The organism is Leptospira sanjuanensis (assembly GCF_022267325.1).
GTDB lineage: Bacteria > Spirochaetota > Leptospiria > Leptospirales > Leptospiraceae > Leptospira > Leptospira sanjuanensis.
The window spans coordinates 287,026-517,711 of record NZ_JAIZBG010000001.1 but is presented as its reverse complement, the minus strand read 5'-3'; the positions used below and the strand labels follow the sequence as shown (position 1 = coordinate 517,711).

The following is a 230,686-nucleotide window of genomic DNA, read 5'->3' as shown; positions in this document are numbered from 1 at the left end:
GGAATCGGATTGATCTGCGTGACGTCGTTTACGATCGTCGGATCGGCGAAAACGGAATTTACAAAAACAAAAAGAAGAAGAATGAGTTTTTTCATGCGGATTTTACGAATGCCATCAGAGTATTTTTAGTGGGATCGCCTTTTTGAAGAATATATTTACCCAAGGGTTTTAAACCGAACTCACCGACTCGCTGTTCGATCTCGGAAACGGAAGTAAAGTTCCGTATCTGACGCGAAGTTTCTTCCCAAGAAATTTCCAGGCCTGCGTTATACACATCGTGGGCCAGCGCGACGATGGAACGCATCTCTTTCGAGTTCACATCGTGATCGCGAAGAACGAGTTTTCCTCCGGGTTTCAAAATCTTTGCGATCGATTGGATAAAACCGTCGAGCCGTTTTGCGGGAGAATGGTGAAAGCCGATGAAGTTCGTGACCAAATCCAAACTTTCCGGCGCAATTGCCGCTTCGGGAATCGGATCATAATCTCCGAGAGAAACGAATTTCCCCGCCTTTGCGATCTGACCGCGCTCGACCAAATCTTCCGGACTGTATTTCGGTTCGAGATCGTTTAACACGAATATGTCGCCGTCGATCTGAATCTTCTTTTTAAGATTGGAAACGTATCTTCCGGTAGTTCCGATTTCCAGATAACCGTTGAATTTATTTCCTTCACCCAATAAATCGACGACCTCTTTCGAGATTTCTAACTTTTGTTTTTTAAGAGCGGGGAGAGCGTAGGTGACGATTCCCGCAAAAGGTTTAATCTGAGGAATTTCCTTCAGGATCGCTTCGTAAATTTCCCTGTCGTTTTGTTTCGATCGAGAAAGTTCGAATATGAGATTGTGAAAGTCGGATTCGGGATAAAGATGATAGACGTTTTGAAGAAAGAGGAAGAATTCGTTTCTCAACTTAGCATCGAGATATACGCTTTTAAAATTAGAATCGAGATGCGTATTTTTGAAATCGGAATATTCTTTCGCAACCGATACTTTCGATTTTTCCTTCTTATCTTTAGAAAGAAGGTCCAAAGCAAATCCGCTTAAAACCAAATAAAAGAAGGATTTGATAAATTGTTTCCGATTCAGATCGTTCATGGTGGGTCAGAGTGAACGATCTGAATCATTCTACAATTCATTTTCCGAAAAAGGAACCCGATCGGACGGATTAAAAATCTACGATTGAGAATCCTTGTCCGATTCCAGCTCCTGAATTCTCCGCGTAAAATACATCGCGATCGCGAGAAGGATAAACAAGCCGAACGTTCCCACAAGCAACGCGAAGTCTTCAAGCTGAAGCAAGGCGAAGAAGAATAGATAAAACGCAAAGACCGTTCCTCCCGCCACAAGAAAGACAGATTCTCCCTTGAAAAAAGCGCGGGAATATAAAGTCACCAACGCGAGAATCAAAGAACTTGCGATCCAGTAGGAAACGTTGAACGGAATGTGTTCCGTCAATGATAAAAGCATAATATAGAACAACAATACCGCAAATCCCAAAAGCAAATATTGGATGAAGTGAAGCCTGACCTTTTTATACACTTCGATAAAAAAATACGTGATAAAAGTCAAAAGAAGAAAGAGTTCGCTGTATTTGGAGGAACGGATCGTCTTGTGATATTCGTCGACCGGTAAAAGGAAGCGAACTCCGAAACGATAACCGTTGACTTGACCGGATTCCGAGTCCCCGATAAAATCCTGAGGATAATTCCGATTCAATTCCAACACTTTCCAGTTCGCTTTAAAACCGGAACTCGTGATGTCGCGAAAATCGGGTAAAAAATCACCTTCGAACGACGGAGTTTGCCAAGGAGAATCGATGTTCACCTTCGTTTCTTTTGCCATCGGCAGAAAATACAATTCCTTACTTCCGTTAAACGAAAGTTTTAAGGAGAATGTTTTGGAACGACTCGGATCCCAGGAATGTTTTACGTTTACCCCTGAACCGAATACGTCGTTCGTTCTCGTGCCTGGTCCCATCTCTTTCGTGTCGCCCCCGAGTTGAATCGAAATCTTTTCACGGATTCCTTTCACGTCGCTGATGCCGAGAGAAAGAAACGCGTCGGACCAGAGCAGATCCCGGTTGGAAATCGGAAGCGAATGTCGATCGAGAGCGGAAAAACTTCCGTTGATCTTCAACTCGGCCTGATACAAAGGAACGATATAAATTCCTCTGTATCTTTTTTCCGGTTTTACCGTTCCCGTAATCTGCAAGTCTTCGGGAAGGAAGTGCGCATAACGCAGAATCCGTTCCGATTCTCCGCGATCATTTTTGATCGAATCGTAAAAAGGAACGGAAACAATCGGACCGCCGATCACTTGATATCCGCCCCACTTTGAAGTGACTTCCTCCTCGGCCGCGTTTCGCGTTTGTTCCCGTTCTTGGATCAAATTCGAAACCATAAACGAAGGAATCAAAAGCAAAAGAGCCAAAATACCGATTCCGATAATCCGAACCGTAAGAGAACTCCGAAACCAAAAGAAAATCTGCTGCAAAGGTGTTTTCACGTCCATAAAGAAAATCTAATCTACTCTTTTCCGAATGTCAAGATCTAAGAGATTCAACCGAAAAAACCTCCTCTTCGACTTATAATTCGGGATATTAAACCGACATTTAGAAACAGAAGCATCGAACCGCCAAACATTGCTTAACGCGAAAGAATCCATTCTCCTTTAACTTTGGAAAGATGCAAAGGAACGGAGAATCCTTTCTTTTTGTTTTCGATCGGACTCTTTCCGGATTTCAACGTAACGACGACGACCTTCTTATCCGAAATCAACCGGTATTGAAGTTCGTTCAATTCGAGTTTGTCCAATTTTCCGCCGATGGTTTTGAGGATACTCCGGATTCCCTTTTTCAAATCCTTGATATCGTCTTCCGGAGAATAATATCTCGCACGTGCGAACTCTTTCGTTCGAAATTCCATTAAGTCAAAAAGTTTTTTCTCATCCTTCTTCTGAAAACCTTCATACAGATCTCCGACGACCTTTTGGATCTTTTGTTTATCCTCGTCGGTCAGTTGAATCTCTTCGGCGATCTTCCAGAGTTCGGAGGGAGGAACTTCCGCGGGAGTAAACGTAACTTCCTGTTCGATCGGAAGAGCCGGTTTGCCTTCTCCTTCTTCCCATTCGAAACCGGCGATTCTCTGTCCTTCGTCCGGGAATTGGCCTTTTTGCGCGAGGTAGAGAACGGCTTTTATCTTGGGCGCAAACTCGTCCTCTTTTCTTTTGCGGATTCCTTTGACTTTGATTTGATTCACGCCGGGGAGAATCCAAACGTTCAAATCGATTTGACCGCTTACGTCTTCCGTTCCCGATTCGGGAACGATCGTCATACCGTTGAATTCGATGGAACCGATCACTCCCGATTTGGAATAAACCAAAGCGTAATAGCCGCCTTGCGTTTGTGCGAATAATGGATTTGTTAATGCGAACAAACAACAAACGAACGCGGCCGCGCTTATTCTAAGAAGAAGGTTCTTTTGAAAAAAAGAAAACGAGGTTTTGATTCGATATTTCATTTTATTCCGCAGGCTCCACGTGTTTTACCGCATTTTGCTCGTGTCTGTATTTTGCGATCGATTCGTACGCAAGTTTTCTAACGCGGTTGATTCCTCCCAAAGGTTTGTGTTCTTCAAGAGAATGCCAAGGATTGAAGGAAAGATTCTCGCAAAAACGATCCTGTTGGTCCGTTGCGAATTCTTGAACCGGAATTTCTATCTTGGCGACGGGCACAAAGGGAGAATCGCTTTCATTCCAGTGAACGGCAGGATCTTCGACGGGCATAGAAATCGGATCTCCTTGTTTCTGAATCATAAATTCGAAACAAGCGGACTTCTCCTTCAAATGAGAAACCATCGTCTGACGCAGATAATTCTCCGCAGGATTTTCGGGAACTTTTAATTCTTTCGTTTCGCAAGGTCTTGCGGAATACTTCACCGCGGCGGAATCCTTTCCCAGACGATACGGAGTCGTACTCCAATAACGAATTTCCAAAACATCGGGAATCTTTTTTCTACGAATCGAAATCGATTCTTTCAAGGCGCTCAGCTTCCAATTCCAAGGCATTCCTCCGAAAAAATACGACATCGGCTTTTTTGCGAACGCCGCTTTGAACAATGCGAGATATTCGTCCGGCGCTCCGACCGGAAGAACCGGATGATTGATGAGTAAAAAATCCTGCGTCCGTTTTTCGTCAGAGGCGAGTTTCGGACCGTCCACTCCCGTGAGTTTGATTCCCATCCCGCGGATATCCCCTTCAAAGTCGGGTTTTTTCGTGATGGAACCGTTCGAAAAACGCACCCACGCGGAATATGTTTTAGGAAAATTGAATATTCCAAATTTCAAATCCTCCGGAACGGAGGAGGCGACGGTAAACTTCGCTTTCACGCAGCCGTGTGCGAACGGATGTGCGTCCCTTTTCGCTTCGCTGCCTTGCGGATATTTTTCCTTAAGGGAAGAAATCAAAAGTGCTAGCGTATCCGCCGTCGTTTGCTCTTCTCCCGGAAAAACGAATTCAGCGCCCGGTTTCGTGTCCTTAGGAATCGCAACCTTCGGGCCTTGACCTGCCCAATAGGACAAAACTAATAAGAATAAAATCCCAAGTGTAATATATCCGATCTTTTTTCCCATTCTTGATGCTCCAACCAATCCGAAAGATTCAAGGATCGAATCACAAATTCGGGAAAATTCTTCTCTTTTATTTTTTGAGCGCCGTAATTCCGACCAAAGAACGCACGAAAGAAGAAGTCATTGAAAGCTGGAAAGATCCGTTTTTCGGAATGAAACCCGAACGAAACGAAGCTTCGGAAGAAAAAGCGAAAATTCTTTGTGCAAGCGACATAGAAAACTGAGGAATCCTCGAAAAAGACGTCAAAAATCCCGTTCCGGTCCTGTTTTTTTGTTGAAAAACCAAATTCAAACAGCCACAGAAGTAACGGGACGCCATGGAAATAACCGTACAAGACGATATTCATATCATTAAAATTGCAGGATCCATTCTTCAATCCGACAGCGAAGAATTGGACCGAAATCTGAGTGAACACAATTTCGATCCGAGTCCGAAGATCATCATCGACCTCACCGAAGTGAATCATATCTGCTCCACCGCGTTAGGCATCATTGTTTCTTACAAAAAGAAATTCAAAAGCGCCGAAGGCGATATCATCATCGTGGTCAACGACGAGGATTTGCTGCAGCTTTTTGAGATCACGATGTTGGATAAGGTCTTCAAGGTTGTCCCGAATATCGAAGACGCTTTCGACGAATTCAAATTGAATCGCTGATCGTTTTTTGAAACAACTCGCCCTCGCCACAAACAATTCGCATAAAGTAAAAGAAGTCGGCTTCATTCTTACGGAGCTGGGAGTTCAAATCCTTACACCTAAGGATTTGAACGTTTCTTTTGACGCAGAAGAAACCGGCGTTACGTTTGCGGAAAACGCTCTCATCAAAGCAAGAGAACTCCATCGAATCACCAAACTTCCTTCGATCGCGGACGATTCGGGAATCTGCGTTTCCGCGTTAAACGGAGAACCCGGAGTCTATTCCGCGCGATTCGGAGGACCGGGTTTGGACGACAAAAGCCGCGCACTGCTTCTATTGGAAAAACTCAAAGGAAACACGAACCGCAGCGCGCATTATTCCTGCGCGATCGCCTATGTGGACGATACGATCGAACAAATCTTCGAAGGGAAATGCGAAGGAACCATCGCGGAAGAATATGATACGATTGGAATATACGGTTTCGGTTATGATCCCGTTTTTATTTATCCGCCGTTTCGAAAACCGTTTTCGCAGGTTTCGGAATCCGACAAGAATTCCGTTTCGCATCGAAGAAAAGCTTTGGAGAAACTACTTACATTCTTAAAAACTAAATCGTAATCGAATTGATTAGAATTTTACGATCATGGAAAAGATTCCAGCCGATCCCAAAACCGCGGCCAAAATCCATTTTGTTTGAATGGAAATAGCTTTGTGAATTTCCGAAATTTCAGATTTAACATCGGCACGATGATCCGCGAAATCCGTTTTCAAATCCATAAATTCCGATCGCAATTCGGATTTTAATTCGGACATTTCCAAACGAAGTTTACCGGTTTCCTCGGAAAGACGACGCTCGAAACGATCCGTCGCCAACTCAACTGCGTTCGACTGGCTTTTTGCAATGAAACGATTGAGAAAACCCACAAACTCTACGATCCCATCAGGACCCAAAAGCTCACCCAAACGTTTAGGAAATTTTCGAATTAGCGTTGGCATGATCATAAATTACTCCCGAGAAAATAATTGAGCAAGCAAAAAAACTGTCTCTAATCGGAAACGGTTCTCGGAAGGCATCGGTAGATTCAAAATTTTGAATTTATTTTAGAATTTTTATACGAAAATTTTTTATTTGAATTCAAAAGGAAATCAAATCTATTTTTAAAAAAAAATTTCGGAGAATCCGAATCTAAACAGAACGATCTATAAAATCACGAAAAACGTAATTTATATTTTTTGCATGTTATAAATGGAATAAAAGAAGATTTTGGAAAGTGGAAACGAAACATTTGAAAATAAACTTGCTATAAAATTTGAGAACCGATACTCTCGTTGCAAACTTGGGAGTTCCCACATTTTACTATTTTGGGACAAACTCAATATAAAAATTCTTACGTTTTCACCCCTCTTCCTCAACTTTCAGCCAGAACAGGACCGCCGGATAAACGTTTGTAGAATTCCGCACCTTCTCGTTCCAAGAAGTCCTCGTAAGATCCTTTGAAATCGCGGATTCCTTCGGTGGAAACCTCGATCACCCGAGTCGCCAAGGAAGATACGAACTCGCGGTCGTGTGAAACGAAGATTACGGTTCCTTCGAAGATGGACAAAGCGTAATTCAGCGCTTCGATCGTTTCCAAATCCAAGTGATTGGTCGGTTCGTCGAGCGCGAGTAGATTGTCTCCGGTCATAATCATTCTTCCGATGATGATCCTGGATTTTTCTCCTCCGGAAAGAACGCTGGTCGGTTTTTTGGCCATATCGCCGCTGAACAACATTCTTCCCAAAATCGCCCGGATCTCTTCCATTTCCGTTCCCGGATCGGCGTAACGATACAACCATTCCACAATCGTATCAGCGTCTTCTAATATACCTTCCCTGTGATCCTGAGGAAAGATGGAAGCGGTCACGGATTCTCCCATCGTTACTTTGCCGGTATCGGGCTCGATCTGTTTCATCAGCGTTTTCAACAAGGTGGTCTTTCCGACTCCGTTGGTTCCGATGATCGCGATCTTCTCCCCTTTGGTGATATTGATCGTAAAATCCTTAAAGATAGGACGGTCGTAGGATTTAGAAATATTATCCGCAAGAATTACGTCCTTACCGAGAGGCTTCTTCATTTTAAAACGAATATAAGGAGAAACCCTGGAAGAAGGTTTAACGTCGTCGAGTTTGATCTTTTCGATTTGTTTCTGTCTGGAAGTCGCTTGTTTTGATTTACTCGCGTTTGCGCTGAATCGGTTTACGAAGTCCTGAAGTTCGGCGATCTTTTCCTTCTTGCGTTTGTTCTCGTCTAACAGACGTTCGCGGGCCATCGTGGACGCTTCCATAAAGTCGTCATAGTTGCCCGGATAGATGGTCAAGGATTGATAGTCCAAATCGGCGATATGAGTCGCGATCGAATTGATAAAGTGACGGTCGTGAGAGATAACGATAACGACGCCGCGGTAGTTCGTTAAGAATTCTTCCAGCCAGTGAATCGTCTTGATATCCAAGTGGTTGGTAGGCTCGTCCAAAAGAAGAATGTCCGGTTTTTGAAATAAAACCTGGGCCAATAATACCCGAAGTTTAAAACCACCGGTTAAAAATGCGAGAGTCTGGGTATGACTTGTGGTGGGAATCCCTAAACCTTCGAGAAGTTCGCCCGCGGTGCTTTCCGCTTCGTAACCTCCGAGTTCTCCATATTTTTCCTCAAGTTCGGAAACACGCATTCCGTCCTCGTCGGACATCTCGGGTTTCGCGTAAATCGCGTCCCGCTCCTGGGAAACTTCCCAGAGTTCCTTGTTCCCCATAATCACGGTGTTGAGAACCGTTTCGTTTTCGTATTCGTAATGATCCTGTTTCAAATATCCGAGCTTCAATCCTGCGTCGATGGAAACCGCGCCGTTTGCGGCCTGTTCCAATCCCGCAAGAATTTTCATGAACGTGGACTTACCCGAACCGTTCGCTCCGATCAAACCGTATCTGCAATTCTCCTTAAACTTAACCGAAACGTTCTCAAAAAGAATTTTTTTACCAAAGTTTAGGGTTAATCCGGAAGTGCTGATCATCTGAGAATACCTGCCAGGGGAGAATCATGACCATGATTTTCAAGATAGGGTTTTTTGCCAAGAAAAAGGAGAATTAAGGACTTTTGAAATTCTTCCGAAGTTTATATCGTATGCGTTCTAAACTTCAGGCCATCCTTCCTTTGATTTTGAGTTTTCCGTTTTTAACGGAACTACAGGCAGAAGATAAGCATCTATCCCGAACGGGTCGGAGTCTTGCAGTCGCCGAAAATCTTTCGACTCGGAAACAATCGCACTTCGGAAGCGGCGATCAGTTATTGATCGGTAAGATCCTTCAGTTCGGAAAATTACTCGCAACCGAAAACGCATACGTCCCGATCGAATCCAACGAAATCACTTCCGAACTTTCCAAACTCAACGATAAGACGGTGCGGATTCTCTGCGGTATGAAGGGTGCAACCTGCAATCCGATCCGTTACGAAATCTATCCCTTTCTCGATACGAAGGAACTCAAACCTTGGACGATCAAAAAAATTCCCGATTACGTAAATCATAATATATTCGCATTCAATCCGACGGCCTCTCCGGACGGGAAATATCTTTTTTGGACGGCTTACATCAAACGCGGCCGTTCCGGAACGCAGAAGATCTGGTATTCCAAACTCGACGACAGAGGGTTTTGGGAAGACGGAAAAGAAATGAGCGCTCCTCTCAACAACGAAATGCCTTCCGCGGTCATCTCCGCGTTGCCCGGCGGTAACGAGCTCTTCGTCTTCGGGACGTTCGGCGAAAAAGAACTTTTGGACGAACTCGAAAAGGAATTCGAAGCGAAGGGAGAATCGGCCGCGCGTTCCTCCAAGAACTCGAACGAATACCGCAAAAAAATCGAAGAACTCAGAAACGACTACGACGAGAAGACGAAACAGATCACGAGAAGAGTTCCTTTGTATAAAAGTTTTAAGGAGAAGGATTCCTGGTCCAAGCCGAGTATATTAAAATTTCCTGATTTTTACAATCTCTACCGAAAGAAAAACGATTCCAGCCAGGAAGTGTTCGGCGGTTCCACACTTTCCTCTTCGGGAAGAATTCTGATCTATTCCTCCCAGCACAAAGATTCGAAAGGCAAACTCGATCTTTACGCGAGTAAAATGTTAAGCGACGGAACGTTTCCTTTGGGAACGAATCTCGGAGAAGTCATCAATTCCGACCACGAAGAGATGGCCCCGTTCTTGGCGAGCGACGATCGAACTCTGTATTTTTCCAGCGACGGGCACAAAGGTCTTTCGATTTATATGACGAGAAGGCTCGGAGACGGTTGGGATCAATGGACCAAACCCGTGGAAGTTTCGGAAAACCTGAAAGGTGTGAACTTCTTTTCGATTCCGGCCAACAGCGATTGGGCTTATATCAGTAAAGAAGGCCAGTTGTTTATGGCGTATCTTCCGAAAGAAATGCGTCCGGAAACTGTGGTCGTCGTCGACGGCAAGGTCGTGGACACGGACGGAAATCCTTTGTCCGCGGACATACATTACGAATCGTTAAAGTCTCATGAGAAAATCGGTAGCGCAAAGAGCGATCCTTCCACGGGGAATTTCTCGATCATTCTCCCCTTCGGAGAGAACTACGGTTTTTACGCTCAGAAGAAGGGATATCTTCCCGTTTCCCAAAATTTGAACCTGAGTTCCAAAAAGAAAACTTCCGAAAAGGTGGAGGTTCTTCTGCAACTTCCACCGATCCGGGAACGCGGAACGATTCAGATCAATAATTTATTCTTCGAATCCAAGAGCGTTCAAATCGCTCCCGAATCCGCGCCGGAACTCGATCGTCTCGCCGAAATCATCAAAGAAAATCCCGAGATCGAAATTCAGATCGAAGGACATACGGACAACGTCGGCAAAAAAAAGGACAATCGCCTTCTTTCCGAAAAACGCGCCAAGGCGGTCGCGGCATATCTTTCCCAAAAACATTCGATTCCCGCGGCAAGAATCCAAACGCGCGGTTTCGGAGACGAGATGCCTCTCGCCAAAAACGATTCGGAAGAAGGACGCAAAAGGAATCGAAGAGTGAATTTCACAATTCTCAAGAAGAAATGATTTTGGGGAAAATTCGCGATTTAAAAATAAGTTCTTTCCAAATAACGCAAAACCGGAGTCAACCTTTCTAAAAACCCGATTTTGTGGGAGTTCCCACAACTCTTTCGATGCGAATTCGGATTGACATTTTAAAAATCCGCAACGGGAAGAACGTTTTAAAATCTTACAGGATTCTATTCGGAACGTTTTCTAATACTTTACAAAGTTTCCACGGTTTCTATTGTCTTTCTCTGAGATCCGATTCGATAAGAGGAAATGATGACATCCGGCAACGAGAAAGTATTCTCCCTTCTAAGTTCAATCCAAGAAACCGTTCGTAAACTTTTCCTCTTTTCCAAAGCTCACTGGAGGCAAATTCTCCGTTATGCGACGATCGCCGCGATCGCGATCGCCTCGTTTTTAATCGGGGGTTCTTACGTCGTTTGGCTCACTAAAAAAGACGAGGTCGTTTCCAATCTCGATAAGTTCAAAAACGAAGTCACGAATTATTACGAAATCAGCCAGATCCGTCCGATTCGAATTCTGGATCGAAACGGAAAATTGATCGGGGAATTCTCGAGAAGAAAGTTCAAACCGATCCGCACGGATAATCTCAAGGAACACGGCAACATCGTTTGGGCACTTCTCTCCTCCGAAGACCGGGAATTTTACAATCATCACGGAATCAACTACACCGCGCTTTTGCGCGCGATTCTCATCAACCTGACCACGTTTCAAAAACAAGGCGGTTCGACGATCACACAACAGCTTGCAAAGCTGACTCTCGATCTCGGAGCGAGAAACATATTCAACAAGATTACGGAATTCTACTGTACGTTTTATCTCGAAAGTCAGTTCGACAAGAACACGATCCTTTCGATGTATCTCAATCGGATCTTTTTGGGAGAAGGAAACACGGGAGTCGAAGAAGCGAGCCGTTATTACTTCAACAAGGCCGCGGCGGAATTAACCCCGGCCGAAGCCGCGATGCTCGTGGGTATCATTCCCGCTCCTTCCAATTACAATCCTGTCCGCAGTTTAAAGACGGCTCTCAAACGGCAGAGGCTCGTGATGGTTCCGATGTCCGAGAACACGCAACTTCATCCGAATCCGTCCAGCATCGATAAGAATTTTGCGAAGAAGATCGACGCAAATCTGAAATCGTTCAAATCCTTTTATAAGGTCGAGATCACGAAAGACGGAGAGAAGGAATTCTACGCCTCCGAGATCGCTAGATACGGATTCGACAAAGACTTTACAGTCAATCTCGCGCCCGATTTCAATTACGGAATCCGTCAACATATCCTCGATACGTTTTCCGAGATCGATATCGAAACCAGAGGAATGAACGTCTACACGACTTTGGATTACGACAAACAGGACGCTGCGGAAAAGTCTTTGCGCGAAGGGATCGAGTCCGTACGCAAAAAGCTGACCGACGTCAAAGCCGCATACGCGAAAAAAGGCGATTCGGAAGAAGCGAGAATCCAACAATCCATCATCGACAATATGAACGGTTCGCTGATTTCGATCAATCCCGGAAACGGTTATATCGAAGCGATGGTCGGCAGTTACAAAATTTCTAATATATTCAGGCTCAACCGCGCGGTTTCCGCGGTAAGACAACCCGGTTCCACGATCAAAGCCCTTGTCTACGCGATCGCGTTCGAAAACAGAATCATCACTCCTTCCTCCAAGGTCATGGACGAGGAGATCAACATACGCGGATATTCGCCGAAAAACTGGTACAAAGGTTACAAGGGAGAAGTCACCGCGAGAATCGCGTTCGCACAGTCGATCAATACGATCGCCGTGAAATTGTTAAACGAATTCGGAGTGAGCGAATTTCTCGAAAAGATCGCGATGATCTTGGACATAGACAAGACAACTCTGGAAAAAAGATTCCAACCCAATCTTTCTCTGGCTCTCGGTTCGGGAGAATTATCTCCGATGGAACTGGCGCTGATCTACTCGACGATCGCGAACGGAGGAAAGAAAGTAACGCCGGTTCAGATATTAAGAATTACGGATATGGAAGGAAGCGAAATGTTTTCCGCCCCTTTAAAAGATCCGAACGAGGCGATTCAAATCCTCGATCCGGTCGCGTGCGCGGAAACGATCAATCTTTTGGAAGGCGTGTTGAGCGAACAAGGAACGATGAAGCTCCGCCTCAAAGCGGAGGATTCGTTTCCGATGGGCGGCAAAACGGGAACGGTTCAATCTCCTAAGGAAGCGCGTAAAAAATGGGGAAGCCGCAAAGGGGTCCGGGACGCTTGGTTTGCGGGAGTCAACCCCGACTTAGTAACGACCGTGTGGATCGGAAACGACGTGGGCGCTCCGTTCGAAGGCTCCGGTTCCGCAATCAGCGGAAACATCTGGTTTCGTTACGCAAATTATATCGCTAGAAACATCGGTTTTTCGGACACGCTCATCAAACCGTTTAACGGCGATTTTGTGAAAGTGGACGTGTGCGGCGACACGGGAAGTCTTCTTCATTCTTCCGTTCCCTGCACCTATCCTTTATACGGACAGTATTATTATATCGGAGAACAGCCCGCGCCTCCCGCGGGAACCTCTGCCGCAACACCGGAAACGACCGCCCCGGAAGGAGGAACCGCGACCAACGATCGGACGATTCTTCCCCAAGCGGAAGAAGGAGACGGAGATTCGGTCGAACTCGAACTTCCGCCGACTAAAGATATTCCGCCAAACTAGGATACCGTTTCGCTTTTTCAGATATTAGAAAAGTCTCATACGGCGACCAAAGAAAAATCCAAGGATATTCTCTCAAAAGAATCCGCAAGGCCTTGGTGGTTTCCGTTTCAAGATTCAAAGAATCAGAACTTCTCGCCTTCGTAAAAAGAAGTTCGAGTTCCTTGTTTTCATAGTGCGCTCGGTTTCCCCCGTTCCCCTTATCCTTTCCCGAAAACAAAGGATCGATAAAGTTCCAAGCGCCCGGCAAATCGGCGTACCAAAAAAGCAACGTCAGATCCCCTTTGCCCTCTCCATTCTCCTTATACAAAACGGCCTTTTCCATCGGGCGGATTTTCACCTTGAGTCCGAGTTCTTTTAAAAAACCCGCCAAGGCCAAACCGTTCGCATTGTTTTCGTCGTCGCCCCGCATTCTAAAATCGATTTCTCTTTCCAGAATGTTCGGATAACAAGAGGACTTTTTCAGATATTCTTTCGCCTTTTCCGGAGAATGACTTTGAATCGCCGAAAACTCCGGATTCGCGCCGACGATCTCCTGCATCTTTGTCTGCGAAATGTTTACCGGCGGAACCGGACCGAACGTTGGATCTGCGTTACCTTCCAGAAGTTTTTCGATGACGAGATGACGATTGACGGCGGTATTTAAGGCTTTTCTAAAGTTCACGTCGAAACATGGTTCGTTCGCGTTGATCGCGACGTATTGCACGCCCGATCCTTTTCGAAAACGGAGATTTTCTTTTTGAATATGAGGATTTTTTAATAGAAAATTCGGAAGACGCATCAGATCCATTCTTCCTTTGGAAAAAAGAAACACGCCGGTGGACGCGGAAGCCAATATCCGCAAACGGATCTTTTTCGGAAGGTCTTCGGTTACGGAAGGATTTTTTTCAAGAAGAATGTAATTGTTCTTTTTCCATTCTTTGAGAATATATCTACCCGCTTTCGCAGATTCGGATACATTCTTTTTTTCTAATGTTTCAAGCGACTCCGCCACCAAACTCCCCGTTTCGGAAAATTTACAGCATACGATCGCAGCGGGCGGCAAGGACAATGCGTCGACTGCTTGCCGCAATCCGCCCGTGATTTTCAGTTCGATTTCCTTTTCACCGGTCGCGTTGATTTCTTTTAGGAACGCGTATTGATTTCGTCGCGGACCGGGAGTATTCTTAAGTCGATCCAAAGAATCTTTGACTTGCGAAGCGCTCAATTCTTCACCGTTCGTCAATCGATGCGATCTCAGTTTGAGTTTGAGAGAACGAACTTCTCCCTTGCCCGTTAATTGATGCGATTCCACGAGTTGATAAGCCGGATTTCCTTCCGGCGTTTTTTGAAATAGAAACGGATATAAGAATTTTCCCAAAGTGCGCGAAGATAAATCGGTGGAAAAGAGCGGATCCAAACTGATCGGATCGGAAGGCAAAGAAAGAATCAATTCCTCGGGGTCTTCCTCCTGCAAACCGCAACCGGAAAAAAGAAGGGACAAAACAACGATTCCTGCAAAAAAGGGTAGAGAAGTATTCAAAAGACTAAACCTGTCCAATGAACATCTATAAACGGCTCCTAAAGTATTCCTTCAAGTACAAATACAGATTGATTTCGGGTATCGTACTTTCTTTTCTCGTATCGGTTCTGAACGGAGCTTCTCTTACTTCTTTGATTCCGATTTTCGATTCTCTCGGGACAGGAGAAAAAACGAATTTCGAAATTTCCCTTACCAAAAAAGACAAAGCCCTGATCCAGCGTTACGAAGAGAAAGATTCTTTTACGAGTGTAGAATCCATCGAACTGCAGCTCGCTCACTGGAAAGTGCAGCTGAATTCTTCGCTGAAGAAAATGAGTCACGACGAACTCGTTCTTCTGTTTTGTTTTATCGTTTTTCCCGTATATCTTTTGAAGCTCATCTTTCTCGCTGCGGCGGTTTATTGTATCAACTCGGCCGGTTATCTAGCGATCCGGGATTTGCGGGCTGAACTGTACGCAAAGGCGCAAACTCTTCCTCTCAATCACTTCGTTCAGGAAAAAACGGGAATCCTGATGAGTAGAATCATCAACGACGTGGAAGTTCTCGGTAAACTGATCAGTTCGGATTTGAAGGACGCGATCACGGATTTCTTTTACATCGTCACGCATTTGCTTCTTCTTCTTTATCTGAGCTGGAAGATGTTTCTTGCCGTGTTCATCATCGTTCCGATCGTGATGGGCCCCGTTTCCGCATTCGCCGATAAGATCCGCAGGGCGACCCGAAACCAACAGGAACGTCTGTCCTCGTTAAACGGACATCTTCAGGAAGTCATTTCCGGAATCCGTGTGATCCGCGCGTTCTCGATGGAAAAGGCGGAGGCGAAACGTTTCTGGGAATTCAACCAAGATCTTTCGGACAAAACTTTCAAAGGACATTTTTATCATCAAGTCGGACCTTCCCTTACGGAATTGTTCAGCTCGATCGTAGCCGTGATTTTTTTGAGCTTCGGCGCGTATCTGATGGAAGACGGAACGTTCTCCCGCGGGATGTTTATGGCGTTCTTTTTAACGCTCATTTTTTTAATGCGACCGTTCAAGCAGATGAGTATGTTGTCCAACTCGATCCAAAGCGCGATCTCCGCCGGGGATCGGGTGTTCGAGCTTTTGGATCAGGAAACCGACATTCAAAATCCCTCGAATCCTAAAATCCTAAAAAGAATCGAAAAAGGCATTTCGTTTAACAATGTGACCTTCACGTATCCGGGCGCGAAAAACCCCGCGATCCAGGAAATCAATCTCGAAATCCCGAAAGGAGAAACGATCGCACTCGTGGGCGCATCGGGGGCGGGAAAGTCCACGTTAGTCGATCTTGTTCCGAGATTGATCGATCCTCAGGAAGGAAGCATCACCGTCGACGGAATCGATCTTCGGGAAATGGATCTGAGCAATCTCCGCAAAAGAATCGGAATCGTATCGCAGCAGGTTTTTTTATTCAACGGAACGATTCGGGAAAACATCTGTTACGGAAACTCGAACGTTTCGGAGGATCGACTTCACGCCGCTTGCGAACAAGCCTTTGCGATGGACTTCATTCTTTCCATGGAGGAAGGTTTCGACACGATCGTGGGCGAACGAGGCGTGATGCTTTCGGGCGGTCAAAGACAAAGAATCGCGATCGCCCGCGCCTTATTGCTCGATCCGGAAATTTTGATCTTGGACGAGGCGACTTCCGCACTCGACACTGAATCGGAACGACTGGTTCAACAAGCCCTCGAATCCCTTTACAAAAACAGAACCGTAATCATCATCGCGCACAGACTTTCCACCGTTCAAATCGCGAACCGTATTTTTACGATGGAAAACGGAAGAATCGTGGAATCGGGAACACACGCGGAGCTGATCCAACTCGACGGCAAATACAAAAAACTCTACGACATCCAGTTCGTAGAATCCTCCGAAACCTTCTAACATAAGAAAATTATAATTCTCTCATGAAATCCTTTACTCCCCTTTCGCTCTTGCAAGTCGTTCTATTCCCGATCCTATACGCGCTTTCGTTCGTCTATCGCGGCATTTTTTTGTTGGATCGGAAATTTACGGAAAAGAAAAAACTTCCCGGTGCGTTCGTAATCAGCGTGGGAAATCTTTCCATGGGCGGAACGGGTAAAACCCCCTTCTCCATTTATCTTGCAAAATTGATTCATCGCGAGTTCCCGGAAAAAAAAATCGTGCTGTTGTCCCGCGGATACGGCGCTACCGGATCGAAGAGCGGATATCGAGTCACCATACAATCGACTCCGAGAGAAGCGGGAGACGAACCTCTTCTTTTAAAAAAACATCTTCCGTTCGCGGAAGTGTGGATCGGAAGGGATCGATACGCGTCCTATCTTCGTTTTAAAAAAGAATTGAAGATGGAGGAAAACCCGATCGTAATTTTGGACGACGGATTTCAACATCACGTATTGGAACGAGACGTGGATATGGTTTTATTGGATTCGAGCAGGATTCATCGCGAACGTTTTCTAATCCCCGCCGGAAATCTTCGTGAACCGATTTCCTCTCTTACAAGGGCGGATTGGATCGTATTCTCGAAATACGAACCTTCGGTGGAAAGAATCGTTCAGAACATTCAGAAAAAATTTCCTCAGGGAATTCTGCGTTTTACTTCCGAACCGGATAAGTTGTTATCGCCCGATCTGCAGTTGGATTCTCCGAAAATCTTTTACGGTAGGAAGGTGTATGCCTTTACGGGAATCGGAAATCCGGAAGTTTTCTTTTCGATGATCCGCAAGTTTCAACCGTTGGAGTTGGAAACGAGAGCGTTCCGCGATCACCACTCGTATACGTTGGAAGACGAAAACGCGCTCGATACGATTTCGAAAGACAACGACTATCTGGTTTGTACGGAAAAGGATCTGATTAAGATTTCGAGACCTCCGGAGAATCTGAAAATTCTTCTTTTGGAAAGCAAACTCGACAAAGAAGAGAAGCTGATCTCTTTCTTAAAAAACAAAATCGCCTAACGAACGTTCGAACTTTTTTCCGGGAACCCGGTTCACTCGAGTAACGAGCGTCATCATAAAACTTTCTTTCAAAAGAGATCCGATCTATAATTGGAATCCCAACTCTTAAAGTTTCGTTTATATTACAGTTGTAATCTCTTTTCCAAAAGGATTCTACGTTTCCAAAAGCATAAATTCCGAATTTCTTTCGTAAGAAAATCCGATTCTTTTCCATCGAATTTAATCTTAAGAATTTTAAATCGAATTGCAGGATTTCATCGGTGTGTTAACATTCCCGTTATCGTGTTTCAGATCGAAAGGCTTATGAAAAAATTTATTTCCTATGTTATAATTATCATTCTTCTTTTTTCTTTTTCGCTGCGAAGCGAAACCCTTCTTTTAAAGTCCGGCGAAAAGATGGAGGGACATATTGTGAGCCAGGATAAGGAATCGGTGACATTCAAACTCGAAGACGGAACTGTAAAGGTTCTTCCGAAATCAACGATCCGAAAAATCTCTTTCGCAAAAATTCAGGATGCTACGACGAAAAAGGAACCGCAAGTAAGCGAGGAAGAGAAGAAAGCGAAAGAAGCCGCCGAGATTGCGGAGAAACAAAAGAAAGAAGCGGCCGAACTCGCCGAAAAGCAAAAGACGGAATCGGAAAAACAAAAATCGAAAGAGGAAAAGGCCAAAAAAAGGGAACAGGAACTTTCGGCTTCCAAAAGACATTATCTCGAAGCTTCCTTCGGAGCCGGAAGCGGCAAGGAACAGACCGAACTTCGTCCTTTTTATCAAACGATTTCCTACGCGGGTTTGCTGTTCAGCAGTTCCGGTCAGGCCGAGATTCTCATGGACCCGTTTACGACGACTAACAAGAGTTCGACGACGCGACTTAAATACGCATGGAACCGTTTTACGGTAGAGCTGAGAGGAACCGAGGCGAAAGGAAACATAGACGTCAGCGGGATTCAAACGTTGGCTTTCGGAACGGGCGGCGGCTCATCGAGTTCCGGCGAAAGAACGGCGAACCTCATCGTAGGCGACGCGAACACGAAATTCCAAAAGGTGTCCTCTCGTTTCGGTTTTACCCCGTATCCTCATCCGGTTCTGGATTTGCAGATCCTCGGAGGCGTGGAAAGAATTTGGTCCAAGACCAGTCAGGAAGTGGATAGCTTCGGCCAGACGACCGCGAGCGGTATCAATCCGAGTCGCATTAGCTTTCGCGAATATGCCCAATCTCAAAAAGGGATTAGTTACGGTATCGGTTTCGAGTTCAAGTTTTTGGAACGATATACGTTTCAGGGACAACTGCTTCATCTCAGCATGTCGAGCCCTTCCAGTTTGCAAAATTACGAATATAGAATGGACCCCAGCTCGTCCTCTTCTTCCACGATCCGTCTCAATCAAACCGGTTTGGATTATTGGTGGAAATCAACTGGAACCGAAGTCAATCTCAAACTTTCCGCGAGGATCGTCGGCAACTTCAGCCTATTTGCGGAAGCGAGCAATATGACTCTCAAAAACAAACTGCAAACGGGATATATCACGGACAACGAAGGAGGTAGCGATCAGATCGGATTAAAGATTTTCGGGCCGAGAATTTTGATTCCGATGTTGTACGACTCGAAAACCGTTCTGACGTATTTTCAAATCGGCGGGAATTATCGTTTCGATTTTTGAGGTTTTTCGGATTCCTTCCAGTTCCACCACTTGAGTTTTTCGGCGTTCGGCTTTTTCGTATTCAACGCGTAGTGAGCGCATCGAAAAACGTAAAGCATACAACGATCCACGGTTCCTCCGTGAAGATCGCAGCAGCGAACGTATAATTTTTCGGGGTCCGCCGAACCGATCTCGTCCAGACTTCTAAAACCGAGATTCCAATAATCCATTGCGATCGATTTCCCGACTCCGGGAAGCGTTTGAAATTCCTTCAGAATATCCGATTGTTCGAGATATCCTTTTTCCATTTTAGAATATTCTTTTTTACTCATAGATGCGAACAAGCCTTGCAGTCGTTCCGTTTGATCAGAGAAACCTTATGAAATTCCATGGACTTCGATTCGAGCTGAAGCATGGAACCGAAAACCCCGGGAGATTCCGAAGCGGTAAGTCCGAGTAAAAATTTTACGGCTTCGGTCGCCTGAATGCTTCCGATGATTCCGGCAATACTTCCGATCACACCCGCTTCCGAACAACTCGGGATCGCGTTTGCCGGAGGAAGAGTTTCATAAATACAGCGGTAACAAGGATCGATGCCCGGACGAATTCCCAAAACCATTCCGTCAAAACGGAGAATTCCCGCGATTAAAAGAGGAATCTTCAAAGCACAACATACGTCGTTTGTAAGAAACTTAGTTTCGAAATTATCCGAACCTTCCAAAACCAAATCGCTGTTTTTCAGATGCTCTTCCGCATTCTCCGGATTCAAACGAACTGAAAACGATTCGATCTCGATGTACGGATTCAATTCTTCGATTCTATGTTTGGCCGTTTCCGATTTGGAAAGACCGATTTCCGAATGTTTAAACAGAATTTGTCTTTGCAGATTTGTGGTGTCGATCGTATCGGAATCCAAGACTCGGATCTTTCCGATTCCCGCCGCGGCGAGATAATAGAGAGCGGGAGAACCCAACCCCCCGGCGCCGATCACGGTCACTCGGGAGGACTTGAGGGTTTCTTGACCCTTTCGTTTTACTTCATCCAGAAGAATGTTCCGGGAATACCGGCTGATTTCCGGAGGAGTCAACAAGGTCTTTTAGGAAATTAGAGTTTTAACTTCTTCTTGATAAGATCCAGAAAATCGGAAACAAACTCGTCTCCTCTGCGATTCTTATCCGCGTATTCGAAAGCTTCTTTCGTGGAATCTTCGACTTTTTCGTTTTTTGTCGTGATGTTTAAAAGAGAAGCGAGAGAAGCGTAAACGATGTCCCCGTTTTCGGAGGAAATAATTTTATTCTTCAGAGCGATGGTCGCGTCGCCCGGCTCTGCGATTCTTCCCAAAGCGATCGCTGCGGCCGAAGCAACCTTCGGTTCGTTGTTGCGGTTGAGAAGATTGATGAGTTCCGGAATCGCGGATTTTTCCTTATTCTTTCCGAGCGCAACCGCCGATTCGTATTTTTCGGAATCGGAACCGGAAGAAAGGGATTTGATATGTTCTTCCGTGGATTTTTCGGCAAACAGAGCGCCGGTTGTAAAAGAAACCGCGAACGCAATAGCAAGAATAGAACGAAATTTCATGAGTGACTCCTTTCCTTCGGAAGAATCGCGCGGTGAAACGAAAGCGTCAATCCAAATATTCACCTTCTTCCGCGCGGGTTTTAGCCGGTTCTTTTCGTTTTGTGTCTCTCGTTTCAACCTTGACCGATAGAACAAACAATCGCAAAATCCTCGAATTCAAGGACGTTGTTATGGATCACTTATACCCCGCAAGCCCCGCGAATATTCCTTCGGATCTTACCGGATTGAACCGGGCTCACAAACGAAATCTTTGGCTGACCGTAATCGGTCTGATTCTTTTTCTTCTCGTATATCTCGCATTAAGCGGATGGTTTGTTTGGTCGTCGTATTCCTTGATTCGACACGGATTGGACGAAGACGGAGCGGGAATTTATTCCTGGATCGCGGGAATCGGTTCCGGGCTGATCGCCTTGTTTATGATCAAGGCCTTATTCTTCGTAAAAAAAGGAAACATGGAGGAAGAATACGAAATCACATCCAAAGACCAGCCCCAACTGTTTCACTTCCTATATCGTTTAGCGGACGAAACCGGAGCGCCCCGTCCTCATCGAGTATTTCTTTCCCCGAGAGTCAACGCGTGCGTATTTTACGATTTATCGATGCTCAATTTTTTCTTCCCTTCCAAGAAGAATCTGGAGATCGGACTCGCGCTCGTAAACGTACTGAGCATCAGCGAACTCAAAGCCGTTCTCGCACACGAATTCGGACATTTCGCGCAACGCAGCATGGCCGTGGGAAATTGGGTTTACATCGCGCAGCAGATCGCGGCACATTTGATCGGAAGAAGGGACGCGCTTGATGATTTTCTTCGTTCGGTTTCGAGATTCGACATTCGGGTCGCTTGGATCGGTTGGTCGCTTCGCTTAATCATTTGGTCCTTGCGGTCCGCTCTGGAATCCTTTTTCAATCTTGTCGTATTAGCACAAAGAGCGCTTTCCAGAGAAATGGAATTCCAAGCGGACCTCGTAGCGGTTTCGGTCACGGGAAGCGACGCATTGATTCACGCGCTTCATAAACTGCAAGCGGCGGACGAAGCTTGGGAAACGACGCAGGGATTTCTTGTCGATCAGGTTCGTTTGGGGAAAGCGGCCAAGGATATTTTTCCGGTTCATTCCAAAATCATCGATAAGTCTAGAAATCTCTGGAACAATCCGAATTACGGAAGAGTTCCCGCGCTGCCTTCGGAAAATCCGCAGGGACATCGCATCTTTACGTCCGAGATCGCTCAACCTCCGAGAATGTGGGCGACCCACCCATACAATCATGAACGGGAAGCGAACGCGAAAAAGAGATACGTTCCCGCTTTGCTCGACGATAGAAGCAGCTGGCTCGTGTTCGACGACGCGGATTCTCTTCGTGAAAAATTCACGGATCGGCTTCTTTCCCGTTACGAAACGGAACTGAGTAAGGACGCGGAAATCCTGAACGCGGTCGATCAATTCTACGAAAAGGAATATCTAAACAGCCGTTATAGAGGCGCGTATTTGGGAAGATCCTTTGCACGTTATGCGTCATCTCCCGATAAATTTTACGAAACGAAGATCGATTCCGTTTCCGAAGCCTTGAACGAATTGTATCCGCCGAATTTAACGGAACAACTGGAGAAGCTCCGCTCTCTCGAAAAGGAAAAAAATCTTCTCACCGCGCTAAAGGAAGGATTCTACACTCCTCCCGACGGAATCATCCGCTTTCGCGGAACGGAACTCAAAAAAAAGGAACTTCCCTCGGCCATCGAAAGTTTGGAAAAGGATTGTAACGAACTGCAAGCGGAGGTTTTTGCACACGATCAAAAATGCAGAACGGCCCATCTCAAAGCGGCGGAACAGATCGGCCAAGGATGGCCCGAGTATCTGCGCGGCTTGATGGACTTGCTTCACTACGCGGTTCACTCAATGGAGAATATCGAGGACAGCAGGGCGTTGTTGAACAACGTGTATGCGGTCGTAACGGCGGATCGGCACGTGAGCGGTCAAGAATTGATCCGTCTCGTATCGGCGGGCAATCAAGTTTACGACGCGATCGCAGCCGTGCACAATCATAAGCAAAACATAATATTGGATTCCGAACTTCTAGAGCGCTTGGAATTGAAGGACTGGAATTCAGCGTTCAGCGAATTCAAATTCACCCGTGCGACCGAAGACAATATGCAGCAGTGGCTGGAAGTGGTCGATTCTTGGATCAACGAGGCGATCGACGCGCTTTACGCGCTAAAACAAGCGAGCCTCGAAAAACTTCTTCTCGCGGAAGCGAAGATCGCGGAAAAAATCCGGAATCCGAAAACGAAATTGGAATCCGCACCTCCGCCTTCGAAAGCGGTTCCAGAATATCCGACTTTGATTCCGCGTCAGGAGCGAAAACTACAAACCCGTTTGGATCTTTGGGATCGGTTTCAAACCGCGGACGGATTGGTTCCGGGAATTCTTCGGTTTGCGGTTGCTGCGGGAATCATAGGCGGAGCCTTGTATCTCACGAGTTTTGCGGTTTTTCGATAGGACCCGATTCGCTTTGTAAACGACACCGAAACGCGCGTGTCGCTCCATTCGACTCAAATCTGCGGTGGAACTCCTTCCATCCGTTCGAATTTACCGGTCGGAAATACGGAAAAAGGAATCTTCTCCGAAAAGAGAAACCATCCGGGCAAGGGCGTCCTGCGGTTTCGGTTTCTATTTAAACGATCTTGTCAATTGCGGGAACTCTGCGAGAATGGTTCGAGAATTCGAAAAAGAATGAAAACACCTTCGATTCAACTCAATCCGGATTCGATCCGATCCTTCTTCCGCAAATGGAAGGAAGAATTTTTTCCGCCGAAACTCTTAGACCGATATTTATTCGGAGAATTTTTTAAGATCTTTATCGGAACCGTGATTCTTCTCACGGGCATTATGTTGCTTTCTCTTGTAAACGACAACATGCGGAACTTCACGGCCACCAAGGCTCCGCGTTATCATGTCGCATTATTTTTAATCTACAGTCTGCCTAAGATCATCTCGACCACGGTCGTATCGATGTCCTTGATGTTCTCGATCTGTTTCACCGTGGGTCAATTTTCCGTAAACAAGGAACTCGTATCCATGATGGCCGCCGGTGTTTCTTTTTTTAGAATCGTCGCGCCTCTCATTATCTTCGGAATTTTAATGTGGATCGTAATGTTGCTCGGAACGGAGTTCATCGTAAGACCGGTGAACAAACTCGCCAAAATAGAACACGATACTCTCACCGAAGGGATGGGAACTCTCGCCAACAGCGTTTATCAGTTTCACGTAAAAGGAAAAGAGGGATTTTATTATTTATACTTCTACGATCCCGATAAGGACGAAATCAACGGCGGCTTCAATTACATCCGTCTTCGGCCCGACGGTTCTCCCGAAACCGTGATCTCTTCCTTAAAGGCAAAGTATAACTATGATACGAGACTTTGGAAGATGAAGAAGGTCGAAGAATGGCATTTCGACAACGACCTTAAGTTATCCTCCCAAGAATCGTTCGACGAAAAGGAATACGAACTTCCCGAAGACCCGACTTACTTTAAGGTTCCGGCGGGTTCCGTGGAGGAAATGAATCTCTTTCAACTCGGAGAAGAGGAAAAAAGAAGAATTCAAAAAGGTCTTTCCTACGGAGATGTTCTCACGGAAAAACATTCCGTGTTTGCTTTGCCGATGATGACGATCATCGTTACGCTCATCGGAACCATTGCGGGATATTTTACGAAGAAGACGGCGGGAGTCGCGTCTCTCGGAATCACGATCGGAGTCGTGTTGATCTATTATATCTTCAATTCCGCGGGAAAATCGCTCGGCGAAAACGGCGTTATTCCTCCCTTCGTTGGAGTTTGGATCACACCCGGACTTTTTCTCGGATTGTGTTTCTGGATGTTTCGAAAAATGAATCTTTAAGAATTTTCACTCCGGTTAAAATTTGAGGAACCCCGTAAACTCCCGATCGGGATGAGACAAAACGGGAACGTTGTCTGAAATCCGGCTTGATTCAAGGATTCCGGATTTGGTCGGAGTCCGGTCAAATTGTTCAAAAAATTATTAACAGCTTTAGCGCGAACTGAATTTTTTTTATAATTCCGGAAAAAAAATTCATTTATTTCAGAGAGTTCGTCCGATATCTAGTATAGATTGTCTCCAGAAGTAAGATCTTTGATGCGACATAGAATCCTTCAGGAAAGAAGTTCCTACTAACGTTCACGCCAAGTCGGTAAATTCTTTCCGGATCCGAATTCTGAAGAGGAGGAAAGAACATGGACGTTCCACTCACAAATCTGATAAGCTCTGCGGAAAAGCTGATCCGCGATAAACGGTCTTCCGTTAGCGGCAAAACCGTATCCGCCCAAGATGGACAAGGAAGTCTGGATAAAACGGAATTTTCATCGGGACTCACTTCCCGTTATCTGAAAATTCAGGAAACCCTTTCTAGTCTTCAGGGAGAATTCTCCCGCGAACAAATGAAACTCGGAATTTTGAACGAAGGAGCCACGCCGAACAGCGAGCTCATCAACATTCTGTTCGGGGAAACTCCTTTGTTCCGAGAACTTGCGGAAAATCCGGATATCGATCAAGCCGTTCTGAAAGAGCAAATTCAGGAAAAGAAAACCAAACTCACAGACACGATCCGTAACTTAGAAGTAGAATCCGAGAATATTTTTTCAGTCGGGATGCTCAAAGGTCAGGAGAATTTCTCCAAATCACTCGAAGCGATCACCGGTAAAAACGTTCAAATGAAACAACTCTCCGAAAGAACGATCGAGAGATTGATTAAAGAATAAGAATCGGGGAATCGCCAGTTTTTCGTTCCCCGTTTTTTTTTTAAGTCCTGGATTCCATCCTCGGAATCCAAGTGCCGCTTTGTTCTCTCCGCATTCATCGCGATTTTCCGCTTCCCATCCTTTACAAAACGTCCTTCCAATCCCAAAGAACGGTTACGATTTAAATTCGCCAAACGTTCACCGGAGAATTTTCTTATTATCCGATCGTAAATACCCGAACCACGCGGAGATTTAAACTTTATCCAACTCGTAAACGTCGACCGGCTCTTCTCTACCTTTCACATGAATCGAAGAGAGATGTCTGCCGGACATCGTCGTTTTAATATCCTCGTAAACTGCTTGAGTGACCAAAAGTTTCGTTCCGAATTGTTTATTCAATTGTTCGACCCTGGATGCGAGATTCACGACGTCTCCGATGATCGTATATTCTTTCCTCGTTTCGGAACCTACGTTACCCGTCATCGCCTTGCCCGTGTGCAAACCGATCCCGATGCTGGTTTCCGGAATTTTACCTTCCTGATTTAAAAATTCGATTTTTCTGAGAATTTCCATCGATGCGTCGACCGCATTCTTCACGTCGTTCGATCCGTCCGAAAGAGGAGCGCCGAACACGGCCATAAAACCGTCTCCAAGAAATTTATTGATCATACCGTTGTGTTGATTCACGATATCGATCAAATGACTGAAGATGTAATTGAGATAATCGATGACTTCTCCGGGAGCCCTTTTTTCGGAGAAGCTGGTAAAATTACGGATATCCAAAAACATGACGCAGACGCTTTTGGACTCGGAAAAGTTTTCGTTCTTTTGCTCTAAAAGTTTATCCACGACGTCCGGTGAAACATATTGACCGAACATACCGACCACTTCGTTCTTTTCTTGAACCGCGGAAATTGCCGAAATCAAAGAACGTTTCAGTTGAAGTCCCACCAATCCCGCCGCGACTCCGCTGAATAAAAACAAAAGCCCCTTGGAAACGAAAGGCACGAACGTGTTGAAAAATTGAATCGGCATCGGGATCGGATTCTGCGGAATATAATAATATGCTAATGCAAAAAGCTCCACTCCGGCCAAAAATCCTGTAAACACGCTCAACCAAAACTCGAGTCGCAAAACCGAAAGAATGATGAACATAAAGAAAATCATCACCACGGGGGAATACAACGGAATCAAAGGAGAGGCGAAGATTTTAACGTTCAGCCAAATCAGCAATCCAATGGCGGTTATCTCCACGAATACGTTCACGAATCTCGCAAAAGGAATGATGTTTTTCTTGTTCTTCAAAAAACGATTGAAGATTCGATTCGCGATGAATTCATAAACGGCGATCCCAATATTCACTCCAAGAACGGGGTAAAAAGGAATTTCCCCTCCGATCTCTTTTTGAATCTTTTCATTGAAAACGGTGAATATAACCCCAATCAACACCGACGTAAAAGAAAAAAATATACAAAGAATTTTGGTTCGAACGATTTCACTCTTTAAGATTTCATAAGACAAAGGATCCAATGTCCTCTTTTTAGATGTATCATTCGTTTGTTGAAATGGATTCACAATTTTAACTCCAAACAGTTTGTCGATCCGACTTTGAACCGAAGAATTCGATCCAGCAGGAAGCATCTATTGAACGAGCTTTCCAAGAAGGAAACTATAAATCGAATCCATCTAAAAAAACTTGTAAGAGTTTTTAAACCGAGTATTTTTCTTTTACCGAAGTCGAATCTTTCAATAAGAGAACAAAACTAAATGAAACTTTTTGAATAGTCGCCTCTTCGTTCCTTAAAGATCGAAACAGCGTTTCTCTCCACGCCATCCTTTGATAAAAACCATAGAAGTCCCACAAATCCGGCGGCCTTTTTCGGATTTCGGCCGATTTTCCGGTAACCCGGCCTACACTTCTTTCGCTCAGACCGAGATCGAGTTTCTTTTAAAACGAAATCCCAAAGCAAAAAGCAGAACTATGAATTCATAATACAACATGAACACCAAATTAAAAATTAAACCGATAATTCAAAAATAAAATTTCAACATTTCCGCCCGCAAATAAAATCCATTTTTGATTATTATAAATTTATAATGTTTTTTAAAAATTAAAATAATCAAATAGAAAAACGAACGTCATCGTTTCTCGATTTCTGTCTGCACCGTACGACATCCGGATAGAACTTTAAAAAATAAGAAACGAGGAAATATGAAAAAATTTCTAACAACATTCACAATCTCCCTCTTGCTTTTTACGCAAGCGTGCAAAAACGATCCTAAGGACGATGAAACAACAAACCTAATGTTGCTATTGGCCTTAACTACACAAACGATCACCTACGGGGCGAACACTGTCGTCTTCGTAAAGAACGTGACGAATTCTCTCGCACCGACAATCACGAATCCGTCCAGTTCGGATATTGTAACGATTTCACCGAGTTTAACGAATTCGATTTCCATCGATAGCCGGTCCGGCAGACTTTCGGGATCGCCTACCCAATCCCAGACGCGGGTAACATATACCGCAAATCTGAATTCGGGGAAAGCGACGACTAAATTCGATCTCATCGTTGAAAATACAGCCGGGTCGGGTCGTTGTAATTCAAGCGGAATTGCGAACGGTTGTGGAGTCGCTCAGCCTTACTCTTGTGCGGATCAACCTACAACGTGTTTTCGAGATCTATCGGATTGCAGAAAGGATTCGTATTGTTATTGAGCTGAAATCGGACTGTACATATAGAAATCGTATCTAAAAAATCCATAAAAAACAGTACGATTGTATCCGATCTTAGAGGAAAGAGTTCCCTTCGAGTAGTCTTAATTGCAAATTAGTAAGCGCATCGCAAAACATTAAAAAAATTCGGGGTAATTCCGTTCACTTCTTCCGCACAAGCGAAACCCCGTCCGCGATCGGAACCAAACTTACGTCCACCGAATCGTCTTTGTGAATCATTTCGTTGAGTTTGCGAATTCCAATTGTGGAAATTTCCTGATGCGTCTCATCCGCGACGCTTCCGTCCCAAAGGACGTTGTCCACGATCAACAACCCGCCGGGTTTGAGAAGTTTAAGAATCAACGGATAATAGTTCGGATAATTCTCCTTGTCCGCATCCAAAAACACCAAATCGATCGAAGACGGGCCGAACGAAAAATCGGACGCCCATTCCGGAAACGATTTCGAATCGATCAACACTTGCAAAGTTTCTAATGCAGATCCGATCTTCAAACGGACCTTGGATTCAAGACCGTTCTCTTTCCAGTATTTGCGGGCTATCTTTGTCCATTCTTCGCTGATATCGCAACAAAGAATTTTTCCGTCCTCCGGCAGCGCCGATGCGAAACACAACGAGGAATAACCGGTAAACGTTCCGATTTCGATGATTCGTTTGGCGCCGCTGAGTTTGGTGAGAATGTGGAGGAACTGCCCTTCTTCCGGGCTGATTTGCATGTTGGCCTGAGCCAGTTTGCCGGTCTCCTCCCGCAATCTTCGAAAAGAGTCCGGCTCCCTTACGGAATTCCGGAAGATGTATTCCTCCAGTTTTTCCGTAAGTTGAATGTTCTTTCGACTCAAGGAGTTCCTTCGTAGATTTTTTTCAAGTCGGCTACGATATTCTTCTGCATCGCTTCGTTGGTTCCCCCGCCGATGGAAAGAAGAATCGAATCCCTATGAAGTCGTTCCACCGGATATTCTCTGCAATATCCGTAACCGCCGAGGGCTTGGATCGCGTTCCGAGACACTCGTTCTGCCATTTGAGTCGCGACCAATTTCGCGGAAGCGGCTCCGAGAGAATTCCGGCTATCCGGGTTGATTCCGCTTGCAACTTGATACACAAGCGCGCGAGCGGCTTGATAATCGGCATAGGATTCCGCGAGAAGTCTTTGGATTTGTCCGAACTCCGCGAGTTTTTTCCCGAACGCTTCTCTATGTCGGATCGTATAGTCCGCCATGATGTCCACGCAACGTTTCGCGATTCCCAAGGATTGAGCGGCAAGGGTCACGCGTTCGATTTCGAGGTTTCTCATCATGTGAACGAGAGCCCCGTCTTCCTGACCGACTAAATTTTCCGCAGGAACTTCACAATCTTCGAATATAAGTTGCGTGGTCGGAGAAGAACGCATTCCCATCTTCTCTTCTTTTTTACCCACGCTGAATCCCGGAAAAGCGCTCTCCACGATAAAGGAGGTCATCTTTTTGGAATCCTTATTCATCTTCGCATAAACTAAGAATACGCTTCCCGTGTTTCCGTTGGTGATGTACTGTTTGGATCCGTTTAACACGTATTTGTCGCCCTTTTTCACGGCGATCGTTCTCATTCCGAGCACGTCCGTTCCCGCTCCGGGTTCGGTCATCCCCATTCCGCCGATCCATTCTCCCGAAATCACTTTGGAAAGATACTTGGCTCTTTGCGCGGGATTCGCGCTGTGATAGAAATTGTTTACGAATAGAACTTCGTGAGCCAGATACGAGAGCATAAATCCAGGATCGTAAGCGGACATTTCCTCGTGGATGATCACCGCAGCGACCGCATCCAATCCCATTCCGCCGTCTTCTTCCGGAACCGTTACTCCGAAAAGTCCCAGTTCGGCACCCAATCGTTTAAACAAAGGAAGATTGAACGTTTCATGATCGTCATTCTCTTTCGCCTGCGTATCCATGTTCTCTTTTGCGAATTTCGCCACGTTCTCCCGAAGAGCGAGATGGTTCTCGGTCGGGTTGTATAAATCATTCGGTTTTTCAAGTATAGCTCTCATGTTGTCCTCTTCTCTAATATCCTCTTCCCCACGACTAAAACAGCTCGACAGAGAATCTTTGTTTTCCAAAAACTATCTTATGATCTACGCTCTCATTTTGACAATCCTTTGTGGACTTTTTTTATTTCTATATTATAAGAGCGGGGCTCAAAAAGGAAACTCAGGAAATCCGTTCCGATTGTCCTCGATTCGTTCCGGATTCCAAGACGCTCTGAATTCTCCCTTTCAAAAAGAATCGCTTTTTCTGCTTCTGTCTCTTTGTGCCTGGATGCTTTTGCCCCTCTTTTGGGGACTTGCGTTTTTCCTAAAGACGGACGCAAACGTTCTGATCGTAATCGGATTTATGATCTGGACCTACTACTGGTTGAAATATCTGCTTTCGACCGACGAAGCCGCTTAAACCTGTTGAAAAAGTGGTTTGCACGACATAGACACAAGATTTTTGTGTTTAACAGCACTAATTTTTTTGGAGTACCCATTTAATGAAAATCATCGTATTAGTGAAACAGGTACCTGACACCGAAACCAGTATTAAAGTAGGGGATAAATCCATCAACGAAGCCGGAATCAAATGGATTATCTCTCCCTATGATGAATTTGCTATCGAGGAAGGGATCAGACTGCGCGAAAAACACGGCGGAGAAGTAATCGCCGTTTCCCTTGGACCGGACAGAGTCGTAGAAGCTCTTAGAACCGCTTACGCTATGGGCGCAGACCGTGCGGTTCACATCAAGGTTGACAACTACGTTCCTTTCGACACGAACAACACCGCAGAACTCATCGCAAACTTCGCGAAAGCGGAAAACGCGGACGTAATCATCGGAGGAAGACAATCCATCGATACGGATTCTTCTCAAGTTGTGGTTCAAGTTGCGGAACTTCTTTCCATTCCTCACGTTGCGTTCGCGGTTAGCCTTGAAATCAACGGAACCGCAGTAAAAGCTACGAAAGAAGTAGAAGGCGGAACTCAAACCGTTGAAACTTCCACTCCTGTGGCTCTTACGGCACAAAAAGGACTGAACGAACCTCGTTATCCTTCTCTCAAAGGAATCATGACAGCTAAGAAAAAGCCGGTTGAAACGAAATCCGCTGCGGATCTCGGAAGCCCTGCTAGCAAAATCGAAGTTGTAGGACTCGAACCTCCTCCGCCAAGAATTCCAGGTAGAAAACTGGAAGCTGCTGACGCGAACGGTTTCGCATCTCAACTCGTTAAAGCTCTCAGAGAAGAAGCTAAGGTTATATAAGGAGAACACCAGTGAGCAACGTATTAATTGTTGGCGAATTGAAAGACGGAGAACTGAAAAAAATCTCCAGAGAAATCACTTCTGCAGGTAGAAAAATCGCTGATTCTATCGGAGGAAAAGTTGTAGCTCTTCTTATCGGAAGCGGAGTTGAAAAACACGCTCCTGAATTGGCTGCAGTCGGAGCGGACACGATCGTAACCGTTAACTCCGGAGAATACAACGCGGAAACTTATTCCACCATCGTTGCGGAAGTTGTGAAAGCGCAAAACCCTGCGGTAGTTCTTCTTCCACACACTTCTCAAGGAAAAGATTATTCTCCTCGTGTTGCCGTTAAGGTCGGAGCGGGAATCATCGCGGACGTCGTGGGATTCTCCGTTGACGGAGGAAAGGTTGTAGCGAAAAAGCCGATCTATTCCGGAAAAGCGTACGCGAACTTCAAAGTTACAAGCGCGATTCAAGTTTTTACAGTTCGTCCGAACTCTCAAGAAATCACTCAGAAAGCCGGAGCGGGCGCTGTGGAAGCTGCTTCTCCATCTGCTGGCGACGCGAAAGTAAAAATCGTTTCTACCGACCTGAGCGGTGGTTCTAAGGTTCAGTTGACCGAGGCTTCCATCATCGTTTCCGGCGGACGCGGAATCAAAGGACCGGAAAACTGGCCGATTCTTCAAGAACTTGCGGACACACTCGGAGCGGCTCTCGGAGCTTCTCGCGCGGCTGTGGATGCCGGTTGGATTTCTCACTCTCACCAAGTTGGACAAACCGGAAAAACCGTTTCTCCAAACTGCTACATCGCTTGCGGAATTTCCGGCGCGATTCAGCACTTAGCGGGAATGGGATCTTCCAAGTATATCGTAGCAATCAACAAAGACGGAGACGCTCCGATCTTCAAGGTTGCGACTTACGGAATCGTAGGCGACCTGTTCGAGGTTGTTCCTGCGGTGACTGCTGAGTTCAAAAAAGTACTTGGATAATCAACCTGCGAAACGCCCTATTTCGCGATCCGTAGAGAGCGAAATAAACCAAAAATAGCGGAGCGTAATTTTTGGTTATTCTCAGAATTGAGAATTTCGCGATCTATCGAGCGCCCCTTAGGAAGCGAGATATTGAGTTCAGAGAGCGAAATTGCGTTAGAGGGAGTTGAGCATGAGTTTTTATTCAAAAAAAGTACTTGGATAATCAACCTTCGCCCATAGTTTGAAACTATGGCATTTTTGAAAATCAGGAGAATCCTCCCGGGTGCCGCAGCTCTGATCATGATCTGCGGCATTTCTGTTTCAGGGGACCCTGGACGAGACAGACTCAACGCTCTCTTAGGAAGAATGGGAGAAATTTCCTCCCTCAGAGCGAGCGTAACGATCAATAACGAAATTTCCGGAACACTTTCCTATAAGAAACCGAACTATTTACACGTCAAATTCTCGGACGGCAGAGTTGTGTCTTCCAACGGAAGATTTCTTTGGTTTTATTCTCCAGCAAGAGCGATCGTAGGTAAACAAGATCTTCGCGGAACATCCGGCGGAGTTTTCGGATTGTTAAGCGGCTACGAAGAAGTCTCTCAAGTCGGAGGATCGATCCGTTTGAAATCTCCTACGAAATCGTACGAAGAAATCGTAGTAACCATGAACCCCGATAACACACCGAAATCATTGAGAATGAAACACAGAGGATCCGGAGAATACACTTCGATCAGCTTTTCAGGCGTTCAAACGAACGTAGGTCTTTCCGCTTCTTTGTTTAACTTCAGCGCTCCCTCCAGCGCGCAGATCGTTGAAAACCCTCTGAACGAAAAGGAATAATCTCTCTTGTCTCTCAACTCAAGGACCGACGCCCACAAGATCTTCGCGGATCTCTATAGAAAACAGAGAAGCCCCGAACATCAGGAGCAAATCGACGAAGTCATTCAGAAGTCGAACGATATCTTCATTCGTATCGATTTGATGAAGAAGGTCGACGAAGAGTTCGAGAAGAAAAAACAGGACGATACGAAAAAGCCCGACGAAGAGGACCGATCCAAAAGAGGCGGTTCCGATCGTTCCACCGCTTCGGCGAAAACAGCGGCCAAACCCGCGCGCAGAACCGAATCTTCTTCGTCCGGCGGAGCGAGCATCGGCTTTTTAGCGAACCTCTTCGGCGGAAATCCCGCCATCAACAAATTTGCGAAAGAATCGGGAACCATCGACGTAGGATTTTTAGGAAGAAAACTACAGATCGCCCCGGGCGTTCAGAACCTTTTCAAATTTCTGAAGGAAGATCAGATCATCGCGACGATACAGGCCTTGCGTTTCTGCGAACAACAAGGCTGGAGATATTGGAAACCTCTCGTATACAATGTCGTATTAAATTTTAATAAACTTCTCAACAGCATCATCTCGTTGGACAGTTTGTTTATCGATCAGATTTCTCCCGAAATCTTCTTGAACCGCGCGACTAAATTAGAACTTTATTATGCAAGACATCTGAGCCGAGAGGATTCCAAAGACATCATCATGACCCAGGTACCGGAACTGATCCGCAAGGACGAGAAGCTGGTTCCGAAAATGCCTCAGATCATGGCCGGACTCTCCTACGGACTCAATCTCGAAAACGGAAGACCGAAAATGTCCGATGCGATCCGCGCGTTCCACATCGTCGCGACCAAACGCATGATCACTTGGGAAGAAATCGTTCAGCAGCTCAACGTTCCTCCCATCAACGAAACGAAGTTTCAAGGTTCGTCCGACATCATCAAGGAAGTGGAAACGACTTTGATCCGTCTTGCGGACGACATTCAAACCAGACTCAACCGTAAGGAAGAACTGCAGAATCTGAGAGAACGTTATTTCCGGATCGACGATAAAGGGAGAATGAACTTCGACTTCCTGAATTTGATCGTGGACGACTACTTCGAAAACCACGTTCCTGAAAACATGCAGTCGGCTTCGATCAAGTCTTCCTTTAAGGGAACTCCTCACAAACTGATGTATCTTCTGTTGCGCGACTTTCAGGCTTCCTACGCTCCGATTCTCGAAGGAACCGTAAAAGTGGGAACGAAGAATCAAAGCCGCGACGTCATCATCATGCTACCCGGTCTTTTCAAAAACGACATCGAACAGATCAACAACCTGCTTCGTCTTTTGGACGCGTTCAACAAAAAGTATCCGAGCTTTCAATACAGCTTTGCGACTTACAACGAACATACGACTTCAACGGCCGGAGTCGAAGATCAGATCACTCAGAATCTTTTAAAACTTCTCGGGGACGCCGCCGCGTTTATGGGCAAGTTTGCGGAAAAGATCAACATCATCGTGGAGAATCATCTCCTCGCTAAACAATACGAATCTTCCGGGAAGTTGAACGAGCGGGTTTTGGTTTCCAAAGAAAAGGTGATCGAAGAAATCAAAATTCTTCATAGATTCATTCCGTACTGCGACTCGACCGTTGTTTCGGGAAATCGATTGAATGGAAAGACTCTCGATTTCGTTTTCTTGGAAATGGCAAAACTTCTGTACAACTACGCCGTGATCTACAAGGACAAATTCACGATCACCAAACTTACATTGCACAAAAAAATAGACTCGGAACTCGGCTCATTGATGAAAGAATACGAAAGGCTTGCCGGTAAAGCCTACGAAACGACAAGGATGGAGGAAGCATGAGGATTCTTACAGGAGTCCAGCCCTCCGGCAAACTTCACTTAGGAAATTTTTTTTCCGTCATTCGAAAACTCAAAGAATATCAGGAAACGACGGACTTATTTTGTTTCGTTGCGGATCTACATTCTTTGACCACCTTCTCCTCAAAAGAGAAACAAAGGGAAAATACGTACAACGCAGTCTGTGATTTTTTAGCGCTTGGAATCGATCCCGATCGTTGCACGTTTTGGTTGCAATCTTCCGTTCCCGAAGTGACCGAACTCACATGGTATCTCAGTCATTCGATCAGCGTAAATCAGCTCGAACTTGCGCATTCTTTCAAGGACAAGGTCGCGAAAGGATTTCATCCGAGAGGCGGTCTTTTCTTTTATCCCGTTTTGATGGCCGCGGATATTCTCGGTTTTAACAGCGATCGAGTTCCCGTCGGAAAGGATCAGAAACAACATTTGGAATACGCGAGAGATATCGCTTCGAGCTTCAACCGCGAAGTCGGCCCCGTTTTTAAAGTTCCCGAACCGGAAATCGACGAAGCGACCGCGCTCGTGCCGGGAACGGACGGACAAAAAATGTCCAAGTCGTACGGCAATACGATCAACTTCTTCGATTCCGAAAAAGAACTTAAGAAATCCATAATGTCAATTATGACCGATTCCGCAGGAGTCGACGAAGCGAAGGATCCTTCCAAAAGTCATATCTACGCAATTCATTCCCTTTTTCTCGACGCGCAGGGAAGAGAAGCCCTGAAACAAAAGTTTCTGACTCCGGGGACCGGATACGGGGATTTAAAAAAACAGCTTTTGCAGGATACGCTGGATTACTTCGCTCCGTATCGAAAAGAACGCGAAAAGATCGGCGCAGACAAATCCTATGCGGAAGAAGCTCTCAAAAAAGGGAAAGAAAAGGCGCAAAAGACGATCGTAGCGGTTTTGGATCAAGTGCGTTCCGCTCTCGGAATGTATCGTTTTTAAAAGCCCGCGGCTTTCCATTTTTTTACGAAACGAAAACCCGGGCGGCGGCTTCAAGAACCGTATCGGGTATGAAAAAACATCTCCTCGACTGGGTGCCCTGCTCCGCATTCTCGAAATTTTCCCTAGGAACACTAACCGGAATCGTACTCGATTTGCTTTTTCCGGGAACCGCAATCCTTTGGATCGGAATCGTCCTCATCACATTTTCATTAAGCGGGTTTTTCGAAAAACGATTTCAAATATCCGAATATTTTTTTTTTGGAATATTCTTTCTTTTGGCCGCGACATCTTTCTATCCCGAAAGATTTCAGCCCTCACATTTTCCGAAAAACACATTTCTGCCCGTTCCGAAAAAGAATCTTTTCGGAGAACCCGAAAAGATTTTCCAAGAACGATTTCGGGAACGAGTTCTATTCGATTTAAAACAAGCCGCTTTGGAAAAAAAAGCCCAACGAATCGCACTCGGTTTGCTTTTCGGAGAAGCGAAACAACTTTCCAAAGATTTCAAAGAGAAAGCGAAAGAAGGAGGAATTCTTCATTTGTTCGCCGCCTCGGGTTTACACCTTGGAATTCTGATGGGAGTTCAATTTCGACTTCTCAATTTAATTCCGAGCTTCGGCCATCGTTTGCCGAGAATCCTTCCGCTTTTGACCGGATTTCTTTATCTTTCCGCCCTAGGTTATCCCGTTTCTCTCACAAGAGCTTGGATCTTTGCGGGAATGCTTCTGCTTCAAGGATTGTTCTACCGGAAACTCCGTCCGATCGATCTGCTCCTCGGTTCGGCGTGGATCGTATGGATCGCGGACCCGTTCCGATTTTATTCGGTTTCCTTTTCTCTTTCTTTCGGAGCCGTAACGGGTATATTCCTTTTTTCGAATCCGATCCGGATCTTATTCCGCTTTCTTTCGGATGAGAATCGGATTTCCTCCTTTTTTAAGGAGAATCTATCGATCTCTTTTTCCGCCGGACTCGGAACCATGCCGGTTTTATTATCTGCGTTCGGTTCTTTCAGTTTCGGTTCCATCCTACTCAATCTGCTCGTGGTTCCTTTGGCGGGAATTCTTCTTCCGATTCTATATCTTTCCATCTGCGTTCAGGAAACCGCCGTCCCGTTGTTAAACGAACCGCTTTGGTCCATTACGGAATTCTTAATATTTATTCTCGCGTATCTTTCGGAACGTCTTTCCGAACCTTTGGGTTTTTACAGGGAAATGGGGGACGCGGCGGCGATCGGAATGTCCGGTTGGGTTTTACTCTGTATCGGTGTGTTCGCTTTTGCTTGGCTTCCGGAAAAACTTCGTTTAAAAACGGATGCGAATAATAACATTCGAAATTCTGAATTTTCTTTCCGATCCCGGCTTTCAAAAGAATCGTTTTCGAAAAAAAGATTCCTTTCCCCAAAGAGGATCGATTCGATTCTTTGCGGCTCGTTTATCCTTTTTACAATCGCGCTTCATGTTCTGTTGTATCGATCCTCGGACTTGTTTCCAAACGAAACGAAACTCATTTACAATCGATTCTTCCTTATCCTACGAAGCGGAGATTCTCTTTTCTTTTCGGGAAAATGCAAATACGGATTCAAGACGATTTCAAAAGCGTTTCAAAAAACCAAAAAGAATTTTTGCGAATCGCAAAAAGATTCTCCCTTGAACCGCGTTTTTGTGGAAGACGAATCCTGTTTGATTTGGGCTTTCTCTTGTTTGAAGAACCTTTCTAAAACACCGATCCTATACGCTGGACAAAACCCGGAACCGTGGATCGCAGCGAGTCGCTTTCCTCTTCAAAGGTCGGAACCGATTCGAGAAATTTCACTTCGGAACGAATCCAAAATCGTATTCTTTCATACGAAAAAGGATTCTTTGTTTGCGCTTTCCCAAAAAACGAAAACGGGTCGAGGTTGGATTCTTTTGGAAACTCCTTTCGGCAGCAAAGACAAGGCGGAAGTCTGGAATCAAAACCGAAAACTGCTTGGGCTTTCGGAGAGTTGGGTGTTTCTGGAAAAAGATGAGCTCCAGAGAATACCCATTTCGGAAAGTTTCTGAGATCCGGAAATTTCTGGAGTCAAAATCCTCCGCGCCCTTGAAAAAATGGGGTCAGAACTTTCTAATCGATCCCAACGCGATCAAAGCCATTCTTTCCTGTCTGAGTTCCGACCTCGTTGCGCGCATCGATCGAATCTTGGAAATCGGTCCGGGGCTTGGCGCGATTTCGCACGGTCTTTTGGAATTTCAAAAACCGGTGACTCTCTTTGAAATCGATCCCGTTTATGCAAGCTGGCTTCGGGAATATCTTCCCGAGTTCGAACTTAGGGAAGGAGACGCGCTCGATTTTCTTCCCGAATTTTCCCGCGAGTCTGTTTATCTTTTCGGAAATCTCCCCTACTACATCTCTTCCGAACTTACGTTAAGCGCCGTAAAAAATCTGAAAGGACTCAAAGGTGCGGCGTTCTTGGTTCAAAAAGAATTCGCCAAACGAATTTCCAACGAACCTTCTTCGATCCGATTTTATCTTTCCGCGTACGGAAACTGGAGTTTGAAAAAGGATATCAAAGCCGGAGCGTTTTATCCGAGACCGAACGTGGATTCTTCCATCTTAGAATTCAAAGCCGCTTCCGTGTTTCCGAACGAATTCGGTTTTATCGCGCTGGAATGTCTTTGCAGAACCGCCTTTTGGGGAAAAAGAAAAAAACTCGCTTCTTCCTTTCGAGACGCGCCGATCGCGTCTCTGTCGAACGAAGTGCATACGTCCAAATTTTTTTCGGAGGAATCGTTTCGCTTGGAATGTTTTCAGGCTTTGGAAAAAGCGGGGATCGATTTAGACAAACGTCCCGAAGAATTGCAGGCGCGGGAATTTCATAAGGCGGCCGAATTTCTATCGGTCTATATATCAAGAATTTTGAATCTGATTTAATCGAGAATCGCCGGAAACCGCGCGGCAACGCAGTTTTCCTGGATCGTAAACGCCGAAACGGCCGCGCTTGTCTGGCTTACGCAACTTCAGGACTTCTTATTGAAATCCTTGTATTCCTGAAGGATTGTTTCCATGAACTCGGCGAACTCGGGTTCCTTTTTAAAACCGAAATGCTGAAGCACTACTGTCTGAATCAGCGAAAAGTCGGCGAGTCCCTGCGATATGTCGATGATCATATCGGAAAGGTAAATCGAAAACACCGCGTCTTGAAATTCCTTTTTGACCAAAAGCGGCCTGTGATGCATTTCCGCGGAGACTCGGATCGTATCCGAAAAATTCCATTTCTCGCAGATCATTCCTCCGAGAGTCGTATGCGAAATTCCTAATGCGGCTTCCTCCAAGGTCAACGGAGAAGGAAAGGATCGATTCCCTAATATCTCGGATATTTTCGCCGAAATCTCGGGTTCCAAAGAAAGAAGAATCACTCGGCCCACGTCGTGCAAAAGCGCCGCACAGACCAGAACTGTGATCGTCTGTTTTTTCCAGCCCATTCTTTCCCCGAGACGTCTGCAGATGAACGCGGATAAACTGGAACGTTCCCAAATCGCTTCGAACTCTTTGTAGCGTTCCTCGAGAATCTTTTTTGTTCCGAGACTCAAAAGAATGCTGTTCAACTCGGACAAACCGATCACCTTGATCGCGTCTTCCAAACTTTCGACGCGGGTTCTCTGTGAAAACGAAGCCGAATTCGCTAATTTTAGAATATTCGTAGATAATGATACGTCCCGACCCACCAGCTCGGTGATGTTCTGAATGGAAGAATCGGGTTTGTTGATCAGACTCATGATCTGATTTACGTTGTCCGGAAAGGTGGGAAGCGTATCCACTTCGGAAAGTATTTCACCGGTTTTCTGAAGATTGATGTTTCTCTTTTTAAAACCGAAAGGAATTTTGATATACGCCGACGTGACCCCTTCCTCCGATTTGATCCGATACGAATCGCCTTCTATCCCTTCGTTTTTCAACATCAAAAGCGACATCGCAAGTCCGAGCCCGGCGCCTTCGGATTCGTCCCCGTGATTTTCGAAAATTTCGGAAAGATCGTTGTATGTGTGCGCTTTCGAAATTCTTTCCCGAACCCTTTGATCCTCTTCCGGAAGAATACTCACGTTGTTCGTGACTTTTAGAAGAAAACTATTCTGATTAAAACCGAAAGTAATGAGAACATGCAATCCGTTCCGTTCGAGAAGGTCCGTATAAAGATCCTTTTTGGAGATCAGTTCCTCTTTGAACTTCTCCATTCCGGTCGCGTATTGCCCCGGATCGTTGATATCCAAACCGGCTTCCTTAAAAACGACCCGCTTCTGGTTGGCTTTGACCGCGTTCATGATCGTTTCTCTCAAAATGGAAAAGATACATTCGCGGAGCGGAGTGATATCGAGATATTGAAGATAACGATCCAGCAGAAAGCTGATGATCTTGTCGATGTTTCGGTTGAGGTGGGTGATTCTGAGATAAAGAGGATTGAGCGATTCGATCGGTTCGTTCAGATTTTTGACGGAGAGAAAGTATCCCTCCTTTTCATAGTGAAACCATTGAATCTTCATGTACCGATTTCCAATACCAACCCGAGCCGGCATACGCCGACCCAAGGTAGAATTATGACTCTTTAAAGTTTTGTCAACCGGTACTTTTCGTTTAGAGTTCTTTCCTGTCCAGAATAACTTTTGCTAAAACGAAACTCAGAAGAATCCAAACGCCGATTTGAATCAGAGAATATTCTCCGTAGTAATGAACCTGAGAAAGACTTTTGGCAAGAAGTGAACTCGAATAAAAGAACACCGTTCCTTCCTGCGGGAGAATCCAATAGAAAATCTCGAGAATTTGTTTTTTCAAATCCGAGGTTTGCACCATACTCGCAGCCGCCGATTCGTAGATGAACAAATCCAAAAAGGTCGTAAAAAGCAAAAGCGCAAGACCTCCGAAAAACGCAGCGTTCTTACCGAAGCCGAGAACTCCCACGAATCCGAAAAGAATCAGAAAGTAAAAAACGAAAAACATCGTAAGACAGGCCTTTAAGAGATCCCAGGAAAGCGCGCCTCCGCCGAATTGCTGTTTTACGAGATACGTTCCGATCAAAAAAACGCCGTTCGCGAAAATGAGTGCGAGAACTCCCAAGGATTTTCCGCAGACGTATGTCAAAGGGGAAACCGGTCTGGAAAGAATCGGAATATAGGTTTTGTTTTCCAACTCTTCTCCCAAAAGGGAAATCGGGAGAAACAATGCGAGAACCGTGTTCCAAAACGCGAAAAACAAAAAGACGATGTAGATCTGAAAATCGGGATTTCCGGATTGATCCTGACCGCCGATCTGAATCTGACACGTGAAATTCAGAAACAGGAACAAAGCGGATATTATAAAAATAAAATATACGATTCGTTTACGGAGAGTTTCGCGCAAAGTCAGAAACGCGATCGAAAAGATTTTCGGAAACTGATCCTGAAATTGGAAGAGGAAATTATTCATCGTTTCCTCCGGTGACTCTTAAGAAAACCTCTTCAAGAGATTCGACGGTTCTTTCGTATTTCAAGATGTTCGCTCCTAAGTCCACGAGTTCCGCGGGAATTCGTTTCAGATCGATTCCGTTCTGCGGAAGAAACTCGATCTGATTCTCCGTAACTTTTTGTTCGGAGGAAATTTTACGGATATATGAATCCAATTCGGGAGTTACCGATTCCACTTTCAGAAGAATCCGATTCTTACCTTCCTTCAAGGATTCGAGAGGTCCGAGCGCGGCGAGAGTTCCCAAGTTGAGAATTCCGATTTCGTGACAGACCTTCTCCACTTCCAAAAGTCTATGAGAATTTAATAATACGGTTGTGCCCTTGTTTTTGTTTTCTTCGACAAGAGTTTCGCGGAAATCGATGTAACCCTTCGGGTCCAAACCGGAACCGGGTTCGTCCAAGATCAAAAGTTCGGGATCGCCGATCAAAGCAGACGCGAGTCCGAGGCGCTGCAGCATTCCTTTGGAATAGCCGGAAACTTTTTTATCGGCGGCGTCAGCGATTCCCGTCTTTTCCAAAAGGAACTTAGACTTTTCCCGGATGGAAGCGTTTTTAATTCCGGCTAACTTTGCGGAGAAGGTTAAGAATTCTTCTCCCGTTAGAAAACCCGGGATGGATACTTTTTCAGGAAGGTAACCGATTCTTTTCCGCAAATGGGGTGAAAACGGAAGTCCAAATAGACGAAAGCTTCCTTCGGTTTGTTTGGAGAATCCCATGAGGATTCGAACCAAGCTCGTCTTTCCGGCGCCGTTCGGACCTAAGAGCCCGAAGACAGAACCTTGGGGAACTCGAAAGGAGACGCCTCTGAGAGCATTTTGTTCCTTGTATTTTTTTCGAATCGAATCGATTTCAATTGCAAATTCGGACATGCGCTTTTCCTTGGAATCAGAGCCTTTTCTAAAATCGTCCCAAAGACGAATCCGATCCTCCGTAAGGGATAGGTCGTAACGCGGAACTTTATAAAAAGAATCCGATCTTCGGGATAAGCTTTCAGAATATAAAAACGTTGGACCTTTTCCGCAGACGAAAGTTCCAACTAGAGAAGGATCAATGATTTTCGGGAATCATTCCCTGTCAATCCTCTGGGAAACATGAAGATTATTATTGCTAGACATGGGGAAGCGGAAACGACTTCTCCCGATGGAACCGATCGTTCAAGACTTCTCACTCAGAAGGGAGAAGCCGACGTACGGAAGATGGCGAATTTTCTCAAGACCGGTTTCAAAATCACAAAGATCTATCATAGTCCTTACGAAAGAACCAAGGACACCGCAAAAATTTATACGGACATTCTTCATCCCGAACAGGAAACCGAATCGTTGGATTATTTGGAAGCGGGAAACGACATGTCCCGCGTTTGTCCCATGATCCGCGAATACTCGAACTCGGATACGATTCTTTTGGTAGGACATAGTCCGGACGTTTCCATCTTTGCCGAAAAACTTTTGGGAATCACGGGCGTGGGTAAGAGTTTTCTTTTTTCTCCCGGTTCCGCTCTCGCTGTCAACGTTCCCAGAGAAAAATTTTTAGACGGACAGATCATCTGGTTCATCTGTCCCGATTTTCTCTGCTGACCTCTTGCGTTTTTTAAGTTTACAGAAGAACCTTTTCGGAAATCATTACTGTATAGTAAAGAATCGGGGTGTAGCGCAGTGGTAGCGCACTTCTCTGGGGGGGAAGGGGTCGCTGGTTCGAATCCAGTCACTCCGAGATTCTGATCTTCGCCGCTTTCTTACTTCGATTCGTCTTTTCTTTCGTTCTAAAAAAATCGTACCGAACTCCAATCGGATTCAAGTCCCGATCCCATCCCACCTAACACAAACGATTCTAAAGGTTTCGATCGAACAACATTTTTAAAGTTTCCGAAACGATCTTATCTCTTACAACCGGCGGTTCTATAAAAAGAATCGATCGCCGTTTCCCTTGAAACGCCTTCTCCCGTCTGCAAAACCGTAATTACGGAATATTCTTTCGGTGCGTTTGCGATCCATCTCTGCCAAAGATTTTGTTTCTTTTCCGAAAATCCCAAAAACCAAAACGATCCGCGGAGAGATCCCGTCTTCCCGTAGACGATCGAGTTTTTGGAATCGCATTCTGACCAAAACGCGGCTTCTTTCCAGAGTCGAAACGTTTCAGGAGACACTCCTTTGGATCTTCCTTCGTCTTTTAAAAACTCGAGCAGAAATTCGTGCTGTTCTTCCGGGGTTTTTTGGATCGCGTCCGAAAAATAAATATTCTTTTTATCTAAATAATGTTTTTTGAATGTCTCTGGGACGTATCCGATCCGTAACAAGAAGTCTTCGAGTTCTTCGTAGAGGAGCGGATTTTCCTCAAAAAAAGCGAGAAAGAAGGAATTGGAGGAATAATACATCGCTTCCCGCAGAGTCAAATCTCGCGGAGCGTTCGGGATATGAGCTTCGTTGCTTGTTCTTTTGAAAGCGGGAGCGATTAGGTTTCTTTCCAATAGAAAAAGGGTAATCCAATATTTAAACGTGGAGGCCGGAGTGAATTTTTGTTTGAGAAGATTCCTCTCCCCGGCAATTCGAGGAGAGGAGTCAGTGAAGTGTGAGAATAGTGTAATTTCCTTGGAATCGATCTCTCCGGCGGAAATTAAAACCCAGAGAGCAAGAAACAGGGAACTTCGCTTTAGCAAAGATCTTATTTCTTGATAAAATGATTGAGAATATTGTCCCGGATTTCTTCGAACCGGACCAAACCCCAAGCTAAATTGACTTTTAATTTCAACGCGTTGTCGCTCATGTCTTTTTCACCCTGAGCTTTCAACTGATCGAATCTCTCTTCGATCTTTTCTTTGCCTTCATTCAGATCATCCACGAGTTTATCGAAAATCTCGCGAGAAGTTTGAACGGCCCCGATTCCTGCATTGATTATGTCGTTTAATTTCTTATTTTCCATACAGCAACCCCTCAATTTGTTTTCGAGGATCTCTATTGCTATTTTTGTGCAGTGCATAAAAATAGCAATCACTTTTTTGCTTTTTTTCCTTGCCCGAGCCGAGACTTTCCGGGAAGTTCGGAGGCCGTAAAACGATATGAAACGACCTAATTTGCTAAAACGAACTGAAACTTGTGGGAACTCCTCGAATATTTCTCTTGGAACGATTCTCCTTCTGGTTTTCGCCTCTACGATAAGCCTTACAAACTGCGGCGCGGATATCAAAGCCGTCGGACCTACTGCGGCCGCCTGCACACGAATCGAAGGACTTCCCGGCCCGGAAGACTTGGCCTTGGATCAAGAAGAACGGATTCTTTATATTTCCAGCCACGAGCGAAGAATTTCCGATCAAACCGGTAAGATCTATTGGATCGATCTGAAGAATTCTTCCGTGCCTAAGGAATTGCCGGTGAAATTTCCGCCGGAGTTCCGACCTCACGGAATGAGTCTGCTGAAAACCAAGGACGTTTACCGTCTTTACGTGATCTCTCATCCTACTTTATACAAAATCCATACGGTCGAAATCTTCGAACGCAAAGGAAAAGATTGGTCGCATGTCGGAACTCTTTCCGACCCGTTGATCACGAGCCCGAACGATTTATCAGTCGCTTCCGAAAACGAAATCTATCTTTCCAACGACCACGGATCGGGAGGATTTCTGCGTTATCTTTGGGACGATCTGTTCGGACTCAAACGCGGTGAAATTGCCTACTATGACGGTAAAACCTGGTCGAACCTCGGAAATCCGCTTTCTTACGGAAACGGAATTCTGTACGCTCCCGATTCGAAAGGGAACGAATTTTTATACAGATCGGGATACATGGATCAAAGTGTGTTTCAATTTCCGATCCGCAGAGAACAAGGGAAACCGGTTCTCGGAGAAGCGCGTCAAATTCGGATCAATTCCGGTTCGGACAATCTCGAGTTGGATTCGAAAGGGAGAATCTTCGTTGTCGGGCACGGTTCCACGTATAAATTTCTGAGACACGCGAAAAACCCGGACTACCTCGCTCCGACTCAGGTTTTTCGGATTTCTTCGGACGGAAATTTTGAGGAAGTGTTCGCAACGGACGGATCCCTGATTTCCGCGGGAAGCACGGCAATCCCGTTCGAGGGAAGACTGTATATCGCACAGGTTTTCAATCCGTTTATTCTGAATTGTGAATATTCAAATTAGAGCTTGTTTCAAAACTCTAAAAGGAACGGTTGTCAAGCTCATAGCGATTTGTGGGAGTTCCCACATCTAAGTTTTTGAGACTCGCTCTAAAAGGACTTATTCGAAATTTCACGAAAAAAAGGTCTTAAAAAACCGTCCGAAAAGAAGAATCCACCTTCTCATCGAACTTATCTTTATCGAACGAAAAATTTCCGGATCGCGTCCGCATAGACGGTTCCCATCAGATCGTAACCCGCCGGATTCGGATGAATCGGGTCGATCTGCGGATACAAGGGAATCGTCTTTTCCGTTTCTAAAAAAACGGTTTCCATATCCGCGATCGCGTATCGCGAGCTCAGACTTCTTAAGTAGGAATTGATCTGAAGAATATTCGTTCTGTATCCCGGTGAAATCGTAGGCGGTAAAACTGTCACCAAAACGGCGGCGTTGCTCCGCTCATGAATCCGACTCAAAAGAGCTTCGTAGTTCGCCGGGAATTGATCCGTGGGATAACCGGAAACGTCGTTCGTTCCGAGTTCCACGATCAAAACGTCCTGCGGTTCCGTTAAGGCGGTTCCGATGGATTGAATCCATCCGGGAACATTTCGACCGGAAACGGCGTAATCCGTGACCGTAAACCGGGTTCCCAATTTCTCCCTTAAACCGAACCCGTCGGATCTTTGGGAAAGAGAATCTCCGATGATTCCCACTTTCAAAAGCTGCCCCGCCAACGGCAAAAGGGAAGAAAGTCCTTGTTGATCCTGTTCCTTTCCGACACACGCACAAAATAAGAAAAATAGAATATTCGAAATCGGAAGAATGTTTCGAAATCCGGAAGATTTCATTTCTTCTTCCGAAGATAAATTTCCGCCTGAGCACGCACGAGCTTCCGGGTGGTCGAAGGCGATACGGACACGTTCCTTTTGTAAAAGGAAGAAGCGTTCTCCTTCAGATAATTCTCGACCGTTTCATTTCGTTTCGTGCCTTCGCTGAATACGAACGTATCGATCGAATCTAGGGTTCCGGAAAACAGTTCCGAAGGCATGGGAAGTTCTCCCGGTATGAATTCCAGAATCTGCTGGTTCGGATATTTTTCGCGCAGATAAAAATACGGATCGGGAATCGCCTGTAAATAAACCTTTTTGGAATACTTGAGTTCCGCTCCGATTTCCTCGGAAAATTTCTTTCCAAGATCGAACTCCGGATTTACAAAACCGACCTTTCGATACGCCAAAAACAAAACGATCAAATTGCAGAACAAAAGCCCGGAACCCGCGTAGATCACGCGCTTGCGGTCCGATTCTTCCAGTAGAATTCCGCCTAACGCAGAAAGCGGAATCGTCAAATACATCACGTAATAGAATTCCGTGGATAAAAAGAGAAAGATGAGCGTCCCCAAAATCCAAACCGCGAGAAAAAGAAAACGTTCCTTCTTTTCCTTTAAAAGTCTGCGGTTGATTCCGATTCCGGCCAAAAGAAAAATATAAAAAAGAATTCTGACTCCGGGATTTTCATAACCTCCGATCAGAATTTTGATCTTGGTTAAAATCGAAAATACGGAAAATAATTCCTTCTTTCTTCCGAACTGAAGTCCGAATTGAAACAGAAATAAGTTCCAGTGCGGAAACAACCAAACGATCCAAACCGCAAGAGGAATCAATCCACCGATCCAGAATAAAGGAGCGAGCAACGACTTTCTTTTCCAGAGAAGATACAAGGCCGGAATTCCGAAGACGGAACCGAACGGATGGGAAAGAAAGGAAAGACCCAAAAATATTCCGGACGACAACGCTTCCGCCCAATGTACGACTTCGGTTCGTTCGTCGAGCGCCGTGCGAATCAAAAAGAACAAACTTGTTAATGCGAACAGGAGACAAAGCATCTCCATTCTCGCCATCATACCGACGCGTAAAAACAATAAATCCGTTCCGAGCAGCAAACAGGAGAACAAAGCGGATAACGCGGAAAATCCGATTCGTTTTAAAATTCCGTAAAAGATCAGAATGGAAACCGCTGCGGTGACAAGAGTAAAAAGTCGAAGCCCTACGATTCCCGGAAAAACGAATTTCATCCAAGTTCCACCGGTTAAAAAATAGAGCGGAGGCATCCATAAAGTGATTTCCTCCATTCCTGGAATCAAACCTTCCAGCACATGCGTTCGTAACGTTCCGAATGCGGCAAAGTCCTGAGAAGGGGAAAAGAAAAGCACCTCGTCCGGCCAAACCGGCGGAAACTCGAGTCGATCGTTGGAGGGAATCCAGATGAAAAAAGTAAGGAAAAGGACCAAAAGAGCCCAAGGGGTTGCTTTTGCAGAGATGGAAGCGAGTGAGTTCCGGGACATAGACCCGAGTGGAAATCCGGGAAGATCCCGGATTTTAGGTTAACGAATCGAGAGCGGAACTTTCTGTTTCGTACACTTCAAACAGATCTAAGAGTTCGACCACATCGAATACTTTTTTTACGGGAGGAGTGATACAACAAAGTTTCAACTTTCTTCCCTGCTTTTCCAATTCCCGGACCATACCTACGAAGATACGAATCCCGGAGGATGAAATGTAAGAAATGTTTTCCAGGTTGATCAAGATATCACCCTGTCCGGATTGAACATCGTCCAGTAGTTTCGCTTCGACTTCGTCTGAATGTCCGATATCCAGTCTACCGTTGAGCGCAACCAGAGTGTGCTTACCGATCTTTTTCGTTTTGATTTCCAAAGATGGCTTCCTTTTGGAGAATTAGGACTAAATTAAGGTTTCGGAACGCGTTTACAACTCATTTTTAAGCCCCGATCTCTAGAATTTCATCCAATGGAAATATTTTTACAGGTTCGGACTTGGAATTTTTCCCGATCAACTTATAGGTCGCGCGTCTTGTTTTAAATCCCAGAAAGTTTGTGATAAATCGGATTGATACACCCGATGCTTCCATTCTTACGGCGATTGTTCTTCTTATTTTAGGAATGTTGACTTCGATTCCCGTTTTTCGTTTTAATTTTTGAAGAAGTTTCTGAATCGTCTTGTGATGCAACTTGCCGTTTCTTCCTCGGAATAAGAATTCTTCCGGTTTTTTGCCCTTTGTTATCGCATAAAAGTCTTTGAACAAACAAAGAGGAACGTCTAAAAGTCTATCTCCTCTCGGTCCGAATCCACGAATTCGTAATATTCTCGTTTCCAAGTTCACGTCCGAACAACGGATCGAAACGAGTTCCTCCGGTTTTAAACCGAACAAAAACAAAAATCGAATCCAGACGTAGTGATCCGGATAGTTCCGGGCGGCATCGATCAGTTTCCGTATTTCCTCATTGGTAAGTACGTTTTTAAAATCTTGAGTTTCCGAATTTTCTTTTTCTAAAGGCATACAAAACCTCCCTTTTCAAATTCGGATTCATAGACCGGAAACGTAAAATAATGCGAACAAAAAAACGGAATCGGCGTCGGGAGTTGTAAATTTTTTAATTTGTACAACATATTTTACGAATATTCAAAATTCATAAAATATTCCGATTCGGAATATTAAGAGCTTGTTGTCCCGAAACCGGAAGAGAAACTGTAATAGTTCCCACAGGTTCGGTTTTGGGACAAGCGATAGAACGCGGCCTACGGTCCCGGAAATGGAGTTTACGCCGAACCCGTAAACCGCGGAACGATCTTTTTAGGATTACGGTTTATAAACGGAAGTTTTCGGGGGATTAAAATTTATAATCGAAGAATTCTCCTATTGTAAGACCCGAATATAAGAACCTGTCCTGAAACCGGGATAGAACCTTGCAGCTGATCTTTCCGATAAAGTAAAATTAGGTTTTGGGAGACGCTGTAAACCGAAATGAAAACCCGAACGAACCGCCTTCGTGCGGCGTGCGCGAAATCGACCGATTGAAACCGAATTGAAATCAGGCCCAACTTCTCGATCGATTCCGTTCCGATTTAATTCGAATACCGCGGATTTTCCGACGAATCAATTCACTTCCACACGATTCAATTCGTCGAGTTCGACCTTCCAAGATTGAACGATCTGTACCATTACGTCCAAAACCGCCGGGTCCGGTGAATCGTAGGAATCGGCCGCAAAAGAGTCTACGGAATCAAATCCTCGAATCTGTACGATGGAATTCTTTTCCATTTTCGCGCGGAACACCTCGAACTCTTCCACGGAATCGTTCGGGGAATTCTTCACATAGTAGGGTTTAACGATGCTCACTCGAAAGCTTTCGATCGGAAGATCCTTCAACGTTTGCAAGAGCCGAAAGGACAACAAAGCGACTTCCAATTTCATTCTTTCCTTATATTCTTTTTGTCCCAAGAAAGTAAGAGCGGAATTTCCACCCACCGCAAGAGTCACACGTACCGAGTCCGTAGTGGTTCCGTCAGGCGAAACTCCCGGAGAAATTTCGATTTCCTTCAGACGATCCCCTAACAGTAGAAAGGAGGATTGCCGGATTTTTTCTTCCACGGGGATTTGATGATCGGTTAATATCTTTTGGACTTGGTCCTTTGCGCTTTGTTTACAAACTGCAGCGAAGAAGAAGATCGAAAGAACGAGCATAGGGTAAAATACCCTATATACAAATTTGAGATTCTTAGGAACTTGTTCTTGTTTTGATAAGTTTTTCCGACATGGTTCGTTCGAGTACAAACGTTCATTTCTCATAAACAAACCTCCTTACTTTCTATTTCAAAAAGAGACTCCTTAATTTTAAGAGATCCATTCGTTTTTGCAAGCTTTTAGCCGATTTTCACCGGTTTAGAAGAATCAAACGATGCTAATACTCGATTCTAAATTCAAATAATTTGATGAACCGACCACCGGTCGGTCGTCTTAATCCGTTATACGGACCCACTCAATGAAGTGATGACCTCGTTTCTTCCCGCTTCCATTTAGGAAAAAAATTATTTCAAATGATTGGCTATTAATTTGCGTTTGCGTTAAAAAGATGTTTCATTTTTTTCCGGACCTAAATAAAAAATGATCCAACGTTAAATTTTTTCTGTAATTTTAATTAGGCGAATCCGTCATAAAGAACTGTATGAAACCGAAAAAAATCTCGAACGACGATCTTGAGTCCCTGGTAACAGGCGTTAAAACACAATCCCTTGAAGCGGTGGGAAATTATCTATATAAAGGATTCAGAATACAGGTTAGTAAATATAATCTGTCAGGCGCTGAAAGAGTTCAACTTTTATATCAAAGAAGAAGAAACAACGGCCTTTGTATCGTATGCGGAACGAAAGTCTCCAAAAAGAACCCTTCCTCCGGCAAACTCTACAGACTTTGCGAACACCATCGCAAGACAATCGACAAGAAAAAGTAATCAACCTTTTCGGAAAACCTGCAGATAATCTTTAAAGGGGGATCTTTTCCTCCGGAGCTTATCTTGCAGGCAAAAAGATTCTTCCTCTTTCCGATTGTTTTGTTCTTACTATGGATTACGCTTTCCGGTTCTTTGTTGTCGGAGGCGAGTCCCCTTCAAGAAACCCAGGCAGAAAACCTATTACGAATCGCGGAAGAAGCCTACAAGGACCGCAAGTTCCATAAGTCGATCGAAGAAATCAAAAGTTTTCTGATTCTTTATCCTTCGAGCAAGTTTAAGAATAAGGCGTATCAAGTCTTAAAGAACAATTACTCGAGACTCGGCCGTCCGGAAAAGGTTCTGGAAATCAATCTGCAGCAATATTCTCAAGAACCCACTTCTTCCCAGGGTTTGAACGCGTTTTTCGAAGCCGGTAAACTCTATCTTGAAATCGGGGAAGAAAACAAGGCACGGGACGTCTTTAAATCCATTTGCACCCAGTCTTTTTCCCGAGAACTCGCCGAAAAAGCCGCTCTGGAACTCTCCGAATGGGAGATTTTAAGCGGTTCCAAGACGGAAATGTCGGAATGCGGAGAAAAGTAGCTCTTTTTTTCGAGATTTGATTCGCAAATTCCGATAATGAAAACAGTTGAACTCTGATTTTCAAAAAAAATACTAACACAACAGCATGTCCACAGGGATCTTCCAAATCGTTAATTTCCAGAAGGGCTCCTACATTATTGTAGAGGGCAAAAAGGACTCTCCTAGCTTCTTTATTATTCGAGAAGGAAAGGTTAAAATCGGTCGGGAAAACCCCGTTGTCGGTGAAGATCCGAATTCTGTTCAAGGTCCGGGAGACTTTTTCGGCGTCGTTGCGGCGATGAGCCAGCACGCGCAGATCGAGTCTGCAGTGGCACTCACCGACGTTTCGGTGATCGAGGTAAGTTACGATCAGTTCGGAACCCTCATTCAAAGAAATACTCCGGTAGCGATGAAAATCATTCGCTACTTCTCCATGAAACTCCGTCAGTTCGACCAGACGATCACTCGTCTAACTTTCCGTTCCGCGGTGGAAGAAGATCCGAACGAGCTTTACAATATCGGTGAAAACTACTTCAACCAGAAGAACAGCCCGCACGCGGCGTATGCTTTCCAGAAATATCTTCAATATCTTCCGAACGGTCCGTTTGCGACTCAAGCCAAGCTGAAACTGCAAACGATGAACCAGCCTATGCAGGCTCCCGCGATCGATCTCACCAAATTCAACCGTATGTATGCGGACAACGAGATGATCTTTTGCGAGCACGAACCCGGTCGAGAACTGTACATCATTCAAAACGGCAAGGTGAAGATCACCAAGATCGTGGATAAGAACGAGGTATTGCTCGCCGTTCTTCAGAACGGGGATATTTTCGGTGAGATGGCGCTTTTGGACAACAAACCGAGATCCGCTTCCGCCATTGCTTGGGGGAACGTTCAACTTCTCGCGATCAACAAAGCGAACTTCGAGGGAATGGTTAAGGCTCAACCTCAGCTCGCAACCCGTCTGATCACCCTTCTTTCGGAAAGAATTTGGACCGCCTACAAGCAACTCGCGAACTTGATGATCAACGATCCTCAAGGAAGAATCGCGGATACTCTTTTGACTCTCGTCGAAAAGAACCGTATCAAGATCGCCCCGAAAGTTTCGTACAACTTCGAAATCGGCACGAAGGACTTAATCAAAATGGTAGGTCTTTCGTATCCGAAGGATGAAAATCTCGTTCTCGATCTTTTGACCAAAAACAAATGGATCAAACTCGACCAGGGAAAACTCAGTTGCACCGACTTGGTCGAACTCGAAAAACTCGTTCATATCTATAGAAAAAAATCCCAGATGGAAAACAAACTCAAGAAGAGGGCGTAATCCGTTACGCGTTCTTTGATCGAGATGCCCTCCTCCGATTCCGATTCTTCGAAAAATTCCTCCGGTTCGATTTCCGCAAAGTCCCGAAAGTCCCGCGCCGTCAAACAATCTTCGCGTGTTTTGTCGGAACCTTTAAAGAATAAAAAGAACGGCAAGTCGAAAGATTCTTCTGTTTCGACTTACGCAAAATCGGAGGACAGAGACATTCGGCTTCAAAAAGCGACCGATTGGCTTCGTAAACAAGATTCGATCACGAAGAAGCTGATCGACGGCGTCGGGCCATGTCAACTTAGAACGATCGGAACTCCGTATCAAGTTTTGATCAAATCCGTCTTAGGACAACAGCTATCGACCAAGGTGGCTCTTACGTTCGAACGCCGTCTGATCGCGCTTGCGGGAGGAAAGAAACTTCCTTCCCCCGAGCAGATATTAGAAATTCCGAATACGGCTATGAGAAAGATCGGAGTTTCTCAGGCAAAAACCGAAACAATCAAACGGGTCGCCGAATCTTATTCCACCAAGGAAATCACGGATGCAAAACTTCGTAAATTAGAAGATTCGAATGTGTTGGATCTGCTTTGTTCCTTGAAGGGCGTCGGACCTTGGACTGCCGAGATGGTATTGATCTTCGCTTTGGATCGTTGGGATCACTTTTCGATCAACGATTTGATTCTGCGTAAATCCGTGGAAAAACACTACGGAATTTCAAAGGACAATAAAAAAGAAATCATTCACTCTCTGAAGAAATATTCTCCGTATCGAACGATTCTTTCGTGGTATCTTTGGGCCGATGTGGACGGCGGAGAGGGCTGGTAGGAACTGCGGTCCAAAAAGGAAACGATTAGAACCTAACTTTGTAAGAGTTCCCACAGATTTTGGCAAAGAAAATCAACTTGCGTATTTCAAAATTTTCTGATAAAGGGAGAGTTCGTGAACAGTGTCGTTAAAGTTTCGCACAAATGAGAACTTGCGAGAGCTTCTCCTACTGCCCTCAGGGAAGGTTTTTCTTTTTTGAATTTGTTTGGTTACAATCTCCATCGGCAGGGGAGCCTTCTCGTTTACTCGTAAACGTGCGAAAAAGTTAGGGCGTTATCTTGCTCAAAACATCTCAAAAGGACGTTTTTCAATAACTCTAAATATTTCCTCAATGTTTTTGTTGTTCGGTTGATTGAGGAACTCCCGAAATGAGTCTAAAGGAATGACATGTTCGCTACTATAAGAACTAAAGAAATCGCCGAAAGATGTTCGGATCGTATATAATAAATAATCAAACAATTTATTTTTTTCATCCACTTCGGATAAATTTGCGATCGTGATATGAAATTCTTTTTGTAGTTTGTAACTCAAAAAATGTCCTAAAGGACTAATGTAAAACAAGTTCTCATCGTCGGAGGGGTCCGTTAATTGCAGAGCACGCTCTAATTTTAAGAGACCGACCTTTGTAAAATAATGAATTTCGAATGATAGGATTTTACGATATAAAATATTGTTATGTAAACCGTTCAGAAATCGGTACATAAACGAATATTGCATATATTGAAAGTAAGCGTCACCGAGCATACTTTGTAAATCCTGTCCGTTGAAGGCAGTTGCAAATCCACGAATTTTACCTTGATAACGAATCGCCCATTCGTGCATAAGCGTGATGGAAATTTTGGATCTTTCTTGTGCGAGAAGTTTTAAGTTCCCCTGAACTTCAGAGCTGGAAGTTCCAATCAATAAATCTATCCTATCCCGGGCCCTGGAATAACGAAGTTCTTCGGGAGTTTGTAAACGCTTCTTTGTCACTCGCCGGAACGAATGAACTTACGCACGGATTGCGCTTTCAGGTCTCGTTCAATTGCTGCATCAAGTTCAGGAGTTTCTTGGAGAAGAAAATAAGGATTATAACGAGGAGCACTATTTTTTTCTCTGGATATAGCTTTATCTATACCTTTGTTTACCCGATCGGCGTCATATTTAAAGTTATCCAGAAAATTCTCAGCCATATTTACAGTGTAAAATTTTACCTTTTAGAACTTCAAGAATTTCGATTTTTTTAGCAAGAATAATACTATGAGACATATTTTTTCAATTCTTTTCTAAAAGACTTCTTCCAAATTTAATATGAATATCGTTAAGATCGAAAAAAGCATATACCGAAAAATGCAAAAATACAAGCGTCAAACTGCTTGTGATCGGAGCGAAAATTCCGAACCGAAAAAAATTTTGGTTATAGAATCGAGTTTGCGAGGATTAGAGCATTCTGTTTCGACCTATAGAAGAAACTTTGAGTTCCAGCGCGATCGCGAGCCTTTTCACAAAAACGTTCTGCGAATGAATCGCCCCGCGTCAGAGATGCGAAGCGTGCGCAGCAGCCGTCTCCGAAGGAGACGGCCGAAAGCGTTAGCTGGAGCGCGAAGCAAGCTCGGTCTTCGCGCCAGCGAAGAGACGCCCAAAACGCCTTCGCCTACTTGCAAAAACTTGAATCTACTTCTTAAAGTTTGATTCCGACCAATTCGCAATCAGCTTTGGTCATGATCTTGACGAGCTCTTCGAATTTTACTTTCGGTTCCCAGCCCAGCTTTTTCTTCGCTTTTGCAGGATCACCGATGAGAATGTCCACCTCGGTCGGTCTGTAAAATTTCGGGTTCACTTCCACAAGAAGCTGACCGGACTTCGCGTCGAATCCTTTTTCGGAATCGCCTTTTCCGTCCCAGCGAACTTGAACTCCCGCACATCCGAATGACTTCTCCACGAATTCCCTTACCGTATGAGTTTCGTTCGTAGCGACGACGTAATCATCCGCGTCGGGTTGTTGCAACATCATCCACATCATTTCGACGTAGTCCGGTGCGTATCCCCAATCTCTCTTTGCGTCCATGTTCCCGAGTTGGATCGGTCCGCCTTTTTTCGCGAGAAGGTTGGCGACTCCGATTGTGATTTTTCTCGTTACGAATCCTTCTCCGCGGCGTGGTGATTCGTGATTGAATAATATTCCGTTGGATGCGTGGATCCCGAACGCTTCTCTGTAGTTTACGACCGCCCAATAGGCATAAAGTTTTGCCACCGCATACGGTGATCTCGGATAGAACGGGGTCGCTTCGGTTTGCGGAATCGCTTGCACCTTTCCATACAACTCGGATGTGGATGCTTGATAAAAACGGCTTTTGACTCCGATCTGTTTGATCGCGTCTAAAATTCTCAGTGTTCCAACCGCGTCGGCTTCCGCCGTATATTCGGGAACTTCGAAGGAAACTCCCACGTGCGATTGCGCCGCGAGATTGTAGATTTCGTCCGGATTCACTTTTTCCAGAATCCGATTTAAGTTACTCGAATCGGTTAAGTCACCATAATGCAGAACGAGATTGGAGTTTCCGCGGAGATGTTCGATTCTCGCACGATTGAACATGCTGGATCTTCTGACGATCCCGTGAACTTGATACCCCTTCTCCAGGAGAAACTCCGTTAGATAGGATCCATCCTGTCCGGTGATCCCAGTTATGAGTGCTTTTTTCATCTTCAGACCAGAAAAACCCAAAAACCGGATCTGGCAAGAAAGTTTAATGCCTGATTCTCAGACGAAAAGCCGTTTAAACCCGGCTGTGAACCCAATCCTTTCTGCGAAATCGAACCACGAATACGAACGCAAGAACACCAACCCAAGCCACGATTCCCGACCACAATCCGGTCGATCCCATTTTGAGATAAATTCCCATAAAGTACGCGGAAGGTAAAAACACCAGATAAGAAGCGGCCGTATACGCACGAAACACGAAGTCCTGCAATCCCGCACCTCGAAGCGCACAGGCAATCACCATATGATACGCGTCCACGATCTGAATGACTCCTAAGATCACCAGCGGAGAATAAGCTTCCTGAATCAGTTCCTCATCTTTGGTATAAAAGGATAACATTTCCTTTCCCCAGAGAATAAAAATCAATCCCATGCTTCCCATCACACACGCGGCAAAGAACGCGGAACGAAACGCTCCGTGATACGCGAGTTTCGGTTTTCCCGCTCCTAAGGCCTGACCCAAAATCGTAGTCGCCGCGATTCCGAACGCATAACCCGGAAGAAACGATAAACTCAACGTGCTAAAAAGCATATTCGTAACCGCTAATGCAGTCGTTCCCACTACGGTCGCAAACTCGATAAAGATCATAAAGGAAACGTTGTTGAGAAGTTCCGCAAGCGCGGGTGCGGTGCTCGCTTTTAAAATTTCGCGGAAATGATCCCAACTAAAACCCCAAGATACGCCCGCAAAATATTTTCCGAGACTTTTCGAGTAGAAGTAAAACGGAAACGCGATCAGACCCGCTCCTCCCGCCAAGGAAGAAGCGATTGCCGCACCTTTGACTCCCATCGCTTCGAATCCTAGATTCCCGTAGATCAACACCCAGTTTAAGAATATATTCGCAAAACATGTTATAATCATGGAGGCAAGTCCGGCGGTCGTGATCCCCAGCCCGTCCGTAAACGCTCTTGTCGTAAACAGTAAAAAGAAGAATACGGTTCCGAGAAAACGAAAATAAAGGTAATCGCTCGACAAACCTCGGACAATCTCATCCTTATTGAGCAACTTCATCAACCAATCGCTGCCGTACGCGCCGCCGATCGACAAAAGTCCTCCGAATACGAAAACGATATATAAGGTCGTAACTCCGATCCTTCCGATTTCGGAATCGTTCTTTTCTCCGAATCGTCTCGCGATGATGACCTGAATCCCCATCGCAAATCCCATAAGAAACGCAAGCACCGTAAAGTGCGCGATTCCTCCGATCCCGATCGCGGCGATCGAATTTTTTCCGAGCCTTCCGACCATCATCGTATCGGTCACCCAAACCACGGTTTGACTGAGCATCCCGAACACGACGGGCACAGCAAGTTTTAAGATCATCGAGTTCAAAAGACTCGGGCGAATGTTTCTGTAAAAAGTATGAGCTAAATGATGAAGAGTTCTCACGGTTCTCCCAGAATTTTATTCCGAAACAAGATGACCATCCATTTTCAAAAAAAACTTTCTTCCACGTTAGAGATCTTCAAACTCGGACGAAACCGAATCGTCATTTTGTCGCGGCGAGAATTTCGGAAAACGAAGAATGGAAAACGATACGGACACAAAAATTCTTATAACGTCATGAAACGATACGCGGATCTTCACAATCATCTCTACGGTTCGATCACTTCCGAATTTCTGTACGAAATGGGAAAGTCCAACCCTTCCCCGCGTTGGGAAATTTTTACGAATTCATATCAACAATGTTTCGGTAAAAAGATTTCAACGGAAACCTTCTTTGAGGATTACAAAAACCCGGAGGATTTCCGCAAACTCTATCAATTCAATCACAAAGGACCGTTTCCCGAATTTCAGGCCAAGTTCAATCTCATCATCGCGCTTTCCAAATTCAATCCGGAAGAAGTCGCGTTAGTCGCCACACGAGTCGTTCTAGATCAATTTTCCCAGGGAGTCGTCTACGGAGAATATAGAATCATGTATTCTCCCTTGGATACGGAACAGGGAATCTACGACAAGACCCTCGCTGCCTGCGAAGGTTTGGCCCGCGCCGAGCAGGAAACGAACGGCCAAGCGATCGGACGGCTCGCCGTTTCTCTTCATCGGGAAGGAGACGTCTTTCGGGAATATTCTCTCTTAAAAGGGTTCATGGAAAAAAATTCCCTCATCGCGGAATATCTAACCGGATTAGATTTTTGTTATATTGAGGAAGGTTTCCCGCCCAAGCACAAACGAAAGTTTTTCGAGGAAGTCAACAAAGACAATCGAGCCGAAACGGACAAAGCGCTCGCGATTCTGTATCACGTGGGGGAAAGTTTTCAGGATAAGTCCATTCTTTCCGCGTGCCGCTGGGTTTTGGAATCCGCGGAATGGGGAGCACATCGTCTCGGTCACGCGATCGCGCTCGGGCTTCATCCTTCCGAAAAAAAGAACGTTCCGATTCTTGAGTCGAAAGAGGAAAGACTCGATCAACTCCGATTCTATTACGATCGAAGGGAAGAACTGGATTCTTTCTTGGAACTTCCTTCGAGAGAAAAGATCGGAAATGAAATCGACGCTCTCAAACATAAGGAAACCGTCTCCTTGCAATTCGATTCTTCTTATTCCGAAGAATGTCTCGGCTTTCAAAATTATTGTATGTCGAAAATAAATACGACGAACGCGGTCATCGAAAGCTGTCCGAGTTCGAACGAATACATCGGAATGGTTTCCAATCCGGAGTCGCATCCGATTCTCCGCTTTGCTAAGAATCAAATGAAATTCACGATCTCCACGGACGATCCCGGAATCTTCGGAACCACGATCGATGAGGAATATTCCAAGGCCGCAAAGATCGGTCTCGACGAGGAAACGCTCGAAGCCGTGAGACAGAATTCGTTTCTTTATACTTCCGAAATTCTCAGCGGAAGAAAATCGGCGTTTTAATCCGCATTAAAAATTCTTGCATCGACTTGCCCACGAGAGATTGTAGAAGAAAGGCCATGCCCAGTTTGCAGGAAATCGCCAAGAAGCCGAATTTATTCGTAAAGTTTCGAAATTTTGCGGCGGTTCTTCTTATATTTTCGTTCCTGCATCCGCATTCTTTGTTTTCCCAAAGCCAAACCGACTTTGCGGACCCTTATGATTTTAATTTGAGAAATTATAAGGATTCTTCTCCGAGCAGGGACGGTTATCAGGAATATACCCTTCCTCCTAAATTCAAAAAACCGGTTTTAGTTTCTCCGAAGAACGCCCAGGTTCCGTTCGAACCTCCGTTTTCCGCGACGGGCGGTTTACGAAGAACGACCAATCCGAACGTGGAACGAGGCCAGGAAAATCTCATCAATCCCTTAACGGGAGAAATCAACGTAGAGGCGATTCTTCAAAGGCAAGCGCAGCAGGCCGATCGTAAAAAAAGACAGAATCAAATCCACGAAGAAGAGAAATATACAGAGACCACCTTCCGCCGTTTTTCGATCATCTTCTTTATGACGCTTCCGATCACATTAGGACTCGGTTATGCGATCGCATCCGCCGCAAAAGTCAACGGAGTTCATAAATTTCAGAAAACGTTCGGCGGTTCGGTATTTATCGGAGTTTTCGGAACAAGCCTCGCGTTCGCAAACGCTTGGCACGATATGAAAGAATACGAATCCATGAAAAAGGAGAATCAACCCGAATCTCCTCCGGTCGAACCTACTTCCGCGGATTCTCTTGGTTTCGGAAATGCGGCTCCGATTCCGATCGCGGGCTCCTCGCCGTTTCCGGGAAGAGAATACAAGATCGACATTTCCCTGTTCAACGTCAGCTTCTAATGCCTTCTCCTCAGGAAACTAAATTCAGTTTCTGGAATATACGACGCGAGGCCGCACTTTTTTATCAATCCAAGATCCATCCGATATTACGAATCTATTATTCGATCTGCGGCCTTCTTTCCCTTTGTCTCTTGATTTTAATCTACGGATTTTATTATCCGCACGAGTGGACGCATTGGATTCGTTTGCTCGTAAACGGAATCGTAATTTCCCTCGTCGTCTACGAAGCCCTTTCGTTTCTTTTCGCGATCGGAAATCTTCTTGATTATTTAAAAACGCATATCACCGAAGCGGTCGTCGTGTTTCTGCTCGTCTTTCAGGAGATCATCAGCAAGGAAATCTACGAACTACTTACCTTGAATTCGTTGAGCGGAGAAGACGCGAGTTTGGCCTTCTTATCCTTGAGTCAAATTTTTCTGTTGTTCAGCAACTTCTCCCGTTTGATCCGAAAAACGGATTTGTTGATTTACAGACAAATCAGTCCTTCGCTCGTCATCACCGGCAGTTTCGGAATTTTGATTCTGCTCGGAACGCTTGCTTTGTCCGCACCGAGAGCGCAAGTAACTCCGATCGCTCTCGTCGACGTTTTCTTTACCGTCGTAAGCGCGGTTTGTGTGACGGGTCTCAGCACGATCGCGGTCGCTTCCCAACTTACGGGAACGGGACAAACGATTCTCATGGTTTTGATTCAGATCGGCGGTTTGGGTTTGATGACGCTCACTGTTTTCTTTGCGATCTTTTTAGCGGGACAAGTCAGCGTTACGAACAAACTTCTCATCAAGGATTTGTTCAGCCAGGAAACCGTGGGAAGGGCTTCGTTCGTATTAAAACAAGTGGCGGTCCAGACGTTTCTCATCGAAGCGTTCGGAGCTTTGTTGATTTTTCTTTGGTATCCCGAAACAAACGAAACGAATTTAAAAAGCAGAATCTTCTCTTCCTTGTTTCATTCCGTGAGTTCGTTTTGCAACGCGGGTTTTTCGATCTTTCCATCCGGATTCGAAACGGAATGGATGTCGCATCAGAGGATGTTTCTCTCCGTCGTGATGATCTTGATCGTGTTAGGCGGACTCGGTTTTCCGACGGTGCATCATTTGATTTACTGGACGTTGCAACGGGAGAATTCTCCGCAAAGAATGGAACTCGGCGCCAAGCTGATCCTGACCGTTTCCGCGGCGTTGATCGTCTTAGGGACGGTTTCCTATTTCATCCTTGAATCGAAACTCACACTCGCCGGTCTGAATCCCTCGGACCGATGGTTTCATTCCCTTTTTTATTCGATCAGCACGAGAACGGCCGGCTTCAATACATTAAGTATTTCTAAAATGGGAATTCCGATGGTTTTCGTTTCTCTCTTTTTGATGTGGGTCGGCGCGTCGCCCAACGGAACCGGAGGCGGAATCAAAACGACGACGCTCGCCGTTTCAACATTGCATCTTTTCAATCACATCCGAGGAAAGGAAGAGTTGGAGATTTTCGGAAGGAGAGTTTCCTCCGGTTCGATCGCTAGAGCGTCGGCCGGGATTTTAGTTTCCCTGTTTCTGATTTTTTTCGGAATCTTCTTTTTGACTTTGACTGAAAATTTCGAGTTCATCGATCTTTGTTACGAAGTCGTATCCGCGTTCGGAACCGTGGGTCTTTCGAGAGGAATCACTCCCTCATTGACTTCTCCTGGAAAGATTCTGATCTGCTTGATGATGTTCGGCGGAAGGGTCGGAATGCTGACCATCTTGATCGCGTTCGTTCCGAAAGAAAAAAAATCCGGTCTTCGATATCCGGAAGAATCGATTATCGTTGGATAACGGGAGGAGTTTGTGGCAACCAAAAAGAAAACTCATAAAAAAAGAATCGCAGTCATCGGCTTGGGAGAATTCGGTAAAGCCCTCGTCGTCTATCTCAACGAGAACGGTCACGAAGTCACAGCGATCGACAAGGACATCAAGGTAATAGAGGAAATCAAAGACCACTGCGCTCTCGCGGTTTGCGTCGACACAAGCAGCAAATCCTCTTTGGAGGAATTGGATCTGGAAGACATGGACGAAATCGTAGTCTCGCTTGCGGAGAATTTCGAAGCGCTGATAACGACCGCTTATCATCTCAAAGAGATGAAATTGGAATCGCTTCATGTCCGTTATCATTCCGAAGTGAACCGTAAAATTCTTCAGATGATCGGAATCGAAAATCTATTCAACCCGGAAGAAAGAGCGGCAGCATCGATGGCCGAACAGCTCAGCTATCAGGGCGTAAAAAAGGCGACTTTGTTAAGCGAAGAATACAGTCTTTTTGAAGTGGAGATTTCCCCTCTTTTATACGGAAAAAAACTGAAGGACTTGAATCTCCGGGAAAAATTCCGGCTCAATCTCGTCGCGGTGCGAAAAGCCGAAACGGACGAAGAAGATTCTGCGAACCGGGAAGGCGTCGTGTTTCTTCCCGATTCGCAAACCGTATTTCGGGAAAAGGAAGTGTTGATTCTTTTCGGAACCTCCGAAAGCATCAAACGATTTACGAGCGCTTATCCCATCGGATAAGGAATCTCTTTGGAAACCTCGTCGATCTTTTTTAAAACGTCTTCCGTTAATACGACATTCTGAGCCTTCAAACTTTCCTCGAGCTGCTCGACCGTGTTCGCGCCTATGATCGTCGAGGCTACGTAGTCGTGTTGTTTGGACCACGCGACCGCAAGAACCGTCGGCGACATCCCCGCTTCTTCCGCGATCTTTATGAGTTTTGCCGTGGAAGCCAAGGTTCCTTCGTTTAAAAAACGGTGGGCCATCTTTCTTTGTCTTTCACCCGCGGCGAGATAACGGCTGAACCTCGCGTTCTGCGGAGGATTGGGAGAATTGTATTTTCCGGTCAGCACCCCGCCCGCAAGAGGAGAATACGGAAGAAGACTTACGCCTTCCCGTCTACAGATGTCGGCTAACGCGTCCTCGAATCTTCGGTTTAATATGCTGAAATTATTCTGAATGGAATCATACCGCGCAAAGCCGAATTTTTCGGAAACGGCGAGACTCTTCATCATCCCCCACGGGGTTTCGTTGCTGTTCCCGATGTAACGAACCTTCCCTTCGCGCACAAGTTCGGTGAGAACGTCGAGCGTTTCTTCGTAGCCGAAATCGGAATCGGGCCAATGAGTCTGATACAGATCCACGTAATCCGTTCCGAGACGATGAAGACTTCCTTCGATCGCAACTCTGATATTTCTACGATCGAGCGCAGTCTTCCCTTCGCGAACCGGAGGAACAAACCAGCCGTGTCCCGGTCCGCATACTTTCGTCGCGATCAGGATCGAGTCTCTTCGTTTGGTCTTAAGCCATTTGCCGAAAATCCTTTCCGTCTCATGCACATAACTCGCATCAGGCGGAACGGGATAAATTTCGGCGGTATCGTAAAAATCGATCCCCGCGTCAAAGGCCCGGTCTAAAATCCGAAAGGCTTCCGCTTCGTCGCAAGTGGAACCGAAGCTCATCGTGCCCATACAGATTTCCGAAACCACCATTCCCGATTTGCCCAGTCTTCTTTTTTTCAAATTGTTCCCCCTATAGACAAAGGCCAAGAATCGCGTTTTAGCGCCGAAACGCAATCGGAAACGACCTTTAAAAAGTTACGGATTTTGAACGCGAAGTAAAGTCCTTCAGAACTTTCGCATACGTTTCCGTTTAGACTTCGGATTAAAGAATTGATTTCTTTTTATCAGATGAAAATATCGAGTCCCCGAACGGTTTTTTTGCTATTTTGAAATTCGATGTAGTGTAGAATCCTCGTTAGACCTTTATTCTAAAATTCGACTCGTGCGAGGTGCGGCGTTTGGATAAGGAATCTCTTTACGATCATGAGAAGTATGAAGAACTCATGCCCTCGTATCTCTATTTGAAAAACGAAGCCGACGCGACGGATCAGGAAGCCATTTTTTTAAGCCCGAAAGAAGTGGAGATTCTTTATCAGATTCGGAATCATACCACGTTGGAAGGTTTCTTCAGCGGAAAGATTCTGAAGATATGGAGGGACGAAGGTTCCAAACCGATCTACGTCAACACGCTGAAAAAACTCTCGGATGAAAATCTCATCTTCGTATTTCCTGAATTCAAATTCCTGCCGGAAACGAGCCAACTCACCGTATGTCTTTGTCTCGTCTCCGAAAAGGAGTTCAAAAATTCGAACCGAGAAAACCTCAAAGAAATTTATCTCAACAGCCTGAGTAAATCCGCCTTCGCGATTCAAAACTATATTCTCGGCTGCGAGCCGTTTCAAATCAGCGAACTCATTTCGATCTTCGAATATCTGATTTCCGGGACCGCGGCGGGAACGTTCGTAAAGGAATCCTTCAGCATCAAAAAATGGATTCAAACGTTCACGTTCAGCGAACTTCTGAAAGAGGAAACGATCGCCGATTCGATCCAATTCATTCTGGAAAACATTCAAGAAGGCGAATATATCGCCGTCACAAAAACGACGGGATTGTTCCACGTTAGCGACGAACTTTCCGCGAAAGCGTTCGAAATCCTGAAAGGATATTATCTCAACCAATTTTCCAAACGTCTGAAAGAACGTTTCCCTGCGGCCTGGAGTTTGGTTCTCGAATATAGAAAGGGAATCGTGATCGACGTAAATCACAGCGGACCGATTTCGGGAATCGAGGAAAAATTCGTTTCGGACGAACTGAAAATCATCCGCGAAAACCTAAACGATCTAATTCCGGAATCGTTTAAAGATTTTCTAATATTGGCGAATTACATCGCGCAAAAACACGATCGGGAAAGGAATCTGCGCGCGTCCGCCGAGGAACTAAAGTCGATCAAGATGCTCAAAACGATGATGTCGATGAAAAACCAGACCTTATCGCAATTCGTCACGATCAATCTCGACGAGGATCGTGAATTTTCCTATTCGATCGTGGACAATCTCAAACGTGACCCGGATTGTATCTCCTGCGATTGGTACGAAAAAGGGAAAAAGATCGCGTGCCTTTGTAATAAAAAGGAGGACACGATCCTTTCTTTGATTCAACTGATGATTGAGAAATATTCGTTCAAAACGGAACTCATTAAGAATTTCTTATATCTTTTGAAAAAGGAAAAAAGCGCGTTGGGACAACTCTACGCGAATCCGGATTTCAAATCCGCTCTTAACAAACTGAAATATTCCTGTTACAGGGAAAATCTTTCGTGGTTTTCCAAGGTGTTGAGCTTTTTAGGAGTGTACGGACTGTTGGAAAGTTCTCTCGAACACGAAGAATCCATCACACAATTCGAACAACTCAGCCGCGAAATCGCTTATAAGGAAAACCGCAGAAAACAATTGGAAAAAATCCGGGCCGAATGGCTGAGCGAAACCGAAGTCGAATTGGAAAACGCGGTAACGGAGGTTGTGTCGAATCCGAAATCCAAACCGAGATCGCGTTAGACGAAACTGTAGCTTACTTCTTGATTTCGAACGTTCTAAAATTGCCTTTCGGATCTTCCCAAGTGATGAGCGCTTCTTTCACCTCGGAACCTTTCGGTCCTCTTTGAATCGCCTTAAAAAGGTCTTCGATAAACATCTTGTCGCCTTCGACGACGGTTTCGACTTCTCCGCCCGGAAGATTCTGCGTAAAACCGCTGAGTCTGCATTCCTGCGCTCTCTGAAGAATGTAATAACGGAACCCGACGCCTTGCACTTTACCGCGCGCGAGAATCTTCGCCCTTGAATTATTTTTGGATCCCATCGATCATTCCTCCGTTTTGCTCTCCAAGTTCACCATCCACGCCGAAAAATCCCTAAAAAAATTCCAAAGAATTTCCTTCACGGATTCTTCCGCTTCCCAATCTTCCAAAGCCTTCCGATAACAAGCAAGCCAGACTCGTCTAGCCTTTTCATCGATCGGAAACGGAAGATGTCTCGCTCGCATTCTCGGCGGTCCGTAGTTCTGGGAATACAACGGAGGACCGCCCGTTACTTGAATCAAAAAATCGGCGGATTTGATTTTACTCTCTTCCAGATTTTCGGGAAACATAAAAGCGATTTGGCTCGACGGAATTTGATCGTAAAAATCGGAAACGAGTCTGCGTAGACCATTCTCCCCTGCGGAAGCGAAAACCGTTTGTAGACCGGGAATCGGACCGGGCGGACCGCTCGGCGGAATAAAAAGAGGAGGTTCTTCCATTAGGATGCCGTTCCTGTTTTTCCGAGAAAGGTTCGAATCTTAGGCCCAAAGTCATTTACAATTTTATAATATACGTCTTTTTTGAACGGCACGACGGTCTCCAGAGTCTTTTCGATCGGTATAAACCGAACCGTTTCAAATTCCCTTTCATGAACGTCCAGATCGCATTGATTGGCTTCTCCGTCCCAATGAATGAGAAACCATTTCTGAAGCTGTCCTCTGTATTTCTGAAGATGACGGTTGAGAGGAAGGTTTTCGGGAAAGTCATACGGAATCCATTCCGGATATTCGGATACGATTTTACCGGTGTCGATTCCGACTTCTTCATACAATTCCCTCAGAGCGGCCGTCGTGGGATCTTCCTCTTCGTCGATTCCGCCTTGAGGAAACTGCCAAGAGCCTAAAAAATTCAGTCTCTCACCGACCAAAACCTCTCCGCGAGAATTGAACACGACCATCCCGACGTTCTTTCTGTAGGGCTTTTCCATACGAATAGGCTTCCGGTCCGGCTTTGAAAAGACAAGAAGTTTATGATTGGAATTCAGTTGCAAATTTTATACTCTCTTGGGAATCATACACATAACATCCTTGTCTTCTTAGGAGTTTGAGTCTCAACAATGCAGTTACGTAAAAAGTCTTCTCGTTCCCGTATCTTTAAAGAAAAGGACTTCGATATCAAAGCGTCTTCGATTCCTGGAATCGGCATGGGACTCTTCCCCAAAGAGAACGTCAACAAAGGCGATACGATCGGTTATTATACCGGAAGAATTCTTTCGGATAAAATCGCGAACTCATCCAAATACTGCGAATCGAAGTATTTACTCTGGATCTGCAAGGACTATTGGATCTATGGAGAAGGCAAAGAAAGCAATTATACCCGCTTTATGAATCACAGCTCCAAACCGAACGTTAAGTTAGTCGTATCGGTTCGCTGGAAGACCGCAAGATTCGAGGCGATCCGCAAAATCAAAGCGGGCGAAGAATTGTTCTTCGATTACGGAGACGAATACTGGATCAACACGGACATAGATCCTGTGGAAAGAAACTGAATTCTCCCTTTAAACGGAAGCGGCGGTCTTGGACGCCGCATGTTTGAAAAAAAACGCAAACCCTCCCAAAAGACTCCACAGCGCGGGCAATGTTTTTAAAGTAATGCCGATATCTCCGTGAGAGATCAAAGGCGTTAAAACCAGCTTGGATCGATTCCTCGGAAGATCCCTTTCCAACAATCGTTCCAAAATCAAAGAAGACTCCGAAGCGGGAACCACGTTATCCCTCACGCCGTGGATCAAAGCGACATGCGCTCTTAAATCCTCGAGTTTGTTGTAAACCTGAAGATCCTGAAGAAACGAACGGAACGGTCCCGCGTTACGAAGGATCCGATTCCAAATCTCGGAGCGATATTCACGATCCTCTTTGAGTTTGATAAAGATTTCTCTGTTATCCGGTTTCATCGTTTCTAAAACCTTGGGAAGTTCCGGAGAATCCCGGAGAATACTTCCGTCCATGATACTAGCGTGCAACGCCTTGCGGACTTCTTCGTTTTCACCGATTCCGAAATGAACGAAGTTCCACAGAAGAATCATTCTTCCGTACTCGTCCGAATCTTCCGCGGACATCAGATAATCGAGAGTCGTTTGTACGTTTCCATACGCGCCGATCGTGCAGATGGATTTGACTCTTTGTCCCACGTCCGGTTCCGCCGCTGCGATCAAACCCATGCTCGCGGAAAATGAAGGCGCGAACAAAGAAATTCTCCCGTCCGGACAAAACGTAGGATCGGAGGATATGGTAAGAATCAATCCCTTGATCTTTTCGATGCTTTCGAGTTTGATCTTGAATTCGCTGATCTCCTGCATCTGCGGAGAAAACACGAGAAAGCCGCAAGAAGCCATTCCTCGACAAACGGCTTTAAACCGAGGATCTTGATTTCCAAGATACGCCATTCCGTTTACGGCGAGGATCGTTCCTTTCGTCGTCGTTTTGTTTTCGGGAAAAAATTTTAGAATTCCCACGGTTTCGTTTCCGACGGTCAGCTGCAGCTCTTCTTCGAGAATTCCTTTTGTTGCATCATTGCGTGTGTTGAGTGCGAATTTGATCGCGGAGAAAAAGTTTTTCATAACGAAGACGTTGTTCCTTAAATGTAAAATCTGACGGATTTGTATTGGTTTGCGATTACGGAACGATTACAATTCAGCTTTGAGCGGAGAATTTATCGTTTCGTAGATAGATCCCGACAGATCCCGGCGCTTTACGGTCCCTTGCGACGATTTAACCCGCCGCCCGGGACCGAAGGGATCGTAGTACAATTGGAATGTGGGAACTCCTTCACTTTCAGAAAGTTTAACTGTTTCAATCTGTGGGAACTCTTACAACTCCGATATTTTACAGTACAAACAATGTGGGAACTACCACATTCTTTCAAAAACCTTTCTTGACCAACCGCCGCATTTGTTTCGGGAAATTCGTAAAAAGTCCGTTCGCGCCTCTTCCTAAAAACCGTTTCATTTCCGAGACCTCGTTGACCGTATAAACGACGCTCAGGAAATTTTTTTCCGAGATGCGGCGGAGATTCTCCTCGGTCGCTTCCTCAGCGGAAGGGTGAATGCTCCAAGCGCGAATCGTTTGCGCAAACTCGATCGCCTCTTCCACGTTGCCGCTTTCGTCTCCCACAAGAACGCCTAACTTGATCCGCGGATCGAGATTGCGGATTCTTTCCAAACATTCCCAGGAAAAGGAAGAGATCACGATTCGATCCGAAACTTGAAACGTTCGAATCAAATTCAAGACCTTCGTCTCGATCGAGTTTTCGTTTACGGAAGAATCCATCGCAGTCGATTTGATTTCGACGTTCAGATCCGTCTTTGATTTCCGGATCAACCGAAGAACGTCGCTTAACAATGGAATCGTTTCCTTCTTAAACTTCCGCGAAAACCAGGAACCGGCGTCCAAGTTCGTTAAAATCTCCGCTTCAAAGTTGCGAACGTTTCCCACGAGTTTTGTGGTTCGATCCAGATCGTCGTCGTGAATGACAACAACTTCCCGATCTTCCGAAAGGGTAACGTCCAACTCGATGAGATCGGCTTTTGCATCGATCGCCTTTTTAAAAGCGATCATCGTGTTTTCGGGAAATTCTCCGCTAAAGCCGCGATGCGCGAATACGAGCGGAGCTTTCAGATCGTTCTTATCTTTTATTCTTTCGATCATAATTTCAGAACGCGAATCCCACCGAAAAATCGACGCCCGCGTCATACGCTCTTCCCGCGTGATCTCGTTTGATTTCTTCCTTTCGAATCCAATAATCCGCGACGGAAACGGACCGATTCGCAATATCCAAAGTTTCGATCGTTACGTTTTTATGATACGGCCCGAACGCTCGCAAAAGAACTTCGAATCCGAAAAAGAATCCCGATTCGAGTTGATGACGGATTCCCAAACCGGTTCCCGCGTAATAACGGGGACCGTAATCCAGATTGATTCTTTCCGAACGATAGGATTGGACGCCGGTCGTATCGATAAACTGATCGTATCTAGTATTTCTAAAGTATTCTCCCCCGATCGCGATCGGAATATAAACGGAAGAATCCGCGATGAAGTAGTTCAAAAAAATTCCGCCTCCCGCCGTCTTCCATTCGCGGTCGGATTGTCTCGCAATTCCGTAATTTATAATATACGAATATCTCGAATCGTAATCTCCGTTTGTTTTATGTAAGTTCTGATAGTATTGAACTCCGATCGTGACGTTCTTCCAAGCGTTCCAACCGAGAATCGTCGATCCGTATCCCGGAAAATAAATTCCTCCCAAAAAGAATTTTCGTTTCATTCGAATTTCTTTTTGCGTAAGGCCGGGGCCCGCTTGCGGTTGATCGGACGCATTCGGATTGAAACGCAAATCCGGATTCTTCCCTTGGTTTTGTTCGTGCGGATCGTTTTGCGGAACCGGAACGACGTTTTGCGAAAATACATCCGAAGCGAATATTAGAAAAAGCGCAAAAATGAGAACGTGAAATGGGTAATCGGAATCGGCTCTTTGCATAGGACAAAAAGTGTATCGAAAGGAAGTCGGTTGTCAAGAGAAAGGAAAAAAGAAAGGGTTCAGGCGGGTGTTCCCCGCCCGAGAGGGAAAGATAGGATTCTAATTATTTAGAAGCCGGAGCTTTACCGGAAGTGGTTGTTTTGATCGCTTCAGCCACTTCGTTAATTTTTGCTTTTACAGCTTCGATTTGGCCTTCAGGGATTTTGTTTTTGATCTCTTCGGTGATTTTGTTGTAGTTCTCGATGATCTTAGCTCTGGTCTCTTCGTAGTTCTTTCCAGCAACGGAAGTAACTTCTTTGATGTCGTTGATAACCTTATCAACGGTTTCGCGGATTTTTACAGTCGCTTCGGAATTGTCGGCAGCGCCTTTTGTAACAAGCTCCAAATAGGTTTTTTCGAGATCAGCTTTCGCTTTACCCAGACCTTCTTGACCAGCTTTGATGAGTCCCAGACCCGCATTCAGAACATCTAGAATTTGCTTTTCCATTCGATTTTTCTCCTTGAGATTCTTTGTGCAATGCACAATCCTTTTGTATTGCACTGCACAATTTCAGTCAACCTAAAAAAGAAAAAATTACGCAAAAAAATATTTTTTCTGTCGCACTTGCAAAATCGGCTAAACGCCGACGTTTCGGCGGTCTCGGATTTTTGAGAAAATATATCCTATATGAACTCTCACCTTGCAATCAAACCGTATAAGAACCTGTCCCAAAACCGGGACAGAACCTTGCAGCTGATCTTTCTGGTAAAGTAAAATTAGGTGTTGGGACAAGCTGTAAGTATTCTTCTTAGGAATCAATAGCACAATGTGCCGAAGAAAATGTAACGGTTCGAAAATTGGGTGGCGATGCTTTTGAAGTTAAGGGCTCTAATAAAAAACAAACTTATGTATGTCTTGAAGCTCAATGGAATACGATTTGTCGTGCGGAACCGACCCTTTGAATCAGAGTATGAAGCCAAAAGAATCTCTGCCTTCGCAGGGATTCTTATTATGGTAATCAAGGAAACGGTTTCGGGAAAACGTCTTTTTTAAAAGATAAAACCGGAGCATGCTCTTATAACTCACGACTGTTTTTTAAATTAAATCTGCAAAACGCGGAGCCTTCGGAGTTTAAAATAAGCGAAAAGGTGGAAATAAGAATGTTTCTTTTAATTTGGAAAAATAGAGTTCAACTTCGCACGTTGGCCATTCTTCTTGCACTGCTGACCGCGTTTTTCAGCGCAATTCAGTGTAATCAAAGTAAGGATTCGCAAAACAATAGTTCGCTTCTCGCACTGGCCGGTTCTTCACAGATAGCAAACGTATTGAACACCCGCGGAACTACGATTCGTGAATGCAATACAAGCGGAGACCCGAAATCTACAACCAACCAAACAGAGACAACCAGCGGACATACGGCGATCGTCTTGCAAGGAGACGATCAAATGGCGGGTGGAGGATTGCTTTTTCACGTACGGGAAATGGATGCAGACGGTATAATTTCCAACAAATTCATTCCGGTCGTTATCGAAAATCAAGTTCCTAGATTCCTTACAGTGAGCGGTAAGCGATATAGCGCCTCTATAGAATTTTTTATCGATGGAATCAATAACACAGAGATCGACGGCATTTCTTTGCAGGTTCCTTTTACAGCTACCGATATCAATAATATTAGCTTTTACGTTACGTCGAATAAAATCGGCTTATTCGTAAACGGAAACTCGCACGAATCGAACATTACCTATTATCCGGTAGGAAGCAATACGATGGGTAATAACCCGCAAGAAAGAGCGGACTGGAGAAGAAACAATTATCTTCTTTATGGAGGAGACGGGTTGGTTCTTGAATATGTGTATAAAGTCCACTGATTTTTAATCGGACCGTTTCAACATAGGATTATAAAATCGTTTTCTTACGGAAAAGCGGTTCTATGATCCTATCTGTCTGCACTTGTCTAACATCGCCGATTCAATTTGATTTCTATCAGTTTTTAGAATCAACCCAATCCTTTCGCGTCCGAAATTCTCGCAATCGCCTTTCCGATCTGCTTTGAATGAAGTTTACACGCTTCTTCCAAACCTTGATACAGCAAAAGACTTTTCTTTGCAACGCCGAGTCTTTCGTTTTTCTTTTCTTCCAGAGTCAGGCCGCCTTCATAACCTTCTGTGATCATCAGAACCGTTCTTTGAATGCTCATTCCCAAAATTTCGGTTAGGCCTTTTCGGGAAGAAACCTCTTCGTCGATTCGATCCATTTCTTTTAGATTTTTGAGAATCTGATCCTTAAACTTGTCTTCGGCCCGGATCTGAGAATACAAACGGTCGGATAGAATTCTTCCGCGGGTAACCTTTTCGGAAAAACCTTTGAGTTGGTCGAACAGTACTTTTAGCTCGGTAAGAATTTTCTTTTGAAGATCGATGCAAGTTACGGTCGAATCGAAACCGGCCGAGGTTGCGTCGGCTTCCTCGCTCCCTTCCGCGATTCGACCGATCAAATCGCGAACCGTCCGAACGAACGACAAATCACATTCCGTTTCTTGCATGTATTTAAAAAGATCCGCGTTCGGAATTCCTTCCAACACGACTCCGTCCTTTCCCAAGTTGAACCAAGGATTTCGTTTCGGATGTTCTTCGAACCATTTTTTGAAGATGAGAAGTTTTTCGTTGGTTCGAATTTCTCCGCCTCGAATCGATTTGGCCCGTTTTACGGGAAGAGCGGTCATCTGTTTGTGATTGTGAAATTCCCTTCTTAACTTTCTGGATTCGATATGATTGAGCCGTTCCTCCAAGACGGCGCCTTTGCAATGCGCGAGCCGATCGGGAAACGAAAGATCCTGACCGACCAGCAGAATGTTTCTCGCTTCCATCTTTTCCGCAAGACTGACCGCGTTCGTAGAAACGGAACCTCCGAAATCGATCGCGCCGATTTCATCTTCCGGCTTGGAGGAAAGAATTTTGATCAAAGGAAAGGGGGAAGAAGTAAAATAACCTTTTTTGAATGTTCCCGGAAGACGCAACGTATGATACGAAGAAGTCGGATCAAAAACGATCCTCGCGTCCCCTCCGTAACCTTCCAGATATTTCGCGTTGAGCGCCTGAGGATCGACCGAAAAAACGAGATCTGGATCTATGCCCGCGTTCCAAAGAACCATCAGCGCCGTATCCACGGCGATCAACAGGAAATTATTTCTATACGTTTGTATTTCGTTCAACGAACGAAGGAGCGAAGGCCCAGCTCCGCAAACGAGTATATCAGTCTTTCCCTTGCAGATTCCAAACAAAGAACGAACGGGTCGCATTCTCGAAAGGTCGGGAAGATTGGAAATAAAATTCCGAGTCCAAATTCTTTCGAACCGAGTCAGCGTGGAAATATTCACATCCTTCTTGTGAAAAAAACCTTCCGAGATAAAACGAAGTTCCTCGTACGAATCCTTTTTCCACTGATTGCTTCCGCGATGCGGAATAAAACTGATCGGAAAACCGGAAATTCCCCGAAAAGCCGCATACAAATCCAGTTCTAAAATCGGAGTCAAAAGAATTCTTAGTTTTCCCGATTCCAAAAACGGAGAATAATCAAAGCAAGAAAGCGCATAACGCAGAACGTCCGGCTCGGCTTCCATCCAAACGGAAGTTACCTTCGTCCATCGAAGACTTTCCCGAACGACGTAACCGATTCCGGCTCCGAAAAAAAGAAACACCCTTTCTTCGTCCTCTTTTTTGAGTCCGTCCAAAAGCCGTTTGGATTCGGTGACCGGGTCCATTAAACTGTGCAGCGCGATTCCATCCGCGACGAGAACGGGAAGTCCCGTTTTGGAAGTTTTAATTTCGAAGGTTGAAGCGGTGGTATTCTCCATTTTCGGGGATTCGTTTTTCGAAACCGACAAAGGTCCGTGCGAGTTCGAAACCGAAGTCTGCGAAGACGAAGAAACGGATCTCGATGAATGTGAAAACGTTCTCGAAATTTTTTCCGCCAGATCGGGCGTAAAACTCGCCAAGCCTTTCAGATTCTTTTCGAGGATCGATTCGTTGACGACGGAATTCATGCTAATTTTAGAATATACAAATCATTTAAAGTACAGATTGAGCCTTCCGTCCTGCGGTTTTTTTCCGGGTGCGGGTTCCTGTTCGTAACAAAAACCGCTTCCGTGAAACTTAACCGGAAGGCCGAGAGGTCTTACGATCTCGAGAGCTTCTCGTTTGCTTTTTCCGATCAAATCGGGGATTTCTCCGATTTCGGTCGGCTTTATATTCTTTCTTTGAAAACGTTTGAGAGAAACGTTAACCGTTCTTTCCCCTTGTTCGATGATCGGAATGATATTTTCGACGACTTCTTTGAAAACCGGAGCCGCCAAACCGCCGCCCGAATGAGTTCCGCCCTTCGGTTCGTCGAAAAGTATCAAACCCACGATCTTAGGCCGTTCCGCCGGAAAAAATCCGAGAAACGAAGCGGACCACAAACCTTCCACATAACCTTTTCCGGAAACGGCCTTTTGACCCGTTCCCGTTTTCCCGGCGATCGAATATTCCTGAATGTATGCGTTCTTTCCCGTTCCCGATTGAACGACTCTCGTCATCGCTCTGAGAATTCGTTCCGTCGTATATTCGCGGATTCCGATCGGAGTTTCCTGCGTTTTAAACTCGTGAAGAATTTCTCCGTAGGAATCGCTGAAATGAGAAACCACACGGGGCGTGAGCATTCTCCCTCCGTTAACGACCGAAGCGGCGGAAGCGACGAGTTGGATCGGAGTCACCGAAATCCCTTGTCCGATTGCCATAAACATGGAAGTCGCGGGAGTCCATTTTTTCAACGGAGGAAAATATCCCACGGATTCGTTCGGCAGGAATCCGGTTTTTTCTCCGAACTGAAACTTCTTCATATAATCGTACAATAACGTTTCCGGAATTCTTTGCGAGGCTTTGATGATTCCCACGTTGCAGGAATACTGAAGAATCTCCTCCAAGTTCAAATGTCCGTGCGCGTCCGTACATTTGATCTTCGTTTTTCCGAGTTCCACGTAACCGGGACAATGAAACTTCTCATCAGGACGTATTAAATTTTCATTATACAATACCGATGCTAGAAAGATCTTCATCGTGGAACCGGGTTCGTAGACGTGACGGATCGCCCAGTTCGTATGGGAATCCTCCCCCGATTCGTTGTATTGATTCGGATCGAACGCGGGAAAAGAAGCCGACGCCAAAATTTTTCCCGTGTTGATCTCCATCAGAATTCCGATCGCCTTCTTCGATCCCGTTTCTTCAAAACGTTTGGCGAGCGCTTTTTCCAATTTGTATTGAATCAATCCGTCGATCGTTAAATGAAGATTGCTTCCGCGGGAGGAATCGGCTTCGGTCGGAGTCATCAAATCCTGATTGTATTGAACTTCCAATCCGGAAAGCGCGCGATCGTCGTCCATTCCCGTAAAACCCACGAGACTGGAGGCGAGATTTCCGTGCGGATAAACGCGTTTGTATTCTTTTTCTCTTCGTACGCCGGGCAAGGAAAGATCCATAATCTTATTTCCGAGGGATTCGTCGATCTCGCGTTTTAAAAGAAAGTAACGGCTCTTTTCGCGGATCATCGCCTCTATCTTGTCAGGCGACATCTCCAGATACGGCGCGAGTTGAACCGCGGTAAAATTCGGATCGTATATGTTTGCCGGATAAATTCCGATCGTCGCCGCGTCGACGGTCATCGCGAGTTCGATTCCCCTTCGATCGTAGATCGCGCCGCGCATGATTCGATCTCCCGTTTTCAGAATGACTTCTCTTTCGTTGAAAAAGGTGAGAAATACAACCCGTCCGATGAGAATGCAGAAAAGAATACAGAGAAAAGAAAATAGAATCGTGAGTCTGGTTTTGCGAGAATTCATCCTGTATTTATAAGATCGTCGGATGGTTGAATTTCGGAAAGTCTTGTTTTCGATTCAAAACTGTTCCGGAATTTCGAAGGAGTTCCCACAAAAATGCGGACTTCTCCGAAACCACCGGCAGAATTATGTCCCAAATCAAACCGACAATCCGGCACTCTCCTCGCCTCAATGCTAAAAAAAATCGGAATTTCAAGCCAATTCCACTCTGAATTACTTTCTTCCTTGACATTTTTATTCGGAATTCGGAAACTAATTGTATAGATTAGCACTCTAACATTCAGAGTGCCAGAAAAGAATGGATCTCACAGAACGTCATAAACGAATTCTGAAAGCCCTCGTAGACGAGTTTATCCAGGAGAACCGACCGGTAGGCTCCAAGACTCTCTATGACAAACACGATATCGGGCTTTCACCGGCTTCGATCCGGACCGTATTGAAGGATCTGGAAGATTACGGTTATCTCGCCTCCAGACACACTTCGGGAGGAAGAATTCCGACCGAGAGAGGCTATCGTTTCTATGTGGATTCGCTTGTGATTCTCTACGAGCTGACCCTCAAAGAAAAACAACGCATTCAGGAAGAATATCTGAAGATGCAGTTCAAGCTGGATCAGATTTTGAAAGCGACCGCTTCGGTTCTTTCTTCTCTTTCGAACGCGGCGGGAATCGTAATCGGTCCGGCTAAGAATCTGGACACGCTGAAACATCTCGAACTCATCCACGTTCACGGGGACGAGATCCTGATGATTCTCGTGATGAGATCGGGAACCGTTCAACATAGAAATATTTTCGTGGATCGGAATTATTCTCAGGAAGCGCTCTATCAGGTTTCTAAGTATCTGAACGATAACCTGAGAGGATATGATATATACGAAATTCAGAATATTATCATTCCTAAGTTGATGGTCCGAAGGGACGGACCCGAAGATTTCGGCGGAATCGCAGGGCTGATTTCTTCCGCGATGACTCCGGACAATTCCGAAGTCTCGCTGTATATCGACGGTTTTAAAAATCTCTACGCGAACTTCCGGGACGAAGAGGAACAGCTTTCACAGGTTCTTTCGCTTCTGGACGACCAGGGATTTTTGAGAGGATTCTTTTCCGATTACATCGATCAGGACGGAGTTTATACGATCATCGGAAAGGACGGAGATCAATCGATGTCCGGAGTTTCCATCATCACTTCCAACTATAAGATGGGAGAGAAAAAGATCGGAGCGCTCGGAATCATCGGACCGCAGAGGATGGATTACAACAGGGCGTTGCCTCTGGTGGACTTCACGTCCAAGCTCGTCTCCGAAATGGTGACCCGCATTAGTAAATAAGGGAGAAAAATGTATGGCCGACAATTCAAATTCGGAAAACAAAACTTCGCAGGAAGAAAAGGCCAACGAGAAAAATTCTCAAACAGCAACATTAGAGGAAACTAAAGTAGAGAACATGAATTCTGAAGAATCAACACAGACAACGGAACAAACTTCGACGCCTGATCCGGCCAACGCGCTTCAAGCCGAACTCGAAGCGGCAAAAAAAGAAGTCGAATCGCTGAAGGATTCTTGGGCGAGAGAAAGAGCGGAATTTCAAAACTTCAAACGCCGTTCCGCGCAGGAATTTACGTCGATCCGCAAAGAGGCTGTAAAATCCCTCGTGAGCGGATTCTTGAACCCGATCGACAATCTCGAACGAGTCGGATCGACTAAAGAACCGTCGGAGGAATTAAAACCCTTCGTGGACGGAGTCGCGATGATTCTCAAGGAATTCTATTCCGTATTAGAAAAATCGAATGTGGTTCGATTCGATCCGAAGGGAGAATCCTTCGACCCTATGTCGATGGAAGCCCTTTCTTCGGAAGAAGGCGATCAGTATTCGGAAGAGACGGTAATAGACGTGTATCAACCCGGCTATTACTACAAGGAAAACGAAGACAAGTTTACGCTCCGTCCTGCAAGGGTTCGGATCGGAAAACCCAAGTCATAATTAGGATCTCAGGGAAAGTATAAAGGAGAAAACAATGTCCAAAGAAAAGATTATAGGAATCGACTTAGGAACAACCAACTCGGTCGTTTCCGTCATGGAAGGTGGGGACCCAGTCGTTATTCAAAACTCCGAAGGAGCGAGAACAACTCCTTCCATCGTAGCATTCACTGCAAAAGGAGAAACGCTGGTCGGTCAGTTCGCGAAAAACCAAGCGATCACCAACGCGGTGAACACGATCCGTTCGGCGAAACGATTCATCGGACGCAGACACGGCGAAGTGGAATCCGAACTGAAACACGTTTCCTACAAAGTCGTACGTTCTGGGAACGAAGGCGTTAAGTTCGAAACCTCCGCGGGAGAATTCACTCCTCAGGAAATTTCGGCGCGCGTTCTCATGAAGATGAAACAAACCGCGGAAGATTATCTCGGTCAAAAAGTAACGAAAGCCGTAATCACGGTCCCCGCTTACTTCAACGACGAACAACGTCAAGCGACCAAGGACGCGGGAAGAATCGCGGGTCTCGAAGTGGAACGTATCATCAACGAACCGACCGCTGCGGCGCTTGCCTACGGTTTTGATAAGAAGAATGTAAATTCGAAAATCGCGGTCTACGACTTAGGCGGCGGAACGTTCGATATCTCCATTCTCGAACTCGCGGACGGAGTTTTCGAAGTGAAGTCCACCAACGGTGACACACACCTCGGCGGGGACGATTTCGACATGGCGATCATGGAATGGATGATTTCCGAGTTTAAAAACCAAACCGGAATCGACATCTCCGCTGATAAGAATACCGTTCAGAGATTGAAAGAAGCCGCCGAAAAAGCGAAGATCGAACTTTCGGGAACGATGTCCACTCAGATCAATCTTCCGTTTATCACCGCGGATGCATCCGGTCCGAAACACTTGGACATGACCCTCAGCAGAGCGAAGTTCGACCAACTTACAAAGTCGCTCGTGGATCGTACTCGGATTCCTTGCGAGAATGCGCTTCGCGACGCGGGACTGAAAGCTGCCGATATCAACGAAGTGATTTTGGTCGGAGGTTCGATCCGAATTCCTGCGGTTCAAGAACTGGTAAAACAGATCTTCGGAAAAGAACCGAATAAATCCGTAAACCCGGACGAAGTTGTGGCGGTCGGCGCGGCGATCCAAGGCGGGGTTTTAGCGGGAGAAGTATCGGACGTTCTGCTGTTGGACGTAACTCCGCTTTCACTCGGAATCGAAACCCTCGGCGGAGTGATGACCAAGTTGATCGAAAGAAACACGACGATTCCTACCAAGAAATCGCAAGTGTTTTCCACTGCGGCCGACAATCAATCCGCGGTATCGATCCACGTTCTCCAGGGAGAAAGAGAAATGGCTTCCGCAAACAGAACGCTGGGACGTTTCGATCTGATCGGAATTCCGCCCGCACCGAGAGGAGTTCCTCAAATCGAAGTGACCTTCGATATCGACGCGAACGGAATCGCACACGTATCCGCGAAGGATCTTGGAACCGGTAAGGAACAAAAGATCCGAATCGAATCCTCATCCGGATTGTCCGAAGACGAAATCCAGAAGATGGTAAAAGACGCGGAAGCGCACGCGGCTGCGGACAAGGCTCAGAGAGAAGTCATCGAAGCGAAGAACGAGTTAGATACGCTTGCGTATTCTCTTGAAAAAACCGTAAACGAAGCGGGAGATAAAATCGGAGAAAGCGAAAAACAACTCGCAACCGACGAAATCAAACGCGCCCGCGAAGCGATCGAGAGCAACGATAAAGCGAGAATCGAATCCGCAAAAGCTTCGATTTCTAAAATCGCTTCCGACATCGCTACGAAGATCTATTCGCAAGGCGGCGCTCCGGGTGCTGAACAAGGCCCGGGATCGGCGGGTCAAGGACCGAACGATCAAGGCAATTCCGCGAACAGCGGGGAAAAGGTCGTCGACGCGGATTATACCGTGGTGGATGATGAGAAAAAATAAGAACCCTTCCGATGCTCTTGCATCGGAGGGAACCTTGCAGCGAATCTTGTTCCGTAAGAAAGACAAGACCTTCAATCCGCTGTAAGAACCATTGAGTTTTAGTCGCGCGCGGAGTTTCGAATACGAGTTTCGCGCGCGGCAATATCGGAATCATCGATTGTGTTGAAGTTCTATCGGAATTTAAAAGTCCGCTTCAACGCAACCTTGGAAAGAAACAATGAGTGAAAGAAGTTACTATGATATTCTTGGAGTTTCCAAGACCGCGAGCGACGAGGAAATTAAATCCGCCTATCGTAAGTTAGCGATCAAATATCATCCTGATAAGAACAAGGGTGATAAGGAATCCGAAGAAAAATTCAAAGAAGCCACGGAAGCCTACGAGGTTCTCCGAGACGCAAAAAAACGTCAGGCTTACGATCAATTCGGCAAAGCCGGCGTTGGCGCCGGAGGGGCCGGATATGGTCAAGGCGCGTATACGGACTTCTCCGATATCTTCGGAGACTTCGGCGATATCTTTGGTGATTTCTTTGGCGGAGGCGGCCGCGGCGGTTTCAGCGGCGGAAGAAGATCCGGTCCGCAACGAGGCTCCGACTTACGTTATAACTTAGAAGTTTCTTTGGAAGACGCGGCCCTGGGAAGAGAATACAAAATCGAAATTCCAAGATTGGAATCCTGCGCCGAATGCAACGGCTCCGGCGCCGCCAAAGGAAGCACTCCCGTAACCTGCGCGGATTGCGGAGGCTCGGGACAAATCAGAAGAACACAAGGCTTCTTTTCCGTAGCAACCACCTGCCCTACTTGTAGGGGAAAGGGAACCACGATTTCCAATCCATGCAAGTCCTGCGGCGGACAAGGTCTTCAGGAAAAACGCAGAACGATCAATATCAAAATTCCGCCCGGAATCGAAACCGGTTCCCGATTGAAAGTTTCGGGAGAAGGCGAAGCGGGACCGAACGGCGGGCCTCACGGCGATTTGTATGTGGTAACGCATATTAAAAAACACGAATTGTTCAGCCGCGAAGGAAACGATCTCATTCTTGTTCGCAAGATAACCTTGGCGCAAGCCATTCTCGGGGCGGAGATAGAAGTACCGACCATCGACGGTAAAAAGGCCAAGATGAAAATTCCGGAAGGAACAGAATCGGGCCAAGTGTTCCGATTGAAAGGCCACGGAATGCCGTATCTCGGAGCCTATGGAAAAGGGGATCAACACGTAGTCGTGAAGATCGAAATTCCGAAAAAGATCACGAGAAGACAGAAAGAATTGATCGAAGAGTTCGCGAGAGAATCGGGAGAAAACATTCCCGGTTCGAAGGGAAAAATCTTTACTAAGTAAAAAAAGATCCGGTCTTCCATTCTCCCCAAGAGCAAAAGGAGGATCGGTTTTTTCATTTTATAAAAATCGGGAAAACCGAAGACGCGTCAAAGCGCAAAACAAAAAGGAAGTACAATGACTGAAAGAGTAAAGCTCGGCGTGATCGGAACCGGACACATGGGTCAATATCATGTGAACGTCGCAAAAACTTTGAACGATGCCGCATTGGTGGGAATCTACGACGCGGATCTGGAAAGAGCGAAACAAATCGCGGAAAAGCACAAAACCTCCGCGTTCCCTACGATCGACGAGTTGATCTCCAAAGTGGACGCGTTAGTGATCGCTGTTCCCACGTTTTTACATCATGAAATCGCGAAAAAAGCCCTACTCGCCGGCAAACACGTGTTAGTCGAAAAGCCGATCGCGGAAACCACCGAACAAGCCAAGGAGCTCGTAAAACTCGCCTCGGATAAGAATCTCGTTCTTCTCGTCGGGCACGTGGAACGATTCAACGGGGCCGTCTTGGAATTGGGCAAAATCGTAAAAGATCCTTTGCTCATAGAATCCAGAAGACTCGCTCCGTTTAATCCGAGAATCAAAGACGTCGGCGTCGTTCTCGACATGATGATCCACGATATCGACATCGTATTGAACCTCGTCAATTCGCCGGTAAAAAAAGTTTCGGCTTCCGGAACCAAGGTTCTTTCCAATCACGAAGACATCGCGAACGTGGTGATCGAATTCGAAAACGGCTGTCTCGCAAGCATTATCGCTTCAAGAGCGACTCAGGCCAAAATTCGAACGCTGAACATAACGCAAAAAGACGTGTATATCATGCTCGATTTTACGGATCAGGAAATCGAACTTCATAGACAGGCGACGTCCGACATTCTTCTTTTATCCGAAGAAATCAAATACCGCCAAGAATCCATCGTGGAAAAAATCTTCGTTCACAAAGACAATCCGCTCAAACAGGAACACGAGCATTTTATCCGTTGTATCAAAAAGGAAACCGATCCGATCGTTACCCGCGGTTCGGACGTTTCCACGCTGGAAATCGCGTATCAGATTCTTTCCGAAATCCACGGAACGTCTAAAAAGTAACCCGGTCTAAGATTGGTTCAAGTATGGAAGAAACTTACAACGGCAAAATTCTAATCTCCAATTCTTCGATTGTCATGGACTATTTCAACCAGACGGTGATCCTGATGGTGGAACACGACAGTCAAGGCGCCTTCGGTTTGGTTCTGAATAAAAAACAGGAAGCCTCGATCGGAGACGTAATTCAGGGAATCCCCGATCATGGCAGCCGTGTCCTTCCGATTTATTCCGGCGGTCCTGTCGACCCGACGTTCATCTCCGTGCTGCACGAAGACAACACCATTTCTCAACCGGGCATTGAAGTGATACCCGGTTTGTATCTCGCAAGAAGTTTCGATACGTTGTTGGAGTTATTGGATTCCAAGTCCAAGTTCCACGTCTATCAAGGTTATTCCGGTTGGGGTGCGGGGCAGTTGGAAACGGAGATGAGCCGCAAGTCTTGGGTCGTTCACGAAGCGACAAAGGATTTCGTTTTAAATCAAGATCCGGAAACGACCTGGCAAGAAGCCCTGAAAAGCAAAGGCGGAATCTATAAATACTTCGTCGAACACACGAAAGATCCGATGTTGAACTGATTACGGAGATCGCGTTCTTAGGAACGCCTTCCTACTGAAAATCGATTCCGTTTTTTCGCCTTTACAGAGAAGTTCGAATTTTTAGGATCAAAAAACCGAGAGGCATAATGATGAAAAAATTCCAAACTTCGTTCTTTGTTTTCACCGTTCTTCTTTCTTTATTCTTCATCCAAGAACTTTCCGCGGACGGATGTTATATCTGCACTTCCGGTTCCGCCGACGTCTGCAGAGACTATTGCAGATTTACCGGCTCGGATACGTTCGACAACAGAAAGAAATGTCAGGACAAAGGCTGCAAGGTAGGAGGCACCGCTTCTTGTCCTTCCGCTTCCAATTACAAGGTTTGTTCCGCTAAAAACGATTTCCGTTCCAACGAAACGTTTTTCGCCGTTAGCCGATAATCTTTCGTTCTTTGTTGCGGACCGCTTCGTTACCGGGTCCGCAACGATAGAACGATGTTAAAACCGATCGTAATCCGCGCGTCTTTCGATTCCATTCAAATCGATTTCATAAAACTGATCGGCGGTTTTTTCCATTCTCCCCGTAAGTTCAGATAATACACGACCGTAGTCGCAAAAATCGTAAACAAGTACGCGAGCAGATACTCGATCCAAGGATGAGAAGGTTCTATTTCTAGAACTTTCTGGCTGATGATCTCGTTCGCGATCCAAGCCAACAACAAAGCCAATAAAAACGAAAACGTCCCAAGCAGAATTCCTTCCCACAAAAAGACCTTTTTCAAAAAGGAGGAAGTTCCTCCGATGATCCGCAACAAAGTCGTTTCCTCGATTCTTTCCTTGCGACTCGAATTCAAAGCCGTCAAAACCAAAAGCAAAGAAGCTCCTAAAATCAGCCAAGTCATCAATCGAATCGTGAAAGAAATTTTTTCCAAAATTCCCAAGAATGCGCGGACGGCCTTATCCGTATCGATGATCGTAAGATTCGGATATTTCGAAATAAGATTCTTCTGCAGATCGTATCGTTTTTCTTCGGATTCGAGACGCAACGAACTCAGGTAATAACTCGGCGCCTTTTCCAAAATCCCTTTCGAAAACAATACGACGAAGTTCGGTCTCATGTCCGCCCAGTTCACCGTTCTGAAGTTTCGAATCACGCCCGTCACTTCCACGCCGCCGACTAAGAACGATAAACTGTCTCCTAAGTTGACTTTCAGGTGTGTGGAGAATTCCTTTTCCACGGAAATTTGATCCTCTTCTCCCTTTCTCCAAAAATCTCCGTTTACGATTTTTTCGGTGGGATACGGTTCGTTTCGATACGAGAGAAAGTATTCTCTGGTTCTTGCCGTGGATCTCCAATCGCGTTTTAACGCGGAGGTTTCGGTTTCGTCCTTTTTGATCGTTTCGCCGTTGATCTTGGACAATCTCGCGCCGATCACGGGAGCGACGATGACCTTCTCCGCTCCGAATTCCTTAACGACTTCCTCGAAGTGTTCTTTTTGTTCGGAGCGAATATCCATGACGAAAAGATTCGGTCTTCTTTCCGTATCCTTGGCTCCGCTGTATTCCAAAAGACTTTCGCTAACGATCAAAGACAAAAGAAGAATGAACAAAGAACTCGTAAGTCCGATAACGGAAAGCGACAATGTCGTTCCGGGCCTGTCGAATTTTCCGATGATAAATCTCGCAAACGGGGTAAATTCCCGTTTGTCCCTAAAACGGGAAATGAATATTCGAATTCCGGAATATACAAGAAATACGATCAACGGAAGAATCAAAAGCACCGAACAGAGAATCAATCCCTTCCACGGACTTTCGGTTTCCCACCACGCAAGCGCGAAAAAGATCAGAAAAAGAATCAGATAACCCGCGATCTGCGTGATTCTAAACTTAGGAATCCGATCGGCTTCTTCCTGAAATTCCTGTTTGAGCGCGAGAATCGGTTTGAGAGATCGGATCGTAATCAGAGATTCCGCCGAAGAGAAAAACGGAATCAGAATTCCGATCAGCAATCCCCACAACAGCGAAGACCATCCGATCACGGGATGAAAACTGAGAATGTCTTCGCCCGCAAGATCGGGAATCCAATTCAACAAAACGTTTCCGAGCAAAAGTCCCAAAGCGGAACCGATCAAAGAAAAGAAGAACAATTCCCCCAAAACGATCAAACTCACCGTTCTCGGACTCGCGCCCAAACATTTCAAAACCGCAAGCGCGCCCGACTTTTCACGGATTCCGGCTCGACTCGCAAGAAGAATCGAAATTCCTCCCAAAAAGAACGCGGATAAACCGAGAAGACTGAAAAAATCCAAGGTGTTCGTCAAAAATTTACGCGAACCGGAGTTCGTTTCCGTTGAATCGTAAAGAGTTAAGTCTTTTTGAATATACTCTTTGAAGTTCGCTTCCTTGTATTTTCCCGCGATCGAAGGATCTTTCAGTTTGATCGGAACTAGATAACTGATCCTAGAACCCCTTTGTTCCAAACCGGTGGACGCAAGCGAAGAACCGGAGATGATAGAAGTGGGCGCCATCGAAAGAAAACTTCCCGCAATTCCCGGTTCCTTCAAAACCTTACCTTTTAAGATAAAGTCGCGTTCTCCCAGAGAAACAGAAGATCCGAGTTTCAGTTTTAAATTCTTAATCAGACTTTCTTCAAGAAGGATTTCCCCTTCTTTGAGTTTGCGGTAAGCGCCCGCAGGTTCGGTGACGATTTCGCCGTAATACGGAAAACTGCCCGACATCGTTTTGATCAGGGAAAGCGTGGTTTCGTCGTTTTCCTTGTTCCGCAGCATAGAAGCAAACTGCACGAGTTCCGAGGTTTCCGAACCTTTTGGAAGACGAGAGGACATAAATTCTTTCTGTTCTTTGGTAAGCGGAGAAGAAGTCTGAACGAGAAGATCGGAACCCATGAGATTGCGCGCCTCCTTTAAAATGGAGCGGCTCAATTCTTCCCTATAGGCGTGAATCGCGGTAACGGAGCCGGTTCCGATCGCGATCGCCAAAACGATCTGCAAAGCGGAACTTTTTCTGGATCGGAAGTCGCGGAGAATGGATTGAATGAGTAGATTGAATTTCATCTTTTTTTAGAAACGGCCTTTTTCTTTGAGGAAGAACGCTGCCGACTTTTGGAAGTCGGATTCTTTGTCGTGGATTTCGTTTTAGAAGTCCTCGTCGTTTTACGAACTTCTTTTACGATCCGTCCATCACTCATTTCTAATACACGATCGGCCAGATCGGCGACGGAACGATCGTGCGTAACTACGATCAACGTGGAGGAAGTTCCTTGATTGAGTTCCGCGAGAAGATTCATAACCATCTCGCCGTTCTTCTTATCCAAGTTAGCGGTAGGCTCGTCGGCAAAAAGAATTTTCGGATTGTGAATAAACGATCTTGCGATCGCGATGCGTTGTTCTTCTCCTCCCGAAAGCTGACCGGGAAAGTTGGAAGCTCTTTCCTTCATCGAAACCTTGTCCAACCAGATCATCGCTTGATCCCTGATTTGAGTGGAAGAGAGTTTCGAATTTAACACGAGAGGTAAAGAGACATTTTCCAACGCATTGAGAGACTTAATGAGCTGAAAGTTCTGAAAGATAAAACCGATCTTTTCTCCTCGCAACTTTGCAAGTTCGTCTTCTTCCTTTTGTAGAAGCGGAATTCCGTCTAGAACGACTTCTCCATCGTCCGGACGATCCAAACCTGCTGAAATTGCGAGCAATGTGGACTTTCCCGAACCGGAAGGACCGATGATCGCAATAAATTCTCCCTCTTCTATCTCAAAAGAAACGTCTTTTAACACTTCGAGTTTTTTTCCGGAAACTAAATAGGACTTGTTGAGATTTTTTACTTGTAGCAAACGAAACACCTTTCCTTATCCGATTTAAAAATGAAATAAATTTCCAATCGATCGGCTATCAACCATTGGAAACTCGCTTTTTAAAAAGCATTCCACATAAAACAAAAGATCTTATTTTTTTTAAAAAAAATTCCATCTATTTCTGATCACCGCCGGCTAATTTTTTTTGACTCTAAACTACCCGGTTTTTATAACGTAATCTCCGATCTGCCGGGAAGGGATGTTGTTGGATCACGTTTCTTTCCGGATTTATTGACACTCTGTAAATAAACAAATCAGCATGGATAAGTCTGGGAGCAAAATGCAATTACTCGAAGAAAAACAAACCGATACAAAGGAAAACCATCTCTTGACTTGCACCGGATGCAGAACAAAAGTCGCGCAACTTTACCAATACGATCTTTGCAAAACTTGTTTGAGTAAAACGTTTCAAAGATTGATCAAGGTAATCGACTCCGTAAGAAAGTAAGGATCCAAATGCAATATCCGTTTCAGGAAGTAGAATCCTTTTGGCAAAAATACTGGGAAGATAACAAAAGCTTTCAGACAAACATCCGGTCTGCTAAACCGAAATTCTACTGTTTGGATATGTTTCCTTATCCTTCCGGAGCCGGACTTCACGTAGGTCACCCGGAAGGTTACACTGCGACGGACATTCTTTCCCGCTTTAAGAGAATGAAGGGTTTTGAAGTTCTGCATCCGATGGGCTGGGACGCCTTCGGACTTCCCGCGGAACGTTATGCGATGCAAACCGGCGTCCATCCCGCGATCACCACAAAAAACAATATCGATAATTTTCGCCGCCAGATCCAGATGATCGGGCTTTCTTACGATTGGTCCCGTGAATTGTCTACGACCGATCCGGATTACTACAAATTTACGCAGTGGATCTTCGTTCGGCTCTACGGTTCCTGGTTCAACCCGGAGTCGAACAAGGCGGAATCCATAGATGCACTTATACAACGATTCTCCGCAAAAGGCTCCGCAGGACTGGATTATAGAGAATTCTCAGCGGAAGAATGGAAACAATTCTCCGTAGCGGATCAGGAAAAGATCCTTTCCGACTTTAGACTCGTATATCAGGCGGAAATTCCCGTAAACTGGTGCGAGGCTTTGGGAACGGTTCTCGCAAACGAAGAAGTGGAAGAATGGGTCGGCAAGGGTTACGAAGTCGTTCGTAAACCGATGCGTCAATATATGATGAGAATCACCGCTTACGCGGATCGACTTCTCGAAGATCTCAAACTGGTTCAATGGCCTCCTTCCACTTTGGAAATGCAGAAGAATTGGATCGGTAAAAGCGAAGGTCTCGAAATCACGTTTCCGTTTCCCGCAACTCTGCCGAGCGGACTCGACGGAATCCGAATTTTTACCACAAGACCCGATACGATCTTCGGCGTGACTTATATGGTCGTAGCGCCGGAACACCCGATCGTTGCGGAGATCACGACTCCCGAACAAAAACAAAAGGTGGAAGAATATCAAAAAGCTTCTTCCTTGAAGAGCGATTTGGATCGTATGGAACTGACCAAGGAAAAGACCGGTGTGTTCACGGGTTCTTACGTCGTCAATCCCGCCGATCCGGCTCAGAAAATTCCGGTTTGGATCAGCGACTACGTGTTATACGGATACGGGACCGGAGCGATTATGGCCGTTCCCGCACACGATCAAAGAGACTACGAGTTCGCAAAGACGTTCGGATTAAAAATTCTTCCGGTGATCGAAGGTGAAATTTCGGAATCGACCGCGTTCGATTCTAAAACTTCCGTTTGTATCAACTCGTCTTCCTCCGAAATTTCAATCGACGGATTGGATTATCCAACGGCCTCTTCCAAGATCATCGCGTGGGCGGAAAACAAGAAGATCGGAAAGAAAAAGATCCAATTCAAACTCAGGGATTGGCTTTTCGCAAGACAGAGATATTGGGGAGAACCGATTCCTCTCGTTCATTATCCTTCGGGAGTCACAAAACCGATCCCTGAATCCGAGCTTCCATTAGAACTTCCTAATTTAGAAGAATTTAAACCTTCCGGAACCGGAGAATCCCCTCTCGCGCTCGCGAAAGAATGGCTGAAATACAAAGATCCGGAAACGGGCGAAATCGGAACTCGCGAGACGAACACGATGCCTCAGTGGGCCGGTTCGTGCTGGTATTATCTGCGTTATATCGATCCGAAAAACGGAAAACTGTTCTGCGATCCGGAATTGGAAAAGAAATGGATGCCCGTAGATTTGTATGTCGGCGGCTCCGAACACGCGGTGCTTCACCTTCTTTACTCGAGGTTCTGGCATAAATTCTTATACGATATCGGAGTCGTTTCCACACAGGAACCGTTTGCGAAATTGATTCACCAAGGTTTGATCCTCGGAGAAGACAAACGCAAGATGTCCAAATCTCTCGGAAACGTAGTCAACCCGGACGACGTCATTCAAGAATACGGCGCGGATAGCTTGCGGCTTTTCGAAATGTTCATGGGGCCGCTGGAAATGGTCAAACCTTGGAGCACGAGAGGTGTGGAAGGTGTGTTCCGTTTTCTCAATCGGATCTGGAGACTCTTTCACACAGGCGAGGGAGAATCCTTCCGCTTGGACGACGTAGTTCCGACCCCTGAAGAATTGAAAATTCTTCACAAAACGATCCAGAAAGTCAGCGAAGACATTCCGAACTTTTCGTTTAACACAGCGATTTCGCAGCTGATGATCTTTGTGAACGAGTTCACACCGACCGACCGCAGACCGAAGGAAGCGCTGGAACCGTTTATTCTTCTTTTGGCTCCGTTCGCTCCTCACTTAGCGGAAGAACTTTGGAAACGCGCCGGCAAAAAAGAATCGTTGACCTACGAAAAATTCCCCGAGGCTAACCCGCAATATCTCGTCGAATCCGAGATTCTAATCGTGGTTCAAGTGAACGGAAAACTCAGAGACGAGTTCAAAGCTCCGAAGGACGTTTCTCAAGCGGAGGCGATCGGATTGGCTAAAAATCTGGATAAGATCAAAGGAATCTTGGAAGGAAAGACGATTCGAAAAGAAATCTACGTTCCCGGCAAGCTCGTCAATATCGTGATCGGCTAATATACCGAAGTTTCAGTTTCTTGTAAGAGTTCCAACAAAACTTGCACCGACAAATCAGTCGGATCGTAAGACTAGGAATTTGTGGGAACTCCCGCAACTACGGAAAAACCCACACGTTCCGAGAACACACCGACCCCAGTTCGGCGGCTGTATCGTTATTTCATAATCAGGAAAACGAGCAGGCCCACAACGATCACCACACCGGCCACGATGATCATCCCCAAGGAACCACCGCCTCCGGATTCGACCTTTGAGGGCGCTGGCGAGGAAGAAGCGGATTTGGTCTTCACTTTCGCAAGCCGCACGGGACGTTCTTCAAATGCTTGAAGTAAAACGCCGGAAGGTCCTTTCGCGAAGATATGATATTCCCCTTTGCCTGCGGCGATTCCGATAAATTCTCCGATGACGTTTTTCGGATTTCCCGCTTCGTCAAAACCTCCGAGAGTCTTCGCCATGGCTTTTTCGTCCATGGATCCGGTCGGTAATTGAAAATATAATTTATCGCCTTCGATCAATTCGTCGAAGTCAACTCCTCCAACGGGAGCAAGAACGGTTTTGGAAAGAATCACTCTTCCGAACGGTTTACGGAATTGTTCGATTTGTCTTTGAACCGGAGTTTTTTCCTGGCTTTCGGGAACTTGTCCGATGGCGGGTTCTTCCGAAGGTCTGTTTACTGCGGGAATAATACCGGCAAAAACGTTTTTCGCTCTGAACTTAGGGCTTGATAAGAATTCAACGTCCGCCTGAATCCGAACCTGATTCACTTTCAAAGAAGTTTTGATCTGATTCTCGAGAATGTTTACGAAGCTGGAAGCGTCGTTCTTTTCCCAATTCGCATAAGAAGATTCTAATACGGCTTTCGTAAGTTTGGAATAAACGATTCTTCCGATGCTGTCCGAAAGACCGGGATCGAACGGTTCGGATTTTGCGGCTTCCACCATATCCAAAGCGAATGCGGCCGAGTCTTCAAAGCTCCGGATTTTACGGATCAACGATGAGTTCGAAAATAAGGAAAAGATTTCAATGACGTCGTTTTTATATTTACTGACGATTGCGACTACCGCGCCGCTTCGGTTTTCGATATCGATTCTGATTTTTAATAAGAAAGCATCGCGGATCTTTCCTTGGATCAATTCAACGGCTTGATCTTCCGTTAACACGGACTCAAGCGCAAGATTCATAAGATTCGCTTGTTCCTGTAATTTATTTACTTGATTGCTCGGTTCCATTCGTCCTCATTCTACATACTCGAAGCGAAATTCTGCCCTCGGGCGAACTTCAATCTTCTCGGAATGTAATCCTCTCTGAGCGGGATTTCGACTCTGGCAACAGTCTGGGAAATCCCTTTTCTACTGTAAATCGTAAACAGATGCCTGTCAAATCCGCTCTGTGCAACCAGAATTTCCACCATCGTAATTCCGAGACCCGCACCTTCCGTAGAATCGCCGAACTTCATAAAGAACTCGAAGAGATTGTCGAAGTCTCTTGAAATACGAAACTTCTCCCGAACCCTCTTTTCTTCCTGATCGGTAAGCTGAAAGTTGTTTAATATCTTCAAAATGATTCTATGTTCGTTAAAATAAAAGGTTACTTTGATTGTCAGATCATGTTCTTTCATTTTCTCTCTATAAAATGGGAACTTTTTGTCGCTTAAACTGCTGTGAAACGATTCCATCCCTCGAGCGTAGTCATCGGTCGATTCGATATTCAGTTTCGATTCTTTGAATAAGATCCGTTTGATCGCGGCCTTTGTGGCGTTTACGATCAATTCTTTCGAAGACGTGTATAAAAGTTCGGTAAGATCGAGACGATCGTATCGGGTGAGAATTCCTTGAATGATGTATTTGAGTTTTTTCTCGCCCTTCGGTGTGAGGACGTACGTGATCAACGAAATGGGAATTTCTTTCGAAATCGCAGAATCGACTTCCATTTGGAAATCGGCGGATACGTCGTCAAACTCCCTCATGAATTAGAGATATATGACGAAAAACTTCCGAGTTTCGACGAAAAAAAAATAATTAGGAAAAAAAGTCTTAAAAAAATTCCAAGTTTTCGAACCGAAAAAAGTTTATCCGAGGTGTAACAATTCCCGAATCAGACCGACGACCTTTGTCGCATTAGGCTCGATTCGATGAATCGAGTTCACAATCTTAGAATCGGTTCCCGGAATTTTACCGTCATGGAATTGAAGCTTGAATTCGGTGAATTTCAATCCGTGCGCCGTCGAAATTACGACCACATTCTCCCCTTTTGCAATCGTTCCTTTTCGGACGAGTTTGTTCAAAGCCGCCAACGCAACTCCCGTATGCGGATCGTTATATAAACCGAAAAGATCGGCTCTTGCCGCCGCATCGGCTAACTCGGATTCGCTGGCTTGTTCCACAACCCCGTTGAATTTTTTGAGGGTTTTGATCGCCTTTTGAATCGAAACGGGATTTCCGATTTGAATCGCGGAAGCCAGCGTCGTTTTTGCGGCGACCGGTTCGAAACTTTCAAAATTCTTTAAGTAGGAAAGATACAACGGATTTGCATGCTCTGCCTGCGCCAAAACGATTCTCGGTAATTTAGAAATCAACCCGAGGGAAAGCATCATTTCGAATCCGGCTCCGAGTGCGGATACGTTTCCGAGATTGCCTCCCGGAATCACGATCCAATCCGGAACGTTCCATTCAAGCTGTTGCGTGATTTCCACGGAGATCGTTTTTTGACCTTCGATCCGCAAAGAATTCATCGAGTTTGCAAGATAGATTCCCGCTTCGCGAGTCACTTCTTTGACGATCTGCATACAACCGTCAAAGTCCGTATCCAGTGCGATCACTTTGGCTCCGTTGGAAACAGGTTGGATCAACTGCGCTTGAGAAACCTTCCCCGCAGGTAAGAAGATGATCGCCGGTATTCCCGCCTTAGCGGCGTAAGACGCAAGCGCCGCGGAAGTATCTCCCGAACTTGCGCAAGCCACCGCATGAATCGGAACACCCGATGCGATCATGTGTTTTACTTGGGATAATAAGACCGTCATTCCGAGGTCTTTGAAAGATCCGGTGTGGGAGATCCCGCATTGTTTTACATAAAAACTTCCGAGCCCGAGGCTTTCCGTAAGTCGGTCGGAGTTAAAAAGATGGGTGAGACCTTCTCCGGAGGTTACGATGTTCTTGTCTTCGAGATGAGGCAGAACCCATTCTCTCTTATTCCAAATCCCGGAAGAATTCGGAAACTTTACGGAGCGGAATCGGGAGTCGAATTGATTTTTCCACTCCTGACCCGATACGGTTTTGAGCGCGTCCAAATCGTGTGAGACCTGGAGAAGACTTCCGCATTTTTTACACTCGTAAACGATTTCGTTCAGATCGTATCGAGTTTTGCAAGAGTCGTTAATACATTCAAATTCTGCTTTGTATCGGGTAAGAGTGGAAACCATATTTTAGATAGAATTCAAAATGTCCTTTTTTTTGGTATCAAATTCTTCCTGAGTGATGAGTCCCCCATCCAGGAGGGTTTTCAATTTGGCGAGTCTTGCCGTCGCGTCTTCCGCGGCCGGTTTTGCTCCGCCTTGGTTTTGACCCATCATGTTTGCCATCATCCCCGCCATGTTCATTCCCATTCCGAGACCCATCCCTGCGCTCATTCCCTCTCCAGCGGAACCGCCAGGATTGCTCGCAGCCGCTTCGCCGATATCCAACATTCTCTTTTGCTGATACATGTTGCCCATCGTATCGATCTCGAATTTATCGGTGAGAATTTTCTGGATCTTTTGGAAGTTCGGATCGTTCTGATCGAAGTTGATCGATTGAATGAAGAAGTCCACCACCTCGAGTCCGTATTTTTGGAAGTCCGGCTGGGTTTTCGTTTTCCCGGCGGCGGAAGCTTCTTCGAGATGTTGCGCGATCTGAGTGATCGGAACGGCATTTTTTAATACGACTTCTGAGATAAAATCGCTCAGTCTCGTAACCACCATCGGCTTGAGAAGTTTGTCCACTCCGTCGTGATTGAATCTCTGCTGCGTTCCGACAACGGTGTTTACGAAGGACTTGGAATCGATGACCTTAATATTATAATTTCCGAATGCTCTCAATCCGAGAGTGATATGATATTTCGGATCTTCGATCTGAATCGGAGCCGGAGTTCCCCAGGTCATGTTGATTACGGATTTGTTTACATAGACGATCTCCGCCGTGAAAGGAGTTTGTCCGCCGAACGGTAAGTTTACGAGTTTTTCGAGAATCGGAATATTTCCGGTTTTTAACGTGTGCGTTCCCGGTCCGAAAACGTCGAGAGCCTTTCCTTCCTTGAAAAAGACCGCTTCCTGACTTTCGTTTACGACGAGTTGACCGAAGTGACTGATATCGTTTCTTGGAAATTTCCAAACGATTTCTCCGGGTTGTCCCTCGTATTTTATTACATCAATCAATGCCATGGTTTAATTCCTTTATCGTTATTTAAGATTGCACGAGCGTACAGACGCAGATTCTTTCGACATTCTTTCAAAGATACGAAAGATAAGACCCGCGTTCCTATCAAGAGAGTTTCGAGAACAACGTCTTTCTGGATCGAAACGCGTTTTCCAATCCGTCCAAAGCGAAACGAATGTCCCCGATCGTATTCTTAATTTCCTGAACGGAGGAATCGGCCGTAACCTTGAGAGATTGAATTTTGGATTCGATTCCTTCCACTTCCTTAAACAAGGAAAAATCGAATTCCGCGAGTTTTTCCAATTCTTCCGGAGTCGCCTTAAAACCGGTTCCCAATCCGGTCGTTCCGTAACCCGCCGATTGAATCGTATTCACGAGCTTATCGATCAGCAAAACCGCGATTTCGCTGCTGCCGATGAGATCCATCTTTCTTGCGGAAACGAAAGCCTCTTCCATCCTTCGAACGGGTTCTTTCAAAAGGGAAATCTTGGAAGCCAATTCTTTTCTCAGCATAGAATCGGCGTTCTGAAATTCATGATCCTTTAGAGCGCTCGAATACAGAGGTAGCTTTTCCATAAAACTTCGGATTTTTCCGCGTTCCGTATGATAACGGGAAATCAGAGTTTTTACCGGCGAAGTTGAAAGAAATTGACCAAGTAAATTTTGACCTGTAGAAGTTTCCTGCTGCATAATCCTCAAGTTTTACACGATTCTCCGATTGGATCAATGAAAAAACGAAACGGATTGACCTCGGAACGGAAATCGATACGTTGACTCCTTACGGGATTCCTCCTTAAATAACGATTTTTACAAATTCATGATCGCTCGAACGAAAGATTTTATCACCCGAGTTTTTACCCATAAGGCTTCGCTCCTACCGGCCGCTTTTTTCTTTTCCTATTTTTTATACCTGACCGTTCCTCCGAAATATCTTCTTTCCGCGGATCACTACGAAAAGTTCATCCTCGGAAAATCGATTTTTCTGAGCGGGTTTCGATCCTTGGACGTTTTTTATCCCGGTTTAAAGTTCGATCCGGAACTCCAGTTCAGCCTTCTCAAAATGTCGATCGTAAACGGACATACGATCATCGCGTTTCCGATTTCATTAGGAATTCTTTATGCGTTCGCGTATCCGTTCGGAGGCGCATACGGAATTTATTTTTTGTCCGCGTTTTTGATCGGTTTCACGTTGTATTGGATCGGCAAAGAATACTACCTTCCGTCTTGGCAGATTCTTTTGTTTTCGTTTCTTACCCCGGTCGTAATGAACGGTTATCTATTTATGGACGTAGGAGTGGGATTGTTTCTTTTCGTATGCGGAACGGCTCTATACCAAAGATCGAAGGAGAAACAGTCGATATCATTTGCGGCGTCCTCCGGGATCGTCTTATCTCTTTGTTATTGGTTCCGGCTGGAATATTTGATTTTTATAGGAATCTATTGGGCCTGTGAGGTATTTTTCCGTTTTCCGTTTCAAGAAAAAAACGGGAATCGAACTCGGTTCTTTTTGACTTCCGCGCTTCTGATTCTTTTGTTTTTTGCATATTGCGGTTTTAATCAAACATTCTTCCAATCTCCCTTAGGACCGAGATATAACGCGAATTACGACTCGACCGGAGGCTCCAATCTATTTAAGAATTTCATAAATCTCTTATTTTATGGAAATCTAAAACTGGGTCTTTTCGGATATTCCCCGTTTTTATTCATCGGGATTGTCACTTCCGCGTTTTCGATTTTAAAAAGAAAAATCGAATTTTCCGAAAAAGAAACCGCTCTGATTCTCTCTTCGGTTCTGGGCGTCCTCGCTGCCGCAAGCGTCGCACCGAACGACGGAGGCGCGGAATTCGGCTCTCGTTATCTCGCACCCGGTCTTCCCGGATTGTTTTTACTTGCTTCCAGAACCTTTACCTTTCTCAAAAATCAAACGATCGTCTGGAGAATTTTATTTTACGCGCTTCTTGCGGTTTCAGTATTTCCGACTTGGATCTATTACAAAACCACGAAGGGTTTCGCGAAGAATACAAAGGTCGTTCAGGAATTTATTTTAAAAGAACCGCAGGAGAATCTTCTCGTCTTTCAAAACGGGTTGATCGGCGGAATGGCGAGCGAAGGTCTGTATTTTCAAGGTCGGGTCTATCAAGCGGTCGGAGTTCAGGAACTCATCGATCTTTTGAAAAAGTTTTCCTCATTCCACAAAAGAAAGTCGGTTCCGTTCGAATACTTCGCTTATTCGAAAGAATATACGGAAGGAATGAAAACCTTGGAATACGACGCGAACACAAAAGAAGGAATGATCGGCTTTCTGAGCCTTTTCGATTCAAACGCGGTTTCCAAGATCGAATCCATTCGAATTCTGGATAAAAAAAAGATCGGAAGCATCGAGATCCTTTATGGGATATATGAGGAAAAATAGGACGCAGCACGATCGTGCGCTCGTTTCAGAAAACGGAAATACATGAGAATATTATGAAATTTAAAAATATTTCTTATGAATCGATCCGAAAAATCGCCTCTTCGGCCGGACTCAAAATCGCGGCGCTGATTTTACTTTTTGCAGGTTCTTTGACGGCGGCCTACTATACGAAACCGGACGCTTCCTTTGCGGCGGACAGCCTAATGAAAGTTCTACAAGCGAAGGGCTGGGTCGAAAGCGATTTTCGATCCCAGGAAGTTTTTTATTTGGGAAAACGAATCGACTCTGAATTTCATTTCTTTCCGATCGCAACCGCAACCACGGAGCGAGGCGAAAAAATCGGTCCGTTCCCGATCGCGAACACTTTGATCACAGCCCCATTCCTTTGGCTCAATCGGCCAGGATGGCTCGTTTATCTCTGTGCGATTCTTTTTTGCGCTTATATAATTCTTTTATATACGATGACAAAACGTTTCATGGTTTCGATTGCAGCAGTGTTCGCAACGCCATTGTTTCATCACTTCATTTCTTTTTCGGATGTTGCCGTTGCGGCGCTTTTGATTCTTTTGGCCGTTCTATTTGTATATCGCGAAAATTCCATTTTTTCGGGAAACCGCACGGCACCAATGTTTCTTTCGGGAACTCTAATCGGATTGTCTTGCTGGTATCGACCGGAAGCGCTGATTCTTGCCGTATGTTTGAGCGGCTCAGCGGTATTTGTGAAGTTTTTTTCGAAACAAAGCCGACTTTCCGACGACTGGAAACAAATAACCGCGTTTCTTTTCGGCTTTGCCATAATCTTTAGCGCATTTGTACTTTATAATTTTCTAAATTATGACTCGCTCTTAGGTCCGCGAGTTACCTCCAACCGATCGATCTCCGACTTCAATATTTCGGTGAAAATTTCAAGCGTACAAAGTCTTTTATTCGCAGGGAACGGTCGTCTCGGATTTTTCGGATATTCCCCTTGGTATGCTTTCATTCTTCTTTTCGGATTTTGGAAGTGGAAGAAAGCGAGCGATAGCGTAAGAATTTGGATTCTCGCCTTTTGCACGAATCTGATTGCCGTAGGAATTCTCACTCCGAACGATTCGAATATCGATTGGGGTTCACGTTACCTGACCTGCAGTGTTTTTATTCCGCTTATACTTTTAAACGAAATCAAAATTCCGGAAAATCCGAAAAAATGGATTCGGAATCTGATTTTACTCGGTTTTGGAATTTTGATTCTTTATTCCGTCAACGTGAATTTAAAAGTGATCCCCTTGATGAGAAAGATCGCGATCCAACTCGATCGAATTCAAAACGCAATCCCTTGGGACCGATCCAAAGTCTTTATCACACAGAAGATTCATATCGCGAATACGTTCGGTTTAAATTATCTTTCACAAACAATTCTTCTGATTCACAGTCCGAAAGACCTGGAGGAAATTCTCCGTTCAAATCCGAAAGAAACGTTCTTTTTAGTGGAAGACCAGCTCGACAAATCCTTATCCGTTCTTGTTCGAGAAAAGTTTTCGGCGCAATTCGTAATCAGAGAAGTTCCGAGTAGTGAAGAGCTCTTGCGTTTGACAGAAGTTACTTCAGAGCAAAATAGAAAATGAAAGACCTCGAATTAAAATCGAAGATAAGAAAGTATATGCGAAGCATTCTTCCCATATTCCTTTCCTTGTTCACGATTCTACTGATGAGGATTTTTTTATTTCAAATATATTTCATTTCTGGCTACTCTATGGCTCCTTCTTATAAGGAAGGAGATTTAATCTTAGTCACTAAATGGGGATTTCCTGCGAGAATCGGGAAATGGGAAATTTCCTTCATCGAAGGAAAAGTCGATCGTTTTGAAGTTCTCGTTCTCGACGGATTGGAAGAAGAACTCAGTTTAAAAAGAGTCGTCGGACTTCCGGGAGATTATTTCCGTTTTGAAAACGATCGCATTCTCATCAACGACGGACCATTACAGGAAACGTTTTTAAAACCGGGCTTTAAAACGATCGCGCCGTCCCTGTCCATGATTCCGATGAGCGCAGTCAAAGGGAACGTTCCGATCGGAGACGCGGGAAGAATTCCTCCCGGCTATTTTTTAGTGTTAGGCGATAACCGCGAAAACTCTACGGATTCCAGAAACTACGGCTTGGTTCCGTTCCAAAAACTGCGCGGAAAGGTCTGGCTGTTTTTGTAGACTCGAGAAATCCGGAAAACGGACACACGGAAATCTTATATTCAGAATATTTAATTCTTTCTATATACTAATGTTTGAATTCTTTACTCTATTTTTTAAAATCATTCTCGCCCGTTTCCTTAAACAAAAGCGCGTCGTCGAAGTCGGAACCGCGATGCGGAAAGGCCTGTTCGTAGAAAAGGGCCGCAAATAACTCGAAGTCTTCGTCCGTAGCCAAGGAGTTTTCCTCCCAGTATTCGTTTCTGCGTTTGATCAAAACGGAAATCGTTTCGTCTTCCAGGGAAAATTCCTGTCCGGCCTCGTTTAACTTGCGGATCAACCAATTGAGATTATAAATCGTATACGGCCCTAAAAATTCCAATGTCGCAACCGTGGGTTCTCGTTTCATCAGCGCCTCGGTGTGAAACAAGGGAACTCTCAAGTCGTATGCGTCCTTCGTTTGCAGATAATGTTTGTAATTGGCGGAGATCGATTCCAAAAACGAAAACGTATTGAGATAACTGTTTCGAATCATAGTTTCCTTTTCGGGATACCGAAACAGCACGTCCATCACGTCGACAAATTCTCCTTTGGAAATCGCCTCGCGCAGAATCTCGTCAGCGGGCGCCGGTTTCGGAATCGGATCGACCAGTTTAACGAATAGATATTTGATTTCGTACGCGAATCTGGATTCTCTTGGAATGTAATATTCGATCCAGATCGGTTCTTTGTAATAATGGATGAGTTCTTTTTTGGGAAGATCCGGCGTTACGCTGAGCGACTTCAGCTTTTTAACGTCGTCCGTGATTACCTTTTTCCCTTCAACCCTCGTTCTTGATTTTTTGATCTGCCGTAATTCCGACTTATTCAATAGGGGTTTTGGTTTGAACGGCTCCATAATCTATTTATCGGTTTGGGAAGAATCGATTCTGAATCGAGATCCTTTCGAAAAACTCAAGGTCCGGTCGAAACACAACGCGCATAAGCGGCCGAAGGTTTTGTAAGATTCATCACGTTGTTTGCGGCTCCGAATTGAATCACCCACGCATCGGCCGGGTTCGTATAACTCGTAGAAGTCCAGTAGTTCGCGGCCTGAGTGTTCGGAAAATAGGTCGTACTGATCGAAGGACTTACCGCGCTCAAATCCAAGATGCTTCTCAATTCGTTAACGGAAGGAAGTCTCCAACGTCTTCCACCCTGCGTGGAAGAATTACACGCGGTCAAAGCGTTCGACCAAGTCAACGAAGTCGCGATTCCCGTATTGCAGGCGGAACCGGAATGACCCACCGTACATTGCATCCAAATCAATCCGGTGTTAATGTCTGTGATCGTAGAATCTCCGTTATTCTTAAACGACAAAGAAGGCAAGGCGCTTCCCGATACGCAACGCGCGTCGTTCGTATTTCCCTGAATCGTCAATCCTACGATTCCATCTGTGAAAGAAACATATACGCTTTGGGTTCCCGGTGCGTTCGGATCCCGATCAGAACTCCAATGTCCCACACCGTTTGCGTTCGGGAAGAAGGAAGCGTAAGTCGCGGGGCTTGCCCCGCTGTAGTTCAACATGGTCGCATATTCCCGCAAAGATGCAAGTCTCCAGTCGGTTCGATTTCCATACCCGGGAGTATTCAACGCGGTACAAGCGGTCAGCGACGCAGCCCAGCTCAAGTTGCTCGGCGCACCCGTACACGTGGACCCGGTTTGCCCTTCTTCGCAGCTTTTCCAAATCAAACCCGAAAGATTGTCCGTAGTTGTATAATCCGTCCCAGTTACGTTCGTCGGTCCGGTTAAACTCGAAGTCGATCCGTTTTGCAGTTCTCCGTCTTGTCCGGTTCCGCTACAGGAAATCGCAGCTCCCGATCCGTCCCAACAAGAAGTCTGACCTGTTTTTAAAGGAGGAGGCCCGTACAAAATCAATTCCAAAGAATACGTAATGCTTCCCGCGGAATTCGCGGCTTTGATTTGATACACGGAATCGACTCCCGCATAACCGATGTAAGATCCCGAAATTCCTCCTCCGATTGGATCCAAAAAAACGCCCGTGGGCAACGCAGGAGAAACGGAATAACTCAATCCGTTTCCTACCGCATTCGGACTCAAACTGATCGGACTTCCGTTCGCAAACGCGGCAGCCGGATAACTCAGAGAAGTCGGAGCGGGTCCGCAGAAAGGATACAAACCGCCCGAACCGGAACTTAAAAAAGCCGATTCTAAATAGGCCTTGGAATTCGGATCACAGATGTTTTCTTCGAGTTTGGGTTTGCAGTTCGCAAGAAGGAAAACGGAAGTGATAAAGTATAAAAGTGAGAATCGAAAAGACATTTTTGTTCGCATGAAACGGCGGTTCCCGGGATGAAAGTCCACAGTATCAATGGATGTAAAAAAAACCGATTTTACAATCATTATCGGAAGAATTGAATCCAGAATTTGGAAAAATATTTCCAAAATGAAAACGGAAACTTTCCGTTCAAAAAAAGAAATACGCGATCCAGATTCTCAGGAAAAAACTCAACGGGTTCATCATACCCGTATCGGCAAAACGGATCACACCGGAACGATCCAAAACGACGAACGACGGATAGGCGTTCACCTTCCATTCTTTCAATAATTGAGGATTGGCGGGAACGACCTTGAAGTTCACTTCGCGTTCGCGGACATACCGTTCAAGTTCGGCGCGATTTTCCCCCTCTTCCAAACTCACAAAGGAGAATCTCGAACTTTGTTCGAGGCGATCCGCATACCATCGGACCAAAGGAAGATTGGTCGAACAGACTCCGCACCAAGTCGCCCAGAAATAAGCGACCGTCACCTTTTGTCCGGAATCGTATTTGCCCCCGCCGTACAGATCGGTTCCGTTGAGCGAAACACCCGGTTTTAAATCGGAAGCTTTGAAAATCGATAACGCTATGGTTATCGTTAAGAACAGCAAAATCCAAAAAGCGGCGGTTCCGCTCTTTTTCAAAAATTCTTTCATCGGTATTGAATTCGTTTCCCGGCTGGGATCGTTACGTTCGATCGCGGATTTCCTACAAAGGTTTCGTTCAAAAAGTTTGGGGAATCGTTTTTTCGTTGAACGAATATCCCACCGAGAACCAGACCTAACAAATGAAAAACAACGTTTCGAAAATCGGCCGCAATGAACGCACAATCGGAAAAAACTTTCAGATCAAAGATCGAAACGAATTCCCTTTCCGAAACCGGAATACATGATCGCGATGACTAACGCGACCCAGATCAGACCTGCAAACAAAACTCCCCAATCGGAAAGAATCGCCTTTGTCGGGTTATGCCCCATGTTCTTGATGTAAATGATGTACAACGAACGGAAGATCGCATATACTACGACAGGAATGGTGTAAATCATCTGATCGGTTCCGAGGTTCGCGATGGTGGTCGGACTCGTGACGTATAAAACGTAACTCATCAAAGTCATCGTCGCGACGATTCCGAGCATCATGTCCAAAAATCCGGTCGAATATTCGTCCAGAATTTTCCGATGACCTTTTGCGTTTCCTTCGAGTATGATCAATTCTCCCCTTCGTTTGGAAAATCCCCAGAAAAGAGCGAGCATGAACGTACACAAAAGAAGCCAGGAAGAAAACGAAACATGGATGATCACGGAACCCGCGATCGCGCGGATCACGAAACCGATGCTGATGCTCATCACGTCCAAGATCACCATGTGTTTTAAGAACTTGCTGTAAAGAACGTTGAACACGAGATAAAACGCGACGAGACCGAAAAAGACCGGATGCAATAAATACGCGAGGATCAAGGATAAGGGAAGAATGATCGCCGTGATAAAAAGTGCGAACGAAGGATCCAATTTTCCGGAAGCGAGAGGTCTGTGTTTTTTTTCGGGATGGAGCGCGTCTTCCTTACGATCCAGATAATCGTTCACCACATACTGACAACTTGCGACTAAGGAAAAAAGAAAAAAAGCCGCGACCACACGCTGCACGGATTCCGGATCGGTCAGCTTCTTTGCAAAGATAATGCCCGCAAAAATGATTACGTTTTTGATCCACTGATGGATTCGGAGCAATTTCAAATACTGGAAGAGCATACCCGGTTACATTCCTTGGAATCCCTCAATTCAGCAAGGAAAAACCGGACATGGAAACGGTAAAACGGATCTGAGATTCTTGAACGAGGATCGATGAATTCAGAAATCAAGATAGAATCTTTCTGTCGAAATCGTTTCAGACCAATTTTACGAATCGATCTTTTTCGTTTCCGAAATCGGAAGCGCTTCTTCGTCTTTAAGTTGAACGCCGGAGATTTGTTTTTGAAGGGACAAGGCAAGAAGATACGCCGCTTTTCTTGAAGCGTCGGCAAAGGACATTCCTCCGGGACGAATGTTGGAAATGCAGTTTCTTCGTTCGTCGGTCAGACCGCTCGTAGGTTGATACGTTAGATACAAACCGAGACTGTTTTCGGTCGATAACCCCGGACGTTCACCGATCAGAATGACGGCCGCCTTTGCGTTCCAAAATTCTCCGATCTCGTCTCCGATCGCCACTCTTCCGTTTTTTACGATCGTAACCGGACTTATCTTGAGTTTCAGGGTTTGTAATGCGGGAAGAAACGTTTCCAAAAAAGGAAGTAAAGAATCTCGAATCGCGCTCGCGGAAAGCCCGTCCGAAATCACCAAACTCAGGTCAAATTCTCCCCCAAACTTGGAATCGCTTTCCTTCAGAGCTTCCAAAGTTTTATAACCTTGCGAAGAAACTTTTTTTCCGAGGTCGGGACGAGCGAGATATTCTTCCCGCGAGTCGGCTTTGGATTTGATATCGACATACGGCAAACCGTACGCCGATAAAAAATCGAATAGATTGGCAAAGTCCACTTCGGCCCAGACCGCGTCTCTTGCCCGCGCGTGATCCAAACGAAATCTTAGAATTTCTTTTGTAGGAAGCGAAACTCCCGAACGGCCCAAGCCGATTCTTGCGGAAGTCCAACGTTTCCATTCTTCCCAATTCATACTTCAACCCGCCAGACTATCCAAATCGGATAAAAGTCCGGTCTGTAATGTTTCATCCATAGGAATCAAATCGGAATCCAAGATTCCCTTCTTCAAAAGCCATTCTTCGAACTCGGGTGCGGGTTTTAAACCGAGGACTTGTCTTAGATACAACGCGTCGTGAAAGGAAGTGCTCTGATAAGAAAGCATAACGTCGTCCGCCCCCGGAACGCCCATAATGTAATTGCAGCCCGCGACTCCCAAAAGAGTGAGTAACGTGTCCATGTCGTCCCCGTCCGCTTCCGCGTGGTTCGTATAACAAACGTCGACTCCCATAGGAAGTCCCAAAAGTTTTCCGCAGAAATGATCTTCCATTCCCGCTCTGATAATTTGTTTTCCGTTGTATAAGTATTCGGGTCCGATAAAACCAACGACCGTATTTACGAGCAAAGGGGAGAATTCTCTCGCGACCGCATACGCCCGCGCTTCCAACGTTTGTTGATCGACTCCCCAATGTGCGTCCGCGGAAAGACCGGCGCCTTGACCGGTTTCGAAATACATCACGTTGTCTCCGACCGTTCCGCGTTTGAGGGAAAGCGCCGCTTCTCTCGCTTCGCTTAACAATTGGAGATTGATCCCGAAACTTTCGTTGAGCTTTTGACTTCCTCCCACCGATTGAAAAACGAGATCCACCGGTGCGCCTCTGCGGATCAATTCGAGAGTGGTGGTAACGTGACTGAGAACGCAACTCTGCGTCGGGATTTCGTATTTTTGAATGAGCGCGTCCAGTAGATTCAGCAAAGAATGAACCGATGGAAGATTGTCCGTCGCCGGATTGATTCCGATCACCGCGTCCCCGCTTCCTAAAAGAAGTCCGTCTAAAATTCCCGCAGAAATTCCTTTCAAATCGTCGGTGGGATGATTGGGTTGGAGTCTTGCGGAAATTCGCCCCGGAAGACCGATCGTATTTCGAAATTTCGTAACGACCCTGCACTTTTTAGAGATCGCAACGAGATCCTGGATCGAACAAAGTTTGGAAACGGCCGCCGCCATTTCGGGAATGATGCCGAAGACTAAACTTTTCAAAACCTCCGAGTCGGTCTTTTCGCTTAACAAAAATTCGCGGAATTCTCCCACGCTCTTCGAAGAGATCTTGGAAAACGAATTCCGATCGTGATGATCCAGAATCAGGCGCGTTACTTCGTCTTCTTCGTATGGGATCAAAGGTTCTTCCAGAAATACGGACAAAGGAAGATCGGCGAGAATCATCTGTGCCGCGACCCGTTCTTCGTAACTCGCGGCGGCGATCCCCGCGAGAATATCCCCCGAACGTAGAGGACTCGCCTTTGCGAGAAGATTCTTCAGATCTCCGAATTGATAATGGCGATTTTGAATCCTGGTTCTGTATTCCACGGACCAGAGATTCCTTTTTTTTCAAGGACTGCAACTAGAATTTTTTAAGATAAAGAATGGAAAACGCGGATCGAATCGAAGGGAAACGCGTATATATTCCGAAACGATGAGAACGATCGAACATCAAAAACGGCCTTTAACCGACTTGAATTTTCAAACCGTCGTCTTTGCTTCCGAGATCCCCTAAACCCGAGTGGCCGGTAAACGCGATCAAAAGAGTGAACGTCCCCACTCTTCCCATAAACATCAGCGCGATATAAAGAAACTTCTCTAGATCGTTCGTATAGGGAGTCATCCCCAAACTCAAACCGACGGTTCCGAACGCGGACATGACTTCGAAAAAGATCGTTTCGATTCCGTGTTTGTTTCCGTTGGCGAGAGTGATGATGAACATAAAGACAACGAGAGACAACGTAGCAAGAAAGTAGATCCGAGTGGAAATCGCAACCGAGTTTTTGGATACGTCTTCTCCCCAGGCCTGAACCCGCGCCTGCGGGCTAATTACATTTTTCAAATATAAGATTAATATAAAGAAGGTCGTGATCTTGATCCCGCCCGCGGCTCCTTGAGGACCGCCACCGATAAACATCAAAGAACAAAGCAATACGTATGTCGCGCTTCGGATCTCGGTGATGTCGAACGTATTGAATCCGGCGGTTCGAGAGGAAACGGACAGAAAGAACGAATTGAACAGCTTCTCCGTAAAACCCATCTTACCGATCGTCTCGACGTTGTTATATTCTATCAAAAGAATCGAAATTCCTCCGATATGAATCAAGATCAAAGAACCCAAAACGATGATCGCCATCTGCATCCGGTTCGCGTCGCCGAACAATTCCTTACGATACACTTCCAAACGCTCTTCCAATCGAACCGAAGTCGCGATGACAAAGATATACCATCCGGGAGGATCTTCTCCGAGAAGAACCGTTCTCCGCATCATAAACGTTTCGGTAACGGCTTCCACCTTTCCCATAAACTTTTGCACGATTTCGAGGAGCGACTTCTCGATAAAGATGATCACGGGAAATCCGATCCCGCCCATCACGATCAAAAACTGAACGATCAAAAGACAAAGAGGATCTTTCGCCAAAAAACTCAAATCGTCCACGATGGAAAATCCAGCGTTGTTAAACGCCGAAATCGAAGTAAAAATACTTAAAAACAATTTGCCGGGAGTTCCCGGAAGTTTGTCCGTTTCCGGCATACAAAAATACAGAAGAGTCGCGCCCACCGCTTCGATCGAAAGAGAAATGTTAAACAAAGAAATCAGCATTCTTCGAACATACGAAGCTTCGGCTTCGATTTTCGTTTTTCCCGGTGCGACGACGCCCGAAGAAGGAGGAGACTTCTTCTCCCTCAATCTTTTTGCAAGATGAGCGTCCGTTGCTTCGTACACGAAGGAAGCAAGACGAGTGCTTCGCGACAAACCGCGCACGACCAACACGCCGATCAACACCGTAAACGTGATAATTCCCAAACCTCCGATCTGAATCAGAAACATCATGATCAGCTGAGTGGATCTTTGGAGTTCGGAAAGAAGAACGGGCGAAAGCCCCGTAACACAAATCGAGGATGTCGCAAGATACAAAGAATTCGTATAAGTCAGTTTTCCGGATTCGGAAATGTAAATTCCGAATGAACCGATTAAAATCGCCGCAGCAAAACCCAAACAAAGGGTTCTGGCCACCGACAGCAAAAGGAAGGCTTTCGCAATTCGGTTTACGTTTCTTTTAATCAGTTTTAACGGATGCATGGCGGAGAATGCAAAAGCTCATGATTTTTCCAAATCCTTTCGGGGCAAATGAAAAACGGTTCTTAAACGGTCTGACTCATCGATTTGAGTTTACAAAACCGCTCTTTTTTGGATTATGGTAAATTGAGGGACTTTCTCCAAATCGTCCCTTACCGGTATTTCACCGGGGTATTTGCAATCTTTTATAAGAGGATGGCCATGAGCACTGCTGTAGCCGAATTCAAACCGAGCGAAAAACTTCTGAAAACCAGAAACATCGGGATTTCCGCCCACATCGATTCTGGAAAAACGACCCTTACCGAAAGAATTCTGTTTTATACAAACCGAATTCACGCCATCCACGAAGTTCGTGGAAAGGACGGAGTCGGTGCGAAGATGGACAGCATGGACCTCGAAAGAGAAAGAGGGATCACCATCCAGTCCGCCGCGACCTATTGCCAGTGGAAAGATCATACGATCAACATCATCGACACTCCGGGTCACGTTGACTTTACCGTCGAGGTAGAGCGTTCCCTCCGCGTATTGGATTCCGCGATCCTCGTCCTTTGCGGCGTTGCGGGCGTTCAATCACAGTCGATCACCGTTGATCGTCAGATGAGACGTTACAACGTTCCTCGCGTAGCATTCATCAACAAACTCGATAGAACCGGCGCAAATCCTTTCCGCGTCATCGAACAACTTAAGGAAAAGCTGAAACACAACGCGGTTCCGGTTCAAATTCCTATCGGTTTGGAAAACGACCTGAAAGGGATCGTAGACCTCGTTAAAATGAAAGCTTACTACTTCGAAGGTAAGGACGGAATGGACATCCAGGAAAAAGAAATTCCGGATGATCTCAAAGAACTCGCGCAAAAGAAACACGAAGAACTTTTGGATGCGGCTTCTATGTTCTCCGATGAATTGACCGAGGCCCTTCTCGAAGGAACTCCAACCGAAGAGATGATCAAAAAAGCGATTCGTACCGGAACGATCGAACTCAAGCTTACCCCCGTTTTTATGGGTTCCGCTTTCAAAAACAAAGGAGTTCAAAAACTTCTGGACGGAGTTTTGGATTATCTCGCAAGCCCTGTGGACGTAAAGAACAAGGCTCTCGACCAAAACAACAACGAAGAAATGATCGTTCTCGAATCGAACTACGAGAAACCTCTGGTTTGCCTCGCGTTCAAACTGGAAGACGGTCGTTACGGTCAGCTCACCTATGTGCGCGTATACCAAGGAAAACTTTCCAAAGGTATGACCATCTACAACATGTCGAATAATAAGAAGCACAACGTTGGCCGACTCTGTCGGATGCACTCCGACGAGATGGAAGATATCGACTACGCGGAAGCGGGCGATATCATTGCTCTTTTCGGAATCGATTGCGCTTCCGGGGATACGTTCACCGACGGAAAACTCAAAGTTTCCATGGAATCCATGTTCGTTCCGGCTCCGGTGATTTCTCTTACCATCGAAGCAAAAGAATCGAAACACTTAAACAACCTTGCGAAAGCGTTGAACCGTTTTACCAAGGAAGATCCTACGTTCCAAACCCACGTAGATCCGGAATCCGGACAAACCATCATCAAAGGGATGGGAGAACTTCACCTCGAAGTTTATATCGAGCGTATGAAACGCGAATACGGAGTGGAACTGATCACGGGAGCGCCTCAGGTTGCGTATCGTGAAACGATCACTTCCAAAGCGGATTTCGATTATACCCACAAAAAGCAGACCGGTGGTCAAGGTCAGTTCGGTCGTGTTGCGGGTTATATGGAACCGATCCCGCTCGAAGAAACGCTGGATTACGATTTCGTAAACAAAGTCGTGGGTGGTGCGATCCCGAGAGAATACATCCAGTCCGTGGACAAAGGATTTAAGAGCTGCTTGGAGCGCGGGTCCCTCATCGGGTTCCCGATCATCGGTGTTCGCTGCGTGATCAACGACGGTGCTTACCATGATGTCGACTCTTCGGATATGGCGTTCCAAATCGCGGGTCGTTATGCGTTCCGTCAGGGATTCAACAAAGCCAATCCTCAGATTCTTGAGCCGATCATGAAAGTGGAAGTCGACGGACCTTCCGAGTTCCAAGGAGCAATCCTCGGATCTCTGAACCAAAGACGCGGTATGATCTTGAACACGACCGAAGAGGATGCTTACTGTAAAACGGAAGCCGAAGTTCCTCTCGCGGACATGTTCGGATATTCTACCGTATTGCGTTCCTCAACTCAAGGAAAGGCGGAATTCTCCATGGAATTTTCCAGATACGCTCCGGTTCCAAGAAACGTAGCGGAAGAGTTGATGAAAAAATACAAGGTCAACAACAAAGACGAAGATTGATTCTCGAAAGAAATTCTTTCTTCGAAAAAGGGAGCCGAAAAGGCTCCTTTTTTTTGTCCGCGCGGATTCCGAGACGGGTTTCCCTCCGAAAAATTGCCGATATTAAAAAGGATGAACCGCGTCTTTTTAAAAATCGGAATTCTTTTGCTTTTTCCGATCTTTTCCCGGATCTTTGCGGCCGGATCGCAGAATCTTTCCTTTTACACCGTCGAAAAGGGGGATACTTACTATTCTCTGGGAAAAAAATTCAAAGTCGATTATCATAAGATTATGGAATGGAACGGAAAGAAACAGACTGACCATCTTATTCCCGGCGAAAAGCTGCGGGTTCAAAAGTCGCAACGGGAAAATGACAAACCTTCTCCTTCTCCGATTTCCAAATCGATTCGGCCCTTGCCTGAGGAATCTTTCGATTCTTCCCGACCTCCTCTTCACTTTCCGTTAAAAAGCCGTGCGCCCGTGCAGACTCCGTTCAACAAACTTACGTTCGCTCCGCACAAAGGCGTTTTATTCAAAGCGTCGCGGCACAACGAGGTTCGACCGGCTACTTCCGGCAGGGTTTTGGTCGTGGACGAGATGGACGGATATAAGAAATACGTAATATTAGAGCATAAAAACGGTTATTCGAGCGTTTATGCGAATCTCAAAAGCGTATCCGTTTCCGAAGGAGACACAGTAGATTCCTCCAAAATTCTGGGCGCGCTTGAATCGGGCAAAGGACTTTACTTTCAACTGAACCGCGGAAGCGTTCCGGTCGACCCGGGTCTGCAAATTCGATAAGAAGAATATTAGAAAACTATGGAATTCGAAATCGTCAACGCCTGCATCGTAACCAAGGACCAATGGATTCCGAACGGAAGCATCGTCGTAAAAGACGGAATCATTTCCTCCGTAAACGCGGGCGGACCTCCTCCGGGTAAAAGAATCCGATTGAACCTCAACGGTCTTTATGTTTATCCGGGATTCATCAACGCGCACGATCATCTTCTAAGTACGTATCTTCCGAAAGTCGCGCCGAGCAAACCTTACTTGAATTGGCTTCCCTGGGACAACGATCTCAAATCGTCGATCGTGTTTTCCGAAAGGCAGCAGCTCGATCCCGAACAGCTCTATCTTCTGGGTTCTTATAAGAACTTGATCTCGGGCGTAACCTCGGTTCAGGATCACATTCCGCATTTTGTACAGGATCCGTTCGTTCCGACGATGCCCGTGAGAATTCTCGACAAATACGCCCTATCCCACAGCATCTGTAGCTATTCTTTGAATTGGGGAGAAGGTCCCAAGGAAGAATATGCAAAAGCTCTAAAGCAGAACATTCCGTATATCACACGGATCGCGGAGGGATTCGATTCCGAATCGAGGGATTCTTTAAAGGTTCTGAACAAACTCGGTTGTCTCGGAGAACATACGGTATTGATTCACGGAGTCGTATTATCCGAATCGGACATTTCTTTGATCGCTGAAAAAAAGGCGCATCTGGTTTGGTGTCCCGAAGCGAATCTGTTTTTATACGAAAGAACGACGGATATACGCGATCTGCTGAAACACAAAGTCAACGTTTCTCTCGGAACGGATTCCAGCATCTGCGGTTCGCTCAATCTTTTGGAGGAAATCCGCGCCGCGAGAAAATTTTATCAAAGTGAATACGGGGAAGACCTTTCTCCGAAAGCGCTTTTTGAAATGGTAACGTCTAATCCTGCAAAAGCATTTCGAATCGAAAAACAACTCGGAAGTATAGAAGAGGGAAAAATCGCGGATTTGGTCGTATTAACGAGAAACTCGGAAGATCCGTATTCCAATCTCTGCCAATCCGATTTGAACAGCATACGCCTCGTTCTCCGAGACGGAGTTCCCGTTTACGGAGACGTTAGTTTGGAATCTTTTTTTGAAGAATCCGGCGCGGCGGTGGAAAGAATCCGCATCGATAATGCCGATAAATATTTAGTTGCATCTCCCGGAAAACTCCTGGAGTCCCTTGTCATCTCCCTTGGCTACAAAAAGGATTTGGCATTTTTCCCCGCACAGAAAGAATTTGATAACTTTGAGTAGGTAATCCATTTGGCCGGTCCGATCATCAGAAATTATAAAGGCGGATCCATCATATATTTTGAGAAGGATAAAGCCGAGGATATTTACGTCCTAAGAAACGGTCGCGTCATTCTTACGTTTCCTGCCGTCGACACCGGTCAAGAAGTCAAAGAAGACGTTCGGATCGGAGAATTCTTCGGAGTCAAATCGGCGCTCGGTAAATACCCCAGAGAAGAAACCGCTCAAGTAATCGGAAGTGCGACCGTCCTCGTTTTTAAACCGAACGAGTTCGAACAATTCGTTGCCGAAAAAACACATCTCATTCTCAAGATGATGAAAGTTTTTTCCAGCCAGCTCAGACAGGTTCACAAAAAGCTCAAAGAGATTTTGGGCCAATCCGACACGCGCAATCCGGCGTTCGAGTTGATGAACGTCGCGGAAGTCTTTTACAAAAACAACAATCTCCCTCACGCAGTCTATGCGTTTGAAAAATATCTGCAGCATTACCCCGGAACGGCGTATACGGGACGCGCGACGGAACTTCTCGAACTCGCGAGAAGAGGAAGTCCTTTCCCTCTGAACATGCCTCCCTTGGTCTACGAAGGAAGCACGAGCAGAGTCACGCCCGAAACTTTACAAAACATCATGAAACCCGCCGTTGAAAAATCGACGATCACAGCCGGTGTGGACAACTCTATTACTTCGCTTTACAATCGCGCTCACACGCTCGTGAACGTGGGTAAACACAGCGAAGCGATGGTGATCTATAAGGATCTTCTCAACAGAACCGATTTCAAATTCGATTCGGAAAAGAAGCTGGTGGAGAATTCTCTCTTTCAACTCGGAGTTTGTCTGTTGAAACAGAACGATCTCGACAACGCGAATTCTTCCTTTTCGACTTATATCAAAAAATATCCATCGGGAGAATCGATCAAAGAATCGCTCTTTCATCTCGCCGAAATCTCCGAACTGCAAGGGGATCGCCAGAGAGCGAGAATGCTTTACGGTAAGGTCGCGCTTCTGCCGCCCGAAAAGGATAGCATCTCCCAAAAATCCAGACTGAAAGCCAAGGAGATGAGTACCTGATGGATATGATGCTCGAATCCATGTTTTCGAAATTCGGCCAGACCTACGAACCGAATCAGATCATCTTCTGTGAAAACGAACCTGGAAATAATTTTTATCTGATTCAATCCGGAAAGGTGAAGATCGTTAAGACCGTTCCGAACCCGACTAAAAAAGAAGACTATCTCATCAAGACCTTGGACATTCTCGAACAAGGGGATATCTTCGGCGAAATGGCGATCTTAGAAGAACAACCCCGTTCCGCGACCGCGATCGCAATTTCGGAAGTGAAGGTTTTGAACTTCAATCGCGCGAACTTCGAACTCCTGATGACCAAGAATCCGATGCTTGCGTTGAAAATTCTCACCATCTTTTCGGTGAGAATCAACGACGCCAAACGAAGACTTCTCATTCTTTTGATGGACGACATTCAGGGAAAGGTCGCGGACGTATTCCTGATGTTATACGAAAAGATGCACGCGCACAGCGATTTTAAAGAGATTGTTCTCAACGTTTCGCAACACGACGTCGCTGAATGGTGCGCACAACCCGTGGGAGAAGTTCAAAAAGTTCTCAACACCCTTTCCAAAAGCGGCAAAATCGAACTCTACGAAGACAAAATTGTTATACACAATATCGCGGACTTTCAGAGAATAGTCGCACAAAAACGGAAACCGAATTCATAAAAGCTCCCGTAGCTCAGGTGGACAGAGCAGAAGTTTCCTAAACTTTTGGTCGGAGGTTCGAATCCTCTCGGGGGCAATGCCCTTCGAATAATAACCTGTACGATTGCGGGAAAAATCGAACCGATTCAAATCCATGCAACATCCAGACTCGATTCTCTCCCTCTTAAAAAAATCGGAAGACTTCTTAAAAAAGAAAGAAATCCAGAGCGCTCGACTCGACGCAGAAATCCTTTTGGCCGATCTCCTCAACTTGCAAAGAGTCAAACTCTACGTAAACTTCGAACGGCTTTTGACGGAAACCGAAAAGAACGCTTACAGAGAAAGAATCGTAGATCGTTCTAAAAACAAGCCGACTGCTTATATCACGGGTCAAAAAGCGTTTTACAATTCCGTCTTTTTCGTGAACGAATCGGTTCTGATTCCGAGACCAGAAACGGAAGAATTGGTCGAGAAAGTGTTGTTCGATTTCAAGGAAAACGCGAAGGAACAAACCGTTTTGGATCTTTGCACCGGAAGCGGCTGTATCGGAATCAGCCTAAAGCTTGCCCGTAAGGATTGGAACGTAATCTTAAGCGACGTTTCCAAAGAGGCGCTTGCAACCGCACATAAGAACGCGGAAAAAATTCTGTCCGAAGAAAGCGAATCCATTCAATTTTTGGAAAGTGATTTGTTCGCGTCGATTCCTTCCGAGTTACGATTCGATTTGATCGCGACCAATCCGCCTTACATCCCTTTGACGGATAAGGAAACGATGATGAAGGATGTGATCGACTACGAACCGCATCTTGCGTTGTTCCTGGAAAATCCGAAGGAATTTCTGACCCGATTGATAAACGAAGCCAGTTCTCGCCTGAACGAAGGCGGCAAACTTTATATGGAAACCCTTCCTTCTCTCGCACCGATTCTAGTCGCGGAAGCGATTGCAAACGGGTGGAAAGAAGGAAAGGTGGAAAAAGATCTTTCCGGAAAAGATCGGTTTGTCGTTTTAATGAGATAAATCGGAGACGTTAGACGAATTACAAACATCGTTTTTGATAAAACGTAGGAACTTCTACAAATACCGCTAAAGAAGGTAATTTTCTACCGAAATCATCTTTCGTTGTAGTTCCTACATTTGTTGACAAAAGCAACAAATGACGCTACCGTCCAACCTTCGTTTTGCAGGAGTTCCTACAACGCTTATATCCTAAAATAAAAAGCCGGGCACAAACCCGGCTTTTTATTTTTCGAAAAGATTCTGCTGAGTAACGCAGGCCGGTCATTTGACCGATCAGCGTGAACTCAGCAGAACGCTCCCTCAACTCAATGACTGCTCCCTATGGGTCGCATTCAGGTCGCGTTCTAAATCGCCGAGCTTCCTCTTTCCCCCGTTCTGATACGGATTACGTCTTCGAGAGGAGTGATGAAAATTTTTCCGTCGCCGATTTTTCCGTCTCCGGTTTTTGCCGCTTTCAAGATCGCGTCAACAGTCGGTTTTACGAACTCGTCGTTTACGGCGATTTCAAGACGAACCTTTCTCAAAAGATTCACTTGATATTCGTGACCACGGAACACTTCGGTCTTTCCTTTTTGTTGTCCGTAACCTTGAACGTCGCTTACGGTAAGTCTGTAAATTTCGTTCTTGGTCAATTCTGCCTTAACCTCTTCCAATTTATGAGGCTGGATGATAGCAACGATTAATTTCATATAATCTCCTTATTAAAATTCTTCAGTAACGTAAATTAAAGGATGTAACCTTTTTCACCGTGGATCTCGGAATCCAGACCGGCGATTTCTTTCTCCTCGGAGATGCGGAATCCGATCGTTTTGTCGATCAGGAACACGAGGATAACGGAAACGATAAAGGAATAAGCTCCCGTTGCGACAACGCTGATTACCTGAACCAAAATCTGATCTCCTTTGCTCGCAACACCCGCGCCGAGAGAAAGTGTAAACACTCCCGTAAGAACGGCGCCTAACGCACCACCTACGCCGTGAATTCCGAAAGCATCCAAGCTGTCATCGTATCCGAGTTTTCCTTTCAGAAGAATCGCACCGTAACAAACAGGGCTAACGAGAAGTCCCATGATGATCGCGCCTTGAACTCCTACGAAACCGGAAGCCGGAGTGATCACAACCAAACCTGCAACGATACCGGAAGCTGCACCGAGAGCGGTCGCTTTTTTGGTGTGAACGTATTCGATCACGAGCCAAGCAACACCGGCCGCAGCTGGAGCGATCAATGTGACTAAGAATGCTCTCGCCGCAATTCCGTTTATAGCAAGACCGGAACCCGCGTTAAAACCGAACCAACCGAACCAGAGTAAACCGGCGCCGATCAAAGTATAAGTAAGATTGTTGGGAGCGATCAAAGCTGGGCCTTCTCCCTTTCTCTTTCCAAGAACGATTGCAGCCGCAAGACCGGCAATCCCTGAAATCAAGTGAACTACCGTTCCACCGGCAAAGTCAAGAGCGCTCATTTTAAACAACCAACCGTCAGCCGCCCAAACCCAGTGTGCGACCGGATCATAAACCAACGTGGACCAAAGAAGAATAAACACGACATACCCGCCGAATTTCACTCTTTCCGCGATCGCTCCGGAAATCAGAGCCGGAGTAATGAGCGCGAACATTCCTTGGAAAAGGAAGTGAACGTATTTTGGAATCGTTAATTCCAGAGTATTTTCGTCGATTCCGTTGAGAAAAGCGAGATCGAAATTACCGAAATAAGGGTTGGTTCCCGAAAATGCGAAGCTGTATCCGAAGATGGTCCATTGAAGAGTCAGAACCAAAATCGCTACGAAGCTGTGCATCATAGTCGAAAGAACGTTTTTAGATCTTACAAGACCGCCGTAGAAAAGAGCGAGTCCGGGAATCATAAAAAACACGAGTGCCGAGGCAACGATCATCCAGGCCGTGTCTCCTTTATCCGCAACGGGAGCGGGAGCCGCCGCAGGAGCAGTCGCTTCTTGTCCAAATAAAACAAATGGAAGAAGCAGAGTGAGCAATAAGAGTAGTCTCTTGGTCCAATTCATAATCATTCTCATCCCAAATCAATTTGCCTACTTTAATGCAAGATTGGTACCAGATGGAGAATTATTTAAGAATTCTCTGAACGAAGCAGAATAACCCGAAAATGAAGGAGATCCTACAATTTATCGAGAAATCGAGGAATTTTCCGTTCAGCCAAGGTCGGAATTACGAAACCAGCAAAGTGCATAGTTTATAAAGTACTTCAATCTGCTCAAAATAAGGGCATATTTTCACTTTTTGCCCTTTCTCTATAGAAGATGCTAATAAAATCAAAAAACTGCTGTTATTCTAAATGAAACCGTAAACCGAGTTTCCAGAAGCTTTCTATAGAAGAGGAAGAATTTGAGAGAAAGTTAGAATCCAATCTTGCCATGGGATTATAATCCAAGATCAAATGAGAAGCGGCGGATGTTGCAAAACGAGGATGAAAGTAATATGCGTCAAAGATATTGGCCGCATAAACCAGAACGGCAAACATCATGGACAACTGCAAATTATGGTAATTCCGATTTACACGATCGCGCTGATCGTCGAAGGGTTTGCTGTAAAGATAAAGAGCGGCCGGATCGGAAAATGAGGGAACTGGGATCAACGTTTCATACGGATTGTTCATGTGATTCAGATCGCGCACCGAGTTTTTATAAATTTGATTCTCGCGATAAACGAGATAAAGAGAACTTACGAACAGAGCGGAATAGATAATTGCGGAAGTTTTTCTTTCGTCGGTCCACTGCCCCCAGCCGGGAAGAACCGAGGATCTCCAAGCGACGCTCCAAGGACTCAAGCCCTTTTGTCGGACCCGAGCCAGTCGCTCTTCTTCCTTCTTTTTCGCTGCGGCGTCTTTGGCCTGTTTATCGAGAAGTTCCTGCTTTTGTTTTTCTTCCTTAGCCTTTTGAGCCAATTCTTCTTCGGCCTTTTTCTTATCTTCCTGCTCTTTCTTTTTCTGTTCTTTCTCTGCTAATTTCGTTTCTTCTTCTTTTTTAATGCGAAGCGCTTCTTCGTTCGTCACGTCTTTATAAACGATCTTGAGAATTCGGATTTTGGAAATATCTTGGCTTTTGCCGTCTTCCGTCTTAACGGTAACGTTGTATGCAGTCTGCGCGGAAACCTTTCCTTTGATTACGGTTCCATCTTTAAGGATGATGGATTCTCCCGAAAGAAAGGTAGGGAGAAATAAGAGAAGAAAAAAGAAGAGGAAATAACTTTTTACAGACATGTTTCTCTACGAAATACTTTCCATAGAGAAACCAGTCGAACTATAATTTGAAAGCAATTTTTTCTACATTCTAAAAATTCCATATCGAGGATATTCCGGTTTTTTTGAATGATCGGCGTACAGAGCGATACCCAGTATATCCCTTGTTCGAGCTGGATCGATCACTCCATCGTCCCAAAGACGTGCGGAAGAATAGATGCAGGAAGATCTGCTTTCATAATCGTCCAAAATCGGCTTACGAAACGAAAACTGTTCCTCGTCAGAAAGTTTTTTACCTTCTTTTTCGAGCTGTTCCATCTTAACCGTCAATAGCACGTTAGCCGCTTGCTCTCCTCCCATTACGGAAATTCTGGAGTTCGGCCACATCCATAGAAATCTCGGATTGAAAGCACGGCCGCACATTCCGTAATTCCCCGCTCCGTAAGAACCGCCGATTACAACGGAATACTTCGGCACGATGGAAGTCGAAACTGCGTTCACCATCTTCGCTCCGTCTTTTGCGATCCCGGAGTTTTCATATTTCTTACCCACCATAAACCCGGTGATGTTCTGCAGAAACAAAAGAGGAATTCCTCTTTGATTGCAAAGCTCGATAAAGTGAGAAGCCTTCAGCGCACTTTCCGAAAACAATACACCGTTGTTCGCGATGATTCCCACCATCTTTCCGTAAATTTTCGCGAAGCCGGTTACAAGAGTGGTTCCATAATACTTTTTGAATTCTTGAAAACGCGATCCGTCCACGATCCTAGCGATGATTTCACGAACGTCGTACGACTTACGAATATCCTTCTGAATGATTCCGTAGATTTCCTCCGAAGGATACAAGGGTTCTTCCCAACTGATCGATCCTTTCTGCGAAGAATTCCCAGCGTGATGCAACGTGGATACGATGTTTCTCGTGATCTCGATCGCGTGTGCGTCGTCTTCCGCGTAATGATCGGTCACACCGGAAATCGTGCTGTGAACCAAAGCCCCGCCCAATTCCTCGGGAGTTACGATTTCTCCGGTTGCGGCTTTTACGAGAGGAGGTCCGCCTAAAAAAATGGTTCCGTTTCCTTTTACGATCACCGACTCGTCGGACATCGCCGGTATGTAAGCGCCGCCCGCGGTGCAACTTCCCATCACGACGGAAATCTGAGGAATTTTGAGCGCGGAAAGATTGGCCTGGTTGTAAAAGATTTTTCCGAAGTGATCCTTATCGGGAAACACTTCGTCCTGCATCGGAAGAAAGGCTCCTCCGGAATCCACAAGATAAATGCAGGGAAGAAAATTCTGAAGCGCGATCTCCTGCGCTCGGATATGTTTTTTTACGGTAAGAGGATAATACGTTCCGCCTTTCACCGTAGCGTCGTTTGCAACGATCACACAATCGACTCCGCAGATTCTTCCGATTCCGGTAAGAATTCCCGCAGAAGGAACGGAGTCCGGATAAACCCCTTCCGCCGCCAAAGGAGAAAATTCCAGGAAAGAAGTTCCGGGATCGATGAGAGAAGCGATTCTTTCCCTTGCAGTGAACTTGCCTCTTCCCTTATGACGTTCGATCGCTTTCGCTCCGCCGCCCATTTCGATCTTTCGAATTAAGCCGCGCAGGGATTCCACCTTTTGTTTCAGATCTTCAAAATTCTCTTTATACTCCGATGAGGACGTACGTATTTTGGATTCTATGATTTCCACAAAACCCTCCGGATTTTTATTTTTTTACTTTTGATTCGTATAGGATGCGGATCAGTTCGGTTTCGGATAACGTGAGTTCTCTGTTTCTTCTCGCCATGATTTTCCGCGCGTCCCTCAGAAATAGATCGAGAATATACGGTTGTCCCGATTCCGCCCAAGTAAACGGAGAAACGTATCCGCCGATTCTGGAAGATACCACGTTCGATCCGAAATCCACGACGGTTCCCGTATTCAACATCACTCCGATCGCGATCTTACAATAGTCCGCAATGACCGAGCCGAACTTGATGGAACCTGTAATACATTCGTCGTGTTCTTCCCGGATTTTCACAACCCCATAGTTGTTCTTTAAATCGGATGTGGTCGCAAGCGCGCCAATGTTCACCCAACTTCCGAGAATGGAATGTCCCAAGAATCCTTCGTGGTGCTTGTTCGTATAATCTCCGATCAAACAGGTTCCGACCTCTCCGCCGATTCTGCAAGTCGCTCCGATGCTTGTAGCGCCGGTGATTCTCGCGTTGTCGATTTGAGAATGGTGTCCGATATAAACGGGGCCTTCGATAAACGTGAATGAAGTGATCTTCACGTCTTTGTCGACGACGATCGGTCCGTTGGTCGTATCGAAAACGACTCCCGGATAAACGATCGCGGAAGGATGAACGTGAAGGTGTTTGGATTTTCCGACCACGTGAAAGTGGTTCGCTTTTACTTTGAGTTTACGAATCCATTTTTGAACGTCTCGGCTGAGTTCGATATCGGCCTCGATGTTCTTTGCAATGCCGTCGATCAGGTTCCAAGGCAGACAAGATTCCGGCGATAAAACCAGATCGACGTCCTTATCGTCGTACGGAAGAAGTTTCGGATTTCTTTCTAAAAAAGCCTGTTGAAACGTCGCATTCGAATGCGCGTAGAAGATCTTTGCGTCTGGATGAAGTTCCCGTGTTCTTTGAAGAGAATTGAGAATTCCGCTTCGAATCTCGGAAAAGGAGCGAATTCTCGTGAGAGATCGTAAGCCAGCCGGAACCTCTCTTTCGTCGATGAGAATTCTCTGGATCTTAGACATGGCCTACTCTACGGTTACGGACTTGGCGAGGTTTCTCGGCTGATCGGGCGGACAACCTCTCGAAATCGCGGAATAATACGCGAGCAACTGTAAAGGGATCACATTCAAAATCGGACTTAAGATTTCGGAACATTCCGGAATTTCGAAAGAATAATCCGAAAGGGACTTCGCTTCGTGATCTCCTTCGGTTACGATCGAGATAATGATCCCTTTTCTCGCTTTGATTTCCTGAATGTTGGAAACCATCTTCGTATAAATTTCGGATTTAGGAGCGATACAAACGACGGGAACTTCGTTCGTGATGAGGGCGATCGGTCCGTGTTTGAATTCCCCGCCCGCGTAACCGGATGCGTGAATGTAGGAAATCTCCTTCAACTTCAACGCGCCTTCCATAGCGATCGGATGATTGTAAGTTCTTCCTAAAAAGATAAAATCTTTTGCGGCGGTAAAGTGAGAAGACATCTCTTCGATCTTGCTCGCTTGCGCGAGGATTCGTTCGATCTTTGTAGGAAGCTGACGGATCTCTTCGATCAACGCCTTTTTCTCTTCGTCGCTGATGAGCCACTTGAGGTTGGCCATATAAATGGAGAATAACAGAAGATTTAAAACCTGAGCGGTGAAAGCTTTCGTGCTCGCGACTCCGATTTCCGGTCCCGCATCGGTGCGGATGTAAGAATCGGATTCTCTCGCGATCGTTGAGTTCACGTTATTGACGAGCGAAACAACCTTGATGAACTTCGCTTTCGCTTCGTGAATGGAAGCTAACGTGTCCGCGGTTTCTCCCGATTGGGAAATCCCCATGATGAGAGTATCGCCTTCGACAACCGGATTTCTATAACGGAATTCGGAAGAAGCTTCGGTGTCCGTTTGAATCTTCGCGAAATGTTCGAGATAGTGTTTGCCGATCATTCCCGCGTAATAACTCGTTCCCGCTGCTTGGATGATGATCCGGTTGACTCTGGAAAGAACGTCCTTGTTGAGTTTGATTTCTGGAAAAACGATTTCACCGTTATCTAAGATTCTCTCTTGGATGATCTTACGAAAGATCCCGGCTTGTTCGTGGATTTCCTTGATCATGTAGTGCGGATAACCGCCCTTGTCCAAGTCTTCCCAGCGAAGTTCCTGTTTTTTGAAAACCGGAGTCAGTTCCTTTCCTGAAAAATCGAAAAGTCTGAATTCGTTTTGAGTAAAGTAACCCCATTCTCCGGAGTTCACATAATACACTTCTTCGCAGTTTCTAGTGAGAGGAGAAATATCGGAGGCGAGGAAGTATTCTCCCTTTCCTTTTCCGATCAAAAGAGGAGCGCCGTCTTGCGCAAAATAAACGCGGTCCGGTTCCGTTTCAAACACGGTGGAAACCGCCCACTTTCCGTGGATTTTTCCGAACAATTCCAAGAAAGAATCCTTGTTGGACTTGCCGTTTTTTTTGCTTTCTTCAAGCAAATGAGGAAGAACTTCGGTGTCGGTTAAACTCTGAAATACGTGGCCTTTCTTTTTGAGTTCGTTTTTGAGTTCGAGATAATTTTCAATGATTCCGTTATGCACCACCGCAACGGTGGAATTCGTATCCGTATGAGGGTGAGCGTTGATCTGATTCGGTTCTCCGTGGGTCGCCCAACGGGTATGTCCGATCCCTACGTTACCCGGAGCCGGAAATTCGCGGAGATGCGCTTCCAGATCCTTAATCTTTCCTTTTGCTTTTCTGACGATGATGTCCCCTTGGTCGAGGACGGCGATTCCGGCCGAATCGTAACCCCTGTATTCGAGGCAGATTAGACCGACTACAAGTACCGATTCCGCATTTTTACTACCGGCATAACCGACAATTCCACACATATTCAGGCATTCTCCATAAGCCTTCCCGCGCGGTCCAGCAGAGAATTGAGGTCTTTTTTGGTCCTCGCTTCCCCGATGACTCGAATGATGGGTTCCGTGTTAGAAGGACGTATGTGAATCCAGGAATCTTCGGAGGCCAAACGAAGGCCGTCTAAGGTTTCTTCGGCAAAGGCGGAGAATTCTCCCCTGAATTTGGAATAAATATCCTGCAGATTTTTACCGGCCACTTGAAAGCTGGTTTTCTGCATATGAATCACGGGAAGTTCATCCACAATCGAATCGATCTTCTTCCCGGTCGCAGCCATCACATTTAAAATATGAGCGATTCCGGACAAAGAATCCCTTCCGAAAGAAGCGACAGCCGGATCAATCACTCCGCCGTTTCCTTCTCCGCCGAAAATGGATTTGTGGGCGCGCATATCCGCAACCACATTGGCTTCTCCGACTTTAGAGCGGGTAACGGAAACTCCGTATTGACCGGCGACAAATTCGTTAATAAAGCTAGTGGAAAGATTCACGACCATATTGGCTTTTTTCGGAGCCTTTTTCAGAGTTAAGGAAAGAAAGCTCAAAGGAAGTGTGAATTCTTCGGAGATCGCGCCCTTTTTCGGGGTAAGAACCACGAGTCGATCCGCGTCGGGATCGAGCGCAAAACCGATGTCCGCACCGGAAGATTTCATTTTGCGGGAAGTTTGCTTAAGCGCCTCGGGGGTCGGTTCGGGCGGTCTTGGGAACGTTCCGTCCGGACTACAATGAAGTAGAATCGGCTTACATCCAAGTCTTTCAAGAAGTTCGGGAACCAGGGAACTGCCTGCACCGTTGACCGCGTCCACGAGGACCTTGTATTTCTTTTTACGAATCGCGTTTACATTTACCCGTTTGAGCACGGATTCGATGTGCTTTTCACACCATTCTTTTCCGGAAACGATCTTAGAAGCGGGTTTGTATTGAATTTGTCTGTAGGATTGATTGCGTACCGTATCCAGAATCTTTTCCAGATCCGCGGCCCCGGTAAAGAATCCGCCCGGTCCTACGAACTTAAACGCGTTCCAGATGATCGGGTTGTGAGAGGCGCTGATCATAATTCCACCCCCCGCTTTGGAAAGATTGACCACGGCCTTTACGGTCGGGGTCGGAACGATTCCAAGTTGTAAAACGTCTTTGCCCATGGCTTGCATCAAACCGAGTGCAATATTTTCAATATAAGGACCGGATGGACGGGAATCTCGTCCGATTACGATTTTGGAACCTTCGATCCAAGTTCCGAACGCACGCAAGGCGTCAAAAATGACTTCGGGTGAAAGACCGGTTGGAATAATTCCTCGAATCCCGGAAACAGAAACCATCAGATCAGGATGATTGAATACGGGGCTTTTTGTATTCATAGGGGTTGTTTGGATTTAGGAGGAGTTTGCGGAAGAAAGGGTGTGGGCGATGACAGGATCGAACTGCCGACATCCTGCTTGTAAGGCAGGCGCTCTACCAGCTGAGCTAATCGCCCTCTATAATTCCGTTTTTTTAAGCTGCAGATACCGCGTTGAGGCGTTTTGCCATTCTACTTTTTTTTCTATCTGCGTTTTTAGAATGGATCAGGTTTGTTTTAGCAGCTTTGTCCAAAAGAGAGGTGTACTCTACAAAGAGAGCTGTCGCCGCTTTTTGGTCTTTTTCTTTGATGGCTTTCAGAACTTTTTTAGCCTGAGTTCTGAGCCTGGAACGATTCTGGGAATTTGCCGCATTTCTGCGTTTTGTTCTCCGAATGTCCTTTTCTGAAGACTTGATATTAGCCAAGGCTTACACTTCCTATCGAATAAGTGTTTCCAGGTTTTCTGTACCCTACCCCCTGTCAAATGAATTCTAGGAAAATTCCGTTCCGTACGTCGTAATTCTCGGAAAATTGCCCGAAATCCGACCTTAGGTTTCGGTACGATTCCGTTTTGAGCCGGAACCTGCCTTATCTCCCTCCGGAACCGCTTCCAGCGGAGAAACTAGAATGAATCGGAATCGTTTTGGAAATATTTTTTTGACCGTTTCATTGGATCGGGACTTTTTTTCCCGTCTTCAAGAAGAGGAAGTCGATCTTTCGGAACTCGCGGAACTGGGAATTTCCTCTTTGCGGGACTTCGAGGAAACCGGGAGGTGTTTTTTGTCGATGGAACGTGAAAAAGTTTCCGCCTCGTTTATAATTCAGGAAACTTCTTATTTACAAATCTTCGCTTACTGTTTCCATTGCTCCCGTTCGCTCTATTCGATGATGGAAGAAATTCTTCAGAACGCTTATTTGGATTTTTATTTTACCCGAATGGACGAAAAGAATTTCCGGTCTCTCGATATGGATCGCCCTTTTTTTTCGACCAATCCTAGACAACTCTCCTCTTTCGGAGAAGAATTCTCATGTTGAAAAAATCCGAATACATCGTAGTCGATTCCATTTCTTCCGTTGACCCCAACGCGCTTTCCTTGGATAAGATGAATCAAAAATTCATCGATAAACAAGGGAATCGTTTCGCTCTTCGATTCAACCGCAACACAAGAAGAGCCGAGTTCGTACGAATCACATTAGAATCTCCGAATGAAGCGCAGAAGCACAAACACGTTTCGCATCCGACTGCGGCCGCACATCATCCGCAACGTCAATCGGGAATAAAACCGATTCATCCGCCCGAAGTGAAAAAACTTTCTCTTCAGGAAATCATGGCAAAGACCCAGCAACAGACTTCGGTGAAACTTCCGAAACCGAACGAATCGGGTGCGGCGATCAACGAAGCCGCGGTTCAGAAAAGTATCTTTCAAGAACCCGCTTGGGACCCGCACAAGGCAAAGGATACTTCCAATCTGGATTTGGGAAGAATGGATCTGAACATCCTGGAACACTCGGTTCCTTCTTCCTCATACCGCGATTCGGGGGATTCTTCCCTTAGAATGGAATACGGTTCCAACTCCTCGATCGGAGATTCGAGCGGGATCGAGAAAAGAATCTCCGAACTTACCAAGATCAAGGATCGAATTCATTCCGTTCTCAACAATCTCCAGAACTCCAAGATTTTCGAAATCACCGGAGATCCTTCCGAAAACAAGAACATCATCGGAAACCTCAACCGGGAATTCGACATCGAGTTTTTTCAAAAGCTCGATAAGATCGTGAACTATCACAAGGAACTGACCACCTACCCCCGATCGGTCAATTATTACACCGCAAAATACGAATCTTCCAGAAAGCAGATTCTCCAGTCCAAAAGTTTGGACAGCGAAAAACTCAAACTCGTTACCCTTTGGGAAATGCAGGAAATGATGCTCGGTTTGGTTCAAAAACTGAAGAAGATGGTCTTGAACACTTTGAACGTTCTTAACACGAAAAACGACAATCACATCAAACAACTTCCTTACAACCAACAACAGATGTTCCGGGATTCGAGAACCGCTCTTCTCTATTGTTCCGAAGATATATCTTCTTTGCTTATCTCCTTGGAAAGATGGGTCGATACTGAATAGGAGAAATCTCCTATGGAACCCTTACAAAGCGCCGAAATTAAAGCCGTTCTCGAAAAACTCAGAGCGGAATACACCGAACATTCAAAAAAGAATCCCAAGGTTTTCGACCTCAGAGCGTTCGAATCCAGACTGACGATGATCCTTCAACAAAAGGGAAGTCTCGCCCAGTTTCTCAAAGACGAGATTCAATTCATCGAAACTCTGAAAGCCAAACACAAGGAACTCGAAGATAAAAAACAAGCCGCCAAAGGCGATACAATTAACAAGATCCTCGAGGAACAGGAAGCCAGACTCAAAAAATACCAGAGAATCGATTTTCATCCTCTCGCTAAACCCGAGATCCGCTACTTTTACGGAGCGATTCTTTCCTTTGCGGAAACGGAACTTCCCGCCTTGATTTATATCTTCAAAGGAACTCCGGAATTTTCCGCTTTTAAAGATACCATCACGATCATCGAAAGAATGGGAATCAGCAGAAGGGGCTTGCCTTCGATTCGAATCAACGAACACGTCAAAGCCTTGTTAGACGCGAACGGAAATCAGAGCGCGATGGAAAAGGACGGTCAGAATATTTTGAAAGAAGTCTGCCTCGCTCTCAAAGGAATCATCACTTCGATTCAGGAATGCGTGAATAAGAACCGTGTTTCCGAAACTCTTTCGGTCAAGATAGACGAGAAAGAATTTCCCAAGGCGGTCGAGTCGTATCAGAATTTGGTTTTCGGGATCGCTCTTGAAAAAATAATCGTAAGAGCCGAAACGATCATCCGCGATTTTCGAATGGCTGAGATCACCGGTCTGGGGTAAATATGAAAGTTTCCATCGTCATTCCTTGTTATAACGAAAAAAATACGATCCGCAATATTCTGGAAACGGTTCAAAAAGTTCCGATCAAAAACAAGGAAATCATTCTCGTCGACGATTGTTCCAAGGACGGAACCAGAGATCTTCTGAAAACTCCCGTTTTTAAAAAACTCGTCGATCAGATGATCTTTCACGAAGTCAATCAAGGCAAAGGCGCCGCTCTGAGAACCGGTTTTAAAGCCGCAACGGGCGACATCGTTATCGTTCAAGACGCTGATTTGGAATACGATCCTTTTGAAATTCCGAGCGTTATCGATCCGATCTATAAGGGAAAAGCGGACGTCGTTTTCGGCAGCAGATTTTTGGGGGGCGGTCCGCATCGAGTCGTGTATTATTGGCATCGTATCGGAAACATGGTTCTCACCACTCTTTCCAACATGTTTACCAACATCAACTTAACGGATATGGAAACTTGTTACAAAGCGTTCCGAAGAGAAATTATCCAATCCATCGAGATCAAGGAAAATCGTTTCGGTTTCGAACCCGAAATCACCGCAAAGGTGGCCAAAATTCCGGATGTTCGTATCTTTGAAGTGGGAATTTCCTATTACGGAAGAACCTATGCGGAAGGTAAAAAGATCGGCTGGAAGGACGGGTTTCGCGCGATCTATTGTATCGTGAGATACAATCTGTTTCAGTAAAACGGAATATTCCGTTTTTCGCGCGTTACAGTCTAATCCAGTTTCCTATTCCCAAAGCCCGCGGAGACACCCGCGGACTTTTTTCATTCTATCCTATTTTAAAAAACCCGCGGATGTTTCCGGATAGATCTGGGAAGCGAGAATAAAGATAAAAACGCTGACGGCGATTCCCATCGACGCAAGTAGAACGTCCTTCCCCACTTTACGAAACGTTTCGAGATACGGCAGATCCCGAAAGGTCATAAAGTTCAAGATGATTTCCCGGCCTGCGAGCATCCCTAAAAAGACCCAAGTCGTGGACATGGGCATTTTACTCCATTCGTGAAAAACGATCAGAATCGTTCCGTACACCAAGTCGACGATCGTAGCCGCCTTGGACCATTGAATGTCCGATTTTTCGGTGACGATTTCCTGAATCGTTCCCCCGTTCGTATAAAGAATGATTCCGAGCGCCACCACGAGCATCGCGATCGCGAGAGAGAATTCTAAAAGAGAAAGGTGTCTCGGAAGATAGATTACGATGTTTGCCGCGTCTTGTCGAAGCCAAGCGATCCAAAGATAAACGGTGGACAACCATTGAAACAAGGCCCATCGTTTTTCGCTTCTGGGATCGGGAACGTGGTCTTCCGTATATTCTTTCGGATCGAATTTCACGAGAATTCCCCAGACAAGAATCGCAACGCCGAAAGCGATTCCGTATCCGAAAAAGGACTTCGTGAGCATTTTCTCGATATTGCTTCCACCGAACAAACCGAGGATCAAAAAGGTCGTTGAGATCGGAGATTTCAATCTTGTGATGATGACGAGAATGAGCGGCGCTAACAGTTGGATAAGATTGAATTGTCTAACTTCGGGAAAACTTTCCAAACGTCCGAAGTGAACCTGTGAATCGTTAAAGACCCAAGCACCCAAAAAGATAATCACGACGGTTCCGCCTAAAACGACGAGCTTCGGAATCCAGTGAACCGTTCTTTTACTTTCGATAAACGTTCCCACCGTTTGAACCGCGTCGTTTCCGGCCACGGAAAACGCGCTGATAAAAAACGCGAACCAACCCAAATAGTAAGAAGGGGACCCCAGTTGATAAGCGACAACCATCAAAATTCCGGCGATCGCGACTAGGGAATAAAATCGGATCTGATCCTTTTTACTAGGATGCTGGAAATCAATTTCGTTTTGTTTCATCGGAAAGGATATCTTTAAACTTGCGCTTAAAAAGATACTAATAAAACGCCGGAACTCCCGTCAAGGGGGTTCCGGTGCGATGTAGAGGCGGTTTTAATCCAGAAAACGTTTTTCGTATTTGGATTCTATGTCACGGAGGTCGAAGAGGATAAAAAAATCGATGGTTTTGAAGACCTGATCCCAAGCGGGAATTCCGCAGATCTGAGATCCGGCGCGGATATAACCTTTGATGAGAGCGGGAATTCTTTTTTGAACCACTTTCATATCGTCGATTAGGTAGTTCGGATCGAAACCCGGAACTTCGAATCCTGCAAGAGGGGTAACGTCGAATTCTTTTCCTGCGAGAACGTTCTTCTCTTTTAAATAAGCGTAAACTTCGTTTGCGGATTGTGCGTCCGTGTGATGAATCGAACCGCAGCCGAAAAGGTATCTAACGTTGTGCTTGCGCATATACGATCCGAGGCCGGCCCAAAGCATCGAGATCACGGAACCGTCCCTGTATTCGGGATGAACGCAGCTTCTTCCGATCTCGGCGGTTTCCGCGTCCAGTTCGTAGATCTTAGTGATGTTGAATTCGTTATCCGAATAAAAACCTAAGTTCTTTTTTGCGATCGATCTGCGGAGAATTCTATACGTCCCCACGATTTTATCGTCGCGGTTTTTATCGATTACGATGAGATGATCGCAGAAGAGATCGTATTCGTCTCTGTCTTTGCGCGTTGCGGCGGATTGGGGAAGACCTTCCCCTAGTTCAAGATTGAATACTTCATAACGAAGTGCGAGAGTTCGTTCTATTTCCAACTGGTTCTGTGCGATACGAACTTCCAGTTTTCTTTCTGTTTTAACCTTGTTGTCTAAACCTGTGCCCATAGCGGTTATCCTTCGGTTTTAAATTGTTCCCCATCATATTCGTTCTCGTTACGTTCAGATTACACGGGAAATAAATTCCGGTGACTCGAAAGGGAAAAAAAGCGGAACTGGAATTTTACAGCGTGTCCCAAAACCTAATTTTACTTTACCAGAAAGATCAGCTGCAAGGTTCTGTCCCGGTTTTGGGACAGGTTCTTATGAAAACGATTCGAATTTTTTGAAAATCTTCGAAAAGCGATCGTTTCCATACGTTATCAAACAACGGCAGAAAAAACGGTGAATTCTTATGCCAAAACTAATAGCGAATTCAAGAAGAAACGTTACGAATAAAACGAAATTCAAAAGATCAGGAAGCCATCTGCATTCTCGATTGAATGTAAGTTTCAATCAGATACTTCGCTTTCGCATCCAAAGCTGAAAACTCAACCCCAAACAAAGAAGCTTCCGGAGCTGCGACCTTGCGTTTTACCTTACCGGAAAGTTTCAGAGGATTTCTTCCGGGAAGAGTCAGAATCATTTGAATCGGAGAATTCAAATCACAACCTTCGAACAAATGGGGAACTTCGATCGCGAGTCCGCCGATGCTGATATCCTTCGCATTGAGAATATCCAAAAAATTCAGGCCCATCAATTGAACCTCGATGACTTCGTTCGCCGCCGGAAATACTCGGGCAAATTTTCTCTGATCCATGGTGACTCTCGTGCTCATGTAGAATTCGACGAAGTCAGATTTTGAAATCAACAGTTTGGAAAGACAAGTTCTTTTTATAGCTTTTTATAAATCAAAATAAGTAATCAAGCGTTCGAAAATAAAAGCTATACCGAACGGATTAAAATTCGCCCTTAGGACTCAACGCTGCTCAGTTTAATCGTGTCCAAGATCTTCGATACCTTCTTGTCGAACTTCTTATTAAAGACGAACGGGTTCAGTGTTTTTTCCAAAAACAAAATCATTTCCACCGCTTTCCATTCGAGAACGTTCTTATGATCGCGGATTTTCCCGGAATGAAGCAAGGTGGAAATTCCACGAATCGATTCGTTTTTAAAATCCCTTCTTAAAGCGATGAACAAGGCCTGCGCTTCCGGAGTTAGAAAATGAAACTTCTTAGAAAACAAAACCGCATCGTGAAAGTATTCGGGACGAATCACCGCTCCGTTCAAACGAAGCGACAAGATCAGAAATCCGATAAAGTCGGAGATCTGATGAAAGATTCCCAGGCCCGGAACATCCTGTCCCGGATACAATCGGCTCTTATCCATGGAAGGTGATTTCGGATGACGTGTCTGTAGCCAGTTGATGATCAGATACTTTTCTTTAAAGAAGTAGTCGTTGATTTCCAATCGATATTCTTGAATGCTAAGACGAAGATGAAGAAGAATCTCTTTATCCGAAACGAGGGTAAGTCTTTGAAAATCCTGTCCCATACCCGTGATCTCGAGCTGAACTTTCGGATAACCTTTCTTTTTGATCTCGGGAAGAATTCCGGTGATTTCGAGGAGTTCCAGAATATTCTCGCTCGTTAAAGAGTGAAACAGAATTCCTTCCTGAAACGAAGAATCGGAATCATCGACTGCCGCCGCTAAAAATTCATCGTAAACAAAGTCGAAAAATCTAGGATTATTATAACTCGATTTTGCCATGAAAAGAATCGAAGATTCTCCGATCGAAAATCTTCTTTTGTCCCCGATTCAATCACGATCTTTTAGCATTCCATTTTTTCAAGGAGAATCCCTCGAACGAAAAAGAATGATTCTAAATCGAAGATGCGATTCTTGATCTTTATTAAAATCGATTCAAAGAATCGATTTCAAAACTCGATCCGCGGCTTCCACTTGCGGATAATGACCGATGCCTTTCAGTTCGACTATATCCGCCGAAGGAGATAGTTCCCTATATCTTTGTACGAGATGCGCGCCGCTGACGGGATCGTCGACCCCGTTGATCATTCGAACGGGAACGGGAGAATTCAAAATCGCACCGACCCAACGTTCTCGATTCGTTTTTCTTTCCTCGATATATCGTATCAGTTTGTGTGCGATCTTGGTTCCTCCGTCGGAAGCGACCAATTCCCAAAAGCGATCCAATTCTTCCCGACTCGGCTTCGTGTTTTGTCCGAAAACCGCCGCAAAACTTTTCCGAAAGGATTTACGATTCATCAGTCTGGAAAGAATCCATCCGATCGGACTATTCAATAATTTCTGGATAAATCTAGGCCGGTGCGATTCCGGAAAAATTCCGCCGTTCAAAAGTGTAACGGCCTTGATCTTCAAACCTTTTATTTTCGATTTTTTACGTTCGATAAATCGCGCGAGAAGTTCCTGAGCCACTGTATCTCCCAGATCGTGCGCGAGAATCTTCACCTCGGAAATCTTCTTGTCGCTTAACAATTTTTCGATGATGTCCGCCTGTAAAAAAATGGAATAATCGATTTCCGGTTTGGATGAGAATCCGAATCCGAGCAGATCCGAAGCGATGAGTCTTCTTTTTTTGGAAAGAGGTTTCCAGATTTTTTCCCAATCGTAGGACGCAGTAGGAAATCCGTGAATCAACAGAAGATTCTCCCCTTTGCCTTCTTCCTTAAAAAAGATTTTCCAATTTCGATACGCGACGGTCGAACCGGAACGTTTCCATTCTTCTAAAGTCATAAACTCTCCGTTTAACGGCTGTTATAGATCGTTTGAATTTGCGCGGCGGTCAATGCGACCGGATAATAAATTCTAAGCTCGTCGATCAAGCCTACATATAATTGACTCGCGTCCCTCCTAAATCTTCCGATATTGGCGGGATAGGAATTCGCGGTCGCAAATGTGGACGAAAATAAGTATCCGCTCTGAACGGCGACTCCGTCAAGGTATAAAGTCGTATTCGGATTCCCTAAACTAGGATTGTAAACGCAGGCTACGTGATGCCAACCGATAATCGGACCGACCCAACTAAACCCCTCGCTGAAATCCCCTTCTCTCCAGGACATCACGCCCACACTACCGTTACTCGCGTGAAAATCGAAAATCAAATTCGAAAACGGTCCGTTGTTTTCGGACTTGTCGAAAATGGTTCCAACCGATGCGGTATCCGGGGAAATCCAAGCGGTGACGCTAAACGATTGGTTGCCGGCAAAGTGAAAATTGCCTCCGGCGGAATCGGGAATATCAATATAATCGAATGTAGGAAACGGTCCGTAACCGAGCCGGATCGCATTTCCTACTACTCCCGGAACAATCGTTCCCCCGAAATTACCGGTTACAATTCCGCCGTTACCGTTTCCGGATATATCGATAAATGACATACTTTCAAACTGCATCGTCAGGGAATTTCCGGAATAATTCGCAACTCCCGTTGCTTGCAGAGAAACACTGACGGGCGAAATATTTCCTCCCGGTTGAATCGTCAGAGTCGCCGTTTTTATTCCGGGTGAAACGCTGTTATAATAAATGGACGCGTTTACATTCGAACCGCTCGCGATCGTCCCCGTTGGCGCTCCAACAACGACAAAATCGGTCGCGTTCGCCCCGGTTAGACTTAGGAAATTAGATGCAGGAATTTGAATATCTCCGCCGGAAGAATTCGTGATCGTAATCGAAGCGGAAGGAGATTTGAATCCGTTTAACACCGATTGAAAATCGTATATCGCTCCCGCTGAAAAGTTCGTTTGATTGATGGAAGCAGCGATCGGTCCGGAAGGTCCGGAGCCGGACGACCCGTTAAGCCGCGTAAATCCGAAACTCAATTCCGGGATCGAAGAAGATTGAGGATCATATTTACAAAGTACGATCGGAAATATTATAACGAACAAAAACGGAATGGAAAGTGTCGTGAGCGATTTCATTTTCAATTCCCATCCTCCGCACGACGTTCTAATGGAACGATCGGAAGCGGATTTAGATCCTACAGAAGAAATCGCAAAAAACAACTATTATACGAATTGAATGCGTCTTTTTGAAATAAATTCTTTATAAGATGAATCGATCCGCGATTCTCCGCAGATTTTCAGCGGAGATTTCGAGACTTTTCGCCGAAGCCGAGATTTCCTCCGCCCCGGAAGCCGTTCCCAAAGTATGATCGTTGATCTGAACGATGACCTGCGTGATTTCATGAAAGGCCTGTTTCTGTTCGTCCATCGCCTGTTTTACGAATTCGGCGTCTTTTCCGACTTCGTCCGCGTGTTCGGCGACTTGTCTATTGATTCCTTCCTGCGAACTCGTGATTCCAAATAATTTTTCCATCGCTATGGAAACCGTATCCGTACTTTTGATAATACCGTGAATGACTTCGGAAGAAGACTCGATTCCGCTCGCTCCCGAATCCAATTCGCGATTGTTTCGAAGAATCATTTCGCTGATCGATTTGATGGAAGACGCGGTCTTTTGCGAAAGTTTGGAAATTTCTTCCGCGACGACCGCAAACCCCCGCCCCGCTTCTCCCGCTCTCGCCGCCTCGATCGCCGCGTTCAGAGAGAGAAGAGACGTCTGATCGGAGATGTCGTTGATGATTCCGATGATCGCCGACATTTCGCCGGAGGATTTGATGATGTTCTGAACCATCGTCTTCATTTGACTGAGGGATTCTTCCCCTTTTGCCGCCTGCGAGGAAATGTTCCGAGTCAGTTCCAAGGCTTGTTTTATTTCCCGGCCGATCTCTCTTACGCTGGAGGAAAGATTCTTTATATTATTATGAAATTCTACTATATTTTTATACTGACGATCGGTCCCCGATGCGATGCTGTCCATACCGGAAGAAAGCTCCTCTACGGTCGCCGACATTTCCTCCGTGGAAGCCGCGGTGGCCTGCGCACCGGAAGCGAACGAATCGGAAGAAGCGGTCAATTCCTCCGAAGCCGTTGCGAGTTCGGTGGAAACTCGTTGAATGTCTTTCAACGAATTACGAATACTGAATATAAACGAATTCATATCACGGCTCATAGAACCGATCTCGTCTTCGTAAACCACTTTGATATCCGAAGTCAGATCCCCTTCCGCCATCGTCTTAAACAATTTACTCGCATTTTCCAAAGGACTAAGACGTTTTTTCAAAAGGAAATAGAGAAGATATGCGGAAATCGATGCGGTCGCCAAACCGGACATGACGATCAAGACCAAAAGTCCGATCAGAGATTCCCGGATTTCCGTTTTCGGTTGAATAGCCGCAATCGAGATTCCCCAGTTATCCAAACGGTAGATCATAGCGTAACGGTCCGTTCCGTTGTACGTAAATTCCATCGCTTCTCCCGTTTTGAGAGCGAGCATAGTCTGACCGTACGATTCTTTAGAAACGTCCAAATTTAAAATCATTTCCTTCTTAGGATGTGCGATGATCAATCCGTCGTGATCGACGGCGGAGACATATCCCTGTTCTCCGATTTTGATCTCTTTGATGATTTTTTCCGAAATGGAATCGAAAGAAAGGGCAACGCCCACAAGTCCGATCGGACGATTCCCTTCAAGGATCGGAACGGAAAGCAAAGAAACGGCTAAACCGGTAACGGGGGATTTCCGCGCCTTTGCCAAATAAACCTTTCCTTCCTTAGCGGCCTGTAAACTTTTTTCGATCCCCGCCTCCGAAAGTTTAAAACCGATCGTGACTCCGCCTCGGCCGTCCGCAATGATCTTAGAATCTCCATCCAAACGGCATATGAAGATATTCTCATATACTCCGTACCGCTGCATTAAATCCTGATAGAAACTTCCGGCAACGGGAGTTCCGGATCGGATCGATTCCAAGGTTCGCGGATCTTTGGCGATGGTCCAAGCGATATTGGTATGAGAAGTCAAAAACGCGTCGAATTCCAAGCCCACAACGCCGATTACGCTTCGCATCTGACTCATATAATTTTCGGTGATCTTTTTTCTCCCGAAAAAATAAGCCGTTCCGGAAACGATACAGGTTAATGCGAATAAAATTGAAATTCCCGAAATCAATAGAATAAATTTGAGACTGCTCCGATGCATGGACGACTCCCCGCTAGTTCTAAAGCCAATGTTTTCGGAATTCTATTTTTGAAAAGACCGAACGATAATTCTCCATCTCTTAAATTATAATTTCAAGAGAATCAAGGGGAAAAGAATAATCCATTCTAATTAAAATGTCCGATAAAAATAATCAAAAAGAACTAATATTTAAATCGAGTTCGATTAACAAATCACATTCTAAATTTTGAATATGATTAAGCTGCACCGAAGATGTGAGAATCGATCGCGACGTTGAGAGCGAGGCGAGGCAATCAAATCGAATTCAAAAATCAAATTTCTTGCAAGAGACGCTTTTTGAATTCTTCCCGATCCGTACCCGAGGGGAGTTTTCCGAAACCGGCCTTTAGATTGTCTATAAGATGAGAAACCTTCGAAGTCGCTGGAATCACGCAGGTGACCGCCGTGTGAGAAAGAATGAATTTCAAAAACGCCTGACCGAAAGAATCACAATCCCATTCTTTAAAATACGCAGGCAAGTTTTTACCTTTTACTCTGCGAAAGAGTTCTCCTTCCTCGAAGGGGCGATTGATAAGGACGCCGATTCCGTTCGCTTCCGCAAACGGGAGAATACGATCCTCCGCGGCTCGAGTCGCGATCGAGTACGGAATCTGAATGAAATCGATTTTTTCGTTCTTCGCGATCTTTTCCATTTCGGTAAACGCGGAAGAAACGTAATGAGTGATCCCGATATAACGGATCTTTTCGCCTTCCCGTAGCGCTCGCAGAGTTTTAAGATGCGTCTGTGTATCCACTAAATTATGAATTTGGAATAGATCGATTTTATCCGTTTTGAATTTTTCGAAAGAGGATCGAATCTGCGCTTTACCCGCGGATTCTCCTCGAATCCAAACCTTGGTGGCGTAAAAAACTTTCTTTCTCGATTCTTCGGAAAGTTCGGAGGAAAGAACGCCCACGATTTCCTCCGCTCTTCCGTACATCGGAGAAGAATCGACGACTCGTCCCCCGGCAGCAATAAATTCTTTCCAAACTGCTTTTAAGGAATCGAGTTCGGAGGAGTCTTTCGAGACATCCATCGTTTGCCAAGTTCCAAGGCCGATCGAAGGAATTTTTTCTCCGCTTTTCTGAATCGTTCTTTCCAAGATCTTAGCTCCTTCGTTTGCGAATAAATTCCGATGCGGAATTTCGATCAAGCCGGCCGCGAATGCGAAAGCGGCACTTCGTTTTAAAAAATCGGAACGTGAAATCGAATTCATACGTTTTATCCTTTCCTTTAAAACGAAAATCTACTTCGAAAGTTCGGAAGATAAAAGAAAAAAAAGGAGCTCTATCGACGATTGTATCTGATTCTGCGGATTTTTTTCTTCGAGATGATTTGTACGGCGCCTTTGTATTCGAGATGAATTTCGTCCCTCGTTTGATCGGTTATGTTTCCCTTCAACTTCCGACCGTTACCGAGAAATATGACGGACGCGTACGGTTCGGTGTCATCCGAAATCGGCTCGATCCTTTTTTTGGAAGGAAGAATCTCGTCCTGTTTTATCGCTTGAACTTCGATCCTTCTATTTTGAAACGAAGCCACCTCGTCCAAACGACGGACAATCGGTTTATTCGAACCGAAACCCCGCGTTTCCACGCGGCTCGAATCGATTCCTTTCGAAAGTAAATACTCTTTCGTGGAAGCGGCTCGTTTTATCGAGAGAACCTGATTTTGTTTTCGATTTCCGTTTAAATCGGTGTGGCCGGAAATCACGATTTTCAAGTTCTGATTCTCTTTCAGAATGGAGGCTAACTCGTCCAGAATTTCGAAAGAATCCTCGTCGATCTGATCCGAGTTGGATCTAAAATAAACCCCTCTTAACACGAGCGTGTTCGATTTCAAAATGGAATCGAGATCGAGTTTGGAACGAACGCATTCGACTTCCACGCTCCTCGTATCGTATACGCCTCCGAAAAGGATGTGGATAAAAAAATCGGATATACTTCTGAAAATTTTAAAACTTTCAATTCCTTCCGGACATTCCGCACGATCGTGTCCTCCCTCGAAATATCCGAGCACGTAACTTCTGGAGGTAAAGCTGGCTCCTTTGAAGGATTCGCCCGCTCTCGGAAATTTGGAAGGAATGATGTTCGTTTGATGACAAGCCAAAAAGAAACAGCAAAGCAGAAATGAAACCGTAAATCGCGGGAGACGTATTCCGGTTTTTGAATATGAATACAGAGTTCCGATCAGTGACATACGATTTCCAAGGAACGGGGAGAATAAATTCCGATCGTGATTTGCTCGAACAATATATTCGTAAAGGAGGAATATTGATGAACTTCCTTGATTCCGCGTTCGGGACAATATTGTGCTTCCGAATATTCCAATTTTCGGGGAAGAAGTCCCATCAAATAATAATTCTGTTTTAACAGAATCGTCTCACGATTGATTTCCTTTGTTTGTGCTTTTTTGGTCGCGATGGGCGCAACTTCCACCCGCGCATGTTGACAAAAAGAGGTTTGCAAAGATAAAAGAATTATAATTCCGTAATATATTATTCTTCGTATCATCTTTTACCTCTGTACGCAATAGAGCACAAGGGTATTGTTACAGGCAAATCCCGGTCCCACATCCTCCACGAGCGTGCTACCTAAGGAACCGTTACCGTTGCTGATTCCAAACGAGCCGTTCACGGAAGTAGAGGTTGAGGTCCAAGATACCCCTCCGCTCACACAAGTTTGTCCGGTCTTAGGAACCCAGGTAGCCCCGCTTGTGTCGATTCCCGTATAAACCCCATTCGCAGTCGTGGTGATCGTATTCGTAACCGGAAAAATAAATTGTCCGTTGGCATCCGTGGACGTGACAGTAAGATTGCTATTGCTTATACTTCTATAAACCTTATTGGGATACAGTACCCAGTCGGTTGTAAGATTTCGACTTCCATCTTCGGCCATTAGGAGCGCTTTGTAATTATTCGGATCCCCGGGCGCACCAACTCCCGGCGCACCCGAAGCACATTTTGCATCGGCCCCGGAAACGCCTCCCCAATTACCTCCGATCGCAGTCGGATGAATATATAAAAAAACCGCGCAACTGCTACTCTGCGCACAACCTGCAGAACTAACGCTTCCTCCAGGTGTTTCCGAAGCACCTGTCGTATTTCCGTTTTGCAGAAGAGCAAGCAGAACGAGAGAACTGTTATCATTGGAAGATCCCGACTGGGGCGCAGCAAGAGCGGTCACAACGGGCCAAATCGTGCAGGAAACCGAAAGAATTTGAATGAATAAAATCAGAAAAAGAAATAACGGGAATTTTATTTTTTTCCCGTTATATGAGAAGTGAAGAGTTGCACCAAGCATAACAATCCAACAACGGATCGAGTTGCAAATCTTCGAACGCGTTTCTCGGAAAGGGAATGAACGACCGATAATACGGACTGAACGGTTTTTCTTCTGATTCTTTATCAATCCGCAGAATTTACGTTCCTTGAATCGATGTCTTTATGTCGACTTTAGTGAGCTTCGTCCCAGTTGACTCCGAACTTTCCTTCCACAAGAATCGGCAGATCCAATGGCATTGCGTTCTCCATGTGCTTTTTCATGGAAGCCTTGAACTCTTCTTTTTCCTTTTTATGAACTTCAAAGACCAATTCGTCGTGAACCTGCAACAGCATTCTCGATTTGTATCCTTTCGTTTCGATCTCGTCGTGGATTTTGATCATCGCGATCTTAATCATGTCCGCGCTTGTTCCCTGAATCGGGCTGTTGATCGCGATTCTTTTGGCGGCTTCTTTCGCGGATTTGTGCGTGCTGTTGATATCCGTAACGGGCCTGCGGCGTCCCGTTAAAGTCTGAACATAACCGTTCTTTTCGGCGAATTCGACCATCGAATCCATATACGCTTTTACGCCGGGATACTGTGTCATATAACGTTCTATAAACGATTTCGCCTCGTCTCTTGAAATTCTAAGATTTCGGCTCAAACCGTACGGAGTAACTCCGTATATTACGGAAAAGTTAACTACTTTCGCCTTATCGCGCATCTCGTGCGTGACGTCTTTTTCCGCGACCCCGTACAAGGCCGCGGCCGTTCTTTTATGAATGTCTATGCCGTGATTGTACGCGTCGAGCATCGCCGCGTCTTTTGAAACATGCGCCATGATTCTAAGTTCGATCTGGGAATAATCCAAGCTGAGAATTTCGTAATCGTTCGAACCGACGACGAAACCTTTTCGCAGAAGTCTTCCTTCCCGGTCGCGGATCGGAATGTTTTGTAGGTTCGGATCCGTGGACGAAAGTCTTCCCGTGGCGGCGATCGTTTGATTGTAACTCGTATGAATTCTTCCCGTCTTAGGATTTACCATTTTCGGAAGAGCGTCCACGTACGTGGATTTTAGCTTTGTGTATTTCCTGTAATCCAGAAGTTTTTCGATGATCGGATGTTCTCCCGCGAGTTCTTCCAAAACCTCGTGGTCGGTCGAATAACCGGTCTGCGTCTTTTTCACGACCCTGAGTTTCAAATCGTCGAAAAGAATCTTCTGCAATTCTTTCGTCGAAGCGATGTTAAACGGTCCGCCCGCCTGTTTGTGAATCTCGCCTTCGAGATGACGGATCTCTCGATCGAAATCGCGGGCCAATTCCTCGAAGTAGGGAACATCAAGAGCGATTCCGGTCTTTTCCATCTTGGCAAGAACCGGTATCAAGGGCATTTCCATATCGCGGAGAATCGGTTCTACTCCAGATTCTTTGATCGACTTTCTGAGAATTTGATACAAACGGAACGTGACATCCGCGTCTTCCGCGGCGTATTCGGCGACTTGTTCGGGATCGATGTCGGTTAGTTCCTTTTTCTTTTTTCCGGTTCCAACCAGATCGTCATAGGTAATCGTATCGTAGTTCAGCAAATCCTTCGCAAGATCGTCCATGTTGTGACGTCTTCCTTCCGGCCGCAAAACGTAGGAAGCGAGCATGGTGTCGAACTGAATATTGTTCAACAGAAAACCATGATTTTCTAATACGATCAGATCGTATTTGATGTTCTGTCCGACCTTTGGGACATCGCTGGACAAAACAGGCCCGAGATGTTCGCGGACTTCTTCCAGACTGAGTGACTTGTCCTGAAATAAGGACGCATTGTTTTTTACGGAAACGTAAAACCCGGTTTTCTCCTGATTGGAAAAGGAAATTCCCAGAAGTTCCGCCATAACAGGATTAGGCGAAGTCGTTTCCGTATCCACGGATAGAACCCTGGATTTCAAAAGACCTCTGCAGATTTTAGAAAGCTCCTCCGCGCTCGTGATGAGTCGATACGTTCCTTTTTCACCTTTAGGAAGCGGTTTCGTTTCATCCGTTCCAGCCGAGGCCGCATCGGCAACTTCCGCGTCTTTGGGAACTTCTTTCCCCGCCGATTTCGCGAGATCTCTCGAAAGAACGTTATAACCCTGAGATTTAAAATAGAGGATCGCTGCGTCCGATTTGTAATCGGGCGTTTCTATATCCTTTTCAGTGATTCCTAATTCCAAATCCCTGCGGATCGTCGCAAGTCGTTTGGAAAGATAGGCGTTTTCCTTCTGTTCCGACAACTTGGTTTTCATCGATGGATTTTTGATTTTCTCGAGATTCTTATAAACCCCGTCTAGAGTCTTGTATTCCTGAAGAAGTTTGGATGCGCCTTTGTCTCCGATTCCTTTTACCCCGGGAATGTTATCCGAAGTATCGCCGACGATTCCCATGTAATCGGGAATTTGTTTTACGTCCACGCCCAGTTCTTCCTTAACCCAGGTCGAATCGATTTCCACGAATTCGGTGACTCCCTTTTTACCGCGGAGCATCTTAATATTCTTTTTTTCTAATAATTGATATAAGTCCTTATCGCCCGAAAAAATCAGAATCTCCTTTGCGGTCGAACGATACGTATCGCAGAGAGTTCCGATGATATCGTCCGCCTCGTGGCCGTCCATTCTCAAGACCTTAAACCCGATCTTTTCCAAAGTTTCCATGACTTCTTTGATTTGAGGACGCAGATCTTCGGGCATAGGTTTGCGGTTGGCTTTGTATTCTTCGAAGGTTTTTCCTCGTTCCAAAGGACCGCCCGGATCGAAGGTCATCGCGACGTGAGTCGGCGCATAATCCTGCAGCAGTTTAAAAAGCATTTTAAAAAAACCGAATGTTGCTCCGCTCGGTTTTCCGGTTTTGGAATTGGTGAGATTGGAGGCTCCGAAGGCGTAATACGCGCGGAAGACGAACGCGTGTCCGTCGATGATAAGAAGACGTTTCATTCTTTTTCTCCGAAAAGTTCTTCGCCCAGAAACGAATAATACGCAAGCTCCGTTTTGCGAATCGTGTTTTTGATGGAGAATCGTTTGACAGATTCCTTATTGAAACTTCCGAACGTTTTACGGAGTTTTACGTCATCCATTAGAGTTTCATAATGTTTTGCCAGAGCTTCGGCGTCGCCCACATCGGCAAGAAAGGCGCCTTTTTCGTGCGTCAGCATTTCTCCGATTCCTCCTCCCTTTGTCGCGACGATCGGAAGTCCGACCGCCATCGCGTCGAGAATCGAGGTTCCAAGTCCTTCTTCTTTCGAGGTTAGCGTAAAAATATCGAACAGGGAAAGAATATCGGGAACATCCATGCGATAACCGGTAAAAACGACTTTATCAGAAATTCCTAATGTATTTGCGAGCGTTTCCAATTCTTTTCTGAGTTCTCCATCGCCTACGAGAAACACTTTGAAGTTTTTGGAAGAATCGATTTTCGCGACCGCATTCAAAAGTGTTTTCTGATCCTTGTGATCGACAAGCGCGGCCACGTTTCCGATCACGATCGTATCCTTTTTGATCGAGAATTCTTTTTTGTATTTTGCAGGATCGGGAAGTTTTTTCGCGAAAGAGAAATCGATTCCGCTGTGAACGGTCACGGTCTTTGCGGGATCGACTCCGTCCCTCAAAAGTATTTCGCGGATCTTATTGGAAACGGTTAAGAAGAGATCGTTGCGTTTGGATTTGTATTTCCAAATCGAAAATAAGTTTTTTCGAATGCTGAAGTCGACTCGTCGGGAAACGATCAATTTCGTTTCGGGGAGTTTTGATTTTGCGAACAAAGCAAGCGTGTGGGCCTTTGCGGTGTGCGTGTGGATGAGTTTTACTTTTTTTTCTTGAACGACAGCGCGGATCGATTTGACAGATGCGAGATCCCATTCTCCCTTCATGTCGATGGCTTGGAATGGAAGCCCATGGTCGGAACACCGTCCTTCTAAGGCGGATCCGGGTTTGCCCACGATGAGTTGTGGGATCTTTCGCTTCTTTAATCCTTCTGCCAGAAGAAGAAGTTGTCTTTCTCCTCCCCTCCAGCCTGTTTCCGTATCTATATGCAAAATCACCGGCTCAGTTTCCAGTTGCCTGTCCATTTCTGCAAGGAATCCTTGAAAAATCGCTGGACAGAAAGATTCTGTTTTTACGAAAAATATTCTAATATATTAAACAAACTTTTAAAGGAAGAATCATGTGTGAACTCCTCGGTATGAGCGCCAATGTTCCTACAGACATTTGTTTCAGTTTGACCGGCCTCGTTCTAAGAGGAGGAAAAACCGGGCCTCATAAAGACGGCTGGGGAATTGCCTTCTACGAAGGGAAAGGACTTCGTGTCTTCCATGATCCGGAACCGGGGATAGAATCCAAAATCGCCGCCTTTGTCCAAAAACTTCCGATCAAAAGCGAAACCGTAATCAGCCATATCCGCAAAGCGAACCGAGGCAAGGTCGAACTCAAAAACACACACCCCTTTGTACGGGAATTTTGGGGTTCCTATTGGACTTTTGCACACAACGGACAATTCAAAAAGATCAAGGAAGAATCCCTCGGTGATTTTCTCCCGGTCGGAAGTACGGACTCCGAATACGCGTTCTGTTGGCTTTTAGGCAAACTCAAAAAGAAATTCAAAAATTCTCCCCGCAATGAGACAGAACTCTTCCGAACGATCGGACAACTGATGACGGAACTCCATCAAAAAGGGGTTTCCAATATCCTTCTCAGCGATTCAAAAAATCTCTACGCGTTCTGTTCGACCAAACTTTCCTGGATCACCCGAAAATCTCCGTTTGGAAAAGCCCGGCTTGTCGACGCGGACCTCAGCGTGGACTTTCGAAAAGTCACAACACCCGGAGATATCGTCACAGTGATCGCGACTCGACCTCTCACTTCCAACGAAGAATGGACGATCTGCGAGCCGGGACAGTTTCAAGTCTGGAGAAAGGGCAAAATCGTATTTTCCAATCGATGAGAATGGATTTGTCGGAATCCCTACGAATTCTACACTGACCGAAATTCCAAGATTCTTTGTCTAAACCAAGGGTGATGTATGAAAATCCAATTCGAAGCCATGGACTATCGTTCGGACGACACGTTTGAAAAAGCCGATTATCAGTTCGAAGGAAGCCTGGAAAAAGGTTGGGACATTTCCAGAAACGGAAAGGAATATCTGCATCTCGGCCCCGGTTATAAACTTCTTAAATCGAAACTCTGCGGAGTTTGTTCCACCGATCTTTCCCGAAGATTTCTTCCCTTCCCGCTTCCGCAAGTGATCGGACACGAAGTGATCGCGGAAGACGTGGAAGCGAACAACGGAATCAAACAAAAATACGTGGTCGAAATCAACGACACATACGAAGCAAGAGGAGAAGTTCCTTCCGACGAATTTTGCGAAGAAGGAATTCCGTCCCACAGCCCCGAACGAAAAGTTCTCGGAATCGATCGATTGCCCGGAGGATTCGGTCCTTATATTTTGGCCCCGCAAAACGCGGCGATCCCGTTTCAAAATCTTCCCGATAAAACCGCGGTTCTCATCGAACCGTTCGCAGCGTCTTTGCAAGCGGTCATCGCTTCCCCGCCCAAGAACGGAGACAACGTAGCCGTTCTCGGCCCCAGAAGATTGGGCAGCCTCGTCATAGCCGCGTTAGACGCCTTTCGCGCCTCTTCCGGAATCAAATTCAAAATTACGGCGCTTGCGAGACACGATCATCTTCTCAAACTTTCCCTCAATCTCGGAGCGGACGAAGCGATCGATCTAAGAAAGGAAAGTATTAAATCTCTCAAAGATCGTTTCGCGATCGTCTACGATACGACCAGTACGACCTCCGGATTCGAAACCGCATTAAAACTTTCTAATAGAGAATTGCATCTCAAGACGACGAACGGCCAGGAAGTGTTCGGAGTCAAAAAACTCACCGAACTCGTGGTAGACGAACTTTCCGTTTTGAAATTCAGCGAAGAAAATCTGAACTTTCATTGGGAAAAGGAGAATCGCAAAAACCAAACGGTTTACGTCTCCCCGAGCGTCGGTAAATTGAATCTGCCTTCTCATTTTAAAACATATTACGGAAGCGTCGAAGAAGCGGAGAAGATTCTGGAATCGCCCGACTTTCAAGGACGCGTTCCCCGTTTCGACCTGGGAATCGCGGGAACCGCGGAGGAAATCGATCTTCTCATACGCCCGAACCCACGACACGAAAATTCGCTGATCCGTCCTCGCAGCGCGATCCTTTTCAAAGGAGAATCGAAAGGAAATTCTTTATTAGAATTTTTGAATGCGAATAAATCGATCCATTCTTCCCGATGCGGAGATTTCCACCTGGCGATCAAACTGCTTCAGGAAAACAAAAAGGTTTCCGACGCTTTGGAAAAGAATATGGTGACTCATTCGTATTCTCCGGATCATCTTCCCGAAGCGTTCACGAAGGCTCATACGCCCGAAGCCATCAAAGTAGTGATCGAACATGCCTAACTCTTCATCTCCGAGAGAATTGGAAACCTCCCTCGGATCGAATCTGAAGGAAGGCAAGGAAGGAATTTGGGATCTCGATCTCAGAAACCTCCGTATCTTTACGGGCCTTTCCATTCTTTCCAGAACCCTAGGCGAAGAAGTTTTCGAACAAGTCCAAAACGGAATCGGAGACGTAACGATCTTTTACAAGATCAACCCGAATATAAACAGCGAACTTCTGAATTTACATATCGGTTATATTCAAATTTACGCAAGAGCCGGAGTTTTAAAGGACGTCCTTCTTTTTAAGGAAGAATTTCAGGATCATTTAAGAACCGTATTCGGAACGTTTCAAAGACAGGTTTGGGCGAAAAAAATACATCCCGAATTTTACGGAGAAGATCCGGCGAACTGCAAAATCTACGCGCTCGTGTTTCCCTTTCATCACGCGAGCCCCAACGAAAACATCGACTATCAATTCATCCTGGAACGGGTTCCCAATCAAAAGGAACCAGGAGAATTCTTCTTTCGCTTAACGGTGGAAAATTACGATCGAGCCAACATCGATCTTACCGCAGTGCCGCACGTTGTTGTGGACGATATCGGTTCCAGAATCTTTATAGCGGGAAGCACGAAAATCGCCGAAGCGATCAACAACGGAATTCTCAGCGCGGCGCAAAGAGGAGAAAAATTTTACGTGGAGGAGAATCGTTCCTTTTCCCGCGTATTCGAACAAATCGAAAAAACCCCCCTCGGAAAGTTGGATCAGATCAGCGTTTTCTGGGATAAACGGTTTTCCGATGAGATCGTCAAAACCGATCCGATCGAAGCTCTTCCCTTGTTTAAAAAAATCTTTCTTGTATTAGAAGATCATGAAATAACAAAACATCTCAAAGAAGGTTTTACCGTTCTCGTTCGACTTACGGACGAAACCGGAGTTTATATCGACCTTTCGCGTTTGGACCGCGTGTTGAACTTCAGCTTCAACACAAAACGGACGACCCTCGATCTGAATCATTATCTCAAGCGGATGCCGATCCTGGAAAAAATCGCGAACCAAGAAAATCACGACTTCGATTTAACGGGATTTAACGTTTTTCTAATACACCATATCACGTCCGAAATCGTCGCGTTGATCGAAACCTTTCGCAGACTCGGCTCCCGACGACTCACCGTCGCCTTCGTAAAATACGGCGGAGTGGTTCCTTCCGCATATTTGGACGTTCTTTTGGACGTTCCCACGGATCATTTTTATATGTCCGGACTTCAACTCAAAGTCGGACCCAAAAACAAAATCTATTATTCCGTATCGCCGCTTTACAGCGATTCTTCGAAACTCAAAAATTTGTACGACCGTTTGGAAGAGGAAAAGCTCGGCTTCTTCGACGCGATGAAACTTCTTTCGGGACATCTCTTCTTAAATCTACTTTTGGATTCGTACGAAAAAAAGGAAAAAGCGATCTTAGTGGAAGACGGCGGTTATATCGCGCCGTTCTTCAACGAATTCGCGATCGCGGGAAAGGACGTCGAGTTTCTCTGCAAAGAATATTCCGTAAACCGCGCGACGCCGAAATTGAAAGTCGCGGACTTCCTATCCCAAACCTTGATCGGATCGGTGGAACATACGCGAAACGGTTACGATCGACTCAAAAACGTTGAGGACAAAAATCAAAAACTCTTTTTACCGGCGTTCTCCATCGCGATCTCGAACCAAAAGGTAAGGGAAGAATCCAAAGAAGTCGCGTATTCCATTCTCAGCGCGATCGAGTCCATTTTAAACGGACAAGGAATGATTTTATCTTCGAGAAAGATCCTGATTCTCGGAGCAAAGGGAAACATCGGGACGTTCTTGTGCAAATATCTGCGATCACGACTTCACGATACGAATCAGGATTTGGTTCAAGTCGATTTAAAAGTTTCCGAACCGGGTAATTTCGATTATCGAACGATAGACGAAATCGCAAGGGAAGAATTTCTTTCCAGAGATCTGATTCTCGGAGTCGTGGGCATTTCGATTTTCAAAAAAGAACATTTCGAAGATCTGATTCTGAACGGAACGAAATCGAAAATCCTAATCGCCTCGGGTTCGACCAAAACCGCGGAATACACAGATTTGATTCACTGGCTCGACGAACTTTCGTTTTCCGAAGACAAAAAGATCGGAGGTTATCCGGCGCGCTTGGAATTCGATCGTATCTTGGATCCGCAATCGGGAATCGATCAAGGCGGTAAGGTAACGTTCAACGTTTCAAAAGACGGGAAAGAAATCGAAAAGACGTTCTTTTTGTTAAGCGACTTGAGTCCGATTAACTTTTTATTCTACGGGGTTCCGACGGAAGGAATGGACGCGATTATCGGACAACTCGCCTCCGCGACTTTGGGAATGGCGGATCAATCCAAAAAAGGAAAGCTGGTCGCACCCGGATTGTATGCGGTGGATCATCAAATCGATCCTTGGGGAAATCTCCTCTAATCATTCCGCCTCAATTCCGGCTTGATCTTAAACGGAAACTTCCGATCTTACTATCAATGTCGAGAATCATTCTTCTATCCTTCTGCTTCCTTTTTCTGCAAGGTTGTTCCGTATTTCTTACCGGCAATTCGCTTCCGATCACGCCGAAGGATTCTTCCCAAATCGAAGCGGAAGTGACGTACGAACTCATCGGTTGGCAGGAGGATTCCAGTAAAAAACTCGCTTCGGAAATTTTGCGAACGCTTCATCTTTCCAATCGGTTTAAACGAATTTCGCTTCATACGAAAACCGATTCCGAGATTAAGATTCAGATCATTCTGGAATCATCTCCGCGTCTCGGTCTTTTATTCGGAGAACAACCGCAACCCGTTTCTTGGATGGTGGAGAAAAAGCCGTGGCCCTTTTCTCTGTATCTTCTCAATCGAATTCTTGCGATTCAGACTTTTTTCATCGTACCGATCTTACAGAAGTCCGAGGACAAGATCACCTTCCGCGTTTGGAAATGGAATCAAAAGATCGGAGAATACTCGTATTCGATCGATAGCGTCCATTCTTTCGGATGGATTTCACTCGGTTTGACGTTCATCGACGACGGCGAGGAAATCGAATCCGCTTATTCGCTTTATACGAGGAAGTTTCTATCCGATTCGAGGTCGATTTATTAAATGAATCAAAAATTTATAATATTCTTTTGTATTTTAACGTTTAACTTTTGCGCCGGTTTTACCAATCCTACCGAAATCGTCCAAAACGGAAACGCGCTTCCGAAGGACAAAAAAGTCCGTTTCGAATTCACCGGATTTTCTCTTTACAATTCCGAAATGTTTCATATCAAAAAGAATCTTTTGGAAAAAGGATTTCAAGAGGACGAAGCGGCCGACCTGCTTCTGGAAATCATTCTCGAAGAACAAAAACCTTTCTACAGTTACCGGACGATTCACGTCCTGAATTTTTTCGCCAGCCTCTTCACTTTGGGAATCGTTCCGTATTACAATCGGACCGAGCACAGAATCATATATCGCATCTCGGAAAAATCGAAACAACCGAAAGAATCCGTCCATCATCTAACGCTGGATCAATGGCGAGGAATTTTGGTCCTTCCGCTTTCTCCCTTTTTTTGGCCTTCTTCCAGTTTCGAAAAAAATCTGCTGAACTCGATCGAGGAATTCGAAAAACAATGAGAAACCGTTTTATATATTCTAAAATTATAATATATCTGATCTGGATCGGAATCTCCGATTGCAGGTTTTTGCGCGGAAACCAAATTCCTCTGAAGGACGGTTCCACGTATGAAAACATCGTCATAAACGGAAAAACGCGAAATTATTGGTTTCACGTTCCCAAACAACCGATCGGCGATCGGCAAAAACTTCCGTTGATTCTTGTACTTCACGGACGACTCGGAAACGGAAAAAATATTCTGGAAGATTCCAAGTTCAACGCAGTTTCCGACAGGGAAGGTTTTTTCGTAGCATATCCGGACGGATACAATCGAAGCTGGGCCGATGGACGGGGAGCGACACCCGCAGACCGGGAGAAAATAGACGACGTTCTCTTTTTGGAAAAACTCATCGATCATCTTTCCGAACTTTTTCCGATCGCAAACGATCGGATCTTTATAGTAGGCCATTCGAACGGCGGCTTTATGACGCAAAGAATGTTGATCGAAAAATCGAAGCGCTTTCGGGCGGGAGTCAGCGTGGCCTCTCAAATTTCCGAGTTCGTATTAAAAAACTTCGAACCGCAGGGAAACGTTTCCGTGGCGTTTATCAACGGAACGGACGATCCCACGGTTCCGTATTACGGAGGTTATGTGAGAGACGGGGGCCAAATTCTCAGCGTGGAAGATTCCGTGAATCGTTGGCTCGCTTGGAACTCCTGTTCTAAAAATCCGAAGCTGGAAACTCGGGACGCTAAAGACGATAATACGAAACTGGAAATCCGTTCCTACGATCAGTGCAAAGGAAAAACCTCCGTTCGTCTTTACAAGGTGATCGGAGGCGGTCACAATTGGCCCGGGATCGAAAGAAAAATTCCCTTCGTAGGTTCGCTCGGAACTCCCACATACGAACTCGATACGGCGGAGGACATCTGGTCCTTCTTTCGATCGACATGGGAACCGTAATTTTTAAAACGAAAGGTCGAAACTATATGCAAAAAATTGAATTCTTTTTCGAGTTTGCGAGCACTTATTCCTATCTTTCCGCAATTAGAATCGAAAGCCTTCTCAAAAATAAAGAAATTCAAATTCTCTGGAGACCGTTTCTATTGGGACCGATCTTTAAGGAACAGGGTTGGAACGATTCTCCCTTTAACATATATCCTTCCAAGGGAAAGTATATGTGGAAGGACCTGGAGCGGAGAAGCCGCAAATACGGAATTCCGTTCGAAATGCCTTCGCAATTTCCGAGAAACGGTCTGCTTGCCTCTAGAGTTGCTGTCGCGAATTCGGAAGCGCCGTGGATTTCTTCTTTTATTAGAAACACGTTCAGCGCTAATTTTGCGAAGGACTCGGACATTTCCAAACCGGAAATTCTGATTCCCATTTTGGACGAACTGAAGCTCGATGGTACGAAAATTATCGAAGACACGCAAAAGGAAGAAGTGAAAAATCTTCTTCGTAAACAAACCGAAAGAGCCGTCGAACTCGGGATTTTCGGGGCTCCTAGTTTCGTGATCGGCGAGGAATTATTCTGGGGGGACGACCGTTTGGAGGACGCTTTGGAAGAACTGCAGCGCTTATAGAATGTTTTTCGAAACCGAAAAGAAATTTCGTTTTCGTTTTGAAAATTTCAACGCGCGTTTCGAGGTTCGTCGTTCAAGGATAACGGATAAACGTATGAATTCCGCACGTTTCATCTCGCTTTGTTTACCCGGATCGAATTTTAGAAAAGAATATTCAGGAAATTGAATCTATGAGAAAAAATCGAATCTACTTTATCATCCTTCTGTTGTCCTTATCCGTTTTCGCCGAAGGAAACTCGGATTTTCGGAACGACCTCGATCTATTGATGAGTTCGCTTGAATCCTGCGCCTGCAAGTTCGTACGCAACGGGACCGAACACGATCCGAAAGAAGCGAGAGAACACATGGAAAGAAAACTGAACTCCGCAGGCGGACGAATCCAAACCATACCGGATTTTATAGAACATATCGGATCCAAGTCGAGCGTATCCGGGAAACCGTATCTCGTTAAATTCGTCGACGGAAAAACGAAGGAATCCGGAATTTGGCTGAAAGAAAAATGGGACGAGATCCAAAATAAGAAGAACGCTCCCGCGAAACCTTCCAAAGGAAAGAAGAATTAAAGAATATCTCTTTCGATGAATTTCGACTCTGTAACGAAAATTTAATATTCCTTTAATGGGAATCTCACCGCCGCCCGGTACCATCTCCGGGCATGAGACCCGACTCCGAACTTCAACCATTCCAACCCGCTTCGATTCCAGGAAAAAGAATCTTTCGAATCGCGGTGATCACGGAAACGTATTATCCCGAAATCAACGGTGTCGCAAAAACGCTTCACAAGATGGTACATGATCTCGTGGAGAGAGGTCACGACATTCTTCTTTTCCGTCCAAGACAAGGGTTGAATGATTCGAATCACAATCGAAAAGGATATACCGAGGTTCTTATGGCCGGATGCAGGATTCCGATGTATTCCGATATGCGTTTCGGCTTTCCCGCAAAACGGATATTAAAGCGACATTTCAAAAAGGAAAAACCCGATATCGTTCACGTAGTCACCGAAGGACCGCTCGGTTGGTCCGCCGTTCGCGCCGCAAAGGATCTAGGAATTCCGGTGGTCAGCGATTTCAGAACGAACTTTCATTCTTACACGGAATACTACAAGGTAGGATTTGCGGGCAAACTTGTGGGGAATTATCTAAGACGACTTCACAATCGTACGGCGATCACCTTAACTCCTTCGCAAGACTTGGTCGATCATCTTTTAAAACAAGGGTACGAGAACGTAAGAATCGTATCGAGAGGGATCGATGCGAATTTATTTCATCCATCCAAAAGGGATTCTTCCCTTAGAAAAGAATGGGGAGCGACGCAAGATCAACTTGTCGCGCTCTATGTGGGAAGAATCGCGGCGGAAAAAAACATAGAGCTTGCGGTACAATCGTTTCGTAAAATCCAAGAAACGATTCCGAACGCAAGAATGGTTCTAGTCGGCGAAGGACCGCTCCGCGAAACTCTGGAAAAGAAGAATCCTGATTTGATTTTCTGCGGTTTAAAGAAAGGTGAAGAATTAGCAAAACATTATGCTTCCGGAGATTTATTCCTTTTTCCAAGTATGACGGAAACGTTCGGAAACGTCGTTTTGGAGGCGATGGCGAGCGGTTTACCGTTGGTCGCTTATCAATATGCGGCGGCGGGTTCCTACTTAGAGCACGGAACTTCCGCTCTTCTTCCTCGCTTTGGTAAAGAACAGGAATTTATCGATATGACTAGTTTTCTCTCCAATAATCCCGGATTAAGAAAAAAGGTCGCCGCAAAAGCGAGAAAGAAAGCGATCGAATGCACTTGGGAAAAAGTCTCGGAAACTTTAGAAAACATATATTCCGAATATTCGATTTCTATGGATTATCTTTCGAATAAACCGAAGGAAAGAATAGGCGTTCTTAGAATCGCCGAATCAAGGGTTTAACCCGGCCGGACCCTTCAAAATTTCGTTCAATATATCCCTTGATGTCACGATACCGGCAATTTCATTCTTAGAATTCATTACCGGAAGACAGGAAATCTTATAACGGAGCATCAGTTCCACGGCGTACCGAACGTTTTGTTCTTCCTGAACCGTAATTAAAAAGGAACTCATGATATGCGACGCCGTCCTCGTCAAAGTCTGCGTATCTTGTATTCTTTCCATTCTCGTTCCGGCAAAAGGACTGATCGTTTTCAAATAATCCCGATCGGAAATAACACCGATCAAATTCTTTTGGTCGTCGATCACCAAAAGGTGGTTAAATTCCAGTTTGTCGAATATTGAGCCGATCCTTGCGACCGTGTCATTTATATTTATGGTAATGATCCTCGTCGTCATCACGTCTTTAAGCCGTTTATCTAGATCCATGTTTTCGAGCCTTCGATTTTTAAATACGGAGGAAAGAGAAATTTAAAAACGAAAATCTATCCTGAGTAACGAAACGTAAAAAAATTTCGGACGGATACTTTTTTTTCTTGTACTTTATCGAACTTTCCTATGATGACCGAGTAATTCCAGGGCAAGGAGAATGTTGCCTATGAATTTAACTTCGAACCGTTTCCTTACTCAGAAGGACTTTTTTAAAAGGGAAGAATTTCGTCAGAAGCAGATTCATTCTCTTCGAATCGCCGGATTTCGGATTAAAATCCGAAAACAAAGAAGCCGTTTCCGAGGAAGGGCAAAAAGGACGGTTTGAAATTTTTTAAATCCGATTTCTTGTTGATCTGGTATAATCTTTAACTCTTAAAAAGGAAACAATTATGCCGGAAACATCCGTGATCAGCCTTTATACAATGGCGGTTCTTTATATCTTTGCGGGAGTAATGCACTTCGTATTACCCAAATTTTATCTAAGAATCATGCCTCCTTACGTTCCCTATCCCAAGTTCGTCGTTTATTTCAGCGGCGTAGTGGAAATCGCGCTGGGAGGAATGTTGCTTTTTCCCGAAACGAGACAAATCGGCGCCTGGGGAGTGATCCTTCTTCTCATAGCGGTATTCCCCGCCAATCTATATCACTATCAATCGAGAAGAAAGACCGATCCTCCGAAGTGGGCTCTATTGTTAAGATTACCCATTCAGCTTTTGCTGATCTACTGGGCTTATACCTTCACCTAAATTCAATTTTTATAATATTCACGGAAAGGAATCAATTGGAGTATTTCTTCAGTTCTTCCATTCCGGGAAGATTACTCAGATCCGGAACGATCACGATTTCGATTCTCCTGTTAGCCGCGCGGTTTTCGGGAGAAGTATTCGGAACCGCAGGTCGTGAAGCTCCCATGCTTGCGGCGCTGATTCTTACCTCGGGCATTCCCGCCTTGACCATCGTATGCAAAACGTTCAAAGCCCTAGATGACGCCAGTTCCCAGTTCGTATAACCTTTAATACCGGTCGGAGTATCGTCCGTATGCCCTTCGATCTGAAAACGTTTTCCCTCAAGAGATGCGAGAAGGCCGGTGACTTCTCGAATAGCCGCCGTTCCCGACGGGGATAAAAATGCAGAACCAACGGGAAACAAAATATCGGAAGAAAGAACGACCACCATTCTTCCGTCGATAATTTTGATCTTAAGTTTACCCGCATCGATCAGCGAACGGAACGTTGCCATCAATCCTTTGTATTCCTGGATTCTTTGTTCGGATTCTTCCTGAATTCGTTTTAATTCGTCCAAAGAACGGGAGAGACCTTCCTTTTCGCCGAGAATTCTTTGGTTATCCAATTTGGATTCTTCGTACGCTTTGAGCAACGAGTCGTATTTCGAATTCGAAACGCAGTTTGTGAACGTTAATAGGACAAGGGGAAGAAGGATCTTAAATTTCATGAAATTCCGCCGAATTGGTGTTTCTATTTTATATGTCGGCGAATCGGAAAAAAACAAAAGGGGAAGATAAAGGAATAAAAAAATCTTTTCATCAAGTATATCCTCGACTACACTACGTAGGAAGAGAATCAAATGAACGAATCCGTTTCCAAATTCGATAAAATTGTCCCATTCCTCCTCCTTTTAATTATCTTTTCGATTTCGAATTCCATTGAGCCTCAGGATAAGACCCCGGCTGGAACGTCGGTGGTCGGAAAACCGGCAGACGAACGAAGGGATCTCAAGGCATATCTGGAAGAAGTCAGGAGAAATCTTAGAGACTCAGGATACAACGTCGAAAAAAAGCATCAATTCAACGGTGCCGTCTTTAAAGGAAACTCAGTTATTTATAAAATTCATCTTCCTTCTATCCAAGAAGAAGGAACACAAAATTACAAACTGGGAATAGGACTCGCGCACGACGACTCGGCACATTCTTTCCTTGTCCAGATTTATAGAAGCGACAAAAAAGACAGGAAAATCGCTCCGATCTTTTCCGCTTATGCCGATCCAGTCTTCTTTTACGAATTTGACTACACGAGTTCGGGAAATCACTTCTTAGTAGAAATTACTTTAGAAGATTCTACATTAAATGTTGCGAATTTTGAACTTCTATTCAGCACCTTGGTAAGTTATCAGGCAAACAATAATAAGAAAGACAACAAAGGTCAATATAATCCGAATCAAAACAATCCGGGCTTCGGACCCTCTCCTTCTATTCTCCCTAACGATACTCGAAATTATTTTGAGGTTTTCAAAAAAGAATTTTGACGTTTGAAGGATAGAATATTAAGATATTTGAAAAAAAGCTTTAGGATCATCCATAGAAAAAGATCCATAAAGCCGGAGTTACCAAGCAAGTGTTAAGAAAAGACGGAAGTCCTCTATATCCCTTAAATAGAGACTATAAAAATTCCCGTGAAAGGATTTTGGAGGGAGCGGCAATCGCGTTTTCTAGAAAAGGTTTTCACGGAACATCCCTGAGAGAAATTAGCAAAGAGTGTGGTTTAGAACAGCCGAGCATTTATCATCATTTTCATTCTAAAGAAAATCTTTTTAGAAAGGCGTTGATTGCGACCCATCTTCTCATTCTCAACGAGATTAGAAGAAGAGTCGTTCGCGATCAAGGCCTTCATATTGAAGTGATTTCGATCTTTAAAGCGGTTGCTGAAACGGCAAAAGAATATCCGGACAAAGCGAGATTGCCCTTTAGTCTGATTTACTCTGCCCCCGTTAATTTACAGAACGAATACACAGAAAGATATGGAAGTCAATACCGTAAATTACTCGAAGTTGCTTTTGAACGGAACGAAAGGATTCGAAGGAAGGAAGAAAAACTTTCTCTTTGTGTGGATCTTTTGCATAGTTTGGTGTTGGCTTGTTCCGTTGATGCTTTGTATCTAGATCGGGTTCGCGGGCTGGAAGAGCGAGTTCGGCTGATCCTGGATCTTTAGTGGTCGGAATTCCGGTGATTAAGCTGGTACAAAAATTCCTGCTTTCACAAAAAAATCGCTTTTTTACCGTTCTCCGGAAATAGGTCTTGGAACCGCTTCGGATATGAACGGTAAAAAGATACGTTTCCCGAAATTCCAACACAGCAGAGAATTACAAACTTCAAATGGAAGATTTACTGCAGATGTTTACATCCCGGCTAAATTCTATTCGTATGCTCTCAAAAAAATTCATCAAAATAGAAATTTAGCAAACTATCTAAAAAATCTTCTTCAAAGTTATAAATTTGAGATCTTAAAAAATCAAAAACCTCATAAACGAGAAAGAGTATCATATCAATCGAAGTCATTAGGTTTAATGCGAATATCATTTCGACCGAACGGACAAGACTGGGCGGAACTCCGAACCCTCGGAAGATATTTGGGGACGTCTATGTGTAAAACATTCGTCCTCTTGATGGCTTTGGAAATGCGCAAATCGACTATAAAGGAATTCTTAGATCAAAGAATTGATAAAACGAAATGCAGAATAACAAGTCTGCTACAAAGTTTTTCGGTCAAAAATCAACAAATTGTCTTTGAACTGATCATTGATTCCTAATAAAATAAAAATATACTGATTTTTTTTAGAAATCTCTTGCTATATAGTGGTTTTGTTTCTTAAAATAAAAACTTACGCTAAAATGGCAAACAAACCATGGATTCGTCTAAAGAAATAGAATTCGTTATGACCTTAAAAGATACAAAACCTGAGCTGATCAAACTGTATTCTTCGATCGGTAAAATTATTACTTCATCACTCGAACAGCAAGAGATCTTAGATGCTGTCATGGAAGAAGTGCGCTTATTCTTCAGCCCTGAGAACTGGAGTCTTATGAGATACGATGAAAGTTCTGAAGAATTGTTTTTTCTGATTGCCGAAGGTCTTGAACTCGAGCGAATTAAAAATATTCGCTTAAAGTCTGGAGAAGGAATTGCTGGCTCCGTTGTTCAAACGAAATGTCCCGTTTTTGTGGAAAACGCCAGAAACGATCCGCGATTTTCTAGAAAGGTCGATGAGCGAACCGGATTCGAAACGAAAACGATTATCGCTGTCCCGATGATCTTTAGAGGTCAAGTTCACGGAGTAATCGAGCTCGTGAACCGATTCGATGGTTCTTCTTTTTCTCCAGAGGACTTGGTGATTCTGCAAACGATTGCCGACTTCACTGCAATTTCGTTAGTTCATTCGAATCAATATGAAGAAACGAAAGTTCTTGCTTTTCGCGATGCTCTCACGGGAGTTTTTAATAGAAACAAATTGAATCATCTAAAGGAAGAATGGTCCGGTAGACGGATGGAAGACCATCTTGCATTAGTTGCGCTTTTAGATTTGAATGATTTCAAGGTAATTAACGATTCCTATGGTCATAAAACAGGGGACTTGGTTCTTTGCCATTTCGCTAATATTCTTCGATATGTGATCCGGGGAACTGACAAAATATTTCGAATCGGTGGGGATGAATTCTTAATCCTGGTCCAACACGAAAACAAAGAGAAAATTACACAGACCCAAACGAGATTCCATGAAGCGATGTCGGTATTGATTAGAAAATGCAAAGATCACAATCCTCCCTACAATTTTACTTGGGGAATGTCCGTCGGTTCACTTCAAAAACTGGATGAGTTAATTCACGAAGCTGATCTTTCTATGTATGCGTCTAAGGATTAGGATTTTTCTGTGAATGGGTAATGTTGGTCGGAATTCCGAAAGAATCACGGAATGTCGCCGAAATATTCGATCTCTCGGTTTAATATAACTCCGGAAGTTTTGAATACCTTGTCCAAAACCAGTTCTACCAAATAATTTACATCAGAAGCAGTCGCTGTTCCGACGTTAACGATAAAATTACAATGTTCGGGAGATATTTGTGCACCTCCTCGCGTTTCTCCTCGCAAACCAGCCCGGTCGATCAATTCCCACGCTTTGATTTCTTTTCCGTCTTCCCGAAAAATTTTTGGATTCTTAAAAACAGAACCGGCGCTTTTTTTATTTTCGGGTTGAGAAGAATTCCTTCGATCGCGTTTATCCTTCAGTGAGTCTTCAATCTCCTCTATATTTCCTTCTTTAAGAAGAATCTCTATCCCTAAGATGATCGAGTTCTTTTCTTTTAGAAATTCCGTGTGTCGATATCCATGTTGAATTTCGGAAGGTTTACGAACTAAAACTTCATTTCCTCTTAAGAATTCAACTGATTGAATCAAATCAAAAAGTTCCCCGCCGTAACACCCTGCATTTTGAATGACAGCTCCACCCGTCCACCCTGGTATCGTGCTTAGAAACTCGGCCCCGGTGAAACCCAATTGCGAGATTTGGCGAAACGTCGGGGTAGTGTTCGTAGCGGCCCCGATGCGGAACCGTCCATCACCCTTGGATTCGAACTCTTTAAATTTTCCCGATAATCTCAAAGTTACGAAGTTATCCGGATGATCCGAAATCAAAATGTTGGAACCACCCCCAAGGATTTTCCAAGGTATTTCGAATTTATGAAAGTTATGAAGCGCTTCCAATACTTGCGCCGAATTTTCCGGTTCTATGACAACCGGACAAGTGCCGCCGATTTTAAATGAAGACAAAATTCCGAGACGGACTTCCGACCTAAAAGGAATTTTAGAGGATTCTAAGCTTTGTTTTAGATTCCGGATCTTGGATTCGGAAAGCGCGAGAGACATATTTAATACTTAAAGAACTTCCCTATTATCTTCGGCAAGAAAAAGAACTCAAGGAAATTCCAAGTTCTGTTCGATTCTATAGGAAAGAGGTGATTTATGTTTTTTCTTTTATTGGAATCCATTTATCTCGACTTTGCTTCCGGCAGAACCGATTGGGAAACATACTGTGAATCCGTTATTCTCCTTGCTCAAGACCAGGAAAAATTAGCCGGGTTGGTTTGAAGGAAGGTTTCGTTCAACCGAAATCCCTCTTTCAAGCCGTAGTTCCGACCTAAACTAGGATCTCACGAAGATTTCTCGGCCTCCCCTTTTAAAAACCCCACGATCTTCTGAGAAATCACTTCTTTCGAAAAAGGACCGATTTCCGTCATTTTTCCCGACGAAGAAAAAATAATCACGGTCGTATCCACTTCTCCAAAGCCTTTCTGATTTTTCCCTACATAATTCCCAACGATATAGTCCAAATTCTTACTTTTGAGTTTTCCCTGCGCGTGATCTTCCAAAGAATCCGTCTCCGCGGCAAAACCGACCAAACAACAACCCGTAATTTCTTCTTTTTGTATCTTAGAACTAACGGTTTTCAGAATGTCCGGGTTCTTAACTAATTCCAAGAGAATGGTTTCACTACCATCTTCCTTTTTAATCTTGGATTCATTGCTCCGAGATGGTCGGAAGTCCGCCGGAGCGGCCGCCATAATCAAAATCGTGCCCTCTGCCAACTCACTCAGGACCGCGTCACACATATCGGAAGTCGTTTCAGCGGCAATCTTCTTCGTTCCTTTCGGACTTTTATAGTCGTCCAAAACCTGACCGTGAATATAAACAACTTCGGGAATCCAGAGAGCTACTTCTTCGGCAATGTGAAAACCCATCTTACCGGAAGAAGCATTCGAAATATAACGGACCGGATCGATCCATTCTCGAGTCGGCCCGGAAGTGATAATAGCTTTGGAAAATCCCAATCTCTTACCTTTATCTAAGAATTTCTTTTGTAAACGTCCAAAATCAACTTTTGAATCGCGGAAATGTCGGCCAACTTTCCGTAACCTTCGTCTCCACAGACTACAACACCTTCGGAAGGATCCGCAAGAATCACCCCGTCTTCCGCAAGGCGTTTTAAATTTCTTTGAACCGCGGGGTGAGAATACATAAACGGATTCATCGCGGGAGCGACGATTACCGGACAATTCGCTGCAAGGTAGGTGGAAGTTACAAGATCGTCCGCAATTCCGTTCGCCATTTTCCCGATGATATTCGCAGTGGCCGGAACTACGGCAATCACAGCGGCGGAATTCTTCGCATCGATATGAGCCATTCCTTGCTCGTATTCGTCGATCCGGACTTTCTTTCCGGTCATCGCTTCAAAGGTAATCGGTCCGATAAACTCGGTCGCATGGGCCGTCATAATCACGCTCACCGGATATCCTTCTTTCGTAAGATTGCGCACAAGCTCACAGGCCTTGTAAGCTGCGATGCTTCCTGAAACCGCGATGAGTATTTCTTTTCCAGGATGGGCCATAATGTTTTCCGGTATTATTTCTTAGACTGAGCCTTATTGCTCAAACTGCCCCGAGTAAAGCGAACGGAAAGAATTTTATTTCCTTCCATCTTTTCGACCGTAAGAGTTCCGGTTTGAAGCGCGATCGTAGAACCTTCTTCCGGCATATCTTCCAAACGCCCGAGAATAAAACCAGCAATCGTCCGAATATCTTTGATCTCCTCGTCTTGAACTCCAACGAGAATCTCTTTGAGTTCGTCGAGTTCCGCTTCTCCGTCGATCGTAAAACTATCTGAATGTTGCGCGGGAAACGGATCGGTTTCATGATCGTCGGTCTCGTCCCGGATCTGTCCGAAAATTTCTTCGATAATATCTTCGAGGGTCAACAAACCGGAAACACCGCCGTATTCGTCGATGACGATCGCCATGTGCTGTTTGTTTTCCCTCAGTTTCTGCATCACTTTTTCGATCGAAAGCCCTTCCGGAACGAAGATCGGCGGTTGCATGATGGCAGTGACTTTTTCCTTTCTTCCCTTTTTGGAATTGGACAACCAAGTCAGATATGTTTGAACGTGAATGATTCCGATGATTTTATCCGTGTTTCCTTCGTAGATCGGATATCTAGAAAAATGATGTTCCGCGATAATCGAAATCAAAGCGTCCATCGTTGTATCGTGCGGAATTCCGATGATGCTCAGACGGTGCGTCATCACGTCCTTCGCCTGATGTTCGGAAAACTGAAACGTATTTTGGATGATCTGAAATTCTTCCTGATCGATCTTACCCTGTTTATTCTGTTCCTCAATGATGATCATCAACTCTTCGGGAGAATGCATCATTCTACTTTTGTTCGCCTGAATTCCCATCAACTTTAACAGAAAGGAAGTCAGTTCGTTTAAAAAAAACGTGATCGGGTAAAATATATAATAAAAGAAGAATAAAGGAATGCTGATAAAAAGCGCGATCGTTTCGGTGTTTTGAATCGCGATCGTTTTAGGAAGAAGCTCCCCCAAAAGAATATGAAGAAACGTGATGATCGTAAACGAAACCGTGATCGCCAAACCGTGAATCGTCGCATCGTTCACGGAATACCCGAGCATCTCGAGAAGAAAAGTCAGCCAGCGCGAAACATAACCCTCGCCGACCCAACCTAACAGAAGACTGGCGATCGTAATTCCGACCTGACAAACGGACAACATGTCGTTTAACTTTTGCGCGGCACGTTTTGTAATGAACGCGAGAGGTCGATTCTCCTTAATCAATTCCTCCAAGCGGGAGGGCCGGATCGAAACCAAGGCGAATTCCGCGGAAACGAAAAATCCGTTCGCGAATATAAGTAGGATGATAATAAAAAAACCGATTAGTTCCATCGTGGAAAAATAGAGATTAAATTGGATCTAAGATTGTGTGATTTGAAAATGCGCCCGGATTCTGGGTTTAAGAGACGGAAATTGAGGTTCGTTGGAATGTAGAACTGACTACCTTCGGGGTCCATGTGACTTACTGGATAGAGTCTTTGAATTGGCGTAAAATGTCGATCGTTAAAAAGCAAAAATCTTTGAATTTTATAGAACGCTCTTATGAAAAAAAGGAACCGATCCGATTCATTCGATATGTTTTCGAATCCGGATTCCGCGAAACGAAGATTCCGGTTCGTTCGTTTCCTGAGAAAGTCTTTCCAATAAATTTATGTCCGATTCTGAATTCAAATCCAAGGACTTCGTATAATACATTCGATGAACTCCGGAATTGATCCAAAAAGAAACCCAATCCAAAAAATCTTCGGATCTTCCTTTCCAACCATTGCCGCTCAAAGAATCTCTCGTAAAAATCAAACGGCTCGGAGTGTTTCTAAAATCGTAACGTCTATGTAATCTGGAAAAACGAATCTGATCCTCTCCGCAACTCCAAGAATATTCGTTCAAACTTTCGGGAGAATTATCCTCCACTTTCAAATTCCAAACCATCATCGAATGATTTCCGGCGAGAAGTTTGTTCCCTTCGAAGTAGGCGGAGCCCACTTTTTCAAAATTCGACTTCGTTAAATTTTCGACGTTTTTACAATCGCTTACGTAAACCCGATCGGCTTTCACCGTGTCTTCTTTTCTGCTGAATTTTGCGAACAATCGGAAATCGATATCCGGAAATTCTTTTTTGAGATAATCGAAGGATTCCATTCCCGAAACGTTCAAATATATCTGAACGCTGTCCCGCTTATACAAAGATTCGATCAAAGATTTTAATACGACTTGAACGGTAAACGAGGACGCGGACTCGGAAGGAATTTCCTTCAACTCCAATTCCTGAGAATCTCCGGCCTTCCAAAATATATACGTTCTTTTATTGCGAACAAAAACACTGAGAACCGGAATATGAGATTTTTTGATTTCTTGATTTCGAAACGGATCCAACTCTTCCAGAAGTCGTATAACCTCCGTTTTGCGAATCTCCGATCGGCTCGAGGTCAGATGTTCTTTCGGACCGGGATAAAATCCGCGAAAGGAGGAAATTCTTCGGCTCGTATCGATCATCGAAACAAGCGTGTTCGGATAAGCCGTGTTTCCCATAACGTCCTTTTGTTCAAGACGCGACAAAAATCCCAACAACTCCGTATTGTGTCCGTGAAGAATGTAGTAGTTGATAGCCGCATCCGTGAACTCTCGAACGCCGTAAACGGCGGGAAGATAATTCTTCAATTGAAGAAGCATATCGTCCGGTCTTCGATGAATTGTAATCGCAACGGCTTGATCGAGCGCGCCTTTCACCGTTTTCAAATTTCTCGATTCCTTATGAGAATAAAACAATCCCGTCAATCGAATCCATTCTTCCGTATAAACCGGATCGGCTGTTTTTAAAATTCCGTATGCCTTCGTGAATTCTATGATCGCTTTTCTCAGATCGTTCTTTTTGTAATGAATGAATCCGTTGAGAAGAGTGGATGCGTATTCGACGCGCTTCCAACCCTTGCTCTGCGCGAGAAACGTAATCTCGGTCGCCATTTTTCCGGCGACTTCCGGTTCGTCGTTCATAAGAATTTGTATAATGCGAAGTCGCGTAAACAGATCGTCTTCCGTTAAATTCTTCGGAGTGGAAACGGACTTGAGCGCGTCCACTGCCTTGAACGAACTTTTCGATCTCCAAATCGCCATCGAAATCAAGTCCCGCGCGCTGTTGATCGAAATCGGTTCTCCTAAAAACGGATTTAAAATCGTGGAAGACCATTCCAGAAAATCCAGATTCAAATAATAATCCAAGGATTTCTTATATTCCTGATTGAGATATGCGATCGTTCCCAACTTTAGATAAAGATGATTCTTATACGGAGTCCGCAAGTCGGGATGGTATTTGAGAATGTAATCCAAAACCTTTTCGGCGGAAACAAGATCTCCTCCGATCAAATAGAAATACGCGAGCTTTTCGTACGAATATCCGATGATTCTTCCGCTCAAATTTTCGGATATGATGAGAATTTTTTGAAAGTGAACGGCTTCTTTGGAAAGACCGAGTTCCGCGAGTTGATCCGCGATGCTGAAAATGAAATTACTCAGAAACGGAATGTATTTGAGTTCGGGATCCTCCAAAAACGGGGCGAGAGTTCGGTTTAAATTCAGATATTCCCGTTCGTGAGATTTCGTTTCGGGAGAAAAATCGGAAAGATATTTTTTCAAACGCAGGGTTTTACAAAGAGAATAATAAACGTTCTTCCGGGAGCACTTCAGATTTTCGGGGGATTTCTTTTCGAAGACCGCAAGATCGAAACCCTCCGCGAGTTCCTTTAGATAAGAATTTTTTTCGTTCCTGACGAATTGCGTAAGCGACGCTCGGGAAGATTCCTTGGAATTAAAATTCAATTCTTTTAATATTCTTAAAAATATTCCTCCCAAAACAAGTTCGGGTTCCGCGCCGTTCGTAAGCTTGAGCAGAGACTCGTACCGCCGAACGTCCTTGTTCAGAACGTAGTATTCTCCGGCGAAGAATAGAAAATCAGATTTTTCTAATAAACTTAAACTATCGGGGAAGGAATTGACTTCCGAGTTCGATTGAAAAACGGTTCTTCCGTTTAAGTTGAACGAAAAACCGTCCGAACTTTTCGCCCAACCGAATTCCTGTTTGTTCTGAGCCGCAACGGAATGGGAACAAACAAGACCGATCAACAGATAAAGTAAGAATTTTGAGGAAAGAAGCTTCAAGGTGGATCAGACGGAAACGCCTTCTCTCTTTAGATCGCGTTTCATTAGGTCTTTCACAACTTCTTTCGGATTCTTACCTTCGTAAAGCATTTTATAAACCTCGTTCGTAATCGCCATCTCGATTCCCAATTTCTGCGAAAGTTCGTACGCGCTCTGCGTCGTCTTTACTCCTTCGGCAACTTCGTTCATGCTGGAAAGAATTTGTTCGAGCGTTTCTCCCTTTCCCAATCGAAAACCGACCGTACGATTGCGCGATTGTTCTCCGCAACAAGTCAAAATCAAATCCCCCATTCCGGAAGGACCGAGAAAGGTCATCGGGTCCGCGCCCAACTTCAAACCGATCTTCGTGATTTCGTTAAGTCCTCTCGTGATCAAAGCCGCTCTTGTGTTTTGTCCGAAGCCGAGTCCGTCGCTCACTCCCGCGGCCAATGCGATTACGTTCTTCAAGGAGCCGCCCACTTCGACCCCGACAACATCCGGAGTCCAATACGTTCTGAAATATAAGAAACTGAATATCTCCTGAACTTTCCGTGCGGTCGCTTCGTTTTTCGAAGCGATGCTTACGATGGTGGGAACTTTTTGTATGATTTCTTTCGCGAAAGAAGGTCCGGATAAATACGAAAGATATGCGTGATATTTTCCGGGAAGTTCCGATTCGAAAATCTCCGATACAAGACGAAGGGTTCCGTTTTCGATTCCTTTGCTCGCCGATACGATGGGAACTTTTTCCGGTAAGTACGTTTTGATCTCGCGTAAGATATCCGTCAACGCGTGAGAAGGAGGAGAAGATACGATCATATCCTTTCCTTCCACGACCGTTCGTAGATCCTTGCTCGCGGTCAGCTTTTCGGGAAGAGTGAAACTCGGCAGGTGTTTGTTGTTGACGTGATCTCGGTTGATACTTTCCACCTGAGAATCGTTTCTGCACCAGAGCGTAACGTCGTAGCCCTTGTCCGCCAACAGGCTTCCTAACGCGGTTCCAAAACTTCCCGATCCGATCACTCCGATTTTCATGAAAGCTCCTCAAGACTGAATAGAGTCGAAAAAAATTCTTTCGTAATTCGAATCCGAAATATCGATCCCGACTTCGAATCAATAATTTAGTTTACTCTTCTTTGCCCGCAAACTATTTTTGATCTCCCATGCTCAATTTGAGGAAACTCATAGGCTTCAATCCGCTTGACATTTTTCTCGGACACTCGTCCGAAAAGGAAAGCCAGAAGAGCAATTATAAAATCACTCTTAAACTCCATTCCTTGAATAAAATTTTGAAGAAAAAAATCGCCGAGTCCGACGATCCTCTCGAATCCCTCGAATTCGATTCGGGCAACGGCGTTCTGATTTTAACCGGACATTTTTCGATTCAAGGTTTGTTCTGGTCCCGTTTGTTGAAAACGGATTTCGTCGATTACAACGTTAGCCTAACTCCCGTTCGCGTGGTGCAGAATCAGGTTCGCCTTCAGATTCGTTCCTTTCGTTTGTTCAGTCACACTCCGAGAAAGATCGATCCGATCCGAATTTTTTCGAAAATATTCCAATTCTATCGGCGTTATATTTTAGAAACCATCGTTGAGGAAATTCCGGAAATTCTTCGTCTAACAGGAATTCGAAACGTGATTACGGTGAACATGGATTATTTCCTTTCGGAAATTCCGGACCTCGCCGGAAAAATCACGATTCAAAAGGTGATTCCTGAAAAGGGAAACGTGTTCTTATTCGTAAAGTCCGGAACGATCTTAAAACCGCTTCTCGATTTTTTCGGTCCCGAATACATTCGAATCGAACCGATTTCCGAAAATCACGACACCCTTCTTCTTCTGTGGAGAGACTAATCTTTAGAAAGGTTGGACATTCCATAACCTATTTCTAAATTGAGTGTACGGCCTCCGTTTTTCGAAAGGAAAACTGTAGCGCAAAGGAGACGGTAACGTTTCGGGTCGATTGAAATGAAAATCATCTATCTGACTGATATCCACGACGGTCTGAGAGGATTGAAAGAGATCCTTCAGCAAACGACGGCCGATCTATATCTCTTTTCAGGCGACATCATCTACAAAGCCTTCTTCAGTACAGACCGCATCATCGAATTCTGCACCATTCAAGAGGAGATGTACCGCATCTCCAAAGATCAAAAAGAGGAAATCAACGCTTACGATTATGCGACAAGAGCGATTCGTTTTCCCGAAAAATACGGTTCCGATATAGTAGAAAAATCTAAAGAATACAGAACTCTCTTTCATCAAGCGGCAAAAACGATGAAGGAAAAATACGAACTCATCGAAATCCTCATTCAAAAATATTCCCGCGCACCGGTAAGAGTTCTTCCGGGAAACTACGACATCGATCTTCAATACAGCGCTCTTTACGAACGCGACATTCATCGTAAGACGTTCGAACAGGACGGCTATAAGTTCGCGGGTTACGGCGGCGCTCCGATTCTCACTTCCGGAATTCCCGAAAAGCTCGCCGTCAAATTTCACGAATACAATCGCAACGGTAAGAGTTACAGCGAACCAGAAGACTTCTTCAAGGAAGAACAACCGGACATCGTCGTGATTCACAATCCCCCTTACGGTTTTTTGGATAAGATTCCGAACTACGGAAACGTGGGTTCTCAGGGAATTCGGAGATACTTGGACGATTATCATCCGGCTCTCGTAGTTTCAGGACACGTTCACGAAGACCAAGGAATAATCAAAAAAGGGAAAACAGTATTCTTAAATCCTTCCAACTTCGGAGCGGTGGATTCGGTCTTCGGATTTCAACCCGGAGGATTCTTCTCGGAAATATTTTTAGAAAATGGGCTTGTAGAAACCGTAAAATTGAATAGACTGGTGGACCACAAAATTCGCCTCTTAATGAACGTAGATTGCAGAGGAAACGTTCCCTGCGTGACGTTCGTAAGCCAGGATTCGGAGGTGTCGGCAGAAGATTTTGTGAGAATCTAACAATGACGATCTCAGGTTTCAAAAACAATCCCACCATTCAAAAGTTCACCGGGTTAAAAAGATATTTCCGGTCCCACGAAACGAAAATTTCCAGAGAAAGAATCGAAGATTTTAAAAAATTCTCCAAGCTCATCAACTTCGGAGGAGACGTCGTCGCGTTCGATATATTAGGTTCGCTTAATTTCGGTCAGGCGACCGCGGAATCCGACACTGATATTGTGATGTACACTCAATGCGAAAATTCGAAAATGGGCGAGTGCGGGATGGAGGATTGTTATAAGATCTCCCTATTCAAACACTTGTTTATGAACCTCGTCACATACGAACACAGTAAGGACGCGTATAAACTCGAAATCGTGGATTGCATCAATCTGAATCAACTGGAACGGGATATTTTAAACGGACATGCCGAATCTGAAATGGTGATTCGATTCTGTTTTTACCGATCGATCTGCAGAGGAGTCAACAGAAAGCTCTTGAGAAAATACGAACAACAGATCGCTTCCAACATCCCGTTGAGCAAATCCTTGGAAGAATCGATCGAAGGATGTTTCGACGGGATCGTTCAAACCTCGCAGCACACGTATTCGTTTCATAAATATTCCCATCGACTCCAGGATAAAGGCATCGGACTTCCATCGACGATGGCGGCTAAAATCAAGGATTATCTAAAACAATGACAGGCTTTTTGACCGTGATGCTCTGTTTGGGAGTGGCCGCGGTTTTCTTTCATCTTCTTTACTCCGTCGACACGAAACGAATCGATCGCGCCGAAAAAAAAAGGGACGCCGCGAACGGAGTTTCGAAAGAATACGGGGATCCGAAAAAAGTCTACGGGAAAAATTGGGACCCGAATCTTCCGAAGCCGAGGATCTGCCCGGTCTGCGGAAAATACTTGCAAAAAACGGAATATTTATATGCCGTGATTGCTGAACCTCCTTCTCCCGGTATAAAACGCCACGCGAGAATTTACGGATGCAGATATTGTTATCTCGGTTTAGGAGAAGAATCCTTAACGGAGAATCAGAATTCTCCGTCTAACGTCGCACAGACTACCGATACGCCCACGCCAATCAACGATGAAGAACTCGGTCTCTAAAACGGAAAATACGAACGGGAACAGCGGACTTCTTTCGCCCGTTACCCTCATCAAAGGAGTGGGCCCGGCCAAGGCTGCGGCTCTCGCATCCATCGGCATTCATACCTTTCAGGATCTTCTCAACTTTTTTCCGAGAAGATATTTGGACCGCAATCTTACGGACAACGTCCTTTTAAAAACGGGAGAAACCGTAACCCTCGTCGTAGAAGTCGTGGACTCGTATCTCGCGCACGGAAAAAAGTCGAGACTCGTAGTCGGCGCCAAAACGAGAAACAACGAAAGAATTTCTATCGTATTCTTTCGCGGAGTGAATTTCTTTCAGAAAATCTTCCAACCGGGAACCACGTTAGTCGCCACGGGCAAGCTCGAATACTTCCGCGGATTTCAACTCATTCATCCCGATTACGAAATTCTCACGAGCGCGATCAAACCGACATACAATGTAACGGCGACGAGTTCCAAAAAAAAGGAAACACAGGAACCGGAGGAAGAATTGGCCGAACTTCCCGAAATGATTCACGCGGGACGAATCATTCCTTTGTATCCTTCCGGAGAAGCGTTGAAATCGGAAGGACTCGATTCTCGCGGTTTTCGCAAAATCCTTTACTCCGCCTTGGAGACGTTAAAGGGAAAAATTCCCGAAATTCTTCCCAAAGAAATCGTTCAGCGAAGAGAACTGATTCAACGAGAAGAAGCGTTTCGCGAAATCCATTTTCCGACCGACGAGGTTTCTCTGGATAACGCCAAATACAGACTCAAATACGAGGAACTGTTTTACTTCAATCTTTTGATCGAACACAAAAAGAAGGAACGGGAAAAGATCAAGCGCGTTCTCTGGCCTTTGCCGAAATCGGAAACCGCGGAAACCGTTCGAAAAAATCTTCCGTTTCAACTCACGGAGGATCAGAATTCCGCTTTGGAAAAAATCAACGATCTCACGAAAAAAGATCGGCCGATTGCGGTTCTTCTGCAGGGCGACGTGGGATCGGGAAAGACGTTAGTCGCTCTTTTGACGGCTCTGCGTTATATGGACAATCAGATCCAGGTTTGTATGGTCGCGCCGACGGAAATTCTCGCGAGACAACACTATCAAACGATTCTTTCCTTTTTGGGGAACATGCCTTTTTTGGGAATCGAACTTCTCGTGGGAAAGGAACCGAAAAAGAACCGATATGAAAAACTCTACCGCATCAAAAAAGGAGACGCGTTATTCGTCATTGGAACCCACAGCGTCTTTCAGGAAGACGTGATATTTTCCGAACTCGGTCTCGTAATCATAGACGAACAACACAAATTCGGAGTGGATCAAAGGGAAACGCTCCGTTCCAAAGGAAAAAATCCGGACATTCTCGCTATGACCGCGACGCCGATTCCGAGAACTCTTTGTTTAACTCTTTACGGTGATTTGGATCTTTTGACGATCAAATCCAAACCCAAAGGAAGAATTCCGATCCAGACGAAATGGTTTCAAGAAGATCGAAGAGAAGGCGTTTACAAATCCATACGCAAATACGTTTCCTCCGGAAGACAGTGTTATATCGTCTATCCTCTCGTGGAAGAATCGGAAAAGGTGGATCTCAAATCCTGCATCGAAGCGTATGAACAATTAAAACACGAAATCTTCCCCGATTTCGAAGTCGGCCTCGTTCACGGAAAAATGGAAACGGAAGAGAAAGACCGTGTGATGAAGGAATTTTCCAAAAACAGAATTCAGATCCTCGTATCGACAACGGTGATCGAGGTCGGAATCGACGTTCCCAATGCGACCGTGATGGTGATAGAACACGCGGATCGTTTCGGGATTTCCCAGCTTCATCAGCTGCGCGGACGAGTCGGTCGAGGAGATCAGGAAAGTTTTTGCATTCTGATGACCGATTCGAAAGTCACGGAAGATGCAAAGGTCAGACTCGACGCGATGGTGAATCTTTCGGACGGATTCGCGTTATCCGAAATCGATCTTCAACTCAGAGGCCCTGGAGAATTGATGGGAGTTCGTCAGAGCGGTCTTCCCGATTTCAGAATCGCCGATTTAAGAGAGGATTCTAAGTTGATCGAACTTACGAGAGAAGACGCCGCGTTGTTCGGAAATCCGGGAGATTTGGAAAAGGAAGAGATTCGGGGAAGATTCAGCGAAGGAAGATTGTTGTTTTCAAATTGACGTGACGTTCCCGAATTTTACGTTTTTTTATTCACTGTTTTTTAAACATCGAAATCGAAACGTTATGTGCGCTTGACTTCGATCGGCAATTCATTTAAGAATCGAAGCCGAAACCTTATACGTTCTCATCCGGTTCGTAAAATTTTAATACGTTCACCTTTAATGAAAATCGAATTTTGCGACGAAAGGCGAACCGAAGTCCGCCCGGCCGCAGATTCCTACGATTAGTAAACGTACCAGAGAACGTATTCTCTCGGTTCCAAGTTACAAGTAAAACCGCCGATATCGATCGTAGCGATGTTGATGATTAGCGCGGAATTCGCGCAATCGTCCACATCCGCTTTTTTATAATAACGACCTTCGTCGACTTTCGCAAGCTGCGGAGAAATCACGGCAATGATCGCAGTGTTGTCCGGAGAAGCGATCGCGCCGATCAAAGCGCTGGTCAGGATTTGATTTTTAGCTTCGGTTCCGGAAACGGTATCCGGAATGGAAAGTCCGATCGTATCGAAAAGGTAACAGTTTGTGAGCAACAGAAAAGGAATCAGGGAAGTGATGAACCACTTTTTCATTGGAAAGATCTCCCTCAAATTTTTTTACTAAAATCCACATCCCGGCGTACGCGCATAGTTTCTTTTCATTCAAAGACGCACATTCCGAAAAGTGAATTCGCCTACTCTATCGAAATCAGGAATATTTCAATCCTAATTATAAACCCGCGACAAAGAATCGTATCTAATTTTTCGGATCGAAATTTGCCCGAAATCCGCGGCAAAAACCCATTGCAAGAGACTTTGAATTCTGCATCCTGACAACCAGGTATGAAAATTCTATTCTCCATCCTTACGGTTTTCTTTTTGCAAAACGCATTGTTGGCTCAGACGGGAAACGTTTCGAACGACTCGTATGTACTCGGCGATTTTAAACAGGAAGCGGTCTTAACCGCTTATTCCAATCCGGGAGAATTTCGAGTTCATTATCTTAGAAAAGACGTTTTGGAAAAACTGCTGGAACTCTTTCAAGCGTATCAGAGAGAAAATCCTGAAGAAAGACAGAAGCCTTTTATCGTTTCCGCGTTCCGTTCGTTTAAGGATCAAAAAGGAATCTGGGAAGAAAAGTATTCCGGCAAACGGAAAATGCGCGAACCCGTTAAAGGAAAAACACCGCAGGAAATCGTCTCGCTGATCCTGGAATTCTCCAGCGCTCCGGGAACTTCCAGACATCATTGGGGAACGGATATCGATCTAAACGCATTAGAAAATTCTTATTTTGAAAAAGGCGGACGCGGCGAAAAATTCTATCTTTGGATGACGAAAAACGCGAAACGTTTCGGATTCTGCCAACCTTATTCTCCGAAAGCTTCCCGCGGAAACAAAGGATACAACGAAGAAAAATGGCACTGGTCGTATGCGCCCGTTGCAAACCGACTTCAGAACGACTGGGTTCGTTTATTCAAAGAGGGAAAGATCCAGTTCAAAGGAAAATTCTCAGGCGGAGAATTTTTGGAGAATCTTCCCTTGGAATACGTGACTTCCGTAAATCCGGAATGCGGATCGATCCGTTAACGAGATTATGCGCCTGCGTCATAAGATTTCGCGTTATGCGAAATCCGTTATGCGGGGTTCTGATAAACGTCCCACATCGTTTTGAGAAGGGTTTTCGCTTCGCTGAATTCCGGCTTCCACTGAAGTAGTTCGCGAGCCATAGCGGAAGAAGCCAATAGTTTTGCAGGATCGCCCGCCCTTCTCCCTGAAATCTTATGAGGAATCGGTTTTCCGACCACTTCCTCCGCAAGACGAATGACCTCCAAAACCGAATATCCCGTTTCGGAACCCAAATTTACGGTCAGCGATTTTTTTTCGGAATCGAGATATTCGAGACTCAATACATGAGCTTTTGCTAAATCGCTTACGTGAATGTAATCGCGCACGCAGCTTCCGTCCGGTGTTTCGTAATCCGTTCCGAAAACTTCGAAGTCCTTTCTCATGCCGACCGCGGCTTCCATAATGATCGGCAAAAGATTGGCCGGAGTCCTTTCCAAACCGCGCACTCTTCCCTTAGGATCATAACCGGCGGCATTAAAATAACGTAATGCGGCAAAACGGAAACCTTTGAGAGTTTCGAACCACTTTAGATTTTCTTCTATCGCGAGTTTTGTATAACCGTAATAGTTTTCGGGATGAAGAGGATGTTTTTCGTCTACCGGAAGATATTTCGGAGAACCGTAAACCGCTGCGGAGGAAGAAAAAATAAACTTCTTCGTTCCGGCCTTCTCCATGAACGTAAGAAGTTTGATCGTACCGTTGATGTTGTTCAACGCGTATTTGGAAGGATCGGTCATCGATTCACCCGCGGCTTTCCAGGCGGCAAAATGAAATACGGCGTCGATCGGTTTTGCAAACGCCTTTTCCAGAATGGAATCGTCCTGGATATTGCCCTGAATCAATTCGACTCCGGGAAATAAATTGGCCTTATTTCCCTTTTCGAGATTATCCACGATCAACAGATCGTATTTCTTTTCAAGAAGCTGGGCTACTACGTGGCTGCCGATATAACCGGCGCCGCCTGTGACAAGAATTCTCACCTGTGGTCCGTTACTCCCCGATCGCTATCCCTAAAGAATTTTATAATATACTTAACTTGGTCGATTAGATTTCCGGAAGCTTCGAGTTCGTCCAAAGCCTTTCTCGTGGTAAAACCGGAATGATAGATGATTTTATACGCGTGTTTGATCGCGTTCCGAACATCGGGAGAAAACCCCGCACGTTTCATGCCCACGCTGTTCAAACCAACGACCGTGCTCGGGTTTCCGTCGACGGTGGAATAAGGAGGAACGTCCTGAACGACCTTTGCAAGACCGGCCACCATCGCGTAGTCACCCACAAAACAGAACTGATGCACAGCCGCCAAACCGGAGATAAACGCAAAACTTCCCAGAGTCACGTGACCCGCAAGCACGCAACCGTGCGTCAGAATGTTATTGTTTCCGAGAATACAATCGTGGCCGACGTGAGAATTTCCCATGAAATAATTTTTATTACCGATTACGGTGGGAGAATCCTCTTTGGTTCCCTTATGGATGTTGGAGTATTCTCGAAAAATATTATTATCGCCGATGATCGTCTTAGTCAATAATTGCTGATTAAATCCCAGATCCTGAGGCATTACACCGATAACGGCGCCTTGGTGAAAACGATTGAATTTTCCGATCTCGGAACCCGCGCAAATTTTCACGTGGTTTTCGATGATCGTTCCTTCTTGAATGGAAACGTGTCCTTCGATAATGGAATAAGGACCGACCTCGACGGATTCGTGCAATTCGGCTCTCGGGTCGATAATCGCAGTCGGATGTATTTTCATTTAGACCTCACTTCGGTTCTAAAATACAAAAATCGACTCGGCTTTTTTATTCAAGCTTTTAAAGATTTCTTGAACAAGCGTAAACTTCGTTGAAAAATTGCATTTCTTTACCCGAAAAAAATAAATTTGGAGCGAGGTCGCGACATGCTTGTGGACTGGAACAGACTGGATTCTCTGAAACAGGGAGACGATGAGGAAGAAGCCGCATGGTTAAAAGAAATGGTGGAATCTCTCCTCACAAATATGGAAGTTCGAGTCAAAAACATCGTTCGTTTTACCGAGGAAAAAAAAGATGCGGACCTTCAAGCGGAGCTTCATCAGACCAAAGGAGTTTCCGCTAACTTTGGCTTGGAAGATTTGAGGGCGTTAGTCACCGAAGCGGAACAGCTTCTGAAAACTGCGGATTCGAATTCTTCGTACGCTCTGAGTTTGAAAACTCCCGCGCTTTGGGAACAAACAAAAAACGAACTCAAAAAGAAATTCGGGATTCAATAGAATTTCTTTTCGATTTAAAAAAAAGAATCCATGAAGAATTTCGCCTTCTTCGTTTTAATCGCGCTCCTTCTCTGCGATTGCAGCCATGACACAAAACTCATTCGAGCGATTAAAGAAAGAAATTTAGAAGAAGCGCGATCTTTACTTCGACAGGGAGAAAACGTAAACGCAATCGGAGAATGTTACAACGCTTTGAGCGTTGCCGTGATGAACGGCAATCCCGATTTCATCGAACTTTTACTTTCCAGCGGTTCCGATCCGAACGTCCGCAACTACGAATGTTTCAAACCCGTTCCTTACGGAGGAAACGTTCCCATCGGACGCGATACCGCGCTCATCTATTCGACCGATTTGAATATTACGAAAACGTTAATCGGATACGGAGCCGATCCGAACATTTTGGATATCCACGGAGATTCTCCTTTAAAAAAGGCGATTCTTCGGGGTAGAGTCGATATTACGGAATATTTGATTTCCAAAGGCGCGAACGTAAATCTCTTCGACAAAGAGGGAAAGAACATTCATCTGGAAGCGGTAAAGATTCTTCAAGAAAACAAACCCAACGAATACGAACGGATTCTCAGTTTGTTGACGAACGCCAACGCGAAGGATTTGGACCTGAATACGATTCCAAGCGATTCTTCGGTTCATGATCGGTATCACCATTCCGTTTGCGGAAACTCGACGAAAATGGAAAAGAATCTCGCGGAAACGATTGCAAAACGTCCGCAGTTGTTTTCTCCGCAGACCTATTGCGCCTCCGAACGGGCGTTTTCTCATTTCAGCGAATTTGCCTGGGAAGACAACGGCCAGAATATGATGCATTGGTATATCAAGAGATTGAAAGATGCGAAGCCTGCTACGGCGACAAAAAAGGCTCCGGTTGGCGAAAACAAAACTCCGGTTCGTTAGGTTATTCGATTTTTGCGACTCTTTGTCCGACTGTGATTCTTGAATCCGTATGAGTTCCTACACTTGTTTGATCTAAAAACCAATCGTAGGAAAAAAGTTCGCAGGAGTTCCTACAATAGTTTCACATGCAAACTCAGTTAGAAGCGAAGAATGTAAGAGTTCCCACACGTCCTGTACTCAAAATCTAATTCGAAGGTTTCAGACTTGCAGGAGTTCCCACAAATTTTTAAACCAAGCCAAGGACGGCCCGTTCCAACGACAGGTTCGCCGTAATTCCGACCCTTTCCCCGCGTGAGCGGGTCGAAGGGCGCGAAGCGTTCTCGAAGAGAACGAGCGGGAATCCGCGAGCCCGTAGACACGCGACTCTGCGCGGTTGCTCAAAACGATCCTATTCTATCGAATCATAAGCGCAGAGGCACGCCCCGCCTTTCTTACTTGCCCGATTTCCGTTTCACAAAATAAGAATCCACGTCGTCCGTAATCGGGCGAATCGCTTCCTCGTATTTCAAAATCGATTGAACCGCTTTTTCGTAGATGCTCATAAGCAAAGCCTGAGCCGCGTCGCACATCTGTTCCTTTCTGAATTCTTCGACGTGAAGAGTTTCGGTGATGGAACCGTCCGGATTGAACGGCAACGAAGCGAGAAGATTGGAGATCACGATCTTATCGTCTCCCGCAACGTGAGAAGGATCGTAGATCACCGGAAGAATCGTCTGATTCTTTACGTGAGTGATCACGTTCAAGTCCGGAGTGTTTCTACAGTAGCCTTCCTTAATAAAAAGGGTTTTGACCCCTCTTTCACAAAGAACTATATTCAAATTTCCTTGATTAGCGATGTACTCGGCGGCGGAAAACCATTCCACCGCTTCGTTTCCGAAACCGCGTTTTAAGATCACAGGCTTTCCCGTTCTTCCCACGGCTTCGAGAAGTTCAAAATCCTGCGCGTTGCGAGTTCCGATCTGAATCATATCCGCGTGTTTTGCGACTTCTTCCGCCATGGTATGATCCATCACTTCGGTCACGTAAGGAAGACCGGTTTCGGCCTTGACCTTATCCATCATCGCTATTCCTTCCCAACCTAAACCTCTCCAGTCGGTCGGACGAGTGCGAGGTTTGAAAGCCCCGCCGCGGAAAATGATTCTATCTAAAATGTTGTATTTCTTTCCGAGCTCAACAGCCTGCTTTGCGATCGTCAACGTCTGCTCGTATGTTTGCGGAGAATCGGGTCCGACGATGAAGATATGTTTTCCCGTTCCGAACTTGCGAACCAGTCCGTCCGGCCCTTTAACTTCCACGATTCTTGTGGCTCTATGAACCACTTCTCCGTTTTTTCCTGCTGCCGTTTTTGCGATGTTTTTATAGGGAATGGACACGTTCCAGATTTTTGCGACCCCCGGGAGTTCTTTGACATAGCCTTCTTTTTCGGAAATTTTGCGAGTATCGCCTATGAAATGAATCGTATCCGATACCGCCGCACCGCGGATGATTTCGGTTTGATTCCCGCATTCTTTTGCCAGTTCTTTGATTTTGTTCTCCGTTTCCGGATGGCCTTTTTCTAACTCAACTATGTCCACACTTCACTCCAAACGGGAGATTCTCCCTTAGTTTACAAGCTTCTATTGTTCCGATTATCGTCAAGAATTCATCAGAAACTGTGATCTTTCCCCGGAAACTCCCCGGATTTTACTTCTTTGTTATAATTTCCCACCGCGTCCTTTACGACCGAATGCAGATTGGAAAACTTCTTCAAAAACTTGGGTTGGAAATTCGGATCCGTCCCGAGAAGATCGTTTAATACGAGAACTTGCCCATCGCAATCCGGCCCTGCTCCGATTCCGATGGTCGGAACCCCGACTTCTTCGCTTACCTTTTTTCCAAGATCGGCCGGGATCAATTCCAGAACCATAGAGAACGCTCCCGCTTCCGAAAGTGCGACAGCTTCGCGGAGAAGTTTCGCACTCGATTCTTCTCCTTTGCCCTGAATCCGATGACCGCCGAATACGTGAACGCTCTGCGGGGTTAATCCGAGATGTCCCATAACAGGAACGCCGATTTGCTTGAGAATGGCGACTAACTCACAGATAAAATCCGAGCCGCCTTCTATTTTAACGGCGTCGCAATCGGTTTCCTTCATCACCTTCCCGGCGGAGCGGATTCCTTCTTCGATCGAGGTCTGATAACTTAAAAAAGGTAGATCCGCGATAATAAATTTCTCGGGAGCCCCGCGACGAACGGCTTTCGTATGATAAATCATCTCTTCCAGCGTGACCGGAAGCGTGCTCGAATTGCCCTGGAAAACCATTCCGAGAGAATCGCCCACGAGAATCGAATCCACTTCCGTTTCGTTTAGGATTCTCGCAAAACTGAAATCATAACACGTAACGACGGAAATTTTTTCTTTCCCTTTCTTTTCCGGAGAAAAGATCTTATGTACGTTTTTCATATTCGCCTCCCGCAAAGTGTTCGTACAACGAACCTTCGCCCATCGTTTCCAAAATCTCGCGGATAAAGGGACGGGTAAACAGAGAATGATGCGGAAGATGCAGACCTTTCGTGTGCATCGTTACTATGTCGTAGGTAAGAATGTCGATATCGATTTCTCTCGGTCCCTTATCCTGCACCCGAACTCTTCCCATTTCCTTTTCGATCCGAAGCGTGACTTCTAAAAGTTCTTCGGGAGAAAACGACGTTTCGATTTTCAAGATCTGGTTGAGAAAGTCCGGTTGATCCGTAACTTCCAAAGCCACCGTGTTCAACGGTTCCGATTCTTTTATTACTTCGATTCCGATCGTGTTCTTCAATTTGCGAACGGCGATCTTTAAAAACTCGGCGCGGTTTCCTAGATTGGATCCTAAAGAAAGAAACGCTTCTTTCATCCTCTTCCTCCGGATTCCGAAAGTTTCAACCGATAATCGGCGCATTCCAAATGAACTTCTTCCGTCATCTCCCGAAGTCTGGAATAAATTCTTCCTTCCGCTTTGTCTTTCCATTCCGCCGGAGAAGTGTTCGAAGTGAGAATCGTGAGTTTTTCCTGCTCGTATCTCGCATCGATGAGGTCGTATAACTTGGAGTTCGACCAATCGGATTCTTTTTGAACTCCGAAATCGTCCAACACTAATACTTCGACTTCCGCAAACAACGTTTCGATCGTCTTTTCCATTCCATGTGTCTCGGAGTCTTTTTGATATGTTTCCCGTAAAGTATTGAGAAAGTCGCGGTTGATCTTTGCGTATTTGCAGTTTATTTTATAACGAAAGATCAGTTCGTTTAATATAATGCAGGCGAGAAGCGTTTTTCCCGTTCCCGGTCCGCCCCAAAGATACAAGCCGTGCGGTTTAAAACCGGGATCGTTCCATTTATGGACGAGATCATGCGCCCAATTGTGAGCGATCGTAAAAGAAATTCCCACCGCGGCGCTGTGATCGGTTTGATCCAAGGTTCTGTATCGATATTTGGGGGGAATTCCAGATTTTTTGAATATAGTTTCGAGATGACCGAGTTCCATTCTCGCGTTATGACAAACGCAGGGAATCATCTTGCCGAGGCTTTCGTCGTAAACCCTCCAAGGAGGTTTGCCTTGGCAGGGACAATTCTCGGAAATACAATGACAGATCGTAAGAACGCCCGAACTGGTTCCGGGAACGTTCTCGGTAAGCGAAAAACCCACTCCCCCGCACTGAGGACAGTTGGGAGCGCCTTCTTGAACCGGGGTGTATTTTTTGAGAATCATAGGACTAATTCCAGTTTTTTCACCAAAAGGCTGAAGGAAAACCTTTTCTAAAAGAAGAATCTGCTGGAAAAATGCGGGGAATAAAAGAAAGTAGGAACGTGCTTTTTCGGTGCGGAATTCCGACCAAAAAAGAAAAAGATTCTTCCCAAATCGAGAAAAACGACTCTTATGTCGCTTATTTGGGAGAAAGCGGAAAAAAAATTCGTTCTTAGTTTATATCTCGGATTGTAAGTCCGATAGTTATACAGGAGAGAAGGCACAGGATGTTCCTTTTCCCTAATACCATTGAAAGAGAAGTAAAAGGTGTGAGCATTATGAAGGTGATGAAAAGCATATTCATTCTTCTGGCCGTGCTGGGACTCAACCTGTCTGTTTTAGCTCAGCAAAACAATCAGGGCGGTAATCAGCAAGCCAATGAAGCTGTAGAAAAAATTGACGAGCTGTTAAAAGGCGAGTTGGTTCCCGAAGACGATGACAAGAACCTCACGGAAGAGCAGAAACGTCGTAAAAAAGCAATCCAGGAACAAGAAGCTCTGTGGAAGAACCCTGACTTTAAGGGCTATGACAAGAATTTCCAAGAACTCCACCAGCTCTCCAAGGCATTCGCTAACAACAAATTTAGATTGGCATTATCCAACTACCAATCGGGCGTAAACACGGTTCTCAAAATGAGAGAATCCGTCGAACAATACCGCAAAGAAGAAGCGGAAAAGAAGCGTCTCGATGAAAAGTGGTACTGGCAAAAAGTAGACCGCAAAGCAAGAGAAGACCGTGTCGTTTCCCGCGAAAAACTCGTTGCGAAACAACAAGCTCTGAACTATTTCACTAAGGCGATCAACCACTTAGATGAAATTAAAAACCCGGACTTGAGAGAAAGACCAGAGTTTAAAAGACTCCTTTCCGATACTTATAGATCTTGGATTCTCACTGAGTATGATTTACAAAATCTTCCACAGTGTATCCCCATCCTCGAACTCTACATCGAGATCGATGAGAATGAGAAGGAATATCCTGCTCACAAGTATCTGGCAAGTTGCTACGCTTTCGAAGAGAACATGATTAAGAAATACGGCGGAGCATCCGAAGATCAGATGTTCAAATACCGTTACAAGAAAAACGTTCACCTTCTGAGAGCGACCGAGCTGAAATACGGAAAAGATTCTCCGGAATACAAACACATCGTAAACCTTGTGAACAAGGACGAAGTGATTTCCGTAAGACCGTAATCAACCCTCTTTCAATCGAAATGGAAACAAGACCCTGTCGGAAACGACGGGGTTTTTTGTTTGTACGTCCAATCCCACCCTTGTTTTATAGTCCCCTAAAAAACTTTTACACGTCTTTAATCACTCGAATCTTTGAGTGATCAAGTCATGCCACATTTATAATAAGTGATTTGTAAATTTAATAGATTTCTTAAATAAATTTGACTAAAACCTGTAAAAAAAAATTTGATACCGTTATCTAAGCTTCTTTAATTTATGAGCATAAATTGGAATAGAAATAACTCAAATACGTCAATCATGTTTTATTTAATTAGGGATTATCAAACGAAACATTATAGTGAAAGAGCATTCAAACTTTCGACTATTGTCAAAATGTGTTCATTTTCACTGCTTTTTTTAATGCTTTACAATTGTATTGCAATGAGAGTTTACGTTGCCAAACCTGCCTTGACAGGAGATTCATCGAAGTATTTCACTCTTAATTCAATCGGTGCTTATCAAATCGAAAGACCAAAGAATTTTTCTCAAGAACCCTTCGCAAAACATTCCCCCTATCTTTTCCATTTTGTACCCAAAAACCTTACGAATGAATATGGGACGATATCAGAGCTAATCAACCAAGAAATCAATACTAATCAAGATTTTCGCGTGGGAAATACTGATAAGTATTTGATACGTTTAATCGAATACAATCTTTACTCTAAAGATCGGTGCTTTAGTAATGATGTTGGAATTAACTTGTCAATAGACGTCGAAAACATAGCCGCCGAACGGAAGATTTTAGAATTTAGATTTAAAGACAACATCAATTCTAATGTTACGGATTGTTACATTGTTGCGGCCTCGTTACCTATATTCTTAGGGTGGTTTATTTACGCTCCTTATATAGGATTTCGCGGTAATAGAGAAGATCAATTAAATCAAGTTTCTAAATTAGCTTTACTAGAATTTCTTGATGCTTTAAAGCTCTCATTAAAGGAGGAATCAAAAATCAAGCCGATCCCTCTACTAAGAAGGAAAAAAAAATATGGGAAACAGAAAAGCATTTCTTTACTTTAAGATAATATTACACTTATTCGTAATTTTATTTTTTTTACATTGTACCTATTCTACTGAGAGAAAATATACCTACTCCAAGCCGTATTACCCAAATCAAAATTACTTTAATGATGAAGATCCGCAAATTGAAGAAGGAGAGCGGTATTGGCTTTTAGATGGATTAGGAAATATTTTCGGAAGTCTTACTAAATTGGTTCTTTGGAATAGAAAAATGAATAGTCATAGCATTTCTTACGAGACAAAAAATTATCTTAAAGAGTATTTAAAAGAGAATAATCTTGTAGATGTTAAAGTACGATTTAACCAATATGCGCCATTGGATGATCTGATTCAACTGTGGCGGGCCCAAACAGTTCACCCTGTCTTAAAATATACTGTTGGATTATTCAATTGGCTTATAGGAACCGTATTTCCTGAAAGAATATTTGCAGGTCTCATTGGCGGAGATCATTATAACCCGTATTCAAATACAATTAAAATTTATAGCGATTTACCAACGGTAGCCCTTCACGAAGGGGGGCATGCCAAGGATTTTTCAATAAGAAAATACAAATCGTTATATTCCTTAGCATATTCCCTGATTCCATTCTTTGGCCCTTTGTATCCAGAGGCTCGAGCATCAGACGACGCAATTCGATATCTTCGGAAAAAATGCGATGAAAAAAATGAATTATTAGGTTATAGAACGTTATATCCAGCGTATTCTACATATGTCGTGGGTCAAGTATTGACTTTTCCTTACAGTATCGTTTCTAGTATTCCCGGCCATACAGTAGGAATTTCAACGGAGAGAATTATCAAGCGAAAAGAAATTCCTGAATGCAGGTTACTTGAAAAAAGTGACTATTCGACATAATAATGAAATTGAGACTTTTTAGTTTTACTATAAATTAAAAAAATAAAATAAGAATCTGTTTTAAATTTGACTTCACAAGTTTCATTGGAATAACGGTGAAATAAATCAAATATTGGACTTCCTTATTAGTATTTTTTCTGTAGTCTTAACACAGCTGAGTTTAAATATACATATAAAGTACCACATATTTTGATTGGACATAATTTCCTTCGGAGAAAGTAGTAAAAAATGAGAAAAAGTAGCATTGCAATTCTTTTAATTGGATTAGCGTTTGTGGCAAATTGCTCCCATAGCTTAAAAATTCAAAATCTTTCAGAGTATTATAGTAGCTATTCCTTTGCCGGTAAAAAACATAAAATCGGCGTTATTATAAATTCAGCAAACCCTGCTGAAGAACGTCACGCGGAAGAAATTCTCCAGGCACTTAGAGCAACTGGAAATTTTGAGGTAATTTTTCCCTACAATCCAACCGCATCAAAGGTAGAATACATTCTTGAACTTCGTCCTAAAGTTACATACGATGGATCTAGATGGAATTTTTTGATTAGTTTTCCAGGCTTTTTGATTTTTGCACCTGCATGGAACGGATATAAATATTTTGCCGATATTGAAACTGATATTACCATTAAGAAGAATAATATTGTCACGAAACAAATTATGATTCCATTTTCACTCAAAGCAAATCACTCCGACCTCGGAAGGACTTGGACGCAAGGAGTAGATTGGCTACTTACCCTTGGATTGTCTTCTTTAATCGGCGGTTTCATATATACATCTTTCGACTCGGATATCGAAGGCGAATTCTTTAGAAATTACGTAAATAGTTATGGAAAATATATAGCTAATAAAATCGCTAACGAGTTTGGTACATTAAACTAACAATTAAATTTTCTTTTTTAGCTGTTTCATTGAGTATATTTTGTAATAAGTATCCATTTATTAGAATTGCTCATTAAGCTTTTAACCCTGTCGGAAACGACGGGGTTTTATTTGGTGCATTAGTTAGAACTTGATCTTACTTCTTGAAACTAACAAGGAGAAAAAGATGACAACAGATAGTGTCTTAAAAGTTTCGCACAATTAGAATTTCAGATAAGGCTCTCATCAAGTATGTCAAGCCGTGAACTTTGAAATTTTTAGTTCTTTTAGCTTGTCCATGTCAATATACTTTTTAGTTCCCTATTTGTACAATGACAGTATTCCCCTTACACTTCTTCTGAAAGAAATTTCCTAATTTTCTAAAATTGTATCCTCGTCCTGCTTGAATTTGATTCCTTCGATGAAAACTTGAGAAGGAGTTCTTCCGTTCATATTTCTTCCTTGATGAGCTCGTTTGTAATTGTATGTAACCGCCTAACGAACCACAAGCCCACCGTTTTTTGGCAGATCCTCGCAAGAAAGACTTCTCGGTATCGTTTCCCAAGACTTAAAAAGATCTCGTAAATAAGCGTAAGGATCGATACCTGAGATCTTTGCATTTTGAATTAACGAATAGAATCCCGCGCTCGCAGTTGCCCCTTGTGGACAACCGGAGAAGAGCCAGTTTTTTCTACCGATCACAAAAGGACGAATGTCGTTCTCAACGAGATTCGTATCTAATTGCAATTCCGGATGATCCAAAAAGAGAAGCAGTTTTTCCCACTGGCCAGAAAGATAAGAGAGCGCTTTTCCCATAGAAGATTTGGGAGCAACTTCGACGATCCGTTTGTTCATCCAAGAACGAATCTCATCAACGATAGGCTTAGATTCGGATTGCCTGAGTTTCAGATGTTCTTCAGAACTTAAACTTTCTACCTTAGCTTTTGACTCGATTGTATAAAGCTTACCGATTTTCTTTACGATCCATTCTGCTTGCACATTCTTAGAATCGATTTTTAGAATTTCGAAAAATCTCCTCCTCGCATGATTCCAACATCCCGCGTGAAGAATCTTAGATTTAACTTTCAACAAAGAATCGTAAGATTCAAAACCGTCCGTTTGGATGATTCCTTCAAATCCCTGGATCCATTCTTCTAAAAACTTAGCGCTCCGACTCGGCTCATAATGATAGAGAACAACGGGCTTTTCTCTGATGAACCCTCGGATCACCCACATATACGATTTGGATGTATTCAACTTTCCTTCTTCGTTTAACACTTGAAGAATCGTCTCATCGATCTGCAAATACTTCGATTTGAAAAGTTCCCTTCTCACATCCTCGATCATCGGAGAAAGTTTTTCAAAAACTTGAATTGCGGTATTGGAAAGGGTGCTCCTTGAAATATCCACTCCCGATCTCTGGAGAATCCCGGCTTGTCTGTAAAACGGAAGAGCATCCGCAAACTTTTGAGTAAGCGTGTGAGCTAAGAATCCGGAAGAAAGCATACTCTTCTCAGCGATCTGATGGGGAACCGGCGCGATTCTTACGACAGGTAGAGTTTCATCAGAAGTTCCTTCACAATGCTTACACGCATACTTAGGGCGAATATGAACTTCGACTTGTATTTTAGCCGGGATAATATCTAACTTCTCGGACTTGTCTTCTCCGATACGAGTAAGCTCGTGACCACAAGAACAGGTTTTATCAATTTCAGGAATATCATGTAGGATTTCGATTCTTGGAAAGTAGTCCGGGAAAGGTTTTCTTCCCGTCTTCTTTCTTGTATGGCTTTTAACAGGACTAAAAAGACTTTCTTCTTCGGGTTCAGGAGAATCTTCTTGCAAGGAGCTTTCTATTTCGTTAAAAAGAAATCCTTGATCTTTTTCGATCTGACTCCATTTCTCAGTCTTTCTCCCGAAAAGCTGGATCTTCAATCTCTCGATCTGATCCAAATGTTCGGATTCTTTCTGTTTTTGGAGTCGTAATTCTTCCTGATATTTATTATTCTCTAATATAATGATTCTTTTTAGTTCTTCTACATCATCAGGAAGAGAGTTTAGATCCAAAGACATTCGGATTCAGTCTTAATACTTTCTTTTCTTGAGTCAAACATTTTCAACTGACATTCTTGTATTTTAGTTTCTTGTGCTCTTTGAAAAAATCGATCCCATTCAATAGCCAATGAAACCTTTCAACGGGTATTTTATGCACTTCCTCCTCTGAGTTCGGCCACGGGAATTTACTCTCTTCCAGTCTCTTCTGCCAAAGGCAAAACCCGCTCTTATCCCAGTAGAGCATCTTCAGTTTATCTTTCTTGCGATTGCAGAAGAGAAAGACGCTCGCCGAATACGGATCTTTTTTCATCTTTCCTTCTACGATTACAGAGAGCGTATTGATCGATTTCCTTAAATCCGTCGCCCCAGGTCGAAGATACACTTTTCTGTTTCCGGGATTTAACTCCATCGTCCTAAACTAAACTGAACGTTTACTTGGAGCGATGCCTTCCCCGACGTATCTATCTTTAGGGTCAAAAATTCGGCTTCTACCAATGACTGAGAATTTGTCGAGGAAGGAGGAATTTCTACAAAGTCGTTCTTCTCTGAATGCTTAGAACGTCTCTCCCAATGATATCGAAACGTCGTGTATTTGAGGTGTCTTTCTTTACAATACTGAGGCTGGGAAAGTCCACTCTTTGAAAAGTCATCAAACTCTTTGGGCCAATCTATTTTCGTTTTTTTCATCAAAGACAGTTTACAACATTTATACGATTAGAAAAAGGTGCGGTTGTTTAGGCGCTTACAATTGTATTCCTCAAAGAAGATTTCCAAATCGATTTGCATTTCGTCAATGGACTCGTAGAATTTAGTTCTTCCTGCTATTCTAAAATGCTCCTTGTAGTTACCCCACTTAAAACCGTACAGCTGAGTTAGCTTCTAAATAATAGGAGTAATGCTATGAATAATACTATTATTAATGACCCGGTTACTGTAATCACATCGGTTCAACGAAGAAGAAGATGGTCTTCAAAGGACAAAGAACAGATAGTAAAAGAGACCTTTGAACCAGGAAATTCAGTTTCTTTAGTGGCGAGAAAGTATAATATAGCCGCCAGTCAGCTTTTTCAGTGGAGGCGGTTTATGGAAAACGGCGCAAGCAAAGGAATCGAGAATGAAGAGAACTTGGTCCCAGAATCAGAGTATAAAAAGCTCGAACAGAGAATTAAGAATTTGGAACGCCTTCTCGGAAGAAAGACCGAAGAGAACGAGATTCTCAAAGAAGCTGTCATTCTTGCTCGTAAAAAAAAACTGATCTCGCAAAAGCCATTGGAAGGAATCGAAGGTTTCCAATGAGTAGAATTGCTACCGCATTAGGCGTTTCTCGGTCGATTTTTAACTACAAGAATCGCGTGCGCGAGAAAAAACATTCGATCAGCGAATTCAAAGAACATATCTTGCAAACGATTAAAGATGTCTGCCATGATAGACCTACCTACGGATATCCAAGAATTACAGCGATCGTCAATCGGATCAATAGAAACAAGGATTTGCCACGAGTGAATCACAAGCGGATTTACCGAATCATGAAGGAACAAAATCTACTTTTACAAAGGAATGTTCCAAGGTTAAAACGGACCCATGAAGGGAAAATCATCACATTAAAAAGCAATGTAAGATGGTGTTCCGATATTTTAGGAATACGCTGTTGGGACGGTAGGCTTATTTGGTTGGCCTTTGTTATGGATTGCCATGACAGAGAAATTATAAGTTATATTTCCTCAACGATTGGCATTGACGGTCAGATGATTCGAGATATGCTTCTTGAGGCAAAGGAGCAACGATTCGGCGATTCCAAAGTTTCTTCGACGCAGTTCCTATCCGACAACGGTCCTCAATATACTTCTTTTGCCACTATGGCTTTTATTGAAACCTTGGGATTTGAAGTCTGTCATACCCCTGCTTATTCTCCAGAGAGCAACGGAATGGCCGAAGCCTTTGTGAAAACATTCAAAAGAGATTATGCTTATGTGAATCGCCTAAACCATGCTGAAGAAGTTATGCTGAAAATACACAATTGGATTGACGACTACAATTCCTTTGCACCACATAAAGGATTGAAAATGATGTCGCCAAAAGAATTTATCGAAAAAGAGCTAACATTGGCTGTATGATTTTTGGGGGTAACTCCGCTCATCGAGTAATGTTCTGTGAAGACGCTCGACGTATCCATTGCTTTGAGGTCTTCGGACCTTTGTAGTTCGATGTTCGATGTCTTCTAATTGAAGAAATAATTCGAAAGGATGTTGATCTTCTCTTCCACAATACTCACGACCATTATCGGTAAGAACGGTTTGAACTTTAATATTATGTTTTTCAAAGAATGGAAGAACATCGTTATTGAGAGTTTGGACGGCAGTGACAGGAATCTTTGTGTTGAAAAGTCTTCCCCAAGCAAATCGACTGTGGCAATCGATAACGGTTTGTAAATAGACTCTCCCAACACCTTTTAAGGAACCCACCATGAATGTATCCATGGAAACTAATTCTCCGGTAGAATCGGCTTGTATGTGCCTTTCTCTGTATTCTGGATCGAATCTTTCGAGGAGCTTGATCTGCTCCTCGCTGAGAGGTATGATTTGATCTTTATGATGTTCATCGAGTCTTAGAAGTCTTTGATGTTTGGTTACGAGTTTATTTCTCGCCCAGACTCCTCTAACACCTCCTGAGCTCACTTTGATTCCCTTGAGACTGAGTTGTTGTGCGACTTTTAAACACTCATGGGTAGGACGAAGTAGAGAATATTTTAAGACTTCTTTTTCGATTTCTTCACTGACTCGGTTAGGGTGAGGGCCAGTTGCTCCTGGGATTCTATCTAAGAGTCCTTCTGCTCCGTATGTTTGGAAGTTTCTTCTAATCTCATAGAACTGCTGACGGGAATATCCTATGATCTTACAAGCTTTGCTTACATTTTCTAATTCGTTAGCAAGCTCTAATAAATTTAGCTTCCTTCTTTTTGCTTTTTCTACTGCATTGGTGTTGGTGGTCATCGGTTTCTCCTGAGTTTAAATAATTTGTGGTAAAATCATTTTTACTTTCAGAAGAAGCCGGGACCACTGATTTTTACCCTACTGTCAGGTGAATACTATCACTACACAGATTACGAGTTCGCTTAAGTCTTTCCCCGAGTTGAGTCTCATCCACTTGGATTACTTTCAGGTGTGGTTTTTCTTCTTCTGCCCTCACGGGGGGCTCCTTCTTCTTGAATTTGTTTGGTCACAATCCCAATCGGCAAGGAGAGTATTCTCGTTTATTCGTAAATATGCGAAAAAGTTAGGACGTTATCTCCAAGATCACTCCGCACAACTTTATCTCATTTTGCATCGGAATCTGATCGACGAAATCAACGTTATCTGCTATTTTTTTCGGCTAAACGAGGTCTACTATGCTTCTACCCGAAAAGATACTCATTATCGCCGGAGTTCTCAATCTGGCTTACGGAAGCCTTACCGGATTCCCTTACGCTCTCGCAAGAAAGAAAACGGAATTTCCTTCGCGCTATCTGCAGGCCGCACATATCGGTTCTTTGATGCAAGGAGCTATGTTGCTGGGTCTAGTGATTGCATTCCGATATGCGAACCTATCGGAAAATTTGGCTTTGATCGGCGCCTCTCTGTTTGCGGTTTCTTCTTTATTTTTAGCGTTGAAAGATACGGCGAACTGGCTTCAGGGGATCAAAGATGAATTTCAAGAAAATCCTATATTAGGAAAATCTTTAGGAGCGATCGGTGTTATCACCAATCTTGCAGGAAGCTTGGTGATCGCTTACGGAGTATTTTCCGCCTAATCAAATAAGAGAACGGAGAATCGAATCCTTCAAACTTATCGGACGACTTGAAACTCCGTCTTCGCTTTCAAAACACCGTTGATGTGAATTTCCAACGTATGTTTACCCGGAACGTGCTTCCGGGTGGTCATCTGTTTAAAGGATTGTTTCTTTTCGTAAGATACGGATTCTTTCGGCTGAAAGATTCTTTCCTCGATCTGAAAAACCTTTCTCGAAATTTTACCCGATTCTTTTGCATATTGAATCTTGTATTCGATACGAAGGCGACTCGGTTTTGCATCTAAAGATCGAACTTTAAATCCGAAAAAAAGATTCCCCCCGATTTTTACGATTGCGGACTTCAGTTTTAAATTTAGAATTTTTGCATTTATCTTAGAACCGAAACCGAAAATTCTCATCGCCTTCGGATTCCCTTCTTTTAAAAGACCGCGTAACGCGTGCTTTAAAAGCGCGTCTCGTTCTTCCGAAAAACCAACCCACTTTTCCGCGATACTCAAAATCAGCTCGGGATGGTCTTTGGAAATATCGTTCAAATGATTTGCAACACTTCTGCGAACGACTTCGTCAACATCGTCTTTTAGATTTTCAAGAATGGAAAGAGTTTTTTGCGGCTCTTGTTTTAAACCGGGAATTCCCATTCCCCAAGGAAGGCGAGGCCTGCTTCCCTCGGATGCCAAACGTCGAACGGCGGCGTTCTCATGCAAAGACCAATCCGACATCTGATTCCATGCCTGTTCGGGATGTCGGATTAAAAAAGGACGGATCGAAAATTCGCAGGAGATCAACTTAGTGATTCTCTCAAAGGCGATCATGGATTCGTCCGGATAATCGATCCCGAGAATTTCAACCGTATCTCCTAAAAAAATCGTAAGAAAGACTTCCTTCTCCTCAAACTTCTTTTGAAGGGAATCCGTGATTTTGAGCAGAGGCTTTAAAGTTTTCGGAAACGGTTTCGGTAATTCTTCCGCCAATGTCTCCGCAATTCTTCGGATTCTTTGTTTGAGTTCGAGCTGTTTCCAATCCTTTTGTTTGATCCGTTTGATCCATTCTTCCGAGGAAACGGAAGAAATTTCTTTCGAAAAGGAATCGGCAATTTTACGCAATACGGTTTCCGTATAAAGATCTTTGAGCAGCTCAGCCATTGAGGAAGTTACACCTTGTCCAGTATTTTAACAACGTCGGTTTTCATTGTTCCGATAAACTAAGCAGGAAAAAGAAATTTTCAGAATAACGAATATAGGTTACTTCTTCGAAACAGAAGAAAGTGGAAAAATTCGTTTAAAAACCCTGCCTAATGGGTTTTCCACATATCTATGAATTAACCAACAAATGCCTATAGTAAAAAAGTAACTTATCAAAAGACTAATTACGAAAAAGAACAAACCAGTTTCAAAAAGATCCGGTAATAGTATCTTTAACGTTCCAAAAGAAATCAACGAAAGAAGCAAATGCCAAATATAAATAGTGTAGCTTAAGTTTGCAACAGGGTTGATTAACTTCAAACTCAATCCCCTTGCAAGAAGAGTATTCGGAAATAACATTACCGATAAAAGAACTGAAATATAAACGAAATCGATTAAATTAAATCGTACCGTACCGGAAAAGAACGAATAAACGGAATCACTTACTATATTAATAAAAACTAAAATTCCGATAGGTAAAAGCATCAATAGAATACTGACAATTCTTCCCGTTAAATATTTCTTTAAAAACTCGCTTCGATTTACTACCCAATCCATAAGTATCACACCAATGATAATGGAATCCATACGAGTATGCGTCGGACGAAATACTAAAATTTCGTAATCAGTACCGAAGACATTCGGATTCAGGTAAATATAAACTCTGAATAAAACGGGAATAAAATATAAGACCCAAAGAATGCATTGTCTAGTAAAGAAATCTCTCTTAAACAGGATAAATCCACAGAACAGCGGGAAAACGATATAGAATTGTTCGATCATCGATAAAAACCAAGTGTGTATGTTTGGACCTTTAAAATAATTTCCTAAAAATACGAAGTCCGCCCAAGCGTTTCGAAGTCCGTTATCCGCACTTTCCATTACGTTTAATGCCATCAATGTTTCAGGTACAGTTAATTCTTTCGTTGCAATCCATTTCTGACTAATCGTATAGGAAACTCGATTGATTACGTAACTGATGGTAATAAATATATAATAAACTGGCAGTAGTTTATAATTTCGTTTTAAGAAAAAATCTAAGTAACTAATGCGTCCTTTTTCCGACCATTCTTTCCATAAAGCCATCGAAATCAAAAATCCGCTCAAAATAAGAAATAAATTAATTTCAAAATGATGAAGCATATCGATGAAGGCTTGAAGAATGGAATTATTATTTGCGGCCGTATAACCGGAATAAAAATAATAATGATAAACGAACACAGCCGTGATTGCAAACGCTCTTAATCCATTTAAGGGCAGGATTTCTTCTTTTTTATTTTCTACTGCTTCTTGCTTCATAATCCCGAACTATTTTTTTTTAAAGAATTTAGTTGTAAAGTGACTTTCCAACAAAGATAACAAAGAAGGAATCATATAATTGACAGGCTATTAAAATTTTCGGATACGGAAATCGATAGATAAGCAAATCGTCAAATCTCCCAATACAAAAGAACTTCTTTGTTTCCGTCGCGGCCTTCGATCGGCGACCATTTTAAACCGATAATTTTTCCGCCGATTTCTTTCCTGAGATATTCGCAAATCGAACGAACGATTCGAATTCGAATTTTTGGATCTCGTAAAACTCCTTTCACAAGATTTTTTTCATCCGCTTCGAATTGCGGTTTTATCAAAGTCACACATTCCAATTTTGGAATATTCTTTTCTTCCCGAAATCTTCGAATCACCGGAAAAACGGACCGCAAAGAAATAAAACTCAGATCCATCACGACCGCAATCGAATCCGAATTCGGAACTTGAAACCGATTCGTTTCCCATTCGATTTCAAGAGAAGATAAATTTTTCAGATGAAAACGATCTTTTACGATCACGGAAGAATGATTTCTTAACTTGTCCGCAAGTTGACCATAACCTACGTCGCAGGCAAAAACCTTCCAAGCGCCCTGTTCCAAAAGAACTTGCGTGAACCCGCCGGTCGAAGCGCCCAAATCGATGCAAAGTTTTCCGTTCACTCGAAAAGGAAAAGTTTCGAAGGCTTTTAATAATTTATAAGCGCCTCGGCTTACATAACGCGGTATAACGTTTAAAATCCGGATTTCGGAATCTTCCGAAAATTTTAATCCGACTTTCGTGATCTTTTGCTCGTTTACCAACACGGACCCGGAAAGAATCAGACTTCTTGCGATTTCAATCGAATCGGCATATCCCCGATCGAAAAGTAGAATATCCAGTCTAATTTTTTCTTTGCCCAATGTAAACCGGAAGCTCCCGGAAAAATATTCTTTCCTCGTCCGTAGATGTAAAATCGGAAGCAATCGAAACAAGATTGTCTTGAAGTTCTTTCGTCATCTTTTTACAACGATCCATACCGAATAACGCAGGATAGGTGATCTTACCCGATCTCTGATCTTTTCCGGGCGTTTTTCCTAAGGATTCTTGGGTTCCTTCCACATCCAAAATATCATCCGTGATCTGAAAAAGAAGTCCCAAGTCCTCTCCATATTTCAGTAAGGACTCTTTCCTTTGTTTCCAATCGTTTCGAAGCCGATTCCCCAAAAGCAAAGACGCTTTAATTAAAGCGCCGGTCTTCAATCGATGAGTCAACTGAACCATCGAAATCGGATCCTGGTCGCCATTCGAATTCTGTGTTTTCCCGTTTTCCCGCTCCATTTGGAGATCGTAGATTTGTCCGGAAACCATTCCGGGAGCCCCGGAACCAGTATGCAAAATTTCTAATAAATCTCGATGCAGGGACAAATCGCCATTCTCCCCTTGAACAAACGATAATAAATAAAATGCGAAAGAATTCAGAGCGTCTCCCGCCAGAATCGCGGTCGCTTCGGAAAACTTTTTGTGAAGGGTCGGCAGTCCTCTTCTAAAATCGTCGTTGTCCATACTTGGAAGATCGTCGTGAATCAAAGAATACGTATGAATGCATTCAAGGGAAGATCCGAGATACAAGGCATTGCGCGTTTCATTCTTAAGTCCACCTGCGGCGGCCAAGGCCAACACCGGTCGAAGACGTTTTCCGCCGGCGACGAGGCTATACTTCATTGCTTCGAAAAGTTCGGGGGCGGATTGTTTTGCAAGCGCCGAGAGTGTTTGAGAATCTAAAAAATTCTCAAAAGCAACCCGATACGAATGGAATATTTCAGAAAAGGCAGATTGACTCACTCTGCCTCCAATTTGAAAGAAATCCTGGAATTGTAAAGAGCAATCTCTACTTAACTTTTAAAACGACCTTACCGACCGAAGTGCCGGATTGAAAGTATTTCAAAGCTTCGTCTATATTTTCAAACGGAAAGGTTTTACCGATATGCGGCGCGGACAGATTCAACTTGACAAGGCCGTTCAAATGTTTGGTCAATTTTTCAACCTTTTCATACAACCAGATCAAATTGAAACCCATAACGGCCTTGTTATCCGAAACCATTTTCATCGGATCCAATTTCGGTCTGGAAAGATATTTATAAGCGAGAATCGGCCAATTCACCCCGCTCCCTCCCCCCATCATTTCGGCTGCTCCATAGACGATCATCCTTCCCATGGGGGCCATGGTATCGTAACTCTCCTGAAAGATTTTTCCTCCGATGCACTCCAATACGAGATCCAGATCCTTACCCGCCAAAGCTTCCTGCAAGTCCTGAGCGAAACGATCCGAACGTACGATCTGTTTGTCATATCCCTCTTTCTTGAGAAGATCAATCTTGGATGGCGATCCGATCGTTCCGATCGTATATGCCCCTAATTTTTTCGCGATTCGATTCGCGAGAATTCCCACTCCTCCCGCGGCGCTGTGAATCAGCACTGTTTGACCTTTCTCCAAATCCCCCAAAGCAACTAACGCGTAATAGGCGGTTAATCCTTGAACCAGAAAGCCCGCGCCTTGATCGAAATTCCATTTGGACGGAAGTTTAAAAACATATCTTGAATCGATATTCAAATGGGAAACATAACCGCCGAATCGGGTTACACCCATGATCTTATCTTTTTTCTTAACGTTCTTTACCTTTTTTCCGGCGGCGATTACAACTCCTGAAAATTCCAATCCGGGTATAAACGCTCCTTGCGGGGTGGCACTATACAATCCTTGAATCGCAAACAAATCGGCAAAGTTCAACCCGATCGAATGAACTTCTATTTGCACTTCATTTTCTCCAGGCTCGGGAAGAGTTTCGGTTTCTAATCTTACGTTTTCAAGAGATCCTTTTTTACGGACGATGGCTATGGTTCTTTGCATGAGAGGAGGTTATAAGAATTCAAAATGGGAGAGCAAGAAAAAATTTTTGAGTGTGGCAAGAATTCGATTTTATCCGGATGTCAATCGAATCTTGCAGGAAAGAATTTTATCCGAACGATCAAATCCTTGTTTTTAAGGATAAAGTTCCCTTCCTCGTTTTTTTCTTTACGAACGTAGTCGTTTCAATTCGAAAACAATCGATCCACTTTGTTAAAAATTCTCTACCGTAACCAACGGACATACTGAAACGAAGCCATTCGCTTCTTTATCAAAACGAATTCGATTATTCGAATATTTTCAAGAAACAAAAAGAGCTTTCTAAAAGATGATCGCCGAGACGGGAAGCGCCCGCCTCGATTCACAATCCATTCGCTAAAACTCGGGAGAATAAAACTCCTTCTCCTTACCTCGAGGAGCGATCGCAAATCGGTATTTTCGTTTCGAGTGAAACTCGGGATTAAACCAGCGAACTTCATAAACCGCCATTCCATCCGATGAATCTCCCTGCAATCGAATGTCCAACTCGGTTCCGCTATCATTCACCATTCTTCCGTCTTGTTGCAGAGTTTTCCATTCTCCCTTTTCTTCCTTATATTGAATGGAGACCAAGGCTTGATGAAATTGGATTTGAGAAGGGTTCACGTCTTTATAACGAAAGATCCAATGTTTTTCCGAATTCTCTTCCGCCAAAACAAGTCGAGGAGCTTCCTTTAATTCTCGATTTCCTTTCGCCTCGCGCTTTTCAGGCATATAACTCTTTGTATCGAGTTGAAATTCCCATGATTCCGGAAAACTCTCTTTGCCTCCTTCCGCTGGCATTTGTTTTACAAGATCCGCAAGATGAGCTTGTAAGAAAGGTTGTGTCGCAGGTCCGTAGATCGTATGTCCGCCTTCGTAATGCTGTTTCGAATATTCCTCCGGTGTAGTCGTATAACCGAAATAACCGTTCGCACAGGACAACACGGAAGTTTGAGTGATCGATTCCTTGCTTTTAGAAGTCCTTTGCTTTTCCGCTTCCAAAGTCGCACTGGAGAATCTTCTTCCGGATTCGTTTGTAACTTCAAAAGGAACCGCCAGTAAAGCCGTGTCTCCTATTCTTGCCGATTGAAGAATCATACGATGAGGAAAATTCTTTTTTGCTAATACGATATACTGAAAGAAGGAACCCGCAGTTCGTTTGTGTCCCTGACATCCTCCCGTAAAAATGTAACGAGGCCAACCTTCGCCCCAAAACGGAAGCCAAAATAAAACCGGAGTCATTCCGTCTTCCGCTCCGCCCGTTAATGCGGTTCCCGCAACGGGCCTGCTGCAAAGTTCCGCATCGCCCATTTTAGGATTTTCGTAGACGTCCACTTCTTTGGAGTTATAAGAATAGGTAAGGTCGCCACTCAACTTCTTTCCTAAACTCTGAAAAAGTTCATAAGCTTTTTTTGATATTTCATAACCGATCCGTTTCGACTCGATAAAACCCTGCATATCTTCCCGGTAATCGGGAGAATTATCCCCGTGCGTCGCGTTCGAAACGGCGTGCAATGGTTCCCAGTCCGTTTTGAATTCTTCCTTGATCTTAAATTCAAGTTCCCTTTCCGGATAAGCGAATACGTCCGCGTTGACGACTTTGTTCCAGGAAGGAACCGTCGTTCCGTGGATCGAATAAGTCGTATAAACCGCAAGAGGTTTAAAACTTCCGTCCTTATCCTTCGCGTCCACGCGAATCATCGTCATCTCGGGATTGACCGCGTCATAAATTTGTTCGGTTTTAATTTCATTGATGCCCGAATTCTTATTCGCGGCATACGCCTCAATCGAACGGTTTCGCGTCAAACCCCATACATTCAATTTTCCTGTTGCGATTTTTGCGGGCTTTGCGCTTTGATATGCTTCGAAAACCGCGTCGTAGATTCGATTTTCCAAAAATTCATACCATTCTTTTTCAAAGCCCGGTTTGTTTCCCGCAAACTCGTTATAAAAATTATTCTCATAAAAATTTCCCGGAGCCGAGTGAGTATGTGTTCCGGAAATAACGATTCCGCCGAGACTTATATCCGTTTTATCCGCAAGCCTTTCAGCAAGTTTATGATGCAGCAGTAAAGAACCGGAAAGCAAATCCGTTTGTATCAAGACTAAGGGAGAATGTTGATCCTTTCGGATATAAATCACTCGCGCGTAAATCTTCGTTCTAAATCCTTTTTCCGTATTTGCGAGCATCGAATAACCCGCAAGAGGAAGCCCCGGCGGTGGAGTAATATCGACCTTTACCGCGCCCGCAAAGATGCCCTTAGTGTTCGATGGAACGGACGGTTTTTTATTTTTAATCACGTAAGTCGTCGAGTCGCCGCAACCGATAAAACCCATCAAAAAAAACGAGACGCATAAAATCGCGATAAAGGAGCGGAAATAATAAATTTTCAAATTCAAAGTCCTCCGGGTGAGTTGTTCTATAAGACGTGTTCCGAAAAATCAAGATCCTTTCGATCGAAACGCGATATTTTAGCCGAAATTCATTATAAATCACTTATTTTCTGATTTCAAATTGGAGCCCTTGTAGAACAAAAGACAAAATACCTAAAAGGTTTTACATCAAACTGTATGAATTTTTGGAAAAGACTTCGATTTTATTTTTTCAATTTCTATCCGCCCTACTTCGGTGCAGGCATTCGATACAAACAAATGAGTAAGGATTTTACCCATTTCCGTCTTTCAATGAAACTTCATTGGTGGAATAAAAATCTGGTAGGAACGCATTTCGGCGGTTCTCTGTATTCGATGTGCGATCCGTTCTACATGCTAATTCTCATGGAAAACTTAGGGGAAAATTACATCGTCTGGGACAAAGCCGCAACGATTCGCTTTATCAGTCCGGGACTGGGAAAGGTTTACGCGGATTTCGAAATCGCGCACGACGAAATAGAAAGAATCCGAAAAGAAGCGGACGAAAAGAGAAAGTTAGACGCGTTCTTCCAAACCAAAATTTACGATGCGAAAACCGGAAAAGTCGTCGCAGAATTGGATAAGGTCGTTTACGTCCGAAGAAAAGAAAGAATAAAAAAGGAATAACATTCAGAATAAATAATATAATTTTTTGATTTCCTTTTCCTCCAAACTCGGAAGAATCATTTCCACTCCGACGAAGACCGCATAGGCAAGCCTTGCTTTTTGCTCCGCTTGCCTGCGATCTTTGAAAAGTTTAAAATAAACATCCCCTAAAAAAGAAATCCGCTTCCGATCCACCCTCTCCTGAATTTTTTTCACTTTAGAATTTCGAAAGGCCCAAGCGCGAATCGCGCGTTCAGCGTTTTTAGAAAGACCGAAGGTCAGAGATTGAAGCGTTTCCAATCGGTTTTGCGGAGAAGATTTCGAACTCGCAAGAACGATAATATCGTCCGTAAACGTCTTTTCCCAATAGACCAACAATCTTTGCGAAAAGTCCGCACGATTCTTAAAATGATGATAAAAAGAACCTTTTGTCAGTTTCAGTTTTTTACAAAGGGTCTCGATCGTTAGAAATTCTTCACCCTTGCGATACAAAATATCCAGTCCGGCCATAATCCAATCTTCGGAAGATATCATATCTGGATCGCTCCGAGTTTAAAACGCAAATAATGGGATCAGATATACGACTCCACCCAAACAAAACAAAATGGAAAGAACGTGAACCATCGCGGAATTCACTCGAAGAAAGATAAACTGTTCGATCAAACGCCCCCACCAAAAAACGGAAAAGCCGATCAAAATCCATTTCCCTAAAGAAGAAGACAAAAGCTCGGCTGAAAAAAAGAAAGTAATGCCCGCCATAAAAAGAAAAAGGTAAATGAGACGCAGATTTGCGATCTGCAAAATAGCGCGGCTCGCAAAAGAAACACGCTTTAAATCCTCTTTCCAACGGAAAATTTTCCAGAATAAAACGTGAAATACCGCAAATCCCAGGCTGTGAATCGTTCCCATAACGAGAAAATCTTTCGGTTCCATGACGATTCTCCTTACCATAATCCTAATGCGAAGAATCGACTTTGTCAAAATACATGACATACCTTATGGTATGTTTTTATCGAAATCATTCATTTTATTCTGATTTTCAGAGGTATAGCCTATCTATTTGAAAATTTTCCGAAAAACGTTTATCATAAACGAACCTCAAACCTTTACGGTCTTTTTTTCCTGCGCCCACCGGACTACAAGAATGAGAGAAGATGCGATAAACATAAAAAATCCCGTGAACAAAAAGAAAAGTTTAACAGCGGTTATTATTCCCGTAAACGCCGCTAACCCCTCCGGAACGGTCGGCCAAACCGATAGAAAATAAAACATAAGAGAATTCTCAAGCAGATCGAAAATTAAAAAACCGTATGCAAAAAGACCGAGAGAAAGGGGCAGATTGATCTTGAAAGCCGCCCTCGCATAAATACCTCCGAAACATAATACTAATGGAAACGGGAAAATCATATCGATGACATCGATCCAAAAATACAAACGTCTACCCGCTTCCCCATATACACCGAAAACTTCGATAAAGTCCTTTGCTCCGGAAAACGGGCGAAAGTCCATTTTTTTCGGAAGTATATTTCCGTCCGCGACCGGTATGAACTTTTCTAAAATCTGCATTCCCTCAGCGCAAACTAACGCCGCAATAAACAAAAGCAGAATCGATTTGATCGAAGTGAACCTGAGAAAGACTTGGCTTAGATTTCGAAACGAAGCCGAGGAATCCGATCCTAAAAGAAAAACCGTTACAATCCAAGAAACCGGCAATAGAGGCCCGTGCGGTATATAACGGAAAAATAATATGGATCCTATCATCAAAAAAGGAAGAATTAGAAACGTAATTCCGATCGCTTTCTTTTCGGGCCTTATTTTTAAACCTAGATATCCGAATGCGCATAAAAGAAGAAAGATGCCGGGCGCTTCGATCCAACGAAAACCTATGTTTCGAAATAATTCTCCGAAAAAACTTCCTCCCCAATACGCGACTATATCACCGATGATTGCGATCAAAAGAAAACCGAGAACCGCACGAAAGGCCTTTGTTGCGGCGATCGGAAAGAATCCGTTTCGTTTTAATTCTAGTAATCCGAATAAAATTCCAAGATGAATAAGAATCGTCATTCTTCCGAAAAAATAATAATCCGACGTCTCGGGTGCGAAATCCGCTCGAAAATCGAACAAAACCCGAATGTACGTTTCCGTTTTTAAAAGATAAACGGGGAAGGATTCTCCGTTCCAAATCAAGGATTGAACGGGTGTTAAAACTAAAACCAGAATCGAAGCGAACAAAGAAAGGAAAACGGGGATTCTCATAGATTTCTCCGAAAGAAATTATTATCTTGATATCAAGATATTTAAAGCCAAAGCAATCATTCATTTATCTTGACGTCAAGATATTTTCTAAAAATAAAGAAGTATGAAATCCCAAAAAAACGAAGATCACGTCGATTTTATTCTGAAACAATGGGCCGACGAGCGACCTGATTTAGATATGACGGCCATGGGCACGATCGGAAGAATTCACCGACTCTCTTCGATTTTTTTCTATAACGTCCATAAGGAAGTTTTTGAAAGCCACGGACTTGCGGCACCCGAGTTCGACGTAATGGCCGCCCTTCTCCGGAGCGGAAAGCCTTACAAAAAATCTCCGGGAGAACTTCTTTCCACGTTGATGATCACGTCGGGAACGATGACCAATCGCATCGATCGACTTGAATCGCTGGGATGGGTAAAACGAGAATCCGACCCGAACGACCGAAGAAGCGTTTTGATCGGATTGACATCGGAAGGGAAACTCGTGATTACGAAAACGCTTTTAGATCACGTAAAAAGCGGACAGGCATTGATGAGTTGCCTAACGGAAAAAGAACACACTGAACTTTCTAAATTATTGAGAAAGCTTCTTTTGAACTTCGAAGAATGAATTCGATTCGAAACATGGAAGGGAAGTTTCGTTCAGCCGGAATCGATCCGACTGAACGAAATTTTTTGGTAAAATCAGTTATAGTTCGGATAATCCGAATATCCTTTTTCACCGGGAGTATAGAACGTATTTTGATCCGCATCGGAGAGAATCCGATCCGATTTCAATCTGGAAACGAAATCAGGATTGGCGATGAACGGTCTTCCGAAAGCGATCAAGTCCGCCTTATTCGATTCAAGATCCGATTGTGCGCGAGTCTTATCGTAACCGCCGCTCAATATTATGACATTCTTAAATTGATTTCCGATCTTTTGAACTACGCTCTCCGGAACGGGGGGAGCGCCCATCGCACTGTGATTCACGAGATGAATGTATGCTAAACCGACATGATTCAATTCTTTTGCGAGAAGTTCGTATTGTTCTTCGACTCCGTCGAACGCTCCCATTTCGTTAAAGACTCCGTAAGGAGAAATTCGAATCCCGGTTCTCTCTTTTCCGATGGCTTCCGAAACCGCACGCGCAACTTCCACCGCAAAACGAATCCGATTCTCATTCGAACCGCCGTATGAATCGGTTCTGCGATTCACATTCGGATTTAAAAATTGTTCGATTAAATAACCGTTTGCACCGTGAAGTTCCACACCGTCAAACCCGGCCTCAATCGCGTTCTTTGCGGCCTGAACGAATTCTTCGATCGTTTTTCGAATATCTTGCGAATTCATCTCACGCGGCAGAGCGTAAGGCTGCATCCCTTGTGCATCGGTCCAGTTTTCACCTGAAAGTTGAACCGCGGAAGGCGCCACTAACTCTGCGCCGCTCGGAAGATTTGCCGTACTTCCGACCCGACCCGTATGCATCAACTGAACGAAAATCTTTCCACCCTTTGCGTGAACGGCTTTTGTAGTTAGTTTCCATCCTTCCACCTGTTCCTTGCTAAAAATTCCGGGAATACGCGCATATCCCAACGCATTTGGAGAAGGAGCGGTTCCTTCCGTAACGATCAACCCCGCGCCGGATCTCTGGGAATAATATTCCGCCATGATCGAATTGGGAACGTTGTTTAAAGCGCGGGATCTCGTCATGGGAGCCATTACGATTCTATTTTTGAGGTCGATACTTCCGAGTTTTACCGGCCCGAAAAGGTCAACGGAAGATTTGGATTCTACGTTCATTTTTTATTCTCCTAAAAATGAAATTGGGATTTTGTACTTAGACAAAATGTAACAAAAAAAGTTACTTTTTGGCAAAGAATTTAAGGGATTTAAAGGAGATTTTTTCAAAAATATTCTGCGACTTCCACTTGTTCCATTCGCCAACAATCGAATATATATTCAATTTTTATAATACAATGTTCTAAGTTTTATACAAAAAGTTGAAACATTTTTTCGGAATTCGTTTTCGGAAGATAGGCGGAACTTGATAGAAAGGTGAAATTCTTCAGAGAAGAAAATCGTAAGGATGGACATAGAGATCGACCAAAGAGGGAATTCTTCGGCAAACAATAAAGAATTCAACAGCCAATCGATCGATACAGTTTACATTGCGGAAGGACAATCTACCCGAAAACCGAAGAATGAATGGATCGGTTCCGTTGAATTAGTAAATTTTAATATTTAAAAAATATACACTAATAAAAAAGCCCTCCAATATAGAAGGGCTTTTGCCTACTTTTCGTTTCTAAACGATTAGAAAGTGAACGAAAAGATTTGATCGATCGCGGCGCCATTCACGATTCCGGAAAAAGAAACGCTGAAACTTCCGCTTCCAACCTGCGAAGATGGACTTCCGCTTAAGCTAATGCTGGACGAATATCCGTATTTCACATTCTGAAGAGTAACGGTTTTAGCCGTTCCCGCTGTGGTTCCTTCATACTCGGTGATCGTTATACCGGACGGTGAACTAACGGTTGCGTCAAACTTAGAATTGGAAGAAACTCCGGACGCCGCGTTTTGTCCGCTGTACGTTCTCGAATAAGTGACCGCAGCGCTTCCTGCGGAAATAACCGCATATTTCGCGATCGCATTGTAGAACGAACCGAAAACCTGCTGTAATCCTTCACAAGTGGAGATACTGGAAGTCGTACTTGGAGGATTCTTATAGTATTGAATCATGGCCAAATAATCGGCGTAAAAGACTCCATAATTCGAAAAAGCGATATTCGCACTCAAATCGCTCGTTCCTGAAAATGCCGTACTCGTTCCGGATCCGCTGAAAGAAAGCGTTCCATTGGAAAACGTGGCGGTTCCTTGAGTTCCGGAAGGAGCAAGCGTAGAAATTGCGCAGTTAGGAATTCCTAAAGCAAGTCCGAATGAGGTATTGGATTGGGTCGTCACTCCGGATCCGCTCACATCTCCCGAAAAAGTCCAAGTTCTAGTCGGCGTGCTTCCGGATGGAGTCGCAGTAATCGCCGTTAGGTGAACTGGATTTTCCTGTTTTCCTTTTTGTAAAGAAGCAAGTTGAGAAGCGACATCCCGGACTACGATAGGGTCCATTCCGTTTTCAAAAATGTCGGCCACTAGCATTTGTTCGGTTCGGGCTTCGTTGGAGGCGGTCATACCGCCGCTGGTTTGTGCCGCCGAGGCCGCACCCACTACTCCGTTCGCGGTTGCACTAGCGGTCTTTTGTTCCGGCGATAAGCCGTTTCGAGTATTCAAAAGTGCTAACAAAGCCAGATTTTGAGTCGTATCGTCTTTCGAATCCTTTTTACAAGCGGTGATTGCCGTGATTAGAATCATAACAATCAGCAAACCTTGATGCTTTTTCATATTATTCTCCTGGGAAGTTTAGAGTCCTTCCTATTCTTCCCCGGTTCAATATGAACAAAGACATGGAAAAATATTTTTTTCCATCGAATCATAATTTTAATAAATTATTTCCAATTTTTTAAAACGACTTCCATTTCTTTACCGCTTCGAAACAGCTTTATTGACGCTTCTCCGTTTAACAAAGCGATTTCGCGATAAAACTCCGCGGAAGAATTTACCTTTTTGGAATTGATATGTGTTATAAAATCGTAACGTTGAATTCCTGACTTTTCGGCGGGAGAATCCTTTTGAACATAACTCACGATCACACCAAGCGGATGCGGAAGTTTTAACTTATCAATCAGATGAGGAGTCACAAATGGAATCTCCACGATTCCTCTTTGTGAACGAATGCGATTCTCCCTTAATTGAGCCGATGATTCCAAAAAATTGGAAACATGACCTACGGGAATTGCAAATCCCGGACCGATCGGCTGATTTCCCGTCGTATTATAGGTGAATCGTTGAACACCGATTAGGTTCCCTTGAATATCGATCACGGCGCCGCCGGACATACCCGGATAGATCGGCAAACTGAGTTGAACAAAACCCTTTTCCGGATGATACGGATCCACCTTTGCCCTTTGTGAAAACGCAACCACGCCCGTAGAAATCGAATCCGGAAGTCCGTACGCGGCCCCAAACGAAAGGTAAATCGTGCCTTCCTTGGGAACATTCAACTTGGGAACAGCAATGAACGCATTCTTGTTGTCGTTCGTTTCCGATTCCAAAAGAGCAAGATCCGCATCCGCGTCCTGTTTAATCACCTTCGCTTTCAAACGTTCTCCGGATTTACCCGGTTGAATGATAAATTCTTCCGATCCCCGAATCACATGTTGGCAAGTGAGAATATGTCCTTCTTCATCTATAAAAAAACCGGAACCGATCGGAGTGGAATTTTCCGTGCTTCCTTTCGGAAATACGCTTACCGTTGCGGGTGAAATTTTATCGATCAATCCGTTCAATCGGTTTTGCAAATGGAGAGAAACGTTCAGGCTTTCCTCATCCAACTTGTCGGTTTCGAAAGAATTTTTCGAACAGGCGAAAAAACTCATACAAAGAATGAAGAGAATGAATGCGGTTTGTTTCATATTTCGTTTTAAACTCCGAAGGTTCGATCGGATTTCAGGTCGTTTTTTCTATCGTTCCTAAATCAAAACTCGGACATTGGAAAGATCTTTACAGTAAAAAAACAGAATCGAGAATGCGAGAATTCTAAATTCTTTCGAGTGATCGATCGATTTGATATATGGAAATCGTTCAACTATTCCCTCTTACGGCGATGTCCGCGAATCTTGCGGCGTTCTTTGCGTTGTGGAAAGACAAGGATTCGTTCGGAAATTATTTTCGGATTCTTCTTATCATATTGGCGGGCGGAAATCTTTCCCTTTTCTTTTTACTCGCGTCTTCATCGTCCGATCAAGCCTACTTCTTTTTCCACGTCTTTCGGCATTTTATTTTTTTCGTCCCTCCTCTTCTCTTGTGTCTGAGTAGAATTCTTTCGGGAAGAAAAGTAAAATCGCCGATGACCGCGGGTGTGATCGCGATCGCAATCGGATTGATTCTTTTGATCGAATTGGATTATTCATCCTCAACAAAATCCGTTCTTATCCGCGAATGGAAATCGTATTCCTGGGGTTGGTTTCCCGTTTTAGAAAATCAAGCTCGAATCTTGGTGGGAGGATTTTTCGGAATCGGTTTTATTCTTTCTTTGTTTCTTCTTTTAAAACCGAAAGACGCGCCCGTCAAAGGTTGGATTCCTTTTTTGGTTTTATGCTGGTGGTTAGGATTAGGAACGAACTTTCTTCCCCTGTTCGGATGGAACGTGTTTCCGCTCGGAATGGGAGCCGATACGATCGTCAGCGTTTTCATTTCCGTTTATCTTTCACGCGATCGCGCGGATTCCTTCTTTCACAAGGTTGCGGAAATATTGGCGAGCGCAAGCGTCGCGCTAGGTTGCGGATCTCTTTCCGTTCTTTTTTTAAGCGGAGAATCTGCTCGAATCCAAACGATCTTTCTTTCCGCAATCGGAGTCGGCGCCTCTTGGATCGTGTTGCGTCTGTTTCGGAAAAAGGAAAATTCGGGACTTCTGGATCTGAGCTCCTTAACGCAAAAAGGATTAACCAAACAAGAACTTAGAATCTGCGAACTCATATCGGAAGGTTATACTCGAAAGCAGATCGGTTTCTTTTTAGGAATCGCAAACGGAACATTAAGAAATCATTTAGTAAATCTGTATGAAAAAACGATCGATCGTGAAAAGAATTCCGGCTCCAAGGATAAATTCCAAAGACTGACCGTATTTCTGCATTCCTATAAGAAACCGTGACGATCGTCACGGTTTAAAATCCGATTCGTGACGACAGGACTATGGCGCGTTTTGCGAATCCTGTTAACCTCTTTCACGGAGGTTTCTATGGAAACAAATTCAATTCCCGTTTACATTTCCGCGTTCACTCTCGCATCCTGCGGAACGCTCGTCACGATCCTATCGATCTTTTTTCTGCGAAAGGACGTTTCGAACCCGTCGCACAAACCCGCATACGGATTCTTTGTCGTTTTAGCTTTTTTAATCGGACAATGGTTTTTGGGGTTTCAAGGATTCTTCTTTCGATTCGACCTTCCTCCTAGACTTTTGATCGGCGTCTTATCGACCTTGACGCTCTTTTTAGGATTCGGATTTTCAAAAGGGGCGCATCGGATTCTAACCCGGTTCGGATCGATTCATCTTTGTTTATTTCAGGTCTGGAGAATTCTTCCGGAAATCCTGATCGTTCTTTTGGTTCGCGAGGGCTTGATCTCCGACATCATGACGATCAAAGGTAGGAATTTCGACATTTGGGTTCCGATCACGGCGCCGGTTCTTTTCCTTCTCGTGTCCAAAGGAATTCTTTCCAAGAAATGGATTATCGGTTGGAACGCGGCGGCGATCGTCGTTTTAGGTTTGACTGTTATTACGGGAATCACGTCCGTTCCGTTTCCGTTCCGAATCCTCTTTACAAACCCGCCTAACGTAGTCGTAACGGAATATCCGGTTTGTTTCCTTCCTTTGTTTATGGTTCCTCTTGCCTTCGCGGGACATATACTGGGGATCGCAATCGGCTGGAAAGAATGGAAGACGGAAAAAAACTTGGGCGTATCGGGTTCGGCTTAAACGAAATCAATTTAAACCGAAACGAGAAGGAAGATATTTATGGATTACATTGAAACCTTTGAAGGGGAAAGAGCGGTTCAATACGAAAATCGAATCGGAACGATGATTCCGTTCTATTCGGGAATTTCAGAATTGGTCGCGACTTCGATTTTGAATTCGGTTCCGGTCGGCAAAAAAATTCTAGCAGCCGGTTGCGGAACCGGCGCGGATTTTCGAGCCCTTCTAAAGATCGCACCCGATCGTTATTCGATCACCGGGGTGGATCCTTCTCCCGAAATGATTTCAATCGCGCGTAAAAATTTTCCGAACGCGGAGTTGATTTCTTCTCCGGTTTCAGCTCTGGATCCGAATCGTAAATTCTCCGCTGCGACGCTTTTATTCGTGCTTCACTTTCTTCCGGACGACGGGGCAAAACTTTCCCTGCTTCGGGACATTTCCTCCCGATTGGAACCGGGAGGAATTTTTCTCTTATTCGATCTTTACGATTCGCAAGCACGAATGGAAGTCGTTTTCAATGAACTCGGCTTATATCTAAAAACGTTTCAGGGCTGGGAAGAAGAAGCTCTGAAAACGTACATTCAAAGAGTGAAAGATTTAAATAGAATTCCGAGCGCCCGATACGAGGATTTGTTTCGCAAAGCGGGCTTTCAAAATTTCAGACAAATCTTTCGGGCTTATCACGTGGGCGGCTGGGAAGCGAAACGATAATTTTGGAATATTCCAAAATTAGAATTCGTTAAACCGAATTCGTTTATCGTTCCGAAAATCTCCGGAGAACCGGCGTCCCGTACGGATACGATTCGTTGAGATGGCCGATAAAACCTTCGTATGTGAACCAACCGGAGGAACCGAATTCATTCGGAGCCTTTTCAATGTGCATTTCCTGAGCGGGCATAAAGCTGAATCCGATCAAAAAAAATTTCCTGCCGTTCTTCGCTTCGGCCGCATCTAGAATCATAGAAACGTGTCCGATTCCGCCGGTTTCATTTTGAACGAAAAGATCTCCGGGTCTCAAATCCTTTTCCGTAACGACCGTCCCGCCCTTCTTCAAAGAATAGGAATTGGAGGAAGCGAATGCCTTTCTTAAAAAAGATGAATACGAAAGACCGCTTTCTTGAAATCGTTTTCGATTTCCGTTGTAATCGAAAAGATACAGCCGATTTAAGTTGCCGGTTTGTTTGTGATATTCCGCCCAAACCCGCATTGAATAATCGGCGCATTGTTCCAAATCGTCTTTGAATAAAAGAGGAAGATCCAAAACGGCGATCGTGTCGTATCTGCGGATGATGTTTTGCTTTTTATACGTCCAAAGAGTCCGTTCGCTTTTTAAGGGAAGATTCCGAACGAAATCGGAAAAAGAATTTTTCGGAAAAGCGACTCGAGAGGTTCCCGCAGGAAGACGGATCTCGTTCACCTTTGCCGGAATCGGCTCCGCGTCGAGACAACCCGCAATCGGAAGATACAAACCGATCGTGATCAATAATGAAGGTACTTTACAATTCGAAACGAAACTCATCCTAATTCCTTACAGAATCTCAATCTTTCCGGAATACCAAAAAACGTAAACTAAGACCGGATTCTATCCCGTTTCGGTTTCCCCTTTTTTCGGAAATCCGTCGAACAAAGAAGTCATCCTTTTCCATAAAATCTTAGAATTTCCATAAGAACCTGTCCCAAAAACCGGGACAGAACCTTGCCGATGATCTTTCTGCTAAAGTAAAATTAGGTTTTGGGACACGCTGTAAAAAAGAAATCGGCCAAACGTACGTTCGGCGGCTTTTCTGCTTGAATTTTCAAAATCCCGTTCTGATATTTTAATAAAAGAAGAGTTATGAGTCGGTTTGAACCGAATCGTGAAAGAGCGGACTTCCGAATCGGATACAAACAAAGATTCGAAACGGTCCGCACAAACAAGGGTCTCGCGATACGGAATTGAAAGATTAAAATTTTTGTATATTCAGGAACCCTTATGGAATTCGCATCTTCGATCCTTAATCCGATATTTTTGGCTTTGTTTATTCTTTTTTTCCCGTGGCTCGCAATCCGTCTCACGCAAAAAGTCAAACTGTTCGGAATCCTAGGTTCCGTATCGATCTGCTACATTGCGGGAATCCTTTTGGGAAACCTCGTCCCTCATTCGTGGATTCCGAAATCGGTGCCTCTTACCATAGCCGATATTGCGATTCCTCTTGCGATTCCTCTGCTTTTAAGTTCCACCGATTTTCGAAAAGGGTTCGGCGAAGCGAAACTCGCTCTCTTCTCCTTCTTTTTATCCGCGGTTGCGGTTGCGATATCCGCCGCGCTAGTAGGATACGTATACGCGGAAACGCATCCCGAATCCGCAAAAATCGCGAGCATGCTTTCCGGCATGTATACCGGCGGAACTCCGAACCTGAACGCGATCGGATTGGCCTTAAGCGCAAATAAAGAAACGATCGCCTTGGTCAACACGATCGATGTAATCATCGGCGGGATTTATCTTCTCTTCTTACTGACTTTTGGAAAAAAAATCTTTTCGTTCTTTCTGAAAAAGGAAGAAGTCAAAAACGTTCCAATCGAAGAAACGGAATCGTCCGCAAAAGTAGAAGATAAACTTCCGTTAAAAAAAATACTTCTGCCGAACGGGATCGGTTTGTTGTTGGCGACGCTTGGTTTCGGAGTTTCGGTCGCGTTTACGTTTTTGATCTTCTCTTCTTTGTACGCGCCTTCGATCCTTCTCGGAATCACAACCTGGGGAATCGGAATTTCCTTTCATTCCAAAGTGCGGCAACTCAAAACATACGAGTTCGGAAGTTATATGATTTTGGTCTTTTCGGTCTCAATCGGTTTTCTTGCGGATTTGGAGGAATTGAAAAAAGATTTCGGTTCCGTGTTTCTCATCTTAACGTCGATTCTTTTCGGAGCGATTCTACTCCACCTTCTCTTGGGAATTCTCTTTCGAATTCCGGTCGATACCTGGATGATCACTTCCGTATCGAGCATCTACGGACCCGCGTTCGTTCCGCCGGTTTCGCAGGCGATCGGAAACAAAGGCGTTTTGGTTGTGGGAATTCTCACGGGATTGATCGGATACGCGTTAGGAAATTATCTAGGAATCGGAATTCATTCCGTTTTGATCGCGATCGGAAATTAGGATTTACTTTTTCGTTTCGCAGGTCGGATCGAACGTTAAAAGAAGATTCTTAAAGAAAGAATTGAGAACTTCTCTTCCCCTCACTTGCAGGTCTCGTTGCGAGGGAGAAATATCAGCTTGGATCTGCAGCCCGTCGAATACCGCGAGAATGGTGCGCGCGATTAAGACTGCGGGCATAGAATTTACGATGCTTCCCTGATTCTGTCCTTCTTGAATCGTCTTTGCAAAAACGGATTCAAGAGAATCGTAAAAGGCGACGATTTCCTTCTCCATGCTTCCGCCGTTGGAAGTCGCTTCGGCAAACAACCGAGGAGAACAATTCCCTTCGATCGTAAGACGATTCGCCAGTCGCTCCAAATATTCCTTCATTCTCAAATGCGGAGAAAGAGAAAGAACTTCCGGATCCTGAAATCCGAAACGTTCTAGATTTAAAAATTCACGGATCAGAGTGTCCCGGATTTCTTCCTTACTTTCGAAGTGAAAGTAGATTCCACCCTTGGTCAAACCGGCCGTTTCGGCGATGTCTTGAACCGATGTCTTTTCAAAACCCTTGGAAAAAAAACAACGCATCGCCGCAGAGAGAATCGATTCTCTCCGAACGTCCTCGGGTAATTTTTTCCAGCCAAGAGTCTTTGACATTGCGAAATTCTCCCTTTCATCTTCGGAACCACTTTCCTCCGGTCAAACGAATTCGCTTTTCAAAGTAAAAATAAATACCAACCGGTAGGAATTAAATATTGACAAAGAATTCTCCATAAATACCGATGGGTAGGAAAGAAAATTCCGAACTGGAGAATTCCCATGTCCCAAACAGTTTCCCCGCTCTCTCAAAGCCTCACATTGCCCAACGGCCAGGTTTTAAAGAACCGGATCGCCAAAGCTTCGATGGAAGAAAGTTTAGCCGACGACGAGTTTCTCCCAGGAAAAGAAATGATTCGTTTGTATGAACGCTGGGGAAACGGCGGAGCCGGACTTCTTTTGACCGGAAACGCTATGGTCGATCCGACCGCGTTGACCGGACCGGGAAATGTCATTATCCGAGACCGAGGAAAATTGGATTCTTTCAAACGATGGGCCGACGCGGGAAAATCGGGCGGCTCTAAAATTTGGATGCAAATCAATCATCCCGGTAGACAGGTTTTCAGTTTTATTTCGGAAACTCCGGTCGCCCCTTCCGCCGTGAAAGTTCATATTCCGGGAAGAATGTTCGCGAAAGTTTTCGGAACTCCACGCGCCCTCACCGAAGACGAAATCAAAAAAATCATCGATCGTTTTATTCAAGCCGCGGTCATCGCGGAAAAAGCTGGCTTCGACGGAATCGAAGTGCACGCCGCTCACGGTTATTTGATCAATCAGTTTCTTTCTCCGTTGACCAATCTTCGCGAGGATCAATGGGGCGGTTCTCTGGAGAATCGCGCGAGAATTCTTCTCGAAATCGTAAACGGAATCCGCGCTTCCACCCGAAAAGAATTCGGAGTCGGAGTAAAACTCAACTCGGCCGATTTTCAAGGCGGGGGTTTTGCGGAAGAAAACGCGATCCAAGTGATTGAAATGTTAAATCAATGTAATTTAGATCTACTTGAAATATCGGGAGGAAACTATGAATCTCCCGCGATGCAGGGAGGAGAATCCAATGGAACGCGCAAACGCGAAGCGTATTTTTTGGATTTTGCGAAAAAGGCACGATCGATCGCAAAGATGCCTTTGATGTCCACGGGCGGTTTCCGTTCCAAGAATATTATGGAAAATGCAATCACTTCCGGCGCCATCGACCTTGTCGGAATCGCGGCTCCGTTCGCTTTCGACCCGGATTGCGCTTCTCGACTTCTTTCCGGAAACGCGGAAACGATCGAATTCAATCTTCCGAATCTTTCCAATCCGGTTTTCAGTTCTCTTTCAAAAATGTCCGCCATCAAATTTCAGTTCCGAAGAATGGGACAAGGAAAAGAACCGAGAATTCCTCGATCGATGATCGGCAACTTAATCTGGGAACAAATTCGCAGTAGAAGAAACGCTACGAAATATAAAAACTTTTTAGCGCTACCCTCTTCGACAAAATAAAGAATCCCGCCGACACAAAAACTGCACAGAACATCCATCGTACCTGCGAGGCGATGGATTTGTGTAATTCCGAAATCGTTTTCCGATTTTCCGCGAGAATTCTAAAGATAGTTTCGTTCGATCGCGTTTCAGCTTCTTATCTTTTGATCGCTTGCATCAATCGATCCGGATAATCACTGATTATACCGTCCACACCCGCATCGATCAATCTTCTCATTTCATCCGGCTCGTTCACCGTCCAAGGGATCACGGAAATTTTATGAGAATGCGCTTCCTGAACGAATGCTTCCGTCACGTATAAGAAATACGGAGAAATAATATCCGCTTTCACTTCGATCGTTTTTTTCAACGCGTTTTCGCGAGCGGAATTTCCGAATCCCAATTTCATCAGGGCGCCTTGAAAGTATGTTACGGAAAAAAGAGCGCTCGTTTTGATCTTTGGATTTTTTTCCTTTACGATCGGCAACGCTTGTATGTAAAACGATTGGATCGTTGTTCGATCCGCGGCTTTTGCATCTTCGACGGCTTTGACGAGGAGAGTTACATGATCCCTCACTTTCTCCATAGGAAGTTGAGCCTTGTCGTCGTTCGGGAACTTCGTTTCGATATTGAATTTGAGCTTCGGCCGATTCGGATTCTTCTTTTCAACGTTTGCGACGAGCGAGAAAAATTCTTCAATCGTAATCAGTTCGGTTCCCGGAACTGAAACTTGTTCCGGATATTTCGGATTTTTTTTAGTCCCGCAATCCAGTTGTTTCAATTCCGCCAAAGTCAAATCGTATAGTGAAACGGAAGAAATCGGAGTTCCGTCCTTTTTCTGACAGATCGTTGGATTGGTTTCCGAATCGTGATGAATTACGATTTTCTTATCTTTGGTAAGAACCGTGTCCAATTCCAAAGTAGTCATCTCGTAACGGATCGCCTCCTCGAACGCGGGCCACGTATTTTCCGGTTTTAAACCTCTTGCACCCCGATGTCCCTGCAAATCCACAATGCCGTCTAACGGCTTATTGACGATCGGCGCGCCCGAACAAGAAGGCACGGCGGAGGAAAAAAGAACCACGAAAAAAATCTCGAAAAGAAATCTAACTTTGATTTTGGAATTCATCTTAGCGCAGAATTCTTTTTTCTTTTCGAAAGTAGGAAAGCTTTTTTTGATCCGATCGGCGCCGAATCGAATTCCGATTTCATTACCATTCAAGATCGCATAAACCGCTTGACAGAACGGAAAGCTCCCGTTTCAATTTTTTTAATTCCGAACTTCCGTCGGGATTTTTCCTCGAAACGGTTTTACGGAAGAAAGCCGCCCTCCTCGATCCTACGACATTCGGTCCAAGGATCGATTCCAGTTTCAAATCCGAAAAGGTTAAACTAACAATCAAAACGTTCTTTGGTTCGAGTCGATTCGTTTGGATCGCCGTTTCATTGAACTTCAATCCACACAAGGGAGAATCATCCATGAATCCAAAATTCATTGTCGCATTAACGGTTTCTATTTTTCTAATAAATCCGTTTTATATCGCAAGCCAAAGCCAACCCAGTTTTCCGGATTACGGAAACCCAGTACGTTTAGATCTCGCAAAAAAGATCGTACTCAAAGCGCAGAACGAAGCGAAAAAGAACGGCTGGAAGATGGTCTTTTCCGTAGTCGATTCCGGAGGCAATCTGATCCTTCTGGAAAGAATGGACGGAGCCCAATTCGGTTCGATCGATATTTCGCAGGGAAAGGCGAAATGCGCGAACAATTTTAGAAGACCCACAAAATCGATAGAGGACGCGATTGCCGCCGGCGGAGTCGGATTAAGAATTCTAGGCTTACCGGGAGTGTATCCTCTGGAAGGCGGAGAATTGATTTTGATCGATGGAAAAATCGCCGGAGCCATCGGCGTTTCCGGAGGAACTTCAAGCCAGGACGGTCAAGCGGCTCGCAGCGGATTGGAAGCAGTTAAAGAATAACGAATTCCCCCACCTTTCGCCAAACTCTTGTTTGGTGAAAGGAACATTCGCATTTTGAACTTCCTTTCGACAAACCCAATTCAACCTCGTAATTTACCTTACCGCAATGACGATATCCGTTTAAGACATATTCCATTTCCGTAATGATTGACATTTTCTTACTAAAATCAGAATGTCATAGATGAAAAGCGTATTCAAGTTCAAAAGTTTCTTCGCATTCAAGGATTAGGGTTTTCCACCAGATCGATCCTCATCAATTTGAAATCGTAAACGAAAGTCAAGTATGCCTCAAAACAAATATTAAAACCGTCCAGGGTTCTCAAAAGAATCCGACGTTTTCGTTCTCCGTCCGGTCCCAAAACAGTCAAAAGAAATCGATTCTCCGCTCCGTAGCCGTCGTAAACATATTCGACAAACGCGATATTCTTTCCGTCAAACGTGAAAATCTTTCTGAGTTCGCTTTGGATCGGATATTCTGCGATCAATTCTCCGTTTCGGTTTAAAATCGTGACGTGTTTATAATCTTCCGCAAAGACGAGTCTATCCTCGGTTAAAAAAACGGGAAGATTCGGATTCGGACTTTTGTGCGGACCTAAAATATCGCTACAAGTCTTATCGTATATTTTTAGAATCCGAAATTCCGAATCGGTGACATACGTCTTATCGTAACCGAAACAAAAAAGATAACCCTCATCGAAATTCAACGGCGGAGCGTTCAAAAAATGAATCAATTCCACGCCGCTATTCTGTTTTTCCTTAAATTCGATTAAGCCGTTTCTTTGCGGATTTTCGATCTTCGCATAATAATAAAAAACATTCAAGCGTTCGTCGATCCAAACCGGATGTGCGAATGATTTCCAATCCGTCAACGGCTTAAACCGGGAATCGAACACCGAAAATCCTTTCATCGTGATCGGAATTAGATTCTCCGTTTCGTCGAACAACATTCTTCCCGAAAAAATTTCTCCGTTGGGAAGATCCAATCGGCGGATTTCTTTTTGGCGGAGAAGATCGTAAACGACGATGGAGCGGTTCCTCGCCAAATAAAGAATGTCATGATGAATCGTTACATCAAAGTTATGGACCGTTCTACATTCCGAATAATCCCGTTCCCGCGTCGGATCGACTTCGTAACAGGAAAATTGTAATAGGAATTCTCCCAACTTTTTTCCGTTTAAGTCGTGAATGAGCAGCTTATCGGGACGATCCAAAAGGGAAAACGGAGTTTCCTGAACTCCGTGAAAAGAACAAACGTATCCGGCTTTCCAAAACAAAATCGGCACCTTCGGACCGCTTTGAAACGGAGGAAGAATATTCGTTTTCCATAATACGTTTCCGGTCTTAACTTCGATCGCACTTAAAAAATGTTTTTCTTCCCCTTCCGCGGTCCAAAGAACGATTCGATCCGCATCGATGGAACAACTTTCGATCGTCCGGGTTCCTTTCGGAAGAGTAAGAATCGGAACGGCACCGTCGTGAAATCCTTGTTCGGTTATTTTTTTATGTTCTTCCGGAAAATTCTCGGAAAACCACTTTTCCAACCAATACTTGATCGAATTATCAAGATCGATCGGTCTTTCCATATACAATTTCTTTAATATTTTTCGTTCATCGTGTTCTATTTTTTGAAGGCAGGACACCGCGAAACCGTAGGGAAGAATCTGCTTTTCGTCGAATCGGATCGCAAGAAGTTTATCGAGGGTCGGATGTTCCACGATCTCTTTTTCCTTGCCCTCGAGCAGCCTCGCTTCCTGAACATAAAACTCGGGATATGTGGATCTTGGATCGCCCGTTCCTCTGCTTTGAATGACCCACAAAGAAGCGCAGGTTTTGCATCGATAAATATCGGGAAAAACCTCCGTGGAATGTTCCACGATGTCCCGGATCGGAAAATCATAGGAATAACGATCCTCAGTCAAGGTAACTCTTCGGAAAAAAGTTTTTTCACCGTTTTTACAGAACAGACAACTCATAATTTTCTACAATTGGACTTAAAAACGCGTTCTTTGCAAAGAATTAAACAAATCCGAGAATTCACTTTAAAACGATCTACGTTAATCCGAATTTGATTCCTCGAAAATTCCGATCGAAAACGGCCTTATTTTATCTTTAAGATTTCCTTTTTAGGATTCTATGGTATCGTTTTTCTCTGCGATCCGTTTTAAATCGGTGAAGGTATGCTCTCGACTCGATTCTCTGCCGTCACTTTGGTATAAACGAAAGGATTGAAAGTGGTACACTATGATTCATCATTATATCGATACTGCGGCATTCCCCAAAAAAAACACTGCTTCTTCGTCCTTTGAAACTTTTTTTAAATTCTTAACCTCTCCGATCGTATTCTTAAAAACTTTTTTTCGAAACTTATTTTTATCCAAAGGATGGTTGGCTCTTTCCGATTTGGAAGAACAGAAAAAGATCGAAGTTCTCTTGGATCATCTCTTTCGGATTTTTGAAGATCTTTCCGCAGGGTATTCGCTTTCCGAAATTCTTTTTACTTTGGCTCAAGCGATCGAAAAATATAGTTCCGATATTCACGCGAGTATTCTGTTAATCGACCAAGACGGCCTTACTCTCAGACATTGTGCAGCTCCAAGTCTTCCCAAAGAATATTGCGACTTCGTGGACGGAGAACGAATCGGTCCCGACTGCGGATCCTGCGGAACCGCGGCTTATACGAAAAAACTCGTTGTCGTCGAAGACATACAAAACGATCCTCTTTGGCTAAAATATAAGGACACTGCAAACCGATTTCATTTACGCGCTTGCTGGTCTCATCCGATCCTATCTCCCACCGAACAAGTGTTAGGCACGTTCGCGCTCTATTATTACGAACCGAAACGCCCTTCGGAGCTGGATCTAAGATTGATTCATTCTCTGGCTCATATCGCGGGTATTGCGATCGAAAGAAAAAGAATCGAAGACCTTAAAACGGAAAGTGAAGCCCGTTATCGCTCTCTTGTGGAACAAGCTTCGGATACGATCTTTCTTACCGATCGGGAAGGCAGATACGTCGAAATCAATCCGAGCGGCTGTGCATTGTTAGGTTATACAAAGGAAGAATTTCTGAAACTTCATCTATGGGATGTGATCGAACCCGAAGATCTCAAAAAACAACCGCTTCGAGTCAACGACCTGAAAGCCGGTAGACCGGTTTTGACGGAAAGACGATTGGTTCGCAAAGACGGAAGCATCGTCCCCGTGGAAATCAATGCGCGTTATTTGGAAAACGGGTATATTCAAGGAATTGTTAGAAATATTTCAGAAAGAAAGGTGACCGAAGAAATCGTAAGACAAGCGCAAAAGATGGAAAGCATCGGCCTTCTTGCGGGAGGAATCGCGCACGATTTCAATAACCTACTTACGATGATTCTCGGAAGCGCGGAAGTCATGGAACTTCGGATCGATAAGAATTCCGACCTGAATAAACACGTAAACAGAATTATTGAAGCGGCAAAACGCGGAGGCTCGATCACCAAACAGCTTCTTCTTTTTTCAAGACCGGGCTCCTCCGAACTCAAACCGATTTCCATTTCGCATATTATCAAAGAAGTAACGGATATTCTTGCGTTTTCGCTTCCGAAAAACATTTCGATTGAAACGAAAGTCGATCTCACAAAAGGAATCATCTTGGGCGACAGCGGACATCTTCATCAGGTGATTCTTAACCTGGCGTTGAACGCGAGAGACGCGATGCCCGACGGCGGAAAAATTACGATTCAGGAAAGTATCGTTACGGGAGAAGAAGTTCGTAAAAAATTCATTTCCGGAACCGCCAACCGGTACGTCTGTATTCAAGTTTCGGATACGGGAAGAGGAATGAATTCTACAACGAAGTCGAAAATTTTCGAACCTTTCTTTACGACCAAAGAACGGGGAAAAGGAACCGGTTTAGGTCTTTCGATCGTGGATACGATCACTAAAAATCATTTCGGTTTTATCGACGTCGAATCCTTCCCCAATCATGGAACAAAATTTTCTTTATTCTTTCCGGCCGTTTCCACCGGAGAAGTCGCCGATACGGACAAGGTAAAAAAACAAACCCGACTGAATGCGAACGTATTGATCGTAGACGACGAAATTATGGTTCTCGACGTTCTCAAAGATATTTTGGAGTTATCGGGCTGCAAAGTTTTCTCGGCGAACAGTGGAAAACAAGCTTTGGAACTCTATCAGAATTCGAAAGACAAAATCGATTTGGTCATTACGGATCTGGGAATGCCCGAAATGAACGGCGATGTTCTTTTTGCGCTTTTAAAAAAAATAACTCCTTCCATTAAGGTGATCGTCACCTCCGGTCACATAGAACGGGATAAAAAGGAGAAATTATTGGAACAAGGCGTCGTCAGCATATTAGACAAACCTTATAAAATAGAAGCCGTTCAAACGATCGTGCAGGAATCGCTGAGAACAGATTGATCCTTTCAATACATATCCTTCAGTTTACAATCGGTTTGGCATAAATTGTAAAAGACGGAACAGTTCGCAATCGCATCCCCTGCCGGATTCGAACTTTGGTTCGAGGCCTGAGCGGAAGAATCTTTTACGATCAAAGCTGAAAAGCAAAGTTGCGACCGTTCTTTGCATGTGTTTTCACAACGTTCTTTAGAAGTCGTTTGGTTACAGGAGACGGCAGAAAAAACCCACAAAAGCCAAAGATTGAGGATCAATATTTTATTCATAATTCGATTGTATCCCAAATCCGATCTTCAATCAATGAAACACATTAGTATTTCTGCATTAAGTTATAAACTGAACCGCAAAGAGGCCGCAATTTTTCCACATTCTTACAAGTGCCGCTCACTAAAAAACTTCTTCCGTTCTTATTACGATTGGGCCTACGATCCGATTGCGTTTCGTATCGGTTTTAGACGATACAAATAGAACCTCAAACAATATCAAAACGCGTGTTTCTTGTCGCAATCCGCTTCACAAGACGCTTTAGCGCCTATGCAGGTAATCGGGCTAAATAAAAAACTCAAAAAAGAATTCGATGAACTTGCACTTGATGAGCTCGAACCGGAGCCGCTTGAATTATTTGCAAGCAAGGATGAAATCAACAAAGAACCGGCGATACAATCCGATTCGGCGGATTTGCAATAATTATCTTCGTAACATTTTTGACGAGGAGATATTTCGGAACACTGTAAAACGAAAAGGACGGAAACGATTACTAACGCAACAATACGGATTTTTTTCATAACGGAAACCATCGAAGATCCGCGGAAAAAGACAATCATTTAATTCCAAACTCAAGGTTCGAACGTGAAATTTAAATATTAAGCAATATTAAAAAAAACTAATTCTCTAATATAGTTTTATCAATTTTTTCCGCATATCATGTCTTGATTCCGAGATCGGAAGGATAGAAAAGCGCCTTTCCTTTCATTCGCAACAACGGAGAATCGGAAAGTTCGCTCCAATCAATACGGATGGTTTTTCCGGCAGGTTCCGCTTAAAATCCCGTTCCTTCCCGCCTTCGGCCGCGAATTGGTAAAAATTTACCCAAAAATCCATTTGTCCCTATACGGAACTAGTAAAAATTGGTACCCGGAAAGCTTTATGTCCCAAGATAAAAAAACACCGCTCTACGAAACCCATCGCGTGCTCGGCGCCAAAATGATTCCGTTTGGGGGCTGGGACATGCCCGTTCAATATTCGGGGATTATCGCGGAACACAACGCGACGCGTCAAGCGGCCGGCCTTTTCGATGTTTCTCATATGGGAGAAATTTTCGTGACCGGCGAAGCGAATGCGATTCTTCGTTTTTTGGAATCGGTCACCTGTAATTCCGTTTCTTCTTTGAACGACTTTCAAGTTCAATACAACGCCATTCTCAACGAACAAGGCGGACTTGTGGACGACGTTACGATCTACAGATTCTCCCCCGAAAAATATATGATCTGTTCGAACGCTTCCAATTACGAAGCGGTTACCGCTCATCTTCTCAAACATCTTCCCGCATCCGGCGTAAAGGTAGAAGATCAAAGTCTACGCTGGCATCAAATCGCTCTGCAAGGTCCGAAGGCCAACGAAATCTTTTCGAAATTCCTAGGAAGAGAATTGGATTCGATCAAGTATTATCACTTCGCCCTGCTTCAACACGAAGGCGAAGAGATCATCGTTTCCCGAACCGGTTACACGGGAGAAGACGGCTTTGAAATTTATTCTTCCATTCCTTTAGGACTAAAACTCTGGAACGGACTTTTGGAATTCGGTAAAGAACAAGGACTTCTTCCTTGCGGACTCGGTGCGAGAGACACTCTGAGAATCGAAGCAAAATATCCGTTATACGGACATGAACTCAACGACCTTTGGACACCGATCGAATCCGGAATAGGCTGGATCGTAAAGGAAAAGGAACAATCCTACTTTTGTTCCGATAAAATTCTTTCCCAAAAGAAGAACGGAGTTCCGTCAAAAATCGTCGCCTTCGAATTAACGGAAGCGGGTGTTCCTCGCGAGAATTTCCGCGTTCTCGATTCTCAAGGAAACGAAATCGGAAAAACGACTTCAGGAACATTCTCCCCTTCCTTAAAGAAGGGAATCGGCTTGGCTTTGATCCGCGCCGAAAAAATCAAGGACGGCGAACCGATTCAGATTGAAATCCGCGAGCAACCCAAACAAGCTATCATAACGACAAAGCCTTTTGTCCCAGGCAGCATCAGAAAAAACTAAATCAGGAAACAACGGATCATGGCAGAAACGCAAGCACCCGCAGGATATCTTTTCTCGGAAAAACACGAATGGGTAAAAGTGGAAGGAGACATCGCTCTCATCGGAATTTCGGACTTCGCTCAATCGGCGCTCGGTGATATCGTATTTGTGGATCTTCCGAAAGCCGGAAAATCGATCAAACAATTCGAAACCTTCGGAACCATCGAATCCGTAAAAGCGGCGGAAGACCTCTACGCTCCCATCGGCGGAGAAGTCGTCGAATCCAATCCGGCTCTTTCCAAAAATCCGGGCGACGTAAACGCAAAACCGTTCGATTCCTGGATGATTAAGGTAAAAGGTTTTTCCACCGCGGAGCTGGAAAAACTTCTCAGTCCGGAAAAATATAAGGCGCTCGTAGCCGGACTCGAATAACAGAAAAGTCTAATATAGAGAATTTAGCAGAAGGTAATTATGAACTCGACTCTTCAAAACCAATCCAACACAGATCTTTCCAAGGTAAGCACGGGTCCGTTGGACACTTTTCCAAGGCGGCATATCGGTCCGAATCCGCAACAAACCGCCGAAATGTTGAAAGAGTTGGGATTATCTTCTTTGGAAGAACTGATTTCCAAAGCGGTTCCGGACGGGATTCGCTTAAAGAAGAATCTGGATCTGCCGAAGGCTTTGACGGAACACAGGATTCTTCAGGATTTGAAACTCATCGCGTCTCAGAATCAGGTCTTTCGTTCTTACATCGGAGCGGGCTACAACGCTTGTATCGTTCCCGGAGTGATTCAAAGAAACATTCTCGAAAACCCGGGTTGGTATACAGCTTATACCCCTTATCAGGCGGAGATTTCTCAAGGCCGTCTCGAAGCGCTTTTGAACTTTCAGACGATGATCATCGATTTGACAGGTTTGGAAATTTCGAACGCGTCTCTCCTCGACGAAGGAACCGCCGCTGCGGAAGCGATGTTTCTTGCGTATTCCGTCCGTAAGAACGAGACCGCAAAAAAATTCTTCGTGTCGGAACTTTGTCATCCGCAAACGATCGACGTCGTCGTAACCAGAGCGAATCCTCTCGGAATCGAAGTGGAAATCGGAAACCACGAATCGGTCGAACTCAACGAAGACTTTTTCGGAATTCTTCTGCAATATCCCGCGACCGACGGAAACGTAATCGATTATACTACCTTTATTCAAAGAGCGCATAATGTGGGGGCGATATCCGCCGTCGCAGCCGATCTTTTGTCTCTGACGCTTTTGAAATCTCCGGGGGAAATGGGTGCGGATATCGCGGTCGGTTCTTCTCAAAGATTCGGACTTCCTCTCGGATTCGGAGGACCGCACGCGGGCTACTTCGCAACGAAAGACGAATTCAAACGCAACATGCCGGGAAGATTGATCGGAGTTTCCAAAGACTCACAAGGAAATCCCGGACTCAGACTTTCTCTTCAAACCAGAGAACAGCATATCCGCAGAGACAAAGCGACGAGCAACATCTGCACGGCGCAGGTTTTGCTTGCGGTGATTTCTTCCATGTATGCGGTTTATCACGGACCCGAAGGCCTGAAAAATATCGCGACTCGCATTCATAAATTCACCGCGGTTCTCGCAAACGCGCTTAAATCGGCGGGATTTACGATTACGAACAATTCTTTCTTTGATACGCTTACGATTCAAGCGGGAGGAAAGGCGAAGGAAATTTTAAACAAAGCGCGCTCCAAAAAGATCAATCTGAGAGAATATCAGGACGGAAGAATCGGGATCGCGTTAGACGAAACCGTAAATGTTGCCGACCTCAACGATCTGTTCGAGATTTTCGATGTGAAGAATGCGGACGTCGAGAAAAGTTTCGCGGCGGCTCCGAACGTTTCCGATACTTTCAAAAGAAACACTTCTTACCTGACGCATCCGATTTTTCAATCGCATCATACCGAAACGAAGATGCTTCGTTATATCCGTAAGCTCGAATCCAGGGATCTTTCTTTGACTACGTCGATGATTCCTCTCGGTTCCTGCACGATGAAACTCAACGCGACCACGGAAATGTATCCCGTCACTTGGCCGGAGTTCGGTGCGATCCATCCGTTCGCGCCTGCGGATCAGACCAAAGGATACAAAGTTATCTTTGAACAGCTGGAAAAATGGCTCTGCGAAATCACCGGTTTTGCGGGAGTTTCCCTTCAACCGAACGCGGGTTCTCAAGGAGAATACGCGGGTCTTTTAGCGATCCGCAGATATCACGAAAGTAGAAAAGAAGCTCATAGAAACGTTTGTCTGATTCCGATTTCCGCTCACGGAACCAACCCTGCGAGCGCGGCGATGGCGGGTTTCAAAGTCGTGGTCGTTTCCTGCGATCAAAACGGAAACGTGGATCTGGATGATCTCAAAACGAAAGCGGAAGAACACAAAGACGATCTCGCCGCATTGATGATCACCTATCCTTCCACTCACGGCGTGTTCGAAGAATCGGTAAAGGAAATCTGTCAGATCGTTCACGCGCACGGCGGTCAGGTCTATATGGACGGCGCGAATATGAACGCGCAGGTCGCATTAACAAGCCCCGGAGAAATCGGCGCCGACGTTTGCCATCTCAATCTTCATAAGACGTTTTGTATCCCTCACGGAGGCGGCGGTCCGGGAGTGGGACCGATTGGAGTCGCGAAACATCTCGTTCCATTCTTACCCGGACACGTGCTTGTGGACAATGCAACCGGCAACGAACACGGAGCGGTCTCCGCCGCTCCCTGGGGAAGCGCGAGCATCGTATTGATTTCCTGGACATACATCGCTCTTATGGGGGAAGAGGGGCTGAAAAATGCGACTCAGACTTCCATCTTAAACGCAAACTACATCGCAAAACGTTTGGAAAAAGCGTATCCCGTTCTTTACAAGGGAAAGAACGGCTTTGTCGCTCACGAATGTATTCTGGATGTAAGACCGTTTAAAAAAACCGCCGGAATCGAAGTCGAAGACGTGGCGAAGAGATTGATCGACTACGGATTTCACGCGCCTACGATGTCCTTTCCCGTGCCGGGAACCTTAATGATCGAGCCGACCGAATCCGAGTCCTTGGAAGAATTGGATCGTTTCTGCGAAGCGATGTTGCTTATTCATCAGGAAATTATGGACGTTCAAAACGGAACGCTCGATAAAACGGACAATCCTTTGAAAAATTCTCCTCATACGGCGGCGATGGTCACTTCCGATCGTTGGGACCATTTGTATCCTAGAGAACGCGCCGCTTATCCCGCTTCTTGGCTCAGGGATCACAAGTTCTGGCCCTATGTGGGAAGAGTGGATAACGTTTACGGAGACAGAAACCTTGTTTGTTCCTGTTTACCGATCGAAAGTTATCAATGATTTGTTAAGCGAAGTCCACAGTTTTCCGCAAAACAAAGCGAACGGTGAAGAGGATCACGGTTTGAACACCATCATCGTTGAATAAAAAAGCCGAGGCGACAACCTCGGCTTTTTTATGTTTTCTGAAGATCGAAATTCAGTCGCGATCGATCGGAATCGGATTCCTAAAACCCGATCCGAACGCATTCAAGAACTCTTATGTATCTTACGTTCGATTACGCGATGTAAGAGCAGCAATAATCGCTGATTTTTTTGACGTCCATTTGGAATCTGGATTTTGCGGGAACCTCGAAGGATTGACCGCCTTTAATTTCTTTCCAAGAATCCTGTCCCGGAAGTTTCACGAGCATTTCCCCGTCCAGGATTTCCATAATTTCCTTTTCATCGGTTCCAAAATCATATTCACCCGGCATAAGAATACCGAGAGTTTTTTTACTCCCGTTCGGAAATAGAACGGTTCTGCTCGTAACTTTTCCATCGTAGTAAACATTCGCTTTTTTAATTACGGTAACGTTTTCAAACTGCGCCATGCAGCCTCCATGATCTTCACAAAGAATTTCGTTTTAAAAACAAGTCGAAGCCTTTAAAAAGCCCTTTCTGCAAGGCTTCCAAAGGAAACCGGGAAGGCTACAACTTTTAAAAGGCAAGAATCAACGTTTCCGATGAAAAATCCGAAACAAAAAGAACGGTTTTACGGCTTGACGAGTTCCGAAAAGAAATAATTTATAGCGTGTCAAAAACCGAATCATTATATCGGAAGAATTTTTTGCATGCGGGACCGAGCCGTTCGAGATTGCCTGATCGATTCGATCGGCTTTTCGGACGAAAGTTTTTCAAATCGGAAACGAATCCGTATATTATAAATTTCTAAAAATACGAGGCAACCTTTGTCATCCTGGAATTTCGAAACGTCGCGCGCCCTAAAAAACTCCGGCAATCCTTATCGATTCAATGGCCTAATCGGATGTATGATGCTTTTTCTATCGATCTTCGTGTTTTTCTTTTCCATCGGAGCCGTCGGATACGCGGCTTTACAATTCGAAAAGGGAGAATACGCTACGCCGAGTTTTATAGTATTTTTTTGTTTTTCCTTTTCCTATCTTCTGTTTTCATCGATCCGAACCTATCGAAAAACCAAAGATTCGATCCTAACGGAAGAAATCGATATTTCCAAAGGAACGTATTCGATTTCGGAAACAGATCGATCGACGGTAACGATCGATTTGGGAGAGTTCATCGCTTATAAGATCAAAAAAAGACTGGAATCCGCACAAGGAACTTCCTCCTCGGGAAGCGGCAGAAGAAAACACTGGGATTTGTTTCTCTTAAAATCGGACGGAGCTTATTATCTTTTAGAAACGTATTCAATAATCGAAGAATTGAAAAAGGATTTAATTTTGTTCAGGTCCTTGTTTCCCCTTCCGATCTCGGACGATTCGGAGCAAAATCTGAAAACGAACGAAGGCTCCCGATTTCAAACAAGATTTGAAACTCAAAAACCGGATTCAAAATTTCTAAAGTTGATTACGAAAGAAAACGGAACCGGAATCGAACTCGTCAAACGTCGAACCGCTCGCGAAAAGTTTACGATTTTTCTTGTAATCGGAATTTTCTACGGAGGATGGGGAGCGGTTTTCTTTCCGATCAACTCCGATCCGATCTTCTTATTCTTTATGATTCCCTTCTCCGTTTTGTTTTTGGGAATTTTTACTTTAGCGCTCGTTTTCGTAATGACGAGAAGTTTGGAACTGATCGTGAATTCCTCCGGTTTACGCATCCGATACGGAACTACGCTGCCGATTTTGTCGCACTTTTTATACTTGGAGCGTTTCTTTCCGAAACACGTTGTGCGTCATGTAAGAGCCAATCGACTTCCCGGCGATCAAAGCGTTCTTACCGTTTCGTTGAAGGACATGGAAAAAAATTCGCGCGAAAAACTTTCGTTCCTCTTCAATCTTCAGACGATTCCCTTGAGTGCATATGTTCTTCCCGGCGACAAAGAACTTTTAGGCGTTTGGCATCTCATGCCCTGGCTTCCGGATTCTCCCGGTTTTGCGGATCTGTTCGCGGCGGAAATTGCGATCCAAGAAAGAATGCAATGGGACGAGGAAAAAATCGGCTTCGAAAATCTTTGAATTCCGTTTAAAAATTCCTCCATTCTTTTAATTTAAGAATGACAAAGCGAACGAGTACGAAACAATGTCCTCAAGATTCCCGGTGACTATAGAGAGAGGGCCACACCCGTTCCCATCCCGAACACGGAAGTTAAGCCTCTCATCGCTGATGGTACTGTGTGGTTCGCTGCATGGGAGAGTAGGACGTTGCCGGGTTATCTTACGATTTTATCAAAATCGTAAGATCGTCAATCACGGCGAAATCCTTTAAACTTTCCCTTTTTTTCAATATCCCCGTTTCTCAATCTTATCTTCGTATTTTGCAACCCTACCGTAAAATTCGGTTCCTACTCTTTACAGCGCGTCCAAAAGCTTATTGTACTTTGATAAAGAGAGAAGCTGTAAGGTTTCGGGACCGGCTCCTATAAGAATGAATCTGTAATTCACGAAGACATTGAACGAAACTCTTTTCCTTTCGCACAAAGATTTTTAGTTTCATTGTCCATAAGTCGAATAGAATTGCGCGCACGCTTCGGCGTCGAAAGGAAACTCAATGAGTACGAGACTGCTGCAAAGAAAGGATCTCTGCAAACCCTTAGAATACGATCAAGAAATTCCGATTTCTTATCAAACCGCACTCGATAAAAAACGATCCGTATTGGATTTAATTTTCCGCGAAACGGATCTCGCCTTTCATTATGGATACTTTAAAGAGATTTTTAGAAGCAGACGTTTGGCTTTGGACGGATTGTATGATAACGCCAGTTGGTGCGAATCTTCGGCAAGAATTTTAGATCTGATCGAAAGTTGCGGCGGAAAAATCGACGTGGAAGGAATCGAAAAAATTCTCAGCGTGCAAGGTCCGGTTGTGATCGCCGGAAATCACATGAGCACTTTGGAAACGTTCATACTTCCGACCTTTGTTACGAGATACAAACCCATCACGTTCGTCGTAAAAGAAAGTCTGACTCGCGGCAATCTTTTCGGTCCGATCATGCGCTCGCGCAATCCGATTTCGGTGGGAAGAACCAATCCGCGGGAAGACTTAGTCGCGGTCTTGGAAGAAGGAACCAAACTTTTACAACAAGGAATGTCGATTATCGTATTTCCGCAAAGCACCCGAACCACGGATTTTAATCCGGCTGAATTCAATTCAATCGCCGTCAAACTCGCCGCGCGGGCAAAGGTTCCGTTGATCCCGGTCGCGCTGCGTACCGACTTTTGGGAAAACGGAAGAGTCATCAAAGAACTAGGAAGAATTTTCAGGGACCGCAAAATCAACATTAAGTTCGGTGATCCTCTTTTACCCACGGATGATTCAAGAAAGAATCAGGAAACCCTACTCCGATTCGTTGTGACTCATATCAAACAATGGGGAACGATCGTCCATGAGTCGTGATCCCTTGTGAGTGAAGATTTGATTCAACAAAAAACCGGACAATCATCGTGAAACAAATTACACCGAACTCTAAAACGCACCGACTTTCGCTTCGTTCTTCCGATTCGATATTGTTATCAATAATTCCATTCTTTCTAACTATGATCGCAACGGTTCCGATCGTCACGTGCCAAAGTTCGCAAGCGCGAACGGAAGAATTCTCCAATAACAAAGTAACGGATCAGGAAGCGGATCTTTTATGGGAACAAAGATGCGCCGCGTGTCACGGCCTGGACGGAACTCCGAACGAATCGGTCCTGCCGAAACCGCGTAAACTAAGCGGCTTTGGATTAAAGATGGGTTTCTTTTTCGGAGGAAATAAGATGAGAGAAGGGATCGTTAAAACAATTCGCGATGGAAAGAATCAAACCATGCCTTCCTTCAAAAACGAATTGTCCGAAGATCAGATTCGGGCTTTGGTAAAACGCATCGAGCGATTTTAACGCGATCGCGATGGCTGCCGTAGCAGTTCCTACATTTCTTTTTTAGAGTTCAGCGACAGTCCTATCTTTCTTTTGCGGTAGTTCCTACATTTTCAAAAAATCGAAAAGGATTCAAAGATTCCTCGAAAGATCGATGACTTCTTCCCTTGTATAAGCGTCCGGCTTTTTTAGAATTTGAATCAGCGCTTTGAATTGAGGCGTTTCCAAATCGGTCGGTCTTTTTCTAAAATAATAACGAGAAGCCTGATTCAAGCCGTTCATACCTCTTCCCCAATATACGCTGTTGAGATAAAATTCCAAGATCGTTTCTTTTCCAAGTTCTTCCTCCAAAGCGGAAGCGATCTGAATTTCCTTCCACTTGCGTGATAAGGATTTTTCCCTCGACAGAAAAAGCGTCCGAGCCAGCTGCTGCGTGATCGTACTCGCTCCTCTCATCTTTCGAAACAATAACAGGGAAGAAACAAGAGTAGAGTGAATGTCCGAAATCGAATACCCGTTGTGAAAGTAAAATCTTCTGTCCTCCACTTGGACCGTATATGAAATCCATTCTTTCGGAATGTCCCCGAGCCGAACCCATTCCACTTCTAAAGGGACGGATTCTTTCTGATCGGGCAAATAAATCAAGCGATCCTGTTGAACCAGAATTTTGCGCTCGGGAAAGAATTGTTCGTAGATAAGAACGGCCGCGAAAAAAATCGGAAGAACTCTCAAAAAGAAAGTATAAAGAAGTTCTCTCTGTTTCATGGACTCGATTCTAAATTCTAAACTTCTTTAATTTTTTCGTACATTAGAAAAACTTCATTTTCGATCGCATCATGGGACTTGAGTTCCCATTTTTTACGATCGAATTCGAAATATTGTTTATGACCGCCGGTGATCGAAGGCAGATCGTTTTGTCCGATTAAAAACGGAACGATCGTGACGTAAATTCTCGAGATCAAATCCAAACGAAAAAAGGAATCGTTCAAGGAAGGACCTCCTTCCAAAAGCGCTTCGCGATATCCCATCTCGTATAAATGTTTGAGAACTTCGAGAGGACTCAAATCTTCTCCGGGAAGAAGGATGATTTCCGCGACCGAACAAAGGTTATCTCGAATCGCCGAGTAGTTTCCGTTTAAACAAAAGATCAACGGAGGTTGATTAGAAAAACGGAATACTTTTTTGTCTTGGGGCAAGGTTCCGGATCGAAGGAGAATCACAGGTCTCGGATCGTTTCCATTCTCGACATATCTAAGATGAACCACGGGGTCGTCGTTGAGAATCGAATTCTTACCTAAGATCAGAACGTCCGCTTTGGAACGGATCTCATCCATTCTCTTCTTATCATTGCGGGAAGAAAGACCGTACCAACGTCCGTCCGGACGGGAAACCTTTCCGTCCAAAGTCATAGCCATATTGATTGTTACGTTGGGAATCGAAGTCATGCTCTCGGAACTTTCAGTTCCCGAGCCAGAAGTTTACGAACCGATCCCATACAAGTTCCGCAACCCGTGGAAGCGCCCGTATCGTCCATGAGCTTTTCCAAGGTATCGTTCCCGTTTCGGATCGACGTTAGGAGCTCTTCTTCCGAAACCTGATTGCATACGCAAACCTTGCGGGGCCGCATCAGTTGGCACAGGTCGACTTGACTGAAAAAAGAGGAATCCATAATCTTCTATTTAATTGGACAGTTAGAAAGCGGTTTTCCAATCAGATTAAAGAGTCTGAAAATCTTCTGCAAGAGAAATTTTTTGCGGTTTTCATTTGACATCCGGTTTCCGAAAAATAGCCTTTTTTGAAATTTCGGATCAAAAACCCAAAAGGAAAGCCATGCAAGATATAAAAAGAGCCCCTCTCCGAGAAATTCTCGGGTGGTGCATGTTCGATTTCGCGAACTCATCCTATACGACGGTCATTATCAGCGTAACATACGGAATCGTTTTCAGCCAACTTGTGGTCCCTGCCTCTTCCAATCAGGAAAATCCATACGAATACGGAAATCTTCTCTGGTCGATCGCCCTTGCGATTTCCTATTTGCTCGTGGTTTTAACGGGACCGATTTTCGGCGCGATTACAGATTATTCCGCCCGGAAGAAACAGTTCCTATTTTATAGTTATGTCTTTTGTATCATTTCCACGGGCGCACTTTGGTTCGTAATCGCTCCGGGACAATATCTCCTCGCATTCATTCTCATCATCTTTTCGAACTTCTTTTTCGCCTCGGGGGAAAACTTCGCATCCAGCTTTCTTCCGTATCTCGGACCGAAAGAAGATTTGGGAAAAATTTCCGGTTACGCCTGGGGAATCGGTTACTTCGGAGGAATCGCGGCGGTTGCGTTAGTCAACACGCTCGGTCCAAAGACACTGGAGAATTTCGATAGTCTCCGTATGGTGGGACCGTATACGGCGTTCTTCTTTTTGTTCGCCGGAATTCCGACCTTTCTTCTTTTAAGAGAATACACCGACGGAAAAGAAAAACCCGAAGGGCTTTCCTATCTCAAAATCGGAATCGAGCGAGTCACTTCCACGATGAGGGAAATCCACAAATTCCGGGATATGGCATTGTATCTCGTTTCGCTGTTCTTTGCGATGGCCGCGCTCGGGATCGTAATCAGCTTCGCGTTCATCTATGGAGCGCAGGAAATAAAAACGGAAGAAAAACACGAAATCGCGATGTTTCTTTTGATTCAACTTTTCGCAGCGGTCGGAGCGATCGTATTCGGTTTCATTCAGGATAAGATCGGAGCAAAAAAGACCTTTAACATTACGCTCTTCTTATGGATCGCTTGTCTTCTACTGATCTACTGGGTAAAGGATCTTACCGCATTCTTAGTGGGTATCGGAATTCCGACCACGCAGCAATGGGTTTTTGTGGGAACAACCGTGTTTGCCGGAGCGGGTCTCGGTGCCACACAATCCGCGAGCCGTGCGATCGTGGGTCTTTTCGCACCCGAATCCAAATCGGGAGAATTCTTCGGACTTTGGGGACTTTCCGGAAAAGTAGCGGCAGCGTTCGGACTCGTTGCCGTCGGAGGATTGCAGATTTTATTCGATCTCAGAAATTCATTTCTGGTCGTCTGCGTATTCTTTGTCATTTCCCTTCTGATCAACTTTTTAGTCGATGAGGAACGGGGAATCAAAACCGCTGTGGAATATCAGGAAACATAATTTACAAACGACAACCGCCTTTCCATCCGCATGCAGGAACTCCCACATACGGATGGAAAATTCTTCTTTTCTGAAACAATCCACAAATCAACCCGAGAAGGTTTATAAAAACGATTCAACGATCCATTGTCGCATTTTGAATCCCATTCCAGTTTAGAATCGAATCCGGGAATCACTTGCTTTTTCTTCAAATTCGGGTAATCTGTCGACAAAGGTAAGAATTTCAGATGGCCTTTCAAACCGAAGACGAATTCGAATCGCATCAAAGTCAACGAAGGCTAGCCCTAGCTACGATCGACGAATTGACGCAGACGAAGTTGGATTTACTCGACGCCGGCAAGGAAATCCCCCGCTTTATCAACTACGCAATCTCTTATCTCAACAAAAAATATCTGACCGAAGAAAAGGTCATCAGCGACTTCTTAATTAAGAAGTGAACGATACGCCCTCGCCGTTTTCTAATCACAAAACTCTTTTTTCCGTAAGTCTTGTTCAAAAAAAGAACGTGAACCGAGGATCGGCTTTACGAAAGTCCGGCGAATCAATCGTCACAGCCGAATTTGTGATACGGAAAAATTAAGTTTCGGTAAGGCGTAAAAAAAGCCGCGATCCGCGCGGCTTTTCGATTTGAATCTAAGATCCGATCTAAAATCGACAAACGATCAACGGAATTCAAGCATCTTGGAGATCATTCTCTTTTGATCCAATTCCATCGTATGCAGTTTTAAACTCACCATCTTATCGACCTTTCTCATATATCGTTTGTATTGAAGAATGATTTGTCTCTGCTTATTGTACGGAAGAGGATTTGCGGCGTCATGCAACTTGGTAGTCACGCTCGCAGGAACGGGTTGAATCGGATTGTCCGGCCAAAGAAAATCGGTGTCGTGACTGGAAAAGAATTCCAAAAGAATTTCACTGTTGTTGTTCGGAGTTCTTTTTCCGTCCTGTGT

The 230,686-nt window shown here is 44.6% G+C and carries 214 protein-coding genes, 3 tRNA genes, 1 rRNA gene and 6 pseudogenes (2 of these 224 running past the window's edge); 104 read left to right on the top strand and 120 right to left on the bottom strand.

The window, feature by feature from the left end:
- The 5 genes from LFX25_RS02460 to LFX25_RS02440 form a co-directional block, all read right to left on the bottom strand.
- A protein-coding gene (locus LFX25_RS02460; RefSeq protein WP_238728715.1) for an FAD-binding oxidoreductase crosses the window boundary here: on the bottom strand, window positions 1–95 show its beginning. The gene continues 2,233 nt to the left of window position 1, outside the view; only the first 95 of its 2,328 coding nucleotides appear in the window; the start codon lies at window positions 93–95; its stop codon lies beyond the left edge, outside the window.
- Entirely contained in the window at window positions 92–1,093 is a 1,002-nt protein-coding gene (locus tag LFX25_RS02455) for a class I SAM-dependent methyltransferase (protein WP_238728714.1), read from the bottom strand. Before LFX25_RS02455 ends, LFX25_RS02460 begins: the two co-directional genes overlap by 4 nt.
- Before the next feature lie 78 nt (window positions 1,094–1,171).
- A complete protein-coding gene (gene creD, locus LFX25_RS02450) occupies window positions 1,172–2,509 on the bottom strand; it encodes a cell envelope integrity protein CreD (RefSeq protein WP_238728713.1) in 1,338 nt (445 codons plus the stop codon).
- A 134-nt stretch (window positions 2,510–2,643) separates the two neighbouring features.
- Window positions 2,644–3,516 (bottom strand): hypothetical protein, encoded by an 873-nt coding sequence (locus LFX25_RS02445; RefSeq protein ID WP_319936818.1) that lies wholly within the window; start codon window positions 3,514–3,516, stop codon window positions 2,644–2,646.
- Window position 3,517: 1 nt separating this feature from the next.
- Window positions 3,518–4,627 (bottom strand): catalase family protein, encoded by a 1,110-nt coding sequence (locus LFX25_RS02440; protein WP_238728712.1) that lies wholly within the window; start codon window positions 4,625–4,627, stop codon window positions 3,518–3,520.
- Window positions 4,628–4,629: 2 nt separating this feature from the next.
- Here LFX25_RS02440 and LFX25_RS02435 point away from each other — a divergent pair, with 2 nt between their 5' ends.
- The 3 genes from LFX25_RS02435 to rdgB all read left to right on the top strand — a co-directional run bounded on the left by LFX25_RS02435 (window position 4,630) and on the right by rdgB (window position 5,878).
- Window positions 4,630–4,848: a hypothetical protein gene (locus tag LFX25_RS02435; RefSeq protein ID WP_238728711.1), complete on the top strand. Its 219-nt coding sequence runs from the start codon at window positions 4,630–4,632 to the stop codon at window positions 4,846–4,848.
- Window positions 4,849–4,941: 93 nt separating this feature from the next.
- On the top strand, window positions 4,942–5,280 hold the full coding sequence (locus LFX25_RS02430) for an STAS domain-containing protein (protein ID WP_010572667.1): 339 nt from the start codon (window positions 4,942–4,944) through the stop codon (window positions 5,278–5,280).
- Between the two features lie 7 nt (window positions 5,281–5,287).
- On the top strand, window positions 5,288–5,878 hold the full coding sequence (rdgB, locus tag LFX25_RS02425) for an RdgB/HAM1 family non-canonical purine NTP pyrophosphatase (RefSeq protein WP_238728710.1): 591 nt from the start codon (window positions 5,288–5,290) through the stop codon (window positions 5,876–5,878).
- A 9-nt stretch (window positions 5,879–5,887) separates the two neighbouring features.
- On the opposite strand, the gene LFX25_RS02420 is transcribed toward rdgB, so the two are convergent.
- Both LFX25_RS02420 and LFX25_RS02415 read right to left on the bottom strand, forming a co-directional pair.
- On the bottom strand, window positions 5,888–6,256 hold the full coding sequence (locus tag LFX25_RS02420; RefSeq protein ID WP_238731476.1) for an LA_3696 family protein: 369 nt from the start codon (window positions 6,254–6,256) through the stop codon (window positions 5,888–5,890).
- 413 nt (window positions 6,257–6,669) lie between these two features.
- Entirely contained in the window at window positions 6,670–8,304 is a 1,635-nt protein-coding gene (locus tag LFX25_RS02415; RefSeq protein ID WP_238728709.1) for an ABC-F family ATPase, read from the bottom strand.
- 110 nt (window positions 8,305–8,414) lie between these two features.
- On the opposite strand from LFX25_RS02415, the gene LFX25_RS02410 reads away from it, so the two are divergent.
- Entirely contained in the window at window positions 8,415–10,355 is a 1,941-nt protein-coding gene (locus LFX25_RS02410) for an OmpA family protein (protein WP_238728708.1), read from the top strand.
- A 258-nt stretch (window positions 10,356–10,613) separates the two neighbouring features.
- Complete coding sequence (locus LFX25_RS02405; RefSeq protein WP_238731475.1) at window positions 10,614–13,049, top strand: transglycosylase domain-containing protein; 2,436 nt, start codon at window positions 10,614–10,616, stop codon at window positions 13,047–13,049.
- Here the strand turns inward: LFX25_RS02405 and LFX25_RS02400 are convergent.
- Window positions 13,027–14,586 carry an ABC transporter substrate-binding protein gene (locus tag LFX25_RS02400; RefSeq protein WP_238728707.1) on the bottom strand — a complete coding sequence of 520 codons (1,560 nt, stop codon included), beginning with the start codon at window positions 14,584–14,586 and terminating at the stop codon, window positions 13,027–13,029. The two genes, LFX25_RS02405 and LFX25_RS02400, sit on opposite strands and share 23 nt — an antisense overlap.
- On the opposite strand from LFX25_RS02400, the gene LFX25_RS02395 reads away from it, so the two are divergent.
- The 3 genes from LFX25_RS02395 to LFX25_RS02385 all read left to right on the top strand — a co-directional run bounded on the left by LFX25_RS02395 (window position 14,586) and on the right by LFX25_RS02385 (window position 19,189).
- Window positions 14,586–16,475, top strand: coding sequence for an ABC transporter ATP-binding protein (locus tag LFX25_RS02395; RefSeq protein WP_238728706.1), 1,890 nt, complete (start codon window positions 14,586–14,588; stop codon window positions 16,473–16,475). The genes LFX25_RS02400 and LFX25_RS02395 overlap by 1 nt on opposite strands.
- A 23-nt stretch (window positions 16,476–16,498) precedes the next feature.
- Window positions 16,499–17,530 carry a tetraacyldisaccharide 4'-kinase gene (lpxK, locus tag LFX25_RS02390; RefSeq protein ID WP_238728705.1) on the top strand — a complete coding sequence of 344 codons (1,032 nt, stop codon included), beginning with the start codon at window positions 16,499–16,501 and terminating at the stop codon, window positions 17,528–17,530.
- A gap of 303 nt (window positions 17,531–17,833) precedes the next feature.
- On the top strand, window positions 17,834–19,189 hold the full coding sequence (locus LFX25_RS02385) for an LA_0442/LA_0875 N-terminal domain-containing protein (RefSeq protein ID WP_238728704.1): 1,356 nt from the start codon (window positions 17,834–17,836) through the stop codon (window positions 19,187–19,189).
- On the opposite strand, the gene LFX25_RS02380 is transcribed toward LFX25_RS02385, so the two are convergent.
- Genes LFX25_RS02380 through LFX25_RS02370 form a run of 3 tightly spaced genes read right to left on the bottom strand, consistent with a single transcriptional unit; the run spans window position 19,171 to window position 20,746 of the window.
- Window positions 19,171–19,500 carry a helix-hairpin-helix domain-containing protein gene (locus LFX25_RS02380; protein WP_238728703.1) on the bottom strand — a complete coding sequence of 110 codons (330 nt, stop codon included), beginning with the start codon at window positions 19,498–19,500 and terminating at the stop codon, window positions 19,171–19,173. The genes LFX25_RS02385 and LFX25_RS02380 overlap by 19 nt on opposite strands.
- Window positions 19,497–20,258, bottom strand: coding sequence for a HesA/MoeB/ThiF family protein (locus LFX25_RS02375; protein WP_238728702.1), 762 nt, complete (start codon window positions 20,256–20,258; stop codon window positions 19,497–19,499). The genes LFX25_RS02380 and LFX25_RS02375 overlap by 4 nt, the downstream gene beginning before the upstream one ends.
- Window positions 20,259–20,272: 14 nt before the next feature.
- Window positions 20,273–20,746, bottom strand: coding sequence for a HEAT repeat domain-containing protein (locus LFX25_RS02370; protein ID WP_238728701.1), 474 nt, complete (start codon window positions 20,744–20,746; stop codon window positions 20,273–20,275).
- Between the two features lie 170 nt (window positions 20,747–20,916).
- Here LFX25_RS02370 and LFX25_RS02365 point away from each other — a divergent pair, with 170 nt between their 5' ends.
- Together LFX25_RS02365 and LFX25_RS02360 are read left to right on the top strand one after the other, a co-directional pair.
- Window positions 20,917–23,238: a M48 family metallopeptidase gene (locus tag LFX25_RS02365; RefSeq protein WP_238728700.1), complete on the top strand. Its 2,322-nt coding sequence runs from the start codon at window positions 20,917–20,919 to the stop codon at window positions 23,236–23,238.
- Between the two features lie 234 nt (window positions 23,239–23,472).
- Window positions 23,473–24,639 carry an LptF/LptG family permease gene (locus LFX25_RS02360; protein ID WP_238728699.1) on the top strand — a complete coding sequence of 389 codons (1,167 nt, stop codon included), beginning with the start codon at window positions 23,473–23,475 and terminating at the stop codon, window positions 24,637–24,639.
- A gap of 130 nt (window positions 24,640–24,769) precedes the next feature.
- On the opposite strand, the pseudogene LFX25_RS02355 reads toward LFX25_RS02360, so the two are convergent.
- Window positions 24,770–24,994, bottom strand: a pseudogene (locus LFX25_RS02355) (hypothetical protein).
- Between LFX25_RS02355 and LFX25_RS02350 the strand changes: the two are divergent.
- A complete protein-coding gene (locus tag LFX25_RS02350) occupies window positions 24,993–25,517 on the top strand; it encodes an LIC10415 family protein (protein ID WP_238728698.1) in 525 nt (174 codons plus the stop codon). The pseudogene LFX25_RS02355 and the gene LFX25_RS02350 sit on opposite strands and share 2 nt — an antisense overlap.
- A gap of 231 nt (window positions 25,518–25,748) precedes the next feature.
- Here LFX25_RS02350 and LFX25_RS02345 read toward each other — a convergent pair whose 3' ends face one another.
- Window positions 25,749–27,074: an adenylate/guanylate cyclase domain-containing protein gene (locus LFX25_RS02345; RefSeq protein WP_238731474.1), complete on the bottom strand. Its 1,326-nt coding sequence runs from the start codon at window positions 27,072–27,074 to the stop codon at window positions 25,749–25,751.
- A gap of 634 nt (window positions 27,075–27,708) precedes the next feature.
- Here LFX25_RS02345 and LFX25_RS02340 point away from each other — a divergent pair.
- Complete coding sequence (locus LFX25_RS02340; RefSeq protein WP_238728697.1) at window positions 27,709–28,215, top strand: Ig domain protein; 507 nt, start codon at window positions 27,709–27,711, stop codon at window positions 28,213–28,215.
- Between the two features lie 159 nt (window positions 28,216–28,374).
- On the opposite strand, the gene LFX25_RS02335 is transcribed toward LFX25_RS02340, so the two are convergent.
- The gene (locus LFX25_RS02335) at window positions 28,375–29,070 is read right to left on the bottom strand and encodes an O-methyltransferase (RefSeq protein ID WP_238728696.1); all 696 of its coding nucleotides are present in this window, start codon (window positions 29,068–29,070) and stop codon (window positions 28,375–28,377) included.
- Window positions 29,067–30,251, bottom strand: a complete 1,185-nt coding sequence (locus tag LFX25_RS02330; RefSeq protein ID WP_238728695.1) for an acyl-CoA dehydrogenase family protein — start codon at window positions 30,249–30,251, stop codon at window positions 29,067–29,069. Before LFX25_RS02330 ends, LFX25_RS02335 begins: the two co-directional genes overlap by 4 nt.
- Between LFX25_RS02330 and LFX25_RS02325 the strand changes: the two genes are divergently transcribed.
- The 8 genes from LFX25_RS02325 to rsmA all read left to right on the top strand — a co-directional run bounded on the left by LFX25_RS02325 (window position 30,250) and on the right by rsmA (window position 39,005).
- Window positions 30,250–30,651, top strand: coding sequence for an LIC10362 family protein (locus tag LFX25_RS02325; protein ID WP_406600471.1), 402 nt, complete (start codon window positions 30,250–30,252; stop codon window positions 30,649–30,651). The two genes, LFX25_RS02330 and LFX25_RS02325, sit on opposite strands and share 2 nt — an antisense overlap.
- Before the next feature lie 82 nt (window positions 30,652–30,733).
- Window positions 30,734–31,495: an electron transfer flavoprotein subunit beta/FixA family protein gene (locus LFX25_RS02320; RefSeq protein ID WP_118954076.1), complete on the top strand. Its 762-nt coding sequence runs from the start codon at window positions 30,734–30,736 to the stop codon at window positions 31,493–31,495.
- A gap of 11 nt (window positions 31,496–31,506) precedes the next feature.
- Window positions 31,507–32,466, top strand: coding sequence for an electron transfer flavoprotein subunit alpha/FixB family protein (locus LFX25_RS02315; protein WP_238728694.1), 960 nt, complete (start codon window positions 31,507–31,509; stop codon window positions 32,464–32,466).
- A 231-nt stretch (window positions 32,467–32,697) separates the two neighbouring features.
- The gene (locus LFX25_RS02310) at window positions 32,698–33,291 is read left to right on the top strand and encodes a LolA family protein (protein WP_238728693.1); all 594 of its coding nucleotides are present in this window, start codon (window positions 32,698–32,700) and stop codon (window positions 33,289–33,291) included.
- Window positions 33,292–33,297: 6 nt separating this feature from the next.
- Window positions 33,298–35,130 carry a hypothetical protein gene (locus LFX25_RS02305; RefSeq protein ID WP_238728692.1) on the top strand — a complete coding sequence of 611 codons (1,833 nt, stop codon included), beginning with the start codon at window positions 33,298–33,300 and terminating at the stop codon, window positions 35,128–35,130.
- Window positions 35,127–36,095, top strand: a complete 969-nt coding sequence (gene trpS, locus LFX25_RS02300) for a tryptophan--tRNA ligase (RefSeq protein WP_238728691.1) — start codon at window positions 35,127–35,129, stop codon at window positions 36,093–36,095. The genes LFX25_RS02305 and trpS overlap by 4 nt, the downstream gene beginning before the upstream one ends.
- Window positions 36,096–36,163: 68 nt before the next feature.
- Window positions 36,164–38,137 carry a ComEC/Rec2 family competence protein gene (locus LFX25_RS02295; RefSeq protein WP_238728690.1) on the top strand — a complete coding sequence of 658 codons (1,974 nt, stop codon included), beginning with the start codon at window positions 36,164–36,166 and terminating at the stop codon, window positions 38,135–38,137.
- Complete coding sequence (gene rsmA / locus LFX25_RS02290; RefSeq protein WP_238728689.1) at window positions 38,100–39,005, top strand: 16S rRNA (adenine(1518)-N(6)/adenine(1519)-N(6))-dimethyltransferase RsmA; 906 nt, start codon at window positions 38,100–38,102, stop codon at window positions 39,003–39,005. The genes LFX25_RS02295 and rsmA overlap by 38 nt, the downstream gene beginning before the upstream one ends.
- Before the next feature lie 86 nt (window positions 39,006–39,091).
- Here rsmA and LFX25_RS02285 read toward each other — a convergent pair whose 3' ends face one another.
- The 3 genes from LFX25_RS02285 to LFX25_RS02275 form a co-directional block, all read right to left on the bottom strand.
- Window positions 39,092–40,612 carry an HDOD domain-containing protein gene (locus LFX25_RS02285; protein WP_238728688.1) on the bottom strand — a complete coding sequence of 507 codons (1,521 nt, stop codon included), beginning with the start codon at window positions 40,610–40,612 and terminating at the stop codon, window positions 39,092–39,094.
- A gap of 91 nt (window positions 40,613–40,703) precedes the next feature.
- Window positions 40,704–41,531, bottom strand: coding sequence for an ABC transporter permease (locus LFX25_RS02280; protein WP_238728687.1), 828 nt, complete (start codon window positions 41,529–41,531; stop codon window positions 40,704–40,706).
- A complete protein-coding gene (locus LFX25_RS02275) occupies window positions 41,524–42,438 on the bottom strand; it encodes an ABC transporter ATP-binding protein (protein WP_238728686.1) in 915 nt (304 codons plus the stop codon). The genes LFX25_RS02280 and LFX25_RS02275 overlap by 8 nt, the downstream gene beginning before the upstream one ends.
- A gap of 222 nt (window positions 42,439–42,660) precedes the next feature.
- On the opposite strand from LFX25_RS02275, the gene sixA reads away from it, so the two are divergent.
- Together sixA and LFX25_RS02265 are read left to right on the top strand one after the other, a co-directional pair.
- The gene (gene sixA, locus LFX25_RS02270) at window positions 42,661–43,143 is read left to right on the top strand and encodes a phosphohistidine phosphatase SixA (protein ID WP_238728685.1); all 483 of its coding nucleotides are present in this window, start codon (window positions 42,661–42,663) and stop codon (window positions 43,141–43,143) included.
- Window positions 43,144–43,207: 64 nt separating this feature from the next.
- Window positions 43,208–43,279, top strand: a tRNA-Pro gene (locus LFX25_RS02265).
- A gap of 163 nt (window positions 43,280–43,442) precedes the next feature.
- Here LFX25_RS02265 and LFX25_RS02260 read toward each other — a convergent pair.
- Window positions 43,443–44,222, bottom strand: coding sequence for a penicillin-binding transpeptidase domain-containing protein (locus tag LFX25_RS02260; protein ID WP_255717742.1), 780 nt, complete (start codon window positions 44,220–44,222; stop codon window positions 43,443–43,445).
- Between the two features lie 5 nt (window positions 44,223–44,227).
- Complete coding sequence (locus LFX25_RS02255) at window positions 44,228–44,485, bottom strand: LIMLP_16025 family protein (RefSeq protein ID WP_010572699.1); 258 nt, start codon at window positions 44,483–44,485, stop codon at window positions 44,228–44,230.
- Window positions 44,486–44,636: 151 nt separating this feature from the next.
- Between LFX25_RS02255 and LFX25_RS02250 the strand changes: the two genes are divergently transcribed.
- Complete coding sequence (locus LFX25_RS02250; protein WP_406600513.1) at window positions 44,637–45,701, top strand: SMP-30/gluconolactonase/LRE family protein; 1,065 nt, start codon at window positions 44,637–44,639, stop codon at window positions 45,699–45,701.
- Window positions 45,702–45,874: 173 nt separating this feature from the next.
- Here the strand turns inward: LFX25_RS02250 and LFX25_RS02245 are convergent, their stop codons facing one another.
- The 5 genes from LFX25_RS02245 to LFX25_RS02225 all read right to left on the bottom strand — a co-directional run bounded on the left by LFX25_RS02245 (window position 45,875) and on the right by LFX25_RS02225 (window position 50,219).
- A complete protein-coding gene (locus LFX25_RS02245; protein ID WP_238728682.1) occupies window positions 45,875–46,525 on the bottom strand; it encodes an SGNH/GDSL hydrolase family protein in 651 nt (216 codons plus the stop codon).
- On the bottom strand, window positions 46,522–48,021 hold the full coding sequence (locus LFX25_RS02240) for an ArnT family glycosyltransferase (RefSeq protein WP_238728681.1): 1,500 nt from the start codon (window positions 48,019–48,021) through the stop codon (window positions 46,522–46,524). The genes LFX25_RS02245 and LFX25_RS02240 overlap by 4 nt, the downstream gene beginning before the upstream one ends.
- A gap of 34 nt (window positions 48,022–48,055) precedes the next feature.
- Window positions 48,056–48,391: an STAS domain-containing protein gene (locus LFX25_RS02235; protein ID WP_003005878.1), complete on the bottom strand. Its 336-nt coding sequence runs from the start codon at window positions 48,389–48,391 to the stop codon at window positions 48,056–48,058.
- Between the two features lie 64 nt (window positions 48,392–48,455).
- A complete protein-coding gene (locus tag LFX25_RS02230) occupies window positions 48,456–49,034 on the bottom strand; it encodes a site-specific integrase (RefSeq protein WP_238728680.1) in 579 nt (192 codons plus the stop codon).
- 597 nt (window positions 49,035–49,631) lie between these two features.
- A complete protein-coding gene (locus LFX25_RS02225) occupies window positions 49,632–50,219 on the bottom strand; it encodes a hypothetical protein (protein WP_238728679.1) in 588 nt (195 codons plus the stop codon).
- Window positions 50,220–50,700: 481 nt separating this feature from the next.
- On the opposite strand from LFX25_RS02225, the gene LFX25_RS02220 reads away from it, so the two are divergent.
- From LFX25_RS02220 to LFX25_RS02205, 4 genes are all read left to right on the top strand, one after another.
- Window positions 50,701–50,985: an LIC10235 family protein gene (locus LFX25_RS02220; RefSeq protein ID WP_238728678.1), complete on the top strand. Its 285-nt coding sequence runs from the start codon at window positions 50,701–50,703 to the stop codon at window positions 50,983–50,985.
- Window positions 50,986–51,048: 63 nt separating this feature from the next.
- Window positions 51,049–51,567 (top strand): tetratricopeptide repeat protein, encoded by a 519-nt coding sequence (locus LFX25_RS02215; RefSeq protein ID WP_238728677.1) that lies wholly within the window; start codon window positions 51,049–51,051, stop codon window positions 51,565–51,567.
- Window positions 51,568–51,652: 85 nt separating this feature from the next.
- Complete coding sequence (locus LFX25_RS02210; RefSeq protein WP_010572707.1) at window positions 51,653–52,870, top strand: cyclic nucleotide-binding domain-containing protein; 1,218 nt, start codon at window positions 51,653–51,655, stop codon at window positions 52,868–52,870.
- Window positions 52,871–52,894: 24 nt separating this feature from the next.
- On the top strand, window positions 52,895–53,686 hold the full coding sequence (locus tag LFX25_RS02205) for a DNA-3-methyladenine glycosylase family protein (RefSeq protein ID WP_238728676.1): 792 nt from the start codon (window positions 52,895–52,897) through the stop codon (window positions 53,684–53,686).
- Between the two features lie 282 nt (window positions 53,687–53,968).
- On the opposite strand, the gene LFX25_RS02200 is transcribed toward LFX25_RS02205, so the two are convergent.
- From LFX25_RS02200 to LFX25_RS02185, 4 genes are all read right to left on the bottom strand, one after another.
- The gene (locus LFX25_RS02200; RefSeq protein ID WP_238728675.1) at window positions 53,969–54,589 is read right to left on the bottom strand and encodes a hypothetical protein; all 621 of its coding nucleotides are present in this window, start codon (window positions 54,587–54,589) and stop codon (window positions 53,969–53,971) included.
- A gap of 65 nt (window positions 54,590–54,654) precedes the next feature.
- The gene (locus LFX25_RS02195; RefSeq protein ID WP_238728674.1) at window positions 54,655–54,858 is read right to left on the bottom strand and encodes a hypothetical protein; all 204 of its coding nucleotides are present in this window, start codon (window positions 54,856–54,858) and stop codon (window positions 54,655–54,657) included.
- A gap of 488 nt (window positions 54,859–55,346) precedes the next feature.
- Entirely contained in the window at window positions 55,347–56,369 is a 1,023-nt protein-coding gene (gene gmd, locus LFX25_RS02190; protein WP_238728673.1) for a GDP-mannose 4,6-dehydratase, read from the bottom strand.
- Window positions 56,370–56,442: 73 nt separating this feature from the next.
- Entirely contained in the window at window positions 56,443–57,816 is a 1,374-nt protein-coding gene (locus LFX25_RS02185) for an MATE family efflux transporter (protein WP_238728672.1), read from the bottom strand.
- 174 nt (window positions 57,817–57,990) lie between these two features.
- Between LFX25_RS02185 and LFX25_RS02180 the strand changes: the two genes are divergently transcribed.
- The 4 genes from LFX25_RS02180 to LFX25_RS02165 are packed head-to-tail and all read left to right on the top strand — an operon-like array spanning window position 57,991 to window position 62,686.
- Window positions 57,991–59,292 carry an amidohydrolase family protein gene (locus LFX25_RS02180; protein WP_238731472.1) on the top strand — a complete coding sequence of 434 codons (1,302 nt, stop codon included), beginning with the start codon at window positions 57,991–57,993 and terminating at the stop codon, window positions 59,290–59,292.
- A 56-nt stretch (window positions 59,293–59,348) separates the two neighbouring features.
- On the top strand, window positions 59,349–60,161 hold the full coding sequence (locus LFX25_RS02175; RefSeq protein WP_238728671.1) for a hypothetical protein: 813 nt from the start codon (window positions 59,349–59,351) through the stop codon (window positions 60,159–60,161).
- Window positions 60,161–61,960: a TrkH family potassium uptake protein gene (locus LFX25_RS02170; RefSeq protein ID WP_238728670.1), complete on the top strand. Its 1,800-nt coding sequence runs from the start codon at window positions 60,161–60,163 to the stop codon at window positions 61,958–61,960. Before LFX25_RS02175 ends, LFX25_RS02170 begins: the two co-directional genes overlap by 1 nt.
- A 12-nt stretch (window positions 61,961–61,972) precedes the next feature.
- Window positions 61,973–62,686 (top strand): potassium channel family protein, encoded by a 714-nt coding sequence (locus tag LFX25_RS02165; protein WP_238728669.1) that lies wholly within the window; start codon window positions 61,973–61,975, stop codon window positions 62,684–62,686.
- Here the strand turns inward: LFX25_RS02165 and LFX25_RS02160 are convergent.
- Window positions 62,671–63,657, bottom strand: a complete 987-nt coding sequence (locus LFX25_RS02160; protein ID WP_238731471.1) for an aldo/keto reductase — start codon at window positions 63,655–63,657, stop codon at window positions 62,671–62,673. The two genes, LFX25_RS02165 and LFX25_RS02160, sit on opposite strands and share 16 nt — an antisense overlap.
- Before the next feature lie 308 nt (window positions 63,658–63,965).
- Here LFX25_RS02160 and LFX25_RS02155 point away from each other — a divergent pair, with 308 nt between their 5' ends.
- Window positions 63,966–65,561 (top strand): exonuclease, encoded by a 1,596-nt coding sequence (locus LFX25_RS02155; RefSeq protein WP_406600470.1) that lies wholly within the window; start codon window positions 63,966–63,968, stop codon window positions 65,559–65,561.
- 13 nt (window positions 65,562–65,574) lie between these two features.
- Here LFX25_RS02155 and LFX25_RS02150 read toward each other — a convergent pair whose 3' ends face one another.
- From LFX25_RS02150 to LFX25_RS02140, 3 genes are read right to left on the bottom strand one after another with little or no spacing between them, the layout of a single operon-like run.
- Window positions 65,575–65,862, bottom strand: a complete 288-nt coding sequence (locus LFX25_RS02150; protein WP_238728668.1) for an acylphosphatase — start codon at window positions 65,860–65,862, stop codon at window positions 65,575–65,577.
- Window positions 65,863–65,865: 3 nt separating this feature from the next.
- Window positions 65,866–66,300, bottom strand: a complete 435-nt coding sequence (locus tag LFX25_RS02145) for a globin domain-containing protein (RefSeq protein ID WP_238728667.1) — start codon at window positions 66,298–66,300, stop codon at window positions 65,866–65,868.
- Window positions 66,300–66,788 carry an RNA pyrophosphohydrolase gene (locus LFX25_RS02140; protein WP_238728666.1) on the bottom strand — a complete coding sequence of 163 codons (489 nt, stop codon included), beginning with the start codon at window positions 66,786–66,788 and terminating at the stop codon, window positions 66,300–66,302. Before LFX25_RS02140 ends, LFX25_RS02145 begins: the two co-directional genes overlap by 1 nt.
- A gap of 129 nt (window positions 66,789–66,917) precedes the next feature.
- On the opposite strand from LFX25_RS02140, the gene LFX25_RS02135 reads away from it, so the two are divergent.
- Entirely contained in the window at window positions 66,918–67,349 is a 432-nt protein-coding gene (locus LFX25_RS02135) for an SET domain-containing protein (RefSeq protein ID WP_238728665.1), read from the top strand.
- A gap of 9 nt (window positions 67,350–67,358) precedes the next feature.
- Here the strand turns inward: LFX25_RS02135 and LFX25_RS02130 are convergent, their stop codons facing one another.
- The 4 genes from LFX25_RS02130 to LFX25_RS02115 form a co-directional block, all read right to left on the bottom strand.
- Complete coding sequence (locus tag LFX25_RS02130) at window positions 67,359–68,420, bottom strand: alpha/beta hydrolase (RefSeq protein WP_238728664.1); 1,062 nt, start codon at window positions 68,418–68,420, stop codon at window positions 67,359–67,361.
- Between the two features lie 301 nt (window positions 68,421–68,721).
- Complete coding sequence (locus LFX25_RS02125; RefSeq protein ID WP_238728663.1) at window positions 68,722–69,507, bottom strand: glycerophosphodiester phosphodiesterase; 786 nt, start codon at window positions 69,505–69,507, stop codon at window positions 68,722–68,724.
- Between the two features lie 4 nt (window positions 69,508–69,511).
- Window positions 69,512–70,336 carry a hypothetical protein gene (locus LFX25_RS02120; protein WP_238728662.1) on the bottom strand — a complete coding sequence of 275 codons (825 nt, stop codon included), beginning with the start codon at window positions 70,334–70,336 and terminating at the stop codon, window positions 69,512–69,514.
- Between the two features lie 103 nt (window positions 70,337–70,439).
- Entirely contained in the window at window positions 70,440–70,823 is a 384-nt protein-coding gene (locus tag LFX25_RS02115) for a phasin-related domain-containing protein (RefSeq protein ID WP_118954110.1), read from the bottom strand.
- A gap of 653 nt (window positions 70,824–71,476) precedes the next feature.
- Here LFX25_RS02115 and LFX25_RS02110 point away from each other — a divergent pair.
- Window positions 71,477–72,184: a hypothetical protein gene (locus LFX25_RS02110; protein ID WP_238728661.1), complete on the top strand. Its 708-nt coding sequence runs from the start codon at window positions 71,477–71,479 to the stop codon at window positions 72,182–72,184.
- A gap of 128 nt (window positions 72,185–72,312) precedes the next feature.
- On the opposite strand, the pseudogene LFX25_RS20900 reads toward LFX25_RS02110, so the two are convergent.
- The 3 genes and pseudogenes from LFX25_RS20900 to LFX25_RS02100 form a co-directional block, all read right to left on the bottom strand.
- Window positions 72,313–72,726, bottom strand: a pseudogene (locus LFX25_RS20900) (hypothetical protein); the annotation flags it as partial.
- Window positions 72,727–72,824: 98 nt separating this feature from the next.
- Window positions 72,825–74,358 (bottom strand): annotated as a pseudogene (locus LFX25_RS02105) (motility associated factor glycosyltransferase family protein); the annotation flags it as partial.
- Window positions 74,359–74,379: 21 nt separating this feature from the next.
- Window positions 74,380–76,188 (bottom strand): penicillin-binding protein, encoded by a 1,809-nt coding sequence (locus LFX25_RS02100; protein ID WP_238728659.1) that lies wholly within the window; start codon window positions 76,186–76,188, stop codon window positions 74,380–74,382.
- A 295-nt stretch (window positions 76,189–76,483) separates the two neighbouring features.
- Between LFX25_RS02100 and hrcA the strand changes: the two genes are divergently transcribed.
- From hrcA to LFX25_RS02065, 7 genes are all read left to right on the top strand, one after another.
- Window positions 76,484–77,512, top strand: coding sequence for a heat-inducible transcriptional repressor HrcA (gene hrcA, locus LFX25_RS02095; RefSeq protein ID WP_238728658.1), 1,029 nt, complete (start codon window positions 76,484–76,486; stop codon window positions 77,510–77,512).
- Between the two features lie 13 nt (window positions 77,513–77,525).
- Entirely contained in the window at window positions 77,526–78,164 is a 639-nt protein-coding gene (gene grpE, locus LFX25_RS02090) for a nucleotide exchange factor GrpE (protein ID WP_238728657.1), read from the top strand.
- A gap of 34 nt (window positions 78,165–78,198) precedes the next feature.
- Entirely contained in the window at window positions 78,199–80,133 is a 1,935-nt protein-coding gene (dnaK, locus tag LFX25_RS02085) for a molecular chaperone DnaK (protein ID WP_238728656.1), read from the top strand.
- A gap of 217 nt (window positions 80,134–80,350) precedes the next feature.
- Window positions 80,351–81,469, top strand: coding sequence for a molecular chaperone DnaJ (dnaJ, locus tag LFX25_RS02080; RefSeq protein ID WP_238728655.1), 1,119 nt, complete (start codon window positions 80,351–80,353; stop codon window positions 81,467–81,469).
- 114 nt (window positions 81,470–81,583) lie between these two features.
- The gene (locus LFX25_RS02075; RefSeq protein ID WP_238728654.1) at window positions 81,584–82,552 is read left to right on the top strand and encodes a Gfo/Idh/MocA family protein; all 969 of its coding nucleotides are present in this window, start codon (window positions 81,584–81,586) and stop codon (window positions 82,550–82,552) included.
- A gap of 23 nt (window positions 82,553–82,575) precedes the next feature.
- Window positions 82,576–83,124 (top strand): YqgE/AlgH family protein, encoded by a 549-nt coding sequence (locus LFX25_RS02070; protein WP_238728653.1) that lies wholly within the window; start codon window positions 82,576–82,578, stop codon window positions 83,122–83,124.
- A gap of 110 nt (window positions 83,125–83,234) precedes the next feature.
- Window positions 83,235–83,525 (top strand): hypothetical protein, encoded by a 291-nt coding sequence (locus tag LFX25_RS02065; RefSeq protein ID WP_238731469.1) that lies wholly within the window; start codon window positions 83,235–83,237, stop codon window positions 83,523–83,525.
- 95 nt (window positions 83,526–83,620) lie between these two features.
- Here LFX25_RS02065 and LFX25_RS02060 read toward each other — a convergent pair whose 3' ends face one another.
- Window positions 83,621–86,158 carry an ABC transporter permease gene (locus LFX25_RS02060; protein ID WP_238728652.1) on the bottom strand — a complete coding sequence of 846 codons (2,538 nt, stop codon included), beginning with the start codon at window positions 86,156–86,158 and terminating at the stop codon, window positions 83,621–83,623.
- Window positions 86,155–86,934 (bottom strand): ABC transporter ATP-binding protein, encoded by a 780-nt coding sequence (locus LFX25_RS02055; protein ID WP_238731468.1) that lies wholly within the window; start codon window positions 86,932–86,934, stop codon window positions 86,155–86,157. Before LFX25_RS02055 ends, LFX25_RS02060 begins: the two co-directional genes overlap by 4 nt.
- Before the next feature lie 301 nt (window positions 86,935–87,235).
- Here LFX25_RS02055 and LFX25_RS02050 point away from each other — a divergent pair, with 301 nt between their 5' ends.
- The gene (locus LFX25_RS02050; protein WP_238728651.1) at window positions 87,236–87,403 is read left to right on the top strand and encodes a hypothetical protein; all 168 of its coding nucleotides are present in this window, start codon (window positions 87,236–87,238) and stop codon (window positions 87,401–87,403) included.
- An 8-nt stretch (window positions 87,404–87,411) separates the two neighbouring features.
- Window positions 87,412–90,006, top strand: a complete 2,595-nt coding sequence (leuS, locus tag LFX25_RS02045) for a leucine--tRNA ligase (protein ID WP_238728650.1) — start codon at window positions 87,412–87,414, stop codon at window positions 90,004–90,006.
- A 155-nt stretch (window positions 90,007–90,161) separates the two neighbouring features.
- Here leuS and LFX25_RS02040 read toward each other — a convergent pair whose 3' ends face one another.
- The 5 genes from LFX25_RS02040 to LFX25_RS02020 all read right to left on the bottom strand — a co-directional run bounded on the left by LFX25_RS02040 (window position 90,162) and on the right by LFX25_RS02020 (window position 95,105).
- A complete protein-coding gene (locus tag LFX25_RS02040; protein WP_238728649.1) occupies window positions 90,162–91,235 on the bottom strand; it encodes an LIC10486 family protein in 1,074 nt (357 codons plus the stop codon).
- Window positions 91,236–91,246: 11 nt separating this feature from the next.
- Entirely contained in the window at window positions 91,247–91,972 is a 726-nt protein-coding gene (locus LFX25_RS02035; RefSeq protein ID WP_238728648.1) for a hypothetical protein, read from the bottom strand.
- 102 nt (window positions 91,973–92,074) lie between these two features.
- Complete coding sequence (gene thrC, locus LFX25_RS02030) at window positions 92,075–93,424, bottom strand: threonine synthase (RefSeq protein WP_238728647.1); 1,350 nt, start codon at window positions 93,422–93,424, stop codon at window positions 92,075–92,077.
- A gap of 3 nt (window positions 93,425–93,427) precedes the next feature.
- Complete coding sequence (locus LFX25_RS02025; protein ID WP_238728646.1) at window positions 93,428–94,420, bottom strand: SPFH domain-containing protein; 993 nt, start codon at window positions 94,418–94,420, stop codon at window positions 93,428–93,430.
- A 100-nt stretch (window positions 94,421–94,520) separates the two neighbouring features.
- Window positions 94,521–95,105 carry an LIMLP_15305 family protein gene (locus tag LFX25_RS02020; protein WP_238728645.1) on the bottom strand — a complete coding sequence of 195 codons (585 nt, stop codon included), beginning with the start codon at window positions 95,103–95,105 and terminating at the stop codon, window positions 94,521–94,523.
- A gap of 127 nt (window positions 95,106–95,232) precedes the next feature.
- Between LFX25_RS02020 and LFX25_RS02015 the strand changes: the two genes are divergently transcribed.
- From LFX25_RS02015 to lepB, 3 genes are read left to right on the top strand one after another with little or no spacing between them, the layout of a single operon-like run.
- Window positions 95,233–96,828 carry an LA_3751/LA_3752 family putative glycosyltransferase gene (locus LFX25_RS02015; RefSeq protein WP_238728644.1) on the top strand — a complete coding sequence of 532 codons (1,596 nt, stop codon included), beginning with the start codon at window positions 95,233–95,235 and terminating at the stop codon, window positions 96,826–96,828.
- A 53-nt stretch (window positions 96,829–96,881) separates the two neighbouring features.
- Window positions 96,882–98,432: an LA_3751/LA_3752 family putative glycosyltransferase gene (locus tag LFX25_RS02010; protein WP_238728643.1), complete on the top strand. Its 1,551-nt coding sequence runs from the start codon at window positions 96,882–96,884 to the stop codon at window positions 98,430–98,432.
- Window positions 98,429–99,010, top strand: coding sequence for a signal peptidase I (gene lepB, locus LFX25_RS02005; RefSeq protein WP_238728642.1), 582 nt, complete (start codon window positions 98,429–98,431; stop codon window positions 99,008–99,010). The genes LFX25_RS02010 and lepB overlap by 4 nt, the downstream gene beginning before the upstream one ends.
- A gap of 88 nt (window positions 99,011–99,098) precedes the next feature.
- Here lepB and LFX25_RS02000 read toward each other — a convergent pair whose 3' ends face one another.
- From LFX25_RS02000 to LFX25_RS01970, 7 genes are all read right to left on the bottom strand, one after another.
- Window positions 99,099–99,887, bottom strand: a complete 789-nt coding sequence (locus tag LFX25_RS02000) for a hypothetical protein (RefSeq protein ID WP_238728641.1) — start codon at window positions 99,885–99,887, stop codon at window positions 99,099–99,101.
- 56 nt (window positions 99,888–99,943) lie between these two features.
- A complete protein-coding gene (locus LFX25_RS01995) occupies window positions 99,944–101,323 on the bottom strand; it encodes an Lcl C-terminal domain-containing protein (protein ID WP_238728640.1) in 1,380 nt (459 codons plus the stop codon).
- Between the two features lie 133 nt (window positions 101,324–101,456).
- Complete coding sequence (locus LFX25_RS01990) at window positions 101,457–101,963, bottom strand: TlpA family protein disulfide reductase (protein ID WP_238728639.1); 507 nt, start codon at window positions 101,961–101,963, stop codon at window positions 101,457–101,459.
- 192 nt (window positions 101,964–102,155) lie between these two features.
- A complete protein-coding gene (locus LFX25_RS01985) occupies window positions 102,156–103,055 on the bottom strand; it encodes a decaprenyl-phosphate phosphoribosyltransferase (protein WP_238728638.1) in 900 nt (299 codons plus the stop codon).
- A gap of 147 nt (window positions 103,056–103,202) precedes the next feature.
- Window positions 103,203–103,973, bottom strand: coding sequence for an ethanolamine ammonia-lyase subunit EutC (eutC, locus tag LFX25_RS01980; RefSeq protein WP_238728637.1), 771 nt, complete (start codon window positions 103,971–103,973; stop codon window positions 103,203–103,205).
- A 3-nt stretch (window positions 103,974–103,976) separates the two neighbouring features.
- Window positions 103,977–105,365 (bottom strand): ethanolamine ammonia-lyase subunit EutB, encoded by a 1,389-nt coding sequence (locus LFX25_RS01975; RefSeq protein WP_238728636.1) that lies wholly within the window; start codon window positions 105,363–105,365, stop codon window positions 103,977–103,979.
- Between the two features lie 136 nt (window positions 105,366–105,501).
- Window positions 105,502–107,121, bottom strand: a complete 1,620-nt coding sequence (locus LFX25_RS01970) for a TrkH family potassium uptake protein (RefSeq protein WP_238728635.1) — start codon at window positions 107,119–107,121, stop codon at window positions 105,502–105,504.
- Between the two features lie 198 nt (window positions 107,122–107,319).
- Between LFX25_RS01970 and fusA the strand changes: the two genes are divergently transcribed.
- From fusA to prmC, 7 genes are all read left to right on the top strand, one after another.
- A complete protein-coding gene (fusA, locus tag LFX25_RS01965) occupies window positions 107,320–109,440 on the top strand; it encodes an elongation factor G (RefSeq protein ID WP_118954598.1) in 2,121 nt (706 codons plus the stop codon).
- Between the two features lie 111 nt (window positions 109,441–109,551).
- Window positions 109,552–110,220: an LIC_10271 family cell wall hydrolase gene (locus LFX25_RS01960; protein WP_238728634.1), complete on the top strand. Its 669-nt coding sequence runs from the start codon at window positions 109,552–109,554 to the stop codon at window positions 110,218–110,220.
- Between the two features lie 18 nt (window positions 110,221–110,238).
- Window positions 110,239–111,489, top strand: coding sequence for an amidohydrolase family protein (locus tag LFX25_RS01955; protein WP_238728633.1), 1,251 nt, complete (start codon window positions 110,239–110,241; stop codon window positions 111,487–111,489).
- A gap of 9 nt (window positions 111,490–111,498) precedes the next feature.
- A complete protein-coding gene (locus LFX25_RS01950; protein ID WP_238728632.1) occupies window positions 111,499–112,554 on the top strand; it encodes a tetratricopeptide repeat protein in 1,056 nt (351 codons plus the stop codon).
- Complete coding sequence (locus tag LFX25_RS01945) at window positions 112,554–113,219, top strand: Crp/Fnr family transcriptional regulator (RefSeq protein WP_118954144.1); 666 nt, start codon at window positions 112,554–112,556, stop codon at window positions 113,217–113,219. Before LFX25_RS01950 ends, LFX25_RS01945 begins: the two co-directional genes overlap by 1 nt.
- A 2-nt stretch (window positions 113,220–113,221) precedes the next feature.
- Window positions 113,222–113,295 (top strand) — tRNA-Arg (locus LFX25_RS01940).
- A gap of 57 nt (window positions 113,296–113,352) precedes the next feature.
- Window positions 113,353–114,216 carry a peptide chain release factor N(5)-glutamine methyltransferase gene (gene prmC / locus LFX25_RS01935; protein WP_238728631.1) on the top strand — a complete coding sequence of 288 codons (864 nt, stop codon included), beginning with the start codon at window positions 113,353–113,355 and terminating at the stop codon, window positions 114,214–114,216.
- A gap of 344 nt (window positions 114,217–114,560) precedes the next feature.
- On the opposite strand, the gene LFX25_RS01930 is transcribed toward prmC, so the two are convergent.
- From LFX25_RS01930 to rpsT, 9 genes are all read right to left on the bottom strand, one after another.
- Complete coding sequence (locus LFX25_RS01930) at window positions 114,561–114,905, bottom strand: P-II family nitrogen regulator (RefSeq protein ID WP_002619748.1); 345 nt, start codon at window positions 114,903–114,905, stop codon at window positions 114,561–114,563.
- A 35-nt stretch (window positions 114,906–114,940) separates the two neighbouring features.
- Window positions 114,941–116,233 (bottom strand): ammonium transporter, encoded by a 1,293-nt coding sequence (locus tag LFX25_RS01925; RefSeq protein ID WP_238728630.1) that lies wholly within the window; start codon window positions 116,231–116,233, stop codon window positions 114,941–114,943.
- Between the two features lie 281 nt (window positions 116,234–116,514).
- On the bottom strand, window positions 116,515–117,447 hold the full coding sequence (locus LFX25_RS01920; protein ID WP_238728629.1) for an LA_0442/LA_0875 N-terminal domain-containing protein: 933 nt from the start codon (window positions 117,445–117,447) through the stop codon (window positions 116,515–116,517).
- A gap of 63 nt (window positions 117,448–117,510) precedes the next feature.
- Entirely contained in the window at window positions 117,511–119,121 is a 1,611-nt protein-coding gene (locus LFX25_RS01915; RefSeq protein WP_238728628.1) for a carboxyl transferase domain-containing protein, read from the bottom strand.
- A gap of 16 nt (window positions 119,122–119,137) precedes the next feature.
- Window positions 119,138–120,184 carry a GlmU family protein gene (locus LFX25_RS01910; RefSeq protein ID WP_238728627.1) on the bottom strand — a complete coding sequence of 349 codons (1,047 nt, stop codon included), beginning with the start codon at window positions 120,182–120,184 and terminating at the stop codon, window positions 119,138–119,140.
- 3 nt (window positions 120,185–120,187) lie between these two features.
- On the bottom strand, window positions 120,188–122,020 hold the full coding sequence (gene glmS / locus LFX25_RS01905) for a glutamine--fructose-6-phosphate transaminase (isomerizing) (RefSeq protein WP_238728626.1): 1,833 nt from the start codon (window positions 122,018–122,020) through the stop codon (window positions 120,188–120,190).
- Between the two features lie 2 nt (window positions 122,021–122,022).
- Window positions 122,023–123,405, bottom strand: a complete 1,383-nt coding sequence (gene glmM, locus LFX25_RS01900) for a phosphoglucosamine mutase (protein ID WP_238728625.1) — start codon at window positions 123,403–123,405, stop codon at window positions 122,023–122,025.
- Window positions 123,406–123,448: 43 nt separating this feature from the next.
- Window positions 123,449–123,521 (bottom strand) — tRNA-Val (locus LFX25_RS01895).
- 17 nt (window positions 123,522–123,538) lie between these two features.
- Window positions 123,539–123,808: a 30S ribosomal protein S20 gene (gene rpsT, locus LFX25_RS01890; protein WP_118954156.1), complete on the bottom strand. Its 270-nt coding sequence runs from the start codon at window positions 123,806–123,808 to the stop codon at window positions 123,539–123,541.
- Window positions 123,809–124,010: 202 nt separating this feature from the next.
- Between rpsT and LFX25_RS01885 the strand changes: the two genes are divergently transcribed.
- From LFX25_RS01885 to LFX25_RS01870, 4 genes are read left to right on the top strand one after another with little or no spacing between them, the layout of a single operon-like run.
- Window positions 124,011–124,418: a hypothetical protein gene (locus tag LFX25_RS01885; RefSeq protein ID WP_238728624.1), complete on the top strand. Its 408-nt coding sequence runs from the start codon at window positions 124,011–124,013 to the stop codon at window positions 124,416–124,418.
- Window positions 124,412–125,509, top strand: a complete 1,098-nt coding sequence (locus tag LFX25_RS01880) for an LIC_10450 family protein (RefSeq protein ID WP_238728623.1) — start codon at window positions 124,412–124,414, stop codon at window positions 125,507–125,509. Before LFX25_RS01885 ends, LFX25_RS01880 begins: the two co-directional genes overlap by 7 nt.
- A 12-nt stretch (window positions 125,510–125,521) precedes the next feature.
- Complete coding sequence (locus tag LFX25_RS01875; protein ID WP_238728622.1) at window positions 125,522–126,313, top strand: hypothetical protein; 792 nt, start codon at window positions 125,522–125,524, stop codon at window positions 126,311–126,313.
- 2 nt (window positions 126,314–126,315) lie between these two features.
- Window positions 126,316–127,011: a glycosyltransferase family 2 protein gene (locus tag LFX25_RS01870; protein ID WP_238728621.1), complete on the top strand. Its 696-nt coding sequence runs from the start codon at window positions 126,316–126,318 to the stop codon at window positions 127,009–127,011.
- Window positions 127,012–127,104: 93 nt separating this feature from the next.
- On the opposite strand, the gene LFX25_RS01865 is transcribed toward LFX25_RS01870, so the two are convergent.
- The 13 genes from LFX25_RS01865 to LFX25_RS01805 all read right to left on the bottom strand — a co-directional run bounded on the left by LFX25_RS01865 (window position 127,105) and on the right by LFX25_RS01805 (window position 142,354).
- Window positions 127,105–128,196 carry a hypothetical protein gene (locus tag LFX25_RS01865; protein ID WP_238728620.1) on the bottom strand — a complete coding sequence of 364 codons (1,092 nt, stop codon included), beginning with the start codon at window positions 128,194–128,196 and terminating at the stop codon, window positions 127,105–127,107.
- A gap of 93 nt (window positions 128,197–128,289) precedes the next feature.
- The gene (locus tag LFX25_RS01860) at window positions 128,290–129,066 is read right to left on the bottom strand and encodes a GNAT family N-acetyltransferase (RefSeq protein ID WP_238728619.1); all 777 of its coding nucleotides are present in this window, start codon (window positions 129,064–129,066) and stop codon (window positions 128,290–128,292) included.
- Window positions 129,067–129,412: 346 nt separating this feature from the next.
- Window positions 129,413–129,757: a PilZ domain-containing protein gene (locus LFX25_RS01855; protein WP_238728618.1), complete on the bottom strand. Its 345-nt coding sequence runs from the start codon at window positions 129,755–129,757 to the stop codon at window positions 129,413–129,415.
- Between the two features lie 152 nt (window positions 129,758–129,909).
- Window positions 129,910–130,707: a histone deacetylase gene (locus tag LFX25_RS01850; RefSeq protein WP_238728617.1), complete on the bottom strand. Its 798-nt coding sequence runs from the start codon at window positions 130,705–130,707 to the stop codon at window positions 129,910–129,912.
- A gap of 153 nt (window positions 130,708–130,860) precedes the next feature.
- Window positions 130,861–131,712, bottom strand: coding sequence for an alpha/beta fold hydrolase (locus LFX25_RS01845; protein ID WP_238728616.1), 852 nt, complete (start codon window positions 131,710–131,712; stop codon window positions 130,861–130,863).
- An 11-nt stretch (window positions 131,713–131,723) separates the two neighbouring features.
- On the bottom strand, window positions 131,724–132,893 hold the full coding sequence (locus LFX25_RS01840) for a LamG-like jellyroll fold domain-containing protein (protein ID WP_238728615.1): 1,170 nt from the start codon (window positions 132,891–132,893) through the stop codon (window positions 131,724–131,726).
- Between the two features lie 124 nt (window positions 132,894–133,017).
- Window positions 133,018–135,012: a methyl-accepting chemotaxis protein gene (locus LFX25_RS01835; protein ID WP_238728614.1), complete on the bottom strand. Its 1,995-nt coding sequence runs from the start codon at window positions 135,010–135,012 to the stop codon at window positions 133,018–133,020.
- A gap of 290 nt (window positions 135,013–135,302) precedes the next feature.
- On the bottom strand, window positions 135,303–136,247 hold the full coding sequence (locus LFX25_RS01830; RefSeq protein ID WP_238728613.1) for an aldo/keto reductase: 945 nt from the start codon (window positions 136,245–136,247) through the stop codon (window positions 135,303–135,305).
- Window positions 136,248–136,318: 71 nt separating this feature from the next.
- Window positions 136,319–137,230 carry an OmpA family protein gene (locus LFX25_RS01825; protein WP_238728612.1) on the bottom strand — a complete coding sequence of 304 codons (912 nt, stop codon included), beginning with the start codon at window positions 137,228–137,230 and terminating at the stop codon, window positions 136,319–136,321.
- Entirely contained in the window at window positions 137,221–137,544 is a 324-nt protein-coding gene (locus LFX25_RS01820; RefSeq protein ID WP_238728611.1) for a Bor family protein, read from the bottom strand. The genes LFX25_RS01825 and LFX25_RS01820 overlap by 10 nt, the downstream gene beginning before the upstream one ends.
- Window positions 137,545–137,547: 3 nt before the next feature.
- A complete protein-coding gene (locus LFX25_RS01815; protein WP_238728610.1) occupies window positions 137,548–138,333 on the bottom strand; it encodes a DUF1554 domain-containing protein in 786 nt (261 codons plus the stop codon).
- A gap of 152 nt (window positions 138,334–138,485) precedes the next feature.
- Window positions 138,486–141,251 (bottom strand): DNA polymerase I, encoded by a 2,766-nt coding sequence (gene polA, locus LFX25_RS01810; protein ID WP_238728609.1) that lies wholly within the window; start codon window positions 141,249–141,251, stop codon window positions 138,486–138,488.
- The gene (locus LFX25_RS01805) at window positions 141,248–142,354 is read right to left on the bottom strand and encodes a glycosyltransferase (RefSeq protein WP_238731467.1); all 1,107 of its coding nucleotides are present in this window, start codon (window positions 142,352–142,354) and stop codon (window positions 141,248–141,250) included. Before LFX25_RS01805 ends, polA begins: the two co-directional genes overlap by 4 nt.
- A gap of 122 nt (window positions 142,355–142,476) precedes the next feature.
- On the opposite strand from LFX25_RS01805, the gene LFX25_RS01800 reads away from it, so the two are divergent.
- From LFX25_RS01800 to LFX25_RS01760, 9 genes are all read left to right on the top strand, one after another.
- A complete protein-coding gene (locus LFX25_RS01800; protein WP_238728608.1) occupies window positions 142,477–143,253 on the top strand; it encodes a class II glutamine amidotransferase in 777 nt (258 codons plus the stop codon).
- Window positions 143,254–143,331: 78 nt separating this feature from the next.
- Window positions 143,332–144,753: an alcohol dehydrogenase catalytic domain-containing protein gene (locus LFX25_RS01795; RefSeq protein ID WP_238728607.1), complete on the top strand. Its 1,422-nt coding sequence runs from the start codon at window positions 143,332–143,334 to the stop codon at window positions 144,751–144,753.
- A complete protein-coding gene (locus LFX25_RS01790; protein WP_238728606.1) occupies window positions 144,746–147,205 on the top strand; it encodes a hypothetical protein in 2,460 nt (819 codons plus the stop codon). Before LFX25_RS01795 ends, LFX25_RS01790 begins: the two co-directional genes overlap by 8 nt.
- A gap of 56 nt (window positions 147,206–147,261) precedes the next feature.
- The gene (locus LFX25_RS01785) at window positions 147,262–147,870 is read left to right on the top strand and encodes a hypothetical protein (RefSeq protein WP_238728605.1); all 609 of its coding nucleotides are present in this window, start codon (window positions 147,262–147,264) and stop codon (window positions 147,868–147,870) included.
- Window positions 147,871–148,386: a hypothetical protein gene (locus tag LFX25_RS01780; RefSeq protein ID WP_238728604.1), complete on the top strand. Its 516-nt coding sequence runs from the start codon at window positions 147,871–147,873 to the stop codon at window positions 148,384–148,386. It abuts the gene before it with no gap.
- The gene (locus LFX25_RS01775) at window positions 148,383–149,330 is read left to right on the top strand and encodes an alpha/beta hydrolase family esterase (protein WP_238728603.1); all 948 of its coding nucleotides are present in this window, start codon (window positions 148,383–148,385) and stop codon (window positions 149,328–149,330) included. The genes LFX25_RS01780 and LFX25_RS01775 overlap by 4 nt, the downstream gene beginning before the upstream one ends.
- A gap of 26 nt (window positions 149,331–149,356) precedes the next feature.
- Window positions 149,357–149,950, top strand: a complete 594-nt coding sequence (locus LFX25_RS01770) for a 2-hydroxychromene-2-carboxylate isomerase (protein ID WP_238728602.1) — start codon at window positions 149,357–149,359, stop codon at window positions 149,948–149,950.
- A 170-nt stretch (window positions 149,951–150,120) separates the two neighbouring features.
- Window positions 150,121–150,513 carry a YfeK family protein gene (locus LFX25_RS01765; protein ID WP_238728601.1) on the top strand — a complete coding sequence of 131 codons (393 nt, stop codon included), beginning with the start codon at window positions 150,121–150,123 and terminating at the stop codon, window positions 150,511–150,513.
- 92 nt (window positions 150,514–150,605) lie between these two features.
- On the top strand, window positions 150,606–151,862 hold the full coding sequence (locus LFX25_RS01760; protein ID WP_238728600.1) for a glycosyltransferase family 4 protein: 1,257 nt from the start codon (window positions 150,606–150,608) through the stop codon (window positions 151,860–151,862).
- On the opposite strand, the gene LFX25_RS01755 is transcribed toward LFX25_RS01760, so the two are convergent.
- On the bottom strand, window positions 151,851–152,288 hold the full coding sequence (locus tag LFX25_RS01755) for a CBS domain-containing protein (RefSeq protein ID WP_238728599.1): 438 nt from the start codon (window positions 152,286–152,288) through the stop codon (window positions 151,851–151,853). The genes LFX25_RS01760 and LFX25_RS01755 overlap by 12 nt on opposite strands.
- A 392-nt stretch (window positions 152,289–152,680) precedes the next feature.
- Here LFX25_RS01755 and LFX25_RS01750 point away from each other — a divergent pair, with 392 nt between their 5' ends.
- Window positions 152,681–153,037 carry a DoxX family protein gene (locus LFX25_RS01750; protein WP_238728598.1) on the top strand — a complete coding sequence of 119 codons (357 nt, stop codon included), beginning with the start codon at window positions 152,681–152,683 and terminating at the stop codon, window positions 153,035–153,037.
- 31 nt (window positions 153,038–153,068) lie between these two features.
- Here the strand turns inward: LFX25_RS01750 and LFX25_RS01745 are convergent, their stop codons facing one another.
- Window positions 153,069–153,743: an OmpA/MotB family protein gene (locus LFX25_RS01745; protein WP_238728597.1), complete on the bottom strand. Its 675-nt coding sequence runs from the start codon at window positions 153,741–153,743 to the stop codon at window positions 153,069–153,071.
- A 132-nt stretch (window positions 153,744–153,875) separates the two neighbouring features.
- On the opposite strand from LFX25_RS01745, the gene LFX25_RS01740 reads away from it, so the two are divergent.
- The 4 genes from LFX25_RS01740 to LFX25_RS01725 all read left to right on the top strand — a co-directional run bounded on the left by LFX25_RS01740 (window position 153,876) and on the right by LFX25_RS01725 (window position 156,944).
- Window positions 153,876–154,553 (top strand): hypothetical protein, encoded by a 678-nt coding sequence (locus LFX25_RS01740; RefSeq protein WP_238728596.1) that lies wholly within the window; start codon window positions 153,876–153,878, stop codon window positions 154,551–154,553.
- An 89-nt stretch (window positions 154,554–154,642) separates the two neighbouring features.
- Complete coding sequence (locus LFX25_RS01735; protein WP_238728595.1) at window positions 154,643–155,236, top strand: TetR/AcrR family transcriptional regulator; 594 nt, start codon at window positions 154,643–154,645, stop codon at window positions 155,234–155,236.
- A 103-nt stretch (window positions 155,237–155,339) separates the two neighbouring features.
- Complete coding sequence (locus tag LFX25_RS01730) at window positions 155,340–155,834, top strand: DUF1564 family protein (protein ID WP_238728594.1); 495 nt, start codon at window positions 155,340–155,342, stop codon at window positions 155,832–155,834.
- 126 nt (window positions 155,835–155,960) lie between these two features.
- Complete coding sequence (locus LFX25_RS01725; protein WP_238728593.1) at window positions 155,961–156,944, top strand: sensor domain-containing diguanylate cyclase; 984 nt, start codon at window positions 155,961–155,963, stop codon at window positions 156,942–156,944.
- 44 nt (window positions 156,945–156,988) lie between these two features.
- Here the strand turns inward: LFX25_RS01725 and murB are convergent, their stop codons facing one another.
- Window positions 156,989–157,945 (bottom strand): UDP-N-acetylmuramate dehydrogenase, encoded by a 957-nt coding sequence (gene murB / locus LFX25_RS01720; RefSeq protein WP_238728592.1) that lies wholly within the window; start codon window positions 157,943–157,945, stop codon window positions 156,989–156,991.
- Between the two features lie 96 nt (window positions 157,946–158,041).
- Between murB and LFX25_RS20795 the strand changes: the two genes are divergently transcribed.
- Entirely contained in the window at window positions 158,042–158,167 is a 126-nt protein-coding gene (locus tag LFX25_RS20795; RefSeq protein ID WP_010572808.1) for a hypothetical protein, read from the top strand.
- Between the two features lie 62 nt (window positions 158,168–158,229).
- On the opposite strand, the gene LFX25_RS01715 is transcribed toward LFX25_RS20795, so the two are convergent.
- From LFX25_RS01715 to LFX25_RS01695, 5 genes are all read right to left on the bottom strand, one after another.
- On the bottom strand, window positions 158,230–158,907 hold the full coding sequence (locus LFX25_RS01715; protein ID WP_238728591.1) for a phosphopantothenoylcysteine decarboxylase: 678 nt from the start codon (window positions 158,905–158,907) through the stop codon (window positions 158,230–158,232).
- Window positions 158,908–158,921: 14 nt separating this feature from the next.
- Window positions 158,922–159,464: a phosphopantothenoylcysteine decarboxylase gene (locus LFX25_RS01710; protein WP_238728590.1), complete on the bottom strand. Its 543-nt coding sequence runs from the start codon at window positions 159,462–159,464 to the stop codon at window positions 158,922–158,924.
- Between the two features lie 14 nt (window positions 159,465–159,478).
- Entirely contained in the window at window positions 159,479–160,813 is a 1,335-nt protein-coding gene (locus LFX25_RS01705; protein WP_238728589.1) for a hemolysin family protein, read from the bottom strand.
- Window positions 160,814–161,047: 234 nt separating this feature from the next.
- On the bottom strand, window positions 161,048–163,633 hold the full coding sequence (locus tag LFX25_RS01700) for a tetratricopeptide repeat protein (protein ID WP_238728588.1): 2,586 nt from the start codon (window positions 163,631–163,633) through the stop codon (window positions 161,048–161,050).
- 6 nt (window positions 163,634–163,639) lie between these two features.
- Window positions 163,640–164,647, bottom strand: a complete 1,008-nt coding sequence (locus LFX25_RS01695; RefSeq protein ID WP_135581680.1) for an NAD(P)H-dependent glycerol-3-phosphate dehydrogenase — start codon at window positions 164,645–164,647, stop codon at window positions 163,640–163,642.
- A 128-nt stretch (window positions 164,648–164,775) separates the two neighbouring features.
- On the opposite strand from LFX25_RS01695, the gene LFX25_RS01690 reads away from it, so the two are divergent.
- The 5 genes from LFX25_RS01690 (at window position 164,776) to recG (ending at window position 169,838) form a co-directional block, all read left to right on the top strand.
- Window positions 164,776–165,465, top strand: a complete 690-nt coding sequence (locus LFX25_RS01690; RefSeq protein ID WP_238728587.1) for a hypothetical protein — start codon at window positions 164,776–164,778, stop codon at window positions 165,463–165,465.
- 114 nt (window positions 165,466–165,579) lie between these two features.
- Entirely contained in the window at window positions 165,580–166,581 is a 1,002-nt protein-coding gene (locus tag LFX25_RS01685) for a metallophosphoesterase family protein (protein WP_238728586.1), read from the top strand.
- Between the two features lie 2 nt (window positions 166,582–166,583).
- Window positions 166,584–167,261: a hypothetical protein gene (locus tag LFX25_RS01680; protein WP_238728585.1), complete on the top strand. Its 678-nt coding sequence runs from the start codon at window positions 166,584–166,586 to the stop codon at window positions 167,259–167,261.
- Window positions 167,258–167,680, top strand: a complete 423-nt coding sequence (locus tag LFX25_RS01675) for a hypothetical protein (RefSeq protein ID WP_238728584.1) — start codon at window positions 167,258–167,260, stop codon at window positions 167,678–167,680. Before LFX25_RS01680 ends, LFX25_RS01675 begins: the two co-directional genes overlap by 4 nt.
- Window positions 167,661–169,838, top strand: a complete 2,178-nt coding sequence (gene recG, locus LFX25_RS01670; RefSeq protein ID WP_238728583.1) for an ATP-dependent DNA helicase RecG — start codon at window positions 167,661–167,663, stop codon at window positions 169,836–169,838. Before LFX25_RS01675 ends, recG begins: the two co-directional genes overlap by 20 nt.
- A 224-nt stretch (window positions 169,839–170,062) precedes the next feature.
- Here recG and LFX25_RS01665 read toward each other — a convergent pair whose 3' ends face one another.
- Entirely contained in the window at window positions 170,063–170,410 is a 348-nt protein-coding gene (locus LFX25_RS01665) for a TIGR04452 family lipoprotein (protein ID WP_238728582.1), read from the bottom strand.
- Window positions 170,411–170,659: 249 nt separating this feature from the next.
- Here LFX25_RS01665 and LFX25_RS01660 point away from each other — a divergent pair, with 249 nt between their 5' ends.
- On the top strand, window positions 170,660–171,403 hold the full coding sequence (locus tag LFX25_RS01660) for a M15 family metallopeptidase (RefSeq protein WP_238728581.1): 744 nt from the start codon (window positions 170,660–170,662) through the stop codon (window positions 171,401–171,403).
- A 47-nt stretch (window positions 171,404–171,450) separates the two neighbouring features.
- Here the strand turns inward: LFX25_RS01660 and galE are convergent, their stop codons facing one another.
- Both galE and lpxA read right to left on the bottom strand, forming a co-directional pair.
- Window positions 171,451–172,422, bottom strand: coding sequence for a UDP-glucose 4-epimerase GalE (gene galE, locus LFX25_RS01655; protein ID WP_135581677.1), 972 nt, complete (start codon window positions 172,420–172,422; stop codon window positions 171,451–171,453).
- Window positions 172,419–173,198, bottom strand: a complete 780-nt coding sequence (gene lpxA / locus LFX25_RS01650; RefSeq protein ID WP_135572427.1) for an acyl-ACP--UDP-N-acetylglucosamine O-acyltransferase — start codon at window positions 173,196–173,198, stop codon at window positions 172,419–172,421. The genes galE and lpxA overlap by 4 nt, the downstream gene beginning before the upstream one ends.
- Before the next feature lie 144 nt (window positions 173,199–173,342).
- Between lpxA and LFX25_RS01645 the strand changes: the two genes are divergently transcribed.
- Both LFX25_RS01645 and LFX25_RS01640 read left to right on the top strand, forming a co-directional pair.
- Window positions 173,343–173,693: an Hpt domain-containing protein gene (locus tag LFX25_RS01645; RefSeq protein ID WP_238728580.1), complete on the top strand. Its 351-nt coding sequence runs from the start codon at window positions 173,343–173,345 to the stop codon at window positions 173,691–173,693.
- A 30-nt stretch (window positions 173,694–173,723) separates the two neighbouring features.
- A complete protein-coding gene (locus LFX25_RS01640) occupies window positions 173,724–174,605 on the top strand; it encodes an ankyrin repeat domain-containing protein (RefSeq protein WP_238728579.1) in 882 nt (293 codons plus the stop codon).
- Window positions 174,606–175,036: 431 nt separating this feature from the next.
- Here the strand turns inward: LFX25_RS01640 and LFX25_RS01635 are convergent, their stop codons facing one another.
- The 4 genes from LFX25_RS01635 to zapE all read right to left on the bottom strand — a co-directional run bounded on the left by LFX25_RS01635 (window position 175,037) and on the right by zapE (window position 178,335).
- The gene (locus tag LFX25_RS01635; protein WP_238728578.1) at window positions 175,037–176,179 is read right to left on the bottom strand and encodes an N-acetylneuraminate synthase family protein; all 1,143 of its coding nucleotides are present in this window, start codon (window positions 176,177–176,179) and stop codon (window positions 175,037–175,039) included.
- Window positions 176,180–176,250: 71 nt separating this feature from the next.
- Window positions 176,251–177,048 carry a 3-methyl-2-oxobutanoate hydroxymethyltransferase gene (panB, locus tag LFX25_RS01630; RefSeq protein ID WP_238728577.1) on the bottom strand — a complete coding sequence of 266 codons (798 nt, stop codon included), beginning with the start codon at window positions 177,046–177,048 and terminating at the stop codon, window positions 176,251–176,253.
- Window positions 177,032–177,481, bottom strand: coding sequence for a 2-amino-4-hydroxy-6-hydroxymethyldihydropteridine diphosphokinase (gene folK, locus LFX25_RS01625; protein ID WP_238728576.1), 450 nt, complete (start codon window positions 177,479–177,481; stop codon window positions 177,032–177,034). The genes panB and folK overlap by 17 nt, the downstream gene beginning before the upstream one ends.
- On the bottom strand, window positions 177,478–178,335 hold the full coding sequence (gene zapE, locus LFX25_RS01620) for an AFG1/ZapE family ATPase (RefSeq protein ID WP_004766621.1): 858 nt from the start codon (window positions 178,333–178,335) through the stop codon (window positions 177,478–177,480). The genes folK and zapE overlap by 4 nt, the downstream gene beginning before the upstream one ends.
- Before the next feature lie 314 nt (window positions 178,336–178,649).
- Here zapE and fcpA point away from each other — a divergent pair, with 314 nt between their 5' ends.
- From fcpA to LFX25_RS01600, 4 genes are all read left to right on the top strand, one after another.
- Window positions 178,650–179,561 (top strand): flagellar coiling protein FcpA, encoded by a 912-nt coding sequence (gene fcpA, locus LFX25_RS01615; RefSeq protein WP_026131228.1) that lies wholly within the window; start codon window positions 178,650–178,652, stop codon window positions 179,559–179,561.
- A gap of 297 nt (window positions 179,562–179,858) precedes the next feature.
- Window positions 179,859–180,620, top strand: a complete 762-nt coding sequence (locus tag LFX25_RS01610; protein WP_238728575.1) for a hypothetical protein — start codon at window positions 179,859–179,861, stop codon at window positions 180,618–180,620.
- Window positions 180,589–181,476, top strand: coding sequence for a hypothetical protein (locus LFX25_RS01605; RefSeq protein WP_238728574.1), 888 nt, complete (start codon window positions 180,589–180,591; stop codon window positions 181,474–181,476). The genes LFX25_RS01610 and LFX25_RS01605 overlap by 32 nt, the downstream gene beginning before the upstream one ends.
- A 228-nt stretch (window positions 181,477–181,704) precedes the next feature.
- Window positions 181,705–182,355 carry a hypothetical protein gene (locus LFX25_RS01600; protein ID WP_238728573.1) on the top strand — a complete coding sequence of 217 codons (651 nt, stop codon included), beginning with the start codon at window positions 181,705–181,707 and terminating at the stop codon, window positions 182,353–182,355.
- Window positions 182,356–182,706: 351 nt separating this feature from the next.
- Here the strand turns inward: LFX25_RS01600 and LFX25_RS21020 are convergent.
- The 5 genes and pseudogenes from LFX25_RS21020 to LFX25_RS20895 form a co-directional block, all read right to left on the bottom strand.
- Window positions 182,707–182,820 (bottom strand): annotated as a pseudogene (locus LFX25_RS21020) (IS481 family transposase); the annotation flags it as partial.
- A 9-nt stretch (window positions 182,821–182,829) separates the two neighbouring features.
- Entirely contained in the window at window positions 182,830–184,407 is a 1,578-nt protein-coding gene (tnpC, locus tag LFX25_RS01595; RefSeq protein ID WP_118966396.1) for an IS66 family transposase, read from the bottom strand.
- Between the two features lie 43 nt (window positions 184,408–184,450).
- Window positions 184,451–184,798, bottom strand: coding sequence for an IS66 family insertion sequence element accessory protein TnpB (gene tnpB / locus LFX25_RS01590; RefSeq protein WP_118966397.1), 348 nt, complete (start codon window positions 184,796–184,798; stop codon window positions 184,451–184,453).
- Window positions 184,789–185,076, bottom strand: coding sequence for an IS66 family insertion sequence element accessory protein TnpA (gene tnpA, locus LFX25_RS01585; protein ID WP_118966454.1), 288 nt, complete (start codon window positions 185,074–185,076; stop codon window positions 184,789–184,791). Before tnpA ends, tnpB begins: the two co-directional genes overlap by 10 nt.
- Before the next feature lie 27 nt (window positions 185,077–185,103).
- A pseudogene (locus LFX25_RS20895) lies at window positions 185,104–185,226 on the bottom strand (IS481 family transposase); the annotation flags it as partial.
- A gap of 63 nt (window positions 185,227–185,289) precedes the next feature.
- Between LFX25_RS20895 and LFX25_RS01580 the strand changes: the two are divergent.
- Window positions 185,290–186,503, top strand: a protein-coding gene (locus tag LFX25_RS01580; RefSeq protein ID WP_238728572.1) for an IS3 family transposase whose coding sequence is annotated in 2 segments (ribosomal slippage) — window positions 185,290–185,632 and window positions 185,632–186,503 — 1,215 coding nt in all. Because the reading frame shifts where the segments join, the coding sequence is not laid out codon by codon here.
- A gap of 18 nt (window positions 186,504–186,521) precedes the next feature.
- On the opposite strand, the pseudogene LFX25_RS01575 reads toward LFX25_RS01580, so the two are convergent.
- A pseudogene (locus LFX25_RS01575) lies at window positions 186,522–187,379 on the bottom strand (DDE-type integrase/transposase/recombinase); the annotation flags it as partial.
- Between the two features lie 395 nt (window positions 187,380–187,774).
- Between LFX25_RS01575 and LFX25_RS01570 the strand changes: the two are divergent.
- Complete coding sequence (locus LFX25_RS01570; RefSeq protein WP_238728571.1) at window positions 187,775–188,176, top strand: hypothetical protein; 402 nt, start codon at window positions 187,775–187,777, stop codon at window positions 188,174–188,176.
- A 35-nt stretch (window positions 188,177–188,211) separates the two neighbouring features.
- On the opposite strand, the gene LFX25_RS01565 is transcribed toward LFX25_RS01570, so the two are convergent.
- The 6 genes from LFX25_RS01565 to LFX25_RS01540 form a co-directional block, all read right to left on the bottom strand.
- Window positions 188,212–189,318 carry a DNA alkylation repair protein gene (locus LFX25_RS01565; protein WP_238728570.1) on the bottom strand — a complete coding sequence of 369 codons (1,107 nt, stop codon included), beginning with the start codon at window positions 189,316–189,318 and terminating at the stop codon, window positions 188,212–188,214.
- 99 nt (window positions 189,319–189,417) lie between these two features.
- Window positions 189,418–190,656 carry an acyltransferase family protein gene (locus LFX25_RS01560; protein WP_238728569.1) on the bottom strand — a complete coding sequence of 413 codons (1,239 nt, stop codon included), beginning with the start codon at window positions 190,654–190,656 and terminating at the stop codon, window positions 189,418–189,420.
- A gap of 131 nt (window positions 190,657–190,787) precedes the next feature.
- Window positions 190,788–191,567 carry a TlyA family RNA methyltransferase gene (locus tag LFX25_RS01555; protein ID WP_238728568.1) on the bottom strand — a complete coding sequence of 260 codons (780 nt, stop codon included), beginning with the start codon at window positions 191,565–191,567 and terminating at the stop codon, window positions 190,788–190,790.
- Window positions 191,548–192,489, bottom strand: coding sequence for a polyprenyl synthetase family protein (locus LFX25_RS01550; protein WP_238728567.1), 942 nt, complete (start codon window positions 192,487–192,489; stop codon window positions 191,548–191,550). The genes LFX25_RS01555 and LFX25_RS01550 overlap by 20 nt, the downstream gene beginning before the upstream one ends.
- A 46-nt stretch (window positions 192,490–192,535) precedes the next feature.
- The gene (locus LFX25_RS01545) at window positions 192,536–193,555 is read right to left on the bottom strand and encodes a synaptic vesicle VAT-1 family membrane protein (protein ID WP_238728566.1); all 1,020 of its coding nucleotides are present in this window, start codon (window positions 193,553–193,555) and stop codon (window positions 192,536–192,538) included.
- Window positions 193,556–193,927: 372 nt separating this feature from the next.
- On the bottom strand, window positions 193,928–195,973 hold the full coding sequence (locus LFX25_RS01540) for a neutral/alkaline non-lysosomal ceramidase N-terminal domain-containing protein (protein ID WP_238728565.1): 2,046 nt from the start codon (window positions 195,971–195,973) through the stop codon (window positions 193,928–193,930).
- A gap of 171 nt (window positions 195,974–196,144) precedes the next feature.
- On the opposite strand from LFX25_RS01540, the gene LFX25_RS01535 reads away from it, so the two are divergent.
- Window positions 196,145–196,612 carry a DUF4442 domain-containing protein gene (locus tag LFX25_RS01535; RefSeq protein ID WP_238728564.1) on the top strand — a complete coding sequence of 156 codons (468 nt, stop codon included), beginning with the start codon at window positions 196,145–196,147 and terminating at the stop codon, window positions 196,610–196,612.
- Between the two features lie 3 nt (window positions 196,613–196,615).
- Here the strand turns inward: LFX25_RS01535 and LFX25_RS01530 are convergent, their stop codons facing one another.
- The 3 genes from LFX25_RS01530 to LFX25_RS01520 all read right to left on the bottom strand — a co-directional run bounded on the left by LFX25_RS01530 (window position 196,616) and on the right by LFX25_RS01520 (window position 198,850).
- Window positions 196,616–197,125 carry a TetR/AcrR family transcriptional regulator gene (locus tag LFX25_RS01530; protein WP_238728563.1) on the bottom strand — a complete coding sequence of 170 codons (510 nt, stop codon included), beginning with the start codon at window positions 197,123–197,125 and terminating at the stop codon, window positions 196,616–196,618.
- An 18-nt stretch (window positions 197,126–197,143) separates the two neighbouring features.
- A complete protein-coding gene (locus tag LFX25_RS01525) occupies window positions 197,144–197,524 on the bottom strand; it encodes a hypothetical protein (protein ID WP_238728562.1) in 381 nt (126 codons plus the stop codon).
- Window positions 197,525–197,689: 165 nt separating this feature from the next.
- The gene (locus LFX25_RS01520; protein ID WP_238728561.1) at window positions 197,690–198,850 is read right to left on the bottom strand and encodes a hypothetical protein; all 1,161 of its coding nucleotides are present in this window, start codon (window positions 198,848–198,850) and stop codon (window positions 197,690–197,692) included.
- Window positions 198,851–198,953: 103 nt separating this feature from the next.
- On the opposite strand from LFX25_RS01520, the gene LFX25_RS01515 reads away from it, so the two are divergent.
- Complete coding sequence (locus LFX25_RS01515; RefSeq protein WP_238728560.1) at window positions 198,954–199,460, top strand: MarR family winged helix-turn-helix transcriptional regulator; 507 nt, start codon at window positions 198,954–198,956, stop codon at window positions 199,458–199,460.
- Window positions 199,461–199,534: 74 nt separating this feature from the next.
- Here LFX25_RS01515 and LFX25_RS01510 read toward each other — a convergent pair whose 3' ends face one another.
- The 3 genes from LFX25_RS01510 to LFX25_RS01500 form a co-directional block, all read right to left on the bottom strand.
- Window positions 199,535–200,632, bottom strand: coding sequence for an alkene reductase (locus tag LFX25_RS01510; protein ID WP_238728559.1), 1,098 nt, complete (start codon window positions 200,630–200,632; stop codon window positions 199,535–199,537).
- Window positions 200,633–201,145: 513 nt separating this feature from the next.
- On the bottom strand, window positions 201,146–202,225 hold the full coding sequence (locus LFX25_RS01505) for a hypothetical protein (RefSeq protein WP_238728558.1): 1,080 nt from the start codon (window positions 202,223–202,225) through the stop codon (window positions 201,146–201,148).
- Window positions 202,226–202,329: 104 nt separating this feature from the next.
- Window positions 202,330–203,355, bottom strand: a complete 1,026-nt coding sequence (locus LFX25_RS01500) for a S1C family serine protease (protein ID WP_238728557.1) — start codon at window positions 203,353–203,355, stop codon at window positions 202,330–202,332.
- A 158-nt stretch (window positions 203,356–203,513) separates the two neighbouring features.
- Here LFX25_RS01500 and LFX25_RS01495 point away from each other — a divergent pair, with 158 nt between their 5' ends.
- The 3 genes from LFX25_RS01495 to LFX25_RS01485 all read left to right on the top strand — a co-directional run bounded on the left by LFX25_RS01495 (window position 203,514) and on the right by LFX25_RS01485 (window position 206,126).
- Window positions 203,514–204,593, top strand: a complete 1,080-nt coding sequence (locus tag LFX25_RS01495) for a helix-turn-helix transcriptional regulator (protein ID WP_238728556.1) — start codon at window positions 203,514–203,516, stop codon at window positions 204,591–204,593.
- 87 nt (window positions 204,594–204,680) lie between these two features.
- Window positions 204,681–205,418 carry a hypothetical protein gene (locus tag LFX25_RS01490; RefSeq protein ID WP_238728555.1) on the top strand — a complete coding sequence of 246 codons (738 nt, stop codon included), beginning with the start codon at window positions 204,681–204,683 and terminating at the stop codon, window positions 205,416–205,418.
- A gap of 39 nt (window positions 205,419–205,457) precedes the next feature.
- Entirely contained in the window at window positions 205,458–206,126 is a 669-nt protein-coding gene (locus LFX25_RS01485) for a class I SAM-dependent methyltransferase (RefSeq protein WP_238728554.1), read from the top strand.
- A gap of 43 nt (window positions 206,127–206,169) precedes the next feature.
- Here LFX25_RS01485 and LFX25_RS01480 read toward each other — a convergent pair whose 3' ends face one another.
- Window positions 206,170–206,934 (bottom strand): DUF4846 domain-containing protein, encoded by a 765-nt coding sequence (locus tag LFX25_RS01480; RefSeq protein WP_238728553.1) that lies wholly within the window; start codon window positions 206,932–206,934, stop codon window positions 206,170–206,172.
- Window positions 206,935–207,387: 453 nt separating this feature from the next.
- Here LFX25_RS01480 and LFX25_RS01475 point away from each other — a divergent pair, with 453 nt between their 5' ends.
- Entirely contained in the window at window positions 207,388–208,551 is a 1,164-nt protein-coding gene (locus LFX25_RS01475) for a DUF819 family protein (RefSeq protein WP_238728552.1), read from the top strand.
- 3 nt (window positions 208,552–208,554) lie between these two features.
- On the opposite strand, the gene LFX25_RS01470 is transcribed toward LFX25_RS01475, so the two are convergent.
- Window positions 208,555–209,190 (bottom strand): TetR/AcrR family transcriptional regulator, encoded by a 636-nt coding sequence (locus tag LFX25_RS01470; RefSeq protein WP_238728551.1) that lies wholly within the window; start codon window positions 209,188–209,190, stop codon window positions 208,555–208,557.
- 162 nt (window positions 209,191–209,352) lie between these two features.
- Here LFX25_RS01470 and LFX25_RS01465 point away from each other — a divergent pair, with 162 nt between their 5' ends.
- The gene (locus tag LFX25_RS01465) at window positions 209,353–210,612 is read left to right on the top strand and encodes an NADH:flavin oxidoreductase/NADH oxidase family protein (RefSeq protein ID WP_238728550.1); all 1,260 of its coding nucleotides are present in this window, start codon (window positions 209,353–209,355) and stop codon (window positions 210,610–210,612) included.
- 136 nt (window positions 210,613–210,748) lie between these two features.
- Here the strand turns inward: LFX25_RS01465 and LFX25_RS01460 are convergent, their stop codons facing one another.
- Entirely contained in the window at window positions 210,749–211,720 is a 972-nt protein-coding gene (locus LFX25_RS01460; RefSeq protein ID WP_238731466.1) for a glycerophosphodiester phosphodiesterase, read from the bottom strand.
- Window positions 211,721–212,070: 350 nt separating this feature from the next.
- On the opposite strand from LFX25_RS01460, the gene LFX25_RS01455 reads away from it, so the two are divergent.
- Window positions 212,071–212,568 carry a GlcG/HbpS family heme-binding protein gene (locus LFX25_RS01455; protein WP_238728549.1) on the top strand — a complete coding sequence of 166 codons (498 nt, stop codon included), beginning with the start codon at window positions 212,071–212,073 and terminating at the stop codon, window positions 212,566–212,568.
- A 218-nt stretch (window positions 212,569–212,786) separates the two neighbouring features.
- Here the strand turns inward: LFX25_RS01455 and LFX25_RS01450 are convergent, their stop codons facing one another.
- The gene (locus LFX25_RS01450) at window positions 212,787–214,487 is read right to left on the bottom strand and encodes a hypothetical protein (protein ID WP_238728548.1); all 1,701 of its coding nucleotides are present in this window, start codon (window positions 214,485–214,487) and stop codon (window positions 212,787–212,789) included.
- Between the two features lie 322 nt (window positions 214,488–214,809).
- Here LFX25_RS01450 and LFX25_RS01445 point away from each other — a divergent pair, with 322 nt between their 5' ends.
- Entirely contained in the window at window positions 214,810–216,987 is a 2,178-nt protein-coding gene (locus LFX25_RS01445) for a hybrid sensor histidine kinase/response regulator (RefSeq protein WP_238728547.1), read from the top strand.
- A gap of 5 nt (window positions 216,988–216,992) precedes the next feature.
- Here the strand turns inward: LFX25_RS01445 and LFX25_RS20890 are convergent, their stop codons facing one another.
- Window positions 216,993–217,250: an LA_0364 family Cys-rich lipoprotein gene (locus LFX25_RS20890; protein ID WP_406600469.1), complete on the bottom strand. Its 258-nt coding sequence runs from the start codon at window positions 217,248–217,250 to the stop codon at window positions 216,993–216,995.
- Between the two features lie 216 nt (window positions 217,251–217,466).
- On the bottom strand, window positions 217,467–217,769 hold the full coding sequence (locus tag LFX25_RS01440) for an LA_0364 family Cys-rich lipoprotein (RefSeq protein ID WP_238728546.1): 303 nt from the start codon (window positions 217,767–217,769) through the stop codon (window positions 217,467–217,469).
- Window positions 217,770–218,130: 361 nt separating this feature from the next.
- Between LFX25_RS01440 and gcvT the strand changes: the two genes are divergently transcribed.
- The 3 genes from gcvT to gcvP are packed head-to-tail and all read left to right on the top strand — an operon-like array spanning window position 218,131 to window position 222,591.
- Entirely contained in the window at window positions 218,131–219,246 is a 1,116-nt protein-coding gene (gcvT, locus tag LFX25_RS01435; RefSeq protein WP_238728545.1) for a glycine cleavage system aminomethyltransferase GcvT, read from the top strand.
- Between the two features lie 18 nt (window positions 219,247–219,264).
- Window positions 219,265–219,657, top strand: coding sequence for a glycine cleavage system protein GcvH (gene gcvH / locus LFX25_RS01430; RefSeq protein WP_238728544.1), 393 nt, complete (start codon window positions 219,265–219,267; stop codon window positions 219,655–219,657).
- Window positions 219,658–219,696: 39 nt separating this feature from the next.
- Window positions 219,697–222,591 carry an aminomethyl-transferring glycine dehydrogenase gene (gcvP, locus tag LFX25_RS01425; RefSeq protein WP_238728543.1) on the top strand — a complete coding sequence of 965 codons (2,895 nt, stop codon included), beginning with the start codon at window positions 219,697–219,699 and terminating at the stop codon, window positions 222,589–222,591.
- Between the two features lie 215 nt (window positions 222,592–222,806).
- Here the strand turns inward: gcvP and ppnP are convergent, their stop codons facing one another.
- Window positions 222,807–223,121 (bottom strand): pyrimidine/purine nucleoside phosphorylase, encoded by a 315-nt coding sequence (gene ppnP / locus LFX25_RS01420; RefSeq protein ID WP_238728542.1) that lies wholly within the window; start codon window positions 223,119–223,121, stop codon window positions 222,807–222,809.
- 438 nt (window positions 223,122–223,559) lie between these two features.
- On the opposite strand from ppnP, the gene LFX25_RS01415 reads away from it, so the two are divergent.
- From LFX25_RS01415 to LFX25_RS01400, 4 genes are all read left to right on the top strand, one after another.
- Window positions 223,560–224,726, top strand: coding sequence for a hypothetical protein (locus tag LFX25_RS01415; protein WP_238728541.1), 1,167 nt, complete (start codon window positions 223,560–223,562; stop codon window positions 224,724–224,726).
- 78 nt (window positions 224,727–224,804) lie between these two features.
- Window positions 224,805–224,921: ribosomal RNA gene (rrf, locus tag LFX25_RS01410) — 5S ribosomal RNA — on the top strand.
- A gap of 337 nt (window positions 224,922–225,258) precedes the next feature.
- Complete coding sequence (locus tag LFX25_RS01405) at window positions 225,259–226,104, top strand: lysophospholipid acyltransferase family protein (protein ID WP_238728540.1); 846 nt, start codon at window positions 225,259–225,261, stop codon at window positions 226,102–226,104.
- 47 nt (window positions 226,105–226,151) lie between these two features.
- Window positions 226,152–226,586 carry a c-type cytochrome gene (locus LFX25_RS01400; RefSeq protein WP_238728539.1) on the top strand — a complete coding sequence of 145 codons (435 nt, stop codon included), beginning with the start codon at window positions 226,152–226,154 and terminating at the stop codon, window positions 226,584–226,586.
- Between the two features lie 111 nt (window positions 226,587–226,697).
- Here LFX25_RS01400 and LFX25_RS01395 read toward each other — a convergent pair whose 3' ends face one another.
- The 3 genes from LFX25_RS01395 to LFX25_RS01385 are packed head-to-tail and all read right to left on the bottom strand — an operon-like array spanning window position 226,698 to window position 228,234.
- On the bottom strand, window positions 226,698–227,330 hold the full coding sequence (locus LFX25_RS01395) for a biosynthetic peptidoglycan transglycosylase (RefSeq protein ID WP_238728538.1): 633 nt from the start codon (window positions 227,328–227,330) through the stop codon (window positions 226,698–226,700).
- A 17-nt stretch (window positions 227,331–227,347) separates the two neighbouring features.
- On the bottom strand, window positions 227,348–228,010 hold the full coding sequence (locus tag LFX25_RS01390) for a RibD family protein (protein ID WP_238728537.1): 663 nt from the start codon (window positions 228,008–228,010) through the stop codon (window positions 227,348–227,350).
- The gene (locus LFX25_RS01385; protein WP_167450738.1) at window positions 228,007–228,234 is read right to left on the bottom strand and encodes a (2Fe-2S)-binding protein; all 228 of its coding nucleotides are present in this window, start codon (window positions 228,232–228,234) and stop codon (window positions 228,007–228,009) included. Before LFX25_RS01385 ends, LFX25_RS01390 begins: the two co-directional genes overlap by 4 nt.
- Window positions 228,235–228,329: 95 nt before the next feature.
- Between LFX25_RS01385 and LFX25_RS01380 the strand changes: the two genes are divergently transcribed.
- Together LFX25_RS01380 and LFX25_RS01375 are read left to right on the top strand one after the other, a co-directional pair.
- Window positions 228,330–229,733: an MFS transporter gene (locus LFX25_RS01380; protein ID WP_406600468.1), complete on the top strand. Its 1,404-nt coding sequence runs from the start codon at window positions 228,330–228,332 to the stop codon at window positions 229,731–229,733.
- Window positions 229,734–229,960: 227 nt separating this feature from the next.
- Window positions 229,961–230,170: a hypothetical protein gene (locus tag LFX25_RS01375; protein ID WP_118954247.1), complete on the top strand. Its 210-nt coding sequence runs from the start codon at window positions 229,961–229,963 to the stop codon at window positions 230,168–230,170.
- A 225-nt stretch (window positions 230,171–230,395) separates the two neighbouring features.
- Here LFX25_RS01375 and LFX25_RS01370 read toward each other — a convergent pair whose 3' ends face one another.
- Window positions 230,396–230,686, bottom strand: the 3' portion of a protein-coding gene (locus LFX25_RS01370; RefSeq protein ID WP_238728535.1) for an LIC13212 family protein. The gene runs 504 nt beyond the window's last position; 291 of the gene's 795 nt are visible here — the last part of the coding sequence; its start codon lies off the right edge, out of view; it ends in the stop codon at window positions 230,396–230,398.

Coding starts and splice junctions, on each gene's coding strand:
- LFX25_RS02340 (WP_238728697.1), top strand. CDS start 27,709: ATGAAAAAATTTCTAACAACATTCACAATCTCCCTCTTGCTTTTTACG.
- LFX25_RS02145 (WP_238728667.1), bottom strand. CDS start 66,300: ATGGAAGAACCTCCTCTTTTTATTCCGCCGAGCGGTCCGCCCGGTCCG.
- LFX25_RS01375 (WP_118954247.1), top strand. CDS start 229,961: ATGGCCTTTCAAACCGAAGACGAATTCGAATCGCATCAAAGTCAACGA.
- LFX25_RS01800 (WP_238728608.1), top strand. CDS start 142,477: ATGTGTGAACTCCTCGGTATGAGCGCCAATGTTCCTACAGACATTTGT.
- LFX25_RS01955 (WP_238728633.1), top strand. CDS start 110,239: ATGGAATTCGAAATCGTCAACGCCTGCATCGTAACCAAGGACCAATGG.
- LFX25_RS01600 (WP_238728573.1), top strand. CDS start 181,705: ATGAGAAAAAGTAGCATTGCAATTCTTTTAATTGGATTAGCGTTTGTG.
- LFX25_RS02220 (WP_238728678.1), top strand. CDS start 50,701: ATGAAACCGAAAAAAATCTCGAACGACGATCTTGAGTCCCTGGTAACA.
- LFX25_RS01405 (WP_238728540.1), top strand. CDS start 225,259: ATGAGTACGAGACTGCTGCAAAGAAAGGATCTCTGCAAACCCTTAGAA.
- folK (WP_238728576.1), bottom strand. CDS start 177,481: ATGAAAGAAGCGTTTCTTTCTTTAGGATCCAATCTAGGAAACCGCGCC.
- LFX25_RS02065 (WP_238731469.1), top strand. CDS start 83,235: ATGAAAAAATTCCAAACTTCGTTCTTTGTTTTCACCGTTCTTCTTTCT.
- LFX25_RS02385 (WP_238728704.1), top strand. CDS start 17,834: ATGAAAAAATTTATTTCCTATGTTATAATTATCATTCTTCTTTTTTCT.
- LFX25_RS02020 (WP_238728645.1), bottom strand. CDS start 95,105: ATGCAGCAGGAAACTTCTACAGGTCAAAATTTACTTGGTCAATTTCTT.
- LFX25_RS01885 (WP_238728624.1), top strand. CDS start 124,011: ATGAATCGGAATCGTTTTGGAAATATTTTTTTGACCGTTTCATTGGAT.
- LFX25_RS01465 (WP_238728550.1), top strand. CDS start 209,353: ATGTCCCAAACAGTTTCCCCGCTCTCTCAAAGCCTCACATTGCCCAAC.
- LFX25_RS01725 (WP_238728593.1), top strand. CDS start 155,961: ATGACCTTAAAAGATACAAAACCTGAGCTGATCAAACTGTATTCTTCG.
- LFX25_RS01960 (WP_238728634.1), top strand. CDS start 109,552: ATGAACCGCGTCTTTTTAAAAATCGGAATTCTTTTGCTTTTTCCGATC.
- LFX25_RS01945 (WP_118954144.1), top strand. CDS start 112,554: ATGGATATGATGCTCGAATCCATGTTTTCGAAATTCGGCCAGACCTAC.
- LFX25_RS01445 (WP_238728547.1), top strand. CDS start 214,810: ATGATTCATCATTATATCGATACTGCGGCATTCCCCAAAAAAAACACT.
- LFX25_RS01495 (WP_238728556.1), top strand. CDS start 203,514: ATGGAAATCGTTCAACTATTCCCTCTTACGGCGATGTCCGCGAATCTT.
- LFX25_RS01785 (WP_238728605.1), top strand. CDS start 147,262: ATGTCGAGAATCATTCTTCTATCCTTCTGCTTCCTTTTTCTGCAAGGT.
- LFX25_RS02310 (WP_238728693.1), top strand. CDS start 32,698: ATGGCATTTTTGAAAATCAGGAGAATCCTCCCGGGTGCCGCAGCTCTG.
- LFX25_RS01695 (WP_135581680.1), bottom strand. CDS start 164,647: ATGAAAATCGGAGTGATCGGATCGGGAAGTTTTGGAACCGCGTTAGGA.
- LFX25_RS01660 (WP_238728581.1), top strand. CDS start 170,660: ATGAAAATTCTATTCTCCATCCTTACGGTTTTCTTTTTGCAAAACGCA.
- LFX25_RS01525 (WP_238728562.1), bottom strand. CDS start 197,524: ATGGAACCGAAAGATTTTCTCGTTATGGGAACGATTCACAGCCTGGGA.
- LFX25_RS02150 (WP_238728668.1), bottom strand. CDS start 65,862: ATGGGATCCAAAAATAATTCAAGGGCGAAGATTCTCGCGCGCGGTAAA.
- LFX25_RS01745 (WP_238728597.1), bottom strand. CDS start 153,743: ATGAAATTTAAGATCCTTCTTCCCCTTGTCCTATTAACGTTCACAAAC.
- lepB (WP_238728642.1), top strand. CDS start 98,429: ATGAAAGACCTCGAATTAAAATCGAAGATAAGAAAGTATATGCGAAGC.
- LFX25_RS01790 (WP_238728606.1), top strand. CDS start 144,746: ATGCCTAACTCTTCATCTCCGAGAGAATTGGAAACCTCCCTCGGATCG.
- LFX25_RS02070 (WP_238728653.1), top strand. CDS start 82,576: ATGGAAGAAACTTACAACGGCAAAATTCTAATCTCCAATTCTTCGATT.
- LFX25_RS01870 (WP_238728621.1), top strand. CDS start 126,316: ATGAAAGTTTCCATCGTCATTCCTTGTTATAACGAAAAAAATACGATC.
- LFX25_RS02440 (WP_238728712.1), bottom strand. CDS start 4,627: ATGGGAAAAAAGATCGGATATATTACACTTGGGATTTTATTCTTATTA.
- murB (WP_238728592.1), bottom strand. CDS start 157,945: ATGTCTCTCGCGCTTTCCGAATCCAAGATCCGGAATCTAAAACAAAGC.
- LFX25_RS02255 (WP_010572699.1), bottom strand. CDS start 44,485: ATGGAAAATAAGAAATTAAACGACATAATCAATGCAGGAATCGGGGCC.
- LFX25_RS02075 (WP_238728654.1), top strand. CDS start 81,584: ATGACTGAAAGAGTAAAGCTCGGCGTGATCGGAACCGGACACATGGGT.
- LFX25_RS01640 (WP_238728579.1), top strand. CDS start 173,724: ATGAAGAATTTCGCCTTCTTCGTTTTAATCGCGCTCCTTCTCTGCGAT.
- LFX25_RS01390 (WP_238728537.1), bottom strand. CDS start 228,010: ATGACTTCGATTCCCAACGTAACAATCAATATGGCTATGACTTTGGAC.
- ppnP (WP_238728542.1), bottom strand. CDS start 223,121: ATGGCGCAGTTTGAAAACGTTACCGTAATTAAAAAAGCGAATGTTTAC.
- LFX25_RS01770 (WP_238728602.1), top strand. CDS start 149,357: ATGCAAAAAATTGAATTCTTTTTCGAGTTTGCGAGCACTTATTCCTAT.
- lpxA (WP_135572427.1), bottom strand. CDS start 173,198: ATGAAAATACATCCGACTGCGATTATCGACCCGAGAGCCGAATTGCAC.
- LFX25_RS01845 (WP_238728616.1), bottom strand. CDS start 131,712: ATGACTTTAGAAGAATGGAAACGTTCCGGTTCGACCGTCGCGTATCGA.
- LFX25_RS02430 (WP_010572667.1), top strand. CDS start 4,942: ATGGAAATAACCGTACAAGACGATATTCATATCATTAAAATTGCAGGA.
- LFX25_RS01485 (WP_238728554.1), top strand. CDS start 205,458: ATGGATTACATTGAAACCTTTGAAGGGGAAAGAGCGGTTCAATACGAA.
- LFX25_RS02420 (WP_238731476.1), bottom strand. CDS start 6,256: ATGCCAACGCTAATTCGAAAATTTCCTAAACGTTTGGGTGAGCTTTTG.
- LFX25_RS01455 (WP_238728549.1), top strand. CDS start 212,071: ATGAATCCAAAATTCATTGTCGCATTAACGGTTTCTATTTTTCTAATA.
- LFX25_RS01385 (WP_167450738.1), bottom strand. CDS start 228,234: ATGGATTCCTCTTTTTTCAGTCAAGTCGACCTGTGCCAACTGATGCGG.
- LFX25_RS01690 (WP_238728587.1), top strand. CDS start 164,776: ATGCTCAATTTGAGGAAACTCATAGGCTTCAATCCGCTTGACATTTTT.
- LFX25_RS02350 (WP_238728698.1), top strand. CDS start 24,993: ATGGACGTTCCACTCACAAATCTGATAAGCTCTGCGGAAAAGCTGATC.
- LFX25_RS01530 (WP_238728563.1), bottom strand. CDS start 197,125: ATGATATCTTCCGAAGATTGGATTATGGCCGGACTGGATATTTTGTAT.
- glmS (WP_238728626.1), bottom strand. CDS start 122,020: ATGTGTGGAATTGTCGGTTATGCCGGTAGTAAAAATGCGGAATCGGTA.
- LFX25_RS01460 (WP_238731466.1), bottom strand. CDS start 211,720: ATGAATTCCAAAATCAAAGTTAGATTTCTTTTCGAGATTTTTTTCGTG.
- LFX25_RS02225 (WP_238728679.1), bottom strand. CDS start 50,219: ATGCTCGTTCTTTCGATCTTCTTCTTCGCTGCAGTTTGTAAACAAAGC.
- leuS (WP_238728650.1), top strand. CDS start 87,412: ATGCAATATCCGTTTCAGGAAGTAGAATCCTTTTGGCAAAAATACTGG.
- dnaJ (WP_238728655.1), top strand. CDS start 80,351: ATGAGTGAAAGAAGTTACTATGATATTCTTGGAGTTTCCAAGACCGCG.
- LFX25_RS02040 (WP_238728649.1), bottom strand. CDS start 91,235: ATGGAACCGAGCAATCAAGTAAATAAATTACAGGAACAAGCGAATCTT.
- LFX25_RS02325 (WP_406600471.1), top strand. CDS start 30,250: ATGTTGTCCTCTTCTCTAATATCCTCTTCCCCACGACTAAAACAGCTC.
- LFX25_RS02330 (WP_238728695.1), bottom strand. CDS start 30,251: ATGAGAGCTATACTTGAAAAACCGAATGATTTATACAACCCGACCGAG.
- LFX25_RS01685 (WP_238728586.1), top strand. CDS start 165,580: ATGAAAATCATCTATCTGACTGATATCCACGACGGTCTGAGAGGATTG.
- tnpB (WP_118966397.1), bottom strand. CDS start 184,798: ATGGAGTTAAATCCCGGAAACAGAAAAGTGTATCTTCGACCTGGGGCG.
- LFX25_RS02365 (WP_238728700.1), top strand. CDS start 20,917: ATGGATCACTTATACCCCGCAAGCCCCGCGAATATTCCTTCGGATCTT.
- glmM (WP_238728625.1), bottom strand. CDS start 123,405: ATGAATACAAAAAGCCCCGTATTCAATCATCCTGATCTGATGGTTTCT.
- LFX25_RS02285 (WP_238728688.1), bottom strand. CDS start 40,612: ATGAAGATTCAATGGTTTCACTATGAAAAGGAGGGATACTTTCTCTCC.
- polA (WP_238728609.1), bottom strand. CDS start 141,251: ATGAAACGTCTTCTTATCATCGACGGACACGCGTTCGTCTTCCGCGCG.
- LFX25_RS01920 (WP_238728629.1), bottom strand. CDS start 117,447: ATGTCTGTAAAAAGTTATTTCCTCTTCTTTTTTCTTCTCTTATTTCTC.
- grpE (WP_238728657.1), top strand. CDS start 77,526: ATGGCCGACAATTCAAATTCGGAAAACAAAACTTCGCAGGAAGAAAAG.
- LFX25_RS02130 (WP_238728664.1), bottom strand. CDS start 68,420: ATGAAAAACTTTTTCTCCGCGATCAAATTCGCACTCAACACACGCAAT.
- LFX25_RS01970 (WP_238728635.1), bottom strand. CDS start 107,121: ATGCATCCGTTAAAACTGATTAAAAGAAACGTAAACCGAATTGCGAAA.
- sixA (WP_238728685.1), top strand. CDS start 42,661: ATGAAGATTATTATTGCTAGACATGGGGAAGCGGAAACGACTTCTCCC.
- LFX25_RS02175 (WP_238728671.1), top strand. CDS start 59,349: ATGCCCAGTTTGCAGGAAATCGCCAAGAAGCCGAATTTATTCGTAAAG.
- LFX25_RS01835 (WP_238728614.1), bottom strand. CDS start 135,012: ATGCATCGGAGCAGTCTCAAATTTATTCTATTGATTTCGGGAATTTCA.
- LFX25_RS02050 (WP_238728651.1), top strand. CDS start 87,236: ATGCAATTACTCGAAGAAAAACAAACCGATACAAAGGAAAACCATCTC.
- tnpA (WP_118966454.1), bottom strand. CDS start 185,076: ATGAAAAAAACGAAAATAGATTGGCCCAAAGAGTTTGATGACTTTTCA.
- recG (WP_238728583.1), top strand. CDS start 167,661: ATGAAGAACTCGGTCTCTAAAACGGAAAATACGAACGGGAACAGCGGA.
- LFX25_RS01710 (WP_238728590.1), bottom strand. CDS start 159,464: ATGGCCCATCCTGGAAAAGAAATACTCATCGCGGTTTCAGGAAGCATC.
- LFX25_RS01705 (WP_238728589.1), bottom strand. CDS start 160,813: ATGGAACTAATCGGTTTTTTTATTATCATCCTACTTATATTCGCGAAC.
- LFX25_RS02120 (WP_238728662.1), bottom strand. CDS start 70,336: ATGCAAAGAGCCGATTCCGATTACCCATTTCACGTTCTCATTTTTGCG.
- LFX25_RS01930 (WP_002619748.1), bottom strand. CDS start 114,905: ATGAAATTAATCGTTGCTATCATCCAGCCTCATAAATTGGAAGAGGTT.
- LFX25_RS01765 (WP_238728601.1), top strand. CDS start 150,121: ATGAGAAAAAATCGAATCTACTTTATCATCCTTCTGTTGTCCTTATCC.
- LFX25_RS01415 (WP_238728541.1), top strand. CDS start 223,560: ATGATGCTTTTTCTATCGATCTTCGTGTTTTTCTTTTCCATCGGAGCC.
- LFX25_RS01820 (WP_238728611.1), bottom strand. CDS start 137,544: ATGATACGAAGAATAATATATTACGGAATTATAATTCTTTTATCTTTG.
- LFX25_RS01395 (WP_238728538.1), bottom strand. CDS start 227,330: ATGAAACAGAGAGAACTTCTTTATACTTTCTTTTTGAGAGTTCTTCCG.
- LFX25_RS02170 (WP_238728670.1), top strand. CDS start 60,161: ATGCCTTCTCCTCAGGAAACTAAATTCAGTTTCTGGAATATACGACGC.
- LFX25_RS02210 (WP_010572707.1), top strand. CDS start 51,653: ATGTCCACAGGGATCTTCCAAATCGTTAATTTCCAGAAGGGCTCCTAC.
- LFX25_RS02455 (WP_238728714.1), bottom strand. CDS start 1,093: ATGAACGATCTGAATCGGAAACAATTTATCAAATCCTTCTTTTATTTG.
- LFX25_RS02160 (WP_238731471.1), bottom strand. CDS start 63,657: ATGGTGGTTTCGGAAATCTGTATGGGCACGATGAGCTTCGGTTCCACT.
- LFX25_RS01475 (WP_238728552.1), top strand. CDS start 207,388: ATGGAATTCGCATCTTCGATCCTTAATCCGATATTTTTGGCTTTGTTT.
- eutC (WP_238728637.1), bottom strand. CDS start 103,973: ATGAATTGGGAAGAATGGAAACGTTGGACTTCCGCAAGAATCGGCTTG.
- LFX25_RS01755 (WP_238728599.1), bottom strand. CDS start 152,288: ATGGATCTAGATAAACGGCTTAAAGACGTGATGACGACGAGGATCATT.
- LFX25_RS01750 (WP_238728598.1), top strand. CDS start 152,681: ATGCCGGAAACATCCGTGATCAGCCTTTATACAATGGCGGTTCTTTAT.
- LFX25_RS01515 (WP_238728560.1), top strand. CDS start 198,954: ATGAAATCCCAAAAAAACGAAGATCACGTCGATTTTATTCTGAAACAA.
- LFX25_RS02280 (WP_238728687.1), bottom strand. CDS start 41,531: ATGAATAATTTCCTCTTCCAATTTCAGGATCAGTTTCCGAAAATCTTT.
- LFX25_RS01740 (WP_238728596.1), top strand. CDS start 153,876: ATGAACGAATCCGTTTCCAAATTCGATAAAATTGTCCCATTCCTCCTC.
- creD (WP_238728713.1), bottom strand. CDS start 2,509: ATGGACGTGAAAACACCTTTGCAGCAGATTTTCTTTTGGTTTCGGAGT.
- LFX25_RS02125 (WP_238728663.1), bottom strand. CDS start 69,507: ATGATCGAAAGAATAAAAGATAAGAACGATCTGAAAGCTCCGCTCGTA.
- hrcA (WP_238728658.1), top strand. CDS start 76,484: ATGGATCTCACAGAACGTCATAAACGAATTCTGAAAGCCCTCGTAGAC.
- LFX25_RS01855 (WP_238728618.1), bottom strand. CDS start 129,757: ATGGATCAGAGAAAATTTGCCCGAGTATTTCCGGCGGCGAACGAAGTC.
- LFX25_RS02230 (WP_238728680.1), bottom strand. CDS start 49,034: ATGCCTTTAGAAAAAGAAAATTCGGAAACTCAAGATTTTAAAAACGTA.
- gcvP (WP_238728543.1), top strand. CDS start 219,697: ATGAACTCGACTCTTCAAAACCAATCCAACACAGATCTTTCCAAGGTA.
- gmd (WP_238728673.1), bottom strand. CDS start 56,369: ATGAAAAAAGCACTCATAACTGGGATCACCGGACAGGATGGATCCTAT.
- LFX25_RS01815 (WP_238728610.1), bottom strand. CDS start 138,333: ATGCTTGGTGCAACTCTTCACTTCTCATATAACGGGAAAAAAATAAAA.
- LFX25_RS01645 (WP_238728580.1), top strand. CDS start 173,343: ATGCTTGTGGACTGGAACAGACTGGATTCTCTGAAACAGGGAGACGAT.
- LFX25_RS01490 (WP_238728555.1), top strand. CDS start 204,681: ATGGAAACAAATTCAATTCCCGTTTACATTTCCGCGTTCACTCTCGCA.
- LFX25_RS02275 (WP_238728686.1), bottom strand. CDS start 42,438: ATGTCCGAATTTGCAATTGAAATCGATTCGATTCGAAAAAAATACAAG.
- LFX25_RS01480 (WP_238728553.1), bottom strand. CDS start 206,934: ATGAGTTTCGTTTCGAATTGTAAAGTACCTTCATTATTGATCACGATC.
- trpS (WP_238728691.1), top strand. CDS start 35,127: ATGAGGATTCTTACAGGAGTCCAGCCCTCCGGCAAACTTCACTTAGGA.
- LFX25_RS01730 (WP_238728594.1), top strand. CDS start 155,340: ATGAACGGTAAAAAGATACGTTTCCCGAAATTCCAACACAGCAGAGAA.
- gcvT (WP_238728545.1), top strand. CDS start 218,131: ATGTCCCAAGATAAAAAAACACCGCTCTACGAAACCCATCGCGTGCTC.
- LFX25_RS01880 (WP_238728623.1), top strand. CDS start 124,412: ATGTTGAAAAAATCCGAATACATCGTAGTCGATTCCATTTCTTCCGTT.
- LFX25_RS01985 (WP_238728638.1), bottom strand. CDS start 103,055: ATGCTCTTCCAGTATTTGAAATTGCTCCGAATCCATCAGTGGATCAAA.
- LFX25_RS02245 (WP_238728682.1), bottom strand. CDS start 46,525: ATGAAATCTTCCGGATTTCGAAACATTCTTCCGATTTCGAATATTCTA.
- LFX25_RS01605 (WP_238728574.1), top strand. CDS start 180,589: ATGGGAAACAGAAAAGCATTTCTTTACTTTAAGATAATATTACACTTA.
- LFX25_RS01545 (WP_238728566.1), bottom strand. CDS start 193,555: ATGCAAAGAACCATAGCCATCGTCCGTAAAAAAGGATCTCTTGAAAAC.
- LFX25_RS02395 (WP_238728706.1), top strand. CDS start 14,586: ATGAACATCTATAAACGGCTCCTAAAGTATTCCTTCAAGTACAAATAC.
- LFX25_RS01775 (WP_238728603.1), top strand. CDS start 148,383: ATGAGAAACCGTTTTATATATTCTAAAATTATAATATATCTGATCTGG.
- LFX25_RS01675 (WP_238728584.1), top strand. CDS start 167,258: ATGACAGGCTTTTTGACCGTGATGCTCTGTTTGGGAGTGGCCGCGGTT.
- LFX25_RS02115 (WP_118954110.1), bottom strand. CDS start 70,823: ATGGAAAAGCAAATTCTAGATGTTCTGAATGCGGGTCTGGGACTCATC.
- LFX25_RS02100 (WP_238728659.1), bottom strand. CDS start 76,188: ATGAATTCTCGCAAAACCAGACTCACGATTCTATTTTCTTTTCTCTGT.
- LFX25_RS20795 (WP_010572808.1), top strand. CDS start 158,042: ATGTTTTTTCTTTTATTGGAATCCATTTATCTCGACTTTGCTTCCGGC.
- LFX25_RS01680 (WP_238728585.1), top strand. CDS start 166,584: ATGACGATCTCAGGTTTCAAAAACAATCCCACCATTCAAAAGTTCACC.
- LFX25_RS02000 (WP_238728641.1), bottom strand. CDS start 99,887: ATGGAGCCGTTCAAACCAAAACCCCTATTGAATAAGTCGGAATTACGG.
- LFX25_RS02015 (WP_238728644.1), top strand. CDS start 95,233: ATGATCGCTCGAACGAAAGATTTTATCACCCGAGTTTTTACCCATAAG.
- LFX25_RS02320 (WP_118954076.1), top strand. CDS start 30,734: ATGAAAATCATCGTATTAGTGAAACAGGTACCTGACACCGAAACCAGT.
- LFX25_RS01860 (WP_238728619.1), bottom strand. CDS start 129,066: ATGGGCACAGGTTTAGACAACAAGGTTAAAACAGAAAGAAAACTGGAA.
- LFX25_RS01925 (WP_238728630.1), bottom strand. CDS start 116,233: ATGAATTGGACCAAGAGACTACTCTTATTGCTCACTCTGCTTCTTCCA.
- LFX25_RS01825 (WP_238728612.1), bottom strand. CDS start 137,230: ATGTCACTGATCGGAACTCTGTATTCATATTCAAAAACCGGAATACGT.
- LFX25_RS02415 (WP_238728709.1), bottom strand. CDS start 8,304: ATGATCAGCACTTCCGGATTAACCCTAAACTTTGGTAAAAAAATTCTT.
- LFX25_RS01830 (WP_238728613.1), bottom strand. CDS start 136,247: ATGAATTCGATTTCACGTTCCGATTTTTTAAAACGAAGTGCCGCTTTC.
- gcvH (WP_238728544.1), top strand. CDS start 219,265: ATGGCAGAAACGCAAGCACCCGCAGGATATCTTTTCTCGGAAAAACAC.
- LFX25_RS02405 (WP_238731475.1), top strand. CDS start 10,614: ATGACATCCGGCAACGAGAAAGTATTCTCCCTTCTAAGTTCAATCCAA.
- LFX25_RS01470 (WP_238728551.1), bottom strand. CDS start 209,190: ATGTCAAAGACTCTTGGCTGGAAAAAATTACCCGAGGACGTTCGGAGA.
- LFX25_RS02445 (WP_319936818.1), bottom strand. CDS start 3,516: ATGAAATATCGAATCAAAACCTCGTTTTCTTTTTTTCAAAAGAACCTT.
- fcpA (WP_026131228.1), top strand. CDS start 178,650: ATGAAGGTGATGAAAAGCATATTCATTCTTCTGGCCGTGCTGGGACTC.
- LFX25_RS01865 (WP_238728620.1), bottom strand. CDS start 128,196: ATGAAACAAAACGAAATTGATTTCCAGCATCCTAGTAAAAAGGATCAG.
- LFX25_RS01565 (WP_238728570.1), bottom strand. CDS start 189,318: ATGGCTGAGCTGCTCAAAGATCTTTATACGGAAACCGTATTGCGTAAA.
- thrC (WP_238728647.1), bottom strand. CDS start 93,424: ATGGTTTCCACTCTTACCCGATACAAAGCAGAATTTGAATGTATTAAC.
- LFX25_RS02180 (WP_238731472.1), top strand. CDS start 57,991: ATGAAACGATACGCGGATCTTCACAATCATCTCTACGGTTCGATCACT.
- LFX25_RS01610 (WP_238728575.1), top strand. CDS start 179,859: ATGTTTTATTTAATTAGGGATTATCAAACGAAACATTATAGTGAAAGA.
- LFX25_RS02025 (WP_238728646.1), bottom strand. CDS start 94,420: ATGGCATTGATTGATGTAATAAAATACGAGGGACAACCCGGAGAAATC.
- LFX25_RS01505 (WP_238728558.1), bottom strand. CDS start 202,225: ATGAAAAAGCATCAAGGTTTGCTGATTGTTATGATTCTAATCACGGCA.
- LFX25_RS02295 (WP_238728690.1), top strand. CDS start 36,164: ATGAAAAAACATCTCCTCGACTGGGTGCCCTGCTCCGCATTCTCGAAA.
- LFX25_RS02240 (WP_238728681.1), bottom strand. CDS start 48,021: ATGTCCCGGAACTCACTCGCTTCCATCTCTGCAAAAGCAACCCCTTGG.
- LFX25_RS01850 (WP_238728617.1), bottom strand. CDS start 130,707: ATGGCAAAATCGAGTTATAATAATCCTAGATTTTTCGACTTTGTTTAC.
- LFX25_RS01440 (WP_238728546.1), bottom strand. CDS start 217,769: ATGAAAAAAATCCGTATTGTTGCGTTAGTAATCGTTTCCGTCCTTTTC.
- LFX25_RS02370 (WP_238728701.1), bottom strand. CDS start 20,746: ATGAAATTTCGTTCTATTCTTGCTATTGCGTTCGCGGTTTCTTTTACA.
- LFX25_RS02195 (WP_238728674.1), bottom strand. CDS start 54,858: ATGGCTGAGAATTTTCTGGATAACTTTAAATATGACGCCGATCGGGTA.
- LFX25_RS01560 (WP_238728569.1), bottom strand. CDS start 190,656: ATGAAGCAAGAAGCAGTAGAAAATAAAAAAGAAGAAATCCTGCCCTTA.
- LFX25_RS01840 (WP_238728615.1), bottom strand. CDS start 132,893: ATGAAATCGCTCACGACACTTTCCATTCCGTTTTTGTTCGTTATAATA.
- LFX25_RS01995 (WP_238728640.1), bottom strand. CDS start 101,323: ATGCGAACAAAAATGTCTTTTCGATTCTCACTTTTATACTTTATCACT.
- LFX25_RS01990 (WP_238728639.1), bottom strand. CDS start 101,963: ATGAAAGAATTTTTGAAAAAGAGCGGAACCGCCGCTTTTTGGATTTTG.
- LFX25_RS01665 (WP_238728582.1), bottom strand. CDS start 170,410: ATGAAAAAGTGGTTCATCACTTCCCTGATTCCTTTTCTGTTGCTCACA.
- LFX25_RS02135 (WP_238728665.1), top strand. CDS start 66,918: ATGCAGTTACGTAAAAAGTCTTCTCGTTCCCGTATCTTTAAAGAAAAG.
- LFX25_RS01910 (WP_238728627.1), bottom strand. CDS start 120,184: ATGTCTAAGATCCAGAGAATTCTCATCGACGAAAGAGAGGTTCCGGCT.
- LFX25_RS01500 (WP_238728557.1), bottom strand. CDS start 203,355: ATGAAACAAACCGCATTCATTCTCTTCATTCTTTGTATGAGTTTTTTC.
- LFX25_RS02060 (WP_238728652.1), bottom strand. CDS start 86,158: ATGAAATTCAATCTACTCATTCAATCCATTCTCCGCGACTTCCGATCC.
- LFX25_RS01535 (WP_238728564.1), top strand. CDS start 196,145: ATGAATTTTTGGAAAAGACTTCGATTTTATTTTTTCAATTTCTATCCG.
- LFX25_RS02035 (WP_238728648.1), bottom strand. CDS start 91,972: ATGAGGGAGTTTGACGACGTATCCGCCGATTTCCAAATGGAAGTCGAT.
- LFX25_RS01795 (WP_238728607.1), top strand. CDS start 143,332: ATGAAAATCCAATTCGAAGCCATGGACTATCGTTCGGACGACACGTTT.
- LFX25_RS01510 (WP_238728559.1), bottom strand. CDS start 200,632: ATGAACGTAGAATCCAAATCTTCCGTTGACCTTTTCGGGCCGGTAAAA.
- prmC (WP_238728631.1), top strand. CDS start 113,353: ATGCAACATCCAGACTCGATTCTCTCCCTCTTAAAAAAATCGGAAGAC.
- LFX25_RS02110 (WP_238728661.1), top strand. CDS start 71,477: ATGTTTCTTTTAATTTGGAAAAATAGAGTTCAACTTCGCACGTTGGCC.
- dnaK (WP_238728656.1), top strand. CDS start 78,199: ATGTCCAAAGAAAAGATTATAGGAATCGACTTAGGAACAACCAACTCG.
- LFX25_RS01760 (WP_238728600.1), top strand. CDS start 150,606: ATGAGACCCGACTCCGAACTTCAACCATTCCAACCCGCTTCGATTCCA.
- LFX25_RS01520 (WP_238728561.1), bottom strand. CDS start 198,850: ATGAGAATCCCCGTTTTCCTTTCTTTGTTCGCTTCGATTCTGGTTTTA.
- LFX25_RS02205 (WP_238728676.1), top strand. CDS start 52,895: ATGCCCTCCTCCGATTCCGATTCTTCGAAAAATTCCTCCGGTTCGATT.
- rsmA (WP_238728689.1), top strand. CDS start 38,100: ATGAGCTCCAGAGAATACCCATTTCGGAAAGTTTCTGAGATCCGGAAA.
- tnpC (WP_118966396.1), bottom strand. CDS start 184,407: ATGTCTTTGGATCTAAACTCTCTTCCTGATGATGTAGAAGAACTAAAA.
- LFX25_RS01875 (WP_238728622.1), top strand. CDS start 125,522: ATGGAACCCTTACAAAGCGCCGAAATTAAAGCCGTTCTCGAAAAACTC.
- lpxK (WP_238728705.1), top strand. CDS start 16,499: ATGAAATCCTTTACTCCCCTTTCGCTCTTGCAAGTCGTTCTATTCCCG.
- panB (WP_238728577.1), bottom strand. CDS start 177,048: ATGAAAAACGTACATAAGATCTTTTCTCCGGAAAAGAAAGGGAAAGAA.
- LFX25_RS02140 (WP_238728666.1), bottom strand. CDS start 66,788: ATGGAAAAGCCCTACAGAAAGAACGTCGGGATGGTCGTGTTCAATTCT.
- LFX25_RS01780 (WP_238728604.1), top strand. CDS start 147,871: ATGAATCAAAAATTTATAATATTCTTTTGTATTTTAACGTTTAACTTT.
- LFX25_RS02410 (WP_238728708.1), top strand. CDS start 8,415: ATGCGTTCTAAACTTCAGGCCATCCTTCCTTTGATTTTGAGTTTTCCG.
- zapE (WP_004766621.1), bottom strand. CDS start 178,335: ATGATTCTCAAAAAATACACCCCGGTTCAAGAAGGCGCTCCCAACTGT.
- LFX25_RS01570 (WP_238728571.1), top strand. CDS start 187,775: ATGCTTCTACCCGAAAAGATACTCATTATCGCCGGAGTTCTCAATCTG.
- LFX25_RS20890 (WP_406600469.1), bottom strand. CDS start 217,250: ATGAATAAAATATTGATCCTCAATCTTTGGCTTTTGTGGGTTTTTTCT.
- fusA (WP_118954598.1), top strand. CDS start 107,320: ATGAGCACTGCTGTAGCCGAATTCAAACCGAGCGAAAAACTTCTGAAA.
- LFX25_RS02360 (WP_238728699.1), top strand. CDS start 23,473: ATGAAAACACCTTCGATTCAACTCAATCCGGATTCGATCCGATCCTTC.
- LFX25_RS02010 (WP_238728643.1), top strand. CDS start 96,882: ATGAAATTTAAAAATATTTCTTATGAATCGATCCGAAAAATCGCCTCT.
- LFX25_RS02380 (WP_238728703.1), bottom strand. CDS start 19,500: ATGAGTAAAAAAGAATATTCTAAAATGGAAAAAGGATATCTCGAACAA.